Annotated in this window: 208 protein-coding genes, 8 tRNA genes, 3 rRNA genes, 1 pseudogene and 1 riboswitch (1 of these 221 running past the window's edge); of the genes and pseudogenes, 103 read left to right on the forward strand and 117 right to left on the reverse strand. The window is 43.7% G+C overall.

The features are described from left to right. Positions 1–42 precede the first annotated feature (42 nt). Together ABJ384_RS13100 and ABJ384_RS13105 are read left to right on the forward strand one after the other, a co-directional pair. Positions 43–228 (forward strand): DNA gyrase inhibitor YacG, encoded by a 186-nt coding sequence (locus ABJ384_RS13100; protein ID WP_349927832.1) that lies wholly within the window; start codon positions 43–45, stop codon positions 226–228. A gap of 599 nt (positions 229–827) precedes the next feature. Beyond that, positions 828–1,013, forward strand: coding sequence for a hypothetical protein (locus ABJ384_RS13105; protein ID WP_180174193.1), 186 nt, complete (start codon positions 828–830; stop codon positions 1,011–1,013). A 43-nt stretch (positions 1,014–1,056) separates the two neighbouring features. Here the strand turns inward: ABJ384_RS13105 and ABJ384_RS13110 are convergent, their stop codons facing one another. The 5 genes from ABJ384_RS13110 to ABJ384_RS13130 form a co-directional block, all read right to left on the reverse strand. Then, on the reverse strand, positions 1,057–1,701 hold the full coding sequence (locus ABJ384_RS13110) for an MBL fold metallo-hydrolase (RefSeq protein WP_349927835.1): 645 nt from the start codon (positions 1,699–1,701) through the stop codon (positions 1,057–1,059). Positions 1,702–1,722: 21 nt separating this feature from the next. Continuing rightward, positions 1,723–2,736: a ferrochelatase gene (gene hemH / locus ABJ384_RS13115; protein WP_349927837.1), complete on the reverse strand. Its 1,014-nt coding sequence runs from the start codon at positions 2,734–2,736 to the stop codon at positions 1,723–1,725. A 66-nt stretch (positions 2,737–2,802) separates the two neighbouring features. Beyond that, positions 2,803–3,831, reverse strand: coding sequence for a DUF4062 domain-containing protein (locus ABJ384_RS13120; protein ID WP_166169471.1), 1,029 nt, complete (start codon positions 3,829–3,831; stop codon positions 2,803–2,805). A 127-nt stretch (positions 3,832–3,958) separates the two neighbouring features. Beyond that, positions 3,959–4,831, reverse strand: a complete 873-nt coding sequence (gene murI / locus ABJ384_RS13125) for a glutamate racemase (protein ID WP_166169473.1) — start codon at positions 4,829–4,831, stop codon at positions 3,959–3,961. 48 nt (positions 4,832–4,879) lie between these two features. Beyond that, on the reverse strand, positions 4,880–5,491 hold the full coding sequence (locus ABJ384_RS13130) for a DUF1285 domain-containing protein (protein WP_349927839.1): 612 nt from the start codon (positions 5,489–5,491) through the stop codon (positions 4,880–4,882). Between the two features lie 184 nt (positions 5,492–5,675). Here ABJ384_RS13130 and ABJ384_RS13135 point away from each other — a divergent pair, with 184 nt between their 5' ends. After that, positions 5,676–7,388: an electron transfer flavoprotein-ubiquinone oxidoreductase gene (locus ABJ384_RS13135; RefSeq protein ID WP_349927840.1), complete on the forward strand. Its 1,713-nt coding sequence runs from the start codon at positions 5,676–5,678 to the stop codon at positions 7,386–7,388. A 140-nt stretch (positions 7,389–7,528) separates the two neighbouring features. On the opposite strand, the gene tusA is transcribed toward ABJ384_RS13135, so the two are convergent. Then, positions 7,529–7,786: a sulfurtransferase TusA gene (gene tusA, locus ABJ384_RS13140; protein WP_086195249.1), complete on the reverse strand. Its 258-nt coding sequence runs from the start codon at positions 7,784–7,786 to the stop codon at positions 7,529–7,531. A gap of 200 nt (positions 7,787–7,986) precedes the next feature. On the opposite strand from tusA, the gene ABJ384_RS13145 reads away from it, so the two are divergent. Both ABJ384_RS13145 and lnt read left to right on the forward strand, forming a co-directional pair. Further along, positions 7,987–8,826, forward strand: coding sequence for a CBS domain-containing protein (locus ABJ384_RS13145; protein WP_349927843.1), 840 nt, complete (start codon positions 7,987–7,989; stop codon positions 8,824–8,826). Continuing rightward, complete coding sequence (gene lnt / locus ABJ384_RS13150) at positions 8,823–10,382, forward strand: apolipoprotein N-acyltransferase (protein WP_349927845.1); 1,560 nt, start codon at positions 8,823–8,825, stop codon at positions 10,380–10,382. Before ABJ384_RS13145 ends, lnt begins: the two co-directional genes overlap by 4 nt. Positions 10,383–10,523: 141 nt before the next feature. On the opposite strand, the gene ABJ384_RS13155 is transcribed toward lnt, so the two are convergent. The 3 genes from ABJ384_RS13155 to gspF all read right to left on the reverse strand — a co-directional run bounded on the left by ABJ384_RS13155 (position 10,524) and on the right by gspF (position 12,805). After that, on the reverse strand, positions 10,524–10,844 hold the full coding sequence (locus ABJ384_RS13155; protein ID WP_349927847.1) for a hypothetical protein: 321 nt from the start codon (positions 10,842–10,844) through the stop codon (positions 10,524–10,526). Positions 10,845–11,116: 272 nt separating this feature from the next. Further along, positions 11,117–11,554, reverse strand: a complete 438-nt coding sequence (gspG, locus tag ABJ384_RS13160; protein ID WP_086195245.1) for a type II secretion system major pseudopilin GspG — start codon at positions 11,552–11,554, stop codon at positions 11,117–11,119. Between the two features lie 45 nt (positions 11,555–11,599). Beyond that, the gene (gspF, locus tag ABJ384_RS13165) at positions 11,600–12,805 is read right to left on the reverse strand and encodes a type II secretion system inner membrane protein GspF (RefSeq protein WP_166169485.1); all 1,206 of its coding nucleotides are present in this window, start codon (positions 12,803–12,805) and stop codon (positions 11,600–11,602) included. A 152-nt stretch (positions 12,806–12,957) separates the two neighbouring features. Between gspF and ABJ384_RS13170 the strand changes: the two genes are divergently transcribed. The 8 genes from ABJ384_RS13170 (at position 12,958) to ABJ384_RS13205 (ending at position 21,390) form a co-directional block, all read left to right on the forward strand. After that, positions 12,958–15,180, forward strand: coding sequence for a primosomal protein N' (locus ABJ384_RS13170; protein WP_349927850.1), 2,223 nt, complete (start codon positions 12,958–12,960; stop codon positions 15,178–15,180). Between the two features lie 59 nt (positions 15,181–15,239). Next, positions 15,240–17,081 (forward strand): monovalent cation:proton antiporter-2 (CPA2) family protein, encoded by a 1,842-nt coding sequence (locus ABJ384_RS13175; RefSeq protein ID WP_349927852.1) that lies wholly within the window; start codon positions 15,240–15,242, stop codon positions 17,079–17,081. A gap of 50 nt (positions 17,082–17,131) precedes the next feature. Next, positions 17,132–18,007: an Hsp33 family molecular chaperone HslO gene (locus ABJ384_RS13180; protein ID WP_349927854.1), complete on the forward strand. Its 876-nt coding sequence runs from the start codon at positions 17,132–17,134 to the stop codon at positions 18,005–18,007. Positions 18,008–18,231: 224 nt separating this feature from the next. Further along, positions 18,232–18,687 carry a DUF2147 domain-containing protein gene (locus tag ABJ384_RS13185; RefSeq protein ID WP_300045826.1) on the forward strand — a complete coding sequence of 152 codons (456 nt, stop codon included), beginning with the start codon at positions 18,232–18,234 and terminating at the stop codon, positions 18,685–18,687. 429 nt (positions 18,688–19,116) lie between these two features. Further along, positions 19,117–19,578, forward strand: a complete 462-nt coding sequence (locus tag ABJ384_RS13190; protein WP_180080149.1) for a DUF2147 domain-containing protein — start codon at positions 19,117–19,119, stop codon at positions 19,576–19,578. A 143-nt stretch (positions 19,579–19,721) separates the two neighbouring features. Further along, positions 19,722–20,687: a DnaJ C-terminal domain-containing protein gene (locus tag ABJ384_RS13195; RefSeq protein WP_300046429.1), complete on the forward strand. Its 966-nt coding sequence runs from the start codon at positions 19,722–19,724 to the stop codon at positions 20,685–20,687. Positions 20,688–20,697: 10 nt separating this feature from the next. After that, positions 20,698–21,036 (forward strand): chaperone modulator CbpM, encoded by a 339-nt coding sequence (locus ABJ384_RS13200; protein WP_166169495.1) that lies wholly within the window; start codon positions 20,698–20,700, stop codon positions 21,034–21,036. A gap of 96 nt (positions 21,037–21,132) precedes the next feature. After that, the gene (locus ABJ384_RS13205) at positions 21,133–21,390 is read left to right on the forward strand and encodes a DUF465 domain-containing protein (protein ID WP_349927856.1); all 258 of its coding nucleotides are present in this window, start codon (positions 21,133–21,135) and stop codon (positions 21,388–21,390) included. A gap of 110 nt (positions 21,391–21,500) precedes the next feature. Here the strand turns inward: ABJ384_RS13205 and ABJ384_RS13210 are convergent, their stop codons facing one another. The 6 genes from ABJ384_RS13210 to ABJ384_RS13235 all read right to left on the reverse strand — a co-directional run bounded on the left by ABJ384_RS13210 (position 21,501) and on the right by ABJ384_RS13235 (position 35,831). Continuing rightward, on the reverse strand, positions 21,501–22,736 hold the full coding sequence (locus ABJ384_RS13210) for a magnesium transporter CorA family protein (RefSeq protein WP_349927858.1): 1,236 nt from the start codon (positions 22,734–22,736) through the stop codon (positions 21,501–21,503). A 259-nt stretch (positions 22,737–22,995) separates the two neighbouring features. After that, a complete protein-coding gene (gene pnp / locus ABJ384_RS13215) occupies positions 22,996–25,083 on the reverse strand; it encodes a polyribonucleotide nucleotidyltransferase (protein WP_349929751.1) in 2,088 nt (695 codons plus the stop codon). 268 nt (positions 25,084–25,351) lie between these two features. After that, positions 25,352–25,621, reverse strand: a complete 270-nt coding sequence (rpsO, locus tag ABJ384_RS13220; RefSeq protein WP_005007057.1) for a 30S ribosomal protein S15 — start codon at positions 25,619–25,621, stop codon at positions 25,352–25,354. 962 nt (positions 25,622–26,583) lie between these two features. Next, positions 26,584–28,347: an exodeoxyribonuclease V subunit alpha gene (gene recD, locus ABJ384_RS13225; protein WP_349927860.1), complete on the reverse strand. Its 1,764-nt coding sequence runs from the start codon at positions 28,345–28,347 to the stop codon at positions 26,584–26,586. Positions 28,348–28,410: 63 nt separating this feature from the next. Next, on the reverse strand, positions 28,411–32,130 hold the full coding sequence (locus tag ABJ384_RS13230; RefSeq protein WP_349927862.1) for a UvrD-helicase domain-containing protein: 3,720 nt from the start codon (positions 32,128–32,130) through the stop codon (positions 28,411–28,413). Between the two features lie 8 nt (positions 32,131–32,138). Next, complete coding sequence (locus ABJ384_RS13235; protein ID WP_349927864.1) at positions 32,139–35,831, reverse strand: exodeoxyribonuclease V subunit gamma; 3,693 nt, start codon at positions 35,829–35,831, stop codon at positions 32,139–32,141. A 184-nt stretch (positions 35,832–36,015) separates the two neighbouring features. Between ABJ384_RS13235 and ABJ384_RS13240 the strand changes: the two genes are divergently transcribed. Next, positions 36,016–36,522 carry a hypothetical protein gene (locus tag ABJ384_RS13240; protein WP_349929752.1) on the forward strand — a complete coding sequence of 169 codons (507 nt, stop codon included), beginning with the start codon at positions 36,016–36,018 and terminating at the stop codon, positions 36,520–36,522. Between the two features lie 46 nt (positions 36,523–36,568). On the opposite strand, the gene ABJ384_RS13245 is transcribed toward ABJ384_RS13240, so the two are convergent. Then, on the reverse strand, positions 36,569–37,987 hold the full coding sequence (locus ABJ384_RS13245) for a phosphate--AMP phosphotransferase (protein ID WP_300046442.1): 1,419 nt from the start codon (positions 37,985–37,987) through the stop codon (positions 36,569–36,571). Between the two features lie 206 nt (positions 37,988–38,193). Between ABJ384_RS13245 and ABJ384_RS13250 the strand changes: the two genes are divergently transcribed. From ABJ384_RS13250 to ABJ384_RS13325, 16 genes are all read left to right on the forward strand, one after another. Beyond that, complete coding sequence (locus tag ABJ384_RS13250; RefSeq protein ID WP_086195229.1) at positions 38,194–38,898, forward strand: hypothetical protein; 705 nt, start codon at positions 38,194–38,196, stop codon at positions 38,896–38,898. A 168-nt stretch (positions 38,899–39,066) separates the two neighbouring features. Further along, positions 39,067–40,011, forward strand: a complete 945-nt coding sequence (gene ubiE / locus ABJ384_RS13255; RefSeq protein ID WP_086195228.1) for a bifunctional demethylmenaquinone methyltransferase/2-methoxy-6-polyprenyl-1,4-benzoquinol methylase UbiE — start codon at positions 39,067–39,069, stop codon at positions 40,009–40,011. A gap of 11 nt (positions 40,012–40,022) precedes the next feature. Then, complete coding sequence (locus ABJ384_RS13260) at positions 40,023–40,709, forward strand: hypothetical protein (protein ID WP_349927867.1); 687 nt, start codon at positions 40,023–40,025, stop codon at positions 40,707–40,709. Positions 40,710–40,721: 12 nt separating this feature from the next. Beyond that, the gene (locus tag ABJ384_RS13265) at positions 40,722–42,341 is read left to right on the forward strand and encodes an AarF/UbiB family protein (RefSeq protein ID WP_086195226.1); all 1,620 of its coding nucleotides are present in this window, start codon (positions 40,722–40,724) and stop codon (positions 42,339–42,341) included. Between the two features lie 203 nt (positions 42,342–42,544). Then, positions 42,545–43,993, forward strand: a complete 1,449-nt coding sequence (locus tag ABJ384_RS13270) for a hypothetical protein (protein WP_349927869.1) — start codon at positions 42,545–42,547, stop codon at positions 43,991–43,993. A gap of 63 nt (positions 43,994–44,056) precedes the next feature. Further along, positions 44,057–45,157, forward strand: a complete 1,101-nt coding sequence (locus ABJ384_RS13275; protein WP_349927871.1) for an autotransporter outer membrane beta-barrel domain-containing protein — start codon at positions 44,057–44,059, stop codon at positions 45,155–45,157. Positions 45,158–45,320: 163 nt separating this feature from the next. Next, complete coding sequence (locus ABJ384_RS13280) at positions 45,321–46,400, forward strand: patatin-like phospholipase family protein (protein WP_349927873.1); 1,080 nt, start codon at positions 45,321–45,323, stop codon at positions 46,398–46,400. Positions 46,401–46,630: 230 nt separating this feature from the next. Further along, positions 46,631–47,413 carry a bifunctional phosphoribosyl-AMP cyclohydrolase/phosphoribosyl-ATP diphosphatase HisIE gene (hisIE, locus tag ABJ384_RS13285; RefSeq protein ID WP_180043274.1) on the forward strand — a complete coding sequence of 261 codons (783 nt, stop codon included), beginning with the start codon at positions 46,631–46,633 and terminating at the stop codon, positions 47,411–47,413. Between the two features lie 15 nt (positions 47,414–47,428). Then, complete coding sequence (locus ABJ384_RS13290) at positions 47,429–48,934, forward strand: UvrD-helicase domain-containing protein (protein ID WP_349927875.1); 1,506 nt, start codon at positions 47,429–47,431, stop codon at positions 48,932–48,934. Positions 48,935–48,964: 30 nt separating this feature from the next. Then, positions 48,965–50,332: an AAA family ATPase gene (locus ABJ384_RS13295; RefSeq protein ID WP_349927877.1), complete on the forward strand. Its 1,368-nt coding sequence runs from the start codon at positions 48,965–48,967 to the stop codon at positions 50,330–50,332. 389 nt (positions 50,333–50,721) lie between these two features. Continuing rightward, positions 50,722–53,559 carry a monovalent cation/H+ antiporter subunit A gene (locus tag ABJ384_RS13300; RefSeq protein ID WP_349927879.1) on the forward strand — a complete coding sequence of 946 codons (2,838 nt, stop codon included), beginning with the start codon at positions 50,722–50,724 and terminating at the stop codon, positions 53,557–53,559. A gap of 1 nt (position 53,560) precedes the next feature. Beyond that, the gene (locus ABJ384_RS13305) at positions 53,561–53,926 is read left to right on the forward strand and encodes a Na+/H+ antiporter subunit C (protein WP_349927881.1); all 366 of its coding nucleotides are present in this window, start codon (positions 53,561–53,563) and stop codon (positions 53,924–53,926) included. Further along, complete coding sequence (locus ABJ384_RS13310; RefSeq protein ID WP_349927883.1) at positions 53,926–55,734, forward strand: monovalent cation/H+ antiporter subunit D; 1,809 nt, start codon at positions 53,926–53,928, stop codon at positions 55,732–55,734. Before ABJ384_RS13305 ends, ABJ384_RS13310 begins: the two co-directional genes overlap by 1 nt. 2 nt (positions 55,735–55,736) lie before the next feature. Beyond that, positions 55,737–56,258, forward strand: a complete 522-nt coding sequence (locus ABJ384_RS13315; RefSeq protein WP_166169531.1) for a Na+/H+ antiporter subunit E — start codon at positions 55,737–55,739, stop codon at positions 56,256–56,258. Further along, positions 56,255–56,530 carry a monovalent cation/H+ antiporter subunit F gene (locus ABJ384_RS13320; protein WP_166169533.1) on the forward strand — a complete coding sequence of 92 codons (276 nt, stop codon included), beginning with the start codon at positions 56,255–56,257 and terminating at the stop codon, positions 56,528–56,530. Before ABJ384_RS13315 ends, ABJ384_RS13320 begins: the two co-directional genes overlap by 4 nt. Positions 56,531–56,541: 11 nt before the next feature. Then, positions 56,542–56,940 (forward strand): Na+/H+ antiporter subunit G, encoded by a 399-nt coding sequence (locus ABJ384_RS13325; RefSeq protein WP_349927885.1) that lies wholly within the window; start codon positions 56,542–56,544, stop codon positions 56,938–56,940. Between the two features lie 121 nt (positions 56,941–57,061). Here the strand turns inward: ABJ384_RS13325 and ABJ384_RS13330 are convergent, their stop codons facing one another. From ABJ384_RS13330 to tpiA, 10 genes are all read right to left on the reverse strand, one after another. Continuing rightward, on the reverse strand, positions 57,062–57,469 hold the full coding sequence (locus ABJ384_RS13330; RefSeq protein ID WP_086195213.1) for a ribosome-binding factor A: 408 nt from the start codon (positions 57,467–57,469) through the stop codon (positions 57,062–57,064). Continuing rightward, on the reverse strand, positions 57,469–60,174 hold the full coding sequence (gene infB, locus ABJ384_RS13335) for a translation initiation factor IF-2 (protein WP_166169537.1): 2,706 nt from the start codon (positions 60,172–60,174) through the stop codon (positions 57,469–57,471). The genes ABJ384_RS13330 and infB overlap by 1 nt, the downstream gene beginning before the upstream one ends. 10 nt (positions 60,175–60,184) lie before the next feature. Beyond that, positions 60,185–61,669, reverse strand: a complete 1,485-nt coding sequence (gene nusA, locus ABJ384_RS13340) for a transcription termination factor NusA (protein ID WP_349927887.1) — start codon at positions 61,667–61,669, stop codon at positions 60,185–60,187. A gap of 40 nt (positions 61,670–61,709) precedes the next feature. Continuing rightward, entirely contained in the window at positions 61,710–62,234 is a 525-nt protein-coding gene (gene rimP / locus ABJ384_RS13345; protein ID WP_086195210.1) for a ribosome maturation factor RimP, read from the reverse strand. Positions 62,235–62,446: 212 nt separating this feature from the next. Continuing rightward, positions 62,447–62,523, reverse strand: a tRNA-Met gene (locus ABJ384_RS13350). Positions 62,524–62,615: 92 nt separating this feature from the next. Beyond that, a tRNA-Met gene (locus ABJ384_RS13355) sits at positions 62,616–62,692 on the reverse strand. A gap of 73 nt (positions 62,693–62,765) precedes the next feature. Further along, a tRNA-Met gene (locus tag ABJ384_RS13360) sits at positions 62,766–62,842 on the reverse strand. A gap of 46 nt (positions 62,843–62,888) precedes the next feature. Then, positions 62,889–62,973, reverse strand: a tRNA-Leu gene (locus ABJ384_RS13365). Between the two features lie 53 nt (positions 62,974–63,026). Continuing rightward, positions 63,027–63,356 carry a preprotein translocase subunit SecG gene (gene secG, locus ABJ384_RS13370; protein WP_349927889.1) on the reverse strand — a complete coding sequence of 110 codons (330 nt, stop codon included), beginning with the start codon at positions 63,354–63,356 and terminating at the stop codon, positions 63,027–63,029. A 13-nt stretch (positions 63,357–63,369) separates the two neighbouring features. Then, the gene (gene tpiA / locus ABJ384_RS13375) at positions 63,370–64,161 is read right to left on the reverse strand and encodes a triose-phosphate isomerase (RefSeq protein ID WP_349927891.1); all 792 of its coding nucleotides are present in this window, start codon (positions 64,159–64,161) and stop codon (positions 63,370–63,372) included. A gap of 279 nt (positions 64,162–64,440) precedes the next feature. Here tpiA and pilB point away from each other — a divergent pair, with 279 nt between their 5' ends. The 4 genes from pilB to coaE are packed head-to-tail and all read left to right on the forward strand — an operon-like array spanning position 64,441 to position 68,898. After that, positions 64,441–66,153 carry a type IV-A pilus assembly ATPase PilB gene (gene pilB / locus ABJ384_RS13380; RefSeq protein WP_349927893.1) on the forward strand — a complete coding sequence of 571 codons (1,713 nt, stop codon included), beginning with the start codon at positions 64,441–64,443 and terminating at the stop codon, positions 66,151–66,153. 27 nt (positions 66,154–66,180) lie between these two features. Beyond that, positions 66,181–67,410, forward strand: coding sequence for a type II secretion system F family protein (locus ABJ384_RS13385; RefSeq protein WP_349927895.1), 1,230 nt, complete (start codon positions 66,181–66,183; stop codon positions 67,408–67,410). Between the two features lie 17 nt (positions 67,411–67,427). After that, positions 67,428–68,291: an A24 family peptidase gene (locus tag ABJ384_RS13390; protein ID WP_349927896.1), complete on the forward strand. Its 864-nt coding sequence runs from the start codon at positions 67,428–67,430 to the stop codon at positions 68,289–68,291. 16 nt (positions 68,292–68,307) lie between these two features. Continuing rightward, positions 68,308–68,898: a dephospho-CoA kinase gene (coaE, locus tag ABJ384_RS13395; RefSeq protein WP_349927898.1), complete on the forward strand. Its 591-nt coding sequence runs from the start codon at positions 68,308–68,310 to the stop codon at positions 68,896–68,898. A gap of 19 nt (positions 68,899–68,917) precedes the next feature. Here coaE and ABJ384_RS13400 read toward each other — a convergent pair whose 3' ends face one another. From ABJ384_RS13400 to ABJ384_RS13410, 3 genes are all read right to left on the reverse strand, one after another. Beyond that, positions 68,918–69,835 (reverse strand): DMT family transporter, encoded by a 918-nt coding sequence (locus tag ABJ384_RS13400; protein ID WP_349927900.1) that lies wholly within the window; start codon positions 69,833–69,835, stop codon positions 68,918–68,920. A 31-nt stretch (positions 69,836–69,866) separates the two neighbouring features. Beyond that, positions 69,867–70,616: a 23S rRNA (guanosine(2251)-2'-O)-methyltransferase RlmB gene (gene rlmB, locus ABJ384_RS13405; protein WP_086195202.1), complete on the reverse strand. Its 750-nt coding sequence runs from the start codon at positions 70,614–70,616 to the stop codon at positions 69,867–69,869. 141 nt (positions 70,617–70,757) lie between these two features. Beyond that, positions 70,758–71,081 (reverse strand): pyrimidine/purine nucleoside phosphorylase, encoded by a 324-nt coding sequence (locus ABJ384_RS13410; protein WP_086195201.1) that lies wholly within the window; start codon positions 71,079–71,081, stop codon positions 70,758–70,760. A gap of 514 nt (positions 71,082–71,595) precedes the next feature. Here ABJ384_RS13410 and recN point away from each other — a divergent pair. The 3 genes from recN (at position 71,596) to ruvX (ending at position 74,361) form a co-directional block, all read left to right on the forward strand. After that, positions 71,596–73,257, forward strand: a complete 1,662-nt coding sequence (gene recN, locus ABJ384_RS13415; protein WP_349927902.1) for a DNA repair protein RecN — start codon at positions 71,596–71,598, stop codon at positions 73,255–73,257. Between the two features lie 113 nt (positions 73,258–73,370). Continuing rightward, positions 73,371–73,925, forward strand: coding sequence for a YqgE/AlgH family protein (locus tag ABJ384_RS13420; protein ID WP_086195199.1), 555 nt, complete (start codon positions 73,371–73,373; stop codon positions 73,923–73,925). Then, the gene (ruvX, locus tag ABJ384_RS13425; RefSeq protein ID WP_349927904.1) at positions 73,918–74,361 is read left to right on the forward strand and encodes a Holliday junction resolvase RuvX; all 444 of its coding nucleotides are present in this window, start codon (positions 73,918–73,920) and stop codon (positions 74,359–74,361) included. The genes ABJ384_RS13420 and ruvX overlap by 8 nt, the downstream gene beginning before the upstream one ends. Before the next feature lie 363 nt (positions 74,362–74,724). Here the strand turns inward: ruvX and ABJ384_RS13430 are convergent, their stop codons facing one another. From ABJ384_RS13430 to ABJ384_RS13440, 3 genes are read right to left on the reverse strand one after another with little or no spacing between them, the layout of a single operon-like run. Further along, positions 74,725–75,735 carry an HlyD family secretion protein gene (locus tag ABJ384_RS13430; protein WP_349927906.1) on the reverse strand — a complete coding sequence of 337 codons (1,011 nt, stop codon included), beginning with the start codon at positions 75,733–75,735 and terminating at the stop codon, positions 74,725–74,727. 32 nt (positions 75,736–75,767) lie between these two features. Continuing rightward, entirely contained in the window at positions 75,768–75,974 is a 207-nt protein-coding gene (locus ABJ384_RS13435) for a DUF1656 domain-containing protein (RefSeq protein WP_166169561.1), read from the reverse strand. After that, a complete protein-coding gene (locus tag ABJ384_RS13440; RefSeq protein WP_349927908.1) occupies positions 75,967–78,063 on the reverse strand; it encodes an FUSC family protein in 2,097 nt (698 codons plus the stop codon). The genes ABJ384_RS13435 and ABJ384_RS13440 overlap by 8 nt, the downstream gene beginning before the upstream one ends. A gap of 474 nt (positions 78,064–78,537) precedes the next feature. On the opposite strand from ABJ384_RS13440, the gene ABJ384_RS13445 reads away from it, so the two are divergent. Further along, positions 78,538–79,314, forward strand: a complete 777-nt coding sequence (locus ABJ384_RS13445; RefSeq protein ID WP_166169565.1) for an IclR family transcriptional regulator C-terminal domain-containing protein — start codon at positions 78,538–78,540, stop codon at positions 79,312–79,314. A gap of 183 nt (positions 79,315–79,497) precedes the next feature. On the opposite strand, the gene ABJ384_RS13450 is transcribed toward ABJ384_RS13445, so the two are convergent. From ABJ384_RS13450 to ABJ384_RS13470, 5 genes are all read right to left on the reverse strand, one after another. Next, positions 79,498–80,130, reverse strand: coding sequence for an alpha-ketoglutarate-dependent dioxygenase AlkB (locus tag ABJ384_RS13450; protein WP_349927910.1), 633 nt, complete (start codon positions 80,128–80,130; stop codon positions 79,498–79,500). Between the two features lie 108 nt (positions 80,131–80,238). Then, positions 80,239–81,195 (reverse strand): hypothetical protein, encoded by a 957-nt coding sequence (locus tag ABJ384_RS13455; RefSeq protein WP_349927912.1) that lies wholly within the window; start codon positions 81,193–81,195, stop codon positions 80,239–80,241. Continuing rightward, complete coding sequence (locus ABJ384_RS13460; RefSeq protein WP_349927914.1) at positions 81,192–82,325, reverse strand: glycosyltransferase family 2 protein; 1,134 nt, start codon at positions 82,323–82,325, stop codon at positions 81,192–81,194. Before ABJ384_RS13460 ends, ABJ384_RS13455 begins: the two co-directional genes overlap by 4 nt. Before the next feature lie 591 nt (positions 82,326–82,916). Next, on the reverse strand, positions 82,917–83,633 hold the full coding sequence (phoU, locus tag ABJ384_RS13465) for a phosphate signaling complex protein PhoU (RefSeq protein WP_086195193.1): 717 nt from the start codon (positions 83,631–83,633) through the stop codon (positions 82,917–82,919). A gap of 94 nt (positions 83,634–83,727) precedes the next feature. Further along, positions 83,728–85,080, reverse strand: coding sequence for a TolC family outer membrane protein (locus ABJ384_RS13470; protein ID WP_349927916.1), 1,353 nt, complete (start codon positions 85,078–85,080; stop codon positions 83,728–83,730). Positions 85,081–85,350: 270 nt separating this feature from the next. Here ABJ384_RS13470 and ABJ384_RS13475 point away from each other — a divergent pair, with 270 nt between their 5' ends. From ABJ384_RS13475 to ABJ384_RS13505, 7 genes are all read left to right on the forward strand, one after another. Beyond that, positions 85,351–86,418, forward strand: a complete 1,068-nt coding sequence (locus ABJ384_RS13475) for a hypothetical protein (RefSeq protein WP_349927918.1) — start codon at positions 85,351–85,353, stop codon at positions 86,416–86,418. 89 nt (positions 86,419–86,507) lie between these two features. Beyond that, positions 86,508–86,640, forward strand: a riboswitch (TPP riboswitch). A 108-nt stretch (positions 86,641–86,748) separates the two neighbouring features. Further along, positions 86,749–88,632 (forward strand): phosphomethylpyrimidine synthase ThiC, encoded by a 1,884-nt coding sequence (thiC, locus tag ABJ384_RS13480; RefSeq protein WP_349927920.1) that lies wholly within the window; start codon positions 86,749–86,751, stop codon positions 88,630–88,632. Between the two features lie 77 nt (positions 88,633–88,709). Beyond that, positions 88,710–89,330, forward strand: a complete 621-nt coding sequence (locus ABJ384_RS13485; protein WP_180080868.1) for an NUDIX domain-containing protein — start codon at positions 88,710–88,712, stop codon at positions 89,328–89,330. Between the two features lie 9 nt (positions 89,331–89,339). Beyond that, a complete protein-coding gene (gene cpdA / locus ABJ384_RS13490; protein ID WP_349927922.1) occupies positions 89,340–90,149 on the forward strand; it encodes a 3',5'-cyclic-AMP phosphodiesterase in 810 nt (269 codons plus the stop codon). A 209-nt stretch (positions 90,150–90,358) separates the two neighbouring features. Beyond that, complete coding sequence (dksA, locus tag ABJ384_RS13495) at positions 90,359–90,886, forward strand: RNA polymerase-binding protein DksA (protein ID WP_086174133.1); 528 nt, start codon at positions 90,359–90,361, stop codon at positions 90,884–90,886. A 22-nt stretch (positions 90,887–90,908) separates the two neighbouring features. Next, on the forward strand, positions 90,909–91,808 hold the full coding sequence (gene gluQRS / locus ABJ384_RS13500) for a tRNA glutamyl-Q(34) synthetase GluQRS (protein WP_349929753.1): 900 nt from the start codon (positions 90,909–90,911) through the stop codon (positions 91,806–91,808). Between the two features lie 55 nt (positions 91,809–91,863). Then, positions 91,864–92,097 carry a zinc-ribbon domain-containing protein gene (locus ABJ384_RS13505; protein ID WP_349927925.1) on the forward strand — a complete coding sequence of 78 codons (234 nt, stop codon included), beginning with the start codon at positions 91,864–91,866 and terminating at the stop codon, positions 92,095–92,097. Between the two features lie 15 nt (positions 92,098–92,112). Here the strand turns inward: ABJ384_RS13505 and ftsW are convergent, their stop codons facing one another. The 5 genes from ftsW to ABJ384_RS13530 form a co-directional block, all read right to left on the reverse strand. Beyond that, positions 92,113–93,309 (reverse strand): putative lipid II flippase FtsW, encoded by a 1,197-nt coding sequence (gene ftsW, locus ABJ384_RS13510; RefSeq protein ID WP_349927927.1) that lies wholly within the window; start codon positions 93,307–93,309, stop codon positions 92,113–92,115. A 21-nt stretch (positions 93,310–93,330) separates the two neighbouring features. After that, a complete protein-coding gene (gene murD, locus ABJ384_RS13515) occupies positions 93,331–94,677 on the reverse strand; it encodes a UDP-N-acetylmuramoyl-L-alanine--D-glutamate ligase (protein WP_349927929.1) in 1,347 nt (448 codons plus the stop codon). A gap of 177 nt (positions 94,678–94,854) precedes the next feature. Continuing rightward, positions 94,855–95,106: a DUF6587 family protein gene (locus ABJ384_RS13520; protein WP_349927931.1), complete on the reverse strand. Its 252-nt coding sequence runs from the start codon at positions 95,104–95,106 to the stop codon at positions 94,855–94,857. 30 nt (positions 95,107–95,136) lie between these two features. Then, positions 95,137–96,999 carry a ferrous iron transporter B gene (locus ABJ384_RS13525; protein WP_349927933.1) on the reverse strand — a complete coding sequence of 621 codons (1,863 nt, stop codon included), beginning with the start codon at positions 96,997–96,999 and terminating at the stop codon, positions 95,137–95,139. Continuing rightward, positions 96,996–97,256 carry a FeoA family protein gene (locus ABJ384_RS13530; RefSeq protein WP_086195419.1) on the reverse strand — a complete coding sequence of 87 codons (261 nt, stop codon included), beginning with the start codon at positions 97,254–97,256 and terminating at the stop codon, positions 96,996–96,998. The genes ABJ384_RS13525 and ABJ384_RS13530 overlap by 4 nt, the downstream gene beginning before the upstream one ends. A gap of 172 nt (positions 97,257–97,428) precedes the next feature. On the opposite strand from ABJ384_RS13530, the gene xerD reads away from it, so the two are divergent. From xerD to thrC, 4 genes are all read left to right on the forward strand, one after another. Beyond that, positions 97,429–98,346 (forward strand): site-specific tyrosine recombinase XerD, encoded by a 918-nt coding sequence (gene xerD, locus ABJ384_RS13535; protein WP_086195418.1) that lies wholly within the window; start codon positions 97,429–97,431, stop codon positions 98,344–98,346. Positions 98,347–98,445: 99 nt separating this feature from the next. Beyond that, positions 98,446–99,261 carry a DsbC family protein gene (locus tag ABJ384_RS13540; protein WP_349927936.1) on the forward strand — a complete coding sequence of 272 codons (816 nt, stop codon included), beginning with the start codon at positions 98,446–98,448 and terminating at the stop codon, positions 99,259–99,261. Positions 99,262–99,385: 124 nt separating this feature from the next. Further along, positions 99,386–100,690: a homoserine dehydrogenase gene (locus tag ABJ384_RS13545; RefSeq protein ID WP_349927938.1), complete on the forward strand. Its 1,305-nt coding sequence runs from the start codon at positions 99,386–99,388 to the stop codon at positions 100,688–100,690. Positions 100,691–100,746: 56 nt separating this feature from the next. Beyond that, positions 100,747–101,886, forward strand: coding sequence for a threonine synthase (gene thrC / locus ABJ384_RS13550; protein WP_349927940.1), 1,140 nt, complete (start codon positions 100,747–100,749; stop codon positions 101,884–101,886). Positions 101,887–101,988: 102 nt separating this feature from the next. Here thrC and ABJ384_RS13555 read toward each other — a convergent pair whose 3' ends face one another. Further along, a complete protein-coding gene (locus tag ABJ384_RS13555; RefSeq protein ID WP_349927942.1) occupies positions 101,989–103,035 on the reverse strand; it encodes a serine hydrolase in 1,047 nt (348 codons plus the stop codon). A gap of 220 nt (positions 103,036–103,255) precedes the next feature. Here ABJ384_RS13555 and ABJ384_RS13560 point away from each other — a divergent pair, with 220 nt between their 5' ends. The 3 genes from ABJ384_RS13560 to ABJ384_RS13570 are packed head-to-tail and all read left to right on the forward strand — an operon-like array spanning position 103,256 to position 106,916. Beyond that, positions 103,256–103,891 (forward strand): response regulator, encoded by a 636-nt coding sequence (locus ABJ384_RS13560; RefSeq protein ID WP_349927944.1) that lies wholly within the window; start codon positions 103,256–103,258, stop codon positions 103,889–103,891. A 27-nt stretch (positions 103,892–103,918) separates the two neighbouring features. Further along, positions 103,919–105,484, forward strand: a complete 1,566-nt coding sequence (locus ABJ384_RS13565) for an ATP-binding protein (RefSeq protein ID WP_349927946.1) — start codon at positions 103,919–103,921, stop codon at positions 105,482–105,484. Positions 105,485–105,503: 19 nt separating this feature from the next. Continuing rightward, positions 105,504–106,916: a sigma-54 dependent transcriptional regulator gene (locus tag ABJ384_RS13570; protein WP_349929754.1), complete on the forward strand. Its 1,413-nt coding sequence runs from the start codon at positions 105,504–105,506 to the stop codon at positions 106,914–106,916. A 25-nt stretch (positions 106,917–106,941) separates the two neighbouring features. On the opposite strand, the gene ABJ384_RS13575 is transcribed toward ABJ384_RS13570, so the two are convergent. The 4 genes from ABJ384_RS13575 to lptF form a co-directional block, all read right to left on the reverse strand. Next, the gene (locus tag ABJ384_RS13575; protein ID WP_349927948.1) at positions 106,942–108,120 is read right to left on the reverse strand and encodes a S41 family peptidase; all 1,179 of its coding nucleotides are present in this window, start codon (positions 108,118–108,120) and stop codon (positions 106,942–106,944) included. Positions 108,121–108,146: 26 nt separating this feature from the next. Next, the gene (gpmI, locus tag ABJ384_RS13580) at positions 108,147–109,694 is read right to left on the reverse strand and encodes a 2,3-bisphosphoglycerate-independent phosphoglycerate mutase (protein WP_349927950.1); all 1,548 of its coding nucleotides are present in this window, start codon (positions 109,692–109,694) and stop codon (positions 108,147–108,149) included. Positions 109,695–109,816: 122 nt separating this feature from the next. Next, a complete protein-coding gene (gene lptG, locus ABJ384_RS13585; RefSeq protein WP_349927952.1) occupies positions 109,817–110,887 on the reverse strand; it encodes an LPS export ABC transporter permease LptG in 1,071 nt (356 codons plus the stop codon). Position 110,888: 1 nt separating this feature from the next. Then, a complete protein-coding gene (gene lptF / locus ABJ384_RS13590; RefSeq protein ID WP_349927954.1) occupies positions 110,889–111,989 on the reverse strand; it encodes an LPS export ABC transporter permease LptF in 1,101 nt (366 codons plus the stop codon). Between the two features lie 159 nt (positions 111,990–112,148). Here lptF and ABJ384_RS13595 point away from each other — a divergent pair, with 159 nt between their 5' ends. From ABJ384_RS13595 to ABJ384_RS13605, 3 genes are read left to right on the forward strand one after another with little or no spacing between them, the layout of a single operon-like run. After that, positions 112,149–113,597, forward strand: a complete 1,449-nt coding sequence (locus ABJ384_RS13595; protein ID WP_349927956.1) for a leucyl aminopeptidase — start codon at positions 112,149–112,151, stop codon at positions 113,595–113,597. After that, the gene (locus ABJ384_RS13600) at positions 113,590–113,997 is read left to right on the forward strand and encodes a DNA polymerase III subunit chi (protein WP_349927958.1); all 408 of its coding nucleotides are present in this window, start codon (positions 113,590–113,592) and stop codon (positions 113,995–113,997) included. The genes ABJ384_RS13595 and ABJ384_RS13600 overlap by 8 nt, the downstream gene beginning before the upstream one ends. A gap of 25 nt (positions 113,998–114,022) precedes the next feature. Then, entirely contained in the window at positions 114,023–114,658 is a 636-nt protein-coding gene (locus ABJ384_RS13605) for a hypothetical protein (RefSeq protein ID WP_349927960.1), read from the forward strand. Positions 114,659–114,782: 124 nt separating this feature from the next. Here ABJ384_RS13605 and ABJ384_RS13610 read toward each other — a convergent pair whose 3' ends face one another. From ABJ384_RS13610 to glnK, 7 genes are all read right to left on the reverse strand, one after another. After that, complete coding sequence (locus tag ABJ384_RS13610; RefSeq protein ID WP_086195168.1) at positions 114,783–115,328, reverse strand: VTT domain-containing protein; 546 nt, start codon at positions 115,326–115,328, stop codon at positions 114,783–114,785. Positions 115,329–115,440: 112 nt separating this feature from the next. Beyond that, positions 115,441–116,100 (reverse strand): riboflavin synthase, encoded by a 660-nt coding sequence (locus ABJ384_RS13615; RefSeq protein ID WP_180080833.1) that lies wholly within the window; start codon positions 116,098–116,100, stop codon positions 115,441–115,443. Positions 116,101–116,127: 27 nt separating this feature from the next. Then, a complete protein-coding gene (locus tag ABJ384_RS13620; RefSeq protein ID WP_086195166.1) occupies positions 116,128–117,420 on the reverse strand; it encodes a DNA adenine methylase in 1,293 nt (430 codons plus the stop codon). Continuing rightward, on the reverse strand, positions 117,417–118,520 hold the full coding sequence (gene ribD / locus ABJ384_RS13625) for a bifunctional diaminohydroxyphosphoribosylaminopyrimidine deaminase/5-amino-6-(5-phosphoribosylamino)uracil reductase RibD (RefSeq protein ID WP_349927963.1): 1,104 nt from the start codon (positions 118,518–118,520) through the stop codon (positions 117,417–117,419). The genes ABJ384_RS13620 and ribD overlap by 4 nt, the downstream gene beginning before the upstream one ends. Before the next feature lie 37 nt (positions 118,521–118,557). Then, entirely contained in the window at positions 118,558–119,016 is a 459-nt protein-coding gene (gene nrdR, locus ABJ384_RS13630; protein ID WP_086174158.1) for a transcriptional regulator NrdR, read from the reverse strand. A gap of 138 nt (positions 119,017–119,154) precedes the next feature. Beyond that, complete coding sequence (amt, locus tag ABJ384_RS13635) at positions 119,155–120,564, reverse strand: ammonium transporter (protein WP_349927965.1); 1,410 nt, start codon at positions 120,562–120,564, stop codon at positions 119,155–119,157. Positions 120,565–120,622: 58 nt separating this feature from the next. Continuing rightward, the gene (glnK, locus tag ABJ384_RS13640) at positions 120,623–120,961 is read right to left on the reverse strand and encodes a P-II family nitrogen regulator (RefSeq protein WP_086174160.1); all 339 of its coding nucleotides are present in this window, start codon (positions 120,959–120,961) and stop codon (positions 120,623–120,625) included. Between the two features lie 279 nt (positions 120,962–121,240). Here glnK and ABJ384_RS13645 point away from each other — a divergent pair, with 279 nt between their 5' ends. The 3 genes from ABJ384_RS13645 (at position 121,241) to ABJ384_RS13655 (ending at position 123,208) form a co-directional block, all read left to right on the forward strand. Beyond that, positions 121,241–121,468, forward strand: coding sequence for an accessory factor UbiK family protein (locus ABJ384_RS13645; protein WP_086195417.1), 228 nt, complete (start codon positions 121,241–121,243; stop codon positions 121,466–121,468). Between the two features lie 68 nt (positions 121,469–121,536). Further along, positions 121,537–123,024, forward strand: a complete 1,488-nt coding sequence (locus ABJ384_RS13650) for a YifB family Mg chelatase-like AAA ATPase (RefSeq protein ID WP_349927968.1) — start codon at positions 121,537–121,539, stop codon at positions 123,022–123,024. Between the two features lie 55 nt (positions 123,025–123,079). Continuing rightward, positions 123,080–123,208, forward strand: a complete 129-nt coding sequence (locus tag ABJ384_RS13655; RefSeq protein WP_349927969.1) for a hypothetical protein — start codon at positions 123,080–123,082, stop codon at positions 123,206–123,208. A 102-nt stretch (positions 123,209–123,310) separates the two neighbouring features. Here the strand turns inward: ABJ384_RS13655 and ABJ384_RS13660 are convergent, their stop codons facing one another. Further along, on the reverse strand, positions 123,311–124,072 hold the full coding sequence (locus ABJ384_RS13660; RefSeq protein WP_349927971.1) for a TorF family putative porin: 762 nt from the start codon (positions 124,070–124,072) through the stop codon (positions 123,311–123,313). A gap of 1,371 nt (positions 124,073–125,443) precedes the next feature. Between ABJ384_RS13660 and ABJ384_RS13665 the strand changes: the two genes are divergently transcribed. Then, positions 125,444–126,778, forward strand: a complete 1,335-nt coding sequence (locus tag ABJ384_RS13665; protein ID WP_349927973.1) for an OprD family outer membrane porin — start codon at positions 125,444–125,446, stop codon at positions 126,776–126,778. Positions 126,779–126,863: 85 nt separating this feature from the next. On the opposite strand, the gene ppa is transcribed toward ABJ384_RS13665, so the two are convergent. Together ppa and ABJ384_RS13675 are read right to left on the reverse strand one after the other, a co-directional pair. Next, a complete protein-coding gene (gene ppa, locus ABJ384_RS13670; protein ID WP_005233448.1) occupies positions 126,864–127,400 on the reverse strand; it encodes an inorganic diphosphatase in 537 nt (178 codons plus the stop codon). 125 nt (positions 127,401–127,525) lie between these two features. Continuing rightward, positions 127,526–127,927 carry an MAPEG family protein gene (locus tag ABJ384_RS13675; RefSeq protein WP_300043878.1) on the reverse strand — a complete coding sequence of 134 codons (402 nt, stop codon included), beginning with the start codon at positions 127,925–127,927 and terminating at the stop codon, positions 127,526–127,528. Between the two features lie 105 nt (positions 127,928–128,032). Between ABJ384_RS13675 and ABJ384_RS13680 the strand changes: the two genes are divergently transcribed. Continuing rightward, positions 128,033–128,413, forward strand: coding sequence for a hypothetical protein (locus ABJ384_RS13680; RefSeq protein ID WP_349927975.1), 381 nt, complete (start codon positions 128,033–128,035; stop codon positions 128,411–128,413). Between the two features lie 49 nt (positions 128,414–128,462). Here the strand turns inward: ABJ384_RS13680 and ABJ384_RS13685 are convergent, their stop codons facing one another. The 6 genes from ABJ384_RS13685 to ABJ384_RS13710 form a co-directional block, all read right to left on the reverse strand. Beyond that, positions 128,463–130,139 (reverse strand): AMP-binding protein, encoded by a 1,677-nt coding sequence (locus ABJ384_RS13685; RefSeq protein WP_349927978.1) that lies wholly within the window; start codon positions 130,137–130,139, stop codon positions 128,463–128,465. A gap of 148 nt (positions 130,140–130,287) precedes the next feature. Then, entirely contained in the window at positions 130,288–132,507 is a 2,220-nt protein-coding gene (gene parC, locus ABJ384_RS13690) for a DNA topoisomerase IV subunit A (protein ID WP_349927980.1), read from the reverse strand. A gap of 164 nt (positions 132,508–132,671) precedes the next feature. Then, positions 132,672–133,991, reverse strand: coding sequence for an MFS transporter (locus ABJ384_RS13695; protein WP_086195156.1), 1,320 nt, complete (start codon positions 133,989–133,991; stop codon positions 132,672–132,674). 135 nt (positions 133,992–134,126) lie between these two features. Continuing rightward, positions 134,127–134,771 (reverse strand): trimeric intracellular cation channel family protein, encoded by a 645-nt coding sequence (locus tag ABJ384_RS13700; protein ID WP_086195155.1) that lies wholly within the window; start codon positions 134,769–134,771, stop codon positions 134,127–134,129. Between the two features lie 60 nt (positions 134,772–134,831). Then, positions 134,832–135,299, reverse strand: a complete 468-nt coding sequence (locus tag ABJ384_RS13705; RefSeq protein ID WP_349927983.1) for a YchJ family protein — start codon at positions 135,297–135,299, stop codon at positions 134,832–134,834. A gap of 361 nt (positions 135,300–135,660) precedes the next feature. After that, positions 135,661–137,238 carry a TerC family protein gene (locus ABJ384_RS13710; protein ID WP_086195153.1) on the reverse strand — a complete coding sequence of 526 codons (1,578 nt, stop codon included), beginning with the start codon at positions 137,236–137,238 and terminating at the stop codon, positions 135,661–135,663. Between the two features lie 341 nt (positions 137,239–137,579). Between ABJ384_RS13710 and ABJ384_RS13715 the strand changes: the two genes are divergently transcribed. From ABJ384_RS13715 to ABJ384_RS13745, 7 genes are all read left to right on the forward strand, one after another. Beyond that, positions 137,580–138,200: a TIGR00730 family Rossman fold protein gene (locus ABJ384_RS13715; RefSeq protein WP_180042635.1), complete on the forward strand. Its 621-nt coding sequence runs from the start codon at positions 137,580–137,582 to the stop codon at positions 138,198–138,200. A gap of 125 nt (positions 138,201–138,325) precedes the next feature. Beyond that, positions 138,326–139,717 (forward strand): multidrug transporter subunit MdtD, encoded by a 1,392-nt coding sequence (gene mdtD, locus ABJ384_RS13720; protein ID WP_349927985.1) that lies wholly within the window; start codon positions 138,326–138,328, stop codon positions 139,715–139,717. An 80-nt stretch (positions 139,718–139,797) separates the two neighbouring features. Beyond that, the gene (locus ABJ384_RS13725; protein ID WP_349927986.1) at positions 139,798–140,583 is read left to right on the forward strand and encodes a GH25 family lysozyme; all 786 of its coding nucleotides are present in this window, start codon (positions 139,798–139,800) and stop codon (positions 140,581–140,583) included. Positions 140,584–140,644: 61 nt separating this feature from the next. Next, a complete protein-coding gene (locus ABJ384_RS13730; protein ID WP_349927988.1) occupies positions 140,645–140,815 on the forward strand; it encodes a hypothetical protein in 171 nt (56 codons plus the stop codon). A gap of 4 nt (positions 140,816–140,819) precedes the next feature. Beyond that, positions 140,820–141,014, forward strand: a complete 195-nt coding sequence (locus tag ABJ384_RS13735; protein ID WP_349927991.1) for a hypothetical protein — start codon at positions 140,820–140,822, stop codon at positions 141,012–141,014. 47 nt (positions 141,015–141,061) lie between these two features. Continuing rightward, complete coding sequence (gene dinB, locus ABJ384_RS13740) at positions 141,062–142,117, forward strand: DNA polymerase IV (protein WP_349927994.1); 1,056 nt, start codon at positions 141,062–141,064, stop codon at positions 142,115–142,117. Between the two features lie 509 nt (positions 142,118–142,626). Further along, positions 142,627–142,986 carry a RidA family protein gene (locus tag ABJ384_RS13745; protein ID WP_349927996.1) on the forward strand — a complete coding sequence of 120 codons (360 nt, stop codon included), beginning with the start codon at positions 142,627–142,629 and terminating at the stop codon, positions 142,984–142,986. A 43-nt stretch (positions 142,987–143,029) separates the two neighbouring features. On the opposite strand, the gene ABJ384_RS13750 is transcribed toward ABJ384_RS13745, so the two are convergent. The 10 genes from ABJ384_RS13750 to def all read right to left on the reverse strand — a co-directional run bounded on the left by ABJ384_RS13750 (position 143,030) and on the right by def (position 155,783). After that, the gene (locus tag ABJ384_RS13750) at positions 143,030–143,575 is read right to left on the reverse strand and encodes a DUF2726 domain-containing protein (RefSeq protein ID WP_166169649.1); all 546 of its coding nucleotides are present in this window, start codon (positions 143,573–143,575) and stop codon (positions 143,030–143,032) included. Positions 143,576–143,925: 350 nt separating this feature from the next. After that, complete coding sequence (locus ABJ384_RS13755) at positions 143,926–146,334, reverse strand: YgiQ family radical SAM protein (protein ID WP_180176829.1); 2,409 nt, start codon at positions 146,332–146,334, stop codon at positions 143,926–143,928. Positions 146,335–146,684: 350 nt separating this feature from the next. After that, positions 146,685–146,799: ribosomal RNA gene (gene rrf, locus ABJ384_RS13760) — 5S ribosomal RNA — on the reverse strand. A gap of 177 nt (positions 146,800–146,976) precedes the next feature. After that, a 23S ribosomal RNA gene (locus tag ABJ384_RS13765) occupies positions 146,977–149,869 on the reverse strand. 399 nt (positions 149,870–150,268) lie between these two features. Next, positions 150,269–150,344 (reverse strand) — tRNA-Ala (locus ABJ384_RS13770). A 48-nt stretch (positions 150,345–150,392) separates the two neighbouring features. After that, a tRNA-Ile gene (locus ABJ384_RS13775) sits at positions 150,393–150,469 on the reverse strand. A 61-nt stretch (positions 150,470–150,530) separates the two neighbouring features. Further along, positions 150,531–152,068, reverse strand: a 16S ribosomal RNA gene (locus tag ABJ384_RS13780). Together the 16S, 23S and 5S rRNA genes with 2 tRNA genes alongside form the textbook arrangement of a ribosomal RNA operon. A gap of 585 nt (positions 152,069–152,653) precedes the next feature. Then, positions 152,654–154,666: a TonB-dependent copper receptor gene (locus ABJ384_RS13785; protein ID WP_349927998.1), complete on the reverse strand. Its 2,013-nt coding sequence runs from the start codon at positions 154,664–154,666 to the stop codon at positions 152,654–152,656. A gap of 70 nt (positions 154,667–154,736) precedes the next feature. After that, positions 154,737–155,159, reverse strand: a complete 423-nt coding sequence (locus ABJ384_RS13790) for a DUF2946 family protein (protein WP_349928000.1) — start codon at positions 155,157–155,159, stop codon at positions 154,737–154,739. Between the two features lie 93 nt (positions 155,160–155,252). After that, positions 155,253–155,783 carry a peptide deformylase gene (gene def, locus ABJ384_RS13795; RefSeq protein ID WP_086196623.1) on the reverse strand — a complete coding sequence of 177 codons (531 nt, stop codon included), beginning with the start codon at positions 155,781–155,783 and terminating at the stop codon, positions 155,253–155,255. Between the two features lie 119 nt (positions 155,784–155,902). Between def and ABJ384_RS13800 the strand changes: the two genes are divergently transcribed. The 3 genes from ABJ384_RS13800 to ABJ384_RS13810 all read left to right on the forward strand — a co-directional run bounded on the left by ABJ384_RS13800 (position 155,903) and on the right by ABJ384_RS13810 (position 158,909). Then, positions 155,903–157,057 carry a LysM peptidoglycan-binding domain-containing protein gene (locus ABJ384_RS13800; protein WP_349928002.1) on the forward strand — a complete coding sequence of 385 codons (1,155 nt, stop codon included), beginning with the start codon at positions 155,903–155,905 and terminating at the stop codon, positions 157,055–157,057. A gap of 94 nt (positions 157,058–157,151) precedes the next feature. Further along, the gene (gene dprA / locus ABJ384_RS13805) at positions 157,152–158,297 is read left to right on the forward strand and encodes a DNA-processing protein DprA (RefSeq protein WP_349928004.1); all 1,146 of its coding nucleotides are present in this window, start codon (positions 157,152–157,154) and stop codon (positions 158,295–158,297) included. Between the two features lie 42 nt (positions 158,298–158,339). Then, a complete protein-coding gene (locus tag ABJ384_RS13810) occupies positions 158,340–158,909 on the forward strand; it encodes a Sua5/YciO/YrdC/YwlC family protein (RefSeq protein WP_349928006.1) in 570 nt (189 codons plus the stop codon). A 418-nt stretch (positions 158,910–159,327) separates the two neighbouring features. On the opposite strand, the gene ABJ384_RS13815 is transcribed toward ABJ384_RS13810, so the two are convergent. Then, a complete protein-coding gene (locus ABJ384_RS13815; RefSeq protein WP_349928008.1) occupies positions 159,328–160,242 on the reverse strand; it encodes a DMT family transporter in 915 nt (304 codons plus the stop codon). A gap of 183 nt (positions 160,243–160,425) precedes the next feature. Here ABJ384_RS13815 and ABJ384_RS13820 point away from each other — a divergent pair, with 183 nt between their 5' ends. The 5 genes from ABJ384_RS13820 (at position 160,426) to ABJ384_RS13840 (ending at position 164,253) form a co-directional block, all read left to right on the forward strand. Continuing rightward, positions 160,426–161,178: a helix-turn-helix transcriptional regulator gene (locus tag ABJ384_RS13820; RefSeq protein WP_349928010.1), complete on the forward strand. Its 753-nt coding sequence runs from the start codon at positions 160,426–160,428 to the stop codon at positions 161,176–161,178. Positions 161,179–161,373: 195 nt separating this feature from the next. Beyond that, positions 161,374–161,916: a hypothetical protein gene (locus tag ABJ384_RS13825; protein ID WP_349928012.1), complete on the forward strand. Its 543-nt coding sequence runs from the start codon at positions 161,374–161,376 to the stop codon at positions 161,914–161,916. A 151-nt stretch (positions 161,917–162,067) separates the two neighbouring features. Beyond that, a complete protein-coding gene (locus ABJ384_RS13830) occupies positions 162,068–162,613 on the forward strand; it encodes a glutathione peroxidase (protein WP_349928014.1) in 546 nt (181 codons plus the stop codon). Positions 162,614–163,102: 489 nt separating this feature from the next. Then, positions 163,103–163,486 carry an RcnB family protein gene (locus tag ABJ384_RS13835; protein ID WP_200223500.1) on the forward strand — a complete coding sequence of 128 codons (384 nt, stop codon included), beginning with the start codon at positions 163,103–163,105 and terminating at the stop codon, positions 163,484–163,486. Between the two features lie 161 nt (positions 163,487–163,647). Next, a complete protein-coding gene (locus ABJ384_RS13840; protein WP_200223499.1) occupies positions 163,648–164,253 on the forward strand; it encodes a hypothetical protein in 606 nt (201 codons plus the stop codon). Positions 164,254–164,329: 76 nt separating this feature from the next. Here the strand turns inward: ABJ384_RS13840 and adhP are convergent, their stop codons facing one another. Both adhP and ABJ384_RS13850 read right to left on the reverse strand, forming a co-directional pair. Beyond that, entirely contained in the window at positions 164,330–165,361 is a 1,032-nt protein-coding gene (gene adhP, locus ABJ384_RS13845; protein WP_086196633.1) for an alcohol dehydrogenase AdhP, read from the reverse strand. A 380-nt stretch (positions 165,362–165,741) separates the two neighbouring features. After that, positions 165,742–166,044: a hypothetical protein gene (locus tag ABJ384_RS13850; protein ID WP_200223497.1), complete on the reverse strand. Its 303-nt coding sequence runs from the start codon at positions 166,042–166,044 to the stop codon at positions 165,742–165,744. 361 nt (positions 166,045–166,405) lie between these two features. Between ABJ384_RS13850 and ABJ384_RS13855 the strand changes: the two genes are divergently transcribed. Next, a complete protein-coding gene (locus ABJ384_RS13855; protein WP_200223496.1) occupies positions 166,406–167,344 on the forward strand; it encodes a hypothetical protein in 939 nt (312 codons plus the stop codon). Between the two features lie 120 nt (positions 167,345–167,464). On the opposite strand, the gene ABJ384_RS13860 is transcribed toward ABJ384_RS13855, so the two are convergent. From ABJ384_RS13860 to ABJ384_RS13905, 10 genes are all read right to left on the reverse strand, one after another. Continuing rightward, complete coding sequence (locus ABJ384_RS13860; protein WP_086196636.1) at positions 167,465–167,884, reverse strand: F0F1 ATP synthase subunit epsilon; 420 nt, start codon at positions 167,882–167,884, stop codon at positions 167,465–167,467. Positions 167,885–167,910: 26 nt separating this feature from the next. Beyond that, positions 167,911–169,305, reverse strand: a complete 1,395-nt coding sequence (gene atpD, locus ABJ384_RS13865; RefSeq protein ID WP_086196637.1) for a F0F1 ATP synthase subunit beta — start codon at positions 169,303–169,305, stop codon at positions 167,911–167,913. A 29-nt stretch (positions 169,306–169,334) separates the two neighbouring features. Beyond that, positions 169,335–170,204 (reverse strand): F0F1 ATP synthase subunit gamma, encoded by an 870-nt coding sequence (gene atpG / locus ABJ384_RS13870; protein WP_086196638.1) that lies wholly within the window; start codon positions 170,202–170,204, stop codon positions 169,335–169,337. Between the two features lie 88 nt (positions 170,205–170,292). Then, positions 170,293–171,837 (reverse strand): F0F1 ATP synthase subunit alpha, encoded by a 1,545-nt coding sequence (atpA, locus tag ABJ384_RS13875; protein WP_086196639.1) that lies wholly within the window; start codon positions 171,835–171,837, stop codon positions 170,293–170,295. A 63-nt stretch (positions 171,838–171,900) separates the two neighbouring features. Then, positions 171,901–172,437: a F0F1 ATP synthase subunit delta gene (locus ABJ384_RS13880; RefSeq protein ID WP_166171993.1), complete on the reverse strand. Its 537-nt coding sequence runs from the start codon at positions 172,435–172,437 to the stop codon at positions 171,901–171,903. A gap of 12 nt (positions 172,438–172,449) precedes the next feature. Next, positions 172,450–172,920 (reverse strand): F0F1 ATP synthase subunit B, encoded by a 471-nt coding sequence (locus ABJ384_RS13885; protein WP_086196641.1) that lies wholly within the window; start codon positions 172,918–172,920, stop codon positions 172,450–172,452. 38 nt (positions 172,921–172,958) lie between these two features. After that, positions 172,959–173,204 (reverse strand): F0F1 ATP synthase subunit C, encoded by a 246-nt coding sequence (gene atpE, locus ABJ384_RS13890; protein ID WP_000424060.1) that lies wholly within the window; start codon positions 173,202–173,204, stop codon positions 172,959–172,961. Positions 173,205–173,286: 82 nt separating this feature from the next. Further along, positions 173,287–174,162 (reverse strand): F0F1 ATP synthase subunit A, encoded by an 876-nt coding sequence (atpB, locus tag ABJ384_RS13895; protein ID WP_086176476.1) that lies wholly within the window; start codon positions 174,160–174,162, stop codon positions 173,287–173,289. Between the two features lie 111 nt (positions 174,163–174,273). Further along, the gene (locus ABJ384_RS13900) at positions 174,274–174,666 is read right to left on the reverse strand and encodes an ATP synthase subunit I (RefSeq protein WP_092820019.1); all 393 of its coding nucleotides are present in this window, start codon (positions 174,664–174,666) and stop codon (positions 174,274–174,276) included. A 170-nt stretch (positions 174,667–174,836) separates the two neighbouring features. Further along, a complete protein-coding gene (locus ABJ384_RS13905) occupies positions 174,837–175,676 on the reverse strand; it encodes a zinc ABC transporter substrate-binding protein (protein WP_200223495.1) in 840 nt (279 codons plus the stop codon). Between the two features lie 139 nt (positions 175,677–175,815). On the opposite strand from ABJ384_RS13905, the gene ABJ384_RS13910 reads away from it, so the two are divergent. The 6 genes from ABJ384_RS13910 to ABJ384_RS13935 all read left to right on the forward strand — a co-directional run bounded on the left by ABJ384_RS13910 (position 175,816) and on the right by ABJ384_RS13935 (position 178,976). Continuing rightward, entirely contained in the window at positions 175,816–176,313 is a 498-nt protein-coding gene (locus ABJ384_RS13910; RefSeq protein ID WP_086196644.1) for a transcriptional repressor, read from the forward strand. Continuing rightward, positions 176,286–177,077 carry a zinc ABC transporter ATP-binding protein ZnuC gene (gene znuC, locus ABJ384_RS13915; protein ID WP_166171989.1) on the forward strand — a complete coding sequence of 264 codons (792 nt, stop codon included), beginning with the start codon at positions 176,286–176,288 and terminating at the stop codon, positions 177,075–177,077. Before ABJ384_RS13910 ends, znuC begins: the two co-directional genes overlap by 28 nt. Before the next feature lie 3 nt (positions 177,078–177,080). Beyond that, complete coding sequence (gene znuB, locus ABJ384_RS13920) at positions 177,081–177,881, forward strand: zinc ABC transporter permease subunit ZnuB (RefSeq protein ID WP_166171987.1); 801 nt, start codon at positions 177,081–177,083, stop codon at positions 177,879–177,881. 4 nt (positions 177,882–177,885) lie between these two features. Then, positions 177,886–178,368 carry a DUF523 domain-containing protein gene (locus ABJ384_RS13925; RefSeq protein ID WP_200223493.1) on the forward strand — a complete coding sequence of 161 codons (483 nt, stop codon included), beginning with the start codon at positions 177,886–177,888 and terminating at the stop codon, positions 178,366–178,368. 96 nt (positions 178,369–178,464) lie between these two features. Then, positions 178,465–178,755: a DinB family protein gene (locus ABJ384_RS13930; protein WP_320159618.1), complete on the forward strand. Its 291-nt coding sequence runs from the start codon at positions 178,465–178,467 to the stop codon at positions 178,753–178,755. Next, positions 178,743–178,976, forward strand: a complete 234-nt coding sequence (locus tag ABJ384_RS13935; protein WP_320159617.1) for a DinB family protein — start codon at positions 178,743–178,745, stop codon at positions 178,974–178,976. Before ABJ384_RS13930 ends, ABJ384_RS13935 begins: the two co-directional genes overlap by 13 nt. A 12-nt stretch (positions 178,977–178,988) precedes the next feature. On the opposite strand, the gene ABJ384_RS13940 is transcribed toward ABJ384_RS13935, so the two are convergent. After that, positions 178,989–179,609: a LysE family transporter gene (locus ABJ384_RS13940; protein ID WP_166171983.1), complete on the reverse strand. Its 621-nt coding sequence runs from the start codon at positions 179,607–179,609 to the stop codon at positions 178,989–178,991. A 162-nt stretch (positions 179,610–179,771) separates the two neighbouring features. Here ABJ384_RS13940 and ABJ384_RS13945 point away from each other — a divergent pair, with 162 nt between their 5' ends. After that, the gene (locus tag ABJ384_RS13945; protein ID WP_166171981.1) at positions 179,772–180,692 is read left to right on the forward strand and encodes a Dyp-type peroxidase; all 921 of its coding nucleotides are present in this window, start codon (positions 179,772–179,774) and stop codon (positions 180,690–180,692) included. A 114-nt stretch (positions 180,693–180,806) separates the two neighbouring features. On the opposite strand, the gene ABJ384_RS13950 is transcribed toward ABJ384_RS13945, so the two are convergent. The 3 genes from ABJ384_RS13950 to ABJ384_RS13960 form a co-directional block, all read right to left on the reverse strand. Further along, entirely contained in the window at positions 180,807–181,358 is a 552-nt protein-coding gene (locus tag ABJ384_RS13950) for a hypothetical protein (protein ID WP_086196650.1), read from the reverse strand. A gap of 308 nt (positions 181,359–181,666) precedes the next feature. Then, positions 181,667–183,178, reverse strand: coding sequence for a glycoside hydrolase family 19 protein (locus tag ABJ384_RS13955; RefSeq protein ID WP_349928022.1), 1,512 nt, complete (start codon positions 183,176–183,178; stop codon positions 181,667–181,669). Next, positions 183,178–186,042 carry a type VI secretion system Vgr family protein gene (locus ABJ384_RS13960; RefSeq protein WP_200224776.1) on the reverse strand — a complete coding sequence of 955 codons (2,865 nt, stop codon included), beginning with the start codon at positions 186,040–186,042 and terminating at the stop codon, positions 183,178–183,180. The genes ABJ384_RS13955 and ABJ384_RS13960 overlap by 1 nt, the downstream gene beginning before the upstream one ends. Before the next feature lie 223 nt (positions 186,043–186,265). Between ABJ384_RS13960 and ABJ384_RS13965 the strand changes: the two genes are divergently transcribed. The 4 genes from ABJ384_RS13965 (at position 186,266) to ABJ384_RS13980 (ending at position 192,103) form a co-directional block, all read left to right on the forward strand. Then, positions 186,266–187,420 carry a methionine aminotransferase gene (locus tag ABJ384_RS13965; protein WP_200223490.1) on the forward strand — a complete coding sequence of 385 codons (1,155 nt, stop codon included), beginning with the start codon at positions 186,266–186,268 and terminating at the stop codon, positions 187,418–187,420. Between the two features lie 118 nt (positions 187,421–187,538). Beyond that, a complete protein-coding gene (locus ABJ384_RS13970; protein WP_200223488.1) occupies positions 187,539–188,909 on the forward strand; it encodes an MATE family efflux transporter in 1,371 nt (456 codons plus the stop codon). A gap of 164 nt (positions 188,910–189,073) precedes the next feature. Beyond that, positions 189,074–190,441 carry an LLM class flavin-dependent oxidoreductase gene (locus ABJ384_RS13975; RefSeq protein ID WP_200223487.1) on the forward strand — a complete coding sequence of 456 codons (1,368 nt, stop codon included), beginning with the start codon at positions 189,074–189,076 and terminating at the stop codon, positions 190,439–190,441. Between the two features lie 300 nt (positions 190,442–190,741). Then, positions 190,742–192,103 carry an LLM class flavin-dependent oxidoreductase gene (locus tag ABJ384_RS13980; RefSeq protein WP_200223486.1) on the forward strand — a complete coding sequence of 454 codons (1,362 nt, stop codon included), beginning with the start codon at positions 190,742–190,744 and terminating at the stop codon, positions 192,101–192,103. A gap of 114 nt (positions 192,104–192,217) precedes the next feature. On the opposite strand, the gene ABJ384_RS13985 is transcribed toward ABJ384_RS13980, so the two are convergent. Then, the gene (locus ABJ384_RS13985) at positions 192,218–193,045 is read right to left on the reverse strand and encodes an ABC transporter ATP-binding protein (RefSeq protein ID WP_349928025.1); all 828 of its coding nucleotides are present in this window, start codon (positions 193,043–193,045) and stop codon (positions 192,218–192,220) included. A 37-nt stretch (positions 193,046–193,082) separates the two neighbouring features. Then, on the reverse strand, positions 193,083–193,298 hold the full coding sequence (locus tag ABJ384_RS13990; RefSeq protein ID WP_086176493.1) for a TOBE domain-containing protein: 216 nt from the start codon (positions 193,296–193,298) through the stop codon (positions 193,083–193,085). Positions 193,299–193,527: 229 nt separating this feature from the next. On the opposite strand from ABJ384_RS13990, the gene ABJ384_RS13995 reads away from it, so the two are divergent. Continuing rightward, positions 193,528–194,616 (forward strand): sigma-54 dependent transcriptional regulator, encoded by a 1,089-nt coding sequence (locus ABJ384_RS13995; RefSeq protein ID WP_300045453.1) that lies wholly within the window; start codon positions 193,528–193,530, stop codon positions 194,614–194,616. Positions 194,617–194,814: 198 nt separating this feature from the next. Here ABJ384_RS13995 and ABJ384_RS14000 read toward each other — a convergent pair whose 3' ends face one another. The 10 genes from ABJ384_RS14000 to ABJ384_RS14045 all read right to left on the reverse strand — a co-directional run bounded on the left by ABJ384_RS14000 (position 194,815) and on the right by ABJ384_RS14045 (position 205,856). Next, the gene (locus ABJ384_RS14000) at positions 194,815–195,645 is read right to left on the reverse strand and encodes an ABC transporter permease (protein WP_300045456.1); all 831 of its coding nucleotides are present in this window, start codon (positions 195,643–195,645) and stop codon (positions 194,815–194,817) included. Between the two features lie 22 nt (positions 195,646–195,667). After that, positions 195,668–196,501: an ABC transporter ATP-binding protein gene (locus ABJ384_RS14005; protein ID WP_300045459.1), complete on the reverse strand. Its 834-nt coding sequence runs from the start codon at positions 196,499–196,501 to the stop codon at positions 195,668–195,670. A 21-nt stretch (positions 196,502–196,522) separates the two neighbouring features. Then, a complete protein-coding gene (locus tag ABJ384_RS14010) occupies positions 196,523–197,551 on the reverse strand; it encodes an ABC transporter substrate-binding protein (protein ID WP_349928029.1) in 1,029 nt (342 codons plus the stop codon). 11 nt (positions 197,552–197,562) lie between these two features. Continuing rightward, positions 197,563–198,375: an ABC transporter permease gene (locus tag ABJ384_RS14015; RefSeq protein ID WP_349928031.1), complete on the reverse strand. Its 813-nt coding sequence runs from the start codon at positions 198,373–198,375 to the stop codon at positions 197,563–197,565. Positions 198,376–198,377: 2 nt separating this feature from the next. Continuing rightward, entirely contained in the window at positions 198,378–199,220 is an 843-nt protein-coding gene (locus tag ABJ384_RS14020) for an ABC transporter permease (RefSeq protein WP_349928033.1), read from the reverse strand. After that, a complete protein-coding gene (locus ABJ384_RS14025; RefSeq protein ID WP_349928036.1) occupies positions 199,217–200,467 on the reverse strand; it encodes an MFS transporter in 1,251 nt (416 codons plus the stop codon). Before ABJ384_RS14025 ends, ABJ384_RS14020 begins: the two co-directional genes overlap by 4 nt. A 15-nt stretch (positions 200,468–200,482) precedes the next feature. After that, positions 200,483–201,538, reverse strand: coding sequence for an ABC transporter substrate-binding protein (locus ABJ384_RS14030; protein WP_349928038.1), 1,056 nt, complete (start codon positions 201,536–201,538; stop codon positions 200,483–200,485). A 25-nt stretch (positions 201,539–201,563) separates the two neighbouring features. Further along, positions 201,564–203,063: a DUF3138 domain-containing protein gene (locus ABJ384_RS14035; protein WP_349928040.1), complete on the reverse strand. Its 1,500-nt coding sequence runs from the start codon at positions 203,061–203,063 to the stop codon at positions 201,564–201,566. A gap of 94 nt (positions 203,064–203,157) precedes the next feature. Then, the gene (locus ABJ384_RS14040; RefSeq protein WP_349928042.1) at positions 203,158–204,666 is read right to left on the reverse strand and encodes an amidohydrolase; all 1,509 of its coding nucleotides are present in this window, start codon (positions 204,664–204,666) and stop codon (positions 203,158–203,160) included. 341 nt (positions 204,667–205,007) lie between these two features. Further along, positions 205,008–205,856 (reverse strand): SDR family NAD(P)-dependent oxidoreductase, encoded by an 849-nt coding sequence (locus ABJ384_RS14045; protein WP_200223479.1) that lies wholly within the window; start codon positions 205,854–205,856, stop codon positions 205,008–205,010. Between the two features lie 236 nt (positions 205,857–206,092). Between ABJ384_RS14045 and ABJ384_RS14050 the strand changes: the two genes are divergently transcribed. The 3 genes from ABJ384_RS14050 (at position 206,093) to phoR (ending at position 209,116) form a co-directional block, all read left to right on the forward strand. Continuing rightward, complete coding sequence (locus tag ABJ384_RS14050) at positions 206,093–206,773, forward strand: TetR/AcrR family transcriptional regulator (RefSeq protein WP_349928044.1); 681 nt, start codon at positions 206,093–206,095, stop codon at positions 206,771–206,773. A gap of 248 nt (positions 206,774–207,021) precedes the next feature. Further along, entirely contained in the window at positions 207,022–207,732 is a 711-nt protein-coding gene (gene phoB, locus ABJ384_RS14055) for a phosphate regulon transcriptional regulator PhoB (RefSeq protein WP_086196670.1), read from the forward strand. A 25-nt stretch (positions 207,733–207,757) separates the two neighbouring features. Beyond that, positions 207,758–209,116 (forward strand): phosphate regulon sensor histidine kinase PhoR, encoded by a 1,359-nt coding sequence (gene phoR, locus ABJ384_RS14060; protein WP_349928046.1) that lies wholly within the window; start codon positions 207,758–207,760, stop codon positions 209,114–209,116. Positions 209,117–209,127: 11 nt separating this feature from the next. Here phoR and ABJ384_RS14065 read toward each other — a convergent pair whose 3' ends face one another. The 3 genes and pseudogenes from ABJ384_RS14065 to ABJ384_RS14075 form a co-directional block, all read right to left on the reverse strand. Further along, on the reverse strand, positions 209,128–209,775 hold the full coding sequence (locus ABJ384_RS14065; RefSeq protein WP_349928048.1) for a glutathione S-transferase: 648 nt from the start codon (positions 209,773–209,775) through the stop codon (positions 209,128–209,130). Positions 209,776–209,874: 99 nt separating this feature from the next. Next, a pseudogene (locus ABJ384_RS14070) lies at positions 209,875–210,227 on the reverse strand (OsmC family protein). A gap of 57 nt (positions 210,228–210,284) precedes the next feature. Continuing rightward, the gene (locus ABJ384_RS14075) at positions 210,285–211,232 is read right to left on the reverse strand and encodes a pirin family protein (protein WP_349928050.1); all 948 of its coding nucleotides are present in this window, start codon (positions 211,230–211,232) and stop codon (positions 210,285–210,287) included. A 328-nt stretch (positions 211,233–211,560) separates the two neighbouring features. Here ABJ384_RS14075 and ABJ384_RS14080 point away from each other — a divergent pair, with 328 nt between their 5' ends. After that, complete coding sequence (locus ABJ384_RS14080) at positions 211,561–212,829, forward strand: GGDEF domain-containing protein (protein ID WP_349928051.1); 1,269 nt, start codon at positions 211,561–211,563, stop codon at positions 212,827–212,829. A gap of 82 nt (positions 212,830–212,911) precedes the next feature. Here the strand turns inward: ABJ384_RS14080 and ABJ384_RS14085 are convergent, their stop codons facing one another. The 5 genes from ABJ384_RS14085 to ABJ384_RS14105 form a co-directional block, all read right to left on the reverse strand. Further along, positions 212,912–213,691: a hypothetical protein gene (locus ABJ384_RS14085; RefSeq protein ID WP_349928053.1), complete on the reverse strand. Its 780-nt coding sequence runs from the start codon at positions 213,689–213,691 to the stop codon at positions 212,912–212,914. Between the two features lie 299 nt (positions 213,692–213,990). Further along, positions 213,991–215,559 carry a glutamine-hydrolyzing GMP synthase gene (gene guaA, locus ABJ384_RS14090; RefSeq protein ID WP_166169817.1) on the reverse strand — a complete coding sequence of 523 codons (1,569 nt, stop codon included), beginning with the start codon at positions 215,557–215,559 and terminating at the stop codon, positions 213,991–213,993. Positions 215,560–215,627: 68 nt separating this feature from the next. After that, on the reverse strand, positions 215,628–215,756 hold the full coding sequence (locus ABJ384_RS14095) for a hypothetical protein (protein WP_349928054.1): 129 nt from the start codon (positions 215,754–215,756) through the stop codon (positions 215,628–215,630). 81 nt (positions 215,757–215,837) lie between these two features. Next, positions 215,838–216,236: a NirD/YgiW/YdeI family stress tolerance protein gene (locus ABJ384_RS14100; protein WP_349928055.1), complete on the reverse strand. Its 399-nt coding sequence runs from the start codon at positions 216,234–216,236 to the stop codon at positions 215,838–215,840. Positions 216,237–216,360: 124 nt separating this feature from the next. Then, positions 216,361–216,813 carry a DoxX family protein gene (locus ABJ384_RS14105; protein ID WP_166169813.1) on the reverse strand — a complete coding sequence of 151 codons (453 nt, stop codon included), beginning with the start codon at positions 216,811–216,813 and terminating at the stop codon, positions 216,361–216,363. Between the two features lie 194 nt (positions 216,814–217,007). Between ABJ384_RS14105 and ABJ384_RS14110 the strand changes: the two genes are divergently transcribed. Further along, positions 217,008–217,640: a DedA family protein gene (locus ABJ384_RS14110; RefSeq protein ID WP_349928056.1), complete on the forward strand. Its 633-nt coding sequence runs from the start codon at positions 217,008–217,010 to the stop codon at positions 217,638–217,640. Here ABJ384_RS14110 and ABJ384_RS14115 read toward each other — a convergent pair. From ABJ384_RS14115 to ABJ384_RS14135, 5 genes are all read right to left on the reverse strand, one after another. Next, positions 217,637–218,227: a LysE family transporter gene (locus ABJ384_RS14115; protein WP_166169809.1), complete on the reverse strand. Its 591-nt coding sequence runs from the start codon at positions 218,225–218,227 to the stop codon at positions 217,637–217,639. The two genes, ABJ384_RS14110 and ABJ384_RS14115, sit on opposite strands and share 4 nt — an antisense overlap. A gap of 220 nt (positions 218,228–218,447) precedes the next feature. Continuing rightward, positions 218,448–218,837 (reverse strand): hypothetical protein, encoded by a 390-nt coding sequence (locus ABJ384_RS14120; RefSeq protein WP_180174598.1) that lies wholly within the window; start codon positions 218,835–218,837, stop codon positions 218,448–218,450. Between the two features lie 15 nt (positions 218,838–218,852). Further along, a complete protein-coding gene (locus tag ABJ384_RS14125; RefSeq protein ID WP_180080979.1) occupies positions 218,853–219,689 on the reverse strand; it encodes a ParA family protein in 837 nt (278 codons plus the stop codon). Positions 219,690–219,772: 83 nt separating this feature from the next. Next, positions 219,773–220,165, reverse strand: a complete 393-nt coding sequence (locus tag ABJ384_RS14130) for a SirB2 family protein (RefSeq protein ID WP_349928058.1) — start codon at positions 220,163–220,165, stop codon at positions 219,773–219,775. Between the two features lie 13 nt (positions 220,166–220,178). Then, positions 220,179–220,493 (reverse strand): BolA family protein, encoded by a 315-nt coding sequence (locus ABJ384_RS14135; RefSeq protein ID WP_166169801.1) that lies wholly within the window; start codon positions 220,491–220,493, stop codon positions 220,179–220,181. A gap of 234 nt (positions 220,494–220,727) precedes the next feature. Here ABJ384_RS14135 and ABJ384_RS14140 point away from each other — a divergent pair. The 10 genes from ABJ384_RS14140 to ABJ384_RS14185 all read left to right on the forward strand — a co-directional run bounded on the left by ABJ384_RS14140 (position 220,728) and on the right by ABJ384_RS14185 (position 229,388). Then, a tRNA-Gly gene (locus ABJ384_RS14140) sits at positions 220,728–220,800 on the forward strand. A 48-nt stretch (positions 220,801–220,848) separates the two neighbouring features. Further along, a tRNA-Gly gene (locus ABJ384_RS14145) sits at positions 220,849–220,924 on the forward strand. 302 nt (positions 220,925–221,226) lie between these two features. Then, the gene (gene ribBA / locus ABJ384_RS14150) at positions 221,227–222,342 is read left to right on the forward strand and encodes a bifunctional 3,4-dihydroxy-2-butanone-4-phosphate synthase/GTP cyclohydrolase II (protein WP_166169799.1); all 1,116 of its coding nucleotides are present in this window, start codon (positions 221,227–221,229) and stop codon (positions 222,340–222,342) included. Positions 222,343–222,360: 18 nt separating this feature from the next. Further along, positions 222,361–222,831, forward strand: a complete 471-nt coding sequence (ribE, locus tag ABJ384_RS14155) for a 6,7-dimethyl-8-ribityllumazine synthase (protein WP_086196720.1) — start codon at positions 222,361–222,363, stop codon at positions 222,829–222,831. Between the two features lie 4 nt (positions 222,832–222,835). After that, positions 222,836–223,285 carry a transcription antitermination factor NusB gene (nusB, locus tag ABJ384_RS14160; protein WP_086196721.1) on the forward strand — a complete coding sequence of 150 codons (450 nt, stop codon included), beginning with the start codon at positions 222,836–222,838 and terminating at the stop codon, positions 223,283–223,285. A gap of 18 nt (positions 223,286–223,303) precedes the next feature. Beyond that, complete coding sequence (thiL, locus tag ABJ384_RS14165) at positions 223,304–224,221, forward strand: thiamine-phosphate kinase (protein WP_349928060.1); 918 nt, start codon at positions 223,304–223,306, stop codon at positions 224,219–224,221. Then, the gene (locus ABJ384_RS14170; RefSeq protein ID WP_349928061.1) at positions 224,199–224,720 is read left to right on the forward strand and encodes a phosphatidylglycerophosphatase A; all 522 of its coding nucleotides are present in this window, start codon (positions 224,199–224,201) and stop codon (positions 224,718–224,720) included. Before thiL ends, ABJ384_RS14170 begins: the two co-directional genes overlap by 23 nt. Positions 224,721–224,741: 21 nt before the next feature. Beyond that, a complete protein-coding gene (gene glmU / locus ABJ384_RS14175) occupies positions 224,742–226,106 on the forward strand; it encodes a bifunctional UDP-N-acetylglucosamine diphosphorylase/glucosamine-1-phosphate N-acetyltransferase GlmU (RefSeq protein ID WP_349928063.1) in 1,365 nt (454 codons plus the stop codon). 13 nt (positions 226,107–226,119) lie between these two features. Beyond that, a complete protein-coding gene (glmS, locus tag ABJ384_RS14180; RefSeq protein ID WP_349928065.1) occupies positions 226,120–227,958 on the forward strand; it encodes a glutamine--fructose-6-phosphate transaminase (isomerizing) in 1,839 nt (612 codons plus the stop codon). A gap of 62 nt (positions 227,959–228,020) precedes the next feature. Beyond that, positions 228,021–229,388: a phosphomannomutase CpsG gene (locus tag ABJ384_RS14185; protein ID WP_349928067.1), complete on the forward strand. Its 1,368-nt coding sequence runs from the start codon at positions 228,021–228,023 to the stop codon at positions 229,386–229,388. A 50-nt stretch (positions 229,389–229,438) separates the two neighbouring features. On the opposite strand, the gene galE is transcribed toward ABJ384_RS14185, so the two are convergent. Together galE and pgi are read right to left on the reverse strand one after the other, a co-directional pair. Continuing rightward, complete coding sequence (gene galE / locus ABJ384_RS14190; RefSeq protein ID WP_349928068.1) at positions 229,439–230,461, reverse strand: UDP-glucose 4-epimerase GalE; 1,023 nt, start codon at positions 230,459–230,461, stop codon at positions 229,439–229,441. Further along, on the reverse strand, positions 230,454–230,686 hold the end of the coding sequence (gene pgi, locus ABJ384_RS14195; protein ID WP_349928070.1) for a glucose-6-phosphate isomerase. Its footprint extends 1,441 nt past the window's final position; 233 of the gene's 1,674 nt are visible here — the last part of the coding sequence; its start codon lies beyond the right edge, outside the window; it ends in the stop codon at positions 230,454–230,456. Before pgi ends, galE begins: the two co-directional genes overlap by 8 nt.

Below are 230,686 nucleotides of genomic sequence, written 5' to 3' on the forward strand. Positions count from 1 at the left end.
GTATTTGCCTAATTGAATCCTTATTTTTCTTCGGAGAATAATATGCCGCGTACTTTTCCGTGTCCACGCTGTGGCAAACCATCCACTTGGGAAGGCAATGAATTTCGTCCTTTTTGTTCAGAATGTTGCAAAATGATTGATCTGGGAGCCTGGGCCAGTGATGAATATAAACTGCCGACTCAGGATGCACCCCAAGCAGATAATAGTGGCGAACAAGATGAATTTTAATCGTCTTGCGTGATCCGCAGGAAAACTCGTCTAAAGGTGGATAAAATGGATTGATCCACCTTAGTCAAATGGATTGGAAAGCATGTTTTTATATTCTAAAACCAAAAGAATAATACAAAAAATCAGAAGGATACCAATCGCCGTGATCAGCAAATCCTGACTATAAATCCCCAAACCCAAACATGCCAACATGAGAATAGTAAATATCAACAGGGCTATTTTTATCAATAGTCGCTTCACAATTCATCCCTCAAAATAATAAACTATAAATCACGTGATACAAGTCAGCCTTTTATAGAGAAATGTTCATGTGCCTATAAATTTGTTTCTTATTTTCTTGATTACGTAATTCAAATTTACCCACAAAAACGACTTAAAAACAGTTTTTTACAACTGTTAAATTTCTTTCGTTTACCGATAAAAAGAATAACCAGTACTCACTTTTTAAACTATAATCCTTCTACAAGAATAGCAATAAAATTTTTCTTAATTGAACACTTAAAACTAAACTTAAAAACAGTACAGTTGGGCTATAACAGCCTCATCACGATAAAAACGAACAACAATAAATTTTAAAAGCTATAAAAAAGGAGAGCCCCATGGGTCTTTGGTGCTTAAAAATTCTATTTTTTCTGTTTGTCAGCTTCAGTGTTGTGGGGCTGATTTTTGGAATTTATACCTATGATGGCATTATTATTGCGATTGGCATTTTATTCATGCTTGCAGCCATTATTATTGCCCTGGAATTAAAACAGCTGCGCAGTGGACCCTTTCATCGAGATTAATGAAATGAATTCATCAATCTTTTACAGGAAAAAACAGGCAAAATTAACCTGCTTTACCTGCTACAAACGGATTATGCTGTTTTTCAAAACCAATGGTACTTAATGGACCATGACCGGAAATAAATTGGGTTTCATCCGGCAAACTAAAACATTCACGTTGAATCGAATCAAGCAGCTGCTGGTGGTTGCCACGCGGGAAATCGGTACGTCCAATGGACCCTTTAAACAATACGTCTCCTGTCCATAGCAGGCCATAGTTTTTATTATAGAACATCACATGACCCGGCGTATGACCTGGAGCAAAACGAACTTCAAACTCTTCCTCTCCCAGCGTTAACACTTCTCCACCTTCAAGCCATTGAGTCACATCTACCTTTTCAGGAACAGGAAAACCATAACGTTGCGATACTTCCTGAATCATGTCGAGCCAAAAGGCATCTTCCTTGTGCGGACCAATCACCGGTACATTCCAAGCCTTGCTTAAAGCCCCCACTGCACCGGCATGATCCAGATGCCCATGCGTCAACCATAAGGCCTTTACCTTTAGCCCCAAAGCTTCCACCTCGGCTTTTAATTTTTCCGCTTCACCACCGGCATCAATCAAAATGGCTTCTTTACTTTCTGCATCCCAAACAATTGAACAGTTTTGCTGAAATGCGGTGACCGGCACAATTTTGACTTGCAGCATGATAATAAAACCTCAGGGAAATTAATGAGCGAATGTATGCTTTAATCCATCAAGATTAGCCTGAAGCAGGGTGCTGAGCAAGGCGATATGATCTGGACGACAATTTAATGCCGGAATATAAGCATATTCTCCACCACCTGCCGACTGGAACATTTCAGCATTTTGCAGCGCTAATTCTTCCAGAGTTTCCAGACAATCTGCGGAGAAAGCCGGACTCATCACCTGAACCGATTTCACCCCTTGCTTACCCCATTCTTCCAGCAAGGCATCAGTATAGGGTTTTACCCACTCCTGTTTTCCAAAACGCGACTGGAAACTGATGGCCCATTGCTCCTCGGATAAGCCCAATGCATCTGCCAATAATTGTGCCGTGATACGGCAACGATCGGCATAAGGATCGCCTTTATCCGCATAAGGCTGAGGGATGCCGTGGAATGACATCAACAGTTTTTCTGGCTGGCCGTGTACGGCCTGATAGTCCCGGACACTTTGTGCCAGTGCCTGAATAAATGCGGGATGCTGATAATAATCACGAATAATGGACAGACCTGGCAAATTGCGCTGCGTCAAAATCCATTTTGCGAGGGCATCATATAAAGGTGCTGTTGAGGTGGCCGAATACTGCGGAAATAAAGGCAATAAAATAATGTGATCTGGAATATCCTGTGAAAAGCGATTCAAGGCAGAATCAATGCCTGGATTGCCATAGGTCATGGCTGGAATGACATTGAGTTCAAATTCAGGATATTGTTCGGTTAATGTTTTTTTTACCTCAATGACTTGGTCCAACAAAATTTCACGCATGGGAGAATCGTTCTGCCACACCATTTCATAGGCATGGGCCACACGCTTGGGACGAAAAGGTAAAATAAACAGCCGTAAAATGATTTGCCAAATTGGCTTGGGGATTTCAATGACACGCTGGTCGGACAGAAACTGCTTCAAAAAACGACGAACTGCAGGGACCGTGGGTTGATCCGGCGTACCCAAATTGGCCAAAATAATCGTGACTTTTGTTTTAGCTGCAGAAGACATCAGACCTTTTTCCAATATAAATGAACTGCTTTACTTTAACAGCTTTCTGCACTTTCTTTATATGGATTAAAATGCAGATTTAAATTGAAAAACACGATCATTATCAAGCAAATTACTTTCAAGTAGCTTTTGTCCCTTGAGGGTCAGCTGCCAGAGCATCCGTTGACGGTCATCACGGCCTGACGGGACAATCCAGTCATTTTGACGCATTTGCAGTTTAATACTATGTAAGGCACGAATATTAATTTGTGCACGGGCAACGGCATGGGCACGTGGCATTTCCACCCGGGCATCGGCCAGACCCGTATCATTCAAGTAATCATTGATACATTTGGAAAAATATTCTTCGGGTGTTGGATTGACAAACATGCTGCCCAAAATAGACAGGAGCTGAGCCCAAGTGAGCTTCTTCTGAATTTTCAGTTCCTTAAAATTACCATCTTGATAGGCATGCATACGATATTCAAAAGAAAATACTTCTTGCATGGACACTTTAGGCAAAGACAGGAACGGGTCGACTTCCCGTTTTCCGACTTCGGTTTCAAGCTGCTCAATTTTAGCTTTCAGTTGATCAATTTCATCATGTAAAGCCTGGGTGTTTTGCGGTCTAACCCATCCCGATACCGGATAACGCTCCAGCATTTGTGGCATGTTCAAACGCACAGCCATTTCCAGATCACGCAGGCTACGGTAAGTAAAAATCTGATCCACTTCTTGCTGTAATAATTTGCGGAATTCTAAAAACTTTTCGCGCAATTCAGGTTTTTGGTCATGCAAGGACTCATCACGTGAGGCAGGATCTTCATGCATAAACACAATAATCGGTTTCTGTTTTGTGACTGCATAAATATATTCCAGATGCATATAACCTACACCTGACACAGACTGTTCACCATATTGACTGCCTAGCAGCAGGATCACATAGTCACAATCATCAATCTGACGCCGTGCAAACGCGGTGCTTAAAGGTGTCCGTTGTTCTAAGCCCCAGGAAAAGAACCCCATGCCTACTAAAGTTTGAGCTAAAACAATTCGTTCCGGCTGCATTTCACTGCCAGAAGTGGTAATAAAAACCTGATAACGCTTATCGAGCATTGGTTATCCTCTTCCAATTGCTTATTACATCCTGACAGACTCATCTCTGAGCAATCACAATATAATTCAACACCCCAATATAAATATTTTTCTAATATATTTCAGAACACTAGCTGTATTTCTTTACTTATTCAACACCCATATTGCTCAAATTCCAGGTTAAATCTTCTGGAATGAGGAACTGCAACACGGTTTTTAAATGTTCTGCATTATTGCCACTCACATAGCACTCAATACGTAAGCCATTATTTCGATCTTGCTCAAATAACAATTGATTTTTAATCAAAATACGGGCGGTTTGTCGCGCAACTGCCAGCCCAGAGTCAATTAATGTCAGTTTCTGACCAAATATAGACTGAATTGCAGGTTTTAGGAAGGGATAATGTGTACACCCCAAAACTAAATAGTCGGCCCCCTGATCGACCACCGGTTGCAAAATTTCTTTTAAGGTGGTTAAACATGCCTGGCTCATCTGTGCACCACTTTCCACAAAGGGCACCAAATCCAGACAGGTGACAGGAATAACCTTCACATTAGCAGGAATTGCGAAACGCTGGATGACGTCTTTAATCAGCTGACCACGAAAGGTTGCAGGCGTGGCAAGCACCGCCACGGTTTTGGATTTAGTTTGCAAAACGGCCGGTTTCAGTGCTGGTACCAGACCGATAATTGGAAAATTTTCTCCATAATGATCACGTAAATAATCCAGACTGAATGCAGAAGCAGTATTGCAGGCTACCACCGCGACTTTACATCCTTTCCGATACAGCCATTCAATCGCATGCGCCGTAAGCTCACGAATTTCCTGATCTTTTCGTGGCCCATACGGCACATGTGCAGTATCGGCATAATAAACAATACGTTCTTTGGGTAAATGTCTGGCAATTTCTTGTGCTACAGACAAGCCACCTATTCCAGAATCAAAAATCCCGATGGGTGCATCAGCTTGTGCCTTGGGCATTGGATCGATTAAAGGATAAACAGGATGAATGGCTGTCATGGTTTCACTTTCAGCAGTTCAAGAAATCGGAAGATCAAAGCTTAAACCTCAGGTGCCTAATTGCAAGTAAAAATCGCCACTTTGTAAGCTTAAAATGGTTTCATTTTTCTCATTTTCAAGCAGCTCTCCCATTTCAATTAAATGAAAAAAAGCAGAGCGTTGAATTAAGGCGTTAATCCCGAAACGCACGTGTACATAAGGACGTAATTCACTTTCATATTCACGCATAAAAACTGCATGCTCCTGATCGACAATCACTATATCCTGGGTGGTCGTGGTGAATTGAATATAGGTCTTTCCATCAATCTCGATCTGGTCGACCTGATTGACAAATAAAGGCTCATCTTCCACCTCAATCTCAACCTGCTCAACTGGGGTTTTTAAGTAGAATTTGCCCTGTTCTTTCCAGAGCAGGGTTGAGAACAGGTCAATCAGGGCTTGTCGTTTGATCAATTGACCTTCGTGCCACCATTCTCCATTGGCTTTTACCTTTAAATCCATTGCCCCACAATGCTTTGGGTTAAATTGATCCAGAGGCGGGATTGACCTTTTGTGACCGGCCTGTGCATCTTTTAAGTATTGTGCAATGCCTTTTAAATTTTTATCATCGCCAATAGCTACTTTTTTCGTCGGATTTGGTGAATTATTTTGATTAATCATGACTAAAGACCCTGCTGACGGAAAAATAATATGATTCAGCCAATTGGCTAGATCAAGGTTTAAAACTATACTAGCCCACAATATAAAAGGCACGATACTAAAATTGTGTCTGGGCATACAGAACACTCATGGCAGCACCGGAATAATGACGGTCGCCACCTTCTAATGATATGAGGAATCCTACATGGAACACATCGAACGTGAATCGATGGAGTTTGACGTCGTCATCGTAGGTGCAGGACCGGCCGGTCTTTCTGCAGCGATCAAGATCCGTCAACTTGCAATTGAAAACAACCTGAACGATCTGTCGGTTTGTGTGGTGGAAAAAGGCTCTGAAGTCGGTGCGCACATCTTGTCCGGTGCGGTACTGGAACCACGTGCCATGAATGAGCTGTTCCCGAACTGGAAGGAAGAAGGTGCACCTTTAAATGTTCCAGTGACCGAAGACAAGACCTATTTCCTGCTCTCGGATGAAAAATCACAAGAAGCGCCACACTGGATGGTGCCTAAAACCATGCATAACGATGGCAACTATGTTATCTCGCTCGGCAACGTGGTGCGCTGGTTGGGTCAAAAAGCGGAAGAGCTGGAAGTATCGATCTTCCCAGGCTTTGCCGCTGCTGAAATTCTGTACCATGCAGATGGTTCTGTGAAAGGCATTCAAACCGGTGACATGGGCATTGGTAAAGATGGCGAACCAACCCATAATTTTACTCCGGGTTATGAACTGCATGCCAAATACACCCTGTTTGCTGAAGGCTGCCGTGGCCACCTCGGCAAGCGTTTAATTGCCAAATACAACCTCGATAAAGATTCAGATCCGCAGCATTACGGTATCGGGATCAAAGAGCTGTGGGAAATTGACCCAGCAAAACACAAGCCTGGTCTGGTGATGCACGGTGCTGGCTGGCCATTGTCTGAAACCGGTTCTTCAGGCGGCTGGTGGTTGTATCATGCGGAAAACAATCAGGTGACTTTGGGCATGATTGTCGATCTGTCCTATACCAACCCGCATATGTATCCATTTATGGAAATGCAGCGCTGGAAAACCCATCCTTTAATCAAACAGTATCTGGAAGGCGGCAAACGTATTTCTTATGGTGCACGTGCCGTGACCAAAGGCGGCTTTAACTCGCTGCCGAAATTTACCTTCCCGGGCGGATCGCTGATTGGTGACGATGCCGGCTTCCTGAACTTTGCCAAAATCAAGGGCTCACATACCGCGATGAAATCCGGCATGCTCTGCGGTGAAGCAGTATTTGAAGCAATTGCTGCCGGTGTAGCAAAAGGTGGTGATCTGGCGGTTGCGCGTGTGACTGAAGGTGAAGACTTATTTGCCAAAGAACTGACTGCTTATACCGACAAGTTCAACAACAGCTGGCTGAAAGAAGAGCTGTATAACTCGCGTAACTTTGGCCCAGCAATGCACAAGTTCGGCCAGTGGATCGGTGGTGCGTTTAACTTTGTCGACCAGAACGTATTTAAAGTACCGTTTACCCTGCACGACCTGGTGACAGACTTCAGTGCCTTGAAAACCGTGGATGCGGTGAACTTTAAACCGAACTATCCAAAACCGGATGGCAAGCTGACCTTTGACCGTTTGTCTTCGGTATTTGTATCCAACACCGTGCATGAAGAAAACCAGCCTGCTCACCTGAAACTGACCGATGCTTCAATTCCAGTGAATGTGAACCTGCCAAAATGGGATGAACCGGCGCAGCGCTACTGCCCTGCAGGTGTATACGAAATCATGGAAAATGATGACGGTTCTAAACGCTTCCAGATCAATGCAGCCAACTGTGTACACTGCAAGACCTGTGACATCAAGGATCCTTCACAGAACATCACTTGGGTAACACCAGAAGGTGGCGGTGGTCCTAATTACCCGAATATGTAATCCTCATATGAGATAAAAATAAACCCGCTAAAAAGCGGGTTTATTTTTGAGAGATTAAAACAACTTAAAATTTAAGTCGTAAGTGATGAATCAATCTTTCTATCACACATCTCTAATCACGTATTTTAAATAAAAAATCATTAACCCTTCTGTACCAGATAATGAAACTCTTTATTGCCATTTTCATCTAAACGTTCTTCTTGTAATAACAGCTCATGTCCCAAATGCATACAGAATTTTGGAATATCCCAAGAAGTTGAATTATCCGTTGCGAATACTTCCACCACATCGCCAGACTTGGATTTACGAATGGCCTGATGCAGCATCATCACCGGTTCCGGGCAACGTAGTCCACGGGTATTTAATTGAATGCTTGGCGTAACAGAGGGTTCAGACATCAGAAAACTCAGGTTTAAAAGCTGCGGTTATTTTAGCATAAACATACAGGTCCGGTGATATACAGGAAAATGAAGGAGATAGCCTGGTTTTCTGACTCAATTGCCTGTGATTTAGATGAAGATTAGCGATAGACAACTGTATTTTCTACGGTATGATTAAAATTACATTTTTTAGATATTAAGCGTCTTTAGGAAAGATCATGCACGAGGAATCAGGCCCGTCGTGGGGCATGCGCGGCTTACGCAAATGGCTGGGTACAGCACCCGAAACTCGCGACGAACTGTTAAAATTAGTACAAGATTCACGTCGTTTTTTAGAACCCGATACTGTTGCCATGCTTGAAGGCGTACTTGACCTTCCGGCAACCAAAATTCGCGAGGTCATGACCCCACGAACCGCCATGATCAGCTTGCAAGAAGATGATCAGCTGCTCGATATTCTGCATGTTCTGGTGGAATCTGCACATTCACGTTTTCCTGTTTTTTCATCTGATCAACCGGATAATGTGGTCGGCATTTTATTGGCCAAAGACCTGCTGCCTTTTTTGACCGAACCCACCTCTAAAGTAGATATCCGTGCACTCATGCGCCAACCGCTGTTTGTACCGGAAAGTGCGCGTTCCGATCAGGTTATGCGGATGTTGAAAAACACCCAGACCCATATTGCAGTAGTGATTGATGAATATGGCACCACTTCAGGTCTGGTCACTTTAGAAGACATTCTGGAAGAAATTGTCGGTGAAATTGAAGATGAACACGACAAGGTAGATGAAGAAGCCCAGTACATTATTCCCAATAACGATCCACACACGGCGAATACCTGGCTGGTTCAGGCACTTACACCAATTGAACACTTTAACAATGTTTTAGATGCTGATTTTTCCGATGATGAAGTAGAAACTGTCGGCGGTTTATTGCTTCAAGAAATGGGTCTAGTCAGCGATTTACAAGGTCAAGTGATTGAACTTGAGAATTGGGAATTTACCATTTTAGAAGCAGATGCACGTACTATTCATCTGATTCGAGCTGTCCGTAAATGAGAACTTACTTTGATAAGCTGTTAAATTCATCTCAACAACACAAGCAGCTCCCTTTTATTTATCCGTTTTTCATTTCGCTTTTTTCAGGTGCCTTATTCAGTTTTGCACTGGCACCTTATTATTACTGGTGGCTGGCCATATTGTCTCCAGCTTTACTCTATGCTTCACTGCGTAAACGTTCTGCTCCACAGGCTTTTTTCATTGGCTGGGCTTATGGCTTTGGCTTGTGGTTTGTCGGTGCCTTCTGGCTATATACCTCCATCCATGTCTATGGCGATACCAGTGCTTTCCTAAGCGTATTGATGATTGCCTTTATGGCCTTGGTCATGGGACTATTTACCGCGCTGCAAACCTGGATCTATCGCCGCTTTTTCCCGGAAACCCCACTGACTTTTGCACCGCTGTGGATATTATTCGAGTGGGCTAAAACCTGGGTATTTACCGGTTTCCCCTGGTTATTTGTCGGTTATGCCTTTACCGAACGTTTCCTCGATAACTATGCGCCTTTATTCGGGATTTTCGGTGTTTCGTTTGTGGTGATTATACTGGCCTGTGCACTCGTTGAAATTCTGAATAAGCGTGTATTCTGGATCATCCCCTCTGCCATCTTACTGCTGGGTGCTTGGGGTGCTTCTTATCTTCAATTTGTTGAAAAAAAAGATGAGAAACCACTTTCGGTTTCCCTGATTCAGGGCAATATTCCGCAAGACCTGAAATGGCTGACTGAATACCAGGTCAAAACCTTGATGATCTATGCCAGTTTAAGCCGTACCGAATGGGGACGGGATCTGATCGTCTGGCCGGAATCATCCATTCCAATGTTCCAGACTGATATTGAACCGTTTTTAGATGCCATGAAAGTTCAGGCCAATAAAACCGGGACAGCCTGGGTGACGGGTATCCCCTACTGGGATTTAAAAGAATCACAAGTTGAACAACACCCCATGTACTACAACAGCATTATGGCAAGTGGTGATGAGTCGCATGGTCTGTATAAAAAACAGCGTCTGGTTCCATTTGGCGAATATGTACCTTTATCTGGCTGGCTGAGCTGGGTACTTCCTGCATTACAAAATGATCCGTCCATGAGCGGTTTTTCCCGCGGAGCACGCGATCAGAAACCGTTAAATGTGAAAAATCATGCGCTGGGTGCGGCCATTTGCTATGAAGTCGCTTATCCCAATCTGACCCGTCGCAATGCCAGTCAAAGCGATTATTTGGTCACTGTTTCTAATGATGCCTGGTTTACCGGTACGGCTGGCCCTTGGCAGCATTTGCAGATGGTACAGATGCGGGCCAAGGAAAATGGACGCTGGTTTATTCGTGCTACCAATACCGGCGTAACGGCATTTATCGATCATCACGGGCATATTGTCAAACAGGCACCGACCGATCAAACTGCGATCCTTCGTGGTGAACTGCCTGCCATGCAGGGCGAAACTTTGTATATGCGCTTAAGTGATTGGCCAGTATTGATTGTGTCATTATTGCTATTATTACTGGGTTGGCGCTTCCGTCCACGTAAGGTAGATGTTTCATTTAAATCGCGGCGTTAGCTTTAAGCGTTCCCTCTCCTTCTAGGAGAGGGTTAGGGAGAGGTAAATTGTTTATGATTAATCACCCTCATCCCAGAGGGAGAAGAAATAAAAAGACACTAAAAACCGAGGTCAATACCTCGGTTTTTTATTACCTTTAATTTATAGCTGAGTCACCAAATAAGACATCATGGCTATTAAAAACAGCATTGGGACATAACGATAATGTTCTAAAGCCGAAGACTGTTGTTGTTTTAAGTTGAGTAAGGTTGCTTTCAATGCAGACCAAAAGCACAATACAAACAGGGCACTGAATAAACTGACGAAAAAAAAACCGACCATAATCTGGCTACTTCCTTCGGTTACATTCCATAAGCTTAGAATGCCCTGACTGATGGGAAGCAAACTCAAAATTAAAAGAATAGACTTGAGCATTGCCCAATGAAACTGGTTAATTTCATCCGATATTATGAATGCTTTCATTCCATTCTCCTTGGCTAAAAATGCCTTCAAGAATATTATGCTCTATTTTAATTAAATAAAAAGACGATATTTATTCATATTTTACAATTATTGTAATAAATAAAAATGGGGATAATTCTTATTATAAATCTTAAATATTTATGATTATATATTTTATTTAAATTCAATATTTTAATATATTTTATAATTAAGATTTATTATCACTTCAGCTTCTATTGAATATTCAGATGAAGTGATATATTCGATAAATTAAAATAAATAGTGATTTCTAATTAAGGCTGATAATAAATATCGGCATCCGTATCTTCACCACCCTCTTTGCCATCAGCACCAAAAGAATATAAATCAAATGGGCGGCCTTCAGCGCCTGGAATCACATATTGAATATCATTGTCCCAGCTGTCTTTGGGATAGCCACCTTTAACATATCCGCCCGGCATCCAGTTTTTAGCCGAAGCAGGCTGATTCACCAGTGCATCCAAGCCTCCATCTTGCATAGACGGATATTTACCATTATCCAGTTTATATTGATCTAAAGCACCAGCAACGCCTTTTAAGGTAATGGAAGTGGTATCAACCTTGGCCTTTTCACCACGCCCCATCACATTAGGAACAATCAGTGCAGCCAATACACCTAAAATTACAATCACCACCATCACTTCAATGAGGGTAAAGCCAGACTGCTTCACTTGATATCGTTTCCCTTGCATCTCACTCTCTCGCACAATCATTATCTTTATAAAATGTAAAATCAGTTAAATCATATTGTTCATATTCACAATTGGCATCATCACAGCAATCACGATTACCAGCACGATACTTGCCATCAAGACCAGCATTAAAGGCTCAAGTAATGCCAGTAAAGTGGAAATCAGTGTAGTCACTTCCCGATCCTGCATGGTCGAGGCGCGCTGCAGCATACGATCCAGCTCGCCAGATGCTTCACCACTTTTGATCATTTGTACCATCATCGCTGGAAAATAACCACTGCGTTCCAGTTGTGTCGCCAGGTTACCACCTTCAGTGACACGCTCGGCTGCCTGGTTAACAGAGTCACGGATCACCCAGTTATTACTTACCGCGGCGCCAATTTTAAGTGCATCGACCAAAGGTACACCAGACTGGGTCAAAATCGATAAGGTGCTGGCAAAACGTGCTGCATTTATACCACGCGATAATTTACCAAATAATGGCAATTTGAGCGTTAAACGATCAAAGGCATAATGCCCGGCAGACGTTCTTAAAAAACGTGCCAAAGTGATGAAACCCAGTACACTGGCGATCAGTAAAAACGGCCAGGCCACACGAATGAAATCACTGGCTTTCATCAGCACAACCGTAATCCACGGTAATGCCTCCTTGCTCTGGTCAAAAGTTTTGACAATATCCGGAACCACATAGGTCATCAACCCCATCACAATGGCAAAAGACATCAGCATTAAAATAATCGGATAAATCATCGCGCCCTGCACTTTCTTTTGCATGGCAAAGCGGTTTTCGGTGTAATCGGCTAATTGATCCAGAATTAAATCCAGATGTCCCGAGCGTTCACCCGCTGCAATGGTGGCAATATATAAATCCGGTAAGCGTCCGGCCTGCTGCAAGGCATTGGCCAGTGAATAACCTTCCATCACTTTGGAATGCACTGACATCAACAGGTTTTGCACATGAGCCTTTTCATTTTGCTTGCCTACCGCCCGCAGCGCTTCTTCCAAAGGAATTCCAGCTGCCACCAGAACTGAAAGTTGACGGGTAAACAGGGCCAAATCATAGGCAGTGATTTTTTTCTGAAACCAGCGTTTTGAGTTATGCTTGTCTTTTTGCTCAACAGGATCAACCGTCACAGGAATAAGCGCTTTGTCTCTGAGCTGTTGACGGATTTGACGTGCGGAATCACCCTCTAACACGCCTTTTTGCTGCTTCCCTGAAGCATCAATGGCAGTAAATTGATATGCAGGCATTGTGATGCTCTAATTTTCTAAAATTTGCTTCAGCGCGGTTGCGTCTGACCACCAAAATCATTCATATTCTTAGCTATAAATGATTTGCTCACTCTAACATAACTCTATCCTTAGCACGACGAAATTTGATCAGGACCATTTGACCTTTATTTATGCCAAATACACCACCGATTCCAGCCGACATTTATCGCATTCGTGTTGCCGTACCTGTACATCTCTATGACTGTTTTGACTACACCTTAACGGCTGAACAATATCAGCAAGCTGAAGTTGGGGCACGTGTGGCCGTGTCGTTTGGACGGCAAAATCTGGTGGGCATTATTGTTGAAAAATTAACGGCCGATACCCCGATTGATCCACGTTTTAAGCTCAAAGCCATCACTGAACTACTGGATGAACAAGCGCTTTTAGATCAAAAAATTTTAAGCTTGCTCACCTGGTCCGCGCAATATTATCAATTTCCGATTGGTGAAGTATTTCAGAGTGCCCTGCCGACATTTTTACGTCAGGGCAAACCCTATAATTTATTGGCCCGGCTGTGGAAAGTGCTGGATTTGCATGCCGAAGACAAGCTGACGCGCTCTGAAAAACAGCAACAGGCGTATAAAGTGCTGAAATTACATCCTCAAGGCACCACAGAAAATATTTTAAATTTAGCTGGAATTGAAACGGCGACACTCAAAGCGCTGGAAAAGAAGGCGATTGTGCAATGTATTCTGGAACATCAGGACTTTAGTCCTCAACCGGTCACACTGGCACAAATGCCCTTAACCGCAAATGAAGATCAGAAAAAAGCCATTCAACAGGTGTTAAAAGCCCAGAAAAAATATCAGGCTTTTTTACTGGATGGCTTGACCGGGAGCGGTAAAACCGAAGTGTATTTGCAAATCATGCAAGAGGTGCTGAAACAGGGTAAACAGGTCTTGGTTTTAGTGCCTGAAATTGGCCTGACCCCGCAGACCATCAGCCGGTTCCAGTCACGTTTTCATGGCAACATTGTACTGCTGCATTCAGGACTGAACGATTCAAAGCGCCTGCAAGCCTGGCAGGCTGCACAAACGGGCAAGGCTTCGATTATATTAGGGACCCGTTCAGCCATTTATACACCGCTACCCAATCTGGGTCTGATCATTCTGGATGAGGAACACGACCTGTCTTTCAAACAGCAGGAAGGCTTTCGCTACCATGCCCGTGATGTGGCAATGTACCGTGCCCATCTGGAAAATTGTCCGATTATTTTAGGCTCAGCCACCCCGAGTATTGACAGCTATGCACTGGTTGAAATGGGGAAAATGACCCGTTTAGAACTGAGTCAACGTGCCGGTGCAGCCGTGATGCCAAAAATTCATCTGATTGACCTAAAAATTGCACAAAAACAGAATGGCATGAGCCAAAGCCTGATTAATGAAATTCAAAAACGTCTGGATAAAAAAGAACAGGTATTGGTGTTTTTAAACCGTCGCGGTTATGCCCCGGTGCTGATTTGTGAAAGCTGTGCCTGGCAAGCCAAATGTCCGCATTGTGATGCCAACTTTACCGTGCATCGCCAGCCTTATCAGCATTTGCATTGTCACCACTGTGGCAGCATTCACCGTCTACCGGAACAATGCCCGCAGTGCAAGCATAGTGAATTAAAACCGATTGGTCTGGGCACCGCCAAAGTGGAAGAAAACCTGCAACAACTGTTCCCCCATTTCGATGTGATCCGGGTCGACCGCGATTCCACCAGCCGGGTCGGCAGCTGGCAAAAAATTTATGACAAAATCCAGAAAAGTGAACCGGTGATTTTGCTCGGCACCCAGATGCTGGCCAAAGGACATCATTTTCCCTATGTCACTTTAGTGGCTATTTTAGATATTGATTCCGGCCTGCTCAGTGTCGATTTCCGTGCCACCGAACGCACGGCACAACTGATTGTACAGGTCGCTGGGCGTGCCGGACGCGGTGAACGCAAAGGTGAAGTCTATTTACAAACTCTGAGACCGGATCATCCACTATTAAATACCTTAATTGACAAAGATTACCGGCATTTCGCCAAACAGACCTTAAAAGAACGTCAGGCCGCCGCTTTGCCACCTTTTCGTTATGCAGCATTAATACGCTGTGAATCGAAAAATCAGGAACAGAATCAGGAATTTTTACAGCAGCATGCACAGGCTTTAAGACAGGTTTCTGCAAACCTGATTGATATCTGGGGACCGATTCCTGCCCCGATGGAACGTAAGGCCGGGCGTTATCAGGCGCATATGGTGCTGCTGTCACAAGATCGGGCCCGATTACATTTTTATATCCGTGCCTGGTGGCAAAATATGTTGCATGAAAAGCCCTCAAACATGAAACTGACACTCGATATAGATCCTCAAGAATTAAGCTAAATCAACATTTATGCTGTGCTTAAATTCCTTGAAATTAAAATAAATTCCAGGACAAACTGATGTCGCTACTGTTACAAATTACGATTTTTCTGGGTGCTTCGCTGCTCTTGGTGCCGCTCGCCAAGCGTTTTGGCATTGCCACGGTACTCGGCTATTTGTTTACAGGTATTCTGCTTGGCCCCAGCGTATTGAATATGGCCAGCGATCCGGACGCGATTCAGGAACTGGCCGAATTTGGCGTCATCTTGCTGATGTTCATTATTGGTCTGGAGCTGCGTCCACAACGGCTGTGGGAAATGCGTAAATCCATTTTTCTGATGGGCAGCTTACAAGTCGGCATTACCGGGGTTATTCTAGCAGTCGTGACTTTTTTTGCCTTACAGCAGAACCTGGCCGCCAGTTTTGTAATTGGGATGGCACTGGCGCTATCCTCTACCGCCTTTGTGTTACAGCTGCTTTCAGAAAAGCAGCAACTCAACACCACCTTCGGGCAACAATCTTTTTCTATTTTACTGTTTCAGGACATTGCAGCCATTCCGCTGCTGGCGATTATTCCCTTACTGGCAGGTACTGAATCGACCCACCATGGAGTGGCCTACTTTGCCGCCATTATTGCCACCTTTAGCGGTTTGTTCCTGTTTAGCCGCTATATGATGCGGCCATTCTTCCGCTTTGTGGCCAAAAGTGGCGCGCATGAACTGATTACCGCAGTCGGCTTGTTTATTGTACTGGGTGTCGTGGTACTGATGGATGTACTCGGCATCAGTACGACCCTGGGCGCTTTCTTAACTGGGGTGTTGCTGGCCGACTCTGAATTCCGTCACGAACTGGAAGCCAGTATTGCACCGTTTAAGGGACTGCTGCTGGGCTTATTCTTCATGACGGTGGGCATGACCACACAGTTATCCCTGCTGGTAGATATGCCCTGGCTGATTATTGGCGGTGCCCTCATTTTAATGCTGGTCAAAAGTATCACCCTGGCGGCCATTGCCCGTTATTTAAACTATTCATGGCGTAACAGTTTGCTGCTGGCCACCTGTCTGGCCCAAGGTGGTGAATTTGCCTTTGTGGTGCTGAAAGTCGCAACGAGTGAAAAAGTCCTTACTCAAGCCATGCTTGAGCCTTTGACCCTGATTGTGACCCTTTCCATGGTGCTCACCCCGATGTTTTACTGGTTGATCAGTCACTGGATTATTCCTTTAATAGATAAAGAAAAAATGCCAGTTTATGATGAAATTCCGGATACCCATAACCCGATGATCATTGCCGGTTTTGGCCGTTTCGGCCAGATTATTGCCCGTATTGCCCATTTACAGCACCAGTCTTTTACTGCGATTGACAGTAATCTGGAAAAAGTCGATTTCGTACGCAACTATGGCGGCACGGTATACTATGGGGACGCGACACAACCCGATATTTTACGTTCCGCAGGCATTGAACACGCCAAAGTTTTTGTCCTAGCGATTGATGATATTGAAGACTCCATGAATGTGGCACGTCATATTCGTTTAAACTATCCCAATCTGAAACTTTTGGTGCGTGCCCGAGACCGTCATCATGTGCATTTACTGCGCGATTTAGGTGTCGAACAGATCTGGCGTGAAACTTATTTATCATCGCTAGGCATGGCTTATCGCGCTTTACGCGAATTAGAGATTAGCGAAGAAGATGCGTATAAGAGTATTGAACTGTTTCGTGATTACGATGAGAAATTATTGCTTCAACAGCAACGGGTTTATACTGATGAACAGAAAATTTATGAGACCCATCGTAATGCACTGGCAGAACTTGAGCATTTATTTGAAAGTGATGCGCAAATTCGTCAAGAACCTACTGGCGTCAATTTACAACGCGGCTTAGCACATCAGCGTATTGATGTCACAAGAGATGATAGTAACTAGCTTGTGTTTTACAATATAGACACCATTAACACGGGCTATTGGAGAAATTTATGTCTGAATTACGTCAACGCTTTTATATTGAAAATTGCCCGATTCGTGGTGAAGTGGTTCATCTGGAAAGCGTTCTGCAAACGATTCTTGCGCAACGTGATTATCCGCAAGCCATTCAAATCCTTTTGGGGGAAATGCTCAGCGCTACCGCATTGTTAGCCAGTACCCTGAAAATTAAGGGCCGGATCAGCCTGCAAATTCAGGCAGCTGGCACTTTTAAATGGGCTATGGCTGAATGTAACCATCTAGGTCAGCTACGTGCATCAGCCGATTATGAAGAAGATCCACGCTTTTTTCAGGCAGAAAACAGCAGCACGGTATTTAATGCCTTGGTCAATCCGATACTGTTTATTAATATTGAGCCTGAATTCGGTGAACGCTATCAGGGTATTATTGCCTTAGAGCATGATACTTTGGCCGGCTGTCTGATGCAGTATTATGATTTATCTGCACAAATTCCAACGAAAATCGTTTTATCCAGCACAGCTGAACGTTCTGGCGGTCTGCTGATTCAGCTCTTGCCACGCAATAGTGAAGAAGAGCAGCAACGTGTGGATGAAGACCTCTGGCCACGCCTGAACATACTGACCGAGACATTGAAAGCCGAGGAACTCACAGATCTGGAACCGACTGAAATTCTTTACCGTCTGTACAATGAAGAAGATGTGCGTTTACCTGAAGCTGAACAATTAAGCTTTGGTTGTACCTGTTCTAAAGAGCGTTGCGCCAATGCCTTGATTCAAATTGGTGTGGAAGCAGTACGTGAAACTTTAGAGTTCCAGAATCCCATTACCATGGATTGCCAGTTCTGTAGTACCCGCTACACATTTACTGCGGAAGAAGCCTTTGGTTTATTTGGCAAACACTTAAGTTAATTTGATCAAGTAAACAAAATCAGAGCAGCAATAATAATTACTGCTCTTTTTTATCTGACCAAAATAAAATACATCATTTTTTACTTTCTTTTATAGCGTTTTTTTACACTTGTATTTTAAATATTTTAGCGTAAAATCCGCTTTCAAAATAAAGCAAAACTATCTCAAATAATGCTTTATTTCTAATGCATAAAAATAAATTAATAATTGGAAATATTGACCACATGAACACAAAAATAATGCTTAGTCTATTATTACTGCTGACCTGTCCTTTTATTCATGCAAAAGCTCCTGACTTGGTGGGAACATGGAAAACGATTGATGATAAAACAGGATATGCCCGTGCTGAAGTTCTCATCACTAAGCAAGAAAATGGAGCTTATCGGGGAACAATTATCCAAGTCCATGCCATTCCAAACCGTAGTGCTATTGATCATTGTGAAAAATGCAAAGGAGCACTCAAAAATGCCCCTCTGATTGGCTTACCGATCTTGTCAGGCTTTAAGCAAAACCCTAAAAAGACAGATGAATTTATTGATGGTCAAGTACTTGATCCCCTTTCAGGTCATATCTATCAAGGTAAGGGTCGTCTCAATACACGAGGCAATGTCCTGACCTTACGTGGCTTTATTGGTACTAGCCTGCTGGGCCGTACCGTGTCCTGGATTAGAGTGAATTAACATGCTTTTCATTCAGCACAAGTTTTTATCTCCATCCTGTTAAAAACTTGTGCATCCTCCAGATTTATAATCTTAAGAGTCAGTTCAAGTCTCATTTATGAACTATGAAATAAATCATTTTTTATTAATAACTTGGATATACTAAAAGATAAACTCCCTTACTAAAAATTATAAGAATAATAATTTCTTCATAAAAAACTGTATTTTGGCATTCAGCTAAAATATTAATTAAATAAAAATTTAAATTTTTAATATCCAAATCGAATATTTTTTAATCAAAAAGAAATTAAAAAATAACTCCCTTAGCACTATTAATTATTTATGTGACTTATTCATCAATTTAATCATTTGATTTTATAGATACTTATCGCTATAAATTAGGCGTTTTACTCTAAAATTAAAAAATAGTTCATTCAACAGGGGAAATTAGTGAAGAATTTATATAAAGGGATTTTGACCGGGGTAATTTTAGCTGCTGTTTCATCTTTCAGTTTTGCTGAAAATGATCCATTGGTGGGCAAATGGAAAACCATTGATGACCGGACCGGCTATTCTCGTGCGGATGTAGAAATCAGTAAAAAGCCAGATGGCACTTATGAAGGAATCATCGTCGCAACCCGGAGTGTACCCGGTACAGAAAAAATGGTCATCTGTTCCAGTTGCCCGGGCAACTTAAAAAATAAGCCTTTTATTGGCTTACCTTTTATTTGGGGCTTTACCCAAAATCCGGACAATCCTCGTGAATTTAACAATGGCCGTGTACTTGATCCGGTTGGCGGCAAAATCTATAAAGGCAAGGCACGTCTTAGTGCCAGTGGCAAGCATTTGAATCTGCGCGGTTATGTCGGAATTTCCGTGATTGGGCGTAGTGTGACCTGGATTAAATATTAATCGCATTCAGCATTTTTCAAGGTTCCGGTTACGGAGCCTTTTTTTGTCATAATTTGAAACAATAAGGCACAGATCGATACTGTTTCAGAACTATGAAAAGCATAATAATGATTAAAACATGATCAAACCCAGATTCCCATTATATGCCTCAAAATCATTATGAAGTTCTTGGCATTAACCGAAATGCCACCCAAGATCAAATCAAAAAAGCCTACCGGAAATTGGCTCGAAAATATCATCCCGATGTCAGCAAAGAAACCGATGCTGAAACAAAAATGCAAAGTATTAATGTCGCTTATGACACGCTAAGCAATGAAGAGAAAAAAGCTGAATACGATTTCCAGCTGGATCATCCTGAAGCTTTTTATCAATCTGGAGCACAGACAGGAACCGGTGGTTTTGACCATAACCAATTTTACCGTCAGGGTTTTAACCAGCAGCAGTCCGATTTTAGTGGTTTTGAAGACCTTTTTGGACGTTTTGGTTCTGGTTTTGGCGGAGCAAATTACCAATATCAAAAGCAACAGCGCCAACAACAACGCAGTTATCAGGGTGAAGATCAACATGCCAGCATAGAGGTTGATCCGGCCATTGCTTATCAGGGAGCCACTCAGCAGATTACCTTGCAGATTCCGACCTTAAATGCCTATGGCGAGCCGGAGGTTCAACGCAAAACTTTGCAGGTCAAAATTCCTAAAGGCATGAAAGAAGGACAAAATATCCGTCTCTCTGGACAAGGACAAAGTGGCATCAATGGCGGTAAAAATGGTGATTTGTACATTGAAATTCACTATAAGGATACTGCGCGGATGCGGGTTGAAGGTGCCGATATTTATTACAATGTGAATATTGCCCCTTGGGAAGCCGCCTTAGGTCAAAGCATTGAAATCTCTACGCCTGAAGGTAAAAAAATTCAGGTGAACGTGCCTAAAAATGCCAAAACCGGTCAACAGCTACGACTCAAGGACCAAGGGGTTCCAAGCAAAGTACCAGGTCATCTCTATCTGGTTTTAAATATTGTTTACCCAACTGCGCAAACTGAACATGAACAGCAGGCTTACCAGGCTTTTTCCGAAGCCTTTACCAAGTTTAAGCCTCGCAATGATTAAGGAGAACATCATGACGACCATTCATTATCGTGAAATTATATCTGATGAATTTAATCCTGCAGATGTCATTGATGAACATTACAGTTTTGATTTAAAGCATTTCGCGGATGCATGCGGACAAAGTCCGGAGTGGGTTTTACAGCTACTTGAATACGATATTTTAGACACGCGCCCAGAAGAAAGAATTCATCAATTTTTTGGTCACGATGTTTCGCGTGCACGTCGGGCCTACCGTTTGCAGCGCGACTTTGATGCCAGTTTTTCTGCGGTGGCAATGATGCTGGATTTAATTGATGAGGTACAGCAATTACGTAAACAGGTCAGACACTTGAATGTCAAAAATGCTTAAAGGTACTTTTCAGTCTCCCTGCTATCTTTTATAGATAGGTAGGTGATGACTGACTATTTTGTTCTGAAATTCAATGCTGGAGAATAATCTAGGCTTATGAAAACCAAAGAATGTAATAAAAAAGTGAAGCGCATGTTTCCTGAGTATCAGGAACTCATCCACAAATTGCGTCATGATGATCCTCATTTCGCAAAAATATTTGAGAGTCATCAGGAGCTGGATAAAGAAATCTCTCAACTTGAGCTTAATCCTGTTAATTTAGTTAATGAGGATATTGATTTATTGAAGCGCAAGAAGCTGAAAATGAAAGATGAAATTTATAGAATACTAACCCAAAATGCTCAGGTCAGTTGATCTGGCAGCATACAGAAAATGACCGAGAGCATTTTTTAAATTTAATTGAACTGTGCTGATTGTGCATCGAACACAGTGAATATGGATCAAAATTTGCTGAAAACTGACCTTTATTTAAACTTGGTCAGTTTTTCAACTTCTTTCATAGTTTCTTTGACCGAGTGCTTAATCGGCTCATAGTTTAAAAACCAGAACAGGTTCACGCGTTGATCCTGATGCTGTTGGGCCAGTAAATCAATGACGCTCTTTTCCCCACGACCCACCAGATGGCGACGATAAAAATAATAAACCAGCAGTATCGTCGTGATCAGCATCACGATCAGCATGCTCCAGAACCCGGTCGGAGACTTTAAGCCTGGAATAAACTCAAAATTCATTCCGTAAACCCCGGTCAATAAGGTTAAAGGGGCAAATATCGCGGTAATAATGGCCAGAATCCGCATGTTTTCATTGGTCTGATTGGCGATTGCAGAAAAATGTAAATCGATGGCTGCCTGAATGGAAGCACGAAGACGAACCGTATGTTTTTGAATTCGACCCACATGGCTGACCAGATCGTCCATCCGTACCAGCATAATATCCTGCCGTTCAGACTTCTTCTTGCCTTTTAAATGAGGGTAATTATCGACAATTTCGTCCCTCAGTTCTTGTAAGACATCAATTTGTTCTTCACAAAGATTCTCCACTTGCTGAAAAGACATGCTTTCCTGTAATAACTGATTCCATTTGGCAAATCTGCGATGGCCTTGCAGTAATTCTTGCTGCCAGAACTCGACACGTCGGGTCAGAGGTACACGCAAATCTAAATAACCATCGATCATACTATTTAGCAAGCGTAAAGCTAAATCTAAAGGTGTGGTAGAAGCCTTACGCGATTTGTTTTGATCTTGCACAGAACGGGTGAAATTCATTTCAATCCGGGAAATATAATTTTCAACTGCTCTATTGCCTTGTTCACGCACCGTAATCAGCGCCTGAGGTGTAATGATAAAACTCACCGGTGTGGTAGCTAAACCAAACATCTTTTCATGCTGTTCCAGCGCTTGTGCTCCGGTTTTTATATCATCATCCGGAGTAATCAGTTTACGGAAAATCAGCAGGTCATAATCTTCCAGAGTATCGAAACTGCAAGGATGCTCCAGATTTAAAATATCTTTCACATGAAATTCATTTAATATCAGCTGAGTATATTGATAGATTTCTTTTTGCCACTCATCCGCACGATTCACGACATCTTCCCGGGTGCAATCAATCCACAGAAAGACCGGTTCGGCTGTAACATTTTGGGTTTTCTGTACAAAAATATGCTGTTCAGTGGGATGTTGGTAGAAATAATAAACCTGCATATCAACAATTCTCTAGGGTACTTTCTTATTGTTTAATTAATGGAAATTTCAATAATTCAATCATGCTATCTGCGATGAAATTATCAGCTGTGCGAAAGTGTTAAGCAATAACATACAACTGGATTTACATATTTTAAATCGAATTTTTTCACGGCCCATAAAAAAGCCCCGAGCCAGCCAAAGTGATTGCTTTGGCGAAGCTCAAGGCTTTTTTAATCGTTTTCATTCACATGAGCTTAGTCATGTGAAATTCAAACCATTAAGCTTGTTCGATGTCTTTCATGGTCAGTTTGATACGGCCACGGTTGTCCACATCGGCCACTTGAACCTTGATTTCCTGACCTTCAGACAATACGTCTGAAACGTTGGCAATACGTTCGTTCGAAATTTGAGAGATGTGAAGCAAACCGTCAGTACCCGGAAGAATGTTCACGAATGCACCGAATTCAACGATACGAATCACTTTACCTGTGTAGATTGTACCTGGTTCGATTTCAGCAGTAAGCGCCTGGATTTTCGCAACTGCAGCCATCGCAGCAGCTTTAGTTTCACCAAATACGCGAACTGTACCGTTGTCTTCAATGTCGATTGCTGCTTTGGTTTCTTCAGTAATTGCGCGGATGGTCGCACCACCTTTACCAATCACGTCACGGATCTTGTCAGGGTTGATGCTGATCACCTGGAATGTCGGCGCGTACATAGAAATTTCAGGACGGGCACGTGAAATCACCTGGTTCATCGCATTCAGGATGTGCATACGACCTGCATATGCTTGATTTAACGCAACTTCCATGATCTCTTCAGTGATACCTTCAATCTTGATATCCATTTGAAGTGCAGTAATACCGTTTGCAGAACCTGCAACTTTAAAGTCCATGTCCCCAAGGTGGTCTTCGTCACCCAAGATGTCAGAAAGTACTGCGAAACGCTCGCCTTCTTTCACTAGACCCATTGCAATACCGGCAACTGGTGCTTTAAGTGGAACACCTGCATCCATAAGTGATAATGAAGCACCACATACAGAAGCCATTGAAGATGAACCGTTTGATTCTGTGATGTCAGATACAATACGGATCACGTACGGGAAGCGGTCAGCTGCCGGAAGTACGGCTTGAACACCACGACGCGCCAGACGACCGTGACCGATTTCACGACGTTTAGGACCAGATTCACGACCAGTTTCACCTACCGAGTATGCAGGGAAGTTGTAGTGAAGCATGAAGTTATCAGTTTTAGTACCCGCTAATGTATCTACCATTAACGCATCACGTGTATTACCCAAAGTCGTTGTTACCAAGGCCTGAGTTTCACCACGTGTGAATAATGCAGAACCGTGAGCACGGTCTAGAACGCCAACTTGTACGTCAAGTGCACGAACTGTTTTGGTGTCGCGACCGTCAATACGTGGTTTACCTGACAAAATGTTGTCACGTACGGTACGGTATTTAAGGTCTTCAAAGAGTTCATTCAAGTCATCTACAATACCAGTTTCGTCATTTTCTGGAACGAACTGAGCAACCGCTTCAGCTTGAAGTGCATCCAATGCCGCATAACGGTCTTGTTTCACCGCAATGGTATAGGCTTCAGAAATTTTCGCTTCAAATGCTTCTTTTAATTTTACACGAAGGTCTTCATTTTTCTCAGGAGCAGTCCAAGTAGACTCTGTTGCACCCGCAGCTGCAGCGAATTCTTTAATGGCTTGGATTGCAATTTGCATTTCGTCATGACCGAAAAGCACAGCGCCTAACATTTGGTCTTCAGAAAGCTCTTTCGCTTCAGATTCAACCATCAATACTGCAGATTCCGTACCTGCAACCACAAGGTCAAGGTCAGATTCTTTTAACTGTTCATTGTTCGGGTTAAGAACGTATTCACCGTTGATTAAACCAACACGCGCACCACCGATTGGACCACGGAAAGGCGTACCTGCAATGGCAAGCGCTGCTGAAGTACCGAGCATTGCTGCAATATCAGCTTCCATGGTTTTATCAGAAGATACCACAGTCGCAGTGACCTGAATTTCGTTGTAATAACCTTCTGGGAACAATGGGCGGATTGGACGGTCGATTAAGCGTGAAATTAAAGTTTCAGCTTCAGACGCACGGCCTTCACGTTTACCGTAACCACCCGGGATACGACCAGCAGCATATTGTTTTTCTTGATAGTTAACAGTCAGTGGGAAGAAGTCCTGACCTGCTTTAGCAGTCGGTTGAGCAACCACGGCAACCAGTACGGTTACACCGCCCATAGTGATTAGAACGGTGTTGGCTTGACGCGCAACACGACCTGTTTCTAGTACAACTTGATGTTGACCAAATTGAAATTCTTTACGAACAATATTAAACATTGACATGTATTTTTCTTTCCTAGTTCTTTTGAACAGTTATTCTAGTGGAGACCCCTAAGGTTTGGCATTCACATCAACTGCATAAATGACAAAGCTTAGAAGCCGACCTCACTAGACTATAAAATGTATGAATACACTATTTTTAAACACAAAGAAGGAGCGAAACAATCGCCCCTTCCCCATTACCTAACCAAAGCCAGGTATATTCTTAATTTTCAGCAATACAGCATTTAACATGCAATAGTCCGAAAAAATAAGTTTAATCGAATTAACGACGTAAACCTAAAGCAGCGATCAAAGCGCTGTAACGAGTAGCGTCTTTACCTTTAAGGTAGTCAAGAAGCTTACGACGTTGGTTAACCATACGGATAAGACCGCGACGGCTATGGTGGTCGTGTTTGTGTTCTTTAAAGTGACCTTGCAAATCATTGATTTGGGCAGTTAAAAGAGCTACTTGAACTTCAGGTGAACCAGTGTCGTTTTCAGCGCGAGCAAATTTAGCAACGATCTCTGCGCGATCTGCATTTGTTAAAGCCATTCGATTTCTCCGAGATGCTTAAAAATTACATTTGATAGAAATCAATTGATTTCTCAATTGACTGCCGTGCATCACTACAGCAAGTGCGTTATTTTAAGGGAAAATCCGGGGGATTGCAAAAAGAGAAACCGCTTTTCATTTTTTTATATCAATTCATTGAAAATTATTCATTTTTTATTTTATCCCTTCCACTTTGAATTGATACCTTAACGCTTAACGTTCATTCTAAAAAACTGGGGAAACTGTGTTACCCATGAAAGCGCCTCTTTTTATTTTCCCGTTACGGATTGAAGATAAAAAAAAGCCCAAGCTAGGCTTGGGCTTTTTTTGCGCTGTAGTTTCTTATGTTTTAATTATTATTCTTTTATTTATAGTCATAATTTACGCTTTTCGCGTTTATCGTTATAAACATTCCTTGTGTGAAGCTTTACTTCCTTATGTGGTAGATTCTGCCACAAAACATTGTGTAAAAAAGTCGACTTTCTCGTATCTCATTGTAAGTCTTTTCGTACATTAATTATTATTTCTTATATTTCATGTAACCAAAAAAATTAAATATATCCAATAAAATCAAACATGTTAATACAAACCAAAGATGTAATTTATACAAAAGCACCTCTATCTACCGTATTTGATTTTTAGCGCTACAACCAAAATTCAATAGTGGTCATTTCAGCCAATCATTTTTGTAATAAATCTCCTAATTGTGCATATAAAAAAGCCCTGTAGTCTCTCCCAAAACTACAAGGCTTAGCGGCTGTAAGTTTCCTCTTTATACTTACCTCATTGTAAGTTCGCTGTCTTTCGGCATTATTATTATGTTATGGCGATTTTACCCAACTTTCCGTGTTGAGCTTTTTATGTGCAGCCATCATCTCAAAAACATTCCTAAAGCTCTATGCGCCAATTTCTCGAATTGATGTAAGCAATTTCGTACAAATCTTTAAATTATTTATTTATGATTAACAATTTAGCAAATTATTAATTTTATCTAATACTCCGCTTTTTCTTATGGTTTTAATGGTTAAGGCTTGTACAAAAGCCTCTTGATCAGCCAGCACACTCACTACTTTTTTGGCACGGGTAATTGCGGTATACAGCAATTCTTTACTGAGTAAATTTTTCGCAGCCTCATCCAATACCACTGCGGTATGGGTAAATTCCGAACCTTGTGATTTATGAATGGTCAGTACAAATGCCGTTTCAATACTTTTCGGTAAGCGGGTCGCGGGTACCCATTTTTCCAAACTCGGAAAATAGACTTCGAACTGTGACTGTCCATCACGGCTACGTTTAAAACAGATCCCAATATCCCCGTTCGACAAACCCAGTTGATAATCGTTATAGGTCATCATCACTGGTCGACCAACATACCAATCGCCTTGCCTGCTCATCTGTAACGATAAAACCTCCAGTAAGCGCTGTTCAATCTGCTGGTTCAGCTGACCTAAACCGAAGGCACCATGACGAATTGCCGCCAAAATTCGGTAATCATCAAAAGTCTTGATCACCTGTGGTACCCAAAGCTCAGGTTCATCGGCGGTTAAATAGCTTTTCAGCACTTCAATATAGGGGTGATAGCCCAACATCAGTTTGTCGTAATACGCGGTTCGGTCAAATTGCCTGGACAGATGAGCAGGAAAATATTCAAGTTGGATCTGATCCGCCATGTCAACCTGCAATGACACTGCCTGGATTTCACCCGGAGTAACCACTTGTTGGGCAAAATTTTCTAATAATGCACCACTATTTTGAGTGACTTCTTGTGCCTGAATAAATTTGGCCATTTTCCCAATCAATGCCCCTGCTTCAAAACGGCGACTATTCACTAAATGAACGCGATTCTCAGCCAGAGCCGGGACATTTTGTAAGTCGGCCAGTACAGCTCCCACGTCCACCGCAGCCAGCTGGTCAGCATCGCCCAATAAAATTAACCGTGCCTGATCAGGCACCGCAGACAACAACATATTGGCCAAACTGAGATCCAACATCGAGGCTTCATCAACCACAATCACGTCATAGGGCAAAGGCTGCTGGGCATGAAAGCGTGGCTGATAACTACTTCCTAGCCCCAATAAACGGTGAATGGTAATCGGATTCAGCTGTTTTAACTCATCCGTCACCAAGCCTTGCAGTTTTTCATCATTCAGTGAATTTTGTAGTGCTTCTTTCATGCGCTGTGCCGCTTTACCGGTCGGCGCAGCCATGGCAATGCGGATATTCGGCATCGCCTGATTCAGCACGGCAATAATTCGCGCCAAGGTATAGGTTTTTCCGGTTCCCGGTCCGCCAGTAATGATATTCAGTGCCTGCTTCGCCACCATCTGCAAAGCCTGAATTTGATAGGGGTCAGTGAGTAAATCGGGATAAGCTGCAAGATCAACCGCTGCAATGGTTTGCTGTTTTAGACGTGCCACTTGCTGAGCCAGAGACTGCTCCATCGCCCAGTAACGGTACAGATACAAATGCTGCTGATCAAAAACAAAAGGCGCGATATTTTGCTCGACATTTTCAGCCAAAACCACTAAATCATGCAGCCTATCCGCTTGCTGCCGAGTTGCAGAAATACAACTGTCGCCGTGTTGAACCGCCTGCAGAACCTGTTCAATAATATCGCTGCTATCTTCGTCCTGCGGTACATGACTAAACGGCTGCTGGCGAATAAACTGACTCCAAGTGCTAATCCATGCAGCGCTTTGATCATCTTTATATTGTTTATTTTCCACACAGTTATCCTCAAAGTTATCCACAGCTTAATCTATTGTTTAAAAGCCATTAATTTTCATAAATCAGGCTATTTTGCTGTTTTTATCTTCAGTAAAACTGCCTAAAATAGCATCAAGCCGTAGTATAAATTCGGCCTCCGGCTTCCAGTGATAAAAGCCCTGTTGCGCCTGCCCATTCATACCGCGCAAATACAGATAACTTGCGCCGCCCAAATGTTTTTCAATGTCATAATCCTGCATGTGTACCATTAAATAGCGATGTAGCGCCACCAGATATAAACCGGCCTGTAGCCAGTAGCTGGCTTGCGACATACTCTGCCTGATTTCCGTCTCGACATAGTGCGATTGATCGGTGCCCAAAAAGTTACTTTTATAATCGGCAATGTGATAACGCTGGCCATCAAAATACACAAGATCGATGGATCCGGTGAGATAGCGCGCAGAATTGGCCGGGTTAAAATCCAGCATCTCAATACCATGTTCTGCATAGAGCTGATGAATCCGTTGAATCGCCAAAACATGGTCTGACAGGGACAGATAAAACGGAAATTCTGCCAGATATTCATGTTCAGCCAGCTGATTCAGTTGAAAATTCTGATGTAAAGTCGTGCTTAAAACTTGAACTAACCATTCACTCATCCAGCCAATCAGCTGTTCTTCATAGACCTGCTGAAACTCCTGCTCATATTTTGCAGTAAGTTCTTGCCACAAAGCAGGATAATCATTTTTAAAACGGCGACGGATTTCTAAAGACCAATCTTGCTGATCTTTAAAATCGATATGTTCAAAAATTTCATGCAAGAAAGTTCCGGCAACCGTGCCCATCGGAAAATTGCGTTTGATCCATGCCAACGGTTGGTTGGCAACAATCTCAATTACTTCAATCACATGGATTTCATCTGCGGCACTTGGCATTTGCTCGGTATTCACCGCCAGCGCATCCATAGCCTGTTTACGGCTTAAATGCTGGGCCAAGGCACTGAAACTGGTTTTGGAACGTGGATAAAAGCGCTGACTAGGGAATTGCAAAGCCTGTAAAGGCAAAAGTTCCTGCTGCCTGGCTTGCAGCTTGACCGGTCTTTCATTAAGCAATGCTTCGTCAGCACTGGCAGGATGCGCAAAGTCTTGCCCACGCCAGAAAGCCAGGCCATGATTGGACTTGCCTTCCTGATCCTGCAACAGAGCATAGACCCGATGACTGGCCCGGGTCAGCGCCACATACCAGAGTCGATGCTGCTCTGCCACGGCACGGGCATTGTGCTGATCAATTGCGTTTTGATCGAGCAAATGCTTGTCATTCACCGCAACCACACGCTGAATATCCACTTTCCCGGTCACCGGATGAACATGCTCGACAGTGGAAAAATTCAGGGTTTTGTTCATTTCCCTAAAATCTTTATCTGCCCCAAGCAGGAACACAATTTTAAACTCCAGCCCTTTGGACTGGTGGATGGTCATCAGTTGCACCCCTGCCTCATTCGACAGCTTGCGTTCCAGTTCCCACTCGCGTTCTGCCGGAGATTGCAGCTGTTTCAGATACCAGTGATAGAGTTTTTGTGCGCCCTGATACTGTTCGCTGTGCTGGCACAATAATTCGGTCAGATGACGCAAATTAACCACGCTACGTTCATTATCGCGGCTCTGGGTGGCGACCAGGTTTTTCCAGACCTGAAACAGGTTCAGACAGTATTGCCACGCGGTTAAAAAGCCTTTTTGCAGCCACATTTCCCGAATGCAATCAAAGTCGTAAATGAACTGGCTCAAACCATCGGCCTGGGCTTCAAGCTGTATCAATTGCTGCAAATTAAAGCCTAATAGACGGCTGAGCAAAGCCCGTTTGATTTTTCCTTCATCATAAGGATGCATAATCGCGCTGAGCACAGCACCGACATCTTTGGCAACTGCATGATCAAACACACTGCGTTTCGATGGACGATTGACCCGAATGCCCAGACGTTCCAATTCATACTGGGCTTTATCCAGACCGTCATGGTTTTTCGATAAAATTGCGATGTCATTTTCAATCAGATATCTGGGACCAGTTTTTTCCGCCAGATAGAGTTTTTCTTCAATACCCTGATTGAGTAAATCGCGAATTTTCCAGGCGACCTGAATCGGCTCGTCCTTTTTATCATTCAGCAACAGCCAGCGCAGCGGTTGATGATTTTCACCCTCTGCATCAATGAGTGCCGGATGAGGACGCGAACCGGCTTCCACCGGGCTATAAATCACCTCTTCGCCAAAGTCTATCTGCCGCTGAAACAGGGCATCCACCGCCTGCACCAGCACTTTAACCGAACGGTGATTATGGCGCAGGCTATATTGCTGCCCCTGTTTGGACAGCACATTGGCACGGGCTTTGTTATAGGTCAGCATGTCGCCGCCACGGAAACCGTAAATGGCCTGTTTCGGGTCACCGACCATAATCATGCAGCCTTGCATATAACGCTTCTGGTCGCGCCAAATCCGCGCCAACATATTGTCCTGATCCTGGTTGGTGTCCTGAAATTCATCTACTAAAATGAGGGGATAACGTGCCTGGACAAACTTGGCAAAGCGTAGTCCCTTTTCGCCTTGCAAGGCTTCTGAAAGGGTTCGAATTTGCTGGGCAAAAGTGGTTTCGCTTTTCTGCTGCAGTACTTGCGGCAAGCGTTTTTTGACTTCCTGTGCTAAATAATACTGAATATAACTATCAAACGTTTCCAACTGATTATTAAGTATTAATTCAGATTCAACTAATGCCTTTAATAAAGATAATACAGGATCAGCATAAAATTTTGTTTTTACATTATCTGGACACGAGTTAAATATGCTGTCTCTAAATTTGCCTTTAGAATCTATGAAAATAGCTTTTATATCAGAAACAACTATTGTTAATGCTGCATCAAAATAACTTTGTATCCCATTATTATTTAAATCATTAATAAGCTTAGGTAAACTTTTTTGAAAAATTCGAGTAAAACGCCCCTTAGGAAAAGCTTTTTTATTTATTAGTTGATAGAACTCTCCTTCTTCTAAATAATATTGTTCTAAATTTTTAATTTTAGAACTTTCAATTTTTGCAATTTTCTCTAATAACTTTTCAAAACAGTCAATATCTAGAGTTGGCTTATTCATAGGTTTCAACTGTGCCGAGGCAAAGTTCAGGCTATTTTCCACTACCGGAACATAAGCCTCCTGCGACTTCAGCTTTTGATTCAGCAGCAGATAATCCACTACATTTTGTGGCTGCAACTGAATCCATTCACGCAGCACATCATGAATCAGCTGGTAGGTATAGCTTTTGGCATCATCGGTAATATCGGCCCTTTCAATTTTGCCGCTTTCAAAGGAAAACTCACGCAACAGCTTCTGGCTAAAACTGTCCAATGTACCAACAAACAGTTCATCCAGCTGATCAATCACCAGTTTTAAACGTTCCCGGGCAAAATCCACTCGCGTAGCATAGTCACTCAGCACCTTTTGAAATAAGGAGTCTGTTTCAGCGGCAATTTTGGCCTGAATTTCAGTTTCGGTTAGGGTCTGACAGCGTTCAAAATAACGTAAGGTTTCCACCAGACGTGCCCGAATACGGTTTTTTAGTTCTGCAGCGGCCGCACGGGTAAATGTGGTGGCAATCACCTGATTGGGCAGATATGGCCCGAGAAAAATTCGCACCATCAGACTGGATAGGGTAAAGGTCTTTCCGGTACCGGCCGAAGCTTCAATCCAGTGCAGGCCCTGGAATTGCATATCCACAATCGGGTTAAAAGACATTTGAGTTAATATTTGGGGAGAATTCATCTTATTTTTTATTCTTCAATAGTCTGTTGATGCATAAACACCGGTTGATAGAGCTGATAGGAAAATTGTGCGCAGGCATCTTCCAGCAATGCAGTCGCATCTTGTTCCTGTAAAATAAACTGCCAGTCACGGTGCATTTGGTTAGCTTCGTTATCCACCACAGAAAAGCCGCTGAACTTGCCATCTTCATGCCAGTCTTTATAGATTACATCCATATCGTCAATACACATCTGGTTCTGCTCATTGGCTTGCCAGTTATGCTGTTTGTCTTTCTCAGCAATTTTAAGCAGCAAGGCCGCAGGCAACACCAGCGGCTGGCTTTGTCCATATTTCCAGGCGGCTATCCAGTGATCCAGCCATTCACGGGCTTTATTGGATGTCACGCCATGACACAAGATGGTTCGGTCACTAAACACCACAATCCGCGCCAGTTTTTCGCCACCATCACCCAGATTCAGGTAGGCCAGCCAGAGTAGATATTCCAGCCAGACTTTGGCACGGCGCTTGGCACGCGCGCTTGAAGCATCCAGACTGACCCATTTAGCTGCGCCATTTTTCGGCAAATGAATGTTCATATACATGTGATCATTCACCTTCCACACCTGCTGTGTGGTCGGGGTCACTTCAGGGGCATATTTCAGCAAGCGGTCTTTTAAACGCTGCTGTTCCACCAGACTCATTTGCCAGCTGCTTTGTTGCAGTTTGCCAATTGGCAGCTGATCCATCAGCAATTCAGGTTGAGCCGTCCCCTCCTGTTTTTGCAGGAACTGGCGCACGGCATAACGCCCTAAACCATCCAGCAACAAAGGTTCCTGCACAGCAGGCAGATCTTCAGGGCGCAGGTTTTCCACACCCAATGTTTTTAAATATAAACGTGCCGGAAAGGTCACATCCTGAATCCATTGATGACTGTCCAGCACCAAGACATCCTGCTGCAGATGCTGATAAGGCGTATTTACCCAGGATGAACGCTGTCCGGTGGCATGGCGAATCTGTCCTGCCACACAGAACCATTGGTCCTGATAACGTACCGGTCGGGCCGCTTCAAAGCCCAGTGGATCAAAAGGTAATAAGGGATGCACATGATACAGCGAGCGTAGCTGTTCAGGCACATCTACACCGCCGATGATTACCGTTTCATCGGCTTCCGCATCGGGCCTTTTGTTCTGCACAATATAGGCCAGATGCTGCACCAACTCCTGCACCACAGTGGATGGATCACGCACTTCACCATCATTAATGTCGAAGCCATTATAAAACAGCCACAGGTTGTCCTGCGCCAATAGCAGGTGATCTAAAAATGCCCCCTGATCATCTTCCAGACGCGAACGGTCGCCGAGCTGCGGTTTGAGCAAATCCATCAAATCAAAAGGCAAATGCTGGCTACGGTTGGGAAATTTGCCGCTGTCCAGTCCCAACATCACAATCAGTTTATAGGGCACAGGACGGATTTGCCCAATCTGACTAAAGGTAATCTGCCCGGTCGGTTCGGCATGGTCCAGCTGCATTTCCAAGGTATTGTTAATTTCGGCCAACAGATAAGGTAAAGGCAAACTTAAACTGCGCAAGGCATGATGATCCTGCTCATCATAGAAACTGGCCAGTGTCAGCATTCGTTCCTGTTTTTTGATGATTTTATACACCGTCGATAAGGACTCGACGCCCGTTTCTTCAAACTCGGCAATATCCTGCATCAGGCGTTTTAGCCACTGTTCCACCGCTACATTTTGGCCTTGCTCATGCGCAATCATCCAGTCGCGGCGTGCATCAAAATCCTGATAAATCTGGATCAGCTTGCCAATCAGCTCAAAATCGCTGGGCAGGACCTGGGCAAAACTGAGCGTGCCCTGAAACAGGCGATGCTCAGGAATGGCAATCCCCAAGGCCAAACGGTCGAGCGCAAATTTAAAACTAAAACGATAGTCTTCATCGCCTTCGCACAGGCTACGCTTTAAATGCTCGGCATCCAGTCCGCGTTTAAAACCGGCAGCAATCAGCAATTCCGTAATGCGTTCAATGGCATTGACGTCCAGACTGTAACGCTGCTGGGTCGCGCTTAAACTCAGCCAGTCGGCAAAATCTTCAATACTGAAACGCCCCTGAATCAGTTCAATCCGGCCCAGTACCGCTCGCCAAGCATTCAACGCATCCAGTTGTGCCACACCGGCAATTTGAATGGGCAGGTACACGCTATCCTTAGACAGTTGATGACTGCTGCCCGCTTTTTGCTGAATCAAGTCGCGTTCACTCGGCGGCGGGGCAAATACGCTACGGATCAGCGGTTCCAGCTCGCTTAAACTTGGACTGAGGACCAGAATGTCACTTGGTCGACGCGGCGCTTCTTTGGTGCCCTGTGCCAGCCAGTGAATCAACTGCTCTTTTAAAACTTCCAGTTGGCGCAAGCTGGAATGGCAAACATGAATTTGAATGGAATCATCCTGTTCATCCAGCATATATTGATGCTGCTCTGGTTCTACCAGATATAGAATATCGGACTGGATTTTACCGAGTAAATTCGCTTTATATTCATCAATAAAGGCATCTGCCCAGACCCCATCTTCCCCCGAAGATAAATTCGATAACAGGGAGAAGTGGTCACGCGCCTGCTTGCCAAAACGGGTCAACAAAGGATGACGCGACTCGCGCTGTTCTGCATTGAAATTTAAAGTAAATTCCTGGAAAAACTGTTCAATATCGGCATCACTGGCCTTAGGATTTTTCGCAATAAAGCGTTCTTTGACCCTGAGGTCGTAACGTGCTTTCCAGTTCGGATCGACACTGTCGGCCCAATATTCCTGTGAAGGGTTGTAATGCAGAATATAAATATCCAGGTACTGCCCCAGACGGCGTAAAAACGCCAGCTGCATGGGAGGCAAATCCAGCAAGGTAAAAATCACCAGTTGTTTTGGCAATTTTTTTAATGCTGCATTGCGGGTCTCAGGATGATCCAGCGTTTCCCAGAACATGGCATCAATACTCTGCATCTGTTCAAAGTCCTGATGAAACACTTCCTGCCACAGCCAGCGTTGCCAGGCTTCCAGTTCACGTGCCTGATTCAAGGTAAATTCAGAAATGTCAGTATTGGTTTTAAAGAACATGTCCTCAATCGGAAGTTCTTTATTTTGTCCCCAAGCCTGCAGCCAGTTAGTTGGACAGCTGCACATATTGGGAGGGCAATTTTTCTGACAATGGCCGCGATATTCCATGTAATGGCTAAACAGGCGTGATACCTGTTCTGCAACCCAATACAGCATGCCCTGCTTTTTCAGCTGCTTTTCAATGCCCTGTTCCAAACGGTCAGCACTGTCATAAATGCGCTGTACGATGGAATGTAAAGGATGATCCAATTCTAAAGGGTTTTGTTCGCTCTGAATAAAGGCTTTTAAGGCCTGAAACACGCGCCACTTGATAATAATTCGCGGAATATTGGCTTTACGCACCTGTTCTTTTTGATCGACCAGCACCCATTGATAGGCGGACCACTGGAAACCGCGAATCCGGTGATGGAACTGGGTATTGGCACTGATGCCCTTCTGTTCAGCCAGTTTCTGGGTTAACCAGGCTTCAACCGCATGCGACGGCACAATAAAGTGTTGAGTTTGCAGCACCTGAAAAGGTGTGGTGGCAGGCCTATTCACGGTCGTCAGCATGGCGTGCACCAGCACGTCTATACGCTGACTTTGAATCACATGAATGGCCATGACTGCATTACCCCAATATTTTTTAAAAAATGAAACGCCTACAAAAGCATAAAGATTATTTACTATACAATGACATCTGTCTATGTCACTTTTAACTGCGCATTAGCTTTAAAAAGGCTTTGAAATTCACACCTTAATGATGGTTGAATAGAACAAATAACACAAAATTTAAGGTATTTACATGATGAAAATAGATAAAATTCCAGACGCAATCAATCCTCAGTTAAACCTGGAAAGCATTCGGGCAGATTGCCTGGAACTTGTCAAAAAACGCGCTTACTGTTCTGCAGGTGCAGCCGTCATTCCGGTTCCATTTCTGGATGTGGTTATCGATGTCGGAATTTTGTCACAACTCATTCCGGAAGTGAATGCACGTTTTGGTTTGGCTCCGGAACAAATCAGTGTCTATGACCCGGAAACCAAAAAAGTACACTGGCATGAACTGCGTAAACGAGGGGCAGAATTTTCCGGCTTGGTGGTGGCACGTACCGCAGTGAAAAAATCCCTCAACAATGTGGTAGCAAAGGTCATCACCAAACAGGTGACTAAATTTATTCCGCTAGGTGGTCAACTTGTTGCTGCAAGTTTAGGCTACATTGTGATGAAGAAAGTCGCCGAAGCTCACGTAGAAGACTGTTACAAAATTGCCAAAGGGATTCAACAAAAACAGCAAGCCCAAGCGGCGAGTTAATCATTCCCCGATCTATTAATAAAAAATTCCGCTTGCAGCTGAGAATCTAATTGGTTCTCAGCTGTTTTAAAATGGTTCTTAATATTTCTAAACGTGCGGTATTTTTGTCATCATTGGCAATAATATGCCACGGTGCATAAGTGGTGCTGGTATGTTCGAACATATCCGCAGCTGCATCCAAATAAGCATCCCATTTTTCCCGATTGCGCCAATCCTCTGGAGTGATTTTAAAGCGTTTGTTTGGCGTCTCTTCACGGGCTTTAAAACGGGCGGCCTGCTCATCCTTGCTAATCGCCAGCCAGAATTTGATCACTACGGTTTGACTATTGGCCAGATCCCTTTCAAAGCGGTTAATTTCATCATACGCCCGCTGCCACGCATGCTCACTGACCAGTCCCTCCACGCGTTCCACCAGCACCCGTCCATACCAGGAACGGTCAAAAATCCGGATGTCTTCATCAGTCTGCAACTTGGTCCAGAAACGCCACAAATACGGATGACGCATCTCATATCGTTCAGGAGCCGAAATACTATGAATGTCATATTCCCGCGGATCAAGATTTTTCACCAGCCGTTTGATGGTACCTCCCTTGCCTGCCGCATCCATACCTTCAAATACAATAATGGCTTTACGGTCATCAAAACGTAGCGCCTCGGCTACTTTTACCGATAGTTCTTTCAGCTCTTTTTTATAGTCTTCTTTGGTCGTGGCCTGATTTTCTGGATGCAGCAACAACTCTGGAACAGGCGCCTGTTTCCATTCGGTTTCTACTTCGCTCAAATGTTCTGGACAGTTTTTCATAGCCGCCAAAATGATCTGTGCAAATTGTTGATTACGTAATTTTTCATCCTCGCAATCAATGATGTTCCAATCCTTGGTAAAACGCTGGCTGAGCTTTTGCAAACTGTCGTACTGCTTTTTATTACGCCAGTCCAGACCATGTAATTTATGCCAGCGCACTTCATGGGGATCCAGATTATCCATTCGCTTTTGCAAAGATTTCCAAGACAGATCAAACCAGACCTTCACCACATCGACATGATTATTTTTTAAGTCCTGCTCAAAAGCCTGCATATTGGCAATATAGGTATCAAACTGCGATTCATCCAGAGGCTTGGATACATGCAGGGCGGTGGCCAGCAAATCACTATACCAGTTGCCAAACAACACCATGAGCTGGCCTTCGGCAGGAATAAAGCTTGCATACGGCTGCCAGTAGGTCTGTGTGTTATTGAACATGTTGGCGGCATCAGCCTTAACCAGTAAATAACGCGGATCGACCCATTCACGCAGCTGCTTCACCGCCTCGCCCTTTCCAGCCAGTTCAATGCCATTGACCAGCACCAGTACGCTTTTGGCATTACTCTGACCACGGGTATTTCTTAACTGATATTGTGCTTCAATCAAATTCAGGGAAAGTTCATCTTCATCCAGCAGCAGATTTTTTGTTTTTTTCAGTGTCATCTTTTCCCCTATCCTTTTTTCTAAATTTCAGTCTATTCAAGCATAATCCTAGACTAAATTTGACCACATAGTGTTTATGTTGCTCAGAATTGCTGCGATTCCCGGCAAACTGACTTAATTTAAACCATTTTTCTTGCTGTTTGTCATAGCGACTTTGCCCGTCTCGCTCTAATATTTAGCCATCTAAAAAATAATAGAGACACAGCATGTCTAAACTGGCTGCATTGGATGATCTTTTAGAATTGTATTATCAATTGAATTATCATCAAAATCCTGACATTTTTCGGCGCCTGCAAGATGTACAGGCCTGGCAAAAACAGCGCATGCAGGCCACCCATAGTAAACAGTTTGCTGAAAAGCAGAATGTATTGATGTCAGAGTATTTTCTGAACCGTCTCTATGGCGGTCCAGATTTTGACGCACTGGCTGAGCAGATTGCCCGCTTGATGAAATATGCACACAAGGCTGAAAAGCTGATTCCTGAAAATGCGGTGAAAACAGGCACATCAGGGGTATCTTTAGCCATTTTGGCGGTACAGCTGGATGAACAAGTGGCCATGCAGCTACTTGAAGATTATCATCCGCACGAAGCTTTAAATGATGAGATGATGCGTTTGACTTATCTTAAACTCGATCAGGGGCAGTCTCGTTTAAAACAGCTGGATTTACTCGACCAGCTGGGTTTTAGCCTGGATAAATACATGCGCTCGTTTATGGTTCAGGCTGCATTTAAAATGTGTAAGGGAGCAGCCAGCAAATATAATTTCAACATCATGTATGAATTTATGCAGGATGGCTTTTTGGCCATGAAACCGTTAAAGTCAGCTGAGAAATTCGTGAAGGATTTTACCGCAGTTGAACGTCAGATTATCCATAAGGTTCACGCAGGCGATCCTCACCCGTTTCAGTAAATTATGTTGTGATGGAAATAACAAATTGCGCAGTGAATAAAAACACAGAGCAGATTTTATGTATATTATTCATAACAATTGCATGCGGATTGCTGTACAACGTCCTAGAATCTGTCATCATGCAAGCACTGCAACATTAACCCTATTTTTATGTTAGGAGTGACTCTAATGTCTAACGAAAAGCAAACGCCTCCCTCTACCCCTGAGTCGGCACAAAATACAGACAAAGTGAGTCCTTTCTTAACTGAGCCTCTTCCGCAAGGCACTGCCCAAGGTCAGCAACAATCTTTACAACAACAGTTAACCGATACGCCAGTGACCGGTTCAGTACCCAAATACAATCTGCCTCGTGGCGCCAACACTGGTAATGTCGGTCCGACTACCCACTTCGGTTACCAGACCGTCAGCAGTGAAGATAAAGCCCAGAAAGTGGCGGAAGTTTTCCATTCAGTCGCCAGCAAATACGACATCATGAATGACCTGATGTCATTCGGTATTCACCGCTTATGGAAACGTTTTGCCATTAATATGTCAGGCGTACGCCGTGGTCAGCATGTGCTGGATATTGCCGGCGGTACAGGGGACCTGGCCAAAGTCTTTAGCCGTGAAGTCGGTCCTACCGGTCATGTGGTATTGTCTGACATTAACGAGTCTATGCTGAACGTCGGTCGTGACCGCCTGACTGATGCTGGCTGTACCAATGTAGACTTCGTTTTGGCCAATGCTGAAACACTGGAACCCTTTGCAGACAACAGTTTTGACTTGTTGACCATCAGCTTCGGTTTACGTAACGTGACCGATAAAGATGCTGCGCTGGCTGCCATGTACCGCGTGCTTAAGCCAGGTGGCCGTTTGCTGGTACTTGAATTCTCTAAACCGGTGTTTGAGCCATTCTCTAAACTGTATGACCTGTATTCATTCACGGCTTTACCGATTATGGGTAAAATTATTGCCAACGATTCTGAAAGTTATAAATATTTAGCCGAATCCATCCGTATGCACCCAGACCAACGCACATTAAAAGGGATGATGGAAAATGCCGGCTTCCAGAACTGTGATTACCACAACCTGACGGGTGGTATTGTGGCGGTTCACCGCGGCTTTAAACTTTAAGGTTTTATACTATGTGGTCGATTCTGGCACTGGGTGCAGTTGAACGGTTAATTCATCATGTGATTGATCTGGATGCCATTACCCGCATCCAGCTGAATCAGTTGCAAGGCAAGATGCTGCGGGTGGTGATTGACTCACCGCAACTCTCTGTTGATGTGTTTTTTGACGAAAATAAAGTGCGCCTAGAACCGACCGTCACCGGTCAGGCAGAACGTCCGTCCATTTTTGAGCAACGCCCGTTTGACCCGCAACAAACATCTATTATGCCAGCCACCGCAACCTTACAGGTTAAAAATGTGGTTGAGCTGATCAAACTGCTGCTGGCAGATAATGTGGGCAATATTCCGCTACAGGGTGACTATCACCTGCTACAGGATATTCAGCGCATCATGCAACAAGCTGAACCTGATCTTGCTGCCCATTTAAGTCCCTGGATTGGTCCTGCCCTTGCACATGAACTGGGTAAAATCCAGCTGGCACCAAAACATTTAAAACGTTCCTTAGAAAGTTATTTATTCTTTGCTGAAGATGCGTTAAAAGAAGATACAGGTTTATTTGCTGCACGTTGGCAAATGGACGATCTGCAACAAGATACCCGAATTTTCAATCAAAATTTAGACCGTGCTGAAGCCAAGATTCAACAGCTTCAGGCACAGATTGATGCTGATTCAGATACACCCGCTTCATCTCAAGACTAGGTAATTACATTTATGATTCCGCACGTTTCACGTTTACTCGAACTTTGGCGCATTGCCGCGCACTATAGACTCGACACGTTGTTTCCTGCGGAAGAATTACCGGAAAAAGCCCGCCATGCTTTAAGTTTCATTCGCATGCACCCTGCGGCATGGTCAAGCCGTGAACGTAAAAATCCCCTCAAGCTGAAACAGGCTTTAGAGGAAATGGGACCGCTGGCGATTAAATTGGGACAGCTACTTTCTACTCGTCGCGACCTGATGCCACCTGAAGTGTTACAACAGCTGGTATTACTGCAAGACCGAGTCAAACCATTTGACAATAGCGTTGCCAAAACCCGCATTCAAGAATCGCTCAAAGCCGATGTCAATACGCTGTTTGCCCGCTTCGATGCGCAACCCTTGGCCGCTGCCTCGATTGCACAAGTACATACTGCAGCGTTACATGATGGTCGCGAAGTGGTGGTGAAAGTTACACGCCCCAATATCCGCACTCAAATTCTGCAAGATTTTGAAATTTTGGACTGGCTGGGAGCAGCGCTGGAAAAACGTCTGGAAGCAGCACGTGCCCTGCATTTATCGGAAATTATTCAGGACTATCGTCAGATCATTTTAAATGAGCTGGATTTGACCCTAGAAGCCGACAATACCCGTCGCATGCGCCATTACTTCACCGGCTCTAGCATGATGTATGTGCCTGAAGTGTATATGGACAGCAAAGATGTCATGGTTGCTGAACGCATCACCGGGGTTCCGATTTCTGATACCGCGACTTTTGACCAGATGGGTATGAATCGTGCGGACCTGGCAGAAAAAGGCCTGACCATTTTCTTTACCCAAGTGTTCCGTGACAACTTCTTCCATGCCGACATGCATCCTGGTAACGTGTTTGTCGAAACCATTAATCCAGCTAATCCACGCTTTATTGCACTGGACTGTGCGATTATGGGTGAGCTCTCCAAGCATGACCAGATGACCGTAGCACGCATGTTACTTGCGGTCATGAACAGTAACTTTATGCAGCTGATTCAGATTGTGCACCAAGCTGGCTGGATTCCACCGGGTACCGACCAGGATGCTCTGGCCCGTGAAATGCGTCGCACCGTAGGTCCAATGGTATCAAAACCGATGAGCGAGTTGGACTTTGCCGGCATCCTGATTCAAGTGATGGATATCGCCCGCCGTTTCCATCTGGAAATTCCTCCGCAGCTGATGTTATTGCTGAAAACACTGGTTCATGTAGAAGGTTTGGGCACCGACCTCTACCCGGACCTTGATATCTGGAAACTGGCGAAACCGATTCTAACTGACTGGATTAAAGTCAATATGAATCCAGTGAAAAACATGAAGGAAATTGGTCAGCAAATTCCAGACCTTCTGCTGGGTGCACAGGATTTACCAAGTCTGATGATTGACAGCCTGAATGGTTTAAAAAACCAGTCCGCCTGGCATTCCAAACAATTGCATGAACTGCAAAGCATGCGTCTGCAAATGGAACATCAGCAAAAACGCAGCTGGATTTTTGGCAGCATTATGGCCATTTTGCTATCCATTGCGATTATTGCACCATGGTATGTATCTATTATTCTGATCATACTTGTGAGCTTGCTGGCTGTCTGGCGAATTGCGAAATAAGATTCTCTATTCAAAAATAATATCAGCCCGTTTATAATGGGCTGATTTTTTTCATAATATCTAAAGTGATTATTCAATTATTATTTATAATGATTTGTTGCATTTAGTTCAATTTAGGTGTTTTTTTCACTTATTTTTTAACCATTTTTTTGTTATAAAGTTAAGCATCACTCATAACTAAAACTTAGGCTTTAGGGAATACTATGTTCAATCGAACTTTTAAACTAACAACATTAGCAATTGCAACTTCATTATTGGCGGCTTGTGGTGGTGGGAGTAGCTCATCAACTCCTGGGTTTTCCTCCAAAGAAATTTCCGGAGCCGCTGTTGACTTCTATATAGCAGGGGCAGATGTTAATTTTACAAACCCTGAATGTGAAGCCGCTTATCCAGATCTGAAAACGGATCAAGATGGTAAATTTACTTTTAAAACTACAGGAAACTGTCAGGAAACTGGTTTCATTATTACCGGCGGTATTGATACAGTGACCAAGCTTCCCTTCCAAGGCCAATTAAAAGTTAAATCTAATAACTATCAAGCAGCATCAACTACTGAAATTGTTGCAAGCCCTCTGACAACTCTGCAAGCAGAGCTTCCAGCAGCAGAGTTTGCTCAAGTTCTCGAAAACTTAGGCTTTAGCCTGAATGAAGACGTAACGACATTTGACCCAATTACAGAAGGTTCAAATGAACAAAAGGCAGCTGTATTCGTATTACAACAAATTTTCACTCAACTTGAAAATTCTGGTTTAACACTTGAGCAAGCTGCCCAAGCTATTCAAACCGCTTCTTCGACAACACAACTTCTTACCAACTCAGGCGTAGATTCTAATGCAGTCACAGCCGTGTTCAACGCTGCTATAGCATCTACAACCGACACCAATATTCAACAAGCTTTAGCCGCAAGTCAAACCGCTGTAGAATCTGTTACTACCATTATCAATACTGCCCTCACTTCAACTGGCAGCACTGGTAATTTAGAAGATTATTTAACTGACAACTCTACCGTTATTGGTGAAATTCAGGATAACATTGTATCTGCTAGCTATAGTGGACTGAGCATTGCAAATAAAAATATTCAAGACATTATTAATTCTCGAAGTGATGCACGTCTATCACTTGATAAGAATGCAATTGATTCTCTAACTCAAGTGACATTCAATTTAAATAAATTGGCTACAGGTACTGATTCTATTAAATTAGGTTTAAAAGCAACTGCTACAATTGGCCAAAATGGCCAACCTGAAACTTTAAGCGTTTATATTAGTAATGTAAAAGTTTCGTTTAATAATAGTACTGCTATCAGCGAAATCATTATTCCTGCCGGCACTATTATTGAAATTGAATCTACGCTAGCAAATGCACCGAAAGGTTCATTTGAAGTTCCACAAGACAGAGTATTCCCAGGAAACTCTCTTTCTCTAGCAAATCTAGTAGTCGCATTTCCGATTTTAAGTCAACCGTATAATAATTATAAAAATCTGATCGCTTCAAGCAACCTAGTAAATGCTGATGTATCTGTTTTTGTAGCTCCAACCGTTTATCCAGTCTCTGCAACCTTAGGATTGAACCTAGGTGAATTTGGTATTCCAAATAAACCTGCAACTGTCTTTAGTGGATATACTTCTACAGGCTACTTTGTAATCCAATAATCTCAACTAAAAAGCCAGTGATCATCACTGGCTTTTCTCTAACTTCCTATCTGGTAATTCAAGTTGAAAAATCAATCATTACTTTTTATCTCTGTGGCATTAATTTTTTCTAATAGCTATGCTGCACCTGATGATTTGTTTTTACAAGCGACTCCTGCTAAAAATAAGCTCACCACCAATATAAGTTTAGATTTAGTCAATGACACTGTAGACTTTCTGAATTTACGAGAAAGTGAGGGTGTGAAAGGAGATTCAGGAGATTATATCGGTGGACATCTGAATGTTCAGTACCAACTATATCCAGAATGGTCTATAAATGCTGATTACTGGCATCGTGAAATCGAGTTTGCCCAAGATACAAATAAACTAAATACTACTGCATTAGGTTTGACTTATACGCCCGAAAGCCTTTCTACAGATGACTCTGATCTTGCATTTAAGCTTTCTTTCTGGGGTAACAAGGCAAATGAACTAAGCAAATCTACCCCTACTCTGGTCAATGGTCGTAAGATTGATGAAGTTATAGTTTCTAACCCGCGCGATATGCAAATTCAGTTAGATACTATCTACACCCATAAAATTGATTTTATGAATCAAATCAATTTATTTGGATCGTTAGGATACAGTCAGGTCAAAGTTGATGAACTTGATCTAATGGTTCATCTAACAGGCGAGGGACGTGACTGTAAAGCAAATATCAATATTAACTCCAATAATCAAGTAACTGGTACTCCTATTGGCCGATGTCTGATTGACGGATTAATTGTGCGTGATATTGATGTCGGGCAATATGCTGATCAATTTGGCCTCGATATGCAAAAAGACCTGAATTACGATAGTTATTATGCAGGCCTAGGCGGCTCATGGAACTGGCGCTATAAACAATTTGAAAGCCAAGTTGCCTACCAATACCAGCACTTATGGCGTAACGATATTGATGATCGCGTGAGTAATTTTGGTAACACTCCGATTAAAGACAATCATACTCTTGGCGTAAAATTCAGCTACGATTTTACTCCACAGATCACTGCTTTCTTGCAGGGTGAAATTTATCAGAACAACTTTGTTGGTCATATTCCTTTTCTCTATAACGGGGTAACAGCATCACGCCTAGATAAACGTTATGGACTGGCTTCTTTAGGGCTCAATATCCGTATGTTCTAGGCTTAAAATCCTTTTAAAAAACCGTTTATCGATCCGCAGCTTTACGTAAGATGCGGATTTTTATTTTTACTGACTCATCAGTCATTCACTGAATGATCTCGCCATTGTTGCGTACCCTAGACAGATTAAAATAACTGCACACCTGTAGATTGAATGATAGATCATGATGCAAATCTTGCAAAAACGCCCTTCTTCTTTAAATGTCCGTGCTGGCCGGTTGGCACGCCAACTGATTGAAAAAGAAGGTTTGCAGGCAAATTTTGTCGATATTGTTCCCGGTGCAGCAGGTGGCCCCAAAGGCCTTGGCATTCAAGCCCTCGATCAGGCCATTTTTGGCGATTTCCTGGCACAAGCGCCACGGCGCAGAACCTTGATTGGTTCATCCATCGGTAGCTGGCGCTTTGCCAGTATTGCTGCATGGGGTGCGAAGGAAGGCACCGAACGCCTTGCGGAGCTTTATACCAACCTGCATTTCCATAAAAAAATGTCACGGCAGGAAGTGGGGCAAATTTGCCATAACATGCTGCTCGATCTGGTGCAAGGCAAAGAACAGCAGCTGGTTGAGCATCCGGACTATCATCTGACCGTCATCTCGGTCAAAGCCCAGCACATTTTCCAGAGTGACAGATCCCTGCCTTTACTGGCATCGGTTGCCGGCATTATTGGCAGTAATGCCGTGGCACGTAAACACAACCGTCTGTTTATGCAAAGGGTAATCAGCCAACCGGAAATGGGGACACAATTTAAAGTCGATGATGATTTTACCACGCATTATCAGCCTTTAAATCTCAGCAATGTCACCTCCTGGCTGATGGCTTCAGCTTCTATTCCCGGAGTGATGGCAGCAATCCGCGATATTCCCGACGCCCCGAAAGGCAGTTACCGTGATGGCGGTTTAATTGATTATCACCTTGATCTGCCGTTTCAGAGCCAGGGCATTGTGCTGTATCCGCATTTTAGCGACAGCATTACTCCGGGCTGGTTTGACAAGATGTTGAAAAAGCGCAAGGCCAATCCGGAAAATCAGGCACGGACTTTACTACTTTCCCCCTCAATCGAATATTTACAGTCCTTACCGCTCGGTCGCTTGCCGGATCGTAAAGATTTCACTCTAAAAGGGCTGGACCAAAAACAGCGGATTCAAATGTGGAATCAGTCTGTAGCAGAAAGCCAGCGCATGGGGGATGAGTTTTTGGAAATGGTGGAAAAACAGAACTTTCCGCAGCTGATGCAGGATTTATAAAATCAAGTAGAGGAAAAACTATAGGCGCTTGATTAAGTGAACCGGTTTATTTTCCTATGCTTGGAATATTATAAAATCTTGGGTGAATAAAGCACCTGAACCTCTTGAATCAGAAATCAAAAGGTTCATACGTATATTTTTTTCTCAAACAGTCGCTAATCACGTACACTATACAGCTGCGATTTTGATTCGCTGTTTTCCATTTTGAACATATTTTTGGTGAAATTCTCATGAACAACGCGCAATGGCTCGATGAAGTAAAATTTAACGAACAAGGTCTGATCCCTGCCATTGCCCAGCATCATCAAAGCGGACGTGTGCTGATGGTAGCCTGGATGAACCGGGAGGCTTTGGCACTCACTGCCGAGAAAAATCAGGCCGTATATTTCTCCCGTTCACGTAACAAGTTATGGCACAAGGGTGAAGAATCCGGTCATTTCCAGACTGTGCATGAAATCCGTCTGGATTGTGATGCCGACGTGATTGTGTTGCAGATTGAACAGCACGGCGGTATTGCCTGCCACACTGGTCGTGAATCGTGTTTCTACCGCAAATTGACTGCAAATGGCTGGGAAATTGTCGATGCACAGTTGAAAGATCCGAGCCAGATTTATGCTGAAAAATCAACCAATCCACATACCCTAGCCATGAATGCATCGACTGCCCAGTCTGAACAGGTCGAAGTTCTGGACTATTTGGGCCAGATGATGGCAGAGCGCAAAAAAGCCGACCCGGATTCATCTTATGTCGCCAAACTGTATCACAAAGGCTTGAACAAAATTCTGGAAAAAGTCGGTGAAGAAAGTGTTGAAACCATCATCGCAGCCAAAGATTTTAAATCTGAAGCCAATACCGACAATAAAAACGACCTGATTTACGAAGTTGCCGATTTATGGTTCCACACCATTGTGATGCTGGGTTATTTCGACCTCGACCCACAACTGGTATTAAACGAGCTGGCGCGTCGCCAAGGCCTGTCTGGCTTGGTGGAAAAAGCCAATCGTCAGCATTAATTCAGTATTTTTACCGTGTCAGTATCTAAAAAGCCCAATCCCACCTATGAGCAAGCACTTGCTATAGATAATGCGCGTCTGGGCAATTCCTTCAAGGTGATTGCCTATGCTGGCACAGGTAAAACCACCACCCTGCAAATGATCAGCGATGCCATGCCAGAACGGCGTGGCATGTATCTGGCATTTAACAAAGCCATTGCAGCAGAAGCACAAAGTAAATTTCATCGCAATGTCGACTGTCGAACCTTTCACTCGCTGGCTTTTCGTAGCGTGCCGCGTGGTATCACCGACAAACTGCGCTTGCCACGTTTAAGTCCGAGCTTTATTGCCAAGGAATACCGGCTACAACCGATTACTCTGCGCCGGATGATGGGCGGCCGTTATGAAAAATATGTGATGATGCCGTCACGTCTCGCCAGTCTGGTGGCCAATGCAGTCAGCTATTTCTGCTCGACCAGTTCGCAGTATCCGGCACCGCGACATCTGCAGGCACCAAGCTGGTTGCATCCGGACGATATTGAAGAATTGCAGAAGCATCTTTATCCGGCCATTGAACGGCGCTGGTTAGAATCAATTGATCCCAATCATCAGGCCGGTATAGGACATGATATTTACCTGAAACTTTGGGCGCTGTCTGAACCGAATATTCCAGCAGACTATGTGCTGTTTGATGAAGCACAAGATGCAGACCCTTTAATGCTCGGAATTTTACTGCGGCAAAAAAACACCCAGGTCATTTATGTCGGCGATGCCCATCAACAAATTTATGCCTGGCGTGGTGCGGTCAATGCCATGCAACAATTGCCACTGCCTGAATCACGCCTGACTACCTCGTTCCGTTTTGGTGAAGAAATTGCCTTAAATGCCAATGCCATCTTGGGTGCATTAAACGAAACGGTGCCCTTGCTCGGCAATCCGTTACTGAATTCCAAAGTGGTGAATAAACCGCATACCAAACAGCGTGATGCGATTTTGTGCCGCACCAATGCCCGCGCGATGGAATTGCTGCTTTCCGGACTGGTGCATGGTGACAAGGTCAGCTTGCAGGCCGATCATGTCAGACTAAACCGTTTTGTTGATGCAGCCAGCATGCTGAAACAGGGTCGCCGCGTCACCGATGTACCCGAACTGGCCTGGTTTAATTCCTGGCATGACGTGCATGAATACTGTGAAACCAATGATGGCAGTGACATTAAACCGCTGGTAAAATTGGTGGATGATCACGGCACCGACCCACTCAAAAGAGCCTTAGCCAAAATTACCCCGATTGAACAGGCCGACTACATTATCTCGACCGCCCACAAGGCCAAAGGCTTGGAATGGGACCGTGTGCATATCGAAGATGACTATCAGTTTAAGGTCAATGAAAAAGACCATAAAATTAGTGACGAAGAGTTAAGATTGCTTTACGTGGCCTGTACACGTGCTAAAGTAAGTTTAAATATTCACCACATTTACGATCTGGTACAACAGCTGAAAAAGCAAATGCCAGTCTCGCTGCGTAAAGCTGTGGGAGAATAAGTTTCGCTTTAGCTGCAAGGCAGGTGTTTTATGAAAATTGACTCCATTCAACTCAAACACGCGCTTCATTTTGCCGATCTCAAGCTGAAATTTAATGACAAACCCATCACCCTGATTCTGGGTGATCAAAGCTCCGGTAAAACCGGTATTTTAAAATTTACCTATCAGGCACTCACCTGGTTTGCAGCCCGTTATAAAGACTCGCGTGCTGCCGGTGTGGTCATGCAGGATCAGGACATCATGTTTACCCGCCTGCAATCCAAAATTGATATTCGGGTTCAGATTCCTCCCGATATTGGGACTTTAAATGCCTCTAGCGAAGCGGGGGACAAGACCCTGACGACGTGTGACTGGCAGATTTATAAAACTTTAAATAGTCATGGCATTGGCACCAGCAAAGCCGAAACCCAGCAATTAGACAATCTGGTGGAACTCTATCATAACGCGCTGAAGCACGATCAGCAGCAAGGCTTGCCCTTGATTGCCTATTACCCGGCAGAACGTTTTGTGCATGAAATGAATATTCAGAGCAAAAATAATCCGGTAGTGTTTCAGGCTTCACATGCCTATGAAATTTCCAGCATTCCCTATACCACCTTTAGCCGTTTCTTTGAATGGTTTCGTGAAATCAGCGATATTGAAAATGCTCAGATTGCGCAGCTGTTTCAGCAGCTCATTACCAATTCGTCCATCCAGAAAAATAAAGACAAAGATTTTTTACAACAATTGGTCCATGCCCAAAAGCAAATGAACGCGCCGAGTCTGGACGCTTTAAAACAGGCTTTGAGCACCGTTCTTCCCAATTTTGAAGACATTTATGTGCAGTATCAGCCTAAATTGCAACTGATGGTGAGTTATGCGGGAAAAACCATGCTCTATCAGCAACTTTCCAACAGTGTTAAAAACTGGATCGCCCTGGTAGGAGATATTGTACGGCGTTTATGCCTGCTCAATCCCAAAAGTTTATATCCCTGTCTGGAAGGTGATGGCATTTTGCTGATTGATGCGATTGATCACCAGCTGGATCAAAATACCTCGCAAGTAATTTTACAGCACCTGCATCAGGCTTTTCCGCGTTTGCAGATTATTGCCACCGGCAACCGTATGGAATTACTGGAACATGCAGTGGAATATCAATGTTTAAAACTGGAGCATAAACAGCTGTTTGATATGCAATTGCAACCGCTCAAGGAAGAATTTGATTCAATTTATGAAAATCTGGTGTTTAATGAGGAAGTGATTGAAGCCGATGCCTTAACTGAGCCTGTATCAGAAAGTATGACCCCACAAAGCTTGTTAGAGCAGATCAAGCAATATTTAACCCCCGAACAACAAACAGAATTATTGCACTTAATGCAACAGCAGGATGACACCTCTTCCTCTCATCCTATCTCCTGACACAACAATTTGAATAGTGCTAGAAAATACTCAGGATCTTTTTAAAAATCCCTTTTAGCATTGCATCTGGCTAAACAGGCGACGCCCCTCAAGCATGCAGGGGCGTATAATAAGTCAGGCAAGTATTTATGAAATGTTAACAAACCCGAGTGTGTGCGCAAAAATAATTGATGTTGTTTTACTCATGCAATAAGATCATGTATATTTAAAGTTTAATAGTAAAATCCGATTCTACTATGACTTTTTTACAGGTTGCGCAACACAGCTTGTTTTTCATTTTTTAACTCAAACCGGCTTTCAAGATTGAGAAGTTTGGATTGTTCTTTGCATTCCTGTAATCCTTGGAAGATAAGATTCACGCTTAGGTGTTTATAGCCTAACTCACGACTTTGGATATGAGTGTGCTACCGATTATTATTTTGCTACCGTTAGTACTAGGCACAACCCTTGTCTCGTGGCTGAAATTTTCACGCGGGCTAACGGCTTTAGCAGCCTTAGGGGTCAGCCTGAGTAGTCTGACCCTGTTACTGCTGCAAGCCAAAGATGTGTTTAATGGCGGAACAATAACACAAAGCTGGGCCTGGTTACCCCAGTTAGGCATTGACTTAAGCTTTCGTCTGGATGCCTTAGGCCTGTTGTTTTGCTTGCTGATTAGCGGGATCGGAACGCTCATTTATATTTATGCCTATTATTATTTAAATCCTAGAAATTCTCTGAGCAAGCTCTATCTTCTGCTGATGCTGTTCATGGCCTCCATGCTCGGGATATCACTTTCTAACAATTTAATTTTACTGCTTATTTTTTGGGAACTGACCAGTATTTCCTCCTTTCTGCTGGTCGGTTACTGGAGCAATTACGAAGCGGCACAGCGCGGTTCACGTATGGCTTTGACCATTACCGGCATGGGCGGTCTGGCCATGCTGGGCGGTTTCATTCTGCTCGGCCAAATCACCGGAACCTATCAGATTGACCAGATTTTGACGATGAAGGATCAAATTCAAAGTCACTCGCTATTTGTTCCAAGCTTGCTGCTGATTTTACTGGGTGCATTTACCAAAAGTGCCCAGTTCCCGTTTCACTTCTGGCTGCCGAATGCCATGGCAGCTCCGACGCCGGTTTCAGCCTATTTGCACTCTGCCACCATGGTCAAAGCCGGAATTTTCCTGCTGGCACGTTTTACGCCAATTTTTGTAGGTGCAGCGCTGTATCACAATATTGTGACTTTCGTGGGCTTGTTCACCTTATGTATGGCTGCCTTCTTTGCCATTTTCAAGGAAGACTTAAAAGGCTTATTGGCTTACTCCACCATCAGTCATTTAGGCTTGATTGTGTGCTTACTGGGATTAGGTTCACCACTGGCAATTGCTGCTGCCATTTTCCATATTATTAATCACGCCACCTTTAAAGCGGCTTTGTTCATGATTGCCGGGATCATTGACCATGAAACCGGAACCCGCGATTTGCGTAAGCTTAGTGGGATCTGGCAACTGCTGCCCTTTACCGCCACCCTGACCATGATCACTGCCGCCTCTATGGCTGGTGTGCCCCTGACCAATGGCTTCCTGTCCAAGGAAATGTTCTTTACTGAACTATTGGCCAGCCTTTCAGGTCCTGTGCTCATTGTTTCTGCCATTCTGGCAACCCTGGCCGGAATTTTCGCAGTGGCTTATTCGGTACGTTTAGTGCATGGCGTATTTTTCGATGGTCCGATTGGCGCAGGGGTCCCGAACCGGCAAGCACATGAGCCGCCGCTGGGCATGCGTGTACCCGCAATACTACTGGCGGTTTTATGTATTCTGGTCGGCCTGGTACCTTCATTGCTGGTGGAAAATATTGTCAATGCAACTGCACGTGCCAGCACTCAAATGCCAGACTTTGTTGGTACTCATTTAGCCATCTGGCATGGTTTTAACCTGCCTTTGCTGATGAGTATTGTGGCACTTTTGGGCGGAATCACTTTCTATTTTGCTTTGGCCAAAGGCGGTCGCATTCGGGAAATTGATCTCGATCCTGTGCTTGGAAAATTTCAGGGCAGAGTGCTATTTGATTTATTTTTAAAACATCTGTTACTGAGTTCACGTAAGTTCAAACGGCAAACTGAAAATGGTTCACTGCAAAGCTATCTGATGTGGATTGTGCTGTTTAGTGGTGCTTTGCTGACTATGCCCTTTATCAATCAAGGCCTGACCACTGGTACACGTGAACTCGTCCATGCTCCAGCAATTGCCATTGTGTTGTGGCTGCTCTTGTTCTCAGCCTGCTGGATGATGCTGTGGTTTCACCATGAACGGATTAAGGCCGTGCTGATTAGCGGTGCGGTCGGTCTGGTCGTGACACTGGTATTTGTAACCTTGTCTGCACCTGATCTGGCCCTCACCCAAATCACGGTCGATGTAGTCACGACGGTATTGCTGCTGATGAGCCTGTCCTTACTGCCACAGCTTACCCCTTATGAGTCCAGCGTTTCACGGCGCTGGCGCGATGCCCTAATCGCCATTGGTGGTGGTCTGGGCATCGGCTGGATTAGCTGGCTGATGCTGACCCGTGACCACAACTCGATTTCATGGTTCTTTCTGCAGCAGTCACTACCACTCGGTGGCGGTTCCAATGTGGTTAACGTAATTCTGGTCGACTTCCGTGGTTTCGATACCTTTGGGGAAATTACCGTATTGGGCATCGCTGCGATTGGCGCACTGTGTTTAATGGATGGCATGCGTGCTCACGGCACCACCATTACCCAGGGCCTGACCTACCGCTTTAATCCCTCTCCGCTGATGTTCCGTATTACCGCATCCTGGGTATTACCTCTAGCGCTGGTGGTGAGCCTGTATATCTTCCTGCGTGGCCATAATCTGCCCGGCGGTGGTTTTATTGCCGGCCTGATTACCGCTTTGGCCCTGGTGATCCAGTACATTGCCTTAGGACAAGACCAGGCTGAACAGATGCTCAGAGCCAAATCCGGCCGCTTATATGAAATCTGGATTGGTTCAGGTCTAAGCATTGCAGGACTGACCGGACTCGCTGCCTGGTTCTGGGGACGTCCATTCCTGACCAGTGCCCATGTTCATATCACTCCGCCCCTGTTAGGTGATATCCATTTGGCATCCGCTGCATTATTTGATGTCGGTGTCTATGTCACCGTCGTGGGTGCCACCATGTTGATGATTTCCGTCCTGGGTGACTCACGCCACTCCAGCATGTCTGGTCCAGTATTGAAGGGGGAATAAAATGATCAGTCTAGAGTTTTTACTTGCCTCTGCCATTGGTTTACTGGTTGCCACGGGAATTTACCTGATCTTGCGTGCACGTACTTTTCCCGTGGTTTTAGGACTGGCCATGATTGGCTATGCGGTCAATCTGTTCCTGTTTGCCATGGGCCGGATTCAGGTCAATGCCCCGGCTATACTGACTGAAACCACCAAAGTCACCGATCCTTTACCTCAAGCGCTAGTCTTGACAGCCATTGTGATCGGTTTTGCCACCACGGCCTTTATTGTCCAGCTGGCTTTACGCAGCCGTTATGAAAGCGGTACCGACCATGTCGACTCAAAAGAAGAAATCACCCCGATTGACCCGCGCGAGGATGAGCCTTAATGAATGCCTTCATCCAGTTCTGGACTGAACACACCCCAATATTTAGCATTTTAATTCCGGCATTTACCGGTTTCTTACTGGTTCTTTTGGGTAATCCCGGCAAAGGTTCATTAGCACACGACTGGCGACAACCTTGGCGTCGTGGCATCAGCTACGTCTCTTCAATCCTGGGCTTAGGCACTGCCATCGTGTATTTAATCTTCGCCAGCAGCGGGCAGATTAGCACCTACATCCTCGGTGAATGGTCTGCACCCTTTGGTATTGTGCTGGTTCTGGATCAGCTTTCTGCACTGATGCTGGTGCTGACCTATGCCCTGGCGACCCCAATTTTATGGTTTGCCAGTCACGCGTGGGATACTCAAGGGCGTTATTTCCATGCCATGTTCCATTTTTTACTCATGGGCTTATGCGGTGCATTCCTGACAGGCGACTTATTTAATTTATTCGTATTCTTTGAAATCCTGCTGATGGCTTCTTATGTCCTGCTGCTACACGGACAAGGCAAGGCGCGTTTTCAACTCGGCGTTCACTACGTCACCATCAACCTGCTGGCCTCTGCGCTGTTCCTGATTGGCTTAGGCATGATCTACGGCAGTGTCGGCAGTTTAAATATGGCTGATGTTGCACGTTTAATCCCGCTGTTAGAACGAGACCAGCATATCTTGGCAGCTGCAGGCGGCTTATTATTATTTGTGGTTTTTGGCATCAAGGCTGCAATGTTACCAGTCGGGTTTTGGCTACCAAAAACCTATGCCGTAGCCACCACTCCGGTCGCTGCCATTTTCACCATTATGACCAAAGTGGGGATCTATGCCATTCTTCGAGTCAATGGCACGATTTTTGATGATGATTTCAGTCAGGGCATTCTGGCAAATTGGTTACTTCCGATCGGTTTGGTCACCTCGGTTTATGGCGTGATTGGTGCCATTGGCGCGGAACGTTTACGCCGTTTTGTCGGCTTTATGATTTTATCTTCGATTGGCACGCTGCTGATTGCCATTTCATTATTTAATACATTGGCTTGGGCTGCAGGACTGTATTATCTGGTGCATAGCACCATTATTGGCGCTGCGTTTTATCTGCTCTGTGGCTGGATTACCTCACAGCGCGGTACATTCAAAGATCATTTCAACATCGCTCCGAAAATGAAACAGCAAAAAGCGGTGTCCCTCACCTTCTTTTTCATTGCCTTGATGATGGCGGGTTTACCGCCTTTTAGCGGATTTTTAGGCAAGGTTTTTATCTTGCAGGCGACTTCTCATTCCCCTTATCAAGGTGTAATTATTGCGGTGGTGCTGCTAGTGAGTTTACTCAGCATTATTGCCTTTACCCGGGTGGGATTCATTCTGTTCTGGCGTGCCAGCAAACCTGAAGATCAAGCGGAAACCGAAGCATTTAAAGCATATCAAGCCATACCCAATCATGCCCCGATACGCAATGACAAAACCATTTATCTGCTGTTGTCAGGCTTGGTACTCTATATGGTTTGCGCAAATCCGATTCAGCAATACATGTTTAAAACGGCTGAACAGATCCAGAATAATGCTGTGTATGAAGATGTCATTTTACACAAAGATGTCCTGAATCAGGTGATTAGCGTACAGCCTTATAATCCTGAAAATTTACCTGAAACCAAATATGGCGGTGAAACCGTCGATCCGAATGCACATCTGATTCCGTATATCATCTCGAAAAATACTTTAGAAGGTGAGCACATTTCAGAATATAAACAACGCCAGATCAGGCAGCAGCAAGACCAGCAAGCCACTGATCCGGATGATGCCAAACTCAAGCCGATGGAGCCTTAAACATGCAAAAAACATCGTTTTTGGACCGCTGGCTGCCGCATCCCTTCGTCTCCGTGATTGTGGCCTTAAGCTGGATCATGCTGGCGCATAGTCTGGATCCGGCAACCTTGCTGATGGCCTTATTGCTGGGCATTGCCATTCCATATCTAGTCAAACCCTTTATTGGCAACACCCCAAATATTCACTGGATTCTGGCTATCAAATTATTCTTTGTGGTGTTATGGGACATTATTGTTTGTAATATTAAAGTGGCCAAACAGGTGCTTGGCCCCACCCATAAACTGCATCCGAAATGGTTTCGTGTACCTCTGGAAACCCAGCATGAACAGGTCAATGTATTGCTGGCCCTGATTATTACCACTACGCCGGGTACCGTGACCGCAGGGATCGATCACGATCGTGGTGATATTCTGGTTCATGCCCTGAGTACCGATAATGCCGAAATCGATATTATCGAAATTAAAAATCGTTATGAAAAAGCGCTGATTGAAATTTTTGATGTGGAATTAGGAGAAGATTCATGACTATTTTGCCTTATGCACTTGGTCTGTGTATGGTCGCAATCACCATTTCCATGTTTCTTTGCCTGATCCGTATGGTGATCGGCCCTTCCATCGTGGACCGGCTTTTAGCACTGGATACCCTGTTTCTGAATGCGACCTGTCTGGTGGTCATTCTGGGCATCTACTGGGCAAGCACCTCCTTATTTGAAGGAGCTTTATTGGTTGCCATGCTTGGATTTGTTTCCACCGCAGCGCTGGCACGCTACTTTACCACTGGCCATGTGGTCGACTAGGAGCAACAGCAATGCAACTTCTCATGGAAATCCTGGTCTCAATTTTTTTGTTGATTGGCTCGTTCTTCATGCTGGTAGGCGGCATTGGGATGGTTCGTCTGCCCGATTTATTTATGCGCCTGCATGCGCCGACCAAATCCAGTACCCTGGGTCTGGGCAGTTTCCTGATTGCTGCCATGATCTTTTCAGCCTTTCAGGGACGTTTCGGTTTTGCCGAATTGTTACTGACTTTACTGGCGTTCATTACTGCCCCCGTGTCGGCAAACCTTATGGCACAGGCAGCATTGCATTTACGTTTACGCTCAACCAGTGGTGAAGTACCTGAAGCACTTGAACGTCCCTTGCCCTGGCAACGTACCCGGCGTCGCAATCCCAAAACAGAAGATGATTCACATAATGATGTCAGCTGAAACCGTTCTTGTTGTTCTAAACTTAACTTAAAATTTTATACCGTTTTACACAAATTTATTCTTCTGAGCAGAATTTTCCGCCACAAAAAAGCCACCCGAAGGTGGCTTTTCTTTTTAGCGATTATTCATCATCTTTTTTTGCATCATCAGCTGGAGGTAAATCCTTCACTGCTTCTGCAATCAGACCAAACATATAGTTGCCATACGCGTTGGTTTTGTCGTAATGGAAACGCAAGCGAGGCGTTATACGTGTCTTGATACGACGACTGAGTTCGTGACGCAGGAAACCAGATGCCTTGTTTAAGACATCTAACGTTTCCTTGTTTGCCGCTTCACTTTGCTCATCGCCCAGCTCACGCCCCATCACGGTCACATAAACTTCGGCATATCCTAAATCTGGGCTAACTTTCACCGCAGAGATGGTCACCAGACCACCCAGGCGTGGATCTTTCAGCTCCTGGCGAATCAGTTCAGACAACTCTCGCTGAACTGAATCTGCCATACGCTTCAGACGTTGACTACCCGCCATTAAAGACTCCGTTTAATCAATTGAACATCATACACTTCGATCTTATCTTGTGCTTTGATGTCTTTATAGCCTTTCACTGCAAGACCACATTCCATACCGGCACGAACTTCTTCCACCACTTCTTTATAGCGACGAAGAGATTCAAGCTCACCTTGGAACACCACCACGTCATCACGAAGAATACGGATTGGTTTATTACGGTGCAATACACCTTCAAGTACCATACAACCTGCAGCCGCACCGAATTTGCTTGAGTGGAACACTTCACGCACTTCAGCCACACCCAGAATTGTTTCACGGTGTTCAGGAGCAAGTTTACCGCTCATTGCTGCTTTCACGTCATCAATCAATTGATAGATGATGCTGTAGTAACGAATGTCGATACCGTCTTCATCGGCTTTTTGACGCGCAGTATTGTCAGCACGAACGTTAAAGCCAAGCAATACCGCTTCAGAAGATTCAGCCAGCGTTACGTCAGACTCAGTGATTGCACCGACACCTGAACCAATAATACGTACTTTCACTTCATCAGTTGCCAGTTCGGCAAGTGCCACGTGTAATGCTTCCAAAGTACCGCGCACGTCAGTTTTGAGTACCACATTCACGATAGGCACATCTTTCTTGCCCATCGATGCCATGATGTTCTCAAGACGCATTGCAGATTGACGTTCAAGACGTTTTTGACGTTCACGATCCATACGCGCATCGGCAACTTCACGTGCTTTTTTCTCGTCATTCACAACAAGAACTTCGTCACCGGCCATTGGTGCTTCCGGAAGACCCAGGATCTCTACAGGAATTGATGGACCTGCAGATTTGATACGTTGACCATTTTCATCCACCATCGCACGAACGCGACCGTAAGATGAACCTGCAAGGACAAGATCACCTACATTCAATGTACCGTTTTGAACCAAGATAGACGTTACCGCACCACGGCTGTTGTCTACACGTGCTTCAATGACCACACCTTGAGCAGCACCTTCTTCAGATGCTTTCAACTCTAACAATTCTGCTTGAATTGAAATCAGGTCTAGAAGTTCATCAATACCTTGACCTGAGTGTGCTGAAACCATGGCAACCGGTACATCACCGCCCCATTGTTCAGGTACGATCTGTTTCGTGGTCAATTCGTTCAATACACGGTCAGGATCAGCAGACTCTTTATCCATCTTGTTAATTGCAACAATGATTGGCGTACCAGCAGCACGTGCATGGTCAATCGCTTCCGCAGTTTGTGGCATTACACCATCATCCGCTGCAACAACCAGCACCACGATATCAGTCGCTTTCGCACCACGTGAACGCATTGCGGTAAACGCTGCGTGTCCCGGGGTATCCAAGAAAGTGATAATGCCTTTATCCGTTTTCACGTGATAAGCACCGATATGCTGGGTAATACCACCCGCTTCGCCTGCAGCCACTTTGGTACGACGGATACGGTCAAGCAGCGATGTTTTACCATGGTCAACGTGGCCCATGATGGTTACTACAGGAGCACGAGTCGTTTGAGCACCACGTGCTTCTTCAGCCGCTTCAAGCAAGTTGTCTTCAGCCTGAGTATCAGAAACTAGAACTGGGTTATGACCCATTTCTTCCACCACAAGCGCTGCAATCTCTTGATCAATCGCCTGATTCTGAGTAACCAATTCACCCATTTTCATGAGTGCCTTGATAACTTCACGCACCTTCACTGCCATTTTCGCAGCTAAGTCAGCTACGATGATGGTTGAGCCGATTTCAACATCATAAATTTGTTTTTTAACTGGTTTTTCAAAGCCATGCTTGTTCGCCTGACTTGATTTTAAACCGCGTTTATGCGAGTTATCACGGAAAGATTGCTCTTCGCCACGACGACCACCTTTTTTCGGTGCACGCGCATTAGTGGTATTGCCACCACGTTTAATTTCACGGTCTTCTTTCGCAAAAGAATCTTCATACGCCTGACCAACCAGACCGGCAGCCAGTGGAGAATCATCAATCACACGAATTGTTGCCGTGGCATCTTCAGAAGAATACTTGGAAGCCATTTGACGCATTTGTTCAAGCGTACGTTGTTGTGCTTCTTCAGCCGATTTACGACGTGCTGCTTCTTCAACTGCTTTTAACTGTGCAGCTTGTGCTTCACGTGCTTTCTTCTGTTCTGGTGTTTCAGTCACTTTAACCGGCTGTTTTACAATCGGCTTGTTGTTTGACTTGCGTTTTACCACAACCGCTGCTTTTGGTACTTCTTGCTTCGCAGTTTCTTGCTTCGCTGCTGCACGCATTGCTTCTAAAGCCTGTTTTGCTTTAGATTCAGGTTGTTGCTTAGGTTCTTCAGCTTTCGCTGCTGGCTTTTGCTCAGCTTCACGCGAATTCTGTTCGGCTTGTGCCTTCGCTAAAGCTTCAGCTTTAATCTGTTCCGGATCTGGCTTAACAAATGTATGCTTCTTACGAACTTCTACATTAATTGTTTTCGCCTTACCTGATGTACTGGCCACTTTAGCAGTACTGGTTGTTTTACGTTTCAACGTGATTTTTCCTGCATTCCCATCGTCCTGACCATGAACTTTCTTCAAATGGTTAACGAGGGTATTTTGTTGTTCAGTGGAAATAATATCTTCAGCTTTACGTTGGGGTAAACCTGCGTCACGAACCTGCTCTAGGAGCTTCTCAACGGGGCGATCCACGCTGAGAGCCAACTCTTTAATCGACTTGTCCGTCATATATTTCCTCCTAGTTAAACCATGATTCGCGCGCTTTCATAATAAGTTGACCCGCTTTTTCCGTACCTAAACCTTCAATATCTTCAATATCGTCAGTGGCTTGGTCAGCTAAATCATCTACAGTCACCACACCGCGAGCCGCAAGGGCATATGCGATTTCCTGTGTCATCCCTTGCATTGCCACAAGTTCAGCACTTGGTTCTTGAATGTTTTCTTGTTGTTTTAATGCATCAGCCAAGGTAATTTCCTTCGCACGGCTTTGCAATAATTCAACTGTTTCAGCATCCAGTTCGATTTCATCAAATGTTTCAGCTGGAACATAAGCAATTTCTTCCAAAGAAGTAAAGCCCATTTCAACCAAAGCCATTGCCAAGTCTTCTTCAATATCCAGACGGGTAACAAACATGTCGAGATATTGTTGAGCTTCATTTTGTTGACGTGCGTAGAATTCCTCTTCGAGCATCATATCCAATTTGTAGCCAGTCAATTCAGAGGCTAAACGGACATTTTGACCTTGTGAACCAATAGCACGTGCCAACTGATCGCTCGCCGCAAAAATGATATCTGCACTGTGAACATCTTCATCAATCACAATACTGGATACATCTGCAGGTTCTAGCGCACTAGCAATGTACTGTGCCGGATCATCAGACCACACCACCACATCAATACGTTCACCATTGAGTTCTGACTGTACAGCCTGGATACGTGTACCACGCATACCAATACATGCACCTACAGGATCAATACGGTGATCGTTGGTTTTCACAGCAATTTTAGCACGAACACCCGGCTGGCGTGCAGCTGCTTTAATTTCGATGATTTCTTCAGAAATTTCAGGAATTTCTTTTTTCATCAATGCAATCAGCATTTCAGGACGTGCACGTGACAATAACAGTTGTGCACCGCGACCTTCACGGTTCACGCTATATAAAATCGCGTTTACACGTTGCTTCGGACGAAGAATTTCTTTAGGAATCATCTCTTCACGGGAAAGATAAGCTTCCGCATTGTCACCCAAGTCAATAATAAAGCCATCTTTGGTTTGCTTTTTCACTTCACCGTAGATGAGTTCACCGACTTTAGATTCATAGGCATCAGCAACCAGAGCACGTTCAGCTTCACGAATTTTTTGCACAATCACCTGTTTGGCAATTTGCGCAGCAATTCGGCCGAAGTCGATCGATTCCACTTCGAGTTCACGAATGTCACCAATAGACCATTTGGCAGGATCCACATCCGAAATCGCATCCTGACATGCCGGCATTTCGTGATCTTCATCAGCCACCACTTCCCATTGACGGAAAGTACGGTAATCACCTGTTTTACGATCGATTTCCACACGTAAACGTGCTTCTTCCGAGTTTGTGCCTTCATAAAATTTCTTTTTAGTCGCAGCAACAAGCGCTTGTTCTAGCGCTTCAAAGATCGCTTCACGAGGTACACCTTTTTCGTTACTAACCGTTTCTACTACGGTAAGAATTTCACGTGCCATAAGTCACCTATTCGTTCAGATTCTTATTTATTTGGATAAATTAATCTTGGTAAATCAAATTTGCTTTGTCGATATTATGACTATCAATTTCAAGGATTTGTTGCTTTTCAACTTCCACTTGAATGAGTTCATTTTCAAGATCAACAGCAATCAGTTTGGCTTGAAATTTACGACGGTTATCTACAGCACTGATCAGACGTAGCGCAACGGTTTGTCCGATATAACCAGCCATCTGTTCAAGCTGGAAAAATGGACGGTCCCAACCCGGAGAAGAAACTTCAAGTGAATACTCACCAGAAATTGGATCATGTACATCAAGCATAGCACCCACTTGCTGTGTTACGCGAACACAGTCTTGTACGCCTATACCTCGACCCTGTTCAAGCTCGCCATCTTCATTCATGACAGGTTGTTCGTTATTTTCATCTGCTTTATCGATATAGATACGCAATAAAGAACGTTTACCCTGAGGAAGAAATTCAATTCCCCAAAGATCGACATTGCATGCTTGCACTGCAGGAGCGATTAGGTCTTGGAGTGCTTGAGTTTTATTTGATAGCTTCATTTACTCTCGTCATTATGGTGCGATTTAATGGTCGCGGTGACCGGTTCAGACTAACTCAACTATATTAGTAGTGAAACATGACGATTTGACCAATAAATGTCGGACACTACACGATAGCCAATAAAAAAGGGCGTAATCGCCCCCTATTTACACAGAAAAACCAAAGTCCACTGTGCAAAAAGGCCCACCTTTTTGTGAGCCTTTTAGAAACTTGGTAGCGGGAGCTGGATTTGAACCAACGACCTTCGGGTTATGAGCCCGACGAGCTACCAGACTGCTCCATCCCGCATCAACGTGCAAAAATTATATACAATCTGCTGATCATTTTCAATCAAAAACTGTTCAGTGATTGCTTGATTAAGTTGCACCCTAATCAAATAGTGGTAGCGGGAGCTGGATTTGAACCAACGACCTTCGGGTTATGAGCCCGACGAGCTACCAGACTGCTCCATCCCGCAACAACATTGCAAAAAATTAATCTCACCTTAAATACTCAAAGTGCTTATTTTAGTTTGCATCTAAAATAAAGATTGGTAGCGGGAGCTGGATTTGAACCAACGACCTTCGGGTTATGAGCCCGACGAGCTACCAGACTGCTCCATCCCGCATCAACAGATTTGCTGCTTACACCAACTTATGTTCTGGATTATAAGTTGGTGCGGAAGGGGGGACTTGAACCCCCACGCCCGAAGGCACTACCACCTCAAGGTAGCGTGTCTACCAATTCCACCACCACCGCAGCTGTGACGCATTCTAGTCGGATCAGACCCAAAAAGAAAGAACTAAATATATTTATTCGCTAGTTTTTGGTGCAACCGGTGAAGTTTCAGGCGATTGGGTTTGTGCCGGAGCAGTCGTTTGTACCGATTTTAAGCTATAGGCATCAGTGGTTTGCTTTTTAGCAAACACCGCTAAACTTAGACTGGTGACAAAAAACAAGGCAGTTAAAATTGCCGTTAAACGTGTTAAAAAATTAGCCGAACCTGAAGCACCAAAGACAGTTGCTGCTCCACCACCACCAAATGATGCACCCGCATCGGCACCCTTACCATGTTGTACCAGAATCAATACAATCATTAAAATGGCTAAGATAATATGTACTACCAGCACAAATGCATGCATGCTGAACTCCTAATTATTTTGTATTTGCAAAAGCCTGGGCAATTTTATAAAAAGACTCTGCATTTAAAGATGCACCACCAACCAGCGCACCATTAATGTCTGGACAGGCTGCCAACTCTACTGCATTTTCCGGCTTAACACTACCACCATATAAAATTGCCATGCCTATACCCAAAGGTGTAATTTGGGTTAAACCTGCACGGATTTTGGCATGCATTGCCTGTGCGTCTTCAGGTGAAGCTGTTTTACCCGTACCAATTGCCCAAATGGGTTCATAAGCCACCACTATATTTTTCCACTGCTCTGCCTGAACAACTGTGGCAATATCACAGATTTGTTGCAACACCACCTGCTCTGCCTGACCATTTTCACGCTGCTCTAGACTTTCACCTACGCAATAAATAATGGTTAATCCTGCATTTAAAGCATTTTTAACTTTTTCATTCAAAATCTGGGCAGTTTCAGCAAAAATTTCCCGACGTTCTGAATGACCTATCAGTACAAAATCAATTTGCTGATCTTTCAGCAGTTCGGCACTCACTTCACCGGTATATGCCCCTGTACCTGAAATACGGGAAACATCCTGTGCAACGGAATAAACAGGGCGCACTGAACTTGCCAATTCGGCTTGAACATTATTCAAAGCCAGCATGGTCGGTGCAATACCCAAATGACAATCTTGTTCTTTAATTTCATTATTTTGCAATAATTTTTTTAAATCTTGCAGCAACGCTTTTGCATCTGCCTGCATTGGGTTCATTTTCCAATTGCCGACAACCCAAGGAGTAATAGCCGAACCCGACATACAGTAACCTATTAAAAACAATTCATTAAACCGCGCACATTCTACACGGAATTCAAGATTTTTCAGAAAATTTTCACATGGCTTTTTATGCGATTCTTATTTTTTTGCAATCCCCTTTTTTACGCTAAAGAAAAACTTCACCCTGTAATACGACTGGTTCAAAGTTTTATCTGATATTAAGTAGATGACAACATTTTAAGATATGGTATTTTTATATAACAAAAGTATAATTCAATGATACCAATTATAAACAAATTGATTAAGCAGGCATATTAGAGCATGGCAGCATTACAAGGTTCACCAAGATTTACGGGTTTTATTCGATGTTTAGTCGAAGATGGCTTAATTTCTGCTGAAAATATGCAGAGTGCAATATTGAATGCAAAAAAAGCCAATCAAGATATTGTGCCTTTTTTAATTGATCAGTTGAAAATCTCCTCCCTGGCTATTGCAGAAAAAATTTCTCAAGAATTTGGCGAACCTCTTTTTGATTTGAGTGCCTATGACTCTGCTCAAATTATCCGAGAAGGGCTGGATGAAAAAATCATTAGCAAACATTGCATTCTACCCATTTTCAAACGCGGGAATTTACTCTACGTCGCAACCAGCAATCCCACCAATATAGAAGCCATGGATGCGATCCGCTTCAGCAGTAAGATGAATATCGAAGCGATTATTGTAGAGCACCAGAAATTACACCAGCTGATTGAACAAAACTTTACCCAGGCGGACAGTTTTGAGTTTTCTGATGAAGATATCGATCTAAATCTAGAGCAAGATGATTTAAGTCAAAAAGAAGATGAAGATGCTGGTCCTCAAGGGGATGAAGCTCCCATCGTTAAGTACATCAATAAACTGTTAATTGATGCCATTCGTATGGGTGCTTCGGATTTACATTTCGAACCGTATGAAAAGTCATATCGGGTGCGTTATCGTATTGATGGCGTGCTCCGTCAAATTGCCAATCCGCCGTTACAGCTGTCCACACGTTTAGCCTCACGTTTAAAAGTCATGTCACAAATGGATATTTCTGAAAAGCGTTTACCTCAAGATGGACGGATCAAGCTCAAACTTTCAAAAAGCAAAGCTATTGACTTTCGTGTCAACTCTTTACCTACCCTGTTTGGTGAAAAGCTGGTCCTGCGTATTCTGGATCCATCCAGTGCCATGCTGGGTATTGATGCATTGGGTTATGAACCAGAGCAAAAAGAACTGTTTATGCAAGCGCTGGAAAAACCTCAAGGCATGCTACTGATTACAGGTCCAACCGGTTCCGGTAAAACCGTATCGCTTTATACGGGTTTGAATATTCTGAATCGTGAAGATACCAATATTTCCACAGCTGAAGACCCAGTAGAAATTAACCTGGAAGGGATTAATCAGGTCAATGTTAACGCTAAAGTCGGTTTAACCTTCTCTGCTGCGCTTAAATCATTTTTACGTCAAGATCCAGATATTGTCATGGTTGGTGAGATTCGAGATCTGGAAACAGCTGAAATTGCCGTAAAAGCGGCCCAGACAGGTCATATGGTGATGTCAACCCTGCACACCAACAGTGCACCAGAAACCTTGACTCGTTTACGTAACATGGGGGTTCCTTCCTTTAACATTGCAACTTCTGTCAACCTAGTGATTGCACAACGTTTAGCACGTCGTCTATGTCCTCAGTGTAAAATTCCGGCAGAGATTCCTGGACCCAGCCTGCTGGAAATGGGTTTTACCGAGGAAGATCTTAAACATCCAGACTTTCAAGTATATCAACCGGTAGGCTGTTCCGAGTGCCGTGAAGGTTATAAAGGTCGTGTCGGTATTTATGAGGTCATGAAAGTGACCCCTGAAATTTCGAAAATTATTATGGAAGATGGTAATGCACTTGAAATTGCAGCAGCATCTGAAAAATCGGGGTTTAATAATTTACGCCGTTCAGGATTAATTAAGGTTATGCAGGGGGTGACTTCCCTTCAGGAAGTCAATCGTGTAACCAGTGAATAAATGAAAATTTAAAATAAGGATAAACGCATGGCTGTCAAAAAAGCACAGATGATGCCCGTCTTCAGTTATGAAGGTGTTGATCGTAAAGGGGAAAAACTTAAAGGGGAACTTCCTGCGCGGAATATGGCACTTGCTAAAGTGACTTTACGTAAGCAGGGGATCACCATTAAACATATTCGGGAAAAACGTAAAAATATTCTCGAAGGTTTAATGAAAAAGAAAGTGTCCACCTTGGATATCACGATTTTTACCCGCCAGCTGGCCACCATGATGAAAGCTGGTGTACCACTTGTGCAAAGCTTTGAAATTGTTGCGGAAGGCCTGGAAAATCCATCCATGCGTGATGTGGTGTTAGGCATTAAAGGTGAGGTTGAAGGCGGGAATACCTTTGCTGGTGCACTTAAAAAATATCCGCAATATTTTGACAACCTGTTCTGTTCTTTGGTGGAATCTGGTGAACAGTCTGGTGCCTTGGAAACCATGCTGGATCGTGTCGCGATTTATAAAGAAAAGAGCGAACTATTAAAGCAAAAAATTAAAAAAGCTATGAAATATCCAGCCACGGTTATTGTGGTTGCCGTGATCGTGACCATTATTTTGATGGTTAAAGTGGTTCCTGTTTTCCAAGAATTATTTAGTTCATTTGGTGCCGATTTACCTGCCTTTACCCAAATGGTGGTGAATATGTCGGAATGGATGCAAAAATACTGGTTTATTCTGATTATTGCCATTGGTGCGATGATTGCCGGATTTCTCGAAGCAAAAAAACGCAGTAAGAAATTTCGTGATTTTCTTGATAAAGCAGCACTCAAAGCGCCTATTTTTGGTGACCTGGTCTATAAAGCCATTATTGCCCGTTATAGTCGTACTCTAGCAACCACCTTTGCGGCCGGTGTTCCCTTGATTGATGCCTTGGAATCCACTGCAGGCGCAACTAACAATTGTGTTTATGAAGCAGCGGTAATGAAAATCCGTGATGATGTAGCCACAGGCCAACAACTACAATTTGCCATGCGTGTCACCAACAAATTTCCGTCTATGGCTGTACAAATGGTGGCGATTGGTGAAGAGTCAGGTGCACTGGATGCCATGCTGGATAAAGTCGCAACACATTTCGAAAATGAAGTCGACAATGCAGTAGACGGCTTAACCTCGATGATGGAACCCCTCATTATGGCCGTGCTGGGTGTGCTGGTCGGTGGTCTGGTGATTGCCATGTATCTTCCAATTTTCCAAATGGGCTCAGTCGTGGGCTAATCAAAAGGTCAATTCTCTTGTTAAATGACGTTATCGTATTTTTGCAAATCAACCCAACTGCTTTATATATTGCAGTTGGGCTTTTTAGTCTCTGTATCGGCAGTTTTCTCAATGTCGTGATTTATCGAACGCCGAAAATGATGGAGCAAGAGTGGCGGCAGGATTGTCAAATATTGCTGCATCCCGAACAGGCCATTATTGACGAAAAAAAAATCACCCTCAGCAAGCCTGATTCAACCTGTCCAAAATGCCAAACACCCATTCGCTGGTATCAGAATATTCCTGTCATCAGCTGGCTGTTTTTAAGGGGCAAATGCGGTTCTTGCAAAAATCCGATCAGTATTCGCTATCCACTCATTGAATTGTTAACTGCAGCATGTTCCCTCATTATTGTGGCAGTCTTCGGCCCTACTCTGCAGATGCTGTTTGGACTGATCCTCACTTGGGTGCTGATTGCACTGACCTTTATTGATTTTGATACCCAGCTTCTCCCAGACCGCTATACCTTAACTCTGGCCGCCTTAGGTTTGGGAATCAATAGTTATAGCCTCTATACCAGTCCAACCTCTGCCATCTGGGGCTATATTATTGGTTTCCTGTGTTTGTGGATTGTCTATTATCTGTTTAAGATGATTACAGGTAAAGAAGGTATGGGCTATGGTGACTTTAAACTCCTGGCTGCCTTAGGTGCCTGGATGGGGCCATTGATGCTCCCATTGATCGTATTGCTCTCTTCTTTCGTCGGCGCCGTGATTGGCATTATCCTGCTGAAAGTACGCAAAGAAAACCAGCCTTTTGCATTTGGTCCTTATATTGCGATTGCCGGATGGATTGCTTTTATTTGGGGTGAGCAGATTATGAAAATATATTTAGGTCAGTAATTTTTTAGGGACATCTATGACTTTTATCTTGGGTTTAACTGGAGGGATTGGTAGTGGAAAATCGGCCGCCAGCAACTGGTTTGAAACCCAGGGCATTACTGTGGTCGATGCCGATATTGTCGCGCGAGAGATTGTTGAAAAAGGACAGCCAGCCTTACAACAGATTCATGCTGCTTTCGGTGATTGGGTTTTATCAGACAATGGCGAGCTGAATCGTCGGGCTTTACGCGAACATATTTTTAAATATCCTGAAGCACGTAAAATGCTGGAAAGTATTACCCATCCTGCAATTCGAGAGTCTATTATTCAACAGCTGCAGGCTGCGACCAGCCCTTATGTAATCTTGGTCTCTCCCCTGCTGTTTGAAACCAACCAGCATGAACTGACTGATCATACCCTGCTGATTGATGCATCAATTGATTTGCAGATTCAGCGGGCTGCTATGCGTGATCACCAATCAATTGAACAAATTGAAAAAATTATTCAGTCCCAGATGCCACGTGAACAAAAGCGTCGTTTGGCTGATGATATTGTGCTGAATGACGGTCATCTTGACCATTTATACAACCATTTAAGACCGCTGCATGAAGCTTATTTAAAACGCTGAAATTAAAAAAAGCAGTCGATTAGGACTGCTTTTTTTGTTGATCAAGTTGCTGCTGCAAACTGTCTTGATGACCTATCCAGCGCCATGGCTGTAATGCACCGATCGCCATTCCGATCAAGCCACAAATAATGGCCAGACTTAAAGGCTCTCCCAATAGTGGTACCGCTAAAATTGCCGCCATAAACGGGGCCAAAGTCACGATACTTCCGGTTTTGAATGCACCCAGACGCTTAATCGCTTCTACATAAGTCAGTGTGGCCACAATGACCACAAAGATCCCGTGAAAAATCACCTGTAGCATTAAATGCACAGGTTCAGGTGCTGTTAAATTTTTCGGTAAAAACAGCAGATAAATCGGTACATAGATAATCGCCGACCAGATGGCAACACCTGCCATAGAATGCCAGGCAGAGAGTTTCCATTGGCGTAATAACACCGTAAAAACACCCCACCAGATCGCACTCAAGAAAAATAGCATGTCACCAAAACCAAAGGCCACACCGGTTTCCTGATACATCAAGAAGCTCATTGCCGTGATCGCACTCAGCATAATCACCAAACTAATCCAGATGTGTTTATCTAAAGGCTGTTTAAATAATACCAATCCAGCTAAAGCTGTACACAACGGAATACAACCATTCAGGAAAATGGCCGCATGCGCTGCGGGGACATAATGAAAGGCACTATAAGAAGTCAGGCAATACGCTACCCCACCGATCATTGCCAGGATAAAGGGTTGTTTTTTCCATAAAAAAGCGGTGTCTTTTTTATAGAGTAAAATGGGCATGAGAATACAAAATGCCAAGGCAAAACGTAAGGCGGTAATATCCCAGGCACTAATTCCCCACTGGGCATTCAGGCGAGAAGTAATGGTAAATCCACCCCAAATACACATGGTAATGGCGACATAAAGATAACCTTGAGACCGGGGATACATAGCAAACAACTTTTAAATAGCAAAGAAAACATTACAGGTTACGTTGACGACAGGCTTCATACAGTGCCATACCGGTGGCAACACTGACATTTAAGCTTTGCAAGTTTCCGGCCATTGGAATATAGACCTTCTGATCACATTGTGACTGGGTAATTGGACGCAGACCTGTATCTTCAGCCCCCATTACGACACACACTGCCGTACCGGTAAAATCAAATTGATCAATCGGTAAGGCTTTTTCATCCAGCATGGTTCCAACTACACGTACATTAAATTCATCTTTGATATGGCCCAAAGTACGCGCCAGATTGGTCACCTGAATAAACTTCACTTTTTCTGCGCCACCGGCAGCAACCTTACGTGCAGTTGGCGTTAGGCTTGCAGAACGGTCACGCGAAACCACTACGGCTTCAACCCCCATAGCCGCCGCTGTACGGATACATGCGCCCAAATTATGCGGATCGGTGACCTGGTCCAGTGCCAGCAAAAGTGCTTGAGGATTTTGCTTCAGCACGGCATCCAGATCCTGTTCATTCAATACCGGATGCGGACGCACTGCCGCGACTACACCCTGATGAAAAGGCTGACCTGCAAGTTTTTCCAGTTTGTCACGGCTGGCTTGTTGCACGCTAATACCAAAAGGTTCAGCCAGAGCCAAGACGTTTTTCAAACGCTGGTCATCACGGCCTTTCAAGGTAAATAAAGTCAGTACGCGCTCAGGCTCGAGTTCCAATAATGACTCCACTGAGTGAACGCCATAATAATATTCTGGTTTTGCCATGAACGGCCTCTAAAATCTATGGTGACTATGGGTAACGATGCAAAAAGAAAAATCCTGCAAAGCAGGCTTTACAGGATTGATGCTTGAATCTAGTTTAACCGATTCAGGTTAAAATTTCTTTGTCTTATCCAGGACGAATACTTAGCCTTCGAAGTGACAGACATAATCGAGCACTTCATCGGTCTCGATTTTAAAACGGCTATTGCCTGGTACATAGAAAGACTGACCGGCACGGAACAGTTCACTTTCAGTTTTGTCACCAATTTGGACACGACATTCACCTGAAATAATTTCCATACGTTCAGGAACATGCGTTTGAAAGGTCAATGCCTGTTCTGTTGGCAAAATCACCCCTAAGGTTTTTTTGGTGCCATCTTCAAACTGCACGGTATGACTGATACACAACCCGTCGAAATAAACATTCGACTTTTTGACAACCGAAACGTGATCAAACTGATTTGACATGCGTATTCTCCAGATAATGCGCATTTATAATTTTTGCCCGAGCTAGTTTAAAGCCGAGTATTAAACTAATCAATCATTGTTTCTTCCCGCCAAATCAATATTTTTCAAATTTTTACAAATATTTTTTCTATAAACTTCAAAGAAAAACTGGAGAGTGATGCACGAACTTCTGCATAAATGAAATGCTCAGCTCAAATTATTGCCAATTTCTTCCCGACCAAAGGTGACTAATATTCCCCAGCATTAATCCTACCTTCAAATCATCCGCATTATATGGTTCAGGTTTTGCGGGACTGGATCGAGCTGCGAATCAGTTTTTTATCTTTTTCTAAAAATAAGAGGCTATTGATCGATGGCAAATTTTATCGGCTATTTTCCACTGCGCGTTTCATTTTCTTCGCCCAGATAAGGTAAGATATTGATGTTTTAAATCCTTTTAAAATAAAAGCTGTCTTGTGACCAAAACAAAATTTCACTATCTTAGATTAAAACTTTTCGCAGCTTGGATGCGTTTATGCTGACACATTTAACTCTCATCAATTTTGCTTTAGCTGATCACTTAGCCATTGATATTGAAAAAGGTTTCAATGTCCTGACGGGTGAAACCGGGGCGGGTAAATCGTTATTACTGGATGCTCTGTCTGCCTGCCTGGGTGAACGTACCGATACCAATTATGTACGTTTCGGTTCGGATAAAGCCGATGTGACGGCCATTTTTAGTTATCAGGAACACAGCCCTGAAGCCCAATGGTTAAAAGCACACGAGTTGGATGATGAGTCAGGCGAAATTCATTTACGTCGGGTGATTTTTGCCACTGGCCGCAGCAAAGCCTGGATTAATGGCCGTCCAAGCAGTTTGTCAGAGCTGAAAGAAATTGGCCGTTTGCTGGTACAACTCTATAGTCAACACAGTCAGCAGCAACTGTTAGAACCGCCCTATCCCAAGCACTGGCTCGACCGTTACAGCAACTTTTATCAGCCTGCGCAAGATGTTCGTAATGCCTATAGCACCTGGCAAAAAGACATTCGCCAGCATCAAGCCGCTTTAGATGCTCAAGCCACCCGCAAACAGCGGATCGAAACTTTAGAGTTGCAACTGGAAGAACTCGAAGACATCACCCAGATTGACTATAAAGAGATTGAACAGGAATTTGACCGTTTAAGCCATCATGAACATATCATGCTTGACTGCAGTTATAGCTTAAATGTGCTGGATGAAGCCGAACAAAACCTGACCCAGGAACTTTCATCAATTATTCGTCGTCTGGAATCACATGCTGGTCGTAGTGAACAGCTTGCTGAAATCTATAATTCACTGATCAATGCACAAAGTGAAATTGATGATGCAACGGCAAACTTGCGTCAGTTTATCGATCGTCAAAGCTTCGATCCTGAGCGGATGGAAGAATTGAACTCGCAACTGGAAATTTTCCACCGTTTAGCGCGTAAATACCGCACTCAGCCAGAGACATTGAAAGAAGAATATCAGGCCTGGCAGACAGAACTGGAACAATTGCATCAGCTTGAAGACCCGGAAACCTTGGCTGAACAGGTCGAGTTATCGCATCAGGAATTTTTAGCCAAAGCACAATATCTGGATGAAATTCGCCGTGAAGCCGCAATCCCCTTGGCGAAACAACTGACTGAACAGGTCAAGCAGCTGGCTTTGCCAGAGGCCTATTTTGAATTCAAGTTTGAACCTTTGGAGCAGGTTGGTGCCGAAGGGCTTAGCTTTATTCAACTGCTGTTTACTGCGAACAAGGGTATTCCCCCACAGCCTTTGGCACGGGTCGCTTCCGGGGGTGAACTGTCACGTATTGCCCTGGTGATGCAAGTCATGAATGCGGAAAAAACCGAAGCGGAAGTGCTGGTCTTCGATGAAATCGATGTGGGGATTAGTGGCGGTACTGCAGAAATGGTCGGCCGTTTGCTGGCTGATTTGGCCCAGCATGTACAGATCTTATGTATTACCCATCAGGCTCAGGTGGCAGCACAATCCGATCAGCATCTACTGGTGAAAAAGCGTCAGACCGATCCGGCCAGCAGTACCATCATTAATCTTGCAGAAGAACAGCGCATTGATGAACTGGCCCGTATGACCGGCGGCGTCGAAATTAATGATACGACCCTGCAACATGCCAAGCAGTTACGTCAACTTAAGTTTCAACAGGTATAGGTTTGAGGTTTAAATCACAAAAAATGATTGGCGAAACCCAATTAGTTTAGTAACTTGGTCATAAGCGCTTAGTTAATTTAATCAGTTTTTGATTTTAAGGGGGAATGGCTTAGATGACTAAACAATATCTGACACATCGCTGTCTCATTGCACCTCCTGATTTAGCCGATGACTTTTTTGCCAATACGGTAATTTATTTGGCACGCCATGATGAAGATGGTGCACAAGGCATTATCATTAACCGCCCATCCGGTCTTTCAATCAAGGAATTGTTGAATGATCTGGAAATTGAAGCGGACAATGTCAATCCTCATGCAGTCTTGCAAGGTGGACCTTTACGTCCTGAAGCTGGATTTGTACTGCATACCGGTCAACCGACCTGGCATTCATCCATTGCTGTGGGTGAAAATGTCTGTATTACCACGTCTAAAGATATCCTCGATGCCATCGCCCACAATGAAGGCGTTGGACGTTACCAAATTGCTTTGGGTTATGCCAGCTGGGGCAAAAACCAGCTGGAACAGGAAATTGCCCGCGGTGACTGGCTAATCTGTGATTCCGATATGGATTTAATATTTAACTTGCCTTATGACGACCGCTGGGATGCTGCCTATAAAAAAATGGGCTTGGACCGGACCTGGTTGTCATCAGAGATTGGACATGCCTGATTTATCGCAACCGCACATGATTATGGCATTTGATTTTGGTACCCAGAAAATGGGCATGGCGGTCGGCCAATCGCTGATTGAAAGTGCCAATCCGCTTGCCCTGTTTCCGATGAAAGATGGCATTCCAAACTGGGATGCTTTACTGAAAATTGTCAAACAGTATCAACCGAGCTTATTTCTGGTCGGTTTACCGTTAAATATGGATGATAGCGAGTCTGAACTTTCCGCACGTTCACGCAAATTTGCCCGACGCTTGCGTCATCAGACCAATATTGAAACCTTAATGGTCGATGAGCGCCTGACCACCCGTGAAGCACGTGATGAACTGGATCATTATCAGGCTCAGGGTCGTGGCAAAAAACTGGCGGCTGACAGCATTGCAGCTGCGCTTTTTATAGAAAGCTGGTATCGTAATCCACAAGGGGTAGCACCTTAAAGATAAAAAATATCTTTTAGAATAATGCCAGTCCGTTCAATAATTGACTGGCATTTTTATTATAAATTCAGCATTTTGTTTGATACACGGAAACGTCATCCGCAATTGTTTGAGGCAAGATTACATAAAAAAAGTAGTTGTTTCTGCGATACATTCTTTAGTTGATGGTAATGGACGAGTTTTGCGGATGACAAATGGTTTTGGTTACTTTTACCAAAACAAAAGTAACATACGAGCTCCAAAAATTTGATTTAAGGAAGTAAGACTCCGTCATGAACCACTTAAAAATTAAGGCATTGTTACCAACTCCTTAGATCAGCATTAATCTCTCGTATGCTTTTTTTGAAATGAACAAGGGCTAAGTTATGGCTGATCTTTTTTCAGGATATGTATGGTTACAGTACGGCCTGCCACAAAGGCCAGCTGGTTCTTCGGCAATTCATCAATCATAATTTTTACTGGTACACGTTGTGCCAGACGCACCCAACTAAAGGTTGGATTGACATTGGCAAGTAATCCCGTAGTGGATGTACGTTCGCGGTCCTCAATCCCGGAAGCAATACCCTGAACATGACCTTTGAGTTTTTGTGAATCGCCCATCAGCTGGACCGTTGCCGAAGCACCAACATAAATCTTGTCGAGTTTGGTTTCTTCAAAATACCCCACCACATACAGCTGCTGACGGTTTAACAGTGCAGCCACTGCCTGCCCGACTTTGACATAGTTGCCTTGTTGCAATTCAAAATTGGATAAGGTACCGTCAGCCGGTGCCACCACTTCGGAACGATTTAAATTCAGTTCGGACAGGTGCAGATTACTGTTGGCTACTTCAATCAGGGCTTTTTGCTGCACAATATTGGCTTTGGCCTGATCAATCGCAGCCAGCATTTGCTCATGTTCAGCATGTGACTGATCTCGCGTTGCAAACATCTGGTCCTGTTCCTGTTTTGAAATCGCACCCTCCATAAGGTTGGCATAGCGGTTGGCATTTTTATCCGCCAAATTGATATTGGCTTGAGATTTCACCAGATTGGCTTTGGCCTGAGCCAGTTCTGCTTCGGCAGCAGCCAGGCCTGCCTTGGCTTTAGACAGGTCCGATCTGGCCTGTTCCACATCCAGGGCTTGACGGGCCACATCAATTTTAAACAACACCTGCCCTTTTTTCACAGTCTGGTTATCCTGTACCAAGACCTCGGTGATCAAACCTGCAACATCTGAAGAGACTTGAATCACATCGCCGCGTATCCGACCATCACGGGTCCACGGCTCAGAATTGTAATAATCCCAGATATGTTTTACCGCCAAAATTGCAATGACAGCGACTATAGTAAATAGCACCGGTCGGACGACTTTACGCAAGTCTAAAGATGTCATGGAAAACCTCATTCATTTCAAAAAATGTCTGCTTAGCCCAAGCAGACAATAAAACCCCAATGCATTAACCACAGCAGCGCAAGATAAATACAGAGATAAAAAATATTCGGCAGCGGAATCCAGCCCTGTTCCACAACACGGTCAAGCACGCGCATCAATACACGCAGTACAACATAGGCCAGAACCGCCTGAATCAGCAGAATCGGGACATACACCCCATAGACATTTAACTCACCCATGGACAACTTCTCCAAGTTGTATCTCTTCTTTAAGCTGCGCTGGTTCATGACACAAACTGCTGCGAATATTGTTTAAAGACATCAGTATTCGCCAGGAAGTTTCAGCATGCTCCAGTTGTTGTGCCTCTTTTTTCAATTGGCTGATTTTTAAAATAACCTGCTGATGAAGCTCTGCAATCAGCAGTTGTTGCACATTTTCTTTGGCACGAAAATAGTCATCCAGACCTTGTTGCAGATCTTCCAGACTCACCAAAATGGCTTGCTCTGAATCAAGTCGATGCATCAACTCTTGCAGACGGGTCAGATCAATCACGGCACTGGTTTCTACCAGGGCCAAATTAATCTGGGTCTTTAATTTTTCCGACTGCACCATCTTGGTATTCAATATTCCAATCCGGTCCAGCATACTGCGTAAATGGATACGAAACGGCACGCCATAAGGAAGATATAAAGCCTGACGAATGGCCTTGTAATGTAGTGACAGAATCCGCTGTACCGTAATTTCAGGAGACATCGCCCGAACCAGATGAATGATATAAATTGAAATAATAGGGCCCAGCACCGAACCGATGGTGGCATCAAAGAAAAAAACCTGATCCAGCGTGTAATGGTTTTGCAAGTTCAAGCCCATGATGGTTCCCATCAATAAAGGCAAGGCAATCCCGGTGAGTGGTGGATGAGGAAACATCATCAGGCAATAGATCACAAAAGGGGCCAGTACCAGTGCCAATTCCCAGAACGAGGTCACGTGCGGGAAAATGCCATAAGCATAAATAAACACCATCATCCCTGCATAAATATTGCCACGCACAAACATCTTCAATGCCGGTACCGGGTTATCCATGGCAGTTAAAATACAGGCGCTGATCGCTGCCATTTCAGCCATCATAAAACCGGCTTTCCAGCCACTGAGTATCCAGAATCCTGTCGCGATGATCACCACAATAAAGGCGGAAATTCCGCCCCGTACTGCAACCCCATGGTCACGGTGTAAATTGGGATAGGTGGTGCTCAGGGGTGTAACGCTTTCTGGCAATGAAGCATCACCCAGTTGAATACGTTGCCAAATCAGTCTGATGGCACGAATATTTTGAATGAAATGGCGGATATCCATTTTCAGGCTGGCCAAAATCACCTGCTGTTCAGCAGGTACGGTGGCCATTAAACGGGTAAAATCCTGCTCAAAATTTTCAGGTAACAGATTTAGGGTCTGTTCCTGAATATCCTGATCATCTTTTAAAAATGTGGCGCTATGATCATGAATTACCTGAAGCTGGACACGGTATTGGCGATCCATTTGATCCAGCTGTTTGATCCGTTCAGCCATCGCCACCAGGTTCGCTACCAGCATGCTCAGTTGATGTAGCATTTCCTGTAGGGGTTTGGTCATGCCCTGCAAGGTCGATTTCTCATAGGACAAGTGCACTGCCATGACATGAATTTCAGCAATATCACGGGCAATCTGACTGAGTGCGGTACTGTAATTTCCCAGTTCGGAGGGGTTGAGTAAAATTTGGTCAAATAAAGTTTTGGTATCTTTAAAGGTTTTAGATACACGTGCTGCCACGGCCGGCCCAATATGCAGCGGAAAAATTGTCGTAGTCACAATAGCACTACAGACTACCCCGACCAGAATCTCTAAGAAGCGGCCCACAGCCATATCAAACATCGACGCCGTGTCGATGCTATAGATAATATTATAGCTGATAATGACGGTGGTATATCCCGCCAGCATAAATACATAGCTACGCGGAGTCCGGTCGAGCAACGAGATATATAAACAACCTCCTACCCATGCAGCTAAAAATAAAGTGAACAGCCACGGTGTATTGATTAGTAGCGGAGTCACTGCCACCGAAACCACCGCACCCAACAAGGTGCCCAGTGCACGATATACACTTTTGGAAGAAGTCATCCCGGAAAAGGGATTGGCAATCACAAAGACGGTCCCGATTGCCCAGATGGGATAGGCCAAATTCAGTGCAAAAGCCACATACAGCGCAAGCATGCCTGCCAGAAACGTTTTAGTCGCAAAAATCCAGTCCATCTTGTTGGGACGAAATGCGAGTACTTGTTTAGTAAGCAGCATGGGTTGATCTCAAATTAGGGGTTACGTCCTCTGCCTGATTTTTGAATGACGACTACAATGCACGATCTACCTGGAAGATGGATCGTGTAAAAATAGGGAGGTTTAAACATGCCTCAGATGAGCGTCATTCAAAACGAATGGAGAAGATTTCACATCATCCTGTTGATGTGAAATAACACAGGAAAACAGCCAGCCTGGAAAGGTTGAAAATTCACCATTAGACATTTATTTTTATTATTTTTTCAAACAAAGCCCATAAAGTCAATAGTAATATCTTATTGTGATAATTAAACATAAATTAATAAGACCTATTAAATGAATATTGCCTTATTTTCTCATGCTCACCGTAAAATATTTTTAGATGAGGTACAAATACAACATTAGCTTCACAAAAGCCCTGCTCTACCTAATTTTTTGTTATAAAGTAATACTTATTCGTTTTTCTTTTTATATGCTTTGACCAAGCAGGTACTTATGGCACTTTCTAGTTTTGGTAAAATTCTTACCGTTTTGGATCTCTTTTCAGTGTCTCGCCCGATCATTAATGTCGATATCATTAGTGAGGAATTAGGACTCTCTAAACCCACAAGTTACCGTTATTTAAAAGAATTGGTTTCGGCAGAATTATTACAACGCCTCAGTGGAACTTCAGGTGACTACACACTAGGTTCTAAAATTGCCGTACTGGATTACATTTCCCGTACCACGGACCCTTTGGTACAGATCAGCATTCCATTTATGCAGCAAATTGTAGAACGTACCGAATTCGGCTGTCTGCTCACGCATTTAAATTACGATTCATGTATCGATATTCATCACGAACTATATAAAGACCTGACCACGCTCATTTATGGTCGTGGTTGTCCTCGCCCAATCTATAAAGGTTCTTCTGCCAAGGTGATTTTGGCACATTTACCCAAACAGCGCGTTTTGGATTATTATCGGCGCTTTGTAACTGAACTGTCTGAAGTTGGCTTTGCGCATAGCGAAGAAGAATTCCTGTTGCAAATGAAACAGATTAAAAAACAGGGCTATTATTTCTCGAGTGGAGAAGTCGATCCCAATCTGGCCAGTCTTTCTATTCCAGTGAAATTTTCTGCTAAGGAACCGCCTTTGGCCTTGACCCTGTTAGGCTCGAAAAACCGCTTTGAATTTACCAATTTCCAGAAGTTGATCGAAATATTACGCGACAATGCCAGTTTAATCGAAAAGAAATTTATGACCTTGACCCATCAGGAAGACATATTTTAACTTGAGGAACAGCAATACATTTTAATCTAAAAAATGTTGAATTCATTATTATATTCTCATAATATGATTATCGTTCTTCAGCATCCAGTGTTCCATGATAACGTGATGCCAGGTTAAAAACTCTCCCCAAATTAAAAAAGCTCATCACAGGATGGGCTTTTTTATGCGCTTATTTCCAATATTCTATAGCTTCTCATGCGGATAAAAATAACGGAAAGTCAGATTCACCCGTGGCTCAATAATTTTCACCGATTTCCTTAAAGTATGCTTCCAGTACTGCTGAGTCTTGCCACGCATAACAATCAGCTGACCGCTCTGTAACAGCACATCAACTTTGTCTGGCTTTTGCTTGTGCTTAAAACTGAATTTCCGGGTTGCCCCAAAACTTAAGGAGGCAATCACGGTTTCCTGACCTGTATTGGATTGCAATGTAGACTCATCATCACTATGCCAGCCCATGGCTTGAGTGCCATCTTCATACAAATTGGCAAGACAGGAATTAAACGCATGGCCAACCAAATTTTCGATATGCTGCTTTAAACGAAATAATCCGGGTGTCCAGACATGAGCTTGCTTGAATGTACCTGAATAATGATATGGGTAATTTTCATCGCCATACCAGGCCACTTTGCGTGCAGTTTTATAGTGTTTTCCATACAACAGTACTTCATCATGTTGCCAGGCCAGATGAGTCAAAAAATACTGCAAATATTGTTCACTCTGCTGAGGCGTTAGAATCAAGCCATAATCTTGTACAATGCCGTCATAGGGCAACAGATTGGCATGAGGTTCAGGCGCAAACAGGTCTAGAGTCATTAACAATGCCTATTGATTCAAGACAGCTGTTTTGAAAAGAAATTAACATGACTCAACCTCCAATAAAATCGTAATCCTTTCATCATGCAAACTTTTATTTAAGCTTGCCTAGAAGCGTACAATCCATTCGCCTCGGACATAGCGATAGTCATAATCAGGTCCATAGAAAGAAGCACTGCGGTTATATCCGGCATTCATACGTAGAAACTGTGACCCGCGAACAGGACTTTGCAGGTTCAGTTCAAATAACCGGGTGGATTGGCTTGATTCCTGATTGATTTTTTCACGCCCAAAGCCTACCGTTAAACCTGCTGACCATCCGGCAAAGCGCTGACGCCAACCTAGCGCCAGCATCGATTCTTCATAATCCTGAGGGTTGAAATATTGCCTGCCTACATCTTCTTCACTACTCCGGTAGGTGCGATATCGGGCTTGTAGCGTCAGTCCCAAGTCCAGTGAAGGCTGATAAATCAGTCGAAGACGGCCATGATCACGGCGGTTGTCATCTGAGAAAAATTGTGTTCCTGCAACACCCACAACGGTGACGTGTTCACCAAGTCCCTGATCCAGTGCAGCCCCCACAAAGGTAAAATTCGTTCCTGCATTTAGTGCAGGTCGGGTTTCTACCCAGTCTCGATTGGCAAAAACTTCTAATGCAGTCTTTTCTGCCAGTGATGTACGATAACTGCCATCAAAGGTGAATAAAGCATGATCACCCTGCTCAAATACGCCCGCTTCCAGGACCCAGCCATTGGCGGTCGCTGAATCAATGTTGCGCCCAATAAAGGAGACCTTCTGTCCATCCCGACTCCAATCATCCACTTGATACTGATAAGCACTACCACGGACACCTAAATAATGATCGGCATTTTCATATTGAGGCAAAAATTCTGCTGATAATTTACGGGTTTGGAAGCCTTCGCTATCATCACTGAAAAAGAATTCCGTTCCAGCCGCACGTTCACTTGGTGTCTGCTCTTGCTCTAACTCATTGGCCAGGCTGTGTGTAGTGATGCTGATGAGCAAAGGAACAAGCACGTAGATTCCAGTTTTTGTGTTTTTCATTTTGTTCCCCATGTTTTTCGTGTTTTGAACAACTCATCTAAATACCCTAAAATACTGGCGGGTTGTAGCAAGAAACTGTACATAAGTACATACAACAAAAAGCCACTGAAGTTTTTTCGCACCCTAAGTTCCAGCCCATCAAACATTCTGCGTTCAATCGAATAATTTAACAGACCCAGCAAGAACGCCATCGGTAATAAGGTCAGGGTCATAATACCGACAATCCAGTAGTGTCCAAAACAGGCCAGGATGATTCCAGGGATAAAGCCAAAGGTAAACGCGATATCTAACCAGGGGAAAACCAGGTTCCAGTAAATAAAAAACGTGGATAATCTTGGCTTGATTAAAATTCTTGGATGTTTGATAAAGGCTTCTATCATGCCGCGAGCCCAACGCTGGCGCTGTTTCACAAACAGTTTAAGCGTCGTGGGTGCATTGGTAAACAGACAGGCATCCTCACAATGTCCCACACGATGGCCTGCATTCAACAAGGCCCAGGTAAGTACAATATCTTCACCGACACATTCAGGCCATCCACCAACTTCGATCAAGGCATGACGGTCATAAATAGAAAAAGCACCTTGGGCTACCAAGGTTCCCTGATACAGTGACTGCATACGTTTGGTCGCCGCAATTCCCAAAAAATAGTCCCATTCCTGCGTTTTGGTCAGCAAATTTTCACGGGAATTCCGTACCAGAATTGTACCTGCGACCGCACGTGTATTCGGTGGATCTGCCAGATAGCGTTCGACAATATGGATTAATGCGACACGATGTAAATAAGAATCGGCATCGACTGTGATCACCAGATCATGTTGAGCCAGTTTTAGTCCTTCATTTAATGCATGCGCCTTGCCAGCATTTTGCTTTAGATCCAGCAAGGTAAGCCAAGGGAATTTGAGCTGGGCTTCCCGGACAATGTCTGCAGTTTCATCCCGGGAGCCATCATTGATGACAATCACCTGTAATTCACCCGGGTAATCCTGAACACTAATACTGACTAAGGTATCCTGGATTGAAGCTGCTTCATTATAGGCAGCGATCAAAATGGTAATACCAGGATAAGATGCTAATTGCAGGCGCTTAGGTCTTCGATCCATCATCAAGCTAAAAGCTGCAAATGAATTCATAAACCCCGGAATAATGGCAATCCCATAAACCAGGAAAACCGCTGCAAAATAACCAATATATCCGCTAAGATCATGCAGCCAGTTTTGGGAAATCCAAATTGAAAATACAGTCCAGCAACAAGCGCCTATAAGGGCTATCACAAACTTTAACCGCACAGAAAAATAGATAGAAGAATATGCTCTTTTGCTTTCATTAATGCTCATGAACGTTCTCCCCATCATTTATTACATGAATTTTCGTGGATTATCTTGGCGAAAGCCTGAGAGTACTGAAAACAGTTCATGACTTTTTTAGCTATCCAAGTTCCCATAAATTCATGAAAATCATTGTTATTTTGGGGGAGGATTTCACTTTAGCTAAAAAACAATCCATATTTTTTATAATTATATATATTTTGTGTACTTTTTGATAAATAAGTCACACTTTTTGATACAATTTATATCACTTATCTCAAATTGTTAATTTTTATATATTCGGGAAAATAGAAGCTTTTATATTAGCCGCTCTATTAAATCGGCCACCTGATAAATAAATTTTTAAAATTTAAAAAGCCTGCAAATTGCAGGCTTTTTATTTAATTATTAGAATAATTAACGTTGAACTTTCTGTTCAATCTCTTCGACACTGGTATGACGAACATCTAGCCCTTTGACCATATAAATCACCTGTTCGGAAATATTACGGGCATGGTCGCCAATCCGCTCCAAAGAACGCAGTACCCACATTACATTGATGACCCGTGAAATATGACGTGGATCTTCAATCATATAAGTCATTAAGGTACGGGTCGCAGACTGGTATTCACGGTCAATATCGGCATCGGCAAGCAATACTCGTAAAGCCTGATCAACATCCAGACGTGCAAAGGCATCCAGCGCATCATGAATCATTACACGAACCTGATTACCAATGTGACGGGTTTCCATATAGCCACGTGGCGAACTGCCCTCTTCACATAAATTTTGTGCAATGCGGGCAATTTTTGCCGCTTCATCGCCAATACGTTCCAGGTCGGTATTGGCCTTTGACATGGCAATCACCATACGTAAATCAATCGCAGCAGGATGACGGCGTGCCAGAATCAGGGTCAAGGCTTCATCAATCTCGGTTTCCATACGATTGACTACATTATCCTGAAATTGCACTTCAATCGCTAAAGCGGCATCAGTGTCTAACAGGGCATGAATACTGTTGGCCACTTGCTGCTCGACCAAGCCCCCCATGGTCATAAACTTGGTATTTACATCTTGCAAATCTTCATTAAATTGCGAAGAAATATGGTGATTTAACACCGGATTGTTTGGCAAGGGACGTACTCCACAACAGCGATTTTAAAATGAATGATCTTGTTTAATATTAAAGCATACCTACTATGAAGTTTTTATGACAAAAACTGCAAGATTAGCTGACTGGCTTGAACGACTTGTCAACCAGCCAGGTATTCATTTCTTCAAGGTCTTTTTCGGTCAATTTACCGACCGATGCTTTTAAACGCAGCACATTAATCAAATAATCATATTTTGCATTTAAATAATCCTGTTTGGCAGAAAAAGCGTTGCGTTGTGCCAGCAGCACATCGACCATGGTTTTTAGACCTTCCTGATATTGTGCTTTAGAGGCTTGGGAAACCACTTCCGAAGAGTCCATTGCGGCTTTTCGTGCCTGTAATTTGGCTTGATCAGTTTCTACCTGCATATAAGATTTTTTCACATCGGTGCTGGCTTTGCGAATTGCAGCCTCCAGCTGGGATTCGCTTTTCTTCACATTTACCGCGGCTTTTTGAATGGATTCTTGCGTTCGGCTCCCGGTATAAACATTCCAGTTCATCTCTACGCCAATCTGGTCAAACTGGCCATCACTGGATACCACATTTTGTGGGGACTGCTTGATATATCCATATGTCCCTACCGCCTCAATTTGTGGATATAAAGCGGCTTTTTCTACCCGTTTCTGGTCTTCTGCATAACGCTGCTGGATACGTGCCTGCTGAACAGAGAGATTCTGACTCAGTGCCAGCGCTGTCCAGGCATCCAGATCAGCAGGATAAGGCTTCTGAAATTGAAAATCATCTCGGAGTACGGCCAGGTTTTCTTGATAAGGTCCGATTAACTGGGTCAGCTGTTCCTGTGCCAAAACCAGTTGTACATGTGTGGCAATCCGGTTAGCCCGGGCACTTTGATATTGGGCATTGGCCTCACTGACATCGCTTTTTGCCACCAGTCCTTCTTTTAATTTGGCATTCATTACATTCAGCTGTTCAAACAGGGCTTTTTCTTCCTGCAGATTGGCTAGGGTTAAACTCTGCTGACGCAATATATTAAAATAACTTTCCGAGACGTTTAAAATGTGTTCCTGGCGCTGTAATTGTAAAGTAATTTCACTCAGATTAACGGAAGTTTTGATCTGCTTTAAACCTTCCCAGGCATCCCAGCGAAATAGTGGCTGACGAGCAGTAATGGCAATTTGTCGAGTAGTGGACGAGGAAGCCGTAAATGCATCTGCCGGAAAACCAGGAATACTGCTATCACTGCTCTGCTGGCTTTTACGCACCACATTTCCAGAAACAGTCACCGTTGGCAATAAATTCCCTTTGGCAATACCCAGATTGAGTTGATCTGCTTCATACTGTAAAAGATTCGCTTGCCAATTGGGATCGCTGTTTTTCGCCCGTTGATAGGCTTGCACCAAATCCAGAGCATGACTCCAGGGACTGAACAGCAACACACATGCACCAATGACTATTTTAATATCCATTTTTTATCGTAAATCCCGACCTGCGACCATCCATAGACATGCATATTTATAATAAAAGCTATGCAATATTAAAATGATCTGCTCAATTTTCCGTATGATTTTTATTAATTTTTGCCATCTGCTCAGCTGTTATTCATCAACCTCCCCATAACTGCGCCATCACCACAGCACGTAACCAAAATACTTCACAACACTACACAGACAAAGACTTTTTCAGTTATACAATACCCGCATACCCTGCAAATCATTGCCGCATGTACCCGATATAGAATGACTGTGCCGTTAAAAACAAAATTTTCTGTTAAGCAATACTTCCCTTTCTTTATTTTTATCCTTCTTATCGGGTGTCAAAAACCCGAGCCTCAACCTATTCAAGAACCGGTACAAAAACAATCACAACAAGATGAAACGGTAGATTTAACCCTATTATGCAAAAATCTTGAAAAAAGCATGCTGGCCATTACTGCAGAACGCACCACTTTTGCCCTGGAACAGATTAATCAGGATCTCAAGTTATGCTTGCCGCTGTCTACCTTAGCAGAACAACAACATTTATTAAAACTGTCCAATCAAATGTACAACAACTTCCTTAGTGTGGATAGAACAGCGCCACAGCAAGTTGCTTTCGAAGAGTATGCTTTTGATTTATCGCAGCATCCGACCATTCAACAAAACCGTTTTGAACAACTGACGTTACGTGATCAATATTTATTAAAACATAAAGGGCAAGCTTATATAGAGCTGTATGATCGCGGTAAAGGCCAGATCAATTATCGCCGTAGCCCCGAATATTTAGCCAGAATTTTTGCGCCTTATATGCCGCAAGCCGAACAGGTTTTTATCGAAAATCTGGCGGCACAAAATACGCTGCCGGTATTTTCAGAGCATATCTTGATGATTGAACCGCATGAAATTGTGACCCGGGCTTTATTCTGGGAAGAATATTTAAATCAATACCCGAAAAGCAGCTATCGCAAAGATGCGGAATATCTTTTACAGATGTATACCCTGTTTTTATTTAAAGGCATGAATGATTCGCCTGTCTCTGACACCTACCTGGATAAATATGCAGTGCAAAGCAGTTCAATGGATGAAATTGAAAAATTAGCCCAGGTCAAAAACTCACATTTAGCGGTTCAAGCGAGCAAGTTTCTACAATTTCTACAGTTATCCGAACAGCAGCGCTTACAAGAAATTCCTGTTCAGCTTAGCCTCAAAGAACAACAGTCGATATCTGAAAAACAGCTCACACTCAGACAGTTAGATGAATATTTGGGTTTACAAAATCTGAGCCTTTCCAACCCGCGTGACTGTTTTAGTGATGCCGTTTGTGTTTAAGCTGCCTGTCTGTCTCCGATCTGGACACCTGCTGAAAAGCGATGTTTTATGTGAATGTTTTTTAGTAGATGGACATGGTAGTATTGATTCATAGCTTGACGGAGCGCGAGTAATAACTCGCTGAGATCGCCTAAATTCTATATGCAAATATGGCATTTGAGGGTGAGTACCGTTGAACCTGATCAGGTTAAGACCTGCGTAGGAATCAAGCCATCAAAAAACCTAAGCCTTCAATTGATTTGTGTTGATTTTAAAATCATTCAATCAGATCAATCTGCCACGTTTTTGGTCGTGCTTGATTCGTTGATGTTATTCACAAGGATCATTACCATGGACCAATTAACGAATCGCTCTGCAACAGATATTTCCGCTCAGCATGAGCAAGATGCCAAATATCTCACCCGAATTTTACCCGCTTCCAGAAAAGTCTACATTCAAGGTTCGCGGAGTGACATTCAGGTGCCTATGCGTGAAATTTCCCTGACCGAGACCCCAACCGGTCTGGGTGGTGAACACAATCCGGCCATTATGGTCTATGACACTTCAGGCGTTTATACCGACCCGAACGTGGCCATTGACCTGAATAAAGGTTTGCCCAATGTGCGTGAAACATGGATTGAGGAACGTCAGGATACGGAACGTTTAGAGACGCTGAGCTCTGCTTTTGGACAGGAACGTCTTAAAGATATTCGTACGGCAGAAATCCGTTTCGCCCATATTCAAAAGCCGCGCCGTGCTAAAGCGGGCAAAAATGTCACCCAGATGCACTATGCACGTCAGGGCATCATTACCCCGGAAATGGAATATATCGCCATTCGTGAAAATCAGCGCCAGCAGGAAGGTGTCGATGCACGCCAGCATGCCGGTCAAAACTTCGGGGCCAAGAATCTGACGGAAATTACCCCTGAATTTGTGCGTCAGGAAGTAGCTGAAGGCCGTGCCATTATTCCAGCCAATATTAACCATCCTGAAATTGAACCGATGATTATCGGACGTAATTTCCTGGTGAAAATCAATGCCAATATCGGCAACTCCGCACTCGGTTCCAGCATTGATGAAGAAGTAGCAAAAATGACCTGGGCCACCCGCTGGGGTGCTGACACCATTATGGATTTGTCGACCGGCAAAAATATTCATGAAACCCGTGAATGGATTATCCGCAACTCTCCTGTTCCAATTGGGACGGTTCCTATTTATCAGGCCCTGGAAAAAGTTGATGGTGTAGCCGAAGACCTGACCTGGGAAATCTTTAAAGACACCCTGATTGAACAGGCAGAACAAGGCGTGGACTATTTCACCATTCATGCCGGCGTGCTTTTAAGATATGTACCGCTGACAGCTAACCGCTTAACCGGAATTGTTTCTCGCGGCGGCTCTATCATGGCGCAGTGGTGTCTGGCGCATCATCAGGAAAACTTCCTGTATACGCATTTTGATGAGATCTGCGAGATCATGAAGGCCTATGATGTATCCTTTAGTCTGGGGGATGGCTTACGTCCAGGCTGTATTCAGGATGCCAATGACGAAGCACAGTTTAGTGAACTGCGTACCTTGGGGGAACTGACCCATCGTGCCTGGGAGCATGATGTACAGGTGATGATTGAAGGTCCGGGGCATGTACCGATGCACATGGTCAAAGAGAATATGGACTTGCAACTGGAAGTCTGTAAAGAAGCGCCTTTTTATACTCTGGGGCCTTTAACCACTGATATTGCTCCGGGATATGACCATATTACTTCAGCGATTGGCGCTGCCATGATTGGCTGGTATGGTACCGCCATGCTGTGCTATGTCACGCCAAAAGAGCATTTGGGCTTACCAAACAAGAAAGATGTAAAAGACGGCATCATCACCTATAAAATTGCAGCCCATGCCGCCGATCTGGCCAAAGGCCATCCGGGTTCGCAAGTGCGTGATAATGCCCTATCCAAAGCGCGTTTCGAATTCCGCTGGGAAGATCAGTTCAATTTGAGTCTGGACCCGGATACGGCACGTAGCATGCATGATGAAACCATGCCGAAGGAAGCGCACAAATCTGCGCATTTCTGCTCAATGTGTGGTCCTAAATTCTGTTCGATGAAAATCACTCAAAATGTGAGGGATTATGCGAAAAATCAAACTAACGAGGGACAGGATACAGAGATTGAAGCAGGTTTGAATGCCATGAAAACCAGCTATCATGAACATGGTCAAAAATTGTACCACAAGCTGTAATTCTTAAAAAAAAATCTTTTATTTTCATAAAATTCTCAGTTAGGATGAATGTATGCTTTTCATCCTGACTGAGCTATATGAATATTATTAAACAAGCCACATATAACAACGACCAAGTCAAAATTCAGTCGCGTGAATATCTTTTTCGTGGCTTCATTCAGGTTGAAAAAGTCAATCTCTGCCATCGTTTATTTAACCAGAGCAAATTCACTCCTGTTATGCAGCGTGAACTGATTCACCGCCCTGAAGCTGCAGGTGTACTGATTTATGATGATACCCAGCAAAAATTTGCCTTGATTGAACAGTTCCGTGTCGGTGCAATGGATGATCCAGAATCCCCCTGGCAACTGGAAGTGATTGCCGGTGTACTCGATGGTGATGAATCGCCGGAAAGCTGTATACGTCGTGAGAGCGTGGAAGAATCAGGCTGCGAGATTGACCAGTTACAGCATTTATTCAGCTTTTATCCTTCGGCTGGGGCCTGTTCTGAACTGTTTCATTTATATAGTGCCCAAGCACATCTTCCTGAACATGGCGGAGTGTTTGGCATGCCGGATGAAGGGGAAAATATTCAGCTGCATATCATTGATTATAGTGAAATCACTACCTTATTGAGTAATGGCCGATTAAGGAATGCCCCGGTCATTATGGCCTTGCAATGGCTGCAACAACATATTAAAACAACAAGGAATGTCTAGGAGTCGGACATGACTTTATACCAACCCAATGAAGACCAGCAAGACTGGACCATTATTCAGATTTCAGACACACATTTGATGGATCAGAACGATCTGGAATTTGTAGAGATGAATCCGGAACACAGCTTTCATGCTGTGATGCAACAGATTCAGCAGCAATATCCGAGTACCGATGCCATTATTCATACTGGGGATCTGGCGCAAGTACCGGTCAAACAGACGTATACACGTTATTTATCTTATATGCAGAATCTTGGTATTCCCTTTTATCAAATTCCAGGCAATCATGACAATCTTGATCTCTTCCCTTTCTACCAGCATAAAAATCAGGTACACGCCATTCATTTCGGTAAATGGAGCTTTGTCCTGTTAAACAGTGCCGTACCAGACCGAATAGATGGCCGGATTGAACCAGAGCAATTACAACAGCTAGATCAACTACTGGCAGAACTGCAACAGCAATTTGTCATTGTGGCATGTCATCATCATCCTTTTGCCATGCAATCAAAATGGATCGATCAACATAAACTGAAAAACCCTGAAAACTTGACCGCTGTTTTAGCCAGGCATAGTCATGTTAAAGCGGTTATTTTTGGTCATGTGCATCAGGATTCGTGTCATGAATGGCAGCACATCCGGTTTTTCTCAACTCCGTCGACCTGTGTCCAGTTCAAACCTTTCAGTGAAAATTTTGCCCTGGATGACCAGGCCCCGGGGTTTCGTGTCCTGCATCTGAAAGCCAATGGTGAGCTTGAAACCCGAATTCAGCGTGTCCAAACAGTACGGCAACAAATTAATAGCGAAATTTCAGGTTACTAACTTTTCATTTTGCTTTTTTTCTATTACTTTATGGCTTCCGAAGGAAGCATGATCGATAGAATCCAAGCATCAAAGACTATCAAAAAGCACAAAAAGTCTATATGATGACGACCCTCGAAGGAGAATCTCCTTAGGGTTGGATAAAAACACTTGCATATCACCATATTTTTTGCGTATAGATAATACGCATATGATGAGGAATGCCCTATATGGCGAATGACAACCAAAATCAAGTCTTGGACGAACAAACTGATGTGGTAGATGAAAAATCTACCAAACGCGTGCGTAAAACAAAGCCAAAAGCGTCAGAAAGTGGTTCTACTGCTAGCTTATTTGGTATTGCACCTTATCAGCCTAAAAAAAATGAAGAATACATGTCTGAAGGACAGCTTGAGCATTTCCGCCAGATTTTATTGGCGTGGAAAGCGGAGCTCATGTCTGAAGTAGACCGCACCCTCAACACCATGCAAGACGAAAATACCGCATTGCCTGATGTTAATGACCGTGCCACACAAGAAGAAGAGTTTGCGATTGAACTCCGTACCCGTGACCGTGAACGCAAGCTGATTCGCAAGATTGAGCAATCCATCGAAGCGATTAAAAACGACGATTACGGTTTCTGTGAAACCTGTGGTATTGAAATTGGTCTGCGTCGTCTTGAAGCACGTCCAACCGCTACCCTTTGTATTGACTGCAAAACCTTGGCAGAAATCAAAGAGAAGCAAAATAACGGTTAATACTGTGTTAAGTAATCCCTCCCTGACCCTCCCTTTAAAAAAGGGAGGGAAAGCTGAAGAGAGTTACGTGGGTCGGTTTGCGCCATCGCCAACCGGCCCTTTGCATTTTGGCTCGCTTATTACAGCGGTGGCCAGTTATTGCGATGCCCGTGCCCATCAGGGGCAATGGCTGATCCGGATTGAAGATACTGACATGCCGCGTATTTATCCCGGTAGTGAAGAACATATCTTGCGCTCAATCGATGCGTTCCAGTTTCAGCCCGATGCTGAGATCATTTTCCAGAAAGACCGCCTTGATATTTATGAATCTGTGATAGAACAGCTGCATCAGCAAGGCTGGGTCTATGCCTGCCAGTGCACCCGTAAAATGCTCGGCTCCAATCATATCTATGCCGGAACCTGCCGGGATTTAAACCTGCCTTTTCAGCAGCAAGCCATTCGTCTGAAAGTACCAGATCAACAGATCTGCTTCACCGATCGCCTGCAAGGAACACATTGTTCCAACCTGCAACAGGACCTAGGCGATTTTGTGCTGAAGCGCCGTGATGGCATTATCAATTATCAGCTCGCCGTAGTGGTTGATGATTATCTGCAAGGAGTCACCCACGTAGTTCGCGGTGCCGACCTGCTGGATAATACCGAACGGCAAATCTGGCTCGGTTCGCTGCTGGGTTATCCGCAACTTGAATATATGCATCTGCCTTTAGCAATGAATGCTCAGGGACAAAAACTCTCTAAACAAAATCTGGCTCAAGCACTCGATCTCAAGCGTGCTCCTGAATTATTACAGCAAGCCATTCGTGCTTTGCACCAGCCCGAAGTCGATTTAGACACGCCCCAAAATATGCTGAAACAGGCCATTGCGCAGTGGAATACAGACTGCATTCCCCATACAACTGAGCTACACGGCAGCTATTTATAAAACTTGGATTATCATTAAGCTAAAAACATCTACAGCATATAATGACAGACTTAAAATGTTTTTTATCTTTGGTATTGACCCTAAAACCAAAGTAGTCGAGAAAAATCAGTTTCTATGCCCGGTATGCAGAACGCATAGCGCTTATGAATTGAAACAGCAAGGCAATTATTTTTCTATATTTTTTATCCCACTGATTCCCCTTTCCAAGGCGAAAGGAGAATTTGTGCAATGCTTGCATTGTGGAACGGAAATGCCGAGCACCGTATTAATCCATGCTCAACCAGACTGATCGTCCGAATCAACGCTAGAAGCTTGATTCTTCTTTGCTTGGATTGGCTTTTTGTGTCGTGGCATCAATTTTCAAAATCAGGCTGATCATCACTGCACACATAATTAACGATGAACCGCCATAACTGATAAACGGCAAGGTCAAACCTTTGGTCGGTAACATGCCCATATTCATCCCGGCATTCACCAGGATTTGCAGCAAGAAAATAATACTGATGCCATAGGCCAGATAACCTGCACGCAAGTATTGATACTGTAAGGCACGATGTCCAATCTTGATACAGCAGACCACCATCATGAAGGAAAGAATCAATACGGTACTGATACCGAAAAAGCCGAATTCCTCACCTAAAATCGCCAGCATAAAGTCAGTATGCGCTTCAGGCAGATAAGACATTTTCTGGATACTATGACCCAGTCCGACTCCCATCCATTCACCCCGACCAAAGGCCATCAGTGCATTAGACAACTGATAGCCGGTGCCCAAGGGGTCAGCCCAAGGATTGGTAAATGATAAGGCACGCTGTAAACGGTAAGGCTCAAAGATAATTGCGGCGGCCAAAGCAAAGATAATCGCGATCAGGAAGAAAATAAACTGAATCGGCGGCGCGCCAGCCAGGAAGAAAACGCCTAAAATCATCAGGACAATCACCGCAGTCGCACCCAGATCGGGTTCCAGCAGGATTAAGCCTACAGTGATGATCATCACGCCGACCAAGCGGTATAGGCCGGATGCACTGCTTCGCACCTCTTTTGCCCGTCGTACCACATAATCCGCAGTAAAGATGGCCATCATGACCTTGGCCACTTCCGAGGCCTGCAAGGTAAAACCGGCTATACGAATCCAGCGGGTGGAACCGTTGACTTCGGTGCCAGCAACCAATACCACCGCCAGCAGCAGAATGGTCATAATCCACAGGGGAAAGGTATTGTTAAACCAAACATTCAGCGATACTTTATAAGCCAGAAATGCAGCTACACCTGCCACAAAAATGGAAATGCCGTGTCGGATTACATAATGAAATGCATTTTCATGTAAGCGGTCGGCATAGGGCATCGATGCCGATGCCACCATGATTGAACCGATACAAAGCAAGGCAATGACACAAAAAATCAGCACATTACGTGGCGTAACTTCAGCGGGAATTTTCGCTCCCCACTGATTGTAGACCTGATTAATTTTATTTATGGTCGTCTGAGCTAACCCAGCCATACAACTTTCCTTATCGTTCTTCTAAGCAAGTGTGTTCACACATTCAACAAACTGGTGTCCACGTTCACTATAACCTTTAAACATATCAAAACTTGCACATGCAGGTGACAATAACACCACATCATGGGCTTGGGTATGTTGCTGGCATAATTCCACCGCTTCTTTTAAAGATTCGGCATGAAGCAATGTCGTGGTTCCTTCAATGGCGGCTTCAATAATCGGACGGTCTTCACCAATTAACACCGCGACTTTGGCATATTTGCTTAAAGACTCACGTAAAGCAGTGAAATCCTGACCTTTACCTTGACCACCCAGGATGATTGCCACTTTCCCCTGTTGCGGCTCAATTGCAGCCCCCAAACCATCAATGGCAGCCAAGGTTGCGCCAATATTGGTGCCTTTAGAGTCGTTATAATAACGAACACCATTGACTTCTTTAACAAATTCACAGCGATGCTCTAGGCCTTTAAAGGTTTTCAGCGTTTCCAGCATGCTGTCCAGCGGCAAACCGATCGCTTCACCCAAAGCCAGGCAAGCCAAGGCATTGGCTACATTATGCGTACCTTGAATGTACATGTCTGTGCTTTTTAACAGGCGTTCACGACCACGTGCCAGCCAGATCGTGCCATTATCTTCTTTTAAGATGCCGTACTGATTTAAATCCGGTGCATTCAGGCCAAAGCTCTGCATGGGTGTCGTATCTGGAACCAGTGGACGAGTAAGTGAATCATCACGGTTAAACACGACTTTTTTCACGCCCTGGAAAATACGATGTTTTGCAGTGTGATAACCAAACATATCGCCATGACGATCAAGATGATCTTCACTCATGTTCAGTACCACTGCCACTTCGGCATTTAAATTGGAGGTAGTTTCCAACTGGAAGCTGGACAATTCCAGAATATACAGTTCAGGGTCATCTTTGGTTAAATCCAGTGCAGGACGACCCAGGTTACCGCCTACCGCCACTTTCTTGCCGGCATCTTTAGCCATTAGGCCAATCAGAGTCGTTACGGTACTTTTGGCATTTGAACCGGTAATTGCAACAATCGGTTTATCGGTGGCACGGCGCAAAACCTGAATTTCACTGATTACCGGAATGCCTTGGGCAATCGCTGCCTGAATTTCTGCAATCTTTGGATCAAGCCCCGGACTAATCACAATTTCTTCAGCTTGTAATAACAGATCTTGATCAAGCTGACCAAAACTGGTCTGAACATCGGCAGGAATCTGATCATGTCCGGGAGGTGTCTTTCGAGAATCTGTTACTGCAACGCGGTAGCCATGTTCATGTAAGAAATTGACTGCTGCAACACCTGAAATTCCGAGTCCTGCAACAACTTTTAATCCACCACGCTGTATTAACATTTTTGCCCCATTTTATGGTCTGTTTTTAAAACTGACAAAATGTTAGCACTTTGCTGTTTTGAATGCTTTTTCTGTTTTGACTTTATCTCGGCTTTTTTGTGTCAGCGCGTAAAAAAACCGTCATAAAAATGACGGTTTTGCAAAATTCTTATTGAAGATGGAAATATGACCTGAAAGTTATTTCCATTTTACCGCTTGCACTTCAGGTTTTTTCTGAACCGGGTCGGGATTTGCAGCACAGCCACAGCTTCCTCCGCAACCTGAAACCATCGCCGGTTTTAACCACTTTGCCAAAGCTGCCCAACCCTGCTTTTCACAGTGCTTGGACAATGCCGTGAAGGCTGAATTTAATGTTCTGGGAAAAACTTTCTTAAACACCACGACAGCACTCCAAAGGACCAAAGCAGCCACAATCAGAATTTCAATCATTTCAGTCTCCTTTCACAGCCTTAAATCACACTATCCAAAGTAATGTGAAGCAATTTGATAGGTCAGGAATGACATCAGATATGCCAGACCAAACAGGTACAGGGTCATGAAAGACATGGTTTTCCACGACCCCGTTTCGCGGCGCACCGTCGCCAGCGTGGCCAGACAGTGCGGTGCATAGATAAACCACACCAGCAATGACAAACCTGTCGCCAATGACCAGCCCAATTCACCTGTGCTACCGATAATAGAAGCCAGACCCTGTGACATGGCATCTTCATCTACCGCAGAAAGTGCATATACGGTACCCAATGCAGCCACCACCACTTCACGAGCCGCCATTGCAGGAATTAAAGCAATACAGATTTGCCAGTTAAAGCCCAGTGGGGCAAAAATTGGCTGCATCACATGACCCAGCATTCCGGCAAAGGAATAATCAATTGCCGGGGCAGTTGCACCGTCCGGCGCTTGCGGGAATGTACACAGGAACCACAGTAAAATGGACAGGGCGAAGATGATGCCACCGACACGTTTCAGGAAGATTTTGGCGCGATCCAGGAGACCAATCCAAACGCTTTTGACATCAGGAAAACGGTAGCTTGGCAACTCCATTAATAACATATGCTGTGACTTGTCTTTCTGGAAAAATTTCAGCACGGTCGCCACAATCAAGGCACTAACAATCCCGGCCATATATAAGCCAAACAGCACCAAACCCTGTAAATTGAATATACCCCAAACCATTTTTTCCGGAATGAAAGCGGCAATCAGCAAGGCATAGACCGGCAAACGGGCCGAGCAGGTCATCAACGGTGCCACAAAAATCGTGGTTAAACGGTCACGCGGATCACTGATGCTGCGGGTTGCCATAATGCCCGGCACCGCACAGGCAAAGCTGGACAATAGCGGAATAAAAGCACGACCTGAAAGACCGGCTTTAAACATCAGCTTATCCAGCAAAAATGCCGCACGCGGTAGGTAACCCGATTCTTCCAGCACCAAAATGAAAAAGAACAGGATTAAAATCTGGGGCAGAAACACCACCACACCACCGGCACCGGCGATAATGCCATCCACCACCAGACTGTTGAGTAAGGGATGAGAAATCTGTGCACTGACCACTTCACCCAGCCAGCCAAAAAAGCGTTCAATGCCATCCATGAATGGTGCAGCCCAGGCAAATACCGCCTGGAACACGATGAACATCATCAGGGCCAGACTGACCAGCCCCCCCACCGGATGTAAAAATATCTTGTCCAGAAAATCAGAGCGTTTGTCTTCATGGTCAACAAAAACCACCACATCTTTTAGCAGCTGAGCAATTTTTTCATGATTTGAACCCGAAATTTTGACATCACTCAGTTCAGCATTGGGCGTTCTAAACGTTTCCGCATCCAGTGCACCCATCAGGTTTTCAATCCCTGCATTACGTACTGCAACGGTTTCTACCACAGGAATGCCTAAACGTTGCGATAGTTTTTGCGTGTTGATCTGCATGCCACGGCGGCGTGCTTCGTCCATCATGTTTAAGACCAGTAAAATCGGACGGCCCAGCTCAATCATTTCCAGAACCAAACCGAGATGCAATTTTAGGTTAGTTGCATCGACTACACATAGAAAGGCATCTTGCTGACCTTCTTCTGCAATTTTGCCTTGCACCACATCGCGGGTAATGGCTTCGTCCGGACTAGTGGCATTCAGACTATAGGTCCCAGGTAAATCCAGTACACGAACCGCACGAGCCGAAGGTAAAATAAACTGCCCTACTTTACGTTCAACCGTGACCCCAGCATAGTTACCAACCTTCTGCCGTGTTCCGGTTAAATGGTTGAATAATGATGTTTTACCGCAGTTCGGGTTACCTACAAGGGCAATACGTAGCGCATCACTCATGCAGTGATCCCCTCTTCAATTTCAATTTTTTCAGCTTCAACTTTGCGCAGTGCGAAACGGGTAAACCCCACCTGTATCAGGATAGGATCACCACCAAAAATACCTTTGGTAATGACCTGAACTTTTGTTCCCGGTACAAAGCCCAAAGTTTCCAAACGACTCGCCACCAGATCAGTCTGAGCTGTATCACCATTCAAAGTACGGTTGACTTTGCGAATGATGGCCGTTTGTTTCACTTTCAAATCAGATAATCGCACCGCATCTAATCCTAAAATATTTGCTACAGTATACAAACAAATGAGAATAATTACCAAGTAAGGTTTGATTCCAATTCTCATCTTGTCTGTAGCGTTCGACATTGCAAAAAAATTGGTCTACATTGATCAACACCAAGAAAAACTTGGATTTTTCATTCAATGTAGAAGTGACATGCTCAATAAAAAGCCTCGTATTCCTGCACCGGTAAATATTCCTGAACATTTAAGTTTTTTACAGGGGTTTCGAGATTATTTAATTGCTCAAACCGTCAGTCCGCATACGCGTAATGCTTATCTATCTGATTTAATTCAATGTAGTGAATGTCATGCGGTTTCAATGCCAGACTGGAATAGTGATGACATCTCCGATGTTTTATTGAATTTGACCAAACAGGGCAAAAGTCCGCGCTCGATTGCCCGCTCACTTTCTGCACTCAGATCCTTTTATAAATTTTTACGTGAACAAAAATTACGTAGCGATAATCCTGTTGCAACCCATAAAACGCCTAAGATTGGCCGGGCCTTGCCTAAAGATTTATCTGAAGCCGATGTTGAAGCCCTCATTAACGCTCCCGACATCAATACAGCACTGGGCTTACGCGACCGGGCCATGTTTGAAGTCCTCTATGCCTGCGGCCTGCGGGTATCTGAATTACTCAATTTAAGACTGGAACTGATTAATTTAAAACAAGGTTATTTGCGCATTGTCGGTAAAGGTAACAAGGAGCGTCTGGTGCCTTTGGGACAAGTCGCTTGCGAATGGATTGAAAAGTATCTTAATGAAGCGCGTTCCCATTTATATAAAACTGCTACCGACTATGTCTTTTTAACCCAGCATGGCGGCATCATGAGCCGGCAAAATTTCTGGTATGCCATTAAACGTTATGCCTTGCAGGCCGGGATTCAAACCGAACTTTCGCCGCATACCCTACGTCATGCCTTTGCCACCCATTTACTCAATCATGGTGCCGACTTGCGTGTGGTCCAGATGCTGCTCGGGCATAGTGATTTATCCACCACTCAAATTTATACCCACGTGGCTCAGGTTCGCATGCAGCAATTGCATGCCACTTATCACCCGCGTGCCTAATTTTTGATATCCGACATCTAAGACCAAGAAGTTTAACCAGCAAGACGCTTTTTTGTTATGCTTAGGCACCTGTTTTTATACCTACAAAAAGGGTTATTTATGTCATTTACCCGTTCAAAAGTTTTTCTGGCCTGTACTTTGGCCAGCAGCTTAGCCATTACTGCCTGTTCCAATGCAAATAACGATGAAAAAAAGCAAAATACCTTAACCGCGAGTGCCCCTGCCACCGGCCAGGCCTCGAACCTTTCAGAACGCAATGCACAGCAACGTCTGGTAAACACGCTGCAGCAGCACTTCAAGAAAGCCAATATCAATGCCAAAATTTTAAATATCAAGGCAACCGAAGTTCCTAACCTGTATTGGGTTAACCTGGAAGGCATGTCGTCTGTCTATGCCACTGCCGACGGCAAATACATTATTCAGGGTGATGTGCTGCGTTTAGGTGACAATAAAATTCACAATGTCAGTGAAAACCTGCAATCTGAAGCCAATAAAAAGCTGCTGGCTAACTTAAAAGTCGAAGATTTGCTGGTTTATAAAGCACAAGGTAAAACCAAACATGTCGTGTATGTGTTTACCGATGCCAGTTGCCCGTATTGCCATAAATTGCATGAGCATATGAGCGAAATTAATGCCAAGGGCATCGAAGTACGCTATATCGCTTGGCCACGTGGCGAACAGTTCATGCCAGCCATGGAAAGCGTATGGTGTAGTAAAGACCGTCAGGCGGCTTTTGATCAGGCGATTGCCGGAGCACCGCTTGCTCCAGCGACCTGTAAGAATCCGGTCAGAGATCAATATCAGCTGGGGCTGAATATGGGCGTCAACGGCACTCCGGCCATTTATAACAGCGAGGGCGTTTACCTAGGTGGATATCTCTCGCCTGAAGAATTGGTAGAGCGTTTAAATAACTAATTTTTATCAGTTCATCTACTAAATTTAATAGGTAGAGATAAAGTGATTTCTGCCCTAGAGTCTGGCCGTTTTTTTAGCTATGATCTAGATTCGCTTAAAGTTGAATACATATTTGGAGTGTGACGTGAAACCAGTTCGTCTGGCAATCCTCGGTCTTGGTACTGTGGGTGGTGGTGCCCTTAAACTACTAAAAGAAAATGCTGCTGAGATAAAACGTCGCACCGGTCGAGAAATCCAAATTACCCATGTGGGTACACGTCGCCCACGTCCCGATCTGGATTTACCCGCTTCAGTAAAGCAAAGTGCTGATCTGCTCGATATTGTTCGTCAACCGGATGTCGATGTGGTGGTAGAAGTCATGGGCGGCATTCACCCTGCTTATGAAGTCATCATGGAAGCGATGAAACACGGCAAGCACATTGTAACGGCTAACAAGGCCCTGCTGGCTGAACATGGCAATGAGCTGTTTAAAGCAGCCGAAGACCATGCCGTGCAAATTGCCTATGAAGCTGCCGTTGCTGGTGGTATTCCAATTATTAAAGTCATTCGTGAAGGTTTGGCTGCCAACAAGATTGAATGGCTAGCAGGCATCATCAACGGTACAGGCAACTTCATTTTAAGTGAAATGCGTGAAAAAGGTCGTGCTTTTGCAGACGTGCTGAAAGAAGCTCAAGAGCTGGGTTATGCCGAAGCAGATCCAACCTTTGACGTTGAAGGCATTGATGCTGCACATAAACTGACGATTCTGGCTTCATGTGCCTTTGGTATTCCGCTACAGTTCGACAAGGTATTTACTGAAGGCATCAGCAAAGTGACTGCTCAAGACGTGAAATATGCCGAAGATCTGGGCTTCCGTATCAAGCACCTGGGAATTGCCCGTCGTGCTGCATCGGGTATTGAATTACGTGTTCATCCTACTTTAATTCCAGATGATCAACTGATTGCCAATGTTAATGGCGTGAAAAATGCAGTCTTGGTTCAAGCCAATGCGGTTGGTCCAACACTGTATTACGGCGCAGGTGCAGGTGCTGGCCCTACTGCTTCTGCGGTAGTTGCAGACATCGTGGATATTGTCCGTGATATTATTTACACAGAAGATGGTGCCGGAACCATTCCACAGCTGGCTTTTGAAGCTTTGACAGATTTGCCAATTCTGCCGCGTGAAGAAATGACCACGGGCTATTACATCCGCATTAATGCCGAAGATCAAACAGGTGTTCTGGCAGATGTCACCACCATTTTAAGCCGTGCCGGTATTAGCATTGACGCGATCATGCAACAGCCGCGCTTAAAAGACCTTATTCCTATCGTGATTCTGACTGATCCAGTCAAGGAATCAAAAATGGATGAAGCCCTTCAGCAAATTCAAGCATTGCCCGTCATTCATGGCGAAATTGTACGAATTCGTTTAGAATCGCTTGATAATTAATCGGGTTGAGGGGAGTATTCCCCTTGCCAAGCTCTACACACAATTGGAACATCATCATGTCTAATGCCAATCGTTATACTGGTTTAGTTGACCGCTATCGCGACCGTTTACCAGTGTCTGCAACTACTCGCGCAATCTCTTTAGGCGAAGGGAATACGCCACTGATCAAGCTTGAGAACATTCCACGCATTATTGGCAAAAATGTTGAAATTTATGTGAAGTACGAGGGCTTAAACCCGACTGGTTCATTTAAAGACCGTGGTATGACCATGGCGGTTACTAAAGCAGTTGAAGAAGGCTCTAAAGCGATTATCTGTGCTTCTACCGGTAACACTTCTGCTGCTGCAGCCGCTTATGCTGCCCGTGCTGGTATCAAAGCATTTGTGCTCATTCCAGAAGGCAAAATTGCCATGGGCAAAATGGCACAAGCGATGATGTATGGTGCTGTCACCATGCAAATCCGCGGTAACTTCGACGACGGTATGCGTCTGGTCAAAGAAGTGGCTGACCAAGCACCTGTGACGATTGTAAACTCAATCAACCCTTACCGTTTGCAAGGTCAAAAAACCATTGCTTATGAAATCGTGGATGAGTTAGGTCGTGCGCCTGATTACCACTGCTTGCCAGTGGGTAATGCAGGTAACATCACGGCTCACTGGATGGGTTATACCGAAGCTGTTGCCAACCAGCCTAAAGAGCAGTTTGAACAGGTGGTTTATGATGCTGCAACTGATCAGTTCACCGGTCCTAAACCTGAAGGCTTGCCAACCATGGTCGGTTACCAGGCATCTGGCGCTGCGCCGTTCCTGCGTGGTGCACCAGTTGAAAACCCTGAAACAATTGCTACAGCCATCCGTATTGGTAACCCACAAAGCTGGAATCATGCCAAAGCGGTTGTACGTGATTCAAAAGGCTGGTTCGATGAACTGACCGATACTGAAATCTTGGAAGCGCAACGCTTACTTTCTATGTATGAAGGTGTATTCGTAGAACCTGCTTCTGCAGCGTCTATCGGTGGTGCGATTCGTGACATTAAGGCAGGTAAAATTGCTGAAGGTTCTGTCATCGTATGTACAGTAACCGGTAATGGCCTGAAAGACCCTGACACTGCCATCAAACAATGTTCTGATGCCGTGATGTTGTCTATCGATGCCTCTATGGATCAAGTGAAAGACTCTATTCTTTCTAATATGTAATGCATATTTAGACCGAAGAAAAAAAACCCTGCGATCGCAGGGTTTTTTCATTTAGAAGCATTCAAATGTTGAGTAGATTTGAAGACTTCTCCAAATTCAGCCTTAAATACGCTTGGGTAACTGGCTAACCCAAGTCATTAAACGGGTGGCATCATTGGTACGTGCAGCAGAAGAATCTGCTCCAAGCAGTACAACCACAGCCGGACGGTTATTTAAAGTGGTATGCATGGCTACACAACGTCCTGCTTCATTGATATAACCGGTTTTGGAAATATTGATATTCCAGCCACCATTACGTACTAACGCATTGGTATTGTTCGATTTCAATACCCGGTAACCAAGGTTAAAATCATAGCTTGGAGTGGTCGAGAACTGGCGAATCAAACCATATTGCGATGCAGTATTGACCAAAATACCAAGGTCACGTGCTGAAGACACATTGCCCGGGTTCAAACCTGTTGACTCCAGATAATGGGTTGAATTCATTCCAAGTGCTTTGGCTTTTTTGTTCATCGCTGCGATGAAAGCCGAACGTCCCCCTGGATAAGTACGTGCCAATGCAGAAGCAGCCGGATTCTCAGACTTCATTAAAGCAAACAGTAAAGCTTCAGCGCGATTCATGCTATCACCCGCACGGAGCGTTGAGCTTGAACTCTTACAGCCTGAACAAGAAAAGTCAGCCTGCTGCAAGGTAATTGTCTCAGACATGTTTAAACGCGCATCAGCAATGACCACAGCAGTCATCAGCTTGGTTAGAGAGGCAATTGGAAAGGCAGTATTACTATTTTTACTGTATAAAACCTCACCTGTTTGGCCGTCCATCACCAAAGCAGCACGGGCATTAACCGAAGGCTGGTTGCCATAGTTGGAATTATTTAAAATCTGTACCGTTTTAGGTGCAGAATGAGGCGCCACTCCATTTGAATTGCGTACAGAAGTGGTTACTTTTGTTGAACCTTGTGGAGAAACTTCTTCAGCTGAAGCATCACCGTTTAATAATTGACTCACATCTTCAGAGGACCAGTTTAACGTCGCTTGTCCCGCCCCTTTAGACGCATCCATCACCAGCTCAGCAAAACTGGTTGAACTTATGCCTAGCAGAATCGATATGCCTAGCACATGCATTAAAGATTTTTTCGAATTTTTCACGGTGATTTACTCAACTCAAGAAGGCAATATACATTTGTATATTCCCTCAAAAATGCTTACATTTAAACACAAATATGAACACTTTTTGTTACTCACAACATTGTGTATAACATTTAATGGAAAGATAAAGAATAGGATTGCTAATTTTGTCATTTCATTGCAAGCTTATTTTGCTTTATGTAACAAAAAAATGCATTTTTTTGAGATGAGGGAGAACTAGGTGATCACAGTTTTAGTGGTAGATGACCATGAATTGGTACGTACCGGAATTTGCCGTATGCTCGAAGACCATGCGGATGTTCAAGTGATTGGTCAGGCTGAATCTGGTGAAGAAGCGATTAACTTAGTCCGTCATCATCATCCGAATGTCGTTTTGCTAGATGTCAACATGCCGGGTATTGGCGGGGTAGAAACCACCCGACGCCTATTGCAAACAGCCCCTGAAACCAAAGTACTGGCCGTCAGTGGTCTGGCGGAGGAACCCTATCCTTCCTTATTACTGAAAGCCGGGGCAAAAGGCTATATCACCAAAGGTGCACCGGTTTCCGAAATGGTGCGTGCCATCAACAAGGTCATGCAAGGCGGAAAATATTTCAGTGCCGACATTGCCGAACAACTGGCCAGTTCTTACCTTTCCGACACTCAGCAATCTCCTTTCGATGTCTTGTCGGAACGTGAAATGCAGGTCGCAATGATGGTGGTCAATTGTATTAGTGCCCAGGAAATTGCCGATAAACTTTTTGTCAGTGTTAAAACGGTGAATACTTACCGCTACCGCATCTTCGAAAAGCTGAATCTGGATAGTGATGTCAAATTGACTCATCTGGCCATTCGCTATGGCCTGATTAAACCTTAAGGCCCTTTGGCTTGCTAGAAGACTTGCATGACGCAAAATACCCATAATTTAGAGTTTAACCAATATCATTTAGGTATTTGGTATAGCACCTATAGACTCATTATTGCGACCAGTCTTCTGCTGATTTTCTTACTCACGTATCAGCGCTTAAACCTCGATTATCACTATCCGCAGCTTTATCTTTACGTGCTAATCGGCTACGTATCGGCAAGTTTTATCCAGTTAATCATACTCAAAAGCATACGCTTTAAAACTGCCCAGCAACTCCCGCTGTTATTTGTTGTCGATGTCATTGCTTTAAGCTTGCTCACCCTCGCGGTAGATGGCCCGAACCTGCAATTGAGTTTGCTGTTTGTGATTACCATCTTCGCGGCCTCGTTATTACTCGATGCCCAAAAGGCTTTGATCATTACCCTGATTGCCGTGATCAGTGTGATTTATCAGCTTTTTTTAGGCAGTATTTTTGATTTTTCTTCACTGAATAATATTGGCAACAGTGCGATCTTGGCTTTTCTGTTTTTAGTGGTGTATAGCAGTGGGCAAATTGCAGTAAAACGCTTTCAACTGCTTGAAAATTTAAATTTTTCGCAGTCTTTGGAATTAAACCGGCTGCAAAACCTGAATCGCTATATTCTGGAACAGATCGAACTGGGGTATCTGGTTTTAGATGAAAATTGTCATATTGTGCTGAGCAATCCTGCTGCCTGCCTGATTTTAGGCATTCCTCCGCTCTATGCCTATGACAAATATCCCTTATACAAGGCCCAGCCGGATTTATTTGAATTGCTTAAATTTGATCAACTGCGGGATGGGGAAAAATTTCAGTTTGAGTCACAGCTCAGCCATTATCATATGCATATTGAAGTGCAAAAACTCATGGTGCCACAACAAACCCTGACATTATTGGTATTGCAGGATGCCACCAAGCTCAATCAACGCGTACAACAATTAAAACTCGCGGCACTCGGGCAACTGTCCGCCAGTATTGCTCATGAAATTCGCAATCCTTTAGCCGCGATTGTTCAGGCTAATGAACTTTTGAGTGATAGCGACCCGCATCAACAGGCGGTATTGAGCCGAATGATTGCCAAGCAGACACAGCGTATTGACCGGATTGTACAAGACACGCTGAATATGGTGCGCAATAAAGAAACCCACCCCTCAACCATTGAGTTGAAACAGTTTATTCCCCTACTAATTCTGGAAGATTTGGCTGATATTGCGCCCCAAATTAAATATACTGTTCAAAGTAAAATTTTTGTGCATTTTGACGAGGCACAACTTCGTCAAGTGCTGATTAACCTGATTCGCAATGCCATTCGACATAATGCACCCGAGCATTCACATATCGAGTTGAATGTTTACTTACATGACAACAATGTGCGTATTGATGTTCGTGATTTTGGCGCGGGCGTTGCATCCAAGGATTTGGCTTATTTATTTCAACCTTTTTTTAGTACCGAAATCACAGGAACAGGTTTAGGATTGTACTTATCACATAGTTTTTGTGAAGCCAATCAGGCAAAACTGAACTATGTAAAACAAGAACAGGGAGCATGCTTTCGGATAGAATGCCTGCAAGTTGCTTTATAAATGAAAATTGCTGGGGTGTATTGTGGAACAACAACCACTTGTCTTATTGGTGGATGATGAGGAAGATTTGTGTACCCTCATGCAAATGTCGTTATCTCGTATTGGAATTAAAACCCATATTGCCTATCGTCTGGAACAGGCCAAAAAATTCTTGTCTGAATACCGCTATGATGCCTGTCTAACCGATTTAAATTTACCGGACGGCAATGGACTGCAACTGGTGGAATGGATTAACCAGCACTTTCCATCCGTACCCGTGGCGGTACTGACGGCATATGGCAATATGGAAATCGCCATCGCAGCACTCAAAGCTGGTGCCTTCGATTTTGTCAGCAAACCCGTGAATCAGAAGCATCTGGAGCAGCTCCTGCAAAAAGCCTTTAACAAACCACAAGAACATTTGCAGATCAAGGAAGATAGCCTGGAGCAAAAACTGTTAATTGGACAGTCACTGCCAATTCAACAGTTACGGGTGACCTTAAATAAAATTGCCCGCTCTCAGGCACCTGTTTTTATTACCGGTGAATCCGGAACAGGAAAAGAAGTCATTGCCAATCTGGTGCATCGCCTGAGTAACCGCAATGAAGGACCTTTTATTGCCATTAACTGCGGCGCCATTCCGACTGAATTGATGGAAAGCGAACTGTTCGGGCATAAAAAAGGCAGCTTTACCGGCGCCACTCAGGACAAACAGGGGCTGATTCAATCTGCTCACGGCGGCAGTCTGTTTCTGGATGAAATTGCCGAACTGCCTTTAAACATGCAGGTTAAACTGCTGCGTGCCGTACAGGAAAAACGCATTCGTCCAGTCGGTTCGGACTGTGAAATTGATGTCGATTTCCGCGTGATTAGTGCCAGCCATCAGGATCTGGAAGCTCTGGTTCAGCAAGGCCGCTTTAGACAGGACTTGTTCTTCCGTATCCATGTCATGGATCTGGTCTTGCCTCCACTACGTGACCGCGGTGACGATATTATTTTATTGGCCCATCACTTTATTCAGAAAATTAGTCAGGAATGGGATATTCCGCAAAAACAGCTGACTGATCGTGCGAAAACCTTTTTATTGAGTCAGTATTATCCCGGCAATGTCCGCGAACTGCGCAATATTATTGAACGCGCCATTACCTTAAGCGATGATGAAAGAATCGATTTGCAACACCTGCAAAGCGCACCTTTACGCTACCCTACTGTAGCAGTGCCAGAGGTAACGGAAGGCCAGCACAGCTTGCGCAGTGACATCGTGATATCTTCCAAGAAATTACCCGATGAAGGTTTGGAGCTTTATCTGGAAAATATTGAAAAAGATATTTTACTCAATGCATTAAATTTAACCCATTGGAACAGAACACTGGCTGCCAAGAAACTGGGCATGTCTTTCCGTTCCTTGCGTTATCGACTGAAAAAATTTGGTTTAGATACCGACGAGGACTAGACCATTTTTTAAGGATTAGGCCGTTTTATTTATGAGTTAAAATGATCTCTGCAACATGTTCTAGATAGTTTTCTTCTTTCATTTCATGTTGCAGATAGTGTTGATTGGGCTGAATACCTACCCCTTCAATCATCTGCCCTTTAGGAGTGTAGTAATGCGATACCGTCATCTGTAAAGCTGCACCGTTGGAAAGTGGGAATAGTTTTTGTACCACCCCTTTTCCGTAACTCTTATCCCCGATCACCCAAGCACGGCCATGATCTTTCATCGCGGCAGTAAAGACTTCAGCGGCAGAGGCAGAACGGTTATTGATTAAAATACCCAACTTTAAATTCTGAAATTCGAAACTGGGCAAGGCCTGAAACTGCTGGTCGCCTTCGGAACGGCTTTTGGTTGAAACAATGATTCCCTGGTTCAAAAACAGATCAGCCGATTCAACCGCAGCGGACAATAATCCACCCGGGTTATTTCTTAAATCCAATAACACCGTTTTCAAGCGTGAAGAAGAATACTCTTCAATCAGGCGTTTGATTTCATTGGCTGTATCTTGCTGAAAAACCCTGACCTTGATCACCAGCACCTGATTATGCAATAAGGTTGCCTGAATATCGGTTTCTATTTTTTTATTACGGACTAAAATCAGTGGCTTGCTATTTTGTGCCAGCTGTAAACTTAAGGTCGAACCAATCGAACCATTCAGTAGGCTATTCACCTGATCATGATTGAATTTTTTCAGTTCCTGATCATCAATCTTGAATACACTGACTCCATTGCGCAAACCTTGCTTGGTTGAATCCGCATTTTCCTTTAAGCCTTGAATGACCCATTGATGCAATTGCGGATCATAGGTCAGTTCAAAGTCGACAGAGGCGATATCCCCTTCAGTGTATTGTAATAACTGCTTATATTCTTCTGGACTTAAATAACGGGAATAACGATCTAGCCCGCTCACCAAACCTTTAATCGCTTGTTGAAATAAGGCTTCGTCATTTTTTTCATCGACATAATTTTCTTTGACAATGCTATAAATCTGCACGAACTGCTGAATCGATTCCACCGGAACTTCAGCATAGTTCTGTTCAGCTTCATCATCAAAATCTAAAACAGGCTGTACCTTGCCTTTTACCGCAGCAAAAGCGGAATGGCTCACACACATGAATAACGTTGTTAAAATGACAACCTTTTTCCAGCGCTGTAAAGCCATCCATCCACCTGTTTATACGAAATTTTTTATGATTTTAAAGTAATCAAATTACGACCTTTCATTTCTTCAGGTACAGGAATTTGCATGAGGTTCAACAATGTCGGTGCGACATCTGCAAGTACACCACCTTCAGCAATGGTGGCAGAAGTTGGGCCGACATAAATAAACGGAACCAGTTCAGTGGTATGTTGTGTATGTACCTGACCACTTTGGTAGTCCTGCATTTGCTCTACATTACCATGATCGGCAGTAATCAGCATATGACCTTTTTGTGCCATCACCGCTTCATAGACACGACCGAGGCATGTATCCACTGCTTCCACTGCTTTCACTGCGGCATCGAATACACCGGTATGCCCCACCATATCACCATTGGCATAGTTCACTACCAATAAGTCATATTCACCTGAATTAATCGCAGCAACCAGTTCATCAGTCACTTCGAAAGCACTCATTTCCGGTTTCAGGTCATAAGTGGCAACACTTGGAGATGGAATCAGAATGCGCTTTTCACCCGGGTATTCATCTTCACGACCACCACTGAAGAAGAAAGTCACATGGGCATATTTTTCTGTTTCGGCAATACGCAGCTGGGTTTTACCCAGATTTGATAAATACTCGCCAATCGAGTTTTTCAGCGCTTCAGGCATATAGGCCACAGGTGCATCAATGGTCGCCTGGTAACGGGTGAGCATCACAAATTTAGACAGGTTTGGAACCACTTTACGTTCAAAACCTGCAAAGTCTTTTTCCACAAAGGCTTTGGTGATTTCACGCGCACGGTCGGCACGGAAATTCATGAACACCACACTGTCACCATCCTGAATTTTCGCCGCCTCACCAATACGGGTGGCTTTGACAAACTCATCACTTTCTTCAGCTGCATAAGCTTGTTCCAGACCTTCAACGGCTGTTGCAGCGGTACGTACTGCTTCACCTTCAGTCAACAGACGGTAGGCCTGTTCTACACGATCCCAACGATTGTCACGGTCCATGGCAAAGTAACGGCCGATCAGGGTTGCAATACGACCTTGACCCGGATATTGGGCAAACAATGCATCGAGTTTTTCTAGAGATGGCTGTGCGCTTTTAGGCGGTGTATCACGACCATCCAGGAAAGCATGCAGATAAACTTTTGCACCACGTTTCAGTGCCAGTTCAGCCATGGCTACAATATGGTCTTCATGTGAATGCACGCCACCTTGCGACAGCAAGCCCAAAATATGGACTGCTCCATTTGCGGCTTTGGCTTTTTCAACGGCATCGACCAGCACTTCATGCTCAAAAAAAGCACCGCTACGGATGTCTTTGGTAATGCGAGTGAAATCCTGATACAGCACACGACCTGCACCCAGGTTCATATGACCCACTTCAGAGTTGCCCATTTGACCATCAGGCAGGCCGACATCTTCACCTGAACCTGAAATCAAACCATGTGGATGCTTTTGTTGCATAGCAGTTAAATTTGGTCGTTTTGCTGCCAGGAAAGCATTGTCTTCGACCGCTTCGCGATGACCCACACCATCCATGATTACCAATACGTGAGGGATTTTGCCAGCAGTTGCATCCGTCATAATGAACACTCTTTTGTTTACAATTTCATCGTCATATCTTACCGAATTTTCGGTCAAGACTCTATGTGCAGATCATGACTAAAGCTGATCATGCACATTGTTTTTATCACTGTCGGAGCAGTTTAACGTGCACGGCGCAGTAAATAACCACCGACCAGCAGCATCAGCACAATCGGCACAAACACAAACCATGCCGGTGAAGGTGAATAGACCAGACTGGCATAGCCCAGAAAGTCCTGCAGATAGAAGAATCCCAAGCCAGTAAACAAGGCAATGACCAGACGGAAACCCATCGACTGTTGACGTAAGGGACCAAAAATAAAGGAACAGGCAATCAGCACCAAGGCAATCAGGGCAAATGGCGAACCGACTTTTTGCCAGAATGCCAGCTGGTAGGTTTTCGGCACCTGGCTATATTCACGCATATAGCTCATGAAACTCACCAGCTGACTTGGAGATAAATCTTCCGGGTCAATGGTGACCATATGCACATATTTCGGTTGTAGGGCTAAAGCCAGCGGTAGCTGTGCGCTCTGTAGCAGAGTAGAATTGCCTTGTGGCAGAATATCCATCTGGGTTGCCTGCTGCAGCTTCCAGTCACCATCTTTAATGAACTGGCCCTGTTCTGCATTCAGTACACCTTTCAGATAATAATTGTCATCAAAGTCGACCACCTGAACACGCTGAAGCTGGCCTTGTGCATTGGCATAATCAATGTAAATAAAACGCTGGCCTTCACGGGTCCAGTAGCCCCTCACCTCACCCAATGCACTGGCGCTACGTTGATCTTTGACACTTTTGGCCTGTTCATTGGTATACGGAATCACCCATTCACTTAAGACAAAGGATAACACCACCAGAATCAGCGCTGAACGAATCACCCAGCCCACAATACGCCACAGGCTGATGCCCACCGAGCGCATCACCACCAGCTCACTATTGGAAGCCAGAGTACCTAAACCCAGCACAGCCCCAATCAGGGCAGAGATCGGCAAAATCTCATAGAGATAACGCGGTGCACCCCATAATACATAGAGAAATGCCTGCCAGGCCCCATAGTTTTCGTTCAGCGAACCCAATTCACCCAAATAGGTGAACAGCACCTGTAAAACAGAGAGCACTGCGGTTGCACCCAGCATGGCAAGTGCCGTGGTTTTGGTCACATGTTTGGCGACTATTCGACGTGCTAACATTTTAAGACCTCACCTGCTGAATTCGTTTCTTGATTTTGGGTGCCAGTTTCTGTTTCCGTGAAAACAGTGCTGCGGCAACAGCATAGGCCAGCAACACCAAAGGATAGGCCCAGATGCCCATTTCATCTTTACTAATGCGTGTTTTGACTGCCATCAGGGCCACAATCAGACTGGCAAAAATCAGTAAGGCCGGGAACAGTTTTAAATAACGTCCCTGACGTGGGCTTACTTCACACAGTGCAACCGCCAACATTAAGGCAACCACAATGGAAAAGGGTACGAAGAGACGCCAGCCCAATTCACTCACAACGACAGGATCATTGCGATTGTTCCAAAGTTTGGCAATTGGTAAGGCTTCCACTTCAGCACTTTCAAATTTTGCTTCTTGATCACTTTCTAAACGTAAACGATAAGATTGAAACTCTGCTTGTGTATATTTAGGTGTTCCCGGGAAAATTTCATAACGGCGCCCTTCTACCAAATCCACAATACTGGCCGTTTCATTAGCCACTTCTACACGGGTGGCTTCCTTCGCCAAAATCATGACATCAGGTTTTCCCGGTTTTTCAGCACGCTGATAGAAAAACACATCTTTTAAATTGTGACGATCTTCCGACAAATCCCCTGCATAAATGGTATAAGGACCAGAGGAAATAAACTCTTTGGGGCGGACCAAATCGAAACCGGTTCTCACCGCCTGATTGGTGATCAGTTCTTCAAAGTGACGCAGTCCCCAAGGTGACATCCACACCATCAATACTGTTTGAACCGCAAGAAAAACCACAGTCAGTGGAATCAGCAAACGTCCCAACTGATTACGGCTGATGCCACTACCATTCATGACTGCCATTTCATGATCGACGTAGAGACGGCCAAACACCAGCATCAGACCAATGAAAAAGCCGAGCGGAAGAATTAATGTTAAAAATTCTGGCAGTCGATAACCAATAATGCTAAACAAAATACTGGTATCTAAACGACCTTGTGCCGCCACACCAAAAAACTTGATCAGCCGACCACCCATCATGATTAAGGTCAATAAAGCAATGACCACCAGGGAGGTAGACAGCACTTGCTTGACCAGATAACGCCGAATAATCAAATTAATTCTTCCCAAAAAAGAAACAAATAAAACTAGCGCTAGTTTACCCGAATGGTGAAAATATAAAACCTATACTGTTGTTGCGCATTGAAACCCTATTCATAGAAATGTTTCAATGGTTTAATGATTTGCAATCTTTCCAAGGCATGAATACAGCACATGAAACTGACCATTAATACGTCATTCCAAGAGAATGCATCTAGCCCATGTTTATTGATATTAGTAGATTCCGAACAGCTGCAAAAGGCCTCGACCACTTATCAAATCAATGATTTAACTAGTTTAGTCGAAGCTGCACAATTCAAGGCAAGTCTATGCGAATCTTTAACCCTGATCGGCAAAGTGGCTGCCTGTACCAATACCACGCTGATTGGCCTAGATAAAGCAGCTGAAATTCAGCCGACCAAATTAGCAAAAATCGCACAAAATATTATCAAAGAGTCACAAAAAAAATTCAAACAGATCAGTATTGATATTTCTGCCCTAGCCCCTGAACAGCATTATTTATTTGCACTGGCGCTGACTCAGGCCAGTTACGCATTTGATGAATACAAATCGAAGAAAAATGAATTTGTGCTTGAAGAAATTCATCTGATTGCCGAAAACAGCACATTAAACCCGCAACAATTATCTCTGATTCATGCAGTGCAATCCGGTCAAAATTTGGCCCGTGATTTAGGCAATCGCCCAGGTAATATCTGTTTCCCAGAATATCTGGCTGAACAGGCTCAAGCTTTGGCAGCACAATATCCGGACCTACTAAAAGTCACCGTGATTAATGAACAGCAAATGGCAGACTTGGGCATGAATGCCTTCTTGGCAGTGAGCAAAGGTTCAGACCGTCCGGGTCGTGTGATTACCCTCGAATATAAAGCCCATACTGAGCAGGCCCCTGTGGTACTGGTCGGTAAAGGCGTAACCTTTGATACAGGCGGTATTTCACTGAAACCGGGTCTGGGCATGGATGAGATGAAATTTGACATGTGCGGCGCGGCATCAGTGCTAGGCACCATGCGTGCGCTATGTGAAGCAAAACTGCCAATTCATGTGGTCGGTGCCATTGCCGCTGCTGAAAACATGCCTTCAGGTCATGCCACCCGTCCAGGTGATATCGTAACCACCATGAGTGGACAAACGGTGGAAATTTTAAATACCGATGCAGAAGGCCGTTTGGTACTATGCGACACCCTGACATACATCAAGCGTTTCAATCCGGCGCTGGTGATTGATATTGCAACCTTGACCGGTGCCTGCGTGGTGGCCCTAGGTTCAGTGTTGTCAGGTTTATTTACCCCGGATGACGAATTGGCTGCTGAAATTACCGCTGCAGGCCAGGCTTCATTTGACCGGGTATGGCGCATGCCGGTGATTGAAGACTATCAGGAACAGCTGGATTCCCCATTTGCCGATATTGCCAATATTGGTGGACCGAAAGCCGGTTCTGTGACGGCTGCTTGTTTCTTGCAACGCTTCACACGTGAATACCGCTGGGCACATCTCGATGTTGCCGGTACAGCATGGAACTCAGGTACAGCCAAAAATGCAACCGGTCGTCCTGTGCCATTACTGGTTCAGTTTCTGGCCAATCGCGTGCAGTCGAATGGCTAAAGTCAGCTTTTACCTGTTTGAAAAAAGCAATGAACGGCAAGTGCAAAGCACTTGCCGTTTGTGCCGCAAGATTCTGAAACAGCCGGCACAGATCTGGTTATATTGCGAAAATACCGACTTGCAGCAGCAGCTTGATGAACAGTTGTGGAGTTTTGATCCTTGCAGTTTTATTCCGCATGGTATTGATCAGGAACAGGCCAGCATTTGCATTTCATCCCGCCTGCCGCAAGAGTCTGACTGGATTGTGTTTAATTTTAACAATCAAGCCCTTGAACAGATTGATAAATTTAGTCACATTATAGAAATCATCGAAAATAATGAATCGGCAAAACAACTGGGTCGTGAAAAATTTAAACAATATCGACGCTTAGGTATTGAGCCTCGAACGTTCAAGCTTTAACCGATCAATGGAAATAAGGAGAGATGTGGTGGCATTAAATGTCGGTCAAGATTTTAAACAGCGCTGGTTAAACGTACCTGAGGCTGTTCGTCAGGCATTTATTGATGACCTACACCGCGTCTGCAATGTCCTCAAACCTGAAACCAATATTCAGAAGTGGCTAGAAAAAGACAAAGAAGCCCAGCAGCAATCTTATGAAAAGATTGAACATGCCTATGCCGAACGTAAGGCCCAGCTGATTGAAGAAGCGCGCTTGCGCAAGCAGCGTGCCCTGGAACAGTCGCTGGAAAATAAGCGTGCCGAACAGGCGGCTTATGCACGGGCATTACAGCTAGACGAAGAAAGACAGTTTGCCGAGCAGGTTCATACCTTGGCTTTTATACGTCAAAATATAGAGCACGAAACGCAAACCTATACTGCACGTTATCACAAGAACCCTGCAGGCCCGGCCTTGAATTTTGCCAAGGGCATGTTCTCGATTGCTGACCATGAAATATTATCGGAGCTGGAAAGCCTGCGTTTGCGTCTGGAATTGGAAGCTGAAACGCTGATTGAGCAAGCGGTGACTGTATTTCGCGCCAAGTTGCATCAAGCCAGTCAGGAAGAAATTGACTATATTTTAAAGAACTCTAATTTATCTTCGGAAAAACCTGGCACTTGAGTTTCAGCATGGCGACTTCAGGTATTTTTTAAATATTGTTGCCATGACAAAAAAAAGTCCATTTCGGTGGACTTTTTTTTGACTTCAGCATATGGAATGAGGCTGAAACTCAAAGCATCCGAAATTAAAACAGGTCCACTGCTAGACCCAGTATATTCCCGGCACCGTAGCCTATACTCAATAATACCGCAATCCAGATTAAACCACCGGCCACGTTATACAGCATAAAACTCAAGAGATTCATATGCCCTGCCCCTGCAGCAAAGGGCGCAAATGAACGTACAAATGGAACAAAGCGAGCCATCAGAATGGTTTTACCACCATGTTTGGTAAAATAATGGTTGGTTTTTACGATATAGGCCGGTTTTAAGTAGCGTGAATGTTCATGGAAAAACTTAAACCCCAAAATCTGCCCGGTATAATAATTGACAATATAACCCAGTACCGCAGCACTAAACAGCAACAGTCCCATGGTATTTAAATGAATCACATCTGTGGTTGAACAGAGAGCACCAATAGCAATCAGCAGGCTGTCTCCCGGCAAGAAAAACATAAATACGGAACCGGTTTCTGCAAAGATAATCAGAAATAAAATGGCATAAATCCACAGACCATACTGATCCAGCAAAGTAGGTAACCATTGTTCAATATGCATTAGAAAATCAAGCATCTTCAGCTACTCACTTTAACCACATTATTTTCATAACTTATTAAAAATCAAAACTAAAAACAAAAAAAACAGCCTGACTTTTCAATCAGACTGTTTTCTATTCTAAGATGTTTTACTTCAAGAAGCCATTTTCTGCTAAAAATGCCATGCTTAATTTGGATTGTTCTTTGACTTCAGCAGCTTTATCCCCCAGCATTAAACGCTCGATATAACGCGCTAAAACATCGACTTCCAGATTCACTTTGGCGCCGGTTTTCCAGGTGCCAATATTGGTTCGTTCTGCAGTATGCGGAATCAGGTTCAGGCTGATAATATTGCCACGCAGGTGGTTAATGGTCAGACTAATGCCATCTACTGTTACCGAGCCTTTTTCTGCCAGATATTTGGCAATTTCCGCCGGAGCCGTTACCTCATAATAAATGGAACGGGCATCTTCACGTACCAGCGTGATTTCACCGACCGCATCGACATGACCACTGACGATATGTCCGCCAAAACGGGTGGTCGGCAACATGGCTTTTTCCACATTGACCGGCTGCCCCACTTTCCAGGTACCTAAAGTAGTTCGATTCAGACTTTCACGTGAAACGTCAGCAGCATACCAGTTTTCACCCCATTCAATCACAGTCAGGCAGATCCCGTTGGTGGCAATCGAATCGCCCAAATGCACATCAGACATGTCGAGGTCGGTGCCAATACGCAAACGCACATCACCACCCACATTTTGCAAGCTTTCTACTTTACCTAGACTTTCAATAATGCCTGTAAACATAACTTTTTCTCTAATTCTGCCGTTGTTTTACCACAATGCCAGTTGTGTACTTACACCGGTCGTATCCACACCGCCAAGTTCAGCAAAATGATACAGCTGACCCAAGAGTTGACGTAATGGCGGACCCGATTTGGCATGGGTATCGGTGATGACAATAAATTCTAGCACACGTGCGCGCTCTGACTGGCGCTGCTTGCTCACCCGGTAGCGCGGTACATCTTGGGTCAGCAAGGTGACGCGACCACGCTTCAAGTTAGCCTGCAGCAAATCGCCCGCTTCAATATTACCATCGGTCGAATAGCTGGTCAGAATATAACGTGCATTAATGGTTGCCAATAATTTTTCATAGGCTTCTTTGGCATGCTTGGAAGAATTGTACTGGCTCGGACGCTCTTTACGCCACGCCCGGTCAATCCCGCTTTTAAAGCCTTTGGTGTCTGGACTCGGCAAATCGACCTGATCCCACAGCGTCAAGGCATTCAATACATGATAGTTACTGCTATAGGCATGCTGGTTATACGGCGGATCCAGATAAGCGATATCGACTTCAAAATGACTCATCTGGTTGGCCAGATGCTGGGCATCAACACACCACATTTCCGCGGCCGGTTTTTTCGGGTCGCCGATTTCACAGAAACGGCTTGGGGTCAGCCAGAGTAAGGATTCAATCCGTTCCAAAGCAGTTTGGGTTTTACCGCCCCAGCCATGGTGGAAGCTTTTAAATACCCCAGAAGTATTACTGACGAAACTGGCCGAATACAGCAAGGGTGCCAGCAATGCCGACATTTCTACATCATCAATCGCACCTTGTGCCTGCCAAGTGGCAATCTGCTGACGGATGGCATCAATGCGCATGCCATTACGGCGCTTGAAGAACAGACGGTCGCGAGTCGGATCATAAATTTCGTCATTACGCGGACACAGATTATGCGTGACCCAGCCTTTGACTTCCGGCAAACGGTTCAGATAATCAATGGCTTTTTGATAGCCGCCCAGCTCTTTAAATGCGGGTGCTTCGACACAGGACAAAATCGCGCTATTTAACGCATGGCTGTAGGGTTCCCAGTCATTGGCAATGACCCGATAGCCATTTTGTCGCGCCAGACGCGAAACCACGCCGGAACCAGCGAAAAAGTCAGCAAAAATCGGCGCCCGGCCATTGTGGCTATTTAAGGTTCCCGTACTCTCAAGCGCTTCCAAAATCAGATGCAGTAACCGGCGCTTATTGCCTAAATACGGAACAAGCTGGTTGAAAAGATATTCATCTGTAGTACGTGCTGAATGACGACGTTTATGATAAACCGAAGACTCTGAATTCATACTGTCTCTTGAGAAGGGATTAACCTTAAGCGCACATCATTCCCGAGTTGAGCCAGGTCGATGAGCTTAAATCGAAGTTGCTCTGCCATACGGTCGAATTCCGCATTAAACATCGCACGAGCGGTTTGACCTAAAAAGGTCGGTGCAACATAGCTGATCATTTCATCCACCAGCTGTGCCTGTAAAAAGGCCGTGGATAATGTTGCCCCTGCTTCCACCAGCACATCATAAATTTGATATTGGGTAGATAAGGTCTGTAGCAAGTCTTTTAAAGGCTGTACTGGCAGTTGTAGCACGCCTAAATCGGCCAGTTCCTGACGAAACGGCCCCATCACCATGAGCGTTTCGGGCTGCTGCAGTATTTTTGCAGTCAGAGGTAAACGCCCCTGACGGTCCAGTACCAGACGTTTGGGCTGAACAATCGTACTGATATCGGCAATGCCATTCAGTTGACGCACATTCAGCTGGCAGTCATCGGCAAGTACCGTTTCAATGCCAGTAATCACCACACCGGAAATGGCACGCCAGTGCTGGACATCCTGACGGGCCTCGCTTCCGGTAATCCATTTCGATTCACCCGATGCCATGGCGGTTCGACCATCCAGGCTGGAAGCGACTTTTAAACGCACATAAGGCATGCCAGTGGCCATGGTTTTTAAAAAACCCAGATTGAGTTTTTCTGCTTCTTGTTCGCAAATACCAACACTGACGTCAATACCGGCATCTTTTAAAATCTGCACACCTTTACCCGCCACTAAGGGATTCGGGTCCGGACAGGCCACAATCACTTTTGCAATTCCAGCTTCGACCAGACCTTTGGCACACGGCGGTGTACGGCCATAATGTGCACACGGCTCCAAAGTGACATAAGCTGTTGCACCACGTGCCTGTTCACCGGCCTGGCGCATGGCAAATACTTCTGCATGCGGTTGCCCGGCCTTCGGATGAAAGCCCTCACCGACCAATTGACCATCTTTAACGATGACACAGCCGACATTGGGATTGGGTTTGGTTGAATATTGTCCAAGTCGTGCCAATTCGATTGCACGCTGCATCCAGAGCTGATCTGGCTGAATGGAATCTTGTTTTAACTCGGACATTGCATGGCTCTTGGAAAATATAATCTTAGTGTTCGATTTAGTGTTCGCGCTGTTGCATCTGTTCAATTTGACGACGGAAGGCTTCAACATCCTGGAAATCTTGATAGACCGAAGCAAAACGGACATAAGCGACATGATCAAGGGCAAATAAAGCCTGCATCACAATTTCGCCAATGGTGCGGGATTTTACATCGCGCTCACCTAAACGACGAATTTGCAACTGGATATCGCTGAGTACGGTTTCAATCTGTTCCTGGGTCACCGGCCTTTTTTGCAAAGCATGCATCAGGGAACGACGCATTTTTGCTTCGTCAAACGGTTCACTCTTGCCATCAGATTTAATCACCCGGGGCATCACCACTTCATAGGTTTCAAAGGTAGTAAAACGTTCTCCGCAGCTGATACATTCACGACGTCGACGAATCTGGCAACCTTCGGCAGCCAAACGAGAATCGATCACTTTACTATCTGCAGCGTTGCAAAATGGACAGTGCATAGCGGTTTAATTGAACAAATCAAATCGGATTCAGAGTGTAGCAAAAATTCTGCCCTTTGTAGAGACTTACGCAAGATATGGAAAAAAAACAGCCCTGACGGGCTGTTTTACACAATATATTGATTATTGGTTTTTATATTATTCTACACGTTCGCCATGTTGACTCAGGTCAAGACCCATACGTTCGTCATCACTCGCAACACGGATACCGATGACCAGATCAATCACTTTCAGAATGATAAAGGTCAATACTGCAGAGTAAGCAATGGTTGCCAGTACACCTTCAAGTTGCACCCATAATTGATGCATCATGTCTGTCGGCACTTTATCACCCATAATAAATTCACTGGCAAATACTGCAGTCAGAATTGCGCCGACAATACCACCCACACCATGCAGACCAAAGGCATCCAAAGAGTCATCCGCTTTCAGTGCACGTTTAAGTGCAGTAATACCCCAGAAACAAACAACACCACCGATCAAGCCCATAGCTAAAGCACCGCCTACAGTCACGAAACCTGCTGCCGGTGTAATGACCACCAGGCCAGCAACTGCACCAGATGCACCACCCAATACCGAAGCTTTACCACGAATCACTTTTTCAGTAATTAACCACGAGATTGCAGCAGCGGCAGCAGCAACTTGTGTAGCAATAAGTGCATAACTGGCTGAACCGTTGGCACCAAGTGCAGAACCACCATTGAAACCGAACCAGCCTACCCATACCAGGCTTGCGCCCACCACGGTTAAAGTCAGATTATGGGGAGCCATTGATTCACGGCCCAAGCCCATACGTTTACCGAGCATGTATGCAGCAACCAGACCTGCAACACCCGAGTTAATATGAACTACCGTGCCGCCAGCAAAGTCTAATGCGCCATCATTCGCTAACCAGCCGCCACCCCATACCCAGTGAGTAATTGGCGCGTACACAATCACACTCCAAAGTGTAATGAATGCAACGAAAGCTCCAAATTTCATACGTTCTGCAATCGAACCGGTAATAATAGCTACAGTAATGATGGCAAAAGTCATTTGGAAAATCACAAACAGAACTTCCGGAATCGTTCCAGTTAAGGCATCTGTGGTAATGCCGGATAGCATGATTTTATCCAGGTTACCAATGAAAGCATTGCCACTGCCAAAGGCCAGGCTATAACCAATCACCACCCAGGTAATACTCACAATGGCTACCGCAACAAAGCTATGTGCCATGGTACCAAGTACGTTTTTCTTACGAACCATACCGCCGTAAAATAATGCGAGTCCTGGAATGGTCATCAATAGAACCAGTGCTGTAGACACTAAAATCCATGAGGTGTCACCTGTATCTAATTTTGGTTTTTCTTCGACAGGCGCTGCTGTTTGTTCAGCTGGAGTAGGTGCCGCAGCTAATTCAGAATTTGTTGTTAAAGACGAGGCAGCCGTTTCAGTCGCTGCGACATTTTCAGCAGGAGTGGATGCTGCTGTTAGTGCTTCTTCAGCCCATGCAACAGAACCACCTAAAAGTGCGCCAGATAAACTCAGCGCAATAAGCATTTTTTTCATTCGTATCCCCCAACCTAGTTTTGTGAGTTATTAGCTACTCAGCAAACTTCATGCCAAATTAAACAGCATCTGCACCTGTTTCACCGGTACGGATACGGATGACTTGTTCTAAATTAGTAACGAAAATTTTACCGTCACCAATTTTTCCTGTGCTTGCTACACGGGTAATCGATTCAATGACTGAATCAACCATTTCATCGCTAATCGCGATTTCAATTTTTACTTTAGGCAAAAAATCAACAACATATTCTGCACCACGGTAAAGTTCAGTATGACCTTTTTGACGACCAAAGCCTTTGACTTCAGTTACGGTGATCCCTTGAACACCAATGTCAGAGAGTGCTTCACGCACATCATCCAATTTAAAGGGTTTTACAATTGCAGTTACGAGCTTCATGTTTGTTTTCCTTCGGCTTCTTTCACCAGTAAGGTTTTATGTTCAAATTCCGTGCCAAAAATTCTAAGGTTGGGGGAAATAGAAACTTTGACACGAGTTTTCTTTATAACCTATTTTATCCTTTTACATGTAGTCTGAATTCCAGAAACTAGACATTTTTACTATAAAATTAACGATTTTAAACATCGGATAAAGCTATATCCGCTCGAGTGGGACTATGGTCCAAGTAGCAGCAATGTTACACTAGCACCACTTCTCCATCCTTATATGGGTACTGCAATGATTGAAACCTTATTACAAGCCATAATGGAACAACTCGATCAACCAAAAAAAGATGTTGAGCATAATTTACGTGCCTTACTGAATGAAGCAGTCAGCAAGATGGATCTGGTTTCCAAAGAAGAAATTGAACGTCAACGTACTGCATTAAATAATGCCAACCTGCGCTTGAATGAACTGCTTAAACAGGTTGAAGCTTTAGAAATTAAAATCAAGAACAATAAATAAGCACTTGTTTAGTGCATAAAAAGACCAAAAACGATTAAAAATAACGCACCACAATGGAACAATAATAAATGTCTTTTGCTAAAATTTACACTCGATGTCTGCTTGGACTTCATGCACCTTTAATTGAGGTGGAAGTTCATGTCAGTCAGGGCTTGCCTTCTTTAACCATTGTCGGGCTGCCTGAAGCAGCAGTTCGGGAAAGTAAAGACCGGGTCCGTTCTGCCATTATTAATAGTGGTTTCCAATTCCCCAGCAAACGTCTCACCATCAATTTAGCGCCTGCAGACTTACCCAAAGATGGCTCGCGCCTGGATTTACCCATTGCTTTGGGGATTTTAATCGCTTCAGGCCAACTACCTGAAAATGTGACAGATCAGCTGGAATTTATTGGTGAACTGGCCCTGGATGGTCAACTTCGTCCCATCAGCGGTATTTTAAGCATTGCCATTGCCTGCCAGCAGTCTGGACATCAACTGATTTTGCCGGAACAGAATGCCCAAGATGCTTCGCAACTGCCCAATTTTGAAGTATTTGCTGCCCATCATCTCAAAAATGTCTGTGAACATTTATCTAGACAACATCCACTTCAGCAATATCAAGCCCCTAGCAGCAATCCAATCAATCAGTACAAATTTGATTTAGCCGATATCAAAGGTCAATTGCGCCCGCGACGGGCTTTGGAAATTGCTGCCGCTGGTGGACATTCACTATTGTTTAAAGGCCCGCCCGGTACAGGAAAAACACTGTTGGCTTCACGGCTGGCCAGTATTTTGCCCCCTCTGGACATGCAAGAAAATCTAGAAGTAGCTAGTATTTATTCGGTTGCCAATAGCTCGCATCCCTTTGGGCAGCGCCCTTTTCGTGCGCCACATCATACCGCTTCCGCAATTGCCTTGGTGGGTGGGGGTTCCCATCCCAAACCGGGGGAAATTACGCTGGCTCATTTGGGCGTATTATTTTTAGATGAGCTGCCTGAATTTGATCGTAAGGTCTTGGAAGTATTAAGACAGCCGCTCGAATCCAAGGAAATAGTGATTTCCCGTGCCTCCAGGCAAATTACCTTCCCGGCCAACTTTCAACTGATTGCAGCAATGAATCCCTGCCCTTGTGGTTATGCTTTTAATCAGGATATCCGCTGTCAATGTTCCCCAGATGCGATTAAACGTTATCAAAACCGGATTTCAGGCCCCCTCTTGGACCGGATTGACCTGCATATTGATGTGCCGCCTTTACAAGCCCATGAATTACAGGCGACTACACCAGTTGAAAACTCACACACGGTTCGGGAACGGGTAATTCAAGCCTATAATTTACAAATCCAGCGACAACAATGCCTGAATCATGCTTTAAGTCCCAAACAGCTGGAACAGTTTGCATGCCTTGATGCGCAGGCACAGAAAATTATGGAAATGGCCCAGCAACGCTTAAACCTGTCTGCCCGGGCTTATCATCGGGTATTACGTGTCGCGCGAAGCATTGCCGATTTAACCCAACATACTGACATTCAAAGCCAGCATTTAACTGAAGCGCTGTCCTATCGGGCACAACAGGGTTAATACTAGATGCAGAATTTTATTCTGCCATCCTGAAAGTCTTGTCCATGCAGTGCAGATGGGCCAAATGATTAAACAGACATTTAAAGGTCAGTCCGATTCAAATGATGGCGAATACCTGATTGCCAATACCTTGGCTAGCTTTTTTTACCTGGATCGTCATAACACGGCATCAATTCAGTGCTGATCCGCGCTGCATTTTCTGCAGCAGCCTGCACATCAGACTCTGCCCTATAAAAAAACCTCCAAAGTCATGCTTTGGAGGTTTTTTAATGCTTTGAAATTACAATTAGAATGTTTTGGTTAGGGTAAATACCGCACCGGTATCCACCGCACGTTTTCCAACATCCGATAAACCATCAGTATCAATATTGGTACCCACAGCTGCCAGTTCAGCACTGGCACCTGAAATGGATTTAAAGCCATACGTTACCCCCACTTTCCAGTCTACATAATTATCATCACCATTAAAGGTATATTTGTCTTCATCTACAATGGTATAGCCTACAGCGCCGACCCCACCAAAACCTGATGAACCAAATGGAACTGAATAACCCACATTCACATTCCAGCTGTCTGCATCTGCACCGGCATAGTCATTGGTATAATTGAGATTGGTTAAAATGCTATCGCCTTCTGCAATCACACTTTTGAAGCCTAATTTGCCATATAATTCTGCCCAGTTCAGATCGCTGGCACTTGGATAATTATAGTACACCACCCCAACATCTACTGTCGGTTTGCTGCTGAAAGCTTCAAGCGTGGTGGCATAGCCAAGCGATGGATCCAGTTCCAAGCTAGGTGTGCCGCTGCCAAAATTCACATTGGAACCCCACAAGCCAAAATATAACCCTGAAGTATGAGCTAGCGTGAATCCTGCTTGTACGGCTGGATCATTTTCCGTTTGAGTCACACCACGGAAACGATAGTCTGTAGTGACGGCTGCACTACCACTAAAAGACAGGCCAAAAGGTAAGGCAGGAGCATCTGCAGCAAATACAGCACCTGACATACTAGCTAAAGTGGTCACAGCAAATAATTTTTTAAGCATTTTATAGATCCCCGACAGATTTTTATGGATTCAAGAGATATCAGCAATTGCTATGCCAGTTTAAAAAACAACACAGTAATTTTTAGCCCGTAAATCGCCAATATAATATTAATATATTGATATTTATAAATTTATTATTTAAAAATAAAAACAAAACCTAGTCATTTTTCGAGCTTTACCAGATTGACAGCTTTCTCTCTTTTAGATGGTCTGCATGCTAATACAGCTTAAATATTTATTTACAACCTGCCTTATTTTGAGACTGTTTTTTCCGGTAGAGCTAAAAATGCCTAGAAAAAGTGCACAAAAAATATTCACTGTACGCTTGTTTATGCATCTATCTCCTTCTCTGGCTAAAATCGGCCAGTTAAAACCCCAATCCACCGGCTCAAAAATCTGGATCAAAATCAGCTGCTACCTTCTCAAGTTTTAATCAAACAATATTGGCCATGTTTGACTTACTGACATATTAAGCATGCATTACAGTAAATATCGGGAGCATGATCAGCTCCTGCAAAGTTCTGTTTAAAACCTTAATCTTGATCTGCACACGATTATTCAAAAGTCCTGACATAGACTGACCAAGAACTGCGAAACCAAGGATGAATCAGCTTTTATGTACCTATGCCCTACTGAGAGCTAAAAAAGATCATTATTTTTATCTCACTGCCCACATTTTATGCACAAAAGCATCGCATGGACTTTTTTGCTGATGATCAGACCGTATTTTCAACTCATATAAATCAGGAACTTATTGCGCGCAAAAAATAATACAATTTTATCTGGACCTAGCAGAATTTATTCCGACTATGGAATGATTAAGATTTTACCCAATGATAAACTAAACAATAATAATTAAAACTTTATCTATAATTTTTGGTCAATTTTTTGATCATTTTAAAACATATTTCTCAAACAAAAAAAATCGACATGTAAGCCTAATTTTTTAACCAGAATATCTGATTATTTCAGTCAAAAGTCAGCTGATTTTGCTACTTTTTAAAAAATTAAATCATTATAAAGAGGTGTTTCTGCTGATATCACGGGTTGATAAAAGCCATGTTTTGGGCCTGATATCAAAATTTAGGACGCTAAAATAGCATTTTTCAAAACCACAACTCCCTATCAATTTTTAATGAGGCATCGGTATTAGCCCAAAATTTATTTAGAGTTAAAATATCATATTGTTTTGTAAAAAAAATTACATAAATAATAATTTTCTAATATTTTGTTAACCAAAAGGTATAATTTACATTTAAACAGGTTATAACTTTAATTAAATAAAATGTATTAAAAAAAGCTTTTTTTGCGATACATTATGTATACAATTCTGCCAATTTCTTCTCCCATTTTGTATAAGGCTCTCTCCCAATGCAAAAAGCTAAAAAACTTACCTTAGCAGTTTTAATTCAAGCTGCCTTAATTTCAACTGCCTATGCCAGTGAACAAAGCGAATCTAAAGGCTTTGTTGAAGATGCAGAAGGTTCTGTATTGTTCCGTACAGGCTATTTAAGCCGTGACAAAAAAAATGGTGTAGATGACACCAGCTCTTTTGCTCAAACAGCAATTGTGAACCTGGATTCCGGCTACACTCAAGGCCTGATCGGTTTTGGTGTGGGTGTGGTGGGTGATGCTTCATTTAAATTGGGCGAAAATAAACATGCCGGTAATGGCATGATTCCACGTGAAACTGGCCTAAACAGTCAAGGTCAACTCACCAAAGGTGCAGGTGATACTTATGATCACTGGACCCGGGGTGGTGCCAATGTAAAAGCGCGTGTATCTAATACTGATGTACGTTATGGTACTCAAGTTTTAGACTTGCCTGTATTAGCCAGCAATACAGCCCGTTTAGTTCCTGAATATTTCGATGGCTTCCTTGTAACAAGCCGTGAAATTAAAGGTCTGGAACTAACCGCAGGTAAATTCACTAAAAACCAGTATTCAGACCAGATCAATTCAGATGGTAATGAACTAGACCGTGCAGTGGTTTGGGGTGCTAAATATAAAGTGAATGATGCTTTAAATACTGCATACTACGGTGTAGACATTAAAGATAAATTAGAACGCCATTATGCCAATGTAAACTTTAAGCAAAGTCTTGCCAACAACAGTTCACTCACTTATGACTTCAGTGGCTATCATACTGAATGGGATCGTGGCGCCAATAGCAACTTATATTCATTCATTGGTCCGGCTGATGGTGATTACCAAAACTCAATTTGGGCAGTTTCTGGTACTTATAACAAAGGTCCGCATAATGTCATGTTGGCTTACCAGCAAAACTCAGGCAATACTGGTTATGACTATGGTTTAGGTCGAGGTGTGGGTGATGGTCATCAAACCATTTACATGCCAAACTCTTATCTGTCAGACTTTATTGGTAATGACGAAAAATCAGCGCAAATTCAATATACTTATGACTTTGGTGCAATGAATGTTCCTGGTTTAACCTGGACATCAGCGTTCGTTTACGGTTGGGATATCAAAGCAACTGATAATAAAGGAACAATGATCAGTGACAATGCTCAAGAACGTGAATTCTTTAACCAGGTGAAGTATACCGTTCAAAGCGGTTTTGCTAAAGATGCTAGCCTTCGCCTACGTAATTCTTACTACCGTGCAAGCAATGATTATCAAAACAACTATATTGGTGATACCAACGAATGGCGTATTTTCTTGGATATTCCTGTGAAATTATTCTAATTCACTCGAATTTCAAGTCATAAAAAACCTGCACAATGTGCAGGTTTTTTATTTAAGTCTTTAAAGACTTAAATTGAAAAAGCAATTATTTATTTGCTTCTGCATAAGCTGCAATTGAGCTCAGTACTTCTTGTTTAGCAACATCAGCACCTTCCCAACCACTTAACTTAACCCATTTACCTGGTTCTAAGTCTTTGTAGTGCTGGAAGAAATGTTCGATTTGGCTGATCAACAATGGAGGAAGATCTGTATATTCCTGAACGTCTTTATAGATCGGTGTTAATTTGTCGTGCGGTACTGCAACCAGTTTCGCATCAACACCACCATCATCTTCCATGTTCAATTTACCTACAGGACGGCAACGAATCACTGAACCTGGTTCAACTGGGTGTGGAGTCACAACCAATACGTCAAGTGGGTCACCATCAAGTGACAATGTGTTTGGCACATAACCATAGTTTGCCGGGTAGAACATTGCAGTACCCATGAAACGGTCTACAAATAATGCATCAGAATCTTTGTCGATTTCGTATTTGATTGGTGCTGCATTTGCAGGAATTTCAATAATTACATAGATGTCGTTTGGTGCATCTTTACCCGCTGGGATATTGCTGTAGCTCATAGCATCACTCTTTAACAAGTTAAATCTTTTTTAAACCGCGACGATTATAACGGTTTTTGCGTATTAAATAACTTTTCGATTATACATCTGCTGGGTGAAAATATATATTTCCACCTTCTCAGGCCTTATGTGGTTAATTTAATGACCAGTAGCAACAGACAAATCGGACAAAGCAAGGACAGGATCCAGATAATAGAACGCAAAGTAGCCCAATTAGCTAAATAGCAGATTCCATAAAAAATACGGAGTAAAATATAGGCAATACCAAAAGTCATGATTACGGTTTGAGAAATCACCATATATTCTGCCATTAAAATGGAGGCAATAAATAAAGGTAAACTTTCAAAACTGTTTTGTTGTACCGCATTGGCACGGGCGGCCAAACCTGTGGTTTTAGCCAAAAATTCGCGCGGGTTCTGGTTATCTCTTGCTTTAAAACCGGCTATTTTTTTTGCAATTGCAGTAAAAACATAGGGCAATAAACATGCGATTAAGATGAGATAGATTATTCCGCTAATGCTTTGCATCTCATTTTTCTCATTAAAATTTTATGCTGCCTATCATAGCATGGTGTTTTCACAATATTTTTTGTAAATTATAGCGTTTTTATAAACGAGCAATAAGGATCCATAATGATCACTCCTGATCAGGAAAAAATGTTTGATGTACTCGAAAAGCAGCGCCAGCATCAACTTAAAGTGGATCGGGTACTCAAAATCGTATTGCCTATTACAGGATTTTTACTTTCAGTCGTGTGTGCCAATTTCAACAGGCTTTCTCTTATTTTTACCATTGTTATTTCTATTCTTGCACTTTGGATGATCGGGATTAAACGCCAAGCCCTTTGGATCTGGACGACAGTCGTTGCACTCTACTGTTTGCTCGATAATTTATATAGCTTTGGTGCATTTGATTTACAGCGATACGTCTATCAATTTGGTAGCATCACGACCTTTCTATGGATTACCGGGATAGCACGTCCCTATATTGATCGATGGATGTTAAAAGATTAAAAGCCCAAATAAAAAAGCGCCGATCACGGCGCTTTTTTTATTGCAGCATTTATGCAGTTTTACGCAAGTCTTTACGTAAGATTTTACCTACGTTGGACTTTGGTAATTCATCTATAAATTCAACATAACGCGGACGCTTATAACCAGTTAAGTTCTCTTTAGCGAAAGCAAGCACTTCTTCTGTGGTGAGTGACGAATCTTTCTTCACCACAAACAGTTTAGGCACTTCACCTGATTTTTCATCCGGCACACCAATCGCAGCAACTTCCAATACTTTAGGATGCGTAGAAATCACTTCTTCAATTTCTGAAGGATAAACGTTGAAGCCCGACACCAGAATCATGTCTTTCTTACGATCGACAATCTTGATATAACCACGATCATCCATGATCCCAATATCACCGGTACGGAAGAAACCATTGATCATCACTTTTTCAGTTTCATCTGGACGGTTCCAATAGCCTTTCATGACTTGTGGACCACGAATCGAGATTTCACCCTGTTCGCCAAGCGGCACTTCATTACCATCATCATCCAAAATTGCAACTTCAGTCAACGGTAATGGAATACCAATGGTACCGCTAAATTCAGTGGATTGCGGTGGATTGGCTGTTGCAACAGGTGAAGTTTCAGATAAACCGTAACCTTCAATAATATTGGTGCCAGTAATTTTCTTCCATGCTTCAGCAGTAGAAGGCAGGACTGCCATACCGCCACCCATCGCCATTTTCAGTTTGCTATGGTCCAGCTGTCTAAATTCTTCATTGTTCACCAAGGCATTAAACAGGGTATTGACTGCCGGGAAGAATGATGGCTGGTATTTACGCAATTCTTTCATTACCGCAGGTAAGTCACGCGGGTTTGGAATAAGCACATTGGCCTGACCTTTATACATACCGTACAATGCGCATACCATGAATGCAAAGATGTGATAAAGCGGCAAAGCACAGAAAATACGGTCATCCGGTTGCCCATCTTGAGCACCAAATTTACTTTGGAAAATACCGTCGCACTGCAACATGTTGGCAACAAGGTTACGGTGAGTCAGTTCAGCACCTTTAGAAACACCGGTAGTACCGCCGGTATATTGAAGTACGGCTGTATCACTGAGCGTAAGGTTTGGACGCTTATAATTGCTTGCGCTGACTTTAGACATTGCTGCATTAAAACGGATATGTCCTGGAATATTCCAAGCCGGAATTTGCTTACGCACTGAACGTAAAACAAAGTTGACTAATGTACCTTTTAAGGCACCCAACATATCACCCACCGAAGCAACAACCACATGCTTCACCGGGGTTTTACCAATAATTGCCTGGTAAACCGTTGCAAAGTTTTCAATAATAACCAGCACTTCAGAACCGGAGTCATTTAACTGATGCTCAAGTTCACGAGAAGTATAAAGCGGGTTGACGTTTACAAGCACTAAACCTGCGCGGAAAATCCCCAACGCAACAACAGGATATTGAAGCACGTTTGGCATCATCACCGCCACACGTGTACCCTTTGCCAATCCTAAACTTTGTAAATATGTTGCAAATTTACGGCTTGCTTCTTCCAACTCATTAAAAGAGAGAACTTTATCCATAAAAATAAAGGCGTCACGTGAGCCAAATTTTTGGAAGTTGCGCTCAAACACATCAACCAATGAGGTATTTTCAGCCGGTAATTCTACAGTTTCTGGAATCCCTGTCTTTTGGTATTCAGCGAACCAAATCTTTTCCATAATGCCTATCACTCCAATCTTAATCCTTAGTTTTTAAACTATTTTTTTCTTTGCTGAACCTGGTTTTTTCCTTTTGTATTGTTCAACAAAGCATCCATTTGCACGAATTACACCATATATAGCCTATTTCATATCTGGGATGCTAGTTTTATCTTTGAATGAACAGTCTATTTGCTTTTTGATATCCTCGTGGTAAGAGTTGACCTTTAGTGCCTCGCTTACCGATATACTTTTGAAGATCATCACCTTTTAATTTTAATTGTTGCTGTCCAGCAACTACTTGAATTATTTCATCTAAATTCAACATTGTCATAGATACAATTTGATCTTTCGCCTCGAGTTGTATCAATTTATTACCTTTACCTTTGTTCAGGCTTGGTAATTCTGACAAATCGACAACCAGCATACGGCCTGCTGAACTGAGTAAGGCCACATGAGTCGCCTGTTCTATTGCTTGCAGTGGCATCGCTTTGCCATCTTCAGGCACAGTCAGGAAGGACTTCCCTGCCTTGGCATTGGTATCCAGTTGTTTCGCCTGGGTTTTAAAGCCATAACCTTTGGAACTCAAGGCCAAAATTTCAGCTTCATCCTCGGCAATAAACACCTGAATGAAACCTACACCGCTGGCGGGTGCAAGTTTAGAACTTAAAGGTTCACCCAAGCCACGTGCCGATGGCAAAGTATTAATGGCCAGTGCATAACTACGACCGGTATCGTCCAGTACATAGACCCGTTGATTGGATTTACCTTGAGCATGGCTTAAATATTGGTCACCGGCACGGAAATTCAGATTTTCGGCATCGACCTCATGGCCTTTAGCTGAACGGATCCAGCCCGCCTCAGACAACACCACAGTCACCGGATCAGCTGGCAACATGTCCTGTTCATTAATGGCCAATGCTTCGGCGCGGCGTACAATAGGCGAACGGCGGTCATCACCAAACTTTTTCGCATCTTCTTTCAGTTCATTAATGATCAATGCTTTTAAAGATTCAGGATTGGCCAGTTGCTCGCGGATAATGGCCGCACGCGCTTCCAGTTCTTCCTGTTCGCGGCGCATTTCCATTTCTTCAAGACGTGCCAAGTGACGTAACTTGAGTTCCAAAATAGCTTCGGCCTGAATTTCATCAATATTGAAATGGGACATCAGCACCGGTTTGGGTTGATCTTCTTCGCGAATAATGCGAATCACTTCATCAATATTTAAGTAGGCAATAATCAAGCCGACCAGAATATGCAGACGTTTTTCAATTTTATTTAAATGGTATTGCAGGCGGCGCGTTACCGTATTCTTACGAATCTCGATCCATTCCAGCAAAATGCGGCGAATCGATTTCACTTGCGGACGGCCATCGGCACCAATCATGTTCATGTTGACACGATAGCTAGATTCCAGATCGGTCGTTGCGAATAAGTGACTCATCACTGCTTCGGCATCAATCCGGTTAGAACGTAATACAATCACCAGACGGGTTGGATTTTGATGATCCGATTCGTCACGCAGGTCACTGACCAAAGGCAATTTTTTCGCCTGCATCTGATCGGCAATCTGGGTAATCACTTTAGAACCCGACACCTGATACGGCAAGTCGGTAATCACGATTTCATTTTTTTCTATTTTATAAACCGCACGCATACGGTAACTGCCACGTCCTGTGGTTTGCAGTTTGAGCAGTTCTTCAGGTGCAGTGATAATTTCGGCTTTGGTCGGTAAATCGGGTGCCGGAATATATTCCGCCACTTTTTCATCGCTTAAATTTGGATTACGAATCAGCGCGATGGTGCCTTTAATCACTTCACGCAAGTTATGCGGTGGAATATCGGTCGCCATCCCCACAGCAATGCCTGTAGTACCATTCAGTAAGATATTCGGTACACGTGCTGGCAAATTCACCGGTTCTTTCATTGAACCATCGAAGTTGTCCTGCCAATCACAGGTGCCTTGACCCAATTCAGACAACAGCACTTCACTATAAAGCGAAAGTTTGGCTTCGGTATAACGCATGGCCGCGAAGGATTTCGGATCATCGGGTGACCCCCAGTTACCTTGCCCTTCAATAAAAGGATAACGGTAACTGAATGGCTGTGCCATCAGTACCATCGCTTCATAACAGGCAGAGTCACCATGCGGATGGTATTTACCCAGCACATCACCCACGGTACGAGCCGATTTTTTCGGTTTGCCACTATGCTTTAAGCCCAATTCACTCATGGCATAGACAATACGGCGCTGTACCGGTTTTAAACCGTCACTGATATGCGGCAATGCACGGTCCATAATCACGTACATGGCATAGTTAAGGTAAGCTTGTTCAGTAAATTCGGCTACGGAACGATTTTCTGTCGCATGATGCACAAGGCTGGTCATAAAAGCGTGAAATCCTAAATAATTCGTTTTTGTATCTACGTTGTTATGCTATGTCGCAGCTGCGGACTACACAAGGGCAGTAACCCACACTCTGCGACAAATTGTGTCTTATGGACTAAAAATATCCATTTTATAAGGGCCAATCAACCCAAAAATCAGCAATTTTATAAACCAATCGACTCTAAAGTTTTACCTTTGGTTTCTTCACCCAGCAGCAGGATAATCAGTGCTACCGCAATTAAAACGGCGGTAAACATCATAAAGACATAGCTGAAACCATGGTCGAGCACCATTATATGGGTGACAGCAAATGGCGCGAAAATACCACCAATACGGCCAATCGCCCCGGCCCAGCCTGAACCGAAGGCCCGGATATTGGCTGGATACTGTTCGGGTGTGTAAGTATATAGAACACCCCAAGCTCCAAGGTTAAAAAAGGACATCAAACAGCCCCACAGCACAATCTGGGTCACATTGTCCGATTGACCAAAGAAATAGGCAGAGACTGCACACATGGCAATGAAACCGGCCAATGTTGCCTTACGTCCCAGTTTTTCCACCAGCCATGCCGCAGCAATATAACCCGGCAACTGGGCCAGAATCATCACCAATACATACTCAAAAGACTTCACAATGGTATAGCCTTCTTTGACCAGCAAACTTGGCAGCCAGGTAAAAATACCGTAGTAGGAAAATACAATACCAAACCAGATCAGCCACAACATCAGGGTACGGCGGGCAAAAATACCGGACCAGAGTTGAGAGAAGCTAATGTCATGCTTTTCGGCCACCGGTTTGACTTCAAAAATTTCAATCACTTCCACGCCACATTGCGCTTCAATTTTTTTCACCAAAGCATGCGCTTCTTTATGTCGACCCCGATTAATTAAGTACGGCACCGATTCTGGCACCATTTTCCAGATCACAATCGCATACAGCGCAGGAATACCCCCAATCAGAAAAGCAGCATGCCAGCCAAAATCAGGAATCACAAACCGCGAAACCAGTGCTGCCACCAGCCAGCCCAAACCCCAGAAACTTTCCAGCAGCACAATAAAGCGGCCACGGACATGAGCGGGAATATATTCGCTCACCAGCGTCACGGCCACCGGTAGCTGACCACCCAGTCCAAGCCCGACAATAAAACGGAACACCAGCAGCCAGCTGAGGTTCGGTGCAAAGGCACAAGCCGCGGTTGCCAGGCTATAAATCACCAGGGTTGAAGCAAAAACCGTTTTACGCCCCCAGCGATCGGCAAGAGCTCCCGAACACACTGCCCCAATGGCCATTCCAATAAAACCAATGGAAACCACCCAGCTTTTATCATCCGGCGTCATGGCCCAGTCTTCCGCCATTTTGGCCAAAATAAAGGAAATCAATCCGGTATCCATGGCATCAAACATCCAGCCCAGACCAATCACCCATAGTAAGGTATAGTGAAACTTACCAATCGGTAAACGTTGTATACGTGATACTAAATCCATAACAAGAGCTCTGATTTGGTGAAAGAATGCATGCTGCTTTCCCAACAGGATTTATAATTGTATTAATTTTTATACGCCAATTTGCAGATGATGACCGCTCATTTCGTCGGTCATTCATCATATTAAGGCAATATTCTAGGAAGCATCTTTGGAGGATGCGGACTGGTCGTCGTCATCTTTATAAATAAATTTCGGCATTTCCAGACCGAAATAGATGGCGATACAGCGTAAAGAAAAACCGAAGATTAAGGTGGAAATAACAGTAATTTCCAGAGAGAAACCGATATCCTGACAAATCCAGTAACAAATCACGGAAACAAAGGAAATACTGGCATACAGTTCACGGCGGAATACCAAAGGCACGTCATTACACAGAATATCGCGCAGAATACCGCCAGAAACTCCGGTTAACACTCCAGCTACTGCGGAAACCACAAAGCCATGCCCCATCTGCAAGGCAATCTGGCAGCCAATAATAGTAAAACCGATTAAACCCAGAGCATCGAGAATCAAGAAGATGGAACGTAAATGGCGCATCCATTTGGCTATCAGAATGGTGACAAAGGCTGCACAACAGGTCAACACCAGATATTCCGGATGCTTCACCCAGGTCAGCGGATAGTGCCCAAGCAGTACATCGCGAACCGAGCCACCACCCAGTGCAGTCACGCAGGCAATCAGCGTTACCCCAAACCAGTCCATACTGCGCCGACCTGCCGACAGTGCCCCTGTCATGGCTTCAGCCGTAATTGCGATAATATAGATGACCAATAGCAACATTGCCCTGATTCCCCTGAGGGTAATTGATGCGCGCTATTCTAAGGCAAATTTAGCGGAAAATTACAGATATTGTGCACAACATTGCTTAAATTTTTTCCCTGAACCGCAAATACACGGCTGTTTCATCGTAATGTTCATTGTGGTTGTCGGATCAAGGAAATACCATGCGCCTTCATGCTTTACAAAATGGGAAATTTCATGATGAACCTGTGCTTGCTGACCATCATGATAATGCGCCTTAAATTCAACCTGGGCATGGTGCTTGTCCAGTTTTTCCTGAGCCTGCACTACCTCCAGCTTGAGCCAATGATTGGCCTTGCTCCAGTCACGAATCGCAGCCACATCCAGCGCCTGTTGCTGGCCTAATGCGGTAGTTTTCACAATATAGTCAATTTCATGCTTGGCAAAGGCACTATAGCGTGAACGCATCAATTGCTCTGCAGTGTGTGCTTTGGCCTGACCCAAATGTAAGGGTTGGCAACAGTGGGCATAATTCCCCTGTCCACATGGACAATTGCTTTCTGACATCAATTTTTTCCAACTTAGATTAGGGTCTGTTAACACTTCGTCTATGTTTGCGACTACGAGTATTTTTTAGAGGATACAAGGCGTGAACTACAAAATTTAGTCATTCTAAATGCGTAGTTCACAACGACGTAGCGTCAAAAAATACTCTAGTCCCGAAGGGTTGTGGCTAAAATTATCCCAGACTTCGTTATGAAATTTAAAAATGGAACCACCATTCTTTGCATTTCATTCCTTGTCTGATCAATTTTAGCCTACAACGCAAGCCATTTATGAAATGTCAACAGACCCTCATAATCAAATAGCCCGACAATGCGGGCTATTTTAATTCAATCTCGATAAAAATCAGCTGTGCAGGATGAAATTAATCTTCTGTCTGATTTTGATTGAGCGGGATGATATGAACCTTATCAATTTTATGGCCATTCATCGTCACTACTTCAAAAATATGTTTATCTGCCTGCAATTTGGCACCACTTTCCGGCAAACGCCCCAGATGGAACAGGATATAACCGGACAAGGTTGAATACTGTTCAGACTCATCTACCAGATCACGGTTTAACAACAAAGAAACATGACGAATATCAGTAGAACCTTCCAGGATTAAAGTGCCGTCTTCCAGACTTTCTGCCGCTGTTTCAAATTCATCTTCATCCGGGAATTCACCGGCAATCGCTTCAAGCACATCAATCGGGGTAGCAAGCCCTTCAATCGAACCGTATTCATTCAGCACAATCGCCATTTGCAGCGGTGCCTGACGCAACTGTTCCATCACCATCAGCACCTGGGCATTTTCATGCACAATCACCGGCTCGCGTAAATGCGCTTCAAAATTCAGTTTTCCGGTTTCGATATAGTCGTTCATGACTTTATGGGTCAGCACTATACCGGCAATATTATCCAGTTCACCATGTGCCACAATCAAACGTGAATGGGTCATGCTGAGTAACTGTTCTTTAATGGAGGCTTCATCTTCATCCAGATCAATCCATTCCAGTTCCGGACGCGGCGTCATCACCGATTTCACCGGCCGTTCCGACAGCCCCAGCACACCTTGCACCAGCACACTGTGGTAAACCCCGTTCTCTTCATTAAAGACTTCATCGGCAAAGGCACGGGTCGCCAGTACATCTTCGGCTTCATTGTTTTGCGATTCACTTTTACCACCAAGCATACGCATAACGGCAGAAGCAGTACGGTAACGCAAGTCCGTCGTGGTCACCATGCGCTCCTGATTACGGCGCATAGTCTGGTTGATAAATTCCACCACCACAGAGAAACCAATCGCCGCGTATAAATAGCCTTTAGGAATATGGAAACCGAAGCCTTCAACAATCAGTGAAAAGCCGATCATCATCAGGAAGCCGAGACACAGAATCACCACAGTCGGATGTCTGTTGACAAAGGTCATTAGTGGTTTAGATGCCCACAGCATGATGCCGACTGCAATCACCACCGCAATCATCATCACCGACAGGTCTTTGACCATGCCGACTGCGGTAATCACGCTATCCAGAGAGAATACGGCATCCAGTACCACAATCTGAACGATCACCATCCAGAATGCGGCATGCACCGGGTTTTCTTCTTTCTGCGGTTGAGCACCTTCTATACGCTCATGTAATTCCATGGTGCCTTTAAATAACAGGAAGACACCACCAAACAGCAAAATCAGGTCACGGCCGGAAAAAGGATGATCCAGAACATGGAACAGTGGCTGGGTCAAGGTCACCACCCAGGCAATGGATGCAAGTAAAATCAACCGCATACACAAAGCCATAATCAAGCCGACGATACGGCCTGCATTACGCTGTTCTGGGGGCAGTTTTTCCGCCAAAATGGCAATAAAAACCAGGTTGTCGATACCCAGTACAATTTCTAGAACCACTAAAGTTGCCAGTCCAATCCATGCTGATGGATCTGACATCCATTCCAAGATCATTGGATATTCTCCTGTGCAGGATGATGAGGGACTGATTTTAGAAGGTTCATATTAAAATCGCTGAATATGCGATGAACAGCATGCTGTATATTTTTTTCAGAAGCATTGAAGTGTTCAGAGTGAGGACAACCACTACCCATGTTAATTCATTTGTTGGAAAACAGATTTTTAGTATAGCAAGATGAAGTAGAAATTCATCCTCTTTTCCTCACTGCGCTGTTTTTAGCTCACCCAATTTCAACAAATCTTTGCAAAGGGAGTATAAGGCTGATCACGACCTGTCATATTTAACAGTTAAGCTAGAGACTGAAAAAATAAAATGCTATGGTAAAAATATAATGATGAACAGTGTATTAAAAATGACTCCCAAACATAACAATCCTACTCCCAAAACAACTCAACCTTTAATTGCACTCTACTGTGGTTCACGTTCAGGCAATAAACCAATTTATCAGGAAAAAGCCGTAGCTTTGGCTCAGGCACTGGCTGATCTGGGTTTCGGCATGGTCTATGGCGGCGCAAGTATAGGCCTCATGGGGCAAGTGGCTGATGCCGTCAGACAGCGTGGCGGTGAAACCGTCGGGGTGATCCCTGAATTTATGCTGGATTATGAAATTGCGCATCATCAGCTGACCGAATTACACATTGTACACAGCATGCATGAACGCAAGGCCATGATGGCTGAGCGTGCCAGTGCTTTTGTCGCTTTACCAGGCGGCTTGGGTACCTTTGAAGAAATTCTGGAAATTGCCACTTGGGGACAGTTAAATCAGCACCAGAAACCGATGATGCTCTATAATGTGAATGGCTTTTATGATGCCCTGGTGAGCCAGCTGGATCATGCAGTCAGTGAAGGCTTTTTACCGCCGCAGCATCGCGCCAAACTGATTATCTGCAATCATGCCGATCAGATTCTCAATGCCATTAAAAATCTGGATGCACCACAACACTTTGCCATTTAAGTCCAAGCCAGGACATAAAAAACGAACTCCAGACAGTGCTGTCCCATAATGGATAGCACAACTTTTTCTTACACCACTTTAAACGGATTGCTTTAAACTCTGTAAAAAATCACTTTAATATTGTTATGAACGCCACTCCTTCGCATCAAGCCCTACAACCTGAATTCCGCCTGTTAGTGTTGTTGGTATCGATCGGTTTTTTTATGCAAGGTTTGGATACCACCATTGTCAATACTGCAATTCCAGCCATGGCAGCCAATCTGGCTGAAGATCCGCTACAAATGCATAGCGTGGTGGTGGCCTATGTGCTTTCGGTCGCAGCCTGTATTCCTTTAAGCGGATGGCTGGCCGACCGTTTTGGTGTGCGCAATACCTACTTTGCGGCCATTATTATTTTTACCTTGGCATCACTGGGCTGCGGACTGTCCAGCAGTTTAAACCAGCTGCTCTTTTATCGGGTCATTCAGGGCATTGGCGGTGCATTGTTACTTCCTGTGGGTCGGCTGGCGATGCTCAAGGTCATTCCGCGCAGCCAGTTTTTATCTGCCATGAGCTTGATGAGTTTAGCTGGTCTGATGGGTCCCTTGATTGGTCCGACATTGGGCGGATGGATGGTCGAAGTGACAACATGGCACTGGATTTTTTTAATTAATATTCCGATGGGGCTGTTAGGCGTTCTGATTACCTTGAAGGCCATGCCAAACATCACTGAACCCACTGTCAAATCTTTTGATTTTTCAGGTTTTATCTTGCTGGTCATCGCCATGGTGGGACTTTCACTGGGCATTGAAAATTTTGCCAGCCCCCATCAATCGCTATGGTGGAGTATGGGTCTGGTACTTGCGGGTGTATTGGCAGCGATTATCTATGCCGTTCATGCCCATAAACATCACAATGCGCTGTTCCGCAGTACATTATTTAGCAATAAAATTTATGCTATAGGCATTATCGGTAATTTTTTTGCCCGCTTAGGCGGCAACGCGATACCTTTTTTAATTCCGCTGATGTTGCAGGTTGCCTTTGGCTTTGAGCCATTTATTACCGGTCTGTTGATGATTCCGACCGTACTGGGTTCTCTAGCTTCCAAGCCGATTATTCGCCAGATTATTCAACGCTTTGGTTATCGTAAGGTATTACTGGTCAATACCTTGCTGGTGGGTGCCTGTATCGCCAGTTTTGCCCTCAGCACGGCGGATACCCCAACCTGGTTAAGAGCCTTACATTTCTTTGTTTTCGGCATACTAAATTCTTTGCAGTTTGTCTCCATGAATACCCTGACCCTGAAGGATTTACCTCAGCAAGATGCCAGTAGTGGCAACAGTTTTTTGTCAATGATCATGATGGTGTCCATGAGTATTGGTGTAGCTTTGGCAGGAACCTTGGTCAACCTGTTTACCGCCTATTTCGGTAGCGAGCAGATCGTGACAGCTTTCCATACCACCTTGATTTTCCTCGGCTGTATTAACCTGATTACCGCAGCCATTTTCTGGAAAATTCCACGCCACACCCCGATATAATCAGACACTATCACAAACAACGTAGTCTGAATGTCTAGATCGCGCTATCATGTGTTTGATAAATCACGCCTAAATTATCTATGTCTAATAAACGATTCGCCAAAAACAGTCATAAAAAACTCTACGCTTCTTGCATAGGCTTGGGACTGATTTGCACTGCAATCGTACTGTATGTTTTTGTATTTCATCATAATCCTGCTTCGGCACAGGAATATCCGGTCAAAGGTTTTGATGTGTCGCATCATCAGGGCGACATTCAATGGCAACAGATTTCACCCAAAACCTATCGATTTGTTTATCTGAAAGCTACTGAAGGTGGTGATTTTAAAGATCGGAAATTTCAGGATTACTGGCTGCAAGCCCGTGAACATGGTTTCACTGTGGGTGCCTATCATTTTTATCGTTTATGCAGGGATGGCGAAATTCAGGCGCAAAATTTTATTGAAACCGTACCCAATAAAGCCGACTCATTGCCGCCAGTAATTGATCTGGAATATGACAGCAACTGCATCAATACCTATACCAAGGAACAACTGCTAAAAGAAATTCAGGTCATGCATGACCAGCTGTATCAACATTATGGCAAGCAACCGATTTTCTATATTTCCAAAGCTTTCTATAACATTATTTTAGCGGGAGAGTTTGCAAAAACACCGCTCTGGGTCCGTGAATATCACAGCAAACCCGATTTAAAAGGCAAGCCAAAATGGCTGTTCTGGCAGCATACCAATCAGGGTACCATCAAGGGCATTAACAAAACCGTCGACTTAAATGTGTTTAATGGTGATGAGGATGACTGGACACGATTTTTAGAACGCAATGGAATCTATCCTCTTAACAAAGTTGAAAATTTACCGAAAAAATAACAAGATAACTCCACTTCTCTAACCATAATAAAAAATCAAACTGCATAAAAACGAGAAATTTATGGCAAATCAAAAAGGATTTTGGCTGGCATTCGGCATCAGCATACTTATTCTGGTGGCTGCCGTGGTTCTACTACTGCAACCTTCAGGTCAAGTGTCTGATTTTCAAAAATGGCAATATCAGTCATCTGCAAAACTATCTCGATCAAACCCTGAGAAGCTTAAAGCCTAAAGTCGTGGTGCCAATTCACTGGGATAACTTTTTCCAGCCGATTGACCAGCCTTTGGAATTTTTACCATATTTGGCAGATCACACCGAGCAAAGCCTCAAAATTCTGATTCAAGCAGCAGAACAACAACACACCCGGCCGGTTTTACTTAGTCAATCTGTGTCGTATCCACTTGATCCTACTCTACAATCTGATCCATGAAGATGAGATACTGAAGCCCAGCGCATACAGGCAGAGTTTGGGACTGCATGAGAAAAATCATTCACATCGATATGGATGCCTTTTTTGCATCTGTGGAACTCAAAGACCGACCGGAGTTAAAGCATTTGCCGGTGGTCGTGTCTTCCCATCATCCAAGGGCCGTGATTTGTGCAGCGTCCTACCCTGCGCGCGAGTTTGGATTGCGCTCTGCCATGTCGATGGTACAAGGCCGAAAGCTTTGTCCACACGTAGTGGTGATTGAACCCAATTTTGAAAAATACCGTGCCATCTCCGCCCAGATTCATCAGGTGTTCCAGCGTTACACGCCGCTGATTGAACCCTTATCTTTAGATGAAGCTTATCTGGATGTCACAGAAAATCTGCAGAATATTCCAAGTGCTACTGAAGTAGCTATGCGAATACGGGAAGATATTTTCAAAGTTACAGGTTTAACCGCCTCTGCCGGGGTAGCACCAAATAAATTTTTAGCCAAAATTGCTTCAGACTGGAACAAACCGGATGGCATTTGTGTCATTAAGCCCTCACAGGTGCAGCATTTTATTCAAGGTTTACCGCTAAAAAAAATTCCCGGTGTGGGAAAAGTGATGCAAGAAAAGCTCAAGTTGCTGCAATTGCAAACGCTGGGAGATTTACAAAAAATTGAGCAAAATGTGCTGGTTCAGCATTTTGGCAAATATGGCAAACGACTTTTTCTCTATGCCCAGGGTATTGATGAACGGCCTGTACAAGTTGAACGTGAACGCCAGCAAATTTCCAAGGAAACCACCTTTGATGATGACCTGACCTTAATACAATGCCAGAATGCTTGGCCTCGACTGATTGATCAGGTCTGGAACAGTCTAGAGCGCAAACAACTCTGCGCGCGCGGGGTTTCAGCCAAACTCAAGTTAAAGAATTTTCAGGTCTTGCAACATAGCAAAAGTTTCAAACAGCCTTTGCAAAATCGGCAACAACTGGAACAGGTACTGCAACAGCTACTCATTGAAATGCATATTCCGCAACATTTTCAGTTTCGACTCATTGGTGTTGGACTGTACCAGCTTTCGGAACAACAGGGTCAGTCACAGCTTTCTCTCTGGTAGAGTTTGCATATTTTTCAACCAAAAGAACGTGATTAGACCAATTGACTACACACAAGTACGATTTTTGCGGTACTCTATGGGCGCGATACATTTATCCATGTAGACGCCGAGATGCTAAAAATCACCTTTACTTTTAGCATACTGTCCTGTGATTGGCGTGACGATCAAATCCGAATATTACAGGGCAACTCTGTTAAACCGCATGGTCCCTCGCTCGCATTTCTGCTACATATCTCTCTATAAATTCCTAAAAACAGCATATCTCCTACTGCACTGAAGCATTTTATACAAGCTACTCTCGATCACTCCCCGATTTGCTACGGTATCTTCTGCTGGTCCCTGTTATTTTAAAAATCTTTTTTGTGACAGTTTTAGCTTAACAATCACTGCTCGATAAGTGATTTACGCTCACAGCTCATGGCATTATGATGTTGCCATCTACCTGGCTGCAGGCTGTATGACCAAAATATAGCTCGCAGCAATTATGCCGAAAATAAAGGACTTATATTATGACAGTACAACGTCTGCATGTTGAAAAGCGCTTTTCTGAAATTGCTATTTCAGGCAACCTGGTACATCTGGCTGGTCAATTGGCTGCTGATACCACGCTGGATATTAAAGGTCAGACACGGCAAACTCTGGAAATTATTGATCGCTTGCTGGCGGATGCAGCTACAGACAAGAGCCAGATTATGTCTGTGACCATTTATTTAAAAGATATTGAAAATGACTATGCGGCGATGAATGAGGTCTGGGATGCGTGGGTCGCTGATATTGAAGCCCTGCCCCGCACCTGTGTCGAGGCAAAACTATATGCCCCTGACGTTCTGGTAGAAATGACTGTCACTGCTGTTCGTGCATCGAATTAAAAGCCAAAAAATAAGCATGAACAGTCTTCATGCTTATAGTGATTTAACCTAACAGGCGGATTTTCTTTCGGCCCAAATCTGGATAAAAATCATACTTTTTTATTGAAACTTCTGTTAACTCATCTAGCTGAAAATCAGTAGGGTTTTCAATTAAAAAATCTTGTCTTAACTGAAAATATTCCGGTACATCTTCATAGCGAATCACCCGATACCCGGCCATCGCCAACAGCGCATCCTGATACTGGGCATTTTGCGGATGGCGTAAGGCCATAGGATCATCCAATGCAATAATCGCAAGCACCTGATGATGTTCATCCAGAATCACAAAATCTGCCACCATATTGCGATATTTATGGCGGGTACGGCTGTATTTGGTCGTCAACAAGGCATCAAATGAAACATGAGCCAACACAGTACTGCGCGGCAATATTTCTTTAAGGCGTGTAAATGTGATCTGTTCACTAATATTAAAAATAGCTCTTTGTTTTAAAGCACTATCTTGCTGTTTAGCACTACCTTCCAGACTTTTCCAAGCCTTCAACAGAATGCCAAACAGAAGTAAACTTCCGACCAAAATATAAATTATCATCCTCTTAATCCTTTAATTTTTTATAGTCTTTCCGGTGTCACACCGATGCTTGTTATCAACCTCAGTATACAACGCTTATTTTTATTAAATATTTCAAGCAAACGAACTGCATTTAATCATGACGAAAACATTATAAATGCTGACAAAAAGTTGCACTGATTTTATTTTTTACATCTATGCCTAGGATTCATCCATTATCTGACACCAAATTACTGTAGCTCAAGGCACAGTAGGGATGCAAGACTACTTTTGAATATTGTCCTACAATTCCGATGAGCTGTTTTCATTAGAGGGCTATTTAATTGAATGATAAAAAAAGAACGCCTGAGCGTCCTTTTTTTATTTTTAAATCAAGCTTTTGACTTAGGCTTAGATTTAATCTTGGATTTAGAACCCGCAAATGGACGTTTCTCCCCAGTTTCACGTGGTGGTAAACCAGTATGTTGAGTCAGGATCTGGCCTTTTTTAGGACGATTATTGCCATTTGTATTGGCAACATTACGTGATTGATTACGTGCAGTATTTTCACCTGTGCGTTTTGCAGAATCTCCCGCCAAGGTCGAGTTTTTCTTGCGTGCCGACTGATATTGCCCTTCTGTGCCTTGCGGTTGATAGCTCGGAATCAGATGTTGTTTCGAATTACCAATCAAGTCTGAGCGGCCCATTTCTTTCAAAGCTTCACGTAACATTGGCCAGTTATTTGGATCATGATAACGCAAGAAAGCCTTGTGCAAGCGGCGACGTTTCTCACCTTTCACAATATCCACATTTTCAGTATAACGCGCCACTTTTGCCAGCGGATTTTTACCCGTGTAATACATAGTGGTTGCTGTAGCCATTGGCGATGGATAGAAAGTTTGTACCTGATCGGCACGAAAACCATTCTTTTTCAACCAAATCGCCAGGTTCATCATATCGTAATCGGTGGTCCCCGGATGCGCCGCGATAAAGTAAGGAATCAGATACTGTTCTTTGCCGGCTTCCTTACTAAAGCGATCAAACATCTGTTTGAAACGGTCGTAAGTGCCAATCCCCGGTTTCATCATCTTGGATAATGGACCTTTTTCGGTATGTTCAGGCGCAATTTTGAGATAACCACCCACGTGATGAGTGACCAATTCTTTCACATATTCAGGGTTTAATACCGCCAGATCATAACGTAACCCTGAACCGATCAGAATTTTCTTGATGCCTTTAAGTGCACGTGCTTTACGGTATAACTGCGTCAATGGCGCATGGTCGGTATGTAGGTTTTGACACACACCCGGGAATACGCACGATGGCTTACGACAGTTTTTTTCAATTTCAGGGTCTTTACAGTGCAAACGGTACATATTAGCCGTTGGGCCACCTAAGTCCGAGATAATGCCGGTAAAGCCTGGTGCGGTATCACGAATCTTCTCCACTTCACGCAGAATTGAGTCTTCCGAACGGTTCTGGATAATACGACCTTCATGTTCCGTGATGGAACAGAAAGTACAACCGCCGAAGCAACCACGCATGATGTTGACCGAAAATTTGATCATGTCAAAAGCAGGGAAACGTGCATTACCATATGCAGGATGTGGCAGACGTGCATAAGGCAGATCAAACACATAATCCATTTCTTCTGTGGTTAATGGAATAGGTGGTGCATTCAACCACACATCACGTTCACCATGCTTTTGTACTAAGGCACGCGCATTCCCCGGATTGGTTTCCAGATGCAAGATACGGTTGGCATGTGCGTATAAAACGGGGTCATTGACCACTTCTTCAAAAGCAGGCAAACGAATGACCGCCAGTTCTCGTGGAGGTAATTTGTGTTTAATCGCTTTGGAGGCAGGTTGTAACTGTACAATTTGCGTATCGGCATCCAGATTGTCACCTTCACGGACAATCGGATTGGCGACCGCTTCTTTTTGGAAACCTTGATACTGGCTTAAACTATTGCCTTTATCTTTTTCAATTTCACAACCATCCAGATCTTCCGTCATCACATAAGGATTGATGATGGGATCTACACGACCGATGGTGTCCACATCATTCGATGCAATTTCAACGAATTTAGCTTTAGAAGCACGGTTATGTTTATTGACAATAAATGCCGTACCACGGACATCCGTGATGTCAGTAATTTTTTCACCTTTAGCCAAACGGTGCATCACTTCGACAATCGAGCGTTCGCCATTACCGTACATCAGAAGATCAGCTTTAGAATCCATCAATACCGAACGACGGACTTTATCTGACCAATAGTCATAATGAGCAATACGACGTAGAGAAGCTTCAATACCCCCTAACAATACTGGCACATCAGGATAGGCTTCACGTACACGCTGGCAATATACGGTTGCCGCGCGGTCAGGACGTTTATTCGGCACATTGTCTGGAGAATAGGCATCATCTGAACGGATTTTACGGTCAGCGGTGTAGCGGTTGATCATGGAATCCATATTACCCGCAGTCACACCCCAAGCAATATTCGGCTTACCCAATACTCGGAATGCATCCACGCTGGTCCAGTCCGGCTGGGCAATAATCCCGACACGGAAACCTTGAGCTTCTAAAGTACGGCCAATAATGCCCGAACAGAAAGAGGGATGATCTATATACGCATCACCGCAGACTAAAATAAAGTCGCAACTATCCCAACCGAGTTGATCCATCTCCTCGCGTGACATCGGCAAAAATGGCGCAGGTTCAAAACAGGACGCCCAATATTTGTCGTAATCAAACAACGCTTTTGGCGCAGTCTGCATGGTATAAGCAGTAGACATGGCTAGCAATTCTCGGCTGGCAGATGATGGAAGATCTGAAAATTAGATCAAAGATGAAAGCCGAGTATTTTAGCATGAATTAGACTCAGCTTGCTTGATTATAATTTATACAAAACCAGTAATTTAATTTATTTTCCCCAAATAATCACCTCAGTTAAAAAAGCTTCTCCTGTAAGTGATCACTTATATAATTATAGTTAAACACACGGACAAAGCAGCGAATCAAGCAAACTTTTGAACAAATAAAAAGCGCAATTTAAGATCCGATACATTCTTAATCATTCTTCATTTTAATAAGAATTCCCTGCATAAAAAAAGCCCCTGCACTTGGCAGGGGCTTTTGAATAATGAGCTGGCGATGACTTACTCTCACATGGGTAATCCCACACTACCATCAGCGCTAAGAGGTTTCACTTCTGAGTTCGGGAAGGGATCAGGTGGTTCACTCTTGCTATGGTCGCCAGCACAACTGTTTATGACTTTGCGTTTGGTCTTATTTAGATGCCAATGCTTGGTCAAATAGAATTCATTAACAGGTATATCTGAGCTGTCGTATTTTGTTCTTTAGCGTTCACTAAATCAAGCTGTTTTGCTGAATATCGAATTAATTGATGCTTTATACAACAACTGTTTGGGTGTTGTATAGTCAAGCCTCACGAGCAATTAGTATTGGTCAGCTTCACATATCACTATGCTTCCACATCCAACCTATCAACGTCGTAGTCTTCAACGGCTCTTTAGGAGACATAAAGTCTCGGGGAAATCTTATCTTGAGGTAGGCTTCCCGCTTAGATGCTTTCAGCGGTTATCCCTTCCGAACATAGCTACCCGGCGATGCGACTGGCGTCACAACCGGTACACCAGAGGTTCGTCCACTCTGGTCCTCTCGTACTAGGAGCAGATCCTCTCAAATTTCCAACGCCCACGGTAGATAGGGACCGAACTGTCTCACGACGTTCTAAACCCAGCTCGCGTACCTCTTTAAATGGCGAACAGCCATACCCTTGGGACCTGCTTCAGCCCCAGGATGAGATGAGCCGACATCGAGGTGCCAAACACCGCCGTCGATATGAACTCTTGGGCGGTATCAGCCTGTTATCCCCAGAGTACCTTTTATCCGTTGAGCGATGGCCCTTCCATACAGAACCACCGGATCACTAAGACCTACTTTCGTACCTGCTCGACTTGTGGGTCTCGCAGTTAAGCGCGCTTTTGCCTTTATACTCTACGCGTGATTTCCGACCACGCTGAGCGCACCTTCGTACTCCTCCGTTACTCTTTAGGAGGAGACCGCCCCAGTCAAACTACCCACCAGACATGGTCCTCGTCCCGGATAACGGGACAGAGTTAGAACCTCAATATTACCAGGGTGGTATTTCAAGATTGGCTCCACTAGGACTAGCGTCCCAGCTTCAAAGCCTCCCACCTATCCTACACAAGTAAGATCAAAGTTCAATGTCAAGCTGCAGTAAAGGTTCACGGGGTCTTTCCGTCTAGCCGCGGGTACACCGCATCTTCACGGCGATTTCGATTTCACTGAGCCTCTGCTGGAGACAGCGCCCCCATCATTATGCCATTCGTGCAGGTCGGAACTTACCCGACAAGGAATTTCGCTACCTTAGGACCGTTATAGTTACGGCCGCCGTTTACTGGGGCTTCGATCAAGAGCTTCGCTTACGCTAACCCCATCAATTAACCTTCCAGCACCGGGCAGGCATCACACCCTATACGTCCACTTTCGTGTTTGCAGAGTGCTATGTTTTTAATAAACAGTTGCAGGGGCCTGGTTTCTGTGGCTGCTCTCAGCTCAGGAAGCAAGTTCCATCACCAAAAGCAGCGTACCTTCTCCCGAAGTTACGGTACCATTTTGCCTAGTTCCTTCAGCAGAGTTCTCTCAAGCGCTTTGGTCTACTCGACCTGACCACCTGTGTCGGTTTCGGGTACGATTCCAGTGTAACTGAAGCTTAGAGACTTTTCCTGGAAGTATGGTATCAGCCACTTCACTGTACAAGTACAGCTTGCTATCAGATCTCAGCATAGAGCACCCCGGATTTGCCTAAGATGCATGCCTACTTCCTTCCACCTGGACAACCAACGCCAGGCTGACTTAACCTTCTCCGTCCTCTCATCGCATTACACTGAAGTATTGGAATATTAACCAATTTCCCATCGACTACGCCTTTCGGCCTCGCCTTAGGGGTCGACTCACCCAGCCCCGATTAACGTTGGACTGGAACCCTTGGTCTTTCAGCGAGCGGGTTTTTCACCCGCTTTGTCGTTACTCACGTCAGCATTCGCACTTCTGATACCTCCAGCAGACTTCTCAATCCACCTTCATCGGCTTACAGAACGCTCCCCTACCACGTATACAAAGTATACATCCGCAGCTTCGGCACATAGTTTTAGCCCCGTTACATCTTCCGCGCAGGCCGACTCGACTAGTGAGCTATTACGCTTTCTTTAAAGGGTGGCTGCTTCTAAGCCAACCTCCTAGCTGTCTATGCCTTCCCACATCGTTTCCCACTTAACTATGATTTTGGGGCCTTAGCTGGCGGTCTGGATTGTTTTCCTCTTGACTACGGACGTTAGCACCCGCAGTCTGTCTCCCGGATAGTACTCATTGGTATTCGGAGTTTGCATCGGTTTGGTAAGTCGGGATGACCCCCTAGCCGAAACAGTGCTCTACCCCCAATGGTATTCGTCCGAGGCGCTACCTAAATAGCTTTCGGGGAGAACCAGCTATCACCGAGTTTGATTAGCCTTTCACCCCTATCCACAAGTCATCCCCTGGCTTTTCAACGACAGTGGGTTCGGTCCTCCAGTCAGTGTTACCTAACCTTCAACCTGCTCATGGATAGATCACCCGGTTTCGGGTCTATACCCAGCAACTAAACGCCCTATTAAGACTCGATTTCTCTACGGCTCCCCTATTCGGTTAACCTCGCTACTGAATATAAGTCGCTGACCCATTATACAAAAGGTACGCAGTCACCGAACAAGTCGGCTCCCACTGCTTGTATGCATGCGGTTTCAGGATCTATTTCACTCCCCTCACAGGGGTTCTTTTCGCCTTTCCCTCACGGTACTGGTTCACTATCGGTCAGTCAGGAGTATTTAGCCTTGGAGGATGGTCCCCCCATATTCAGACAAGGTTTCACGTGCCTCGCCCTACTCGACATCATCATATAAGCCCTTTCGTGTACAGGACTATCACCTACTATGGTTGCACTTCCCAGAGCATTCCACTAAAGCTTATATGACTTAATGGGCTTTTCCCCGTTCGCTCGCCGCTACTGAGGGAATCTCAATTGATTTCTTTTCCTAAGGGTACTGAGATGTTTCACTTCCCCTCGTTCGCCTCGTAACACTATGTATTCATGTTACGATACCTACCTTATGGTAAGTGGGTTTCCCCATTCAGAAATCTCCGGATCACAGGATATTTGCCGCCTCCCCGGAGCTTATCGCAGGCTATTACGTCTTTCATCGCCTCTGACTGCCAAGGCATCCACCACATGCACTTAATTACTTGACTATACAACCCCAAACAGTCGTTCATCCCTACAAGTAGGATGAGCAACAGATTATGATGATCTCTCATCACTCTCTTACAGTTGGCGTTTGTGCACTTAAACACTGTACAGCTTCAATTAGATTCATATACCAAAACGCTTGATTCAGTTTAATCGCTAGTAACTCATTTCTTAATCTTCATCAATCAGTCATAAATGACTGCTAATGTCGATTTCAAAACGAGTATGAACAATTTATTTCAACTCAAATATATTCTGTTAATGATTTTTCTCGTCTTCGTCAGATCGAGAAACTGTGATAAATCACAGAGGTTAATAACAATGCCGCGCATTATACGCCGCTTTCTTACTAAGCTCTATAAGCTATCTAACCGTTTGCTTATTATGCATCCGAAGATACATGGTGGAGACTAGGAGAGTCGAACTCCTGACCTCCTGCGTGCAAAGCAGGCGCTCTACCAACTAAGCTAAGTCCCCAGCTTATCAATAAGTCAATGTTTCTGATTTTCCGTACTTCGTCAGTAGTGGTGGGTCTGACAAGACTTGAACTTGTGACCCCACGCTTATCAAGCGTGTGCTCTAACCAACTGAGCTACAGACCCTCAGATACATCGTCATGAAGAACAACTTGTTGTGGATTCTTACCGATCGTCAATCTTTCGTTAAGGAGGTGATCCAGCCGCAGGTTCCCCTACGGCTACCTTGTTACGACTTCACCCCAGTCATCGGCCACACCGTGGTAAGCGTCCTCCTTACGGTTAGACTACCTACTTCTGGTGCAACAAACTCCCATGGTGTGACGGGCGGTGTGTACAAGGCCCGGGAACGTATTCACCGCGGCATTCTGATCCGCGATTACTAGCGATTCCGACTTCATGGAGTCGAGTTGCAGACTCCAATCCGGACTACGATCGGCTTTTTGAGATTAGCATCCTATCGCTAGGTAGCAACCCTTTGTACCGACCATTGTAGCACGTGTGTAGCCCTGGTCGTAAGGGCCATGATGACTTGACGTCGTCCCCGCCTTCCTCCAGTTTGTCACTGGCAGTATCCTTAAAGTTCCCGGCTTAACCCGCTGGCAAATAAGGAAAAGGGTTGCGCTCGTTGCGGGACTTAACCCAACATCTCACGACACGAGCTGACGACAGCCATGCAGCACCTGTATGTAAGTTCCCGAAGGCACCAATCCATCTCTGGAAAGTTCTTACTATGTCAAGACCAGGTAAGGTTCTTCGCGTTGCATCGAATTAAACCACATGCTCCACCGCTTGTGCGGGCCCCCGTCAATTCATTTGAGTTTTAGTCTTGCGACCGTACTCCCCAGGCGGTCTACTTATCGCGTTAGCTGCGCCACTAAAGCCTCAAAGGCCCCAACGGCTAGTAGACATCGTTTACGGCATGGACTACCAGGGTATCTAATCCTGTTTGCTCCCCATGCTTTCGTACCTCAGCGTCAGTATTAGGCCAGATGGCTGCCTTCGCCATCGGTATTCCTCCAGATCTCTACGCATTTCACCGCTACACCTGGAATTCTACCATCCTCTCCCATACTCTAGCTTCCCAGTATCGAATGCAATTCCTAAGTTAAGCTCAGGGATTTCACATCCGACTTAAAAAGCCGCCTACGCACGCTTTACGCCCAGTAAATCCGATTAACGCTCGCACCCTCTGTATTACCGCGGCTGCTGGCACAGAGTTAGCCGGTGCTTATTCTGCGAGTAACGTCCACTATCCCTAGGTATTAACTAGAGTAGCCTCCTCCTCGCTTAAAGTGCTTTACAACCAAAAGGCCTTCTTCACACACGCGGCATGGCTGGATCAGGGTTCCCCCCATTGTCCAATATTCCCCACTGCTGCCTCCCGTAGGAGTCTGGGCCGTGTCTCAGTCCCAGTGTGGCGGATCATCCTCTCAGACCCGCTACAGATCGTCGCCTTGGTAGGCCTTTACCCCACCAACTAGCTAATCCGACTTAGGCTCATCTATTAGCGCAAGGTCCGAAGATCCCCTGCTTTCCCCCGTAGGGCGTATGCGGTATTAGCATTCCTTTCGAAATGTTGTCCCCCACTAATAGGCAGATTCCTAAGCATTACTCACCCGTCCGCCGCTAGGTTGTATAGCAAGCTATACTTCCCCGCTCGACTTGCATGTGTTAAGCCTGCCGCCAGCGTTCAATCTGAGCCATGATCAAACTCTTCAGTTTAAAATCAGTAGTAGCTTAAAGGCTACCAATCTTGGCTCATCAATTTTCTGACAAATATTTCTCAAATAAACTTCGAGTAATTTCTACCATTCAATCAATGAAAATAATTTCGATCAATCAACCAGTAAAAATCCACACAAGTTGTTCTTCATAATCTCTTAATGATCTTCTTACTGGTTCGTCACCAGCAAGCTAGGTCGGCTATATTACACTAGATATTCTCAGTGTCAATCAGTAATTCAAATTATTTTAAACTTTCTTTCCAAAACCTAACTCAATCAATTTTAACTAAGTTGCTGTTTTATCAGAAGTTTTAATCTTCATCACCGCCGATGGATGTGCATTCTACAGCATTTTAATGCGCTTGCAACTCCTTTTTTAAAGCAGTTGAATCGGGTGTCTATTTTATAAACCATCAAATAAATAAGTATATGTTTTATATGATTAAATTATTTAAATAAAAATATTCATTATTTTATTTAGAAATATCACCTTAATCTAAGCTAATGAAAAATATAAATTTTATAAAATAAAAACCAAAAAAGCAGGAGAATACTCCTGCTTTTTGCCTAATTTAAAGACAAATTAGAACTTCATACTCACCCGTGCCCAATAGTTACGTCCAATATTGTTAAACTGTTCATCACTATCAAAACCAAAGCCAGCACTGCCAGCTTTATTTAGATGCTCGGTATAGGTTTTATCAAGCACGTTATCAATACCGACTGACAAATCAACACCATCTCGTAAATGATAAGTTCCATTTAGGGATAAAGTGGCAAAACCTGCGCTTTTCTTAAAGTCCTTACCGACAATATTGCCTTGATTCTGGCTGATACGGCTTTGATCATCCACTATTCTCCATAATGCACCCAGAGTATAGTTGTCTTGAATATAACGTAAGTTGATACGTGCCTCTAAAGGTGCAATCTGTGGTAACGGTGTATTGTCTGTGGTATTTTCACCCCACGCATACATCGCACTCACATCCGCCTGAATTGCATCGGTAAACTGATAACCAATACCCGCTTCTGCACCAGCAATGGTTGCATCCACATTACGTGAATCTGCTGCATTGGCCATCATACTGGTCATCTTGGTTGGATCATAAGTCATCAAGATAAAATCATTGATTAGCCCAGCATAAGCTGAAGCCCAAGTATTTAATGCACCATGCTGATGCTGATAACCTAAGTCCAATTGTAAGGTTTTTTCAGTGTCCAAGCGTTTGAAGGTATGCATCGTACCTTCATAATCAGTTCTAAAAAGTTCCCAATAATCCGGCATGCGTTCAACATAGCCAATACCAAGATAGCTTTTGGCATTATGATCTGGATGCTGGCTTTCTAAGCGTAAAAAGGCACTTGGTATGGTCTCAGTCCGCTTCACCCCTTTTGCCAGTTTTTCCACACTAACATCATCAACGCGTGCACCACCGACCAACTTATGTTGTTCAGTCATCTGATAACTTAATTCACCAAATGCCCCATAGGAATTAAACTTCATATCTGTCTTCACGGGCATATTCATCATGGCAGAGCTCATCCCACCGGCATGATGGTTTTGCTGTGAATCCACACCTGATACGAGTTGAAACTTGTCCCATTCACTGGTCATTGCAAGACGGGTATTCAGCGTACGGCGCGTCACATTCATGGATTTATCAGCCGCAGGAACGTCTCGTAAGCTATAGTTATCCATGACATGATCGTTAAAGTTATAATTGATTTGCCCTTCAACTTTTTTAATCACATCATTGATATTCTTTTTCTCAAATCGCAAGCCTAGACTTTCCCGGGCAAATTTAGAGCCATCCATATCACGGCCTGCATACACCACTTCACCATCGGCTTTTCCCCCGCTCAGTTCGATCCATGTATTTTCGTCCGGTGTCCAACCCAATGCGACATCGGCATTCCAGCGTTCCCAATCCGATGGAACAGTGGTGCCATCACCATCTTTATAACTATCCGACACAGAACGATTGGTATTCAGGCGGATATATTTTTTTTCATCGCCGATTGCCGTTTCCACATTCTGATCCAGACGACCATAAGAACCGAGCAGCACACTGGCCTGACCACGATAATTTTTTTCAGCCGTTAATTCTGTTTCCGGACCACGCTCAAAAATAACCGTCGCAGCCGAACCGGTATTGGCATATTGCACCGTCTGCGGTCCTTTAATCACCGAGATCTGGTCATAGCTTTCCGGGGAAATATACGACGTCGGTGAATCCATACGACTTGGGCATGCCCCGAGGTTTTCCGTACCATCGGTCAAAATTTTAATCCGTGAACCAAACATACCACGGAAGGTGACATCCCCATTGGTTCCGGCACCGCTATTGACTGAACTAAAACCGACAATACTTTGCAGATAATCTGCACCATCTGTCGCCGGAATCGGCTGGATCGGCTGTTTGGGATCGGCATGCACAATCAAACCATTGGCATCATTGCCCTGATGAGCAGTTACCACAATCGGCGCTAAGGTTTGAACAGTAGTCGTTTGTTGCTCCGCAAATACAGCCGCTGAATAACCGGCAACACAAATTGCAGCCGCAAGAGGCTGTAAAAAGAATTTTGGCTGAGCCATTTTATTTCTCACTTAAATCATAAATATAACTGTGCCTAAGTCAGTGAAGACCCGGCGTATAAAACATGGTTTAAGCGAATGTTGGCGGGGCTCGCCCTTGAGGAAGAAGAAATAGTCGCTGTAAAACAAACCAGACATGACTAAAAGTCTTCTGGAATGCCAATAAGCGTACTTGAATACGGTCTAAAACTTCTTTGACCTCCAGTTCAGGAGGCAAAACCAGATTGCCGTAGACAGTACAATACTGACATTGATGATCGGCATCATGATGGCCATGTTCTACAGGCTGCTGTTGATGATCTTGATGCAGCTGATGATGTGCATGTGTGGATGCGGGAATGTACGGTGAAGCAGGTTTTTGCAATAATGCACGCGTAATGGTTTCACAGACCGGAGCAATCTGATATTGCTTCGGCAGCAAAGGCTGTAAAAACACAGCAATCTGTAAAAATACGGCTATACAAGATAGCAGTAGACCACTACGAAAAAGCACAGGCAAATCCTAAAATTTGTCGGCGGCCAGTATAACAAAGCCCAATTTAAATTGGGCTTTTTTTTAAACTATTTAATCCGGAAGTTGTATGGATTAGCGTTTCACCGCGACTTTTTCTTTTTGGCGCTGACGCACTACTTTTTCCACTTTTTCACGTGCACGTTGACGTTTTAAAGGCGATAAATAATCGACAAATAATTTACCATTTAAGTGATCCATTTCATGTTGAATACAAACAGCGAGAAGTTCATCCGCTTCCAGCTCAAATGATTGACCCTCAAGGTTAATTGCCTCGATTTTTACACGTGACGGACGCTCAACTTTATCGTATATTTGGGGCACTGACAGACAGCCTTCTTCATAAGGCTGAGTTTCTTCAGTTAATGGCGTAACTTTGGGGTTAATAAAGACCATGGGTTGATCTTTATTTTCAGATAAATCCATGACAATCAGCTGAATATGACGATCCACCTGTGTAGCAGCCAAACCGATACCTGGGGCTTCATACATGGTTTCAAGCATATCGGCTACGAGCTGACGAATTTCATCAGTAACTTCTTCGACTGGTTTAGCAATGGTACGCAGACGGGGATCCGGGAAACTTAAAATAGGTAATAAGGCCATACGGTGTCCTCACTTATGCCATTGATCAAAAAACAAAATGAAGGAATGCTTCATCAAAAAAATGTGTGTAATATCGTTATTATAACGCAACTACATACATAATTTTAGGAATTATGATAATGAAAAAGGTTTTGAAGGGCATGCCAACTTTTAGTGCCTTGGGGTTTAAAAAACAATTGTTGGCACTTACCGTATGTGTAAGTGTTGGGGCTGGCATGGTCAGCATTGCTGAAGCAGCACCTGCCCGTAATATCAATCCACCTGCATTAAAAGCCGGAGCACCACAAGTTTATGTGGTGAAAAAAGGCGATACTTTATGGGATATTTCCAAAAGATTTTTGAAGAATCCAGTACGTTGGCCTGAAATCTGGGCCAGCAATAAGCATGTGAAAAACCCACACTGGATTTTCCCGGGCGACCGCCTGCTCATGTGTACCTATAACGGCAAACCAATTATTGGTAAAGATGAAGGTGATGGCTGTGAAGGGATTATCCGTCGTTATACCGGTGGCACCAAGTTACAACCTCAGGTTCGGGTAGAATCATTAAACAATGCCATTCCAGTCATTCCGCTGGAACACATCAAGCAGTGGTTAGAACGCAGCACCATTGTTCCACCTGAATCCATCACAGGTACGCCATACATTTTAGGCACGGCGGACCAACGTGTTCTAGCTGCCAAAGGTCAAACCGTTTATGCGCGCGGTAATGGTCTGGAAGTGGGTCAACGCTATGCCGTTTACCGTGAAGGTGAACCGTATATGTTTACCGATGCAAAAGGCAAAAAATATAATGCCGGTCTTGAATTGATTCAGGTGGCATCTGGCATTGCCATCCGTGGTGAAAATGACATTACTACGCTTGAACTGACAGATACCTATAATTCAGAAGTTCGTCGTGGTGACCGCGTACTGCCTGAATACGATCCAATGCTTCCAACCTTGTTCTACCCAACCAATGCTGAAGATGTGGTTGCCGGTGGCCAAGTGGTTCGCGTGATGGGATCAATTGGCACTGCTGCGAAACACAGTGTAGTGACGATTGACCGTGGTAGTTTGCAAGGCGTTCAAGCTGGACAGGTATTGACGGTGAGCCAGAAAGGCGAAGTCGTGACTGACCCGAAAACCAAAGAGCGTATTCAACTCCCTGGACAGCGCATTGGTAACATCATGGTATTCAAGAGCTTTGATAACCTGAGTTATGCCTATGTACTGGATAGCGAATTGCCAATTAAAGTCGGTGCTGGCATCCAGCCACCACTAATGGATGAATAATCCTTCAATCAAAATAAAATAAGGCTGAGATTCAGCCTTATTTTTTAAATAATAATTTAAACAATAAAAAGAAGACATCTTTAAAGGTCTCATTATGCTCAGTTCATTAAATTCCTTGCAGCTGGATTACATTCGCGTATGGTTTCTGGTACAGCACTCTCTGCCCAGCTTTTATAAAATCCAGGAATACTATACCCATCTGGCCGAAGCAACGCAGCCTGACCAAATTGAAACATGGCAAAAACTTGGCATTCACAAAAATCATATTCAGCGGCTGCGAGATTTTCACCTTCCTGAATCACAGCGGCAATTTCAACATTGTATTGATCTGATTCAAAAACAGAGTGATTTTGTACTGTTGCAGGATGATGCACACTACCCGCAGCAACTGCTGCCCTATGCCGATAGGCCGCCGATCCTGTTTGGTCAGGGCAATGCCCAAGCCCTGTTACAAGCACAAATTGCCATTGTCGGTAGCCGTAAACCCAGCAATCACGGACGCCAGGTGACCTATGACTTTGCTTATTATCTCAGTGAAAAAGGCTTTTATATCAGCAGTGGCTTGGCACAAGGCATTGATGAAGCCGCCCATCAGGGTGCTTTGCAGTACAATCGCACCATTGCCGTGATGGGTACAGGCTTGGACCTGACCTATCCCAGTCAAAATCAGCCGTTGCGACAGCAGATTCTTGCTCAGGCCTGTACGGTAATCACCGAGTTCTTACCCGGAACCCCTCCTTTACAGCAGCATTTTCCGCGGCGCAACCGCATTGTCAGTGCCTTAAGCCTCGGCGTGATTGTGGCAGAAGCTGCACTGAAAAGTGGTTCTTTAATCACGGCGAAATGGGCAGCGGAACAAGGCAAATTGATCTTTGCCATTCCAGGACATATTTATAGCGAGCATCATCAAGGCTGCCATCAACTGATTCGTGAAGGTGCCATTTTAGTCGATCATCCTGAACAGGTGATTGAAGATCTGGCCCTGCCGACACAATGGCATACTCAACAGCACAGCGAACAGGCCAGCAAACTTGCCCCTTTGGATGCCCAGCCCGAACTGCCAGCGCATTTAAGCGTTTTGTACAATCAGCTGGACTGGGTCGGGCAACTTCTGGATGAGCTGGTCATTCAACTGCAGTTAGACATTGCCACCCTGACCAGCCAATTGATGGAACTGGAATTACTTGGCTTGTGCACCCAACAAGCTGGCATGTATCTACGTTGTCGTCCAGGCAAATAAGGTTCACAATAGCGCTTTAATCAATTTGAAGAGAAAGGTCTGATGATTAGCACCTCTGTTGCCGAAGCTGCTCAATGTTTAAAACAGGGACATGTTTTAGCATATCCCACAGAGGCAGTTTGGGGCTTAGGCTGTGATCCTTTTAACGAACCAGCGTTCCTGGAAATTCTACGTTTAAAGCAACGCCCCATTGAAAAAGGGGTAATTCTCCTGGCAGCACAAATTGCACAGGTAGAACATCTGTTAAAACCGCTGACTGCGGAAATGCGCCAACAGGTCATTGATTCATGGAGTCATCGCTCTCCGACTGAGCGTGCAACCACCTGGCTGTTACCTGCAGGCAACCATATTCCGGCATGGATTAAAGGCAACCATCCCAAAGTAGCGGTGCGGGTCACTACCCACCCCTTATGTGTCGCACTGTGCAATGCCTTTAACGGTTTTATTGTCTCGACCAGTGCCAATCCTGCAGGAGAAAACCCTGCCCGCTCCCTCCAGGAAGCCAGCCAATATTTTTCCAGCCAAGTAGATTATTTAAATGGCGATTTAGGTTTAAGCAAAGAACCTAGCCGTATTGTGGATGCTGAAACAGGTGAAGTGATCCGCGCTTAATGCGGATCATTTTGATATAATACGGACTGAATACTATTTTCAGGCAAAAAAAAGCTCAACCATATAGGGATGGTTGAGCATAAAAAGGATGTGCATAAATCACATCCAGAGGGTATGTAAATCTGGTTGCGAAGGTTTAAAGATTGTTAAGAATAACTTAAACATTCACGATATAAATATTATGTAATAATTAATTTCTTTATACAAATATATTATTTATCTTAAAAGACAGCTAAAAACTATCAAATATTTATCACTTTTTATTAATAATTTAAATTATCTCACTATTTTTTAATTATCTTTTAGCTAAATATCCATTTTAAATACTTTTTTAAAACTACGACTCAGACTTTATTTCCATAAAAATTAATGATAAAACCAGTTTATTTGTCTGTTTTTTAATCTGTTGTTTTTACGTTTATGCATTTAATTTTGCTGTTGTTACTACCCGATCTTTCTTTTGGGCCAATAAAATACCCAATAAAATGACCAGACCACCCATGCTGTGATACACGGTCCATGCTTCACCTAACCACAGATTGGCAATAATGGCCGTACAGACCGGCATTAAATTCATAAAAATACTGGTGCGATTCGGTCCAATCATCTGTACCGCCAACATCCAGACCAATGGTGCAATCAAAGATGGGAAAATACCGGCATACAGCACACTGCTTACATTGTGTTGATCAATTGCATCCAGCCCCAAGTATAAAACGAAGGGCAAATGGTAAAGCAAGGCAAAAATAATCTGAACATAAAGACTGATCAGCAAGGGAATCTGCAGTTGCCATTTTTTCAGGAAAACGCCATAAAACGCATAAAAAAATACCGCCAGTACCATCATGATATCGCCTGGATGTCCACCAGATTGCAGCAGATGGGTAAAATTTCCCTGAGCCATGACATAAAGCAAACCGGTAAAAGACAGCATGCTGCCTACAACGGCAAAACGGTTAGGCATATCCTTCAGCATGAGCATGGACACAAAAATGGTAAATACTGGAATAAAGGCATTGATAATGCCCATGTTAGTCGCAGTGGTATAATGCGCTGCGCTATAGCCCAACCCTTGATACAACACCATACCAAAAGCACCAAGAACGGCGAGCTGCTTCCAGTGTGTCAAAACCAGCTGATGTTCACGCCAGACCTTGCACAGCATAAACGGGGTTAAGACGATAAAAGCTACCAGCCAGCGATAGAAACTGATGCTAACCGGAGAAATATAATCTGCCACATAACGGGTTACGGTAATGTTCATCGACCAGATTAAAACTGCAAGTAATGGCAAAACAAATGCCCACCAGACTGTTTTGTGTTGCTGTGTCATGCCCTGTACCCTGCTTGAATGTTCAGTTTTTATTTTTACTGAAGTCTGAAATAATTAGAATATCGAATTTCAGACATTAATACTGCGCTCAGGACACTGAAGCATTGGGTTGTGATGATTGAAATGACACCCAAGATCTTTCAGGCATGAAAGTACGCATACATAAAAATCAAGGACATTCACATGCTCCAGCAGATTCAAAATTATATAGAAGTGGATGATTTCTTTTATCAGAAAGATGAAATTATTGCGCCACACAGTTCATTATGGGGTGATTTCAACTTTAGTTTGAATGGTATTCTGGAATATGAAATTGAAGGAGAAATTTATCTGTCGCCACCCAATTATGGTCTCTGGCTCCCTCCACAAACAGCACATACCTCTATCGCACTAGATGAACAAATCACCCACTATATCTGTATTCGAGTACATCCTTGCTTATGTCAGCATTTTGCACCTTGCACCAAAACCTTAAGTATTCGCCCCTTTCTTCGGCATTTGGTGCATGAAATCTTAGAGCAAAAACAGCAGGCTATAACCACACTACATTATCAGCATTTATTACTGGTACTGATGGATCAACTAAAAACTGCAGCGGCATATGATCACTATTTACCGCAAACCAACCATGTTTTGCTTAAGCCGCTATTACAGCAATTGGCCAATCCACAGCTATTTCACAAGAGTTTGCAGCAACTTCTCAGCGGCTCGCCTATGAGCGAACGACATTTACTGCGCTTGAGCCAGCAAGAATTACAATTGAGCTTATCGGAATGGCGCAATCGGGCCAAAATTTTATATGCAATCGCTCAAATTCGCCAAGGCAAGACAGTGAAAAAATTGGCCTATGAGCTGGGTTATCAGCACAGTTCCAGCTTTATTGAGTTTTTTAAACGCTATACCGAACAAACACCTGCACAACTACGTGATACTTAATACTTACATGAACTTAAATAACTGCTTTGCAATTTGCAGCAGCTTAACAACAAAAATGCCCTAGTCACTGGTTAAAGTCCTATGCCATTTTGATGACAGCACTCTATTAAATAGAGCCTCACGATTTTTTTAACATTTTTATGTTTATTTTAATATTTAGATCTGGTGTTTTCATTGGATCTATAAGGATGCGATATGAAAACACCCTTACTGGCTTCACTCTGTGTTGCCGCTCTGGCATTAACGGCATGTGAGAAAAAACCCAATGAAGCACCCGCATCGTCAGCAACCACAACATCTTCCCCTGCAAGTACACAACCTGCAACCGCAGCGCTGAGTACAAACAATGTCAAAGATATTAAAAATGATTTAATTGAAATCCAGACCCTCTCCCAAAATCGCTCCAAAGAGGCTTTAGACTTGCAAAATAAAGCCAATCAGGCTGCGCAAAAAAATGATAAAGCCGCACTAAATACGATCATTGCAGAAATGAAAACCTATATTGCGAACTTTAACCAGGATCTGGATGCTTTAGCCCTGAAAAGTACCGAGCTAGACAAAGTACGTGGCAAAATTAAAGAATCCAATAATCTGGGTATCGAACTTTCTGAAGAAAGTATTGCCGAAAAACCGGATATGAAAAAAATTGCTGAACTGCGAGACCGGGCAACGCAATTGCAAAAAGAACTGGTCGCCGACATGCAGGCTCTGGAAAACAAAGTCAAAACCGCACAATAATGTATTGCATGATAAAAACAGGTCGATTGGCCTGTTTTTATTTACCCTGCATGAAAGATTTCTATCCATATCTCAATAAAGACTTGTCGATCGACCCAATAAGCTTTAAAACAAAGCAGTCATTCAAATTCAAATATTCAAGGACTTTCTCATGAGCCAATCTGTTTATGATATTCCGGTCAAGACCATTGCCGGACAGGACATCACCTTAAATCAATATGCAGGCAAAGTGTTGCTATTGGTGAATGTCGCCTCTAAATGCGGTTTAACCTCGCAATATGAAGGCTTAGAAAAACTGTATAAAGAAAAGAAAGACCAAGGACTGGAAATTTTAGGTTTTCCTGCCAATAATTTCCTGGCTCAAGAACCGGGTTCTGATGCAGAAATCCAGGAATTTTGTTCTTTGAATTATCAGGTGGATTTTCCGCTATTTTCTAAAATTTCCGTAGCAGGTGAAGATAAGCATCCACTTTATCAAACCCTGACTCAGGCCATTCCTGAACGTATTGGCGAAGGACCTTGGTGGAAAGATCTGGTCGATTATGGCCTGACTCCAAATGAGCCACCTGAAGTATTATGGAACTTTGAAAAATTCCTGATCAATAAAAAAGGGGAAGTGGTTGCCCGCTTTGCCCCGGACATCACAGCCGATGATCCGCGTATTGTCGATGCGATTAATGCAGAACTTGCCAAATAAAAGCATGCTCTAAACTGGCCGGCTCAGCTTGTTTAATTCAGGCTGAAGTCGGCTTTATTTTTCTCTAATCATTTTAACTTTCAAAAAACTGTCCAAATATGATGTCTGTTAAACATGACCCAAAACTGAACGAACATTAGGCTATTTCTATCAGCAGTTTTTATAATCACACAAGTGAAACAACCTGTTCCATGAATAAGATGCCGATCAAAATCATCACCAGACAAAACACGCTACTGACGGATAATGAAAGCCGATTGCCCTAGCACTTTGAAAATTCCCGATCAGCCAGAAAAGGGACATCGGAGCTGGTTGTCCCCAGAAATTAGCAGATTCAAATCAAGGCAGGAATTCAGAGAGTTCCATGCCATCAATGCTTCAGAGCAGGCGGCAAATTACATTTATACAATGGATTATTCACGTTTTCTCTTTAACTTAGAGGTGAAATAAAAATATTGGCTGACAGCTATTTTAAGCGTAGGTAAACCCATGAAAAAACTAGTACATGCTGGACTCTTTGCTTTAACCACTGCCGTGCTTGCAGCACCTGCAGCAATCGCCGCGCCACCTGCTCATGCCCATGAAAATAACGACCATGCCCAAAATATGCATCCGGGTGACGCACATGGCCAACAGCACGCTGAACAGCGTCATCATGAAGTCGTACAAAACCGGGTTTTAAAACCATCCCGCGACTGGAAAGCCGGCCAAGCCCTGCCTTCACATTATTATGGTAAAGGCTATGCAATTGATCATAAGCGTTATAAAAATCTGAGTAAACCGGGCAAAAACCAGCGCTGGATTCGCGTCAATGGCGACTATGTACTGATTAACACGCTCAATCACAGTATTGTGAAAATTATGACAAATTGAGCTTAGTCATTTATGTAAAGTTAAGAGCGCTGCAGCGCTCTTTTTTAATAACTCAAGCGCTTATATTCAAAATATTTGTTATCACTTTGCAACAATTAGTTTTTTCTCCACATTCTGTCCCTATATTGTGATGTATTGATTGAAGCTGAAATGAAAGAGATATGAAAAAATTCATCCAAAATGCGGTTTCTCCTTTTGTGATGTTTAGTGCGGGCCTTTTGCTGATTGGTTGTGAACAAGCCAGTACACCGGATTCAACAGAAAAAGAAACATCCAGCGAAGTCTCCGAACAGGTCTCTACCCCGTCAGCTACAGAAGCCTCAGCTAAAACCGAACTGAAAAGCGGTAACATGTTTTATATTGTCCGTGATGTTGCCGATATGCAATTGAAAACCGGTGACTATATTGAACAGCTCAAACAAAGCCAATCGGATTTAGAAACGGCCGTTTCCAGTCATGATCAGCAGCAATTACAAAGCACTGCAGAATCCTTAAAAGCCCAGTTAAAAGGTTTTGATCAGGCTCTCAGCAGCTTGAACCTGAAAAGCCAGGAAATTGATTCGATTCGTCAAAATGTAATGCAGGCCAATCAGCAAGTACTAGCTACCCCGTTTTTAAATGGCGAGATCAACTTGACTCAGGTCGATTTCAAGAAAATTGAACAACAAATGGGTACGATCCAGACGGAAATGATTAAACTGGCCGGCATGATGATTCCTGAAAGTCAGAATGATTCAGGTCAAAGTAAATCCGATCAGGAAAGTTAATCCCCCTGTAGATAAACCCTCTAAAAATAAAGACCAATTCAGCAGTCCTGCAGAATTGGTCTGTTTAAATTGAAGATTAAAGTCTCATATCAATCACGATACGGCCATCAATTTTACCCTGCTCCATACGCTCAAAAATATCGTTAATATTCTCAAGCGGTTCCACATGGATATGCGCCTTGACCTTGCCGCGCGCTGCAATATCCAGTGCTTCTTTCAAGTCCAGACGCGTTCCGACAATCGAGCCGCGCACGGTAATCCCTTCCAGCACCATATTAAAAATCGACAAGTCAAAGGTTCCCGCTGGCAAACCGTTTAAAACCATAGTACCACCACGACGAACAATTGCCACAGCCTGTTCAAATGCCTTTGGCGATACCGCGGTCACCAAAACACCGTGACAACCCTCACCTGTGGCTTTCATGACTTCTTCCTTGACATCCACTTTCAGGGCATTAATGGTCACATCGGCACCCAAGTTTTTAGCCAATTCCAGTTTAGAATCATCCACATCAATTGCCACCACATTAAAGCCCATGGTCTTGGCATACTGAATTGCCACATGACCTAGGCCACCAATCCCAGAAATGGCCACCCAATCTCCAGTTTTGGCCTCAGTCATTTTTAAGCCTTTATAGACTGTCACGCCAGCACACAGAATTGGAGCAATTTCCAGCAAATCGACACCTTCAGGAATCACGCCGACGTAGTCACCATCTGCCAGACAATATTCAGCAAAACTGCCATTCACTGAATAACCCGAATTTTGCTGCTTCTTGCACAAGGTTTCCCAGCCTGCATAGCAATGATCGCAATGACCACATGCAGAATACAGCCACGGAACACCGACAATATCGCCGACCTTTAAATGCTCTACACCCTCACCGACCTCAATGACTTCACCCACGCCTTCATGTCCTGGAACAAAAGGTAAAGTCGGTTTTACCGGCCAATCCCCATGCATGGCATGCAGATCGGTATGACAAACACCTGTTGCAATAATTTTCACCAGTACTTTGCCCGGACTGATTTTCGGAATTTCCAGCTCTTGTATTTGCAGCGGCTGGTTAAATGCCGTAACCACCGCGGCTTTCATTGTATTCGCCATATTGATGTTCTCCATATTATGCATACTGAGAAGACTCTTGTTAGAGGAGCCACAGCTCTACTATATCGAACAATAAATCATCAAAATGAGTGGATTTGTATCGGATTTGATCACTTTAGATGTGCTTGCCGTTCAGCAGTACAAGGGGGGGGCCGGCTCTAAAATAATTGTTTCTTAGTTGAAGCCGATTTGAAAAAAATCCCTGGTAAGACTATAAATAACAGCAAGGGATAGCCGATCTTGCTAAAGTCGGGATTCGGGCAACGGATAAGAACTAGACATGTCGCATTTAACTCAGATTTTTACTAAGATTTATAGAGAGTAAACATAATTATTAAAGGTGATTTTTCATCTTAGCAACGAGGTTCATTCTTACCGACTCATAGATTTGACTGTACACGCCATTGTTTAAAAGCAGCCTGCATCGCTTGTTTTTCTTTAGATGAGGCTAGACGGCTTTCCATAGCAGAAAAATCACCCTTATATACAGAAGCAACCATCGACTTTGTCAGTTCCTCAATACTCTTCCGACCGTACTGTTTATAAGCCAGGATTTCATCTTGCGTTAAAACCAAGTCCCAGCAGGATACGACCGAGCTCATATCCACTGCAATACCAAGGTAATAATAAATATCTTCTTGGTAAAGTTCCCAAAAGTGCGGTTCATGTTCGATAAGGTTCATCTAAAACCATAAGCGTTCAAAGTAGATACTTTTAATCTATACCCAATACCTGCTTATAAGCTATGCAACTTTAGATATTATTTTTGCACTGTTAAAATGAAATAGAAATTGTTTGGCTTGAAATAACCCGGCAAAAGCCAATTTTCCTAAAGTAAAAACATGCGCATGGGTAATCTAAAAAGGTAGAGATACCAAGTTTGAATGAAGGGGGAATGAGAGGCTTTTAAGCTAAACATTTATTAACACTGCTCTGTTTTCCATTTTCACTATATATAATTAATATTTTTTATAAAAAACGTTAGCCACTCCTCATTTTTTCTATTATATGTATAAATAGCAAACACAGAAAAAATTTTATAATATGAAAAAAATGATTCTAGTGGTGGTCTGTTTAACAATCATGACGTATGGCGTGTTGCATTTCATCATGCCTGAAAAAGCTATCCCACGCTTAAATCAATTTTTTTCTCACCCCCTCAAAGATGTGCAACTGATTCAAGACTGGCTCAAACATAATCAACAACAGCAGTTGTTATTGGTGGATGTCATCCAACCGGTCAGCCCAAAGCAAACTGGTCCTTATGTTGAATATATCAAACAACGAATTGAACTTAATCAACAAAATATTCAACGTATTAAGCTCAGTCACTACAAAAGCAAAGCATTTAAAGAAATTCAACAGCTGGAAATTCATGCCTTGCAGCAATGGAATAATCTCCATCAAAGCAATATTGTTGATGCTTTTGAACAGCAACAACGTTTTTTAGATTTGCCCATGAAAGAATTGCAACAACTGGACACTGAAGCACGTTACGCACTTCAACAACAAGAAATGAGCGTATTGCAACGGCTACAACAGTTGGTCCAGCAAAACAGCGATTATGTTGCAGATATTGACCACAACCTGCTTGGTGACTGGCTTGACTACCATTTGATGCAACATGAAATTCACCCGATCATTGTCGAAGGGAAAAATCCTTCCTCCACTGCCCCAGGTAATCGTTTAGAAGCATTACAAGATTTGCAACTGTATAAACGTTTTCAGCCAGATACGGATGAATATAAATACATCATGGCGCTTTCAACTCAGCTTTGGCATGTTGAATATCCCGCTTCATCCAATCTAGCCACAGCAAACCCGCAACCTATTTCATATGCTGATCAATCCAGAGAAGAAATTATCGTTCCGGAAGATACACCCAAAGCTGAAAAATTAAAGCAACTGATTAAGACACAAGATGACAAAGTGAGTGATCTGTTGTTAGCTCAGCTCAGACAGGCTTTCTTTAAAGAAAAATAGAATTAAATATAGAAAATTCACTCTGCTTTTTAAGCAAGAATAATCTCTTGGGGAAGTAAAAAGAATTTAAAAATAAAAAAACCACCCTTATCGGGTGGTTTTTCAATCTTAAACCGTGTCTTATTGAGCGCGGTTTTTGATTTTGCGGATGGTTTCCAGCTGTGCAGCAGTTTCTGCAAGAGCAGCAAGCGCAGCAGCAGAGTCCAAGTCGCTCTTTTGATTTGCTAGCAATTGTTCAGCTTGTTTACGAGCTTCAATAATTGCTGCTTCATCAAGGTTGTCAGCACGTACTGCAGTGTCTGCAAGTACTGTAACAACGTGCGGTTGAACTTCAAGTACACCACCAGATACATAGATTAACTCTTCTGTACCATTTTCAAGCAGAACGCGGATTGCGCCCGGCTTGAGTAAAGTTACTAGCGGAGCATGGCCGGGCATAATACCCAACTCACCACCAGCACCTTTAGCAATTAGCATAGTTACAGTGCCTGAGTACAAAGACTCTTTAACACTTACAACATCACATTGCATAGTCGCCATGAGAATCTCCTAAATTAGGTAGCTAATTAAAGTTTCTCGGCTTTAGCAATCACTTCGTCAATACCACCAACCATATAGAACGCTTGTTCTGGGATGTGATCGTATTCACCAGCTAGAAGACCTTTAAAGCCACGAATTGTTTCTTTAAGCGGTACAAGTTTACCAGGAGCACCAGTAAACACTTCAGCTACGTGGAACGGTTGAGAGAAGAAACGTTGGATCTTACGTGCACGGTATACAGTAAGTTTGTCTTCTTCAGCCAATTCGTCCATACCAAGAATCGCGATGATGTCTTTCAATTCTTTATAACGTTGAAGAACGTTTTGAACTGAACGAGCAATTTCGTAATGCTCAGCACCTACAACTAATGGATCTAACTGACGTGAAGTAGAGTCAAGTGGATCGATCGCTGGGTAAATACCAGAAGATGCGATGTCACGGCTCAAGACTACAGTTGCGTCCAAGTGAGCGAAGGTAGTAGCAGGCGATGGATCTGTTAAGTCATCGGCAGGTACGTATACCGCTTGGATTGACGTAATAGAACCAGACTTAGTCGATGTAATACGTTCTTGAAGAACACCCATCTCTTCTGCAAGAGTCGGTTGGTAACCTACTGCAGATGGCATACGACCTAGAAGTGCTGATACTTCAGTACCTGCCAGTGTATAACGGTAGATGTTGTCTACGAACAATAGTACGTCACGGCCTTTACCGTTTTCGTCTTTCTCGTCACGGAAGTACTCAGCCATAGTCAAACCAGTCAACGCTACGCGTAAACGGTTACCCGGTGGCTCGTTCATCTGACCGTAAACCATCGCTACTTTGTCAAGTACGTTAGAGTCTTTCATCTCGTGATAGAAGTCGTTACCTTCACGAGTACGCTCACCAACACCAGCAAACACAGATAAACCTGAGTGCGCTTTAGCGATGTTGTTGATCAACTCCATCATGTTTACAGTTTTACCAACACCGGCACCACCGAACAGACCAACTTTACCACCTTTAGCGAACGGGCAAAGTAAGTCAATTACTTTAATACCAGTTTCTAAAAGGTCAGTAGATGCTGCTTGTTCAGCATAAGAAGGTGCTTGACGGTGAATCGGCAAACGTTCTTCAGTGGCAACTGGACCGGCTTCGTCGATAGGGCGACCAAGAACGTCCATGATACGACCTAAACATGCAGTACCTACAGGTACAGAGATAGGCGCGCCAGTGTTAGTTACGTTCAAACCACGCTTAAGGCCTTCAGTAGAACCCATTGCAATAGTACGAACTACGCCATCACCAAGTTGTTGCTGAACTTCTAATGTAGTTTCAGTGCCATCAACATGGAGAGCGTCATAGATCTTAGGAACGCTGTTACGTTCAAACTCGACGTCGATAACCGCGCCGATGATCTGAATGATACGACCGCTACTCATTGCTGTCTCCTCAATTCAAACTAATAATGTTAAACGGCAGCGGCACCACCAACGATCTCAGAAATTTCCTGAGTAATCGCGGCTTGACGCAGCTTGTTATAAATAAGTTGTAGGCTCTTGATCAGCTCGCCCGCGTTATCCGTTGCAGCTTTCATTGCAACCATACGTGCAGACTGTTCACACGCGATGTTTTCAATCACGCCTTGATAAACCATAGACTCGATGTAACGAACCAATAAACCATTTAAAAGCTCTTCAGCTTCTGGTTCATAGATATAGTCCCAACCGTATTGACGGTTCAGACCTTCGCTTTCTTCAGCAGCTGCTAAAGGAACGAGCTGTTCGATCTTTTGGTTTTGAGTCATGGCATTGACAAAGCCGTTTGACACCAGATAAATACGATCTAACTCGCCTTTATCGTAAGCGTCCAACATCACCTGTACAGAACCAGTTAACTGTTCAAGACTTGGTGCATCACCTACGTTTGTAGTTGCACCAAGCACTTTACCGCCGTAGTTTTTAAAAAACGAAACCGCTTTTTGACCAATTAAAGCAAATTGAACTTCAATTGACTGCTCTTGTTGCTGTTGAACGTGTTTTACCACTTTCTTGAACAGGTTAATGTTCAAGCCACCAGCAAGGCCGCGATCTGATGACACAATGATATAGCCAACGCGCTTAACTGGGCGTTCAACCATATAACGGTGTTTGTATTCAGGATTCGCTTGGACCAAGTGAGCAATTACACGGTGCATATTTTCGGCATACGGACGGCCTTGAGCCATGCGCTCTTGCGCACGACGCATCTTAGAAGCTGCTACCATCTGCATCGCGCGAGTAATTTTCTGCGTGCTTTTGATACTAGCTACTTTGGCGCGAATTTCTTTTAAATTTGCCATACGCTTAACCTAGTATTCGAAGGCTCTTTCGAGCCCTCGAAGGTTGATTCCGTGAACCAAACCAACACTAATCTAGCAAGTTGCTAAATTAGTAAGTTTGAGTCGCTTTGAACTTTTCAATACCAGCTTTGAATTCAGCTTCGATATCTTTGTCCCAAGCACCAGTCTCGTCAATTTTTTGCATTACTGCAGCGTGTTCTGAACGGAAGTAAGCAATTAACGCAGCATCAAATGCAACGATTTTCTTCACTTCAACGTCAGCCATGTAGCCTTCGTTAGATGCATAAATTGAAACAGCCTGGTCAGCAATTGAGTAAGGAGCATATTGTTTTTGCTTCATTAACTCAGTTACACGTTGACCATGTTCAAGTTGCTTACGAGTTGCTTCGTCAAGGTCAGAAGCGAACTGAGCAAACGCTGCCAATTCACGATATTGCGCCAAAGCGGTACGGATACCACCAGACAATTTCTTGATGATCTTGGTTTGAGCAGAACCACCAACACGAGATACAGATATACCCGCGTTCACAGCAGGACGGATACCTGCGTTGAACAATGATGTTTCAAGGAAGATCTGACCATCAGTAATCGAAATTACGTTGGTTGGTACGAATGCAGATACGTCACCGGCTTGAGTTTCAATAATCGGCAATGCAGTTAATGAACCAGTTTGGCCTTTAACTTCACCGTTAGTGAATTTCTCAACGTAGTCAGCAGATACACGAGAAGCACGTTCAAGTAAACGGCTGTGTAAATAGAATACGTCACCAGGATATGCTTCACGACCTGGTGGACGACGTAAAAGCAATGAAATTTGACGGTAAGCAACAGCTTGTTTAGACAAGTCATCATAAATGATAAGCGCGTCTTCACCGCGGTCACGGAAGTACTCACCCATTGTACAGCCAGCATAAGGAGCTAGATACTGCATTGCTGCAGGATCAGCTGCAGCTGCAGCTACAACAGTTGTGTACGCCATAGCGCCAGTTTCTTCAAGCTTGCGTACTACGTTAGCAATAGTCGATTGTTTTTGACCAATAGCTACGTATACACATTTAATGCCAGAGTTTTTCTGAGCGATGATCGCATCGATCGCCATTGCTGTTTTACCAGTTTGACGGTCACCAATGATCAACTCACGTTGACCACGGCCTACAGGGATCATTGTATCTACTGATTTATAACCAGTTTGTACAGGTTCATCCACTGATTGACGCCAAATTACACCTGGTGCTACTTTTTCAACAGCATCAGTAAGTTTTGCATCAATAGGGCCTTTACCATCAATCGGGTTACCCAAAGCATCTACTACACGGCCTAAAAGTTCTGGACCAACCGGAACTTCTAATACACGACCTGTGCAACGCGCTTTTTGACCTTCTTGAAGGCTTAAGTAGTTACCTAAGACAACGGCACCCACTGAATCCTGTTCTAGGTTCAGTGCCATACCAAATAAGCCGCCGTCGAATTCGATCATTTCACCGTACATTGCATCAGCAAGGCCGTGAATACGCACAATACCGTCGGAAACCATAACAATGGTCCCTTCGTTCTTAGCGGTCGCGCTGGTGTCCAGATCGCCGATACGCTGTTTAATGAGCGCACTGATCTCGGATGGATTCAGTTGTTGCATTGCGCTATACCTCAATCTTTTTAAAGTTCAGTCTTCTTTTACGCAGTAATTTTTTATAAATAATTACGCAAGAAGACGAGTCCGCATTTTTTCAAGCTTGTTAAGCGCAGAATCATCTATCACTTGGTCGCCTGCACGAATAACTACACCAGCAATTAATTCTGGTTTAACTTCTACAGAAACATTTACCGCAGCGTTAAAGCGTTTTTTCAACGCATCTGCAAGTAGTTGTTCTTGTGTAGAAGACAATGGGAATGCTGATTCAATCACAACATCCACAGTGTTGTTATTCTGTGATTTGAGCTGTTCGTATTCTGTTTCAATTTCAGGAAGAAGAGTCAAACGGTCATTTTCAGCAAGCAATGTCAAAAAGTTTGACACTGCTGCGGTTTGATCTTCACCTAAAACTTTAGCAAAAACACTTACCTGCTCTGCAGGAGTAAGCTCAGGGCGATTTAAGTAAGCTGAAAATGCTTCGTCTTGCACCGCAGCACTGAGCAAAGTTAATGCATTTGACCAAGCGTCAGTTGCACCTTGCTCAGAAGCGTAAGCAAATGCTGCTTTAGCGTATGGGCGTGCCAACGTCAAGAGTTCAGCCATAATCCGCCTCTCTTAAAGTTTAGCAGCCAGCTGAGTCAGCATGGCATTGTGAGCTTCTGCGTCAACTTGCTGGGTCAGAATTTTTTCTGCACCAATCACTGCAAGAGCAGCAACTTGTTGACGTAATTCTTCGCGAGCAGCATTGATTTCAGTATCAACAGCTTCTTTCGCTTGTTGACGAATACGCTCACCTTCAGCAGCTGCTTGAGTACGCGCTTCTTCTACCAATTGCGCACCGCGACGGTTCGCTTGTTCGATCAATTGAGCCGCTTGTGCTTTAGCTGCGTCTAATTCAGCTTTCACTTGAGCTTGCGCATCGGCAAGGTCAGCTTTTGCTTTTTCAGCAGCGTTTAAGCCATCAGCGATTTTACGCTGACGCTCACTAATCGCATTGATTAGTGGTGGCCATACAAACTTCATGCAGAATGCGACGAAAATCGCAAATGCAATCGCTTGGCCAATCAATGTGAGGTTGATATTCATTGCTATTCCTCAATGGTTTAATTTAGGAATTAAGCTGATTAACCTACAAATGGATTAGCGAAGATGAAGAACAAGCCAATACCAACACCGATCATAGGCACAGCATCAAGAAGACCCGCGATTAAGAACATACGAGTTTGAAGTTGTGGAGCCAATTCTGGTTGACGAGCTACAGCTTCAAGGAAACGGCCGCCTAAAAGACCAAAACCAATCGCAGTACCTAAAGCACCAAAAGCGATCAAGATAGCAGATGCAATTGCAACTAGACCTAAAGTGAGTTCCATGATAATTCCTCAGAGGTTAGGTATATACCAAATTAAAGTAAAAAATTAAGCCCAACCATCCTTTGACAGTCAGGCAATACCATTAATGTTTTTCGCTAGCCATACTCAAGTATACGATAGTCAGCATCATGAAAATGAATGCTTGTAACGTAATAACAAGAATGTGGAAGATCGCCCAAGGCACAGACAACGCCCACTGGATCCAGAACGGTAATAATGCGATGAGGATGAAAATTAACTCACCTGCATACATGTTACCGAAAAGTCGTAGAGCCAATGAAACTGGACGTGCAAGGAATGTTACGAGTTCCAGAATCAAGTTCACTGGAATGAGCAACGCTTTTGCAACTGGGTTACTTGGGTTAAATGGGTTGAGTGCTAACTCGCCGACGAAACCGCCGATGCCCTTTTCACGAATGCTATAGAACAAGATAAGCACAAATACCGACAATGACATACCAAGGGTAACGTTAGGGTCAGTAGATGGAACAATCTTGAAGTAAACGTGATGCGGGTCCATACCAAATACGTTTGAACCAATAATTCCTGCAAGATGCGGGATGAAATCCACTGGAAGTAAATCCATCGCATTCATCAGGAAAATCCACACAAAAATTGTGAGGGCTAAAGGCGCAATTAAGCGTGATTTGCCATGGAAAGTGTCGCGGACACTTGAGTCAACAAACTCGATGATCATTTCGATTGCAGACTGGAACTTGGTAGGAACACCAGCGTTTGCAGCTTTCGCTACTAACCAGAACAACAAACAGAAAACCACACCGAGAGTGATAGACCAACCCATTGAATCCAAGTGAATAGCAGTGAACCCCATCTGTTGAGCTTCATCAGCAGTCTCAGCCAATTTCCAAGAACCATCAGGCATTTTGCCATAGGTTAAATTGGTCAAGTGATGCTTGATGTACTCGGTCGAAGTAAGGGCATGTTCTTCAGCAGCCATAAATCACACCTGGTCAATGTCAAATACTAAATAGAGAGAACGAACATCGCGTGCTGCCTGATATCTCGTTCTTCTCCTAAAAAACTTTTCAATTTTTTGTTGTGTTTAAACTTATTTCCGGAGTCGTGACGCCCAAAAAGGTGCGACCCACGTCATCGTCTGAACAAGTATAAATCCACAAAACAATGCCACCGCTGACAACGGTTTGACAGTGCTTAAAATTAAAATGAAACCAACAATCACAATTGCAAACTTGCCCATCAAGCCTCTATACATGTTCGAAAGAACCTGTTTTGAAGCTCGCGCACCTGCGGCTCGAAACGATTGCCAAGAAAAATAACAACTTGCAAGCCAACACACCAACGCACCAAGTGCGGCACTGTAAGCTGCAGTTGAGTCTTTCACGACCCACGCTATCAAGGCTGAAACAGGAATCATGCATGCTTGTAAGATGACTAAAGCTTTCGCTAATCGTCGATCAATCATGCGACTAGTTCGGCTCATTATTTATTCACTCACAGCATTCATGCTTGACAAGTTTAGCTGATGATCGTTTTTAATCGCAGGCATTATAGAGTTACACCCCTGAACATGCAATCTTTTCCCGACCTAAGTCGGATTTTTTAATTACATAAATCGCTTTTCAACTCATCAATTGTTGCTTAATTTTTGCATCATTTCCGTGCATTTTGTACACATTTATATGTTTGATCGGCCAGTTTCTTCCACGCCAGCACAAAGTCCCCTTCCCTGCCCATGCTTTCATCGACCGCCTGGAAGGTCACCGGATTCAATTTTTGGTACTGGTTTTTGCTGGCATGACCTTCTGCCAAAAGGCACATACTGCGACTTGGACGGCTGTCATTTAAATATTTAATTTGAGCCAGTGTAGGTGCCACATGGGGATCATCGGTCAATGCACCGGAAAATTTCAGGTTTAAAGCACGTTCCAGATACTGATAGGCATCATGATATGCCCAGTAAGGTTTGGCTGTAGTCTGGCTATTGTATTGTTGTGCACTCAGCAGCATCTCTTGAGCAAAGCGTTTGGCATTGGCCCAGTAAGCGTCTTTATGTTCGGGTAACTGTTGTGAACGCAGGGCTGCAATAAAAAAGCCGATACGTACGGCATTGTTGGGATCCAGCCACACATGTGTATCGACCGTATTGTTCAACGCCACACCACGGGTAGTACGCTGCGGCAGGGTTTGCACAATACCGGACTCTAAAATCGAAATCGCTTTGGGATTATCAGACAACAGCTTATTCAATGGAGCTTCATGTGCCTTACCCAGCCAGATCACCAGTGAGGCATCAAGAATGGCTTTGCGATGCGCTGGCGTCAGGGTAATGTCATGTCCAGACTGATCCCCTAGTAAGAGCACAGGCTTCTCCACGCCCTGAGTCACTTCCTGAGCAATAAGATAAATGGGATGCGTAGAAACCACCAGACTCTGTGTCCAACCAAAGCTACTGAAGAGGGCCAGTGCACAAAATGCAAAGAAACGGGACATGAAGAAAATCACCAAATACTCAATAAGTGTTATAATATAACAAATCGACAAAAATACCTATGTTTATCGAAACAGGTATCGCTTCATGTTAAGATTTAATGTCCATTTGTTTTTATAAATTTCGCACTTGAGGTTGGCTATGAGCTTATGTTCGCACGAACATCACAATGCATTACATGGCGTACATGACCATCATAATATAGCAACACGCCTTGCTGAAGCAGAAAGTCTCTGTGCAACGACTGGCGCACGCTTAACCCCATTACGTAAAGAAGTGCTGGAACTGATTTTAAATGCCAGCGGTCCTATGGGTGCCTATGATTTACTGGCTAAAATCAAGAGTGAATCTGACCGTCCTGCTGCACCACCAACGGTATATCGCACTTTGGACTTTTTACTGGAAAAAGGTTTAATCCATCGTTTAACTTCGATTAATGCCTATATTCCATGTTGTCATCCGCGCGAAGGACATCAGGCAGCATTTTTAATTTGTACCGAATGCAAAAATGTTAAAGAAGCCTCTGCTCAGGGGCTATTAAAACAATTAGATGAACTTTCAGCATCAGATCAATTTACTGCACATCACAGTATTATTGAAATTTCCGGGATATGTCAGCAGTGTCGCAACAAACAGTAACAGTCAATCCCCTAATTGCCCTGAATAAAATCAGTGTGCGGATTGATGACCGTGACATTTTAAAAAATGTGGATTTCGCTTTACACGAGCGAGAAATTGTCACCCTGATCGGTCCGAATGGCGCGGGAAAATCTACCCTGATTAAAGTGCTTTTAGGCATTGTGAAAGCCAATTCAGGAAAAATTCATAGCCATAAAAAACTCAAATTTTCCTATGTGCCGCAAAAGTTTAGTCCATCGCATAGCCTGCCTTTGCGGGTGCGGGATTTATTGGCTTTAGAACACTGCGATGCAGATATCAAGGCAGAAATTATTCGTGATACCGGCATTACCAAATTACAGGATTGTAAGGTTCAGCAACTTTCAGGTGGTGAACGGCAACGGGTATTACTGGCACGGGCTTTACTGCGTTTGCCTGATGTACTAGTACTAGATGAACCGATGCAAGGTCTGGATATTCAGTCCGAGGCTGAACTGTATGAATATGTCAGAAGCCTGCCGATCAAATATGGCTGTGCCGTGTTGATGGTCTCACACGACCTGCAATGGGTCATGCAAGGTACGCATCGGGTCGTGTGTTTAAACAAGCACATCTGCTGTAGCGGCTTGCCGGAAAATGTGCAACAGCACCCTGAATATCAGGCCATTTTCGGTACCAACCGCGTGTTCTATCAGCATCATCATGATCACTGTGCGCATGGTGACAGTGCGACTCCGTGTCAGCATGATCCTCGTCCACATATTCACCCTGAACCGGAAGCTTAAGCCATGATGGAATGGTTACAACTCTTGTTACCTGCATGGACCATGGGAACCCTGTTGGTGTTTCTGACGGCTCCGCTGGGCTGTCTGATGTTATGGCGACGGATGTCTTTTTTTGCCGACACCATGGCACATGGCACTTTATTGGGCGTGGCGATTGCAGGTGCTTTGAGCCTGCCTTTATGGTTGGGCGTGAGCTTTTTGGCTTTTCTATTGGTGGCTATTTTATGGGCACTGCATGACCCTCGCCTGCCCAATGATGCTTTATTGGCTTTATGTTCAGCTACCCTGCTCTGCTCAGGCTTACTGTTTATTCAACATATTCCAAGTTTAAGACCTGAACTGCTCAGCTATTTGTTTGGCGATCTGCTGCAAATTTCCTGGTCAGACTTGCCGATGTTTGCCCTGGTCATTATTGCGGCTTTAGCTGTGTTGTATAAAAACTGGCAAGCACAGATTCAGATTGCGATTGACCCAGATATGGCAGTGAGTGAAGGCGTGAATGCCAAATGGCAACGTCTGGTGTTTATGCTACTGCTGGCCCTGTTTACCGTATTGGCTTTGCGTGCGGTCGGTTCATTGTTGATGGGCGCTTTACTGGTGATTCCGGCATTAACAGCGCGTTTGTTGGCAAACTCGCCGAAACAGATGGTGGTTTGGGCTTTTGTGATTGCACAAATCGGGATTAGTGTCGGGCTATGGTCCAGCGCAGGACTCGATACCTCTACCGGCCTGACCATTGTCCTGACTATGGCAATTTTATTTGCGGTGATTTTTACCGTACAAAAGTTCAAGAAGCTGAGCTAAGGTGATGACCGGCAAGGGATACTTTATTAGTGCTTGTCTGCTTGGACAAAAAGTTCGTTACGATGGACAAGATTGTTTAGTCAGGGAATTAGTTTCAGATTTAATACCTGATCAATATGTGAGTTTATGTCCTGAGATCAGTGGCGGACTGCCTACCCCTCGCCCGCCTGCTGAAATTCAGAATGCATCAGGTAGAGATGTTCTGAACAATCATGCGACTGTAATAGATCGAGAAGGCATGAATGTTTCTGATGCCTTTATTCAAGGAGCTTATGCAGCCTTAGCCTTGGCGCAAGAACATCAGGTTACTCATGCCATCCTGAAAGCAAATAGTCCATCCTGTGGCAGTGACTTGATTTATGATGGAACATTTACAGGACATAAAATTCAGGGTGAAGGCGTAACCGCCGCGCTGTTTAGGAAACAGGGTATTGTGGTATTAACTGAACATGAATTCCTTCAGGCTTTAAAACTGACTAAACGCTGATACATTTCAACTTTATCCAGGCAATAGTTTTTTATTCTAGCCAAAGCTTCAAACGGCTTTTATACTGTTCAAATAAAAAACAAAATAAGTTTCCCAATGAATATTCACACCTTCGAACTATGGGCACGTTATCATCTTTGGGCCACCCATCGCTTAAGCATATCTCTACACGCTGTTTCTGATGAAGATTTTTTGAAAGATTGTGGTCTGTTCTTAAAAAGTATTTTGGGCACACTGAACCACTTGCTTGTTGCTGAACATGAACTTTGGTTTTCTCGTTTTTCTAAAGGGGAATCACCCGCTATCGCCTTAAACAGTGTGATTGAGACCGACCGTCATCGATTATTAGAACGGCTGCTTCAAAGTGCTGGGCAGTGGCAGATTTGATACAAGAGCTAAACCAGGAAGCTTTAGATGGCGTGCTGCATTACCGGAATACACGGAGCCAAGACATGAGCCTACCTTATGCAGCGACACTGATGCATGTGTTCAATCATGCTACCCATCATCGCGGACAAATCACGGCTGCAATGACGGCTCTGGGTTATGCTTCACCGGAACTGGATATGCTATTTATGCTGATGGAAGAACAACAGGCTGCGACTTAATCCATTCTCATTTTATTGATGTACCAAACTTAATAACGTTGCTGCACAGGCAAACAATACCGCAAAGGTCCGGTTCATATATTTCTGCTGTTTCGGCGATTTTAGTAATCGTAAAACTTTGGCGGCCAAGCCGGTATAGCCCGCCATCACGATTAGATCAATCGTCACCATGGTGACTGCCATAATCAGATACTGAATCCATTGTGGTTTAGACAAATCCAGAAACTGTGGCAACACGGCAAGTAAAAACACAATCGCTTTCGGGTTGCTCATATTGACCAAGAAGCCATATAAGACTAATTTAGGAATCGATTTAGTCGGTTGTTCCTGTTGAATCTCAATGGCCTGTGCGGGTGCTGTCCATTGCAGGTATGCCAAATACAAGAGATACGCCACGCCAAACCATTTCACAACCAAAAAAGCCCAAGGTGTCGTGGCAAATAGTACCCCTACCCCAGCTGCCACAATCCCGATTTGCACTAAAAGTGCCAGCTGTAAACCTAAAGCATTCCAGTATCCACGTCGAAAACCATAATTTAAACCGCTCGACATCGAAGCAATTGCACCTGCTCCAGGAGAAATACTGATGACCCAGCATGCCAGCATATAGGCAAGCCAAACTTGGTAAGACATAAAATACAAGAAGATAAAAAGACCGGCTTATTATATGACTTTTCATCTTTTAAAGGGCTTAAAAATCGAAGTGCAAACTCAAGCCTTGGACTATTCACTCAAGCAGTGATGAGGCACAATAAAGCCAGACACGTATTTTATAAAAATTGTTAGGAGCCATGTATGACTGCCCAATCTGTAATTTTACCGTTACCTTCAGATCATGCCCGGTTTATTGTTTTACGTTTAAAAGACTTAACGATTGAAGAGTTAAAAGAAAAACTTGCAGATTTATTTAGCACCCGTGACCGTTTAATCACCCAGCATCCGAATGCACAGATTAAAACAGGCGTCGCTTTTGGTCCAGAGCTTTGGGCAAGACTTTATCATCAAACTCCTGCCGGCTTTAAGCAGTTACAACCAATTCAAGGTTCATTCCAGATGCCTGTTGTCCCTGCTGATCTGCTGATTCATATTGCCAGTGCTCGCGCCGACATCTGCTTTGCCTTAAGCCAGTCATTCTTTGAAGACATTCAAGATAAAGTTGAAGTACTGGATGAACGGGTATGCTTCCGTTATTTCGATGGACGTGACATGACTGGTTTCATAGATGGCACTGAAAATCCGCAATTCCCCGATGATCGTGCCGAAGTCGCTTTACTCGATGAAGATGCCGGAATTTTTGCTGATGGCTCTTTTGTCTTTGCGCAGCGCTATGCACATAACCTGGAAAAATGGAAAAAATTAAAAGTCGATGCACAAGAAAATGTGATGGGTCGAACCAAGTTAGAGTCGATTGAACTGGATGATGAGGTGAAGCCTAAAGATGCCCACATTGCCCGTGTGGTGATTGAGGATGAGAAAGGTGAAGAAATGGAAATTTTACGCCATTCCCTTCCTTATGGCGAAGGTCGAGGTGACCAAGGTTTATTCTTTATTGCTTATACCAAAAACTTAAACATTATCGATCATATGCTGGAACATATGTTTGGTACAGCTGGCGATGGTATTCATGACCGTTTGCTTCACTTTGTGACACCAATGGACGGGGCTTATTACTTTGCACCGAGTGAAGAATTGCTGGAAGAAGTTTTGGAAGGATAAAAATTTCAAAGTAGCTACCTTTGTAGCTACTTTTTTATATAAGAAAAAATCAAATAGTCAGAATTTTCTTAAACCCCTCAAAGCACACCATAGTTCCATAAGGAGGCAAAAGAATTAATTACATACTGTTGTATCTTGACATGCTATCCATCCTGAAGTCGTTCGACCATTTTTATTTGTATATACAATATTTAACCATCTAGAACTCACTTCTTTTATTTTAAATTTATCGCCTTTAATCAAATATCCGATATGTTCTGGGGTAAAATTATTAACATCATTAATAAATGTTTTACGAAGTACTATTCCACTATCAAGATTTCCATTCATCCAATCTTTAAATAACTTTGAATTTAATTCATTTTTTAAGTCACTCTGAGTAGAATAAGGAAATTTATATATTATTTTTTTGTGTTTATAATCTATTATATCACCACCACTACCAAAAAAATTAGATAACTTTTCATTTTCCTTACAAAAATTATTTTTATTACACTCATAGGCACGTATCATATAATATTTATTTAAATAATTAAATCTATTTAGTGGGTCTCTATAATCTTCACTATATGAAATCCCAAGAAAAATATTATACTTATCTTTAAAATTGTTAGAAAATATATAATCAATTTTCAGATCATTAGCAGGAACCTCATAAGAATCCATTTTATTTATTTTTTTCCACAATCACTTATATATACATCCAGTTTATTAACACTCTCTCTGGACTCCACACACTGATAATCATTTAATTTAAATATATTTTTTGCATAAATAGAAGAATTTAATATTATAGACAGAAAAATAAATATTAATTTTTTAAAAAAATAATTCATTTACATGTACCATATTTAAAAATAAATTTTCTAGCTATCTCTTTTTTAGCTATTTTTCTTTCATTCAATTTCATTTCTCCACCATTTACTAAGTGCGTTATAGAAGTTGTTATACTATCCGAATCAATTTTTATGCTTTCACCTGCTGTAAGACTGACTATTTTTCCATTTTTTTTTGTTTTTCCAAAACCAAATCCCTGTCTCTATGGCTACACCATAATTATTTTCTAAAAGATTAGGATTATTAACAATATCTAAACCTGTTCCTTTAGCACAATCTTCATAGCCTATAAAATGGGTTAAGTGTAATACCCCCCTTCCTCTATAATCTCTATTGGGATATTTATCATTTCCATATAAATGAAAACCATATGCAGCATCATTATCGGCTAGATGATTCCAAATATAATTAAGTTTCTGCTGTCTAGTATATCCTCCCATGCCACGTCTCTCAAAACCTAAATTTATTGCCGTTGGAGATATTCTATAAATATTTTCAGGTTTCTTAAAAGTTTTCTTAGTATAATTCAAACTCTCTCTTAGTTTTGTAAAATTCTCAGTTTCTATTTTTCCCTGAGCTAAAATATTAACTAAGTCTCTACAAGAGTTTACTCCATATTTTTTCATAAAGTTAGGTAACTTTAATAATGCTGCTTGAAATTCAGCTTTAGCTTTCGGAGCGATATTTTTTATAAAATCTATGTTAAGTTTTAAAGACTTCCCACAAGTCATACATGTAATACTTTCTGTAATAGGTTTATTAATATTCGGTTCATTTTTCGCTGTGCTACCGATTGTTACATCCACATCTAAATGCAACTTAACTGAACTTTCCTTTATTCTTTTTGGTAAATAATTTACCGATTTGAGTGGCGTACCATCAGGTTTATATACTGTTATTTTTAACCATTTTCCAATATAACCTCGAACTGCAAGCTTTCCATTTGAAACAGAAATTAGATTTTTTTCTTTGCTCTCTAGAGCCAATATTTCAACATTGGTTTTTGCTACATTATATTTATTATCATTTCTATCCAGCAGCGTAATCGTCGATAAACTTTTAAAGTTATCGCAAGATTCATCTAATTGAATAAGGATTGGCTGTTCAGAACCACTGCCAGAATTTACAGATTTTTTTAAAACAAATGTATCACCCGATGTCAGCACTAAAATTTCAATGTCCCGATTTGGAGAAGATTCTATTTCTGCCAGTCCTTCTTGATTGGTACAACGCTCAAAAGAATTTTTCCCTTTGGGACGCGATTGTATAGGAAAGTTGCTCATCACTTTTCCATGACGATCAACCACCTTAAAAAGATTTTTTACAGTTTTACTTTGAGGAATTTTTATGTTTTCTTGTCGATATTCTTCAATCGTTTTGGGTAAATAAACTTTTACCGGATAACTGGCAGATGAGCTTACGGATGAATTCATCATTTTAAGAACTGTATATTCTTTAGCATTCGGTGGTTTAGCTAAAATTTCAATTGTTCTGTTAGAAGAAGCCTGAAAGATGAAAAAACCCTTTTCATCTGTTTTTTGCTGGTTTTCTCTACTTGAGCCTTGATAACGGGACTTTACATTTAGATTAATAATTCGTTGACCTGATTTATCATAGAATTTAGAAAAAATTGTGATTAGATGACTCATTAATCAAAATCCTCTTCTGTGTAAACGTCATCATCTTCTAAAATTTCTTCTTCTGTTTCTTCTATCAGCTCATCACTATTATCGTTTGATATATCCTGACTTAAATAAGTATTTAAAGAATTAAATCCCAAGGCGGTAAATTCTGTTTGTTGTGGCGTATAGAACCTGAAGGAACTCATATTTTTTTCACTATCCAGCTCATTTTTAATATTTTTAATTAATTTTCCATCTGATTGATCAACAATAAAAATTTCCTTTTCACCCTCTGAAAAATGATTCCAGCTGTAATCCAGCTGATTACTATAAGGCGTTTCAAGCATTGGTAAACTGATCTGAGGCATAACTACCTTCCCTCCTCCTACAAAACTATGTTGTCCCGCCTTACTCTCAAACTTGCCAGCCGTAGTCGTAAAAATACCTTCTGCATTGATCTTTAACTGTGAACCACCCGCTGTCAGTACAATTTCTTTCGGGCTGGTGATTTCAATCTGGTCTTCGGTCGAAATCAGCTTAATGACCTTACGGGCTATGGCTTCAATAGCATCATCCTGTGCTTGAAGCTCGACTTTGCCTTTCGCCGCATATGCACTAAAGCCCTGCTGCGCTGCAAACAGGCTGATCTTGTCTTGAGCATGGCCAATGAATGACTTTTGCGTTGAGAAATTAATTGCATCTCCAGCAGTTTGACTGATCTGCCCATCAGCAGAGAAATGTAAATCTTCATGGGTGACACAGGCGATGGAGCTTGGCGCTGCCAGAATCATCAAGGCCTGTTTAAAGGCATTTACTTTAGCTTTATCCTTATGTTCCATCCGTTCTAGAAAATGCTTTAAATTGTCTAAAATGGTGAGTGCATCCGTTTGCTGATTTTTCGCTATGTCGTTGAGTGCTTTTGAATGATTGAAACTATTTTCAAGCTGACGTTTGGCCTGATTCACCTCTAAATGATGACCTGCCGCGCTATCTTGTTTATGTGTGGAAATGAGCAAACCTTCACCCGCCCGAACAGCACCCCAGTGATCTGTTCTTAACTCAAAACCTTCACCACGACCCTCACTGGCCTCAGCAGCTTTGGGATGGCTAAGATGTCCCAAATTCAGCTGACTTGCGCCATGGCTACTCTGTAACTGGCTACTGATCTGTCCAGAGGTATCATCAAAACGCAATTGGTTAAAACCCGAACTACCAACTTCCTGCGAGCGGATACCACTGAGCTTTTTGGTCTCCGGTAACTTACCTTTGCCATCAAACATGGTCTGATGGCGTTCCGCTTCATGAATCCGCCCCACCACAAAAGGCCGGTCCACATCCCCCTCAAAGAAATCAATCACCACAATTTCACCAATCCGCGGATGAAAACGCACACCATAACCTTCACCTGCCCACGGGGTCAGGACATCCACCCAAGCTGAATCGCTATCATTGTCATTGCTGCCGGCTCCGCCATCATGTCCATGATCCTCGTCACGGGTAAACAAAAAGCGGACTTTAATTCGCCCCCACTGATCGACATAAATACTTTCCCCTTCCGGACCGACCACTTTGGCTCGTTGCGGATACGCAACCGGTCGGTGATTTAGGGGATGATATTCAGGTACTACGGCAATATTGCGGCGCACCAGATACAGCTCATCTCCCTGTCGTTCCTCACCCTGCTGCTGCCAACGGCTTAAACTCAACAAGCTATCGACTTGCCGATGGATGTCTTTTGGCAAATTATTCTGGTTATAAAAAGATTTACCTAAAATCAGGAATTCTTTGTCTGAACCTGAATGCTGGTCAATTTCAGGATGGCCGAGCAATTCAAACCAGTAGCCCACATGAGCATCACGTACACTGCTCTGGGCAGTAAAATATTTGGCCTGCAAGTCTTGGTACTGGCTCAGTTGCCGGTTCAGTTTTTCCAGTTGCTGGTTGTTTGAGACAGTACTTTGATCCGTACCCGTTAAGTCAGGTGTCCATGCGGGGCTAATGCTCCAGGCCTGTTCCAGACTTAAACTTGCATTGTCCTGTACATCACTATGCTGATGCTTGCTCAACTGGGAATAGGGTTGATCCTGAGACAGCAGACTGGCTTGCCATCGCTGAGCCTGAACGGCGGTCGATTGCAAAGCGCGTTTGGCAATAAAACTGGTGATGCTGTCAAACGCTTCTGCGGCATGGCTGCGATGAAAGCGCACCGATCTTCTTTTTAAGGCATTAAACTGATGATTCTCATCAATCAAACATAATTTTTGCGCTTGAATGCCTGCTGCCGAGCTGGCAACGACATGCTCGGCTTCATCAATCAGCCAATTAATGCCTTCGCTGCGCCACAGTCGGGTTAAAAATTCATAATCGGTTTCATTGGATTGCATCACAAAAGGCCGCACATCATATTCTCGGCTCAGGCCTTGAGTATTCAAGCTTAAACTTGCGGAAAATAGCGCACTTTTAGCTTGCCATTCCTTAAACAGGATTTCGCTAATCTCACGCACGCTTTTGTTCATAAACACGCGGCTGTTACGGCGCTTGTGCCACAGTGCCGTTGCATCTTCAAGGGTCAGTTTATACAGGGTCAGTGCACCATCACTTTGACCTTGGCTGGCACCTGTCACGATGCCCGTGATTCGGGATAACTCGCCTGAATCCGTCACCTGATCCACAGCCACCTGTCCGCCAATAAATTGTTTGAGCGGAATATAGGCATGTGTCGACAGACATATCAGTTCAGCTTTTAGGCCCTGATTGATGCGGTGCTGCCCTTCAATACGTTGAATAAAGACCTGAGCATTCAGCAACTCATTGGAAAACTGGATGTGCAGGGCGCGCTTTTGCAAACTTAAGCCCACACTGTCCATTACAGTATGGATATTTTTAAACATGTTCATTTATTGTTGTTATGGCTTTATTTTAATTTGAGACGCATTCTAGGAAATGTTGTTTTTTTCGTCCAGTAGGTTTTTTGTTAAATTTCTCCATCAGCGTAATTCATTTAAATGGATGAAATTAGATAAAAATGTACAGAGCTTAAGCCTATCCTTTTATTTTGCTGTGCTGCGCTTGCTGTTACACTGAACAGCATAAGAATATTGAAGAGTTCGGGTCATGCTTGAGATTCATTCCAAACTACCGGCACAGGGTGTCACTATTTTCAGCGTGATGACCGCGATGGCACATCGCCTGAATGCCTTAAATCTCTCTCAGGGTTTTCCCGACTTTGCTGCTCCACCCGCGCTGCTTAAAGCCTTAAGCCAAGCTGCTCTAGATGGTTTTAACCAATATGCACCCAGTGATGGTTTGATTTCACTGCGGGAACAGGTAGCCCAGCAATTTTTACAACGCGATCAATTGGTGATTGATCCGCTGACTGAAATCACCATTACCCCCGGAGCCACGATTGCCATTTTTGTTGCCATTCAGGCCCTGATTCATGCCGGTGATGAAGTCATTATTTTCGACCCCTGTTATGATAGTTATGGACCCAGCGTTAAATTAGTGGGTGGCAAAGCCATTCATATTGCTCTGGCTGCACCCGAATTTTCCGTAGACTGGAACCGGGTGAAAGATGCCATTAACAATAAGACCCGGATGATTATTGTGAATACTCCGCATAATCCGAGCGGTGCTATCTGGTCAGGTCAGGACTGGTTAAATTTAATTGAACTGATTCGCGATAAAAATATCATTGTCCTATCCGACGAAGTTTATGAGCACCTGATTTATGACGGTCAAAAGCACTATTCGGCGCTGTCATTCCCTGAATTACGTGACCGCAGCATCGTAGTCGGTTCCTTTGGTAAAACTTTCCATGTCACCGGCTGGAAAACCGGATATTGTATTGCCTCACCTGAACTGATGAAAATATTCAGACAGGTCTATCAGTTCGCCAGTTTCTGCGGGGTGACACCAATACAAATGGCGCTGGCCACATTTATGCAGCAGCATCCCGAACATATTGAAGGGCTTGCAGATTTTTATCAGGAAAAGCGTGACCTGTTTAATTCAGGCCTGCGTAACTCACGCTTTCATTTTACCCCTTCACAAGGCACCTATTTCCAGAACCTGAATTACAGTACTATCCGTCCCGATCTGGATGATGTCGAGATGTGTAAATTCTTGGCTGAACAGCATGGCATTGTTGCCATTCCAATCTCTGTGTTTTATCAGCAGCCACCGGAAAACTTACGTTTAATCCGTTTCTGTTTTGCCAAAAAAGATGAAACTTTAGAGCAGGCTACCGCCATTTTATCGGCTGTTTAAGTTCATCATTTGCAATCAAATTTGGCCTTGGTTACGGAAAAACTAAGGCTTGTTTAAGCTAACTCAGGTAGGGTTAGTAATGAGAATCAAAAGATAAAAAATAGTTACAGGACGTTCCATGCCTCCTCATCATCACTCCTTGTTCAACCAGCAAAAACTTTGGAAAACATTTCTGATTTTTCTGTGGCCATTGATTGCGACCAATATTCTGCAAAACCTGTCCGGAACCATAAATACCATTTTTGTCGGGCAAATGATGGGGGTGAATGCCATTGCAGCGGTGGCGGTATTCTTTCCAATTCTGTTCTGCCTGCTGGCTTTTGTGATTGGGCTTTCCACAGGTGCAACGGTATTGGTTGGACAGGCTTGGGGAGCAAAAAATATTGAAAAAGTGCGCTATGTGGTGGGGTCTACCCTGTTCATGACCCTCATTGGCGGTAGTATCATTGCCCTGCTGGGGGTGTTTTTTGCCGAAAATATTCTGTTGGCCCTAGGTACCGACCCAGAGGTGATGCCCCTATCGCTGCCTTATGTACAGTGGATGCTGGCTGGCAGTCCTTTACTGTTTGTTTATATTATCTATAGCTCGATTTTGCGTGGAGTCGGTGACAGTACCACCCCGCTAATTGCTTCTGCCATGACCATTCTGATCGGGGTCCTGATCACCCCGGTGCTGATTGGCGGATATTTTGGTTTTCCGAAAATGGGCATTATTGCTCCAGCGATTGCGACCGCTGTCGGTTATATGGCAGTCCTGATCTTTTTGTACATTTACCTGAATAAAAAAGGTCACCCGCTGAAGCCTGACCGTCATTTGCTCAGCCACATTCGCCATCACCCGGAAATGAGTATAATTATTCTACGTTTAGGTATTCCTACCGGCGTTCAAATGGTCACCACCTCAGTTGCCGGACTGGTGATTGTCGGGCTGGTCAACCATTATGGTTCACATGCCACTGCAGCCTATGGGGCAGTCAATCAGGTCTTGAATTACATCCAGTTTCCCGCCCTGTCTATTTCCATTGCCGCCTCCATTTTTGCAGCACAGGCGATTGGTGCAGAAAAATCGGATCTGCTCAATAAAGTGACCCATACTGCACTCGCTATGAATATCGTGATTACCGGTGGATTGGTGGCTCTAGCCTATCTGTTCTCGAAATATCTGATGGCGCTGTTTATCACCGACCCGACGGTGGTGGTACTGGGACAGCAGCTGTTATTTATTGTGCTGTGGTCCATCCTGTTCTTTGGTGCCAGTGCAATTTTTGCTTCCATCATGCGTGCCAGCGGTACCGTGACCCTACCGATGCTGATTAATATTGCTGCGATTTTATTGATTGAAGTGCCCTGTGCCTACCTGTTCAGCCGATGGTGGGGCTTGCAAGGCATCTGGTATGCCTATGCCCTAGCCTTTGTCATCCTGTGCATCATGCAAGGCATGTATTACCAATTCGTGTGGAAGAAAAAGACCATTAAGGCACTGGTGTAATATTCAGCCTTTAACAGCGAAATAAATCCAAGCAAAAAACTTGTGATTGGCGTTTTTCCTGCTTAATCCATATTTTTTATATGGATTTAATTTTATCGTATTTTTAAGCCTGAAAATTCCTTGTTATAACCAGCTGACAACATAAAAAACACAAGGTTTTTCTCATGGCTGAACGTAAAATCCGTCTTGGTGCTTTTATTCCAACCACTTCTCAGCATGCTGCCGGCTGGCGTCATCCGGACTCACGTCCGCAGAATCATTTAAATATTGACTATGCCATTGAGCTGGTCAAAACGGCAGAACGTGGTTTATTTGATGCCTACTTTTTGGCGGACACTTTAGCTGTACGCGGCGACTGGGGTTCCGCCACCAGCAAAGGCTGGGGTCTGGGCGATAAAGATACTGGCTTTGAACCAGTCACCCTATTCGCTGCCCTGTCTGCAGTGACGAAAAATATTGGTTTTGTCGCTACTGCATCGACCACCTATGAGCACCCATATACGCTGGCACGCAAATACGCCTCACTGGATCATATTTCCAAAGGACGTGCGGCATGGAATGTAGTCACCACAGCCTCTAAACAAGTCGCGCGCAATTTTGGCCTGTCCGAACATCCAGATGCAAAAAGCCGCTATGCACGTGCACATGAATTTATTGAGGTTGCACAGAAACTCTGGGATTCCTGGGAAGATGATGCCTTTGTATATGACAAAGTCTCTGGACAGTTTTTCCAGCCAGAAAAATTTCATGAACCTCAGCACAAGGGCAAATATTTTGAAGTGCAAGGAGCATTAAACGTACCGCGCCCGCCACAGGGCTATCCGGTGATTGTACAGGCAGGTCAGTCGGAAGATGGCCGTGAGCTGGCTGGAAAATATGCCGAAGTGATTTTTACTGCACAGCAGAATTTAGCCGATGCACAGGAATTTTACCGTGATGTGAAAGGTCGTTTAGCTAAATATGGCCGTCATCCGGATGACCTGAAAATCATGCCGGGTGTTTCGATTTTTGTGGCAAAAACGGCAGAAGAAGCACAGGAAAAATACGATCTGTTAAACAGTCTTATTCATCCACAAGTCGGTCTGGGTCTGCTTTCCGGTTTGGCCGGCGGAATCGATCTGGAACAATATGACATCGATGAGCCTTTCCCTGAACTGGATGAAAGCTTGATCAATTTTGGCAGTCGCCAGCAGATGATGATTGATATTGCCCGCAAGCATAACTTTACCATCCGCCAACTGTATGAATATGTAGCCTCTGCACGTGGCCACTGGACGCTGGTGGGTACTCCTGAGCAGATTGTGAACCAACTACAAGAATGGTTTGAAAATGAAGCTGCAGATGGCTTTAATATTCTGCCACCAAGCACGCCTGCCGGTTTAAATGATTTTGTCAACCTGATTGTGCCAGAACTGCAGCGCCGTGGCCTGTTCCGTACCGAATATGAAGGTAGCACCCTTCGTGAAAACTTGGGACTGAAACGTCCGGAAAATCAGTATGTACTGGCGCAAAAACAAGCGCAGGCCTCTTAATTCAAGAACTACCCAAATGCCCTTCGGGGCATTTTTTATGTATTTTGAAATTCACCTCATTTTAATCTTTCTCATCACTACTTTGCCCCAAAGTATTCTTTTTTGAAGATCGACCTTATTTCATATAAGTACTGCATTTTTTCTACTGTTGCATTTGCAACAAAGCAACTTTTTTACTGCTGAACATTAAACACATAAAAATATTATGTATTTTATATTATTGTTTTAATTATATTTTTAAAATGGCATGCATCTTGAAATAGACACTATTGAGAAAAATACACTTCATAGGATAGAACAATGTCTAAGCGTCAAATTAAACTCGGTGCCTTTATTCCCACAACATCGCAACATGCTGCCGGCTGGCGTCATCCTGAATCGCGTCCGCAAGATCATTTAAATATTGATTATGCAATTGAACTGGCACGAACAGCAGAAAAAGGCTTATTTGACGCCTATTTCCTTGCCGATGGTTTATCGGTCAGTTGGGGTAATGCAAAAGAAGGCCAACGGGGTTTAGGCGACAAGGCGGTCGGTTTTGAACCGGTGACCTTATTTGCAGCCCTTTCAGCAGTGACCCAAAATATCGGTTTTATTGCCACCGCATCGACCACTTATGAAGATCCCTACATTTTAGCGCGTAAATATGCCTCGCTGGATCATATTTCCAAAGGTCGGGCTGCCTGGAATGTCGTAACCACAGCTTCAGCTGATACCGCGCGTAACTTCGGACTGGAAAAGCATCCTGATCCGAAAACACGCTATGAACGTGCTGATGAATTCATTGAAGTGACACAAAAACTCTGGGATTCCTGGGAGGATGATGCATTCCTTTACAATAAGGAAAGCGGCCAATTTTTTGATGTCAGCAAATTCCACGAACCCAAACATCAAGGAAAATACTTTAAAGTTGATGGCGCCTTAAATGTCTCTCGTCCACCACAAGGTTACCCGGTGATTGTACAGGCAGGTCAGTCGGAAGATGGCCGTGAACTGGCAGGTAAATATGCCGAAGTGATTTTCACCGCGCAGCAAAGTCTGAGCGATGCACAGGAATTTTACCGCGATGTAAAAAGCCGTCTGTTGAAATATGGCCGTCATGCCGATGACTTGAAAATCATGCCGGGCGTATCCATTTTTGTTGCGAAAACTGAACAGGAAGCACAAGAAAAATACCAGTTATTAAACAGCCTGATTCATCCCAAAGTTGGCTTAAGTTTACTGTCAGGTTTATCCGGTGGAATTAACCTGGAGAAATATGACCTGGATGCCCCCTTCCCTAAACTTGAAGATGCCGATATTAATTTCTCCAGCCGCCAGCAGATGATGATTGATATTGCGCGTAAGCACAATTTCAGTATTCGCCAGCTGTATGAATATATTGCCTCGGCACGTGGGCACTGGACGCTGGTGGGTACACCGGAACAGGTGGTCGATCAGCTACAGAACTGGTTTGAAAATGAAGCAGCGGATGGCTTTAACATTTTACCGCCGACTACCCCAGCCGGCTTAAATGACTTTGTGGAATTTATTGTGCCGGAACTGCAACGCCGTGGCCTGTTCCGGACCGAATATGAAGGCAAAACCTTACGCGAAAATTTAGGTTTGAAACGTCCAGAAAACCAGTATGTGCTGGCAGGTCAACAAGTCAAAGCATCTTGATTGAAAAGCAATTGAATATCCCTCATTCGTGAGGGATTTTTTATCTCTGGCTGTTTTAAGCAGACATTAAAAAACCTACTTTACGCAGGCTTTTGGATAAAACAGGACATAGCATTACCAGGCAAATTGATAATCTGAAAACTTCGCTGCCGGTTTATTACGGTGTAACTGGTCTTTTAACGGATCGCTAAAATCCGTCAAAATGTCATTTTTAATATTGTGCAAACGTACATCTTCACGTTTACGCGGATGGGCAACCGGGATATCAACAATACGTTTAATCCGACCCGGATGCGGCTGCATCACCACCACACGATCCCCTAAAAATACTGCTTCTTCAACGTCATGGGTCACAATCACCATAGTGATTTTTTCTGCCTGCCAAATCCGCTGTAATTCGTCTTGCAGGTTCTGACGGGTTAAGGCATCCAGTGCGCCAAAAGGCTCATCCAGAAATAAAATTTCCGGACGATTGACCAAACTGCGGGCAATCGCCACACGCTGGTTCATGCCGCCTGAAAGCTGGGATGGATAGGCATTGGCAAAACTGGTCAGATTGACCAATTGCAGATGTTCATCAATCAGTTTGTCTTCTTCAGCCCGTGTCAGCTTACTCTGATGCAGTGCAATACGCACATTTTCACGCACGCTTAACCAGGGAAAAAGACGGTGGTCCTGAAACACGATCCCGCGCTGTAAACTGGTGCCAAAAATCTTTTTGCCATCCACCTGGATCTGGCCTTGATAGCTATTTTCCAGTCCTACCAATAAGCGTAACAGTGTGGACTTGCCGCAGCCACTGCTGCCGACAATACTGATGAACTCACCTGGCTGAATGTCTAAATTGATATCGTCCAGCACAGTTAAAGCATCATTGTTTTGTGTCGGATAGGTTTTGCTGAGTTGCTGAATAGATACATGGCCTGTTGCTTGCTTTGTCATCTCTCAATTCTCCTGTAAAGCTTGAGGCACTGGCGAATTAAAGCTTCGCCAGGGACACTTCCGTCGATTTGATCAACACCACCACTTCAGAACCGACTTTAAGGTCCAGGTCTTTGACTGAACGGGTACTGATAATTGAAGTAAACAGACCAGCTTTGGTTTCCACATTTATTTCTGAAACAACGTCACCTTCTAATACTTCTTGAATAATGCCTTTAAACTGGTTACGTACATTTACTGAAGTAATTGCCATTTTAATTCTGCCTTTTGTTATTTAGAGATCTCTAATATAAAACAGATTATTGATTTGCTTTATCTTGATTTATCCTTTAGTTATCCCTATTTTTTTTATCTTTTAAACAGATAAAGAATCCCAGCTTTAATTTATATCTGAAAGCGATAATCAAATACCGATATATTATTTATCATTCCATTTTAAATATTTCATGATGATTAACATTTTCAACAAGTATAAGAATCTCATGTCTATTTTAACCCACCCCAATGTACCCTCTGCCCTGAAGCATAAGCGTGCAACGGCGACGGTATTTGAAGATCCTTTATCACAGGCGCTGCTTGCCCGTATTGAACAGATTGCACCAAGTGAAGCCAATGCGTTGATTATTGGCGACACCGGCACGGGCAAAGAACTGGTCGCCCGGCAGATTCATCAGCTCAGCCATCGCGCCAAAGGCCCGTTTGTGGCGGTGAACTGTGGCGCTTTCACCGAATCATTAGTCGAAAGTGAACTTTTTGGACACGAAAAAGGTGCTTTTACCGGTGCAATCCATACCCGTGTGGGCTGGTTTGAAGCAGCCCATAATGGCACTTTATTTTTAGATGAAATTGGCGATTTATCGCTGTCAATGCAAGTCAAATTATTACGAATTTTACAGGAACGCGAAATCGTGCGTGTCGGTTCGCTCAGGCCGATTCCAATCAATGTTCGCATTATTGCCGCGACTAATGTCGATCTGGAAAAAGCCGTACAGGACGGACGTTTCAGGGAAGATTTATTTTATCGCCTGCATGTGGCTTTACTCAGAATTCCAAAGCTTGCAGAGCGTCGTGATGACATTCTGCCGCTGGCAAAACACTTTATTCAGGTCTACCAGACCGACCCGCATGCGACCCCATTACGTCTCAGTCAACTGGCGCTCAAAAAGCTGACTTTGCACCCTTGGCCCGGCAATATCCGCGAGCTGGAAAATACCATTCACCATGCCGTTTTAGTCAGTAAAAATGGCGTAATTGAACCGGAAGATATTACTTTCTCCAGTATTCAATCGATTGCCCAAAAAACTGAATCTTTTAGCTTTGCTTCAACTGCTTCAGTGAATGGAACAATTAAGGATCTTCAGGATGCAGGACAACTTTTGGAACAGACATTTCAGCGTATTTTTCAGTCTTCGGAACAGTTTAAACAGACCAATATCAATGAGCTGATTGAAGAAAAATTTATTCGCAGTGCCTATCAATACTGTCAGTATAACCAGGTACATACGGCCAAATTATTAGGCGTGACCCGTAATGTGATTCGTACCCGGTTAATTAAATATGGCTTATTATAAATATCCACCAATTTATTTTATTATGCTTTTACTTTACTATTTAAATTTTAACCATATAATAAAAAACCTCGATTTATTTATCGAGGTTTTTTATTAGTCTTCTTTTATAAATTCCTTTTTATTTCTCCCTATGGGAGAAATAAAAAGAGGGTGTGAATAATTATGAAAGAAGTCTATTTTAATGTTTTTTATTTTTTATTATTCGACTGGATTACGTTTCCAGGCCGTAAAATATTTTTCCAGGCCAATTAAAATATAATTAAACGATAATCCGACTAAGGTAATCACTAAAATTCCCACGAACATTTGTGGAATTTCAAAACTGAACTGTGAATACATAATCAGATAACCCAGTCCGGCTTTGGCACCAAACATTTCTACTGCCACCAAAGCCAGGATCGAGATTGCACCGGCCAGACGGATACCGACAAATATGGTCGGGACAGAAGCGGGTAAAATCACTTTACGGAACAGTTGATAGGGTTTTAAACCCATGGTACGTGCAGATTTAATCAGTAGCGGATCGACCGTTTGTACACCGGTAATGGTATTTAAGAGAATTGGCCAGGTGCAGGCATAGACCAGCAAACTGATTTTAGAGGCTTCGCCAATACCTAAAAATAAAATGAACAGCGGCATTAAAGCCAGCGCCGTGGTATTACGAAACAGTTCCAGTAATGGATTGAGGGTTTCCGCAACCAATTTGTACCAGCCGATCACCAAACCCAGTGGAATGGCAATCGCTAAGGCCAGAGCAAAACCAATGATTGAACGCTGAATACTGGCAAAGAAATGCGTACCCAATTGACCACTTTGATAAAGCTGCCAGGCCGTTTCCAATACGATAGATAATGGCGGTAAAAATGCCGGACTGACCACACCTGTTCGAGGTAAGGTTTCCCAAAGCAGTAAAAATAATATGATGGCAATACTGCGTTTAAAAATGGTGTTCAGCCAGCTTAGTTCCAGGCGTGGTTTGGACGGGCTAAAGGCTTCGCTATGCGGAATCGCCTGTTGAGTCGATGACATGATGAATAATCCTCAATTTTATTTATGCGTGAGCAAGCTGTTTATCTTTTTCGAGTGCTTGTGCCTTAATCACTTCTTCGCTTAAAAGCGACCAGATTTGATGACGTAATTGGCCATATTCCGCAGTTGAGCGAATATCTTCGGCATTACTTTTTAGACTTGGTGGAATCTCGATGACTTCTTTAATGCGTCCAGGGTGTGAAGTCATAATTGCCACGCGCTGGCTCAGGAAAATTGCTTCATCAATACTGTGGGTAATGAAAACAATGGTTTTTTTCGAGCTTTGCCAGATTTTAATCAGTTCTTCTTGCAGGGTTTCACGGGTTTGTGCATCCAGTGCGGCAAAGGGTTCATCCATCAATAAAATTTCAGGTTCATAGGCGAGGCTGCGTGCAATTGCGACACGCTGTTTCATGCCGCCTGAAAGTTCATTCGGATAATGCTTTTCAAAGCCAGAAAGTCCCACCAGTTGCAGATAATACTGCGCTTTCTCACGGCGAGTTTTTTTATCTACACCTTTAGCTTCCAGACCAAATTCAATATTTTCTAAAGCGGTCAGCCAGGGATACAGCGCATATTGCTGAAACACAATGCCACGATCCAGACCCGGTTGGGTAATCTGTTTGCCACTGAGTAAAATCTGCCCTGAAGAGGGTTTGGTCAGGCCGGCAATCAGGTCAAGTAAAGTCGATTTACCGCAGCCGCTAGGACCCACGATGGAAACAAATTCACCTTGCTGAATATCTAGAGTGACATCTTCAACCGCCACGAATTCAGGTTTGTAATTTTTACTGTTGGGATGATTTTGTGCGGGAAAAACCTTACGCACATGATCTAAATTTAAAGCACTGGTCATGGTTATATTCCTTTTTTAATCTTAATTTTTTTGTGCTGCATAAGGATTAAATTCATTGCTGTACAACGTGCTGACATTGAGCTGATGCGGCTTTAATTTCTGCTCTTGTACCAAAGCCTTGACCCAAGGTGCGAAGTCTTGGTCTTTTTGCACCCCACCCACTGCATGTACACCGGTTCCGGTATAAAACGGAATCAGGACTTTGGTTTCGTTGCGCTGACGTTTATCAATAATGCTTTCCATACGCGCAATAATTTGTTCTTTTGGTGTGCTGTGTAGCCACTCTTGTGCACGTGCCACACCATTGACAAAGGTTTTGGCCAGCTCCGGATTTTGCTCAATAAAGTCACGGCGCATTGAATAACTGCCGGCAGTAAATGGTCCATAAAGCTCAATATCTTTAAACACCGGACGCACCCCACCGCTCTTTAATGCGCGTTTTTCCAAAATGCCCGAGAACACGGCAATATCAATTTGCCCATTGCGTAAGGCTTGCTCGGCACTGATTGGCGGCAAGACAATCAGCTCCACCTCACGGATTTCTTTTTCGCTTAAACCATGACGCAGTAAATAATCTTTCACGATAAATTCATAATGTGCGCCAAAGGCATTTACCGCGACTTTTTTGCCAATAAAATCGCGTGCGCTACGAATCGGGCTATTTTCCAGTACATAGAAACCCACATTCATTTCCGCATCACTGCCATAAGATGCAACAACTGGCACGACATCCAGACCTGCAGCAATCACTTTGACCACAACACCATTAAAGGCCGAGGCAAAATCGACATCGCCTGCAACCAGCGTGAGCAGGTCTTGTGGACCACCCTGTACCGTGCCGACATAATCCAGTTTAATTTTGCCCAGGTAACCCAAGTCTTGTGCCAGTTCAGGCAAGGACACCAGACCGGGATAACTTTGGTAACGCAAATTCGTCACTGCTGCGGCAGGATTTTTTTCCAGCTGTTGTGTGCTACAGCCTGCAACGACACTTGCACCGATCACGGCAGCCAAGAGCGCTTTTTGCCAAAATTTTGGGAGTATTTTCATTGTTATTTCTCCTAACTGCGCTGTTGCCAGCGCAGGACTTTTCGTTCTATGCGGACAAGGATGCTGTTTAAAATCACCCCGACAAAACCAATGCTCAGCATGCCTAAAATAATCAAGGACACATTAAACTGCTCACGACCACGAATGACCAGATTACCCAGTCCAACGCCATAATTTGCCAGTAAAAATTCGGAACCTACCGTTGCCAGCCAGGCAAAAATCAAACCGAGTTGCAGACCGACAAAAATCTGTGGACTGGCGGCCGGTAAAATCAGCTTGCGGTAGGTATACAGCTTTGGAAATTGATAAACTCTTGCGACTTCGCTGTATTTCTCGCTGATGCTGCTCACGCCTTCCAGGCTATGCAGGGCCACGGGATAGAACACAGAAAGGCTGATAAACAGGATTTTTGCACCATTGCCGTAGCCTAAAAAGGTCGAGATCAACGGTAACCAGGCAAACAGCGAGACCTGACGCAATACGTTAAAACCAGGTGCAAATAACCAGTTGATCCAGCGTGTAGTCCCTAAAGCCACGCCAAAGGCAACACCTAGACTGGCGCCAATCGCATAGCCGACAAAATTACGGCTCAGGCTCGCGGCAAAACCCTGCCAAAATTCGGCTTGGCTAAAGCTCTGGATTGCTCCGTTAAATACCGTCAAGGGTGATGGAATCAGTTTGGCATCCAGCCACTGTAAAGCGGACGCCACAGCCCAGAGTGCAATAAAGGCGAGGGGTAAAATCAAGGCTTGCAGCACTTTAATACTTTTTTCCACACCCGAATTTACACGGATAGCTGATTTTTCAAGACGGAGTTCTGACATGATTAGCCCCCTACTCGTGTTGCGTAAAAACGAGCAAGGCGTTCAAAGGCAGCCAACACGCTGTCTAAAACAAAGCCCGTGATGCCAATTAAAATGATGCCCATGAAAATAATATCCATCTGCATCAATTGACGTCCCCATACCATCAGGAAGCCGATGCCTTCACTGCTTGCCAGTAATTCCACAAAGACCAACGCCAACCAGGCTTGCATCACGCCTTGGCGCAAACCGCTAATAATGGCAGGCAGGCTTGACGGAAGAATCACTTTTGAAAAAGTTTGAAGTTTGGAAAATTGGTAGACCTGCGCCACTTCTAATAAGCGGCTTGGCACCTGTTGAATGCCTTTAAATGTTGCAATTAATACTGGAGAAATGACCGCTAGTGAGATTGCAACAATCTTCAAGGCTTCATCAATGCCCAAGAAAATCATCAGCAATGGAATCCAGCCAATAATCGGAAACTGGGTCAGTAAGTTGATACTCGGCAAGATGAAACGCTGCGCGCGCTGTGACAAGGCAAACCAGATCCCCAAACTTAAGCCTACGCTCACCCCTAAAGCCACACTCCAGAAAATACGTTTGGCACTGGTGGCAAAGTGGAATTGCAAATCGCCAGACTGCCAAAGTTCAACAGTGGTCGTCCACACCAATTGTGGCGCGGGCAAAATTTGCTCTGGCAACCACTGCTGCACGGTTGCCACATACCACACCGCCAAAAACAACACCGGTAGCAGCAGACCACAAGCCAATTGCAAGGTTACTTTCAGGTATTTCTTAAAAAATTCAAATGCACTACGGTAACTTTGCCACTGTACCGAATGTGTGCTTACATTCGTAAGGCTCATGATTCTTGTCCTTCTGCTGGTTGTTGTGAATCATCAGGCTTTAAAAAAGAGATAAATGCCTGATCACGAGAGATCAATAAAATCAGTCCGATAAAGGCCAGACCAATCGGGAAAAACAGGTTTTGCAAGCCGACACTGGCACCCAATACAGCCCCTAAAAAGCCGCCAAACAAGCCACCGGCTGGGCCAACCAGCGCTACAATCGGCGAAATTTTTGCCATTGCGGTTTGCTCGCCGACTCTGGCAAATGCCATAAAGTTGGCAATGTGCAGCATGCCCAAACCGAGACCCAGCATCAGCGATGCCGGCCACATCCAGAATGTGACCGGGGTGATGGCCAAAATCAGTAAGGCACTGCCCATTAAGCTCAGTCCGATCCAGTAAAATTTCGGATAGCCAATCAGTTCGGCCCAGCCGCCCAGGGTAAATAAGGAACCGACAAAAACCAGGCCTTGGGTCGTCAACAACATGACTGCCGCCGATTCAGCCATAGAGAAGCTTTGAATGGCGATGACGACAATGAAAAAACCAAAAAAGTTATTGGCCAAACTGCTTAAAAACTCTAAAGCGCAGACCATACGTAAGGCAGCATGGGTTTTCAGTAATGCCAGTGGAGCAACCACATCTCGCCATTGAAAATGAGGTGTATTGGCGGCAGTCTGAGGCACTTGCTGAAAGCAAAACGGGGCAAAAAATAGTGTGGCCAGAAACATCAAGGCCACACAGTAAAAACTGCTGCTATAACCAAAGTGCTGAATCAGCAAGACGGTTAAAGCCGGGGCAATCAGGAAAAATCCCATCATGTGTGAACCCCGGAACCAGCCTGCTTTGGCTGGCCCAAGACGCTTTAAATTGCTCAGGAAAACGGTATTAATCGAGACAAAGCGCATCGGCAAGACAAAGCTCACCAAGGCTGTCAATGCCAGTAAATACCAGGCACTTTCCTGCAGTGGGGTGAGCGCATACAAAGCTGCACCCATCACACTGCCAAGACTAAAAACTTTCAGTGAACCGAGACGCTGCACCATGACCCCAATCGGCAGCGCCATCAACAAAATGCCTGCACTTTGCGCTGCTGCAATCAGTCCCAACTGAAGCTCTGTTGCTTCGAGCTGCACGGCGTACAATGAGATCAAAATACGGGCAACACCGACGCCTAAACCGGCAATAATGGTCAAAAGTACAAAACTGCCCATGAATTTTGCGCTCAGGGGGCTAAGGACAACATTGCTTTCAATCGGATTCATAACCACATTCCTGAATTATTTCGGCTGACCATTGGCATTAAATGCACGCCAATAGTTCTGTAAATTCAGTTCTTTCAAGGCATTGTTTAAATACTTCGGCTCATACCAGGTTTTGGTATCGACATCGCGGCGGATAAGTTTTGCGTCTTTGGCAATTTTTAATGCGCTGTCAATTTGTGCATGATGAAACTCGTCCAGTAATGGCGAAGTACGGTCTTTCAGGTTCCAGCCATCCCAGGTTTTTTGGTAATCGACCAGTGGAATACCGCTTTGTGACCACAGTTTATACTGGGTGACACGGTTGGCTTCTTCCGAGCTCCACTTTGCCTGTTTGATCAGCGTGGTAACGACACGCTGCGTCACTTCTGGATATTGTTTTTCAAAACTTTCAGTTACCCAGAAATGCGCCAGTGGGGCAACTTTTGGATCTTTAATTTCAATAAGCTTCTTGGCGACCCCACGTGAAACCAGACTAAAGGGTGAAGTAATCGCAGCATCAATATCCCCGGTAGCCAGTGCGGTACGAGCAGAGTAAGCATCTTGTGAAATGACACGTAAGTCACGTTCAGTAAAGCCATATTTAGCCAGGACACGGTTAAAAACGATCTGTTGATTTGTCCCTTTAAAGATTGAAAACTTCTTGCCCTTTAAGTCTGCAAATGACTTGGCATTTGAACCTGCAGGCACGACCACATAGGTTGGGCCAAAGCGGCCTGTTGAGAACAAAACCTTGGTTTTTAAACCGGTTGAACGCCCCACCAATGACGGCAAGTCGCCATGTAAAGCAAAATCGACTTTACCGTTGGCTAAAGCTTCATTGGTGGCAGGTCCTGCACCCGGAAAGAATAACCATTTCACCGCAATGCCATCTTTCTTAAATTCCTGTTCCAACACACCACGTAAATGCGCTGAAGCAACAAAGCTCCCGCCTGTTTTTGGCTTCCCGCCTTCACCGGCACCCGACATAGAAATGCGGATTTCTTTCGGGTTGGCGGCATGGATGTGTAAACTTAAACCGAATGCGGAGAGGGCTAGAAATGTTGCCGCAATTTTTTTAGAAAAAAGTTTCATTCAATCTGTTCCTTAACAATCAAAATTAAAAGGTGTACTGGAATTGCGCCTGCAATTCGTTGGTGTCTTTTTGGGTGGCCGTCTCAATGTCATAAATGTAGTGATTGAGCTGTAACTGGAATTTGGTGGTTTGGGCAAAAAACAGGTTTAAGCCCAATGAATGAATGTCATATTCACCTATACGGCCACTTGCGCTATCGAGATAATCTTTCTGATTTTTATTCGGGTTATAGCTGTCATAACGGTAGTAACCCTGAACTGATTTCGGCCAGAAATCATCAAACTTGGCATTGGATTTAATGCTGTTATAGAACTGGTCACCCAAGGTATAAAATGCAGTGACGGTATGGCCTTCTGCTTTGGCTTCTTTTATGGCTGGTACAGTCGTATCGATATAATTTGTCTTGCCCTGCAGATATTCATAGGTCACGCCAAAGGGTGCATGGTTGTAATACACGTCAAAACCCAGGCGATCACGTTTGGCTTTGTTGTCGCTAATGCCTGAGCCGGATAATTTTGCTTCGCCTTTAATATAGGACGCACCGAATTTCAGCTCGCGAAGCCAGCTGGCATAATCCACAGGTAAGGTAAATGCCACGCGACCGATATAATCTTTGCTATTGTTGTCATCGGTTTTATTACTGCCATTACCGTTGGTCACCCCAAGCGCGTATTCAAACAGCGGAGCACGATAGTTCGCACCATAGTCCACAAATGGCTTGACATCGCCACGCACAATCAAGCCATTTTGACGGGTAAATAAACCTAGATACGTGGGTGCGGTTGCAGTGCTGATAGTGGGGCGTAAATCTTCCGGAGATTGCACGTCCAAGCCGAATGGCAAGAGTTGTTGACCCAAAGTCAGGTTCAGCTTGGGAACTTCTGCACCGCCATTGGTGGAAAATACGTGATAGCGTAGGTAAGCATCCAGCAAGTTAAAGTTACTGTTGTTGCTGCCATCATTACGTTTTGAATAGCCGAAAGAGGCCTGGTAATCGAGGTTTTTGCCTTCGTTATAATCTTTAAACAAGTTACCGCGCACGCCCAGCAATGCCGTACCCACATCAAAGCTTGATTTAGGCGTATTGGGTGCAGTGTTATTGTCCTGCACATTGGCACGCAGTTGCACCGTACCGAATAAAGTTGTATCGCGGGTCGACTTCACGGTTTGACGTTCGTACTGACGAGACTGGTCATATTTATAGTTTTCGATATCGGCACGCAAACCTTCAATATCGTCGGATGTTGCAGGGATCGCTTCAGCCGTTAGTGTCTCTTCACCAGTTGCGCTGTCTTGATCCGTCAGCACTTCGCTGTTATCTGCATTCACAGGGGGTGGAACAACTGCTTTTTTTGTGGATGTCGAACTTTGCACTTCCACTGCATTTAAACGCTGTTGTAAAACTTCAATCTGCTTTTTGAGTCCCTCCAATTGCTTGTTGAGAGTGGCATCCTGGGCAAAACTAAAACTCGATGTCGTCGTCAGAATAAATCCAATCGCAACAGTTAAACTCGTCTTTCTCATTGTTACATTCACTTCATCTATTGTTTTAAATACAAAATTTCCCCTACCCCATGCCAAAGGCATGAGGTTGTTTCAATTTTCCGAGTAATTAGGTTTAAGCGGCCTGATTGTTTTTCAGTTTGTGTTCAACTTGCGTGCCCTTGAAGAAATCAGGATTATTGGCGGTATAGAATTGGTATGGGTTGGTGAACACCAGGGCCTTGAAGTCTTCTGCCGTAATCGCGCCTTCTTGCACCAAGTCCCAAGTTTCTGCCAACGGCTCAGTTAATTCAGGTACATCCCAATGGCCAGAATCTGATGAATAGAGCGCATTAATTTTCTGACCAAATGGATTGCCTTTAGGATTCAATGCACCGACAATCGTGCGGTCATCTGCTTCATTGCCAAAGTAGAAGTTCGGTACCCAACGATCCCAAATGTCTTGTTTGTTTTGTATTTTGGCCAAGGCAAAGTCATTTATTTCAGCTGGATTTTGCGTCTGGAAACGTGAAGTTGAAGCCACGCCAAATAAACTCTCGATAATCTCGGCTTCATTCAGTTCACGACCCTGGTACAGGGTATGTCCATATTGACGATAGAGCTCTAGCGCCAATTCACGGTTTAGCCGTTCCGGGTTGTACTGTTGCACATGTTCATTACCGCGTTTTTCAAAACGGTCAACCAGATGAGTTAACACGTTTTGCCCCCATGCTGCGCCTGCTTCTAACAAGGCAATACGAAGCTGTGGAATACGTTCAGTGACACCGCCAAAAAACAAGGCTTTGGCCAATGCTTCAGAGGCATCGGCAAAGTGGTTAATGTGGTTGAACATATAATTGCTTGGTGAATTACGTGCCACCCAGCTTTGACTGCCCGAGTGCGTCGACAGGTTAATCCCCAAATCCACACTCTTTTGCCAGAACGGGTCGTAGTCGTATTCACTGTCGATGCCGAAGAAATCTAACCAGTAAGCATAACGACGCAGATCAGTATCTTCAGGATATTTCTCTGCAACAGCCTGAATTGGACGACGTACTGAACCGGGAATCAGTGCAGCTTTTAATCCCAATTTTTGTGCAAACTCGAGTTCCTCAATCCCTTCTTGCGGCGTATTGAGCGGAATCGCAGCCACTGGCGTCAATCGGTCGGCATAAGGCTGATAGATGTCGGCATGAAAATGGTTAATCGCACGGGTTAAGGACAGACGCAGGTCATCATTGGATGAATTAATTGGAAATAAAGACAGATTCGGATAGAGCACAGCATAGTCCGTACCGAGTTCTTCTAGACGCTCATACAATAAGCCCGGTAAGGCAACCGTTGCCAAGTCATAGGTATTTTCTGAAGGGAGTGCCCAAAATGGCGGACGGAATAGACGACGGTTTTTACGTTCTTCTGGGCTGGCGTTGTACCACTCTGCCGCTAATGCGTTTAAACCATTACTTTTTAAATGGCTACGAAATACATCGACCACACGTGAACCCCCATACTGCGCAATATAATCCTCCAGAGCCGGACTATAGGCATTGGTATGGATATCCGTATCAATCACCGGATAATCAAGCTGAGAACGTACTTGAGCAGCACGCGATTGTTTTGCCTTTAAATCTTTTAAAACTGTCATGAGGTTTACCTAATTTCTTATCATTACACCTCCCTGTTATTACAACAAGCGTGCCAACATTTTAAGTTATTGTTTTATATATACTTATTACAATTATCCCAACCAAATATGTTGGTTTTAACGCGATATGTGTGTTGATAATTCAACACTTGCTTATTTAAATTCAGCTGGTTTTTTTATTTTTATTTCTTATTTTTAGATATAAAGTTATTTCTGAGTCTCTCCTATACCTTCAATTGACGGGTTAAAACTTAAAAAAGCATACTTTTGGGCGGATTTGAAAAGCTGCATTTCAGCACATAAAAAAACCCGCAATTTGCGGGTTTTTTAAAAGCCGTATTTTAAGCCGATTTTTTGTTTTTATTGCTAAATTTGGTGGCGAATGCAGTGACACGCTGATAACCGGTCGGCAAAATGCGCTGGATTAAGTCCAGAGTTTTGGCATCGTTACCAATCAGTAGACGGCGCTTGTCTTTTTTCACCGCTTCCAAAATTTGGCGGGCAGCTTCTTCAGGTGGGCAACGTAATAATTTATTAAAAGACCTAGCAGATTTTTCTGGATGCATGCCTAAAGACCGTATGCTGTCATTCATTTTTGCCGCATTGGCAATATTGGTCCGAATACCGCCCGGATGCACACAGAGTGCACTCACGCCACAGTTTTCCAGGTCCAGTTCCTGCCGCAAGGATTCGGTAAAACCACGTACCGCAAATTTGGTAGCGTTATAGGCAGACTGGGTCGGCTGTGCGGTTAGACCAAACAGACTGGAAATATTGATAATATGACCTTCACCCGATTGCTTGATTAAAGGCAAGAACTCCTTGGTGCCATATACTACGCCCCAGAAATTAATATTCACAATCCATTCCAGTTCTTCGTAACTCGCCCCTTCCACGGTTGAACCCAATGCCACACCGGCATTGTTAAAAATCATGTTGACTGAACCATGATCCTGAACAGTTTCAGCAGCCCAGGCGCGCACTTCTTCCAGTTTGGCCACATTGACTTTTTTTATTGTCACACGAACATGACTGTCTTTGACCAGTTCAACTGTTTTCGCCAAACCCTGTTCATTGACATCACTTAAAGACAAATGGCAGCCTTGCTTGGCCAAAAGTACGGCCAATTGCTGCCCAATACCCGACCCTGCACCAGTAATGGCTGCGACTTTATTTTTAAAATTTTTCATGAGCTATCCTTATTCAGCTTGCTGAATCATCCATCTAAACATCTCGATTGTTTTTCTGTCTGGAAGATTGCAGTTCATCCATCCAATATAATTTTGACAATAACCATTGTCAATATAATATATCGTCTATTCCTCCCTGTACTGGAAAAGCTGCGGCTTTGTTTTAAACATAGGTCTAAAGATAAATTATTGTTAATATAAGGCAAAATCTCGATTTCATTCGGCACACCACATCTATGACTGAACAGCACAAAAATTTCGAAGAAAATCAAAATAAACCGGCAAAAACCAAAGAACGTCAATTTAAAGGGATGTCTTTAAGCGAACGTAAACAGGCACGTCGAGAAAAACTGATTGAAGCCGGAATTGAAGCCTATGGTACACATGGTTTTTTTGCAGTCACAGTCAAGGATATTTGTACGGAAGCCAAACTGACTGAACGCTATTTCTATGAATCCTTTAAGAAAAGTGATGAACTGTTTCAGACCATCTTTTTAAAGCTGATTGATCAGTTGCAGCACAATGTCACGCAGGCGATTATGCAGGCCTCCACCGATCCGCGGAAAATGATCGAAGCCGGTTTAACCGCCCTGCTCACCACCTTGAAAGACAATCCGGGTATGGCACGGATTATTTATATTGATGCCATGCTGGTTCAGGAGCTGCATAACCAGGCCACCATCCATGAAACCATGTCGCGTTTTGACCGCATGATTCATGCCTTTGTGATGCTGATGATGCCGAACATTAACCGCTCTGAACGTGAAATTTCGATGATTTCGACTGGCCTAAATGGCTATGTCACGCAAATCGCCATACGCTGGGTAGTCAGTGGTTTCAAGCTCTCGATAGAGGATGTGCTGTCTTCTTGCAGTATCGTTTTTTTATCGCTGCTTGATACTTTTTCGAAAAAATAAAAAATATGATTCCAGCACAACCCTGGTCACCAAACTGTCAATAAATACTCAATATATTGAATTTAATATATTTATCTAACTGATTTATTTTTAATTCTTGATTGTATCTTATTTTAAATTGTGACAATTTCTTGCGAAATTCAGCCGAACTACCTATTCTGCAATGATACTGTCATAATTAATCTTTGTAATAAGCCTGTCATAAATATAAAACGGTCCACCGTTTACGTGAAATAGGGTATTGCGCTGTGAAAGATGACTATATATTAATCGTCGATGATGAGCTCCCGATCCGGGAAATGATCCATACCTCGCTGGATATGGCGGGCTTCCAATGCCTACAGGCTGAAGATGCCAAACAGGCTCATCAAATGATTGTGGATCAACGCCCTGTGCTGATTCTACTCGACTGGATGTTACCGGGTGGTGTCAGCGGTGTAGATCTGTGCCGCCGTCTGAAACGCGATGAAACCCTATCAGAAATTCCCGTGATCATGCTCACTGCCCGCGCTGAAGAAGACCATAAAGTACAAGGTCTGGATGCCGGTGCAGATGACTACATGACCAAACCCTTTTCTACCCGGGAACTGGTTTCCCGCATTAAGGCCGTGTTACGCCGTGCCAATGCCTTAAACGGTGAAAAAACCATTGATGCTAATGGTCTGGTACTCGACCCTGTCAGCCAGCGGGTCAGTCATGGTCAGAATATTTTAGAAATGGGACCCACGGAATACCGTTTATTGGCCTTTTTTATGACCCATCCGGAACGTGCCTATACCCGTGCTCAATTGCTGGATCAGGTCTGGGGTGGTAACGTATATATTGAAGATCGTACCATTGATGTACATATCCGCCGTTTGCGTAAAGTGCTGGAACCGTTTGGTGCAGACCGTTATGTACAAACGGTTCGTGGTACAGGTTACCGTTTTTCTACCCGCGCAGATGTCGCTTTAGGTTAGTCGTCATTTAGGTCAACTATATTTTATGTATGAACCCTACCCCGTCCCGGAAATTGCGCGAGAACATAAACAGTTCCGTTACAGCAGTTTATGGACTTTTGCCAAGCAAGATTTACGTCTGCTGGCCTTTTTATTGCTGATCGCAGGTTTAATCGGTTTAGGGATTGGGTATTTCTGGATTTTTATTCTCATCGCCCTTACGGTGTTTTTTGCCTTGCAATTGCGTTCACTGTATCTGGTCAATGAATGGATTTCCAACCGTCCTTATGATGTGCCACCCAGTTTAAATGGCATCTGGGGAGCCTTGCTGTTTAATGTCTATCGTTCGCAGCGTCAGGAGCGTATTGTTCAGGCAGAAATGGTCGGCCTGATTGATCGGGCGCAATCTTCACTGGTGGCGCTGGCTGAAGCGGTGGTACTGATTGATGATCTACACCAGATTGAATGGTGGAATCCGGCTGCAGAAAAACTCTTGGGTATTCAACCGCTAGATCGCGGTCGCAATATTTTAACCATTCTGCGCCAGCCCAGTTTTATTGAATATTTTAACAATATTGACGAAGCACCCGATGGCCTGAAAATGAAATCTTCGGCCTTTGAAGACCATTATGTACAAGTCAAAATGACCCGCTTTGGTGGGGAAAGCCGCTTACTGGTGGCTTATGATGTGACCCGCATGCATAATCTGGAACAGATGCGCACAGACTTTGTTGACAATATTTCCCATGAATTACGTACCCCGCTTACCGTACTCAGCGGTTATATTGAAACCTTTACCGATCAGGAAGATTTAAACCCGCGCTGGAAACGTGCCTTCGACCAGATGCAGGCGCAAACCAAGCGCATGAATGCCCTGGTAAATGATTTATTGCTATTGTCGCGTTTAGAAAATGACAAAAAAATCGCGAAAAACCAGATTATTGAAATGCCAAGTCTGATGAACCAGCTGTTTGATGACGCACAAGCCTATAATGTCGACTATCACCATGCGCTCAATCTCAACATTGACAGCCATTGCGACCTGATTGGCTCCGAGACCGAGCTGGCCAGTGCCTTTAGCAACTTGATTACCAATGCCATTAAGTACACCCCTAAAGGTGGAACCATTACCATGGGCTGGCATGATGACGGTGAACACGGCATCTTTACCGTTCAAGATACCGGCATCGGGATTGACCCTAGACATTTGCCACGTTTAACCGAACGTTTCTATCGGGTCGATAGCGCCCGTAGCCGTCAAACTGGAGGCACTGGCTTAGGTCTGGCCATTGTCAAACATGTGCTGATGCAGCACGGCGCGCATCTGGAAATTGAATCCAAAGAGAATGAAGGCTCGACTTTTAAAGTCGTTTTTCCTAAAGAACGCCTGTACAAACTCTGTTAGACCTGCCTGTTTTAAGTCAGGCTTTGTTCCTTGAACCTGGCTCGCTGAAAAGCAGGCCGTTCCTCAAGACGTTTCAGATACTGGGCGATATGCGGATATGAACCTGAGACTCTGGATTGAATGGCATCAAGTGGAAACCACATCTGAATATCGGCAAAAGAAAATGACCCGGCAAAATATTCGTGCGTGGATAAATAATCTTCCAGATAAGCAATATGCTCTTTTAAACGCGGATGAATAAATCCCGCCTTTACGCCGGAAGTAATTTTATGTGCCACTGGCTTAATCAGCCAGGGTACACGTTTCGGTACATTGTTCATCACCAGTTGCATCAGCAATAACGGCATTAAGGAGCCTTCGGCATAGTGCATCCAGTAACGGTATTGTTGCTGGTCTTTTTTGGCCTTCGGTTTAAATTTCTGCGCTGTATCATAACTTTCTTGCAAATGCTGCAAAATCACTGCCGATTCAACAATCGTCTGGTCCTCATCGGTCAAGATCGGTGCTTTAGCCAAAGGATGAACCAGTTTTAATTCAGGCGGTGCAGCAAATGTTGGTAAACGTTTATAAAACTTGACCTGATAATCTTGAGCCAGCTCTTCTAGAGCCCATAAAATTCGAAAAGAACGCGATTGATCTAAATGGTGCAGTGTAATCATTATTTTTTGACCTCTATTTTTATATTTTGATCATGACCGATCTGCTGGAAAAATGACATTCTGCTTTGCACACAATATCATGGCTATCGGATCATGGATTTAAAGCAGAACCGTGTTAATGTCCAGACTGCGTAACAGTGTCTTGGTGACTGGTGTTTTACTGCTGATGTCTAAAATTTTTTGTTTCAGTTCATCCGATAATGGCTGGGCAAAAGACAAACGACGTTCAATCCACTCTTTACCTTCTTTATTGCTATTAAAATCGGCTTCTACGGAAAATTGACCGAGCTCCAGACCTTTATGCGCAAGGTCATCATGGTACAGGAAACCAGACCGGAACAAATAAAATCATAAGGTGCAGGACCCCGATCTTGCCCGCCCAAGAATTCAGGTTTATCCGTCATAAACTGGTGTTTGCCACTTTTCACTTCGCCTGACCAAGGTTCATCCAGGCTCTATACTTCTGCATTTGCAATAATTACCATATTCAAACATCCTGAATTTTATTGTTATTTTGAGGCTCGCATTTTATTGGGAAATACAGGTGCTTCCAGGCGAGGTCCCGGATAGTCAGGAATGGTACCAAAACGGTCATCCTGATTCATCCACTGGTCACGGGCTTGGCAGAGCTCTTCCTGAGTCCGCCCGACAAAGTTCCACCACAGTAATATCGGTGACTCGAAAGGTTCGCCACCCAATAGCAGTACTCGACTGCCTTTATGTAAGCGGATTTCAATTTCAGTCATGCCTGGTTCCAGCACGACCATGTTGTCATCTGTCAGCTCATGACCGTTGACTTCAGCAGCTCCCTCCAGCGCCATAAAGCCATATTCAAATTTCGGATTCAATGGAATTCGGGTAGTGGTGGATTCCTGTGCAGTTAAATCCACACCCAGCAATTCGCTATGCACCGCAACCGGAGACCGGGTTTGCAAGAACTCCCCCACCAGTACGGTAAATTCAACCTGATCTTTTTCCACCACTGGCAGTTCCGGATAATGATCAAAACGCGGCGCCATATTAATCTTGTCATCTGGCAAGGCAATCCAGAGCTGGGCAGCGTGCATATGGGTTTCGCTTTCCGGGGCCACTTCAGTATGGGAAATCCCATAGCCTGCGGTCATTAAATTGACCTGTTTGGGACGAATCAGCTGTTTGCTCCCCAAGCTGTCGGTATGCATCATGGTGCCTTCAATCATCCAGGTAAAAGTCTGCAAGCCAATATGCGGATGTGGTCCGACATCCAGACCATCACCTTGAGGAAAAGTCACGGGACCCGCATGATCCAGAAAGCACCAGGCTCCAATTAAACGCTTATGGCGACTGGGCAAGGCGCGCTTAATCACGGTGCCCTGTCCAATTTCCGCACTACGCAAAGGAAATTCCTGAATAAAGCGGTTTACGTATTTTTCACAATCGTCCGAATTGGAAAGCTCTGTATAGCTGCTATTGGTCATATGACTATCCTGAATTTCATGAACACGACTGTTCTTGTAAGTCCTACCTATTATTATCAATCATATAGACTCTTCATCATTCAGCCTATAGTTAAAGTTAATACGCTGAATACCATGGACAGGACAATATTCTTTTTGAAATTTTCTTCATAAAACAAGGTCTAAACTCGATAAATGACTGACTATTTTTACCCTATTCATATGAATTTTATAGGAAAAAAATTTTTTGTCACAATTATACCTATGACTTACCGAGTCTTCTGTATACAGATATTTTTCCTCAGCATACTATTTCCCCCTGACCAATCTGCTATAGAAGAGGATAATCATGTCCCAGGGACAGCAGGAAAATTTTCATTACTCTGAAAATCAAGAATATAGTGATATCGGGAACAATGAAGATAAATATTCAAATATCGGAACTGCCATTTTACCCAAGCAGCTGTGTACGCTCGCCAATCAAAAACAGATAGAACACCAACTAGAACATCCTAGCACCCGTATTCCGGAACAATTTCAACAATACTATCTGGATTATCAAAATAAGCACCAACGACAGTTTTTAAAATGCGTCAATTTTATTGGTCAGCTGACTTTTTTAAGCTATTTCTTTGTCGATTGGGTTTTATTACCGGACATTGGCATGCTGTCTGGTATTGCACGGCTCAGTCTTGTCATCTTGGCACTGTCGGTCAACTGGCTGGCTTTCCGCTACTGCAAGAATATTAAAATTCTGGATAGCCTGCTGCCAGCCTCTGTTGCAGCTGCAGCAGCAATATGGCTTGAACTGCTGTATTTATCACATAGTCCCGTTGTGAATACGTATCTCTACGCCAGCATCATTTTTATTTTATTGGGCAATTTATGCATACAGGTATCTTTTCGTAATTCCATTTTTAGTTCCCTGCTGATTAGTGCGGTGATTTTTAATGGCGTATTCAGGTTGGTCAGCGTCCAGGAACTGATTTTATTTTCACTCATTTACGCGCCGGTTTTATTGCTCAGCATGTATATCAGCTGGAATAACACATTAAATTCAAAACGTAATTTTTTGCGGGTGTTACTCAATGACTGGAACTATTACACCTTAACTGAAATGGCGCATACGGATGAACTGACCCAGCTATATAACCGCCGACAATTTTTACAACTGGCCGAACAGAGCATACAGCAATGGCCCAAATATAATTTAACCTGTCTATTGATGTTTGATATCGACTTTTTTAAGAATATTAATGATACCTATGGCCATGATGTGGGAGATGAAGTGCTGCGGGTACTGGCTGATATTACTCGCCGGGAAATGCGTCATAGCGATGTACTGGCCCGTTTTGGGGGGGAAGAATTTATTGCTTTGCTACCCGATACCACACTGGAAGATGCGATGAATATTGCCAACCGCTTATGCCGAAAAATTGAAAGCCATCAAATTTGTGTTAAAGATAAGTGCTTTTTTAATTTCAGTGTGTCGATTGGGGTATCTCAACTGCAGCCAAATCAAAGTGATTTAAACCTGCTGATTAAAAATGCCGATATTGCACTCTACCAAGCCAAGAAAAATGGACGCAATCAGGTAGCGATTTATACCCATGAATAATTAGAAATTATCCTCATCGAAACGGTCTTGGTCTATTTTATAAATATAGAAACTATATTCAATTTAAAATTTCGTGCTAAATTTATTCGATTTTATAAATTAAATTATGTATGATTTCATTCTCATCATAAGATGTGCCTTTAGTATAAATAGAAAAATCTAGTTTATTGAAAGATTTAACATCTATAGGTTTCGTAATAATTAAACGTTTTGATAAAGAAGGTACTTCATCAATAGAAGTGAAATACTTGATTGTATTTTCCGTTTCCTGAATAAAACTTTTATCAGCAATATCAACAAATACTTTAAACGGTAGAGCGGTTTTATTTATTAATTCAAAAATATAAATTACTCTACCATCTTGTAAGCTTTTCTTTTCAATAAATCTAATCGGAAATTCTGTCCCAGAATAACTTTTTGATAATTTTGATTCTTCATAATCAATTAAATTTACCCAGCCAATTTTCTCTAATTTTTTATATTGTTTTGATACATAGTATATATTTTTTTCTCTAAATTGCTTTCTTGCTTCTAAAAGTTTTTCTTTAACTTCATCTTGTTCACGCGCAATAGGATTCAACTTATCACTTAATGATGTAGTATTTTTTGTTTCACTAAAAATATAACCTACCCATGCACTTCCTCCTATAAATGGAAGCAACAATATCAAACCTAAAATAAGATCAAATAAATTTGGAGGTATTTCTTCGACTTTTTCTATAACTTTACCTTTTTCTGTTTTGGAATCTACCTGAATAATTTGCTTATGACTGAAATCTCCATTTTCCACTAAAAGTAAAACACTCACTTTTGATTTTTTATGTAATCTACTTATTTTTATTACATTACTATCTAATGACATATTTGAGTCATTAAATGCAACCAATTCATAGTTTAATGAATTATCTAAACTTACTTTTATATCTTCCTCTATTAAAAATACTTATTTCACACAATGTCCCTTTATTAGTAATTTCTGAAGTTCGGTATAAATTTTCAGTAGCAACATAGAGTTGTCTGCGTTTAAAAATATACGTAAGAAATATCATTATTAATGAGGAGATTATTCCCACTAGTATTTTTAATATTAATTCTTGATTCATGTTATTCCTAAAAAGAAAAACGGAGCAAAAGCTCCGTTATCTTACTGGAATTTATAAATTATTCCCATTCAATCGTAGCAGGTGGCTTAGATGACACATCATAAACCACACGTGAAACATCTTTAATCTCGTTCATGATACGAGTCGAAATCTTGTCTACCAGTTCATATGGAAGATGCGCGAAACGTGCTGTCATAAAGTCAACAGTTTCAACGGCACGAAGTGCAATTACCCATGCATAACGACGGCCATCGCCCACTACACCAACAGATTTAACCGGTTGGAATACAGCGAAGGCTTGAGCAGTTTTGTCATACCAACCGCTGGCACGAAGTTCTTGCATGAAGATGTCATCAGCCAGACGAAGAATGTCGGCATATTCTTTTTTCACTTCACCCAAAATACGCACGCCCAAACCTGGACCCGGAAATGGATGACGATAAAGCATTTCGTGTGGCAAACCTAAAGTGGTACCTAAACGGCGTACTTCATCTTTAAACAGGTCACGGATTGGCTCAACCAGTTCAAAGGCTAAATCTTCCGGTAAACCGCCCACATTGTGGTGTGATTTAATTACGTGTGCCTTACCGTTTTTGGTTGCAGCAGATTCAATCACGTCCGGGTAAATTGTGCCTTGTGCCAGGAAATTTACGCCATCAAGTTTACGTGCTTCTTCAGCAAAGACTTCAATGAACTCACGACCAATGATTTTACGTTTTTTCTCAGGGTCAACTTCACCTGCGAGAGCGGACAAGAAACGGTTTTCAGCATCGGCACGAATTACACGGATACCCATGTTTTTCGCAAACATATCCATCACTTGCTCGCCTTCGTTCAAACGAAGCAAGCCATTATCTACGAATACGCAAGTCAATTGGTCGCCAATGGCTTTATGAAGAAGCGCAGCAACTACAGATGAATCTACGCCACCTGAAAGACCAAGCAATACTTTTTGATCGCCAATCTGTTCACGTAACTGTTCAACACGCAGGTCGATGATGTTTTCCGAGTTCCAAAGATTACGGCAACCACAAATGCTGTGTACAAAGTTAGACAATAACTCGGCACCTTTTGCAGTATGGGTCACTTCCGGGTGGAACTGCACGCCATAGAAACGGCGTTTTTCATCGCTTACTGCTGCAAATGGACAGCTTGGTGTACTGGCAGTCACCTGGAAACCTTCCGGAATTGCACTGACTTTATCGCCATGGCTCATCCAAACATTGAGTTTGTTTTCACCATCGTCTAAATCACCCAGAAGTTGGTCACGAACCAAAACGTCTACCGCAGCATAACCAAATTCATGCACGGTACCTGGCTCTACTTTACCGCCAAGCTGTTCGGACATGGTTTGCAAGCCGTAGCAAATACCCAATACAGGTACGCCCAAGTTGAATACAACTTCAGGTGCGCGTGGACTACCTTCTTCATGAACACTTTCAGGACCACCCGACAAGATGATACCGTTTGGTTTAAATGCGCGAATGTCTTCTTCAGACATGTCATAGGCATACATTTCAGAATATACGCCAGCTTCACGTACACGACGTGCAATCAGCTGACTGTATTGAGAACCGAAATCCAGGATCAGGATGCGGTCTTCAGTGATTTGAGTATTGGTAGTCATGACAAACAACTATGCAAGGCAAACGAAATAAGCGCTGCATTCTATCATTTTTCGGCGCATTAAGCACACTATTCGCACAAGGCTTTCAATTCGTTGATTGCATTATATTTCTGGCACAACAAGGCATCCATCCGGATGCCTTGTTTATGTTGCCATTTTTCTATTTTAACGATTTGAATATCCTTCAATTTCATCATGATGGATATCAACCTGCTTCATCTGTCTAGACCTTGTCGTATGCTCTCTAGGACTTTGGTGATTAAGTCAAATCTTGCAGCTTAGTTCTGATTATACCAAAGCCATTTATCCTTTGGATTTACCAGTTTTTCTATTTTAACAACATCGATGTTGGTGGATTGATCACTTTGAGTATCCACTTCACCCATGACCTTCACCTGATCACCGGCCTTTAAGCCCATCGGTTTCCAAAAATCATCATCGACATCAATGTCAATTGAACCGGAACCATCTTTGAGCTCAAAATGATCGCCGCGGATTCGTTTGACAATAACGCCGGATAATGTCACTGCAGTTTCATCTGCCAGTTGTTTTGCTTCTGCAACCGTTACCATATTTTGGGCAGCTTCATTCACGATCATCTGATCACTTTTACCCGCCCAAGATGCTGTAGAAAACATTACACCAGAGATAAAAATTACCCATAACATTTGCTTCATGGCTGACTCCACTTTGGTAGCTTCATCAAGCTTTATTGAAGCAAAATCCTGGCAATTTGTACGCAGCTTTTATGTACTGTGCATAGGTTTTATGTAATTACAAAAAGACCTGTATCAGCTGAAGTTAGCCTTCTATTTTCCTCAATTCTGGTGATGATCTCTCTAGCATGTCATCTACACTGAATTTACCTGCACCATGCAACATCAAGAACAATAGTCCACCAGTCATGGCAATATTTTTCATCAGGTGAATGGCATCATCCGGAGTCCCGGTGCCGTGGAAAATAAAGCCGCAAATAAAGGTAAAAATGGCTAAGCCCAAGGCAGCCAGGCGGGCCTGGAAACCAAAGAACAAGGCCAGACCACCGCCAGCGACGACCAGGATACTCAAAGGCAGCAGACTGCCCGGGACACCTTTAGATTCCATATACCCGGCCGTTGCAGTATAAGCATTGATTTTCATCCAGCCAGACATCAGAAAAATATAGGCTATCAATACACGTGCAACCAAAGCGATAAAGGCATCGGTTTGCAGACCTTGCAGCAAATTTTTTATAAAAATATTCGGATTAAACATGAGGTCACCTTTTGATTTTTGTTTTAATGACCTCTTCATCCTAAGCCTGTTTTTATCAGGGTCAATAAATAATTTGTAAGATAAATCATTGTGAAAAAAGGGAAGGATGAAAATGCAATTAATTTTCTTTTTGGTACTGACTTTCATGCCTCAGACTGCTAGGATTTCAGCACATTTTTGCTGTCTGTAGCGCCATGGAACTGCTTGATTTTATCTTACACGTTGATGCCCATCTGCTTGAATTTATCACCGATTACGGCGTGTGGATTTATGCCATTCTTTTCTTGATTATTTTTGTAGAAACCGGTTTGGTGGTGATGCCGTTTCTGCCGGGTGACAGCCTGCTGTTCGCAGCAGGAGCCTTAGCAGCATCCACAGGCGCAATGAATCCTTATATTCTGGTCATCTTGCTGTTTACTGCCGCAGTATTGGGCGACACGCTGAATTATCATATTGGCAAATTTATTGGGCCGCGTGTCTTTGAAATTGAATCACGGTTCATTAATAAAAAGCATTTAACCTATACGCAAAAATTCTTTGAAAAACATGGCGGAAAAACCATTATTTTTGCCCGTTTTATTCCTTTCGCCCGTACTTTTGCCCCGTTTGTCGCCGGTGCCGGTCATATGAATTATAAATATTTCCTCAGCTTTAATGTCATTGGTGCCATTTGCTGGGTCAGTTCTTTTGTGATTTTAGGCTACTTGTTTGGCAATATGCCGATTGTTAAAGACAATTTTACCCATCTGATTTTTGGCATCATTATTATTAGTATCTTGCCGGGCATTATTGGTTTTATTCGCCAGAAACTCAAAAAGGTGCATTAAAAGAAGCGAATCACCACGGGTAACATACACATAATCAGCAACATCGCCGATCCTTTATATAATAGATCGGCTTTTATTTGCCTGGACTGACCCGCCAGAATAGCCCGCCCAAAAAACATCCAGAACACCACAGTAGGTAACAGGACCAGACTGAACATTGCAAATACCAAAATAAAATTGGTGGGATTGTTCCAGGTTTCAAGCGGTAAAACACCGGCAGCAAATAATAAGGCTTTAGGATTTTTGAAGGTAGAAAAGAACAGTTGCCGAGGTCGGATCGAAGGATGACGTTGATTATGCTTTTCTAAATCTGATGCTTTCCACAAATGAAAAGCCATCCAACTCACATAAATGGCGCTACAAAAATGCAGGATATGAATAAAGTTCGGCCATACTGGATCACACAAATGAATAAGTAATGCCCACAAATTAATGGCATAAAAATAGCCAAGCATTTTTGCCGGAATAAACAGACTGGTTTTAGCAATGCCTTGTTGATAAGCCGAGCTTGCAAGTAATGCATTGGTTGGACCCGGAATCATCAATACCGCAATCACTGCCAATACAAAAAGCCAACTCTCGATCATACATACCTGATATCACCATCCTGATGGGGCACACCTTATATGAAACCGATAAAAAATGACAAGTATTTCTCGATAAAAAAACATCACCTGATGCGTTTAAAGATTCCATCAAAAAACAACAACCAATTGATATTAATAATATTTACATTGAAACATTTTGCTAATATTTTATCACCCTGCTGTCAGGTACAGCACCTCAACAGCAGGATAAATTGATGAATTATTGAACTTTATTGCGAACAATAATTGGGCAGTTTTTGAATTTTGCCGCCTGAACCACAGCTTCCTGTTCACCCAATAGACGTGCCAGTTCAGTGTTTTTGCTATTTGAAGATTGTCCCATATTGACTGAAACACTCGGAGCGATTCCCCAGCCGCCATGACTGCCCCAACCACCGCCTACACCGACACCCACACCGACGCCAGTGCGTTTTGGTGCCTGCACACCATTGTCGATATATTGCTGAATACGATTATATTCACTTTGCAATTGCTGGCAATTGAGCACTTGATACTGGGTCGGAGAAACATAACTCGGTTTTACCGTCGTTGCACATGCAGCCAATAAAACCGTACTTCCCAAAAGAAGGCTTAGATAAATCGTTTTCATGAGAAATCTCAATACTTATATATGCTCAATTTCATTGAACAACGATTGATAGGCTTGCGTCAATTTATGATCAGTCGCCAAATGGATCAAAGGCTGATTTTTAAGATGCGATTCTTTCATTAAAATGGACGGCGGCAACATGCTGTCTAACACCGGCAAGCTTTCATCTTTCAGCTGTTGCACCACTTCACGCGGTAATTTAGCCTGGGCCTGAAACTGATTGACCACAATCCCTTCAATCTCCAGATGGTCATTGTGATCATCCTGAGTTTCAATAACATTTTCAATCAGAGTTTGTAATGCACGTTTTGAAAATACGTCACAATCAAAAGGAATCAGCACGCGACTGGCTGCAATCAGCGCCGATAAGGTAAAGAAGTTAAAAGCCGGTGGTGTATCGATATACACTCGATCATACTGCCCTTCCAGTTGTTGCAAGGCATCACGCAATTTATAAATCTTGTGTTTTGACTCCAAAGCATGTGCCAGTGCACCCAAAGTCGGACTTGCAGGAATCACATCCAGATTTTTAAAAGGTGATTGGTGCACGTAACGCTCCAGACCTTTATCCCGATTCTTTAAAATGGAACCTATGGCATTGCCTAAAAGTCCTTTGCTTTGGGTTGCCCCCAGCACTTCCTGAAAATAATTTTCAATATTGGGTTCCAGCGCCGGTTTATCCACCGTATAGGTCGCATCATCCCCTAATAGATATTGACTAGAATTGGCTTGAGGGTCGAGATCAATCAGCAAGGTTTTTAACCCCTGATGTGCACTAATTGCAGCCAGGTTGACGGCAATACTGGACTTACCTACCCCACCTTTTTGATTAAAAACCACACGTACCAGCATTGGAAGCCCCCTATCATTTATAGTTATCTATGAATTGCAGTTTATCCTACATGCCTTGCATCCAGAATAATCATGTCTAACAATTAGCCAAAATTCGGCTTGATGATGACTAATCCGATAATGGCGATCAGTGCAACCACTGCAATCATTAAACCTGCGCGACGCTGGACCAGTAAAATACTGTCATCTTTTTTATAGGCTTTGATCAAGGAAGAAAACAGCACCAGAAACAGGATGATCTTGGCATAAAACCATGGTTGTACTTCAAAATTCTTGATCACTAATGAAGTTAGCCCGGTCAAAACAATAATCGTCATGGCAAGATGTTGCCAGGCGACCAAAAATTTTCGTGCCACCGGATTGGGCTGATTGCCGTTGACTCCAACAAATAAAGTAAAAGCACGTGCAAGGATTGCCCCAATTAATAAAGTCACCGCAATCATATGCACAATTTTTACCGTCAGCTGCATATCCATTATTTAATCTTCCTTACGATTCTGCTTTTGGCGCATGTGCACATTCAGGACTTGAGGTGTCTTGTCCTTGCCATTCTGATGGCACAAAAGCATGAATCGCCAGGGCATGAATACGGCTTGGTGCAAGCAAGTCCCCTGCTGCTGCATAAATTTTTTGATGACGTTGCACCAAACGCAAGCCTTGGAAAATGTCACTCACCACAATCACTTTAAAATGCGATTCTTTACCCGGGAAATAGCCGCCATGACCGGATGATTCGTTCACCACTTCTAAATGAACTGGTGATAACTCTTGCAGGCGTTGAATCAACTGTTGTTCTAAATTCATCAAGATACTCCCAAATAGTTCAATTTCTGGCTTCAGTATACCGTGTTCCGATTCAATCTTCGTGCCTATACAACCTATCATTCCTGGATTTCAGGATAAAATTTTCTTTTCAAACTTCAATCTTGTTTATAAAAGCAGCAAAATTAAGCAAAATGGTTTTATTTTATGCAATCGATACAAGTTTTTTCACAAAGTTATTGACCCTATTTTTGCATAATGTATTATACACGGCATGCGGGAATAGCTCAGTTGGTAGAGCATAACCTTGCCAAGGTTGGGGTCGGGAGTTCGAGTCTCCTTTCCCGCTCAAAATTTTTTCATTTAGTTTTTTCACTTAAAAAACTTTATAGACTCCGCGGGAATAGCTCAGTTGGTAGAGCATAACCTTGCCAAGGTTGGGGTCGGGAGTTCGAGTCTCCTTTCCCGCTCCAGATTCAAAAAAGCCCTCATCGAAAGATGGGGGCTTTTTTATTCTATTCGCATACAAAACTCTATAAATCAGCAGCATTTTGCATAAGCTTGTCATTATTTATGTATTTCAACTGCTTAAAGATTCAGCATAATCACGGCTTTTTAAAATAAAGGCCTCTTTTCAAGCGTTCAGGCTCTGTGTATAACAATGAACCAGGAATGGAAATCAATAAGCATAGGCAAACATCGTAAAAAAACGGTAGACTATGCAACAATCAATGCAAGCAAAATGTCATTTGAGACAAAAAGAAGGTGAAGGTTGATGCCGCTCAATACCGTTGAAGAGCTCGTAGCAGATATCCGTGCAGGAAAAATGGTCATCCTGATGGATGATGAAGACCGTGAAAATGAAGGTGATCTCGTCATTGCTGCGACTCATGTACGTCCTGAAGACATCAACTTCATGATCACACATGCACGTGGTTTGGTTTGTCTCACCTTGAGCCGCGACCGTTGTCAACAGCTCAATCTTCCCCTCATGGTAGATGCCAACGGCGCACAGCACGGAACTAACTTTACGCTCTCAATTGAAGCTGCTAACGGTATTACAACAGGTATTTCAGCAGCTGAACGTGCTCATACCATTCAGACTGCTGTAGCCGCGCATGCCAAACCTGCGGACATTGTACAACCGGGTCATATTTTCCCGTTGATGGCACAACCAGGTGGCGTATTGCATCGTGCCGGGCATACTGAAGCAGGCTGTGACTTGGCCCGTCTCGCAGGACTTGAACCTGCATCAGTGATTTGTGAAATTATTAAAGAAGACGGCACCATGGCGCGCCGTCCAGATTTAGAAATTTTTGCTGAAAAGCATGGTTTGAAAATCGGGACTATTGCGGATTTAATCCATTACCGCATGACCAATGAACAAACGGTTGAACGTCTGGATCAACAAACTTTAAATACGGAATACGGAACTTTCGAACTGTTCCGTTACCGTGAAATTGGTAACCCGGACATTCATTTAGCCTTGGTTAAAGGGGAACCAAAAGAAGGGGTCACTACCGTTCGCGTTCATGGCTTCAACCCGGTACGTGACCTGCTAAAAATCAACAAGCAAGATGGCGAACCGGCCTGGAATCTCGACAAGGCGCTGAAAGAAATTGCTTCTAGCGAGCGTGGCGTTTTGGTCTGGATTGGCCAACATCATCTACCGGACCTTGGCCCTGCACTGGAAAGTTTAAATACACCCAAACCAGCCAAATCCAATGCTGCACTGTCTCAGCAGTACCAAACCATTGGTGTCGGTGCCCAGATTTTACGTGATTTAGGGGTTGAGAAAATGAAATTGCTCAGCTCTCCATTACGTTTTAATGCGTTATCAGGTTTTAACTTAGAAGTGGTGGAATACATCACTGCACATCAAACAACTTAAGAAATCATCGAGGTTGCTATGGCAGTTCGCCGTATTGAAGGTATGTTACATCTCGCGAGCGAAGGCCGTTACGCGATTTTAGTGGGTCGTTTTAATAGTTTTGTTGTCGAACATCTATTAGAAGGCGCAATTGATACATTGAAACGTCATGGTGTATCAGAGGATAATATCACTGTTGTTCATGCACCTGGCGCTTGGGAACTTCCGGTAGTGGCTAAGAAACTGGCTGCTGCTGATCGTTTTGATGCCATTATTGCCCTGGGCGCAGTGATTCGTGGTAGCACGCCGCACTTCGACTTTGTTGCTGGCGAATGTGCCAAAGGTTTAGGCGTGGTTGGCCTAGACACTGGCTTACCGATCATTAATGGTGTATTGACTACGGATAGTATTGAACAGGCGATTGAACGCTCGGGTACAAAAGCAGGTAATAAAGGCAGTGAAGCTGCTCTTACTGCGATTGAAATGGTTAACTTGTTAAAGGCTATTTAACGCTATGTCGCAAACACTTCAAGCAACTTATGCAGCAAAACGCAAAGCACGTCGTTTTACTGTACAAGGAATTTATGAATGGCAGATGAGCCACAATCCGGTACATGAAATTGAAGCACGTACACGTGTGGAGAATGCCATGCACAAAGTGGATCTCGGCTATTATCATGAATTGTTGACTCAAGTGGTTGCCAATCATGAAGCATTGGATGCGCTCCTAATCCCTGTGCTGGATCGTGAAATTAGTGCGCTTGACGGCGTTGAACTCGCGACTCTTCGTCTGGGCGCGTATGAATTGAAAGAACATCTTGAAATTCCATATCGTGTCGTTTTAGATGAAGCAATCGAGCTGGCTAAACATTTTGGCGGTGCAGACAGCCATAAATACATCAACGGTGTATTGGATCGTTTAGCGACAACCTTACGTGCAGCAGAAAAGCAACAAGCCAACTAAATAAAGTAGATTTGTTGTATGGCTGAGTTCTCGATCATTGATACTTATTTTAATCGACAGACCTCTGCGTCGGTCGATTTAGGTGTCGGTGACGACTCAGCCTTGCTCACCCCTCCTCCACAGCAACAACTGGTCATCTGTGCCGACACCCTCGTTGCTGGACGACATTTCCCCTTAGATACCAATCCCCATGCCATCGGCTGGAAATCTGTTGCGGTCAATTTATCTGACATTGCCGCCATGGGTGCCAAACCACACAGCATTTTACTGGCATTGAGCCTACCCCAAATTGATCACGACTGGCTCAAAGGCTTTAGTCAGGGTTTATATGATTGCTGCGATCAATTTGGGGTGAGTTTAATTGGCGGTGATACCACGCAAAGTCCTCATCTCACCATTTCGGTCACAGCACTGGGCTGGATAGACACCGGCAAAGCCATCACACGCTCAGGCGCACAAGTCGGTGATTATGTCTGTGTCTCTGGCACAGTCGGTGATGCTGCATTTGCTTTGCACAATTTAGGACATCCACTACAAAAACGTCTGGATTATCCAACGCCACGTTGCCAGCTTGGACAACAGTTAAAAGGCCTGGCATCCAGCATGATAGATGTGTCTGATGGATTAGCCCAAGATTTAGGCCATATTTTAAAAGCCTCAAAAGTGGGTGCAATACTGGAATTAAGCCAGTTATCGATCAGTCCAGATTTACAAAATTTAACTCAACAACAGCAATGGCAATATGCCCTCGCGGGTGGCGATGACTACGAGTTATGCTTTACAATAAGCCCGCAAAATTATGAAAAGCTTTTGCAACAACAATTAGATGTCAACATTAGCAAAATTGGACAAATTGACCAAAAAACTGAGTTAACTTTTGTGCAGAATGGCGTAGACCATTCGCTGCAATTTCATGGATACGAACACTTTGCATAAACCTGCGATTCATTTTAAAGACATGTCCTGGTACAACCGCTTTATCGTTTTTTGCGGTGTCGGATTTGGTTCCGGGTTGTTACCCAAAGCGCCGGGCACTTTTGGTTCGGCCTTTGCATTGCTGTTTATTCCTGCCTGGCTTGCAATTGGCTTTACCAACTCCATTATTGCCATGATTTTAATGTCACTTATTGGCATTTATATTTGTGGGCAAACCGCTAAAGTCATGGGTGTGCATGACGATGGCCGTATTGTTTGGGATGAATTCGCAGGACAGTCAATTACCTTCCTGCCCCTGATTTACTTCGTACAAATGAGCTGGCTTTGGGTGTTCGTCGGATTTGTCCTATTCCGCTTATTTGATGTCTGGAAACCCTGGCCTATTCGTGTCATCGACCGACAAGTCGGTGGCGGTTTCGGCATTATGTTTGACGATATTATTGCCGGCATTTGGGCCGCAATCTGTATTCTCGTGTACCTCAACATTTCAATGGCTTAAGCCAAGTTTTTAAGGTGTATTATGTCAACTTCTGTGATTATTCTTGCTGCTGGTAAAGGAACTCGAATGCGTTCGAGCTTACCCAAAGTATTGCAGCCGCTCGCAGGACGCCCTCTACTCGGTCATGTCATTGAAACTGCTAAAAAATTACATGCCAAAAATATTATTACCATTTTTGGACACGGCGGTGATTTAGTTCAACAAACCTTTGCACAGGAAAATGTTCAATGGGTAGAACAAGCCGAACAACTGGGTACAGGCCATGCGGTTAAAGTGACGTTACCGGTACTTCCTACAGATGGCATTTCACTGATCCTTTCCGGTGATGTACCTTGTATTAGCCAAGAAACCTTGGAAAAGCTACTCGCTGTTTCACGTGAAACAGGAATTGGTCTGGTGACATTAACCTTGGCCGATGCTACCGGTTATGGTCGTATCGTACGTGAAAACAATAAAATTCAGGCCATTGTTGAGCATAAAGATGCAAGCGATGCACAGCGTCAAATCAAGGAAATCAATACCGGTATTTACTGTGTCAGCAATGCCAAACTGCATCAATGGTTACCAAAATTAAGCAACAACAATGCCCAAGGCGAATATTACCTGACCGACATCGTGGCCATGGCGATTACCGATGGTCTTGAAGTGGCTTCTGTTGAACCGGAACGTGCCTTTGAAGTTGAAGGGGTAAATGACCGCATCCAATTGGCTGCTTTAGAACGCGAATTCCAGGCCTACCAGGCCAAACTGCTAATGCAGCAAGGCGTACATATCATTGATCCAAGCCGTTTTGACCTGCGTGGCAATCTTACAGTCGGTCAAGATGTGCGGATCGATATCAACGTGATCATCGAAGGTGATTGCGAACTCGGCAACAATGTTGAAATTGGTGCGGGTTGTGTGATTAAAAATACCAAGATAGCTTCAGGCACCAAAGTACAACCCTATAGTATCTTTGACAATGCCGTGGTCGGTGAAGATACGCAAATTGGACCGTTTGCCCGTTTACGCCCTGGTGCCAAGCTTGCCAATAAAGTGCATATTGGCAACTTTGTTGAAGTAAAAAATTCCACAATTGGCCTCGGCTCTAAAGCCAATCATTTTACTTATTTAGGTGATGCCGAAGTCGGCGCAGGTTCAAATATTGGTGCCGGTACCATTACCTGTAATTATGATGGTGCCAATAAATTTAAAACCATTATTGGTGATTCAGCCTTTATCGGCTCGAACAGTTCACTGGTTGCCCCGGTCAATATTGGCAATGGTGCCACTGTCGGTGCTGGCTCAGTCATCACACGCGATGTCGCAGAAAATAGTTTGGCCTTTGAACGATCAAAACAAATCGCTAAAGAAAACTATCAACGCCCCCAAAAATTGAAAAAATAAGAGGATTATAAATATGTGCGGAATTGTCGGTGGCGTTGCAGAACGTAATATTAGCAATATTCTAATTGAAGGCCTGAAGCGCCTTGAATACCGTGGCTACGATTCAGCTGGTGTTGCGCTGATCAATGGCGGTCATGTCCTGCGCGAACGCCGTGTGGGTAAAGTGATCAACCTAGAACAGGCAGTGAATGAGTCGAATATCGAAGGTTCACTAGGGATTGCCCATACCCGCTGGGCAACCCATGGCAAACCGACTGAAAATAATGCTCACCCGCATGTTTCTGGTACGGTGGCTGTGGTGCATAACGGCATTATTGAAAACTATCAAGAACTGAAAGATGATCTTGAAGCCTTGGGCTATGTGTTTACTTCACAAACGGATACCGAAGTTGTCGCACATCTGGTCAATGATGCATTGAAATCAACTTCCAGTCTTCTAGAAGCGGTTCAACAGGTTGTTCCTCAGCTCAAAGGGGCTTATGCACTGGGTATCGTGCATACCGATCATCCGAATGAGCTGATTACCGTTCGTGAAGGTTCACCTTTGGTTATTGGTGTCGGCATTGGCGAGAACTTTATCAGTTCGGATCAATTGGCCCTGCTTCCAATTACCAACCGTTTTATTTACCTGGAAGAAGGTGATATTGCACGTTTAACACGTAACAGCATTGAAGTGTTTGTGGATGGACAATTGGTGAATCGTCCAATAAAAGAACTGGATGCAACAGTCAGCAATGCATCTAAAGGTGAATATAAGCACTACATGCTCAAAGAAATTTATGAGCAACCTGAAGCGATTCAGCAGACCATTTCCCAAGCCTTGAATGGCAACGATTTACGCGAAGATTTCTTAAATAAGGCCGTTGCTGATTTTGAAAAGATTCAACAGGTGCAAATTATTGCCTGTGGAACCAGTTACCATGCCGGCATGATTGCAAAATACTGGTTTGAGCAACTGATTGACCTGCCTTGCCAGGTGGAAATTGCCAGCGAATTCCGTTACCGCACCCCTGTGATTGTCAATAACACACTTTATGTATGTATTTCTCAATCCGGTGAAACAGCCGATACTTTGGCTGCGCTGCGCGATACTCAAAAACGCGCTGCTGCAAAAAGTTTAAACATTAGCACCATGACCATTTGTAATGTGGCTACATCTTCAATGGTACGTGAAACCAATCATAGCTTGTTAACCTTGGCTGGACCTGAGATTGGCGTTGCTTCAACCAAAGCATTTACCACCCAGCTTGCTGCACTCATGCTGCTGGTACTGAAAATTGGTCAAGTGAAGCAAAGTATCTCGGCTGAACAAATTACTGCCATTACCACTGATTTATGGCATACCCCTAAAGTCATTCTAGATACTTTGCAACACGATAAAGACATTTTACGTTTATCTGAACTGTTTGTAGAAAAACAGCACTGCCTGTTTTTAGGCCGTGGTACTGAGTTCCCGATTGCTCTTGAAGGTGCATTGAAACTGAAAGAAATTTCATATATTCATGCCGAAGGTTATGCAGCAGGTGAACTGAAACATGGTCCATTGGCACTGGTGGACAATGACATGCCGGTGGTGATTCTTGCTCCGCAAGATGACATGCTCGACAAACTCAAATCCAATATGGAAGAAGTTCAGGCCCGTGGTGGTGAACTGTTTGTTTTTGCCGATGAGAACAGCGGTATTAAAGGCAAAGAGCGTCAGCATGTGGTCCATGTACCAAGTATCAGTCCACTCCTTGCGCCAATTGTTTATAGTATTCCTGTACAGCTGCTGTCATACCATGTGGCTGTATTGCGTGGAACGGATGTCGATCAGCCACGTAATCTGGCAAAATCGGTCACAGTTGAATAATAAATTCTGATATAAGGCTGGGTAACCGGCCTTTTTCTTGTAAAAGGAAAGAGTAAAAGAATATGACCCTGAGTTGTTTTAAAGCCTACGATATTCGTGGAAAATTGGGTGAAGAATTAAACGAAGACATCGCTTATAAAATTGGCCGGGCTTATGGCCAAATTTATCAACCTAAAACAGTGGTAATCGGTTGTGATATTCGTTTGAGCAGTGAAGACCTGAAGCAGGCGACCATTCGCGGTTTAAATGATGCTGGTGTTAAGGTACTCGATTTAGGCATGACCGGTACGGAAGAAGTCTATTTTGGAGCATTCCACCTGGACGTTCAAGGCGGTATTGAAGTCACTGCCAGTCATAATCCGATGGATTACAATGGCATGAAACTGGTGCGTGAAAATGCCCGTCCGATCAGTGCAGATACGGGTTTAAAAGACATCCAGCTTTTAGCAGAATCGGGGGTATTTAAAGACGTTGAGCAAAAAGGGACGACCGAAAAATATAATATCCTGCCTGAATTTGTCGATCACCTGATGACCTATATTAATCCGGCAAAAATCCGCCCAATGAAACTGGTGATGAATGCCGGCAATGGTGCCGCAGGTCATGTGGTGGATGCGATTGAAGAAAAATTCAAAATCCTGAATGTACCGGTAGAATTTATTAAAATTCACCATGAAGCCGATGGTACATTCCCAAATGGTATTCCTAACCCGCTGCTTGTTGAAAACCGTGACAGCACGCGTAAAGCCGTCATTGAGCATGGGGCTGACATGGGCCTTGCCTGGGATGGTGACTTTGACCGCTGCTTCCTGTTTGATGAAAAAGGGCAGTTTATTGAAGGCTATTATATTGTCGGTCTATTGGCACAAGCGTTCTTGCTGAAACAGTCGGGTGAGAAAATTGTGCATGACCCTCGCCTGGTCTGGAATACCTTTGACATTGTTGAACAATACCAAGGGGAAGCGATCCAGTCTAAATCTGGTCATTCTTTCATTAAAGAAAAAATGCGTGAGCATAATGCCGTGTATGGCGGAGAAATGAGTGCACACCATTATTTCCGTGACTTTGCCTATTGCGATAGCGGCATGATTCCATGGCTGTTAACGATGTCGGTATTGTCTGAAACCCAAAAACCGTTGTCTAACCTAGTAGAAGAAATGATTGCAAAATTCCCATGCTCAGGTGAAATCAACTTCAAAGTGGCAGATACCCAAACGACCATTCAAAAGATTTTTGATCACTATGCCGATCAAAATCCACTCCTTGATCAGACGGACGGTGTGAGTTTAGATTTTGGTGCATGGCGTTTAAACGTACGTGCTTCCAATACCGAGCCATTACTGCGCTTAAATATTGAAAGCCGTGCAGATAAAAATCCTAAACTAATACAAGATTATGTGGATGAATTAACCCAACTGATTCAAGGCTAAGGATTACTGGTATTAAAAAAGGAGCTTGATCGAAAGCTCCTTTTTCATATCTACTGGTTGCGATAACCATTCGGATTTTGCTTTTGCCAGTTCCAGCTGTCCGCCAGCATATCTTCCAGAGTATATTGCGGTTTCCAGCCTAACTCTTTTACTGCACGGGCATTATCGGCAAAAGACGTCGCCACATCTCCGGCACGACGAGGAGCAATTTCAAATGGAATCTTCACCCCATTGACCTGCTCAAAGGTATTTTTGATCTGTAAGACCGAGCAGCCATGACCGGTACCAATATTCCAGGTACGGCAGCCTTGTGCTTGCAGACGATTATTTAATGCACATAAATGCGCATTCGCCAGATCGACGACATGGATATAATCCCGTACCCCAGTCCCATCTACCGTATCGTAATCATCACCAAAAATAGATAGTTTTTCACGACGACCAACTGCCACTTGGGTCACATACGGCATCAGGTTATTCGGAATCCCTTGTGGGTCTTCACCAATCTGGCCACTTTTATGCGCGCCGACCGGGTTAAAATAACGTAGCAAAGCAATCGACCAGCGTTCATCGGATACAGACAGCTTTTGTAATAATTGTTCTACAATCAACTTGGTATAACCATAGTTATTGCTCGGCATCCCAGTCAGCATGTCTTCATTTAAAGGCGATACATTGGCCTCATCATACACTGTGGCCGATGAACTGAAGACCAGATTAAATACCCCTGCATGCTGCATGGCCTGTACCAGTTGAATGGAACCAGAAATATTATTATCAAAATAAGCCAGTGGAATTTGCTGGCTTTCCCCTACTGCTTTTAGCCCGGCAAAATGAATCACGGCATCAATGTGCTGCTGCTGAAAAACCTGATCTAGAACCTGTGCATCACGAATATCACCCTGCACAAAAGTCAGGGGTTTGCCACTGATCTGTTGTACACGATTTAAAGATTCTTCCGAACTATTGCACAGATTATCTAGCACAATGACCTCATGGTCTGAATTTAACAGTTGCACGCAGGTATGTGAGCCAATATAACCTGCTCCACCGGTCACTAAAATTTTAGCCATGGGTTTTTCCTAATAATATATGTATTAAGCCTTGAGTCGAGGCATCTAAATCTGAAATATTCTGACTTTCGCCACTTAAAATCGGCAGTAGCTGATTGGCAATTTCTTTACCCTTTTCAACCCCCCATTGATCAAAGGGATTAATATTCCAAAGGACAGACTGCACAAACACTTTATGTTCATACATGGCAATCAACATACCCAGGCTATAAGGGGTCAGCTCTT

Source organism: Acinetobacter sp. A1-4-2 (assembly GCF_040233925.1).
In the GTDB taxonomy this organism is placed as follows: domain Bacteria; phylum Pseudomonadota; class Gammaproteobacteria; order Pseudomonadales; family Moraxellaceae; genus Acinetobacter.

Coding starts and splice junctions, on each gene's coding strand:
- ABJ384_RS13185 (WP_300045826.1), top strand. CDS start 18,232: ATGAACACAAAAATAATGCTTAGTCTATTATTACTGCTGACCTGTCCT.
- ABJ384_RS13995 (WP_300045453.1), top strand. CDS start 193,528: ATGTCTATTTTAACCCACCCCAATGTACCCTCTGCCCTGAAGCATAAG.
- ABJ384_RS13280 (WP_349927873.1), top strand. CDS start 45,321: ATGATGCAAATCTTGCAAAAACGCCCTTCTTCTTTAAATGTCCGTGCT.
- ABJ384_RS13695 (WP_086195156.1), bottom strand. CDS start 133,991: ATGGATTTAGTATCACGTATACAACGTTTACCGATTGGTAAGTTTCAC.
- ABJ384_RS13110 (WP_349927835.1), bottom strand. CDS start 1,701: ATGCTGCAAGTCAAAATTGTGCCGGTCACCGCATTTCAGCAAAACTGT.
- ABJ384_RS14080 (WP_349928051.1), top strand. CDS start 211,561: ATGTCCCAGGGACAGCAGGAAAATTTTCATTACTCTGAAAATCAAGAA.
- ABJ384_RS13730 (WP_349927988.1), top strand. CDS start 140,645: ATGGCAAATCAAAAAGGATTTTGGCTGGCATTCGGCATCAGCATACTT.
- ABJ384_RS13210 (WP_349927858.1), bottom strand. CDS start 22,736: ATGCAGGTTTATTATTTCTACCAACATCCCACTGAACAGCATATTTTT.
- ABJ384_RS14025 (WP_349928036.1), bottom strand. CDS start 200,467: ATGAATCCGATTGAAAGCAATGTTGTCCTTAGCCCCCTGAGCGCAAAA.
- ABJ384_RS14105 (WP_166169813.1), bottom strand. CDS start 216,813: ATGTTTAATCCGAATATTTTTATAAAAAATTTGCTGCAAGGTCTGCAA.
- pnp (WP_349929751.1), bottom strand. CDS start 25,083: ATGTTTAATATTGTTCGTAAAGAATTTCAATTTGGTCAACATCAAGTT.
- ABJ384_RS13400 (WP_349927900.1), bottom strand. CDS start 69,835: ATGTATCCCCGGTCTCAAGGTTATCTTTATGTCGCCATTACCATGTGT.
- ABJ384_RS13595 (WP_349927956.1), top strand. CDS start 112,149: ATGAAACTGACCATTAATACGTCATTCCAAGAGAATGCATCTAGCCCA.
- ABJ384_RS13755 (WP_180176829.1), bottom strand. CDS start 146,334: ATGTCTACTGCTTATACCATGCAGACTGCGCCAAAAGCGTTGTTTGAT.
- ABJ384_RS13235 (WP_349927864.1), bottom strand. CDS start 35,831: ATGGCCATTCATGTGATTCAAAGTCAGCGTATAGACGTGCTGGTGCAC.
- ABJ384_RS13945 (WP_166171981.1), top strand. CDS start 179,772: ATGACTGCCCAATCTGTAATTTTACCGTTACCTTCAGATCATGCCCGG.
- guaA (WP_166169817.1), bottom strand. CDS start 215,559: ATGACTACCAATACTCAAATCACTGAAGACCGCATCCTGATCCTGGAT.
- ABJ384_RS13245 (WP_300046442.1), bottom strand. CDS start 37,987: ATGACACTGAAAAAAACAAAAAATCTGCTGCTGGATGAAGATGAACTT.
- adhP (WP_086196633.1), bottom strand. CDS start 165,361: ATGGCGAATACAATGAAAGCCGCGGTGGTTACGGCATTTAACCAGCCG.
- ABJ384_RS13685 (WP_349927978.1), bottom strand. CDS start 130,139: ATGGAAAAGATTTGGTTCGCTGAATACCAAAAGACAGGGATTCCAGAA.
- ABJ384_RS13325 (WP_349927885.1), top strand. CDS start 56,542: ATGCAACTTCTCATGGAAATCCTGGTCTCAATTTTTTTGTTGATTGGC.
- mdtD (WP_349927985.1), top strand. CDS start 138,326: ATGAACGCCACTCCTTCGCATCAAGCCCTACAACCTGAATTCCGCCTG.
- ABJ384_RS13435 (WP_166169561.1), bottom strand. CDS start 75,974: ATGGGTGAGTTAAATGTCTATGGGGTGTATGTCCCGATTCTGCTGATT.
- ABJ384_RS13715 (WP_180042635.1), top strand. CDS start 137,580: ATGAACAGTGTATTAAAAATGACTCCCAAACATAACAATCCTACTCCC.
- def (WP_086196623.1), bottom strand. CDS start 155,783: ATGGCCTTATTACCTATTTTAAGTTTCCCGGATCCCCGTCTGCGTACC.
- ABJ384_RS13825 (WP_349928012.1), top strand. CDS start 161,374: ATGAAAACACCCTTACTGGCTTCACTCTGTGTTGCCGCTCTGGCATTA.
- ABJ384_RS13800 (WP_349928002.1), top strand. CDS start 155,903: ATGAAAAAGGTTTTGAAGGGCATGCCAACTTTTAGTGCCTTGGGGTTT.
- ftsW (WP_349927927.1), bottom strand. CDS start 93,309: ATGGCTGGGTTAGCTCAGACGACCATAAATAAAATTAATCAGGTCTAC.
- ribBA (WP_166169799.1), top strand. CDS start 221,227: ATGCCGCTCAATACCGTTGAAGAGCTCGTAGCAGATATCCGTGCAGGA.
- ABJ384_RS13505 (WP_349927925.1), top strand. CDS start 91,864: ATGTTTTTTATCTTTGGTATTGACCCTAAAACCAAAGTAGTCGAGAAA.
- ABJ384_RS13975 (WP_200223487.1), top strand. CDS start 189,074: ATGGCTGAACGTAAAATCCGTCTTGGTGCTTTTATTCCAACCACTTCT.
- ABJ384_RS13195 (WP_300046429.1), top strand. CDS start 19,722: ATGCCTCAAAATCATTATGAAGTTCTTGGCATTAACCGAAATGCCACC.
- hisIE (WP_180043274.1), top strand. CDS start 46,631: ATGAACAACGCGCAATGGCTCGATGAAGTAAAATTTAACGAACAAGGT.
- thrC (WP_349927940.1), top strand. CDS start 100,747: ATGTCTAATGCCAATCGTTATACTGGTTTAGTTGACCGCTATCGCGAC.
- ABJ384_RS14005 (WP_300045459.1), bottom strand. CDS start 196,501: ATGACCAGTGCTTTAAATTTAGATCATGTGCGTAAGGTTTTTCCCGCA.
- ABJ384_RS14075 (WP_349928050.1), bottom strand. CDS start 211,232: ATGACCAATAGCAGCTATACAGAGCTTTCCAATTCGGACGATTGTGAA.
- ABJ384_RS13175 (WP_349927852.1), top strand. CDS start 15,240: ATGTCGCTACTGTTACAAATTACGATTTTTCTGGGTGCTTCGCTGCTC.
- ABJ384_RS14120 (WP_180174598.1), bottom strand. CDS start 218,837: ATGAAAACGATTTATCTAAGCCTTCTTTTGGGAAGTACGGTTTTATTG.
- ABJ384_RS13860 (WP_086196636.1), bottom strand. CDS start 167,884: ATGGCGACTATGCAATGTGATGTTGTAAGTGTTAAAGAGTCTTTGTAC.
- ABJ384_RS13470 (WP_349927916.1), bottom strand. CDS start 85,080: ATGGATATTAAAATAGTCATTGGTGCATGTGTGTTGCTGTTCAGTCCC.
- ABJ384_RS13120 (WP_166169471.1), bottom strand. CDS start 3,831: ATGCTCGATAAGCGTTATCAGGTTTTTATTACCACTTCTGGCAGTGAA.
- ABJ384_RS13100 (WP_349927832.1), top strand. CDS start 43: ATGCCGCGTACTTTTCCGTGTCCACGCTGTGGCAAACCATCCACTTGG.
- tusA (WP_086195249.1), bottom strand. CDS start 7,786: ATGTCTGAACCCTCTGTTACGCCAAGCATTCAATTAAATACCCGTGGA.
- ABJ384_RS13385 (WP_349927895.1), top strand. CDS start 66,181: ATGGCTGTCAAAAAAGCACAGATGATGCCCGTCTTCAGTTATGAAGGT.
- amt (WP_349927965.1), bottom strand. CDS start 120,564: ATGAAAAAAATGCTTATTGCGCTGAGTTTATCTGGCGCACTTTTAGGT.
- ABJ384_RS13315 (WP_166169531.1), top strand. CDS start 55,737: ATGCAAAAAACATCGTTTTTGGACCGCTGGCTGCCGCATCCCTTCGTC.
- ABJ384_RS14110 (WP_349928056.1), top strand. CDS start 217,008: ATGGAACTGCTTGATTTTATCTTACACGTTGATGCCCATCTGCTTGAA.
- ABJ384_RS14020 (WP_349928033.1), bottom strand. CDS start 199,220: ATGAGCCTTACGAATGTAAGCACACATTCGGTACAGTGGCAAAGTTAC.
- ABJ384_RS13840 (WP_200223499.1), top strand. CDS start 163,648: ATGAAAAAATTCATCCAAAATGCGGTTTCTCCTTTTGTGATGTTTAGT.
- ABJ384_RS14115 (WP_166169809.1), bottom strand. CDS start 218,227: ATGATCGAGAGTTGGCTTTTTGTATTGGCAGTGATTGCGGTATTGATG.
- ABJ384_RS13145 (WP_349927843.1), top strand. CDS start 7,987: ATGCACGAGGAATCAGGCCCGTCGTGGGGCATGCGCGGCTTACGCAAA.
- gpmI (WP_349927950.1), bottom strand. CDS start 109,694: ATGACGGATGCAACTGCTGGCAAAATCCCTCACGTATTGGTAATCATG.
- murI (WP_166169473.1), bottom strand. CDS start 4,831: ATGACAGCCATTCATCCTGTTTATCCTTTAATCGATCCAATGCCCAAG.
- ABJ384_RS13475 (WP_349927918.1), top strand. CDS start 85,351: ATGACTGTGCCGTTAAAAACAAAATTTTCTGTTAAGCAATACTTCCCT.
- ABJ384_RS13250 (WP_086195229.1), top strand. CDS start 38,194: ATGTCTAAACTGGCTGCATTGGATGATCTTTTAGAATTGTATTATCAA.
- ppa (WP_005233448.1), bottom strand. CDS start 127,400: ATGAGCTACAGCAATATCCCAGCGGGTAAAGATGCACCAAACGACATC.
- rlmB (WP_086195202.1), bottom strand. CDS start 70,616: ATGGCAAAACCAGAATATTATTATGGCGTTCACTCAGTGGAGTCATTA.
- ABJ384_RS14125 (WP_180080979.1), bottom strand. CDS start 219,689: ATGCTGGTACGTGTGGTTTTTAATCAAAAAGGTGGGGTAGGTAAGTCC.
- ABJ384_RS13725 (WP_349927986.1), top strand. CDS start 139,798: ATGTCTAATAAACGATTCGCCAAAAACAGTCATAAAAAACTCTACGCT.
- ABJ384_RS14100 (WP_349928055.1), bottom strand. CDS start 216,236: ATGAAGCAAATGTTATGGGTAATTTTTATCTCTGGTGTAATGTTTTCT.
- ABJ384_RS14045 (WP_200223479.1), bottom strand. CDS start 205,856: ATGAAAAATTTTAAAAATAAAGTCGCAGCCATTACTGGTGCAGGGTCG.
- ABJ384_RS13835 (WP_200223500.1), top strand. CDS start 163,103: ATGAAAAAACTAGTACATGCTGGACTCTTTGCTTTAACCACTGCCGTG.
- ABJ384_RS14170 (WP_349928061.1), top strand. CDS start 224,199: ATGGATACGAACACTTTGCATAAACCTGCGATTCATTTTAAAGACATG.
- ABJ384_RS14040 (WP_349928042.1), bottom strand. CDS start 204,666: ATGACAGTTTTAAAAGATTTAAAGGCAAAACAATCGCGTGCTGCTCAA.
- ribE (WP_086196720.1), top strand. CDS start 222,361: ATGGCAGTTCGCCGTATTGAAGGTATGTTACATCTCGCGAGCGAAGGC.
- ABJ384_RS14095 (WP_349928054.1), bottom strand. CDS start 215,756: ATGATGAAATTGAAGGATATTCAAATCGTTAAAATAGAAAAATGGCAA.
- ABJ384_RS13900 (WP_092820019.1), bottom strand. CDS start 174,666: ATGAGCCGAACTAGTCGCATGATTGATCGACGATTAGCGAAAGCTTTA.
- murD (WP_349927929.1), bottom strand. CDS start 94,677: ATGTTAATACAGCGTGGTGGATTAAAAGTTGTTGCAGGACTCGGAATT.
- rpsO (WP_005007057.1), bottom strand. CDS start 25,621: ATGGCTTTAACAAATGCAGATCGCGCAGAGATCGTTGCTAAATTTGCT.
- ABJ384_RS14185 (WP_349928067.1), top strand. CDS start 228,021: ATGACCCTGAGTTGTTTTAAAGCCTACGATATTCGTGGAAAATTGGGT.
- ABJ384_RS13815 (WP_349928008.1), bottom strand. CDS start 160,242: ATGACACAGCAACACAAAACAGTCTGGTGGGCATTTGTTTTGCCATTA.
- gspF (WP_166169485.1), bottom strand. CDS start 12,805: ATGCCTGCATATCAATTTACTGCCATTGATGCTTCAGGGAAGCAGCAA.
- secG (WP_349927889.1), bottom strand. CDS start 63,356: ATGCATGCATTTGTGCTGGTAGTACATATTATCTTAGCCATTTTAATG.
- ABJ384_RS13855 (WP_200223496.1), top strand. CDS start 166,406: ATGAAAAAAATGATTCTAGTGGTGGTCTGTTTAACAATCATGACGTAT.
- atpA (WP_086196639.1), bottom strand. CDS start 171,837: ATGCAACAACTGAATCCATCCGAGATCAGTGCGCTCATTAAACAGCGT.
- ABJ384_RS13610 (WP_086195168.1), bottom strand. CDS start 115,328: ATGCTTGATTTTCTAATGCATATTGAACAATGGTTACCTACTTTGCTG.
- pilB (WP_349927893.1), top strand. CDS start 64,441: ATGGCAGCATTACAAGGTTCACCAAGATTTACGGGTTTTATTCGATGT.
- phoR (WP_349928046.1), top strand. CDS start 207,758: ATGTATGAACCCTACCCCGTCCCGGAAATTGCGCGAGAACATAAACAG.
- ABJ384_RS13850 (WP_200223497.1), bottom strand. CDS start 166,044: ATGAACCTTATCGAACATGAACCGCACTTTTGGGAACTTTACCAAGAA.
- ABJ384_RS13105 (WP_180174193.1), top strand. CDS start 828: ATGGGTCTTTGGTGCTTAAAAATTCTATTTTTTCTGTTTGTCAGCTTC.
- ABJ384_RS13420 (WP_086195199.1), top strand. CDS start 73,371: ATGACTAAACAATATCTGACACATCGCTGTCTCATTGCACCTCCTGAT.
- ABJ384_RS13665 (WP_349927973.1), top strand. CDS start 125,444: ATGCAAAAAGCTAAAAAACTTACCTTAGCAGTTTTAATTCAAGCTGCC.
- ABJ384_RS13240 (WP_349929752.1), top strand. CDS start 36,016: ATGAAAATAGATAAAATTCCAGACGCAATCAATCCTCAGTTAAACCTG.
- ABJ384_RS13230 (WP_349927862.1), bottom strand. CDS start 32,130: ATGAATTCTCCCCAAATATTAACTCAAATGTCTTTTAACCCGATTGTG.
- ABJ384_RS13270 (WP_349927869.1), top strand. CDS start 42,545: ATGTTCAATCGAACTTTTAAACTAACAACATTAGCAATTGCAACTTCA.
- ABJ384_RS13155 (WP_349927847.1), bottom strand. CDS start 10,844: ATGAAAGCATTCATAATATCGGATGAAATTAACCAGTTTCATTGGGCA.
- dinB (WP_349927994.1), top strand. CDS start 141,062: ATGAGAAAAATCATTCACATCGATATGGATGCCTTTTTTGCATCTGTG.
- ABJ384_RS14010 (WP_349928029.1), bottom strand. CDS start 197,551: ATGAAAATACTCCCAAAATTTTGGCAAAAAGCGCTCTTGGCTGCCGTG.
- ABJ384_RS14130 (WP_349928058.1), bottom strand. CDS start 220,165: ATGGATATGCAGCTGACGGTAAAAATTGTGCATATGATTGCGGTGACT.
- ABJ384_RS13565 (WP_349927946.1), top strand. CDS start 103,919: ATGACGCAAAATACCCATAATTTAGAGTTTAACCAATATCATTTAGGT.
- ABJ384_RS14135 (WP_166169801.1), bottom strand. CDS start 220,493: ATGAATTTAGAACAACAGTTGATTCAACGCCTGCAAGAGTTATCACCA.
- ABJ384_RS13970 (WP_200223488.1), top strand. CDS start 187,539: ATGCCTCCTCATCATCACTCCTTGTTCAACCAGCAAAAACTTTGGAAA.
- ABJ384_RS13940 (WP_166171983.1), bottom strand. CDS start 179,609: ATGTCTTACCAAGTTTGGCTTGCCTATATGCTGGCATGCTGGGTCATC.
- znuB (WP_166171987.1), top strand. CDS start 177,081: ATGATGGAATGGTTACAACTCTTGTTACCTGCATGGACCATGGGAACC.
- ABJ384_RS13440 (WP_349927908.1), bottom strand. CDS start 78,063: ATGCTGCTTACTAAACAAGTACTCGCATTTCGTCCCAACAAGATGGAC.
- ABJ384_RS13990 (WP_086176493.1), bottom strand. CDS start 193,298: ATGGCAATTACTTCAGTAAATGTACGTAACCAGTTTAAAGGCATTATT.
- lptG (WP_349927952.1), bottom strand. CDS start 110,887: ATGTTAGCACGTCGAATAGTCGCCAAACATGTGACCAAAACCACGGCA.
- gspG (WP_086195245.1), bottom strand. CDS start 11,554: ATGCAAGGGAAACGATATCAAGTGAAGCAGTCTGGCTTTACCCTCATT.
- ABJ384_RS13295 (WP_349927877.1), top strand. CDS start 48,965: ATGAAAATTGACTCCATTCAACTCAAACACGCGCTTCATTTTGCCGAT.
- ABJ384_RS14015 (WP_349928031.1), bottom strand. CDS start 198,375: ATGTCAGAACTCCGTCTTGAAAAATCAGCTATCCGTGTAAATTCGGGT.
- atpE (WP_000424060.1), bottom strand. CDS start 173,204: ATGGAACTCACTTTAGGTCTAGTTGCAATTGCATCTGCTATCTTGATC.
- ABJ384_RS13305 (WP_349927881.1), top strand. CDS start 53,561: ATGATCAGTCTAGAGTTTTTACTTGCCTCTGCCATTGGTTTACTGGTT.
- recN (WP_349927902.1), top strand. CDS start 71,596: ATGCTGACACATTTAACTCTCATCAATTTTGCTTTAGCTGATCACTTA.
- ABJ384_RS13620 (WP_086195166.1), bottom strand. CDS start 117,420: ATGAATTCAGAGTCTTCGGTTTATCATAAACGTCGTCATTCAGCACGT.
- ABJ384_RS13650 (WP_349927968.1), top strand. CDS start 121,537: ATGTCTTTTGCTAAAATTTACACTCGATGTCTGCTTGGACTTCATGCA.
- infB (WP_166169537.1), bottom strand. CDS start 60,174: ATGACGGACAAGTCGATTAAAGAGTTGGCTCTCAGCGTGGATCGCCCC.
- ABJ384_RS13330 (WP_086195213.1), bottom strand. CDS start 57,469: ATGGCGGGTAGTCAACGTCTGAAGCGTATGGCAGATTCAGTTCAGCGA.
- ABJ384_RS13750 (WP_166169649.1), bottom strand. CDS start 143,575: ATGATAATTTATATTTTGGTCGGAAGTTTACTTCTGTTTGGCATTCTG.
- nrdR (WP_086174158.1), bottom strand. CDS start 119,016: ATGCACTGTCCATTTTGCAACGCTGCAGATAGTAAAGTGATCGATTCT.
- ABJ384_RS13810 (WP_349928006.1), top strand. CDS start 158,340: ATGATTAGCACCTCTGTTGCCGAAGCTGCTCAATGTTTAAAACAGGGA.
- znuC (WP_166171989.1), top strand. CDS start 176,286: ATGTCAGCAGTGTCGCAACAAACAGTAACAGTCAATCCCCTAATTGCC.
- ABJ384_RS13180 (WP_349927854.1), top strand. CDS start 17,132: ATGTCTGAATTACGTCAACGCTTTTATATTGAAAATTGCCCGATTCGT.
- ABJ384_RS14035 (WP_349928040.1), bottom strand. CDS start 203,063: ATGAGAAAGACGAGTTTAACTGTTGCGATTGGATTTATTCTGACGACG.
- atpG (WP_086196638.1), bottom strand. CDS start 170,204: ATGGCAAATTTAAAAGAAATTCGCGCCAAAGTAGCTAGTATCAAAAGC.
- ABJ384_RS13700 (WP_086195155.1), bottom strand. CDS start 134,771: ATGTTGCTATTGGTCATCTATATTATCGCAATTACGGCTGAAGCCATG.
- ABJ384_RS13830 (WP_349928014.1), top strand. CDS start 162,068: ATGAGCCAATCTGTTTATGATATTCCGGTCAAGACCATTGCCGGACAG.
- ABJ384_RS13950 (WP_086196650.1), bottom strand. CDS start 181,358: ATGGATTCTTATGAGGTTCCTGCTAATGATCTGAAAATTGATTATATA.
- ABJ384_RS13575 (WP_349927948.1), bottom strand. CDS start 108,120: ATGGCTTTACAGCGCTGGAAAAAGGTTGTCATTTTAACAACGTTATTC.
- ABJ384_RS13450 (WP_349927910.1), bottom strand. CDS start 80,130: ATGACTCTAGACCTGTTTGCGCCTGAACCTCATGCCAATCTGTTGCCC.
- ABJ384_RS14030 (WP_349928038.1), bottom strand. CDS start 201,538: ATGAAACTTTTTTCTAAAAAAATTGCGGCAACATTTCTAGCCCTCTCC.
- ABJ384_RS13905 (WP_200223495.1), bottom strand. CDS start 175,676: ATGTCCCGTTTCTTTGCATTTTGTGCACTGGCCCTCTTCAGTAGCTTT.
- xerD (WP_086195418.1), top strand. CDS start 97,429: ATGCTCAATAAAAAGCCTCGTATTCCTGCACCGGTAAATATTCCTGAA.
- ABJ384_RS13710 (WP_086195153.1), bottom strand. CDS start 137,238: ATGATCTTGGAATGGATGTCAGATCCATCAGCATGGATTGGACTGGCA.
- ABJ384_RS13200 (WP_166169495.1), top strand. CDS start 20,698: ATGACGACCATTCATTATCGTGAAATTATATCTGATGAATTTAATCCT.
- thiL (WP_349928060.1), top strand. CDS start 223,304: ATGGCTGAGTTCTCGATCATTGATACTTATTTTAATCGACAGACCTCT.
- ABJ384_RS13960 (WP_200224776.1), bottom strand. CDS start 186,042: ATGTTTAAAAATATCCATACTGTAATGGACAGTGTGGGCTTAAGTTTG.
- glmS (WP_349928065.1), top strand. CDS start 226,120: ATGTGCGGAATTGTCGGTGGCGTTGCAGAACGTAATATTAGCAATATT.
- ABJ384_RS13310 (WP_349927883.1), top strand. CDS start 53,926: ATGAATGCCTTCATCCAGTTCTGGACTGAACACACCCCAATATTTAGC.
- ABJ384_RS13660 (WP_349927971.1), bottom strand. CDS start 124,072: ATGCTTAAAAAATTATTTGCTGTGACCACTTTAGCTAGTATGTCAGGT.
- ruvX (WP_349927904.1), top strand. CDS start 73,918: ATGCCTGATTTATCGCAACCGCACATGATTATGGCATTTGATTTTGGT.
- ABJ384_RS13525 (WP_349927933.1), bottom strand. CDS start 96,999: ATGAGTGATGCGCTACGTATTGCCCTTGTAGGTAACCCGAACTGCGGT.
- ABJ384_RS13985 (WP_349928025.1), bottom strand. CDS start 193,045: ATGACAAAGCAAGCAACAGGCCATGTATCTATTCAGCAACTCAGCAAA.
- ABJ384_RS13410 (WP_086195201.1), bottom strand. CDS start 71,081: ATGTCAAATCAGTTTGATCACGTTTCGGTTGTCAAAAAGTCGAATGTT.
- ABJ384_RS13455 (WP_349927912.1), bottom strand. CDS start 81,195: ATGAAAAACACAAAAACTGGAATCTACGTGCTTGTTCCTTTGCTCATC.
- ABJ384_RS13485 (WP_180080868.1), top strand. CDS start 88,710: ATGAATATTATTAAACAAGCCACATATAACAACGACCAAGTCAAAATT.
- ABJ384_RS13615 (WP_180080833.1), bottom strand. CDS start 116,100: ATGTTTACAGGCATTATTGAAAGTCTAGGTAAAGTAGAAAGCTTGCAA.
- ABJ384_RS13445 (WP_166169565.1), top strand. CDS start 78,538: ATGGCACTTTCTAGTTTTGGTAAAATTCTTACCGTTTTGGATCTCTTT.
- ABJ384_RS13320 (WP_166169533.1), top strand. CDS start 56,255: ATGACTATTTTGCCTTATGCACTTGGTCTGTGTATGGTCGCAATCACC.
- nusA (WP_349927887.1), bottom strand. CDS start 61,669: ATGGCACGTGAAATTCTTACCGTAGTAGAAACGGTTAGTAACGAAAAA.
- cpdA (WP_349927922.1), top strand. CDS start 89,340: ATGACTTTATACCAACCCAATGAAGACCAGCAAGACTGGACCATTATT.
- ABJ384_RS13260 (WP_349927867.1), top strand. CDS start 40,023: ATGTGGTCGATTCTGGCACTGGGTGCAGTTGAACGGTTAATTCATCAT.
- ABJ384_RS13885 (WP_086196641.1), bottom strand. CDS start 172,920: ATGAATATCAACCTCACATTGATTGGCCAAGCGATTGCATTTGCGATT.
- rimP (WP_086195210.1), bottom strand. CDS start 62,234: ATGAAGCTATCAAATAAAACTCAAGCACTCCAAGACCTAATCGCTCCT.
- ABJ384_RS13520 (WP_349927931.1), bottom strand. CDS start 95,106: ATGATTGAAATTCTGATTGTGGCTGCTTTGGTCCTTTGGAGTGCTGTC.
- tpiA (WP_349927891.1), bottom strand. CDS start 64,161: ATGTCGGGTTCGGCTATTACTCCTTGGGTTGTCGGCAATTGGAAAATG.
- parC (WP_349927980.1), bottom strand. CDS start 132,507: ATGACCAGCCTTGTGCATCATGCGACAGAAAATCGTTCCGTAGCCGAA.
- ABJ384_RS13265 (WP_086195226.1), top strand. CDS start 40,722: ATGATTCCGCACGTTTCACGTTTACTCGAACTTTGGCGCATTGCCGCG.
- ABJ384_RS13705 (WP_349927983.1), bottom strand. CDS start 135,299: ATGTCAGAAAGCAATTGTCCATGTGGACAGGGGAATTATGCCCACTGT.
- ABJ384_RS13955 (WP_349928022.1), bottom strand. CDS start 183,178: ATGAGTCATCTAATCACAATTTTTTCTAAATTCTATGATAAATCAGGT.
- thiC (WP_349927920.1), top strand. CDS start 86,749: ATGGACCAATTAACGAATCGCTCTGCAACAGATATTTCCGCTCAGCAT.
- ABJ384_RS13965 (WP_200223490.1), top strand. CDS start 186,266: ATGCTTGAGATTCATTCCAAACTACCGGCACAGGGTGTCACTATTTTC.
- atpD (WP_086196637.1), bottom strand. CDS start 169,305: ATGAGTAGCGGTCGTATCATTCAGATCATCGGCGCGGTTATCGACGTC.
- glmU (WP_349928063.1), top strand. CDS start 224,742: ATGTCAACTTCTGTGATTATTCTTGCTGCTGGTAAAGGAACTCGAATG.
- ABJ384_RS13645 (WP_086195417.1), top strand. CDS start 121,241: ATGATTGAAACCTTATTACAAGCCATAATGGAACAACTCGATCAACCA.
- ABJ384_RS13930 (WP_320159618.1), top strand. CDS start 178,465: ATGAATATTCACACCTTCGAACTATGGGCACGTTATCATCTTTGGGCC.
- ABJ384_RS14050 (WP_349928044.1), top strand. CDS start 206,093: ATGACTGAACAGCACAAAAATTTCGAAGAAAATCAAAATAAACCGGCA.
- ubiE (WP_086195228.1), top strand. CDS start 39,067: ATGTCTAACGAAAAGCAAACGCCTCCCTCTACCCCTGAGTCGGCACAA.
- ABJ384_RS14000 (WP_300045456.1), bottom strand. CDS start 195,645: ATGTCATCGACTCAACAGGCGATTCCGCATAGCGAAGCCTTTAGCCCG.
- ABJ384_RS13655 (WP_349927969.1), top strand. CDS start 123,080: ATGGGCCAAATGATTAAACAGACATTTAAAGGTCAGTCCGATTCAAAT.
- dksA (WP_086174133.1), top strand. CDS start 90,359: ATGGCGAATGACAACCAAAATCAAGTCTTGGACGAACAAACTGATGTG.
- coaE (WP_349927898.1), top strand. CDS start 68,308: ATGACTTTTATCTTGGGTTTAACTGGAGGGATTGGTAGTGGAAAATCG.
- ABJ384_RS13460 (WP_349927914.1), bottom strand. CDS start 82,325: ATGAATTCATTTGCAGCTTTTAGCTTGATGATGGATCGAAGACCTAAG.
- ABJ384_RS14085 (WP_349928053.1), bottom strand. CDS start 213,691: ATGTCATTAGATAGTAATGTAATAAAAATAAGTAGATTACATAAAAAA.
- dprA (WP_349928004.1), top strand. CDS start 157,152: ATGCTCAGTTCATTAAATTCCTTGCAGCTGGATTACATTCGCGTATGG.
- ABJ384_RS13675 (WP_300043878.1), bottom strand. CDS start 127,927: ATGCAAAGCATTAGCGGAATAATCTATCTCATCTTAATCGCATGTTTA.
- ABJ384_RS13925 (WP_200223493.1), top strand. CDS start 177,886: ATGACCGGCAAGGGATACTTTATTAGTGCTTGTCTGCTTGGACAAAAA.
- ABJ384_RS13910 (WP_086196644.1), top strand. CDS start 175,816: ATGAGCTTATGTTCGCACGAACATCACAATGCATTACATGGCGTACAT.
- ABJ384_RS13980 (WP_200223486.1), top strand. CDS start 190,742: ATGTCTAAGCGTCAAATTAAACTCGGTGCCTTTATTCCCACAACATCG.
- ABJ384_RS13880 (WP_166171993.1), bottom strand. CDS start 172,437: ATGGCTGAACTCTTGACGTTGGCACGCCCATACGCTAAAGCAGCATTT.
- galE (WP_349928068.1), bottom strand. CDS start 230,461: ATGGCTAAAATTTTAGTGACCGGTGGAGCAGGTTATATTGGCTCACAT.
- ABJ384_RS13785 (WP_349927998.1), bottom strand. CDS start 154,666: ATGGCTCAGCCAAAATTCTTTTTACAGCCTCTTGCGGCTGCAATTTGT.
- ribD (WP_349927963.1), bottom strand. CDS start 118,520: ATGTCCGAGTTAAAACAAGATTCCATTCAGCCAGATCAGCTCTGGATG.
- ABJ384_RS13745 (WP_349927996.1), top strand. CDS start 142,627: ATGACAGTACAACGTCTGCATGTTGAAAAGCGCTTTTCTGAAATTGCT.
- ABJ384_RS13430 (WP_349927906.1), bottom strand. CDS start 75,735: ATGACATCTTTAGACTTGCGTAAAGTCGTCCGACCGGTGCTATTTACT.
- ABJ384_RS13600 (WP_349927958.1), top strand. CDS start 113,590: ATGGCTAAAGTCAGCTTTTACCTGTTTGAAAAAAGCAATGAACGGCAA.
- hemH (WP_349927837.1), bottom strand. CDS start 2,736: ATGTCTTCTGCAGCTAAAACAAAAGTCACGATTATTTTGGCCAATTTG.
- atpB (WP_086176476.1), bottom strand. CDS start 174,162: ATGGCTGCTGAAGAACATGCCCTTACTTCGACCGAGTACATCAAGCAT.
- nusB (WP_086196721.1), top strand. CDS start 222,836: ATGTCGCAAACACTTCAAGCAACTTATGCAGCAAAACGCAAAGCACGT.
- ABJ384_RS13205 (WP_349927856.1), top strand. CDS start 21,133: ATGAAAACCAAAGAATGTAATAAAAAAGTGAAGCGCATGTTTCCTGAG.
- ABJ384_RS13130 (WP_349927839.1), bottom strand. CDS start 5,491: ATGATTAATCAAAATAATTCACCAAATCCGACGAAAAAAGTAGCTATT.
- glnK (WP_086174160.1), bottom strand. CDS start 120,961: ATGAAGCTCGTAACTGCAATTGTAAAACCCTTTAAATTGGATGATGTG.
- ABJ384_RS14065 (WP_349928048.1), bottom strand. CDS start 209,775: ATGATTACACTGCACCATTTAGATCAATCGCGTTCTTTTCGAATTTTA.
- ABJ384_RS13680 (WP_349927975.1), top strand. CDS start 128,033: ATGATCACTCCTGATCAGGAAAAAATGTTTGATGTACTCGAAAAGCAG.
- ABJ384_RS13820 (WP_349928010.1), top strand. CDS start 160,426: ATGCTCCAGCAGATTCAAAATTATATAGAAGTGGATGATTTCTTTTAT.
- ABJ384_RS13170 (WP_349927850.1), top strand. CDS start 12,958: ATGCCAAATACACCACCGATTCCAGCCGACATTTATCGCATTCGTGTT.
- lnt (WP_349927845.1), top strand. CDS start 8,823: ATGAGAACTTACTTTGATAAGCTGTTAAATTCATCTCAACAACACAAG.
- ABJ384_RS13135 (WP_349927840.1), top strand. CDS start 5,676: ATGGAACACATCGAACGTGAATCGATGGAGTTTGACGTCGTCATCGTA.
- ABJ384_RS13540 (WP_349927936.1), top strand. CDS start 98,446: ATGTCATTTACCCGTTCAAAAGTTTTTCTGGCCTGTACTTTGGCCAGC.